This is a genomic window from Candidatus Accumulibacter propinquus (assembly GCF_056856495.1).
The window spans coordinates 115,344-346,029 of the sequence record NZ_JBSEHC010000002.1 but is presented as its reverse complement, the minus strand read 5'-3'; the positions used below and the strand labels follow the sequence as shown (position 1 = coordinate 346,029).

Below are 230,686 nucleotides of genomic sequence, written 5' to 3'. Positions count from 1 at the left end.
CATCTCGGCGTCGATCTCGTCGCGGCGGCGCTGCAATTCGGCGATGCGCGCCTGCGGATCGCTCTCGCTGCCCTCGCTCATCTGCTTGAGCAACTCGAACAGGGTCAGCAGGCGTGACTCGGTGCCGACGAAGCTGCGTTCGGCAAGCGTCTCCAGCCAGGCGATCGCCTTCTCGGTGGCCGGCATCAGGTCGAAATGCGGTTCGTCCGAGCCCTGCGCGTAATACTTGCGCAGCCAGCCCTTGTCGTTCGCCGCCCAGTCGTTGAGGTAGTCGAGCGCCGATTTCGGGAAAGCCGCGGTGCCGAGGCGCTCGCGCAAGCCATAGAGTTCATCTTCGAGCGCTTCGGCCAAGTCGGCCTGCGTCATCACCCGCACATTCGGCGCGATGAACACGCGCTGCAGAAAGCTCGCCACCAGCGGCGCGTGCTCGGAGCGCAGCAGGCGCCAGGCCGGGTGGCTCTGGCGCAGCAGTTCGAGGGTGGCGTAGTCGAGGCTCATCGCAGCAACCCGCCGATCAGGCGATCATCCGCGGCCGCTGTCCAACACAGCCGGCACCCTGGTATTCGACAACCAGCGTCTTCGACCTGAAACGCCCGCCGAGTGGCGACGAGGATCCATGCTCCACGCAGGACCGGATTACCTGCCGATTCGAGAGGATTCTTCATCTACAGGTGATGCTCGACGACCGCCCCCTTGCCGATCCAGTTGAGCGTCGGCAAGCGATCAGGACTCCGGCGGTGGCGTCAGACGCGTCACCTCGTCGAGCGCGTCGGCCAGGTTGCGCAGCGTGCGGTCGGGATTGTGAAGTTTTTCGAGGCCGAACAGGCCCACCCGGAAGGTACTGAAATCGGCCGGCTCGTCGCATTGCAGCGGCACGCCGGCGGCGGTCTGGACGCCGATCGAGACAAATTTCCGGCCCGACTGGATCTCCGGGTCGTCGGTGTAGCTGACGACCACACCCGGCGCCTGGAAGCCTTCGGCGGCCACGCTCTTGAAACCCTTGCCGGTGAGCAGCGCACGCACGCGCAGGCCGACCTCCATTTGTTCCTGGCGTACCCGCTCGAAGCCGTAATTCTCCGTTTCCCGCATCACGTCGCGCAACACCGCCAGCGCATCGGTCGGCATCGTCGCGTGGTAGGCATGGCCGCCATTTTCGAAGGCCTCCATGATCTGCATCCACTTCTTGAGGTCGCAGGCGAAGCTGCTGCTGGTCGTGGCGTCGATCCGCGCACGCGCGCGCTCGCCCAGCACCACCAGGGCGCAGCACGGCAGACCGGTCCAGCCTTTTTGCGGGGCGCTGATCAGCACGTCCACCGCGTTGGCGACCATATCGACCCAGACCGCGCCGGAGGCAACGCAATCGAGGACGAACAGCCCGTCCACCTCGCGTACCGCTTCGCCGACGGCGCGCAGGTAGTCATTCGGCAGAATGATTCCGGAAGCGGTTTCGACGTGTGGCGCGAAAACGATGTCCGGCCTTTCTTCGCGAATACGGGCAACGACCTCCTCGACTGGCGGCGGCGCGAACGGCGCCTGCCTGTCCTCACCGACACGGCGGGCCTGCAGGACGATGCTTGCCGAGGGAATGCGCCCCATGTCGAGAATCTGCGTCCAGCGGAAGCTGAACCAGCCGTTGCGGATGATCAGGCACTTCCTGTCGTTTGCAAACTGGCGGGCCACGGCTTCCATGCCGAAGGTGCCGCTACCCGGCACGATAATCGCGGTCTTGCCGTTGTAAACCGTCTTGAGGATCCGGGAGATGTCCTTCATCACCCCCTGAAAGCGCTGCGACATGTGGTTCAGGGATCGGTCGGTATACACCACCGAGAATTCGAGCAGACCATCGGGGTCGGTTTGGGGCAGCAGTGCAGGCACGATTGTCTCCAGTTGGTAAGGTGAGAGCATGGATTGCGGCTGGCGAAGGACGGGGAGCATACCGCCAAGTCCGCACGCCGCGCTAGTCGCCGCCGCGCTGCCGCAGAAAAAAGGCGCCGCACCGAGCCTGTCAACGCGACCAGGTGACGCGGCGGGGGACATTTTCGGGCACCGGGTATCGCCTTATCGCCTAGAATTCGGAATCTTCCGACCCTCGCGACCGTGACCGCGGCCGCCTTACTGACAACAGGACACCCCAATGGCCGGAGCCAGCCTGCTTGCCCTGATCGACGACATTGCTTCGGTCCTCGACGACGTTGCCCTGATGACCAAGGTTGCCGCCAAGAAGACTGCCGGCGTCCTTGGCGACGACCTCGCGCTCAACGCGCAGCAGGTGTCGGGTGTGCGCGCCGAGCGCGAGTTGCCGGTGGTCTGGGCGGTCGCGGTCGGTTCCTTGAAAAACAAGCTGATCCTGGTACCGTCTGCGCTGGCCATCAGCCGCTTCATCCCCTGGGCAGTGCTGCCCCTGCTGATGCTCGGCGGTCTGTACCTGTGTCTTGAGGGCGTCGAAAAGCTGGCCCACAAGTGGCTGCACAAACCCGGCGACGAGGACGCCCTGCACGCCGAACAACTGACCGCCGTTCTGGGCGACGATACGGTCGACCTGGCGGCATTCGAAGCCGACAAGATCAAGGGCGCCATCCGCACCGACTTCGTGCTCTCGGCGGAAATTGTCGTGATTGCGCTCGGCACCGTCGCCGGGCAGCCGTTTTCCACGCAGGTCGCGGTGTTGTCGGCTATTGGGCTGCTCATGACGGTGGGCGTGTATGGGGTGGTCGGCGGCATCGTCAAGATGGATGACCTGGGGCTCCACCTGCTGACCAGGAACAACGCCCTGCTGCGAACGATCGGCAGAGGCCTGCTGCTGGCGGCGCCACGCCTGATGAAGGCGCTGACAGTGATCGGTACGGCCGCGATGTTCCTGGTCGGCGGCGGCATCCTGACCCACGGCATCGCGCCGCTGCATCATCTGATCGAGCAGGTCGCCGGACTGGCTGGCGGGATTGCCGGCGTCGGCGGCGTGCTCAAGGCTTTGACGCCGGTCGTTTTCGACCTGCTGGTCGGCCTTGCCGCCGGCGCACTGGCTCTCCTCGGCGTGCACGCCTTTGCAGCCGCCCGTGCGGCGCACGGACGCCAATGACCGTTTGGGCTAATCTGCGCCCCACCGGGGACGATCGTCGGGCCATTATTTTCGAGAAATGCGGTAAAACCCAATGACAAGAAGCAGAATGCTGATGGTGGCTGCGATGGCCGCCGTCGTCGGCGCGGGGTACTGGTATTACAGCACCCGCAATGCCACCTCCGGCGGCACCGCCAAGGTGCCGCCGCCGGTACCGGTGACGGTCGCCCAGGCGAACCTTGGCGACGTGCCGGTCCTGCTCGATGTCGTCGGCCGCGCGGAAGCATACGAAAGCGTGACCCTGAAATCGAGGCTCGACGGGCAGGTCGCTGCCGTGCCTTACACCGAAGGACAGCATGTCAGGCAGGGCGAGGTTCTGGTGCAGCTTGATGCCGGCGATTTCGACGCCCGCCTGCTGCAGGCCGAGGCCAATCTGGCCAGGAACGAGGCCCTCATGGCCAAGGCCAGGGCCGATGTCACGCGTTATCTCGCCCTGCAGGGACGCGGCTTCGTGTCCGAAGAAAAGGTCAACGAGCTGCGTACCGCCGAAGCCGCCGCAGCGGCCACGCTGAAGGCCGACCAGGCGGCCGTCGAGCTGGCCAGACGCCAGATCTCCTACACCACCATCCGCGCTCCGTTCGCGGGCGTCGTCGGCGCGCGCCTGGTCTTCCCCGGTTCGGCAGTGAAGATCAATGACACGGCTCTGGCGGTGGTCAATCGCATTCGGCCGCTGTACGTGACGTTCTCGGTTCCCGAAAAACACCTGCCACGCCTGCGCAAGGCCATCAGCAGTGGTGAAATGCGCGCCGACATCACGATTCCCGGCGACCGGGAGCAGCGTTTTGAGGCGACCGTCAAGTTTATCGACAATACCGTCGATACCGCTACCGGCACCATCCTGATGAAGGCCTTGCTCGAAAACCGCGAGGAGAAGCTCACGCCCGGACAATTTCTCAATGTCAGCATGTCGCTCGACACCCTCGCCAAGGCCGTCGTCGTTCCCGCCGAAGCCGTACAACAGGGGCCGGAGGGCAACTTCCTGTTTGTCGTCAGGCCGGACAACACCGTCGAGCCCCGCAAGATCGAGGTGCAGGCCGGCTATCGTGGCCTGGCAGCGATTGGCAAGGGCGTCGCCGCGGGGGAAACGGTGGTCACCGACGGCCAGCTCAGATTGACCCCCGGCGCCCTGGTCCAGGCCAGACCTGCCCAGCAAAAAACCGAGTAGCGGCGCATGAACCTGCCCGAACTGTGCATTCGCCGCCCGGTGATGACCACGCTGCTGATGGCGGCGTTACTCATCTTCGGCTTCATCGGCTACCGCGCCCTGCCGGTGTCCGAGTTGCCGACGGTGGACTTCCCGACCATCGCGGTGACCGCCAATCTCCCCGGCGCCTCCCCTGAGACCATGGCGGCAGCGGTCGCGACGCCTCTCGAAGGACAATTTTCGACCATCGCCGGCCTCGATTCGATGACCTCGACCAGCGCGCAGGGCTCGACCTCGATCACCCTGCAGTTTTCGCTCGAACGCAACATCGATGCCGCCGCGCAGGACGTCCAGTCGGCCATTTCGGCGGCGCTGCGCCGGTTGCCGCCGAACATGCCGGCCCCACCCTCGTTCCGCAAGGTCAACCCGGCCGATTCGCCGATCTTCTACATCGCCATGTTATCGCCGACGCTGCCGCTGTCGCTGGTCAACGAATATGCCGAAACGCAGCTCGCCCAACGCCTGTCGACCATTCCGGGCGTTGCCCAGGTGCAGATCTTCGGCTCACAGAAATTTGCCGTCCGCGTCCAGGCCAACCCCGACCAACTGGCCAGCCGCGGCATCGGCATCGACGAGCTGCAGCAGGCGCTGGCGCAAAACAACGTCAATCAGCCTGTCGGGCAGCTCGACGGCAGCCGGCAGACGTTTGCCATCAAGGATGGTGGACAGCTGTCCACTGCCGCAGCCTACCGTCCGCTGATCGTCACCTGGCGAAACGGGGCACCGGTTCGGCTGGAGGAAGTCGCCACGCCCATCGACAGCGTCGAGAATAAAAGGATCGCCAGCTGGAACGTCGACCAGCGCGCCATCGTGCTGGCGATTCAGCGGCAGCCCGGCGCCAATACCATCGAAACCGTCGATGCCATCAAGCGCGTGCTGCCGTCCTTCCAGTCCAAACTGCCGGCGGCGATCGAGATGAGGATACTCTTCGACCGCAGCGTGTCGATCCGCGAAGCCATTGACGACGTCCAGTTCACGCTGATTCTGGCCGGTTTCCTGGTCATCCTGGTGATCCTGCTGTTCCTGAGAAACCTCTCGGCGACGGTCATCCCGGCGCTGGCCCTGCCGATTTCGGTCGTCGGCACTTTTGGCGCGATGTCGCTGCTGGGTTACAGCCTGGACAATCTTTCGCTGCTGGCGCTGACGCTGTGTGTCGGCTTCGTTGTCGACGATGCGATCGTGATGCTGGAGAATATCGTCCGCCACATCGAACAGGGCGAAACGCCCTTCGACGCGGCGCTCAAGGGCGCTCGGGAGATCGGCTTCACGATCATTTCGATGACCCTCTCGCTGATTGCCGTATTCATCCCGGTGCTGTTCATGAGCGGCATTGTCGGGCGCCTGCTGCACGAATTCGCGGTCACCATCTGCATCGCGATTCTGGTCTCCGGCTTCGTGTCGCTGACCCTCACACCGATGCTCTGCAGCCGTTACCTCAAGCACGCGGAACCCGATTCGCACGGCCGCCTGTTCCAGATCTTCGAGCGCTTCTTCGACGCCTTGCTGGCCGCTTACCAGGCCAGCCTCAAGGTGGCGACGGCACACCCCCGGAGCATGCTGGCGGGGTTTTTCGCCACGCTGCTGCTAACCGGCCTGCTGTTCACCGCGGTGCCCAAGGACTTCCTGCCGAGTGGCGACTCGGGGCAGATCCTTGCCTTTACGGAAGGCGCCCAGGACGTGTCTTTTGCCTCGATGGTCAGGCATCAACGTGCCCTCGCCGAGATTGTCGCCCAGGAACCCGACATCCGTTCGTTCATGTCCTCCGTCGGGGCCGGTGGCATTCGTCCGACAGCCAATACCGGCACCATTTTCATGATCCTCAAGCCGCGCGCGGAACGTCGCTCGTCTCCGGACCAAATCATTCAGCGTCTGCGCCCGAAGCTGGCGGCCGTGCCGGGCATCAAGGCTTACATGCAGAATCCCCCGGTGATCCGCATCGGCGGACAACTGACCGCCGCGCAATACCAGTACACCCTGCAGGACACCGACCTCGTCGAGCTTTACCACTGGGCCGGCACATTGACCGACCGGATCCGTCAGTTGCCGGGCTTCGTCGATGTCACCAACAATCTCAACAACCTCAGCCCGGTGCTGGCGCTGGATATCGACCGCGACAAACTGGCCAGCCTGGGCCTGACCTATGGACAAGTGGAAGATGCGCTGCAGAGCGCCTTCAGTGCGCGGCAGGTCTCCACCATCTACGGTTCGAGCAACCAGTACCAGGTAATCCTCGAAGTGGCTCCGGAATTCCAGTCCGACCCGGAATCCCTGCCCCGCCTCTACGTGCGCAGCAGCAGCAGCGGCAAGCTCATCCCGCTCGACACCGTGGCGCGCTTCAGCCGCAAGACGCAGGCGCTGACGGTTAACCACCAGGGCCAATTGCCCTCGGTGACCATTTCATTCAACCTGCTGCCGGGCGTATCCCTCGGTGAGGCAGTGAGCAGGATCAAGGCGCTGGAACAGGAAGAGCGCGTGCCGGTTTCGCTCAGCAGCAGCCTGCAGGGCACGGCAAAAGCGTTCGAGGCCTCGCTGCAGGGTCTGGGCGTCCTGCTGCTGGTGGCCATTCTGGTGGTCTACCTGGTGCTCGGCATCCTCTACGAGAGTTTCATCCACCCTCTGACCATTCTTTCCGGGCTACCCTCGGCCGGCCTCGGCGCGCTGTTGACGCTGTTGATCTTTGGGGTCGATCTCAGCCTCTACGCCTTTGTCGGAGTCATCATGCTGATCGGCATCGTCAAGAAGAATGCCATCATGATGATCGACTTCGCCCTGGATCGCCAACGGCGCGATGGAGTTGCCGCCGCCGAGGCGATTTTCCAGGCCTGCCTGATCCGCTTCCGGCCGATCATGATGACCACCATGGCGGCCCTGGTGGGAACCCTGCCGATCGCCCTGGGACTCGGGGCGGGTGCCGAAGTCCGGCGGCCCCTCGGGCTGGCGGTGGTCGGCGGACTCCTGCTTTCGCAGTTCCTCACGCTGTACCTGACGCCGGTGGTGTACCTCTACCTCGACCGCTTCTCCAGAGACCCGACGACAGCAGCGACTGCCCTGGACAGCCAAACGCCGCCTACAGATTCTCTACAGGAATCGGCCGGCCGGTAAGAAACCCCTGGATCAACTGAAAACCCATCTCCCGGCAGATCTGCGCCTCGACTTCCTGCTCTATGCCCTCGGCGAGCGGCACCGAACCCAGGTCGAGGACGAGCTTTACGAGATCGCCGACGACGCGGCGCTTGCGCGCGCCGGCCAGATGGATGTCGTGCACCAGGCCCATGTCGAACTTGACGAAATGTGCCGGCGCGTCGCCGAGTTCGCTCAGCCGAGCCTGGCCGGCACCGAAATCGTCGTAGGCGAAGCGGACGCCGATGTCCCGGAAGCGCCCGGCGAGTTTGACCAGACGCGCGCTTTCGGTCACGGCGGTTTCATGGATCTCGATCACCAGATCGAGTTCCGGCCGCTGCTCGCGCACGCTCACCAGCGAGTCGAAAAACTCTTCGCTGAAGGTTTCCTTCGGATGGGTATTGGCAAACAGCGGGAAACCCTGCAAACGTGGGGCAATCGCCGCAATACCGAACTTGCGGAAAGCGACGCTGAGGTCAATTTCGCGATCCAGCGCGCTCGCCAGTTCGAACAGACGGATCGGTGAGATCGGCAGCAAGGGGTGATTGGCTCGGCCGAGCAATTCGTAGGCGACAATGCGGTTGGTCGTCGCATCGACGATCGGCTGCGCGGCACCGGAAACGCCGTGTCCTTCGAGCAATGCTAGGAACTCGGCTTCGTTTCGCACAAACCGCGCCGACAGTTCCAGGCCCTGGGGCATCAGCATGGTCCGCATGTCGTCGATGCGCAGGTGGCCGCCCAGGTTCACCCGCATCCGGAATTCAGTGGTGCCGAAGTGCACGATGTCGTTCTCGTCGAGCAGGCAGGATCCTTCGATGCGCTGTCGATTGACGAAACTGCCGTTGGTGCTGTTCAGATCGGTCAGTCGAATACGACCACTGATATCCCGTGTCAGCGCCACATGATGTCGGCTCAGGTCACGCGAGGCCACCACCAGGTCGTTGTCGGCATCGCGGCCGATGCAGAACGGCAGATGGGTGATGTTGTAGGTCATATGCGAGCCATCCGCCGCGACGGACTCCAGGAACCACTGCCTTTCCAAGCTACGCTCCGCTGATCGGTATTGAAGGAGATCTCGTGCCACTGTCCACGCAGAATCGTTCCTGCCAAGCCAGACGCAACGACCTGCACAACTACTCGAGGATACTGACAGCTAGCCCCAACCTTGCCGTCAGCCGGGAGCATACCCCGGAGGTCTTCAGAATGTCCACTACATACGATGCAGCGGACAATCCGCAAGCCGCCCCTGCCGCTGTTCGCGCGGCTAGCGCGCCGGAACCAGTTGCCAGCCTTCGGGACAGTAGCGGACGTTGGGATAATATTGCCCCGCGGAACCGCAGTAGTTCCAGTATGCGGTCGGCGGCGGCACATAGACCGGCTGTGGCGCCACCACCTGCACGGGTGGTGCGTAGTACGTCGAGGCTGCGAGCCCGACGGCGAGTCCGGTAATGGCCAGTACGGCTGCCGGTGCGACCCAGCCATATCCACGCGAACCGCCGTGGTGGTAATCACGGTGCTGCGCCGGCTGATAATAATAGCCACGCTGCCCACCGCGATCCGCCAGAGCGGGAGTGGATGCACCCAGGGCCAGGCAGAGTGCGATGCAGAGAGAGGTCGTATTGGTTTTCATGAACCAAGTAACGCTTCTGGACTACCGGCGATGACGAGCAGACGGCGGCGATTTGTAAGCAATTGTGACGGGGCCATCGCGGGCACGCACATTCATCCCTGCCGCGGCGGCCGCCACCGGCGGTGGCAGCGTACTTTGGATCGTTCGCGCACCGCTGACGAAAGGCGTTCGAGGGAATTGCCGACCGCCTGGCAAGTTTTCCCGGAAGACGGGAATGATCAGCGACCGACGACCATCAGCCGGTGGACTGCGTGCCGGCGCGGTGTTCAAGTTCGGCCCGCAGCGCGGCAATGCCCAACTCGAAGTCGGCGCCGAGAGCGGCCAGGGCCACCTCGATCCCGGGACCGTCCTCGCTTCTGGCGAGTGCTTCGATGCGCGCAGCGCCGCCTGAAACAGCCGTCAGGCCAACCGCGGCACTCGAAGACTTCAGGCTGTGGGCTGCGCGTGCAAGCTCCGGCCAGGCGCCCTCCGGCAGGTGGTTGCGGATGCCGGCGAGCAGGTTCGGTGCATCGCCCAGGTAGAGACCGACTACCCGCTGCACCAGATCGCCGCTGCCGCCTCGGTTGAAGCTCGGGTTGTCGAGCAGGGCGTGGCGGTCGAGCACGGCGCTCGACGGCGCCGTGACCGGAGACACAACGGCAGCGACGGCCGGCCCGGGAGGCGACGACGTCCCCGGCGAGGCGTCGCTTGCGGGCAGCCAGCGAAGCAGGCAGGCATGCAGCGGATCAAGGCGGATCGGCTTGCTCAGATAATCGTTCATGCCGGCATCGAGGCAGCGCTGCCGATCCTCGGGGAGTGCGTTGGCGGTAAGGGCCAGGATCGGCACCCGTGACGCCGCAGTCGGCAGTGCGCGAATCGTCGCAGTCGCTCGATAGCCGTCCATGACCGGCATCTGGCAATCCATCAGCACCAGATCGAAGCTGCCCTTGCTCAATGCCTCGATCGCCAGCGCACCATTTTCGACGATCGTCGGGGTGGCGCCGATCTGCCCGAGCATGGCTTCGATCACCGCCTGATTCACCGGGTTGTCCTCGGCAACCAGAATCCGGGCCGCAAGCCTGTGCAGGCGGCGGCGCTCTGCCGGCTCTTCGGCTGGCGGAGACACCGCTTCGGCAAACGGCAGTTCGATGGCGAACACGCTGCCGCCGCCGACGACGCTGTCCGCACTGATTGTTCCCCCCATCAATTCGACCAGATGCTTGCTGATCACCAGGCCCAACCCGCTGCCGCCGAAACGACGGGTAGTGGACTGGTCTGCCTGGACGAAGGGCTGAAACAACCCGGCAATCGCCTCGGGCGCGATGCCGATGCCGGTGTCGCGGACGCTGAAGCGCAACCAGACGCGTGCATCGCCGGGACGCGGATCGATTCTCGAGGCGGTCAGCGTAATCGTGCCGCCCTCGGTGAATTTGATGGCGTTGGTCATCAGGTTCGACAACACCTGGCGCAGCCGTGTCGGGTCACCGTGCAGCGGCAGGCTGGCGGGGGTTCGGAAGTCGGTCAGCAGGGTATTCCCACGCGCCGACGCGAGCTCCCGAAAAACCTCGGAGAACTGGGCGAGCACGGTCTGGAGTTCGAAGTCGATGCGCTCGAGAACGATCTTGCCGGCTTCGATCTTGGCCAGGTCCAGAATGTCGCCCAACAGTTCGTGCAACGCTCGCCCGGCGCTGGTAATGGCGTGCAGGTAGCGGTTCTGCTGCTCGTTGAGGGGCGTACGCGCGAGGACCTCGGCCATGCCCAGGATACCGTTGAGCGGCGTACGGATTTCGTGGCTCATGTTCGACAGGAATTGCGACTTGGTGCGACTGGCGGCCTCGGCGGTCTGCCTGGCCTCGACCAGTTCGCTGTTGCGCGCCACAGACGGTCGGTCAAGGTCTCCAGAACGTTCACTACCGACTGCACCTCGTTGCCGGTGTTCGCCGCGATGCTGCTGCCGGTCATCTCGGCAGCCATTCCTTCGGCTTTCCTGCGCAGCGCCCGCAACGGCCTGAGAACCAAGCGCAATAGCAGAATGCCGAGCACGCTGCTGACCGCCAGGATGGCCACCGCATACCCGGCGGCACGTTGATTGGCATCCTCCAGGCGTTGGTAGGCGGCAGCACTATCCAGCACGGCGACCATCACGTAGGCGTTGTCGATGATGGTCAGCGGCAGATAGCCAGCGGTTTCGTGGGCGGTACGCGACTGGCGGTAAACCGGGATCTTTTGGGTCAGGGCTTCCTGAATCAGGAGCGGGTCGAGCGTGCGCACCCGGTTCGTCGACGCCGCCAGGCGCTCGCCGTTCCTCGACACCAGAAACAGATCGGCACCCAACTCCCGGCCCAGCCTCTCCAACAGCGCGTTATCCACGCGGACGCCGGCACTGACCGTGCCGACAATCCTGTCCTGGACACGGATCGGTTCGATGGCGCGCAGCGTCAAGGCGCCGCCGTCAAGGTCGCTGACCATCTGGCTGGCGCCTTCCAGCGCCTCGAACACGCCCCAACTCGACGACCGATCGCCATGTCGTTCCGGTTCCTGGCTCCGGTAGACGATCACTTCCCGACTGTCGGTCACCTCGATGAGATCGATCTCGCTGGCCTCGCGCGCGCTATCAACGACCGCACTCAGCGTCGTCGTTCTTTTGCCCTGGGCGTTATTGGCAAGCGTCGCCCCGAGGCTGTCCCGACCGGCCGTGAGACGGGCCGTTAGGCGGGCCCGCAACGAATGTTCGACAACGAGTTCCTCGAGCACGCGGCCGATGGTCTGCATTTCGTCGCGCTCCTCGGCTTCGACGGTCGCCTGCAGGGCTCTCCCGGATACCTGGAAAGCGGTCCATAGCGAGATCGCCACCAACAGCGCGAAAGCCAGAATCAGCGTGAAGGTGAGCGAGAAGCGGCGCATCGGGAGCGCTGCGATGCGCCGACGGTCAACCCGGGCTGCCGGGAGGCAGGATGCCGTAGCGACGAAGCATGCGCTCTCCCTCGGGCGAACGGATGAAATCGAGGAAAGCCCTGGCGGCGGGAGTCAATCCATTCGGCTTGTGGATCAGCCCGAGTTCGACCCAGGCCGGGTAGCTCCCACGTTCGAGGTTTTCCGGAGTCGGATCGACACCGTCGAGGGCCAGGTGAACCACCTTGGTGGTGCACGCGGCCAGCGCCGAACGATTCAGGAACCCGAGGCTGCTGGGGTAACGGTCGAGCAAGGCGAGCAACTGCGGGTCGAGGTTCACGATCTTGACACCGGGTCCGAAGGTGATGTCCTTGAACGCTTTGATCACTCTGGCGACGGCCTGGCGACTGGCGTCGGAGTTTTCGCGTCCGACCGCGCGAATCGGCGCCGCCTTGCCGCCGAGATCGCTCCAGTTGGTGATCTTGCCGCTGTAGATGTCGACCAACTGGCTGGTGCTGAGGTTGCGGACGGTGACGCCGGCTCCGCCAGCGATGACCACCGGATCGCGACCGAGCGAAACATAAAGAAAACCCTGCTTGCGCTCGTCATCCTTGAGCATCCGCCCGACGCGCCCCAGCGGCGAGAGGCCCTCCCCGACGTCGCGCAGGGCGCCCGCCGTTCCGGTAGACGGCGGCACCACCACCCGATGTTGCGACTGACGCGCATTGAACGCCTGCGCCAACTGGCCGAGAACATATTCCGGATTGCCGCTGCCGGGGATGACCAGATCTTCCGCACGACTTGTCCCGGCCAGCACTAATGTCAGCAGCGCGAGCCACAGCGCGCGCGCCAAACCTGAATTCAGCATCATTTATTGCCCCTCAAGGCAGGCCAGGTTGAGCAGTACCCCGCTCGGTGGTCGCACCGCGTCGGAAAGCGCCTGCGGCAGTTTACCAGACCATCCGTAGAGCGTAGCGAATTCATTTCCCCTGCCCTGCTGACCTGATTACTCGCCGGGCCGCCGGTCGATGACCCGCCGCGCCTTGCCGAGCGAGCGTTCGATGCCGCCGATGTCGACGATGCGCACCTCCGTCGAGATACCGACAAAGGATTTGATGTGGCGTTGCAGCGTATGCGCGACGTACTCCTTGTCGACCGCCGGCAGGTAGCGGTACTCGCGCTTGAGTTCGACGTCGACGGCAAAGGAGTCGAGGTGACCGTCGCGCCAGACCTCGATCAGGTAATGCGGCGAAAGCTTCGGCTGCTTGAGGATCAATTCCTCGATCTGCGAAGGAAAGACGTTGACTCCGCGAATGATCAACATGTCGTCCGAACGGCCGGTGATCTTGGCGATCCGCCGCATCGAGCGCGACGTCGGCGGCAGCAGGGAGGTCAGGTCGCGCGTGCGGTAGCGGATCATCGGCAGCGCCTCCTTGGAGAGCGAGGTGAACACCAGTTCGCCGTAGCTGCCGTCGGGAAGCACCGCGCCGCTGGCCGGATCGATCACTTCGGGGTAGAAATGGTCTTCCCAGATCACCGGCCCGTCCTTGCTTTCGACGCATTCGCTGGCGACGCCGGGGCCGATGACTTCCGACAGCCCATAGAGGTCGATGGCGTCAATGCCGAAAGTGGCCTCGATTTCAAGGCGCATCTGTTGCGTCCAGGGTTCGGCCCCGAACAGGCCGAGCCGCATGCCGGTCGACGCCGGGTTGACGCCCTGCCTCTTGAACTCGTCGGCGAGGTTGAGCAGATACGACGGCGTCACCATGATGATGTCCGGCTTGAAGTCGACGATCAACTGCACCTGTTTTTCGGTTTGCCCACCGGACATCGGGATCACCATGCAACCCAGACGTTCGGCCCCGTAGTGCGCACCGAGACCGCCGGTAAACAGACCGTAACCGTAGCCGATGTGCACCATGTCGCCGCGCCGCCCGCCGGCGGCGTGGATCGAACGCGCCATCAGTGTCGCCCACATGTCGATGTCGTTCTGCGTATAGCCCACCACGGTCGGCTTTCCGGTGGTGCCCGAAGACGCATGCACCCGCACCACCTGGTCGCGCGGTACGGCGAACATCGCGAAGGGGTAGTTGTCGCGCAGATCGGCCTTGGTCGTGAATGGGAACTTGCGCAAGTCGTCGAGCGTTTTCAGATCGTCGGGATGCACGCCGTGCGCATCGAACTTGCGGCGGTAATGGTCGACATGATCGTAGGCGTGCCGCAGCGACCAGCGCAGGCGCTCGATCTGCAGCGTGGCGATCTCGTCGCGGCTGGCGGTTTCGATGGCTTCGTAGGCGGTAGTGCTGGCGGCTGCGACCATTTTGCGCGTCTCCCTGCTGGGCAAAAGTCGAAACCCTATTACAAGCGCGGTTGTGTTTCAACCCGCAGCGTCGGAATCCGGGCAGAAACTTCGCGCAGCCGCAGCAAAATCCGCCTTTACCGGCGTCGTGCCCCCGCTCAGCCGCAAAATCCGGTAGCCTGCAGGGACTTCCGAGCTGCCTTCGTCCCGCATGCTGATCCATACCTTCGATCGCGCCACTCGCACGCCTGCTCGTTGGCGCGCGTGCGCTCGCCTTGCCGAGATCCGGGAAGCCGCCGGCAGCAAAAGCTTCGGCAGGCGTGTCGCAGCGCCGAGGCGACGGTCTAGCGCATGTTAGCGCAGCAGTTCCGACGGATTCTCGCGCACGCGCTGCCGATGCTGGTCGCGCACCTGGCTTCGATGGGCATGATGGTCATCGACACCGTCCTGCTCGGCCACTACGGGACTGCCGATCTGGCCGCGGTGGCGGTGGGCGGCGGCATCTACATCTCGGTGCTGTTTGCGTTGGCCGGCATCCTGCAGGCCGTCGCACCGACCGTCGCGCACCTGCACGGCGCCGGCCACGACGAGCAGATCGCCGCAGCCCTGCAGCAGGCGCTGTGGCTGGCGCTGCTGCTGAGCGTGCCCGGCGTGCTGATTCTGCTCCACCCGGATCCCCTGCTGGCACTGTCGCGGATCGACCCGGAGGTCGAAGGCAAGGCCCGCGCCTACCTGGGCCTGCTCGCCATCGGCCTGCCGGCAGTCCTGCTCTACCGGACCTTCCACGCTTTCTGCAACGCCCTCGGCAGGCCTCGACCGCTGTTGCTGATCAGCATCGGCAACACCCTGCTGCACGCCGTACTGGCCTACTTGCTGGTCACCGGCCGCTGGGGAGGCGAAGCGCTCGGCGTGCTCGGCTGTGGTCTGTCGAACGCCAGCGTGGGATGCTTCTCAATGCTCTGTGCGGCGGGCTACATGGCCTGCGGCAGGCCATTGCGGCCCTATCGGCTGTTCAGCGGCTGGCAACCACCGCGCCGCAAGGCGCTGCACGATCTGCTGCGGCTCGGATTGCCCATGGGCTGTTCGCATTTCGTCGAGATTTCCTCGTTCACGCTGATGGCCTTGTTCGTCGCACAGCTCGGAGCAACGGTACTGGCCGGCCACCGCATCGTCGCCAACCTCGCCGCGATCTGCTACATGCTGCCTCTGGCACTGGCCGTCGCCACCCTGGCGCAGGTCGGACAGGCAGCCGGCGCGCGTGACTGGCGACGCGCCGAATCGTCGATCGCCGCCGGCATGCTGCTGGCCGGTGGCCTGTCGGCGCTGCTCGGGCTGCTGTTGTGGTCGATCGCCGGGCCACTCGTCGCCGCCTACACCGACGACCCGGCCGTGCAGACGGTGGCCCTGGGACTGCTCGGCTATGTGGCCCTGTACCAGGTCTTCGACGCCGTGCAGACCGTTGCCGCGCACGCCCTGCGCGGCTACCGGATCGCCTTCGCGCCGATGCTGGTGCACCTCGCCTGCTTCTGGGGCGTCGGCCTTTTCGGCGGCTGGTGGCTGGCCTTCCGAATCAGCCAGCCAATGGGCGTCGCCGGCTTCTGGCTGGCCTCGGCGCTCAGTCTGCTGCTCGCGGCAATCCTGCTCGGCGCCCTGCTACGACATGCTGTCTTGGCGATCAAGCCATAGTCGGTGGCGCCGGAAGTGGACTATCCCTACAATCCTGCCCAACCCCGGATGGAGAAATAACAAGGGAACGGCGTCCTCCTGGCACGTTGCGATTCCTTCCCCTGGCCATCGTACTGGCCCTGGGCTGCGCCTCGGTCACCGCCGCCGACGCGCAGGACCCCCCGGACATCGGTCTCGAGGAACTGCTCGGCGTCGAGGTCACCAGCGTCTCACGCAAGGCCGAACGCCTGCACGATGTCGCCGCGGCGGTGTTCGTCATCAGCCGCGAGGACATCGAACGTTCGGGTGCAACCAGCATTCCCGAGGCCTTGCGCATGGCCCCCGGGGTCAACGACGCCAGCCTCGCCAACAACCGCTGGGCGGTCAGCATCCGCGGCTTCAACGACCGCTGGGGCAACAAGCTGCTGGTATTGATGGACGGGCGCAGTATCTACTCACCGCTGTTTTCCGGCGTCGTCTGGGAGGACCAGGACACGCTGCTCGAAGACATCGACCGCATCGAGGTGGTGCGTGGCCCGGGCGCGGCGATGTGGGGCGCCAACGCGGTCAATGGGGCGATCAACATCATCACCCGTCGGGCGCGCGACACGCAGGGCAACCTGCTGGTCGGCGCGGCCGGTACCGAGGAACGCGCACTGGTCGCTTTTCGCCATGGGGGAGAGGCGGGCAACGGTCATTTCCGCGTCTGGGGAAAAGCCTTCACGCGTGATCAGGCAGTCACCGCCGATGGCCGCAGCGGCAACGACTACTGGCACGCCGAACGCGTCGGGTTTCGTGGCGACTGGGTGACCGGCAACGGTCAGCGGCTGATGACATCCCTGACGACCACCAGTTGAAAGTCGAAACGGTGCTCGCCTACGAACTCGGTTACCGACAACAATTCGCCGCCAACCTGTCCGCCGATGTCGCCACTTTCTACAATCAGTACGCAGACCTGCGCTCGGCGATGCTGGGCACGCAACAGCTTGCGTTCGCGCCGGCAGCGCACCTTATCCAGGACATCATCCCGGACAACAGCATCAAGGCGCGGACCAGTGGCGTGGAAGTCGCGCTCGACTGGTACCCGTTGACGTGGTGGCGAATCCAGCCGAGTTACAGCTTCCTGCGCCTGACCGCCACGTCGAAAAGCGGCGACCCGATCTCGGTCAACAACGCGAAGAACATCAACGCCAGCGATCCGCAGCATCAACTTTCGCTGCGTTCTTCGCTGTCGCTGTCCGACCGGCAGCAGTTCGACCTCTGGCTGCGCTACGTCAGCAGGCTCGGTGACAAGGATTCCCCACTCGGCGTTCCGGCTTACACCACCCTCGACCTGCGCTATGCGTGGCGGCCGACGCGCGATCTCGAAGTGTCGCTGGTCGGGCAGAACCTCCTCGACCACAGCCATCCGGAATTCGTGCCCGGTCTGCTGCCGTCGCAGCAACTCGAACTGCAGCGCGGCATGTACGTCAAGGCCAAGTGGCAGTTCTGAGAACAGGTGGCGTGATTTCCGTCGCCTGGCGCTGGTCAGCTGCACTCCCGGCAGTCGCCCTCGCCATGGCGCTCAGTAATAACGCCCCGGCACAGGGCAGCCTTGCCGAACCGCAGGCCAAAGCCGCCTTCGTGCTAAACTTCGCGCGCTATGTCGAGTGGCCAGAACGCACTTTCGCCACCCCGGAAGCGCCCTTGTTGTTCTGCCTGCTTGGCCGCGATTCGATCGGCAGCGCATTGACGGCACTGGAAAACCGCCAGGCGCAAGGACGTCCGGTAGCGGTACGATTGCTCGGCCACGTGGACGAAACGCGGCCCTGTCATGTGCTGTTCATCGGCGCTGCGGAAACCCGCCGCCTGGCCTATGTACTACGCACGCTCGCCGGCCAGACGGTGTTGACCGTCAGTGATGCCGACGGCTTCATCGATGTCGGCGGCGCAATCGGCATCGTTCAGGGCGAAGGAAGGCTGCAGTTCGAAGTCAATCGCGAAGCGCTTGAGCAGGCGCAGCTCAAGGCCAGTTCCAATCTGCTCAAACTCGCACGCAACCTGGCGAACTTCAAGGGAAAAAACTGAGATGCGCTTTGCCGATCGGCCACTGAAGGCCAAACTGATGCTGATCATCGGTCTGACGTCAGGCGCCGCCCTGCTGATCAGCACGCTACTGTTTGCCGCCTCGGAGATCAACAACTACCGCGAAGCCGAACTGGCCAAGTTGACCGGCATGGCCGAGGTTCTCGCCGCCAGCAGCGCCTCGGCGATCGCCTTCGATGATCGGCGCACCGGCAGCGAAACCCTCTCCGGCCTGCGCGCGCGCCCGGAAATCCTTTCCGGAGCGATCACTCTGCCGAGCGGCGCGATCTTCGCGCACTACCCCACCACGCAGGCCGCCACGGCAGCGACACAACCCGGCGCCGGCACGGCAATGGTCTCCGGATCTTACTGGAGCGACTCGCTGAAGATCGACTACCCGATCCGGCAGGGCATGGAGGTCATCGGCACCCTCAGCATCGTGTCCGACCTGAAGCCGATGTGGACCGCCACCGCACACCGCATGCTGCTCGTCTTCGCCGACGCGCTGGTCGCTTTCGGTGCGGCGCTGCTGCTCGCCGCACGCTTGCAGCGCTCGGTTTCGGGTCCGATTCTCGACCTGACGCGGGTGATGCGGCTGGTAGCCAGCGGCAATGACTATTCGCAACGCCTGCCGGTCCAGCGCCGCGACGAGGTCGGCGAACTGATCAGCGGCTTCAACGCCATGCTGCATGAAGTCGAGAGCCGCGACGATGAACTGCGGGAGCACCGCGCCACGCTCGAAAAGCAGGTCGAATCGCGCACCGCGCAACTACGGCTGGCCAAGGAACAGGCCGAAAGTGCCAACGTCGCCAAGTCGCGTTTCCTGGCCAACATGAGTCACGAGATCCGCACGCCGATGAACGGCGTCATCGGCATGGCCGACCTGCTGCTCGATACGCCGCTCTCCGAAGCGCAGCACCGCCAGATCGATACCTTGCGGATGTCGGCCGTGTCGCTGATGCACCTGCTCAACAACATCCTTGATCTGTCGAAGATCGAGTCCGACCGGCTCGAACTCGAATGCGTCCCTTTCAGCCCGAGGCGACTCGCGGAAGAAGTCGTGCAGCCGTTCATCGAAATGGCCTCGGCGAAGGGCATCCTGCTGAGCGCGGTGATCGCCCCGGACCTGCCCGAGGCGGTGCTCGGCGACCCCTATCGGGTCAAGCAGATCCTCAGCAACCTGTTGAGCAACGCCGTCAAGTTTACCGAGCGCGGCACGATCTTCCTCTCGCTCACTTGCGAGCCCTCCCCCGCAAACCAGGACAGCACTGATCAGGCGCGCTGCCGGATCTGTTACGCGGTCAGCGACACCGGCGTCGGCATCGCGCGCGCCACCGGCGAGAAGCTCTTCACCCCCTTCACCCAGGCCGACAATTCGACGACCCGCAAGTTTGGCGGCACCGGCCTCGGCCTGGTCATCATCCGCGAACTGGCGCAGCGCATGGAAGGTGAAGTCGGCTTCGAGAGCGAGGAAGGATGCGGCTCGACCTTCTGGTTCCGGCAATCCGCCGTGCGCCATCACGGCGCACTGCCGCCGCAGGCATCGTTGCCCGCCGCAGGCACGCGCGTCGGCGGACGCGTGCTGCTCGTCGAGGACAACGAGGTCAATCGCGAAATCTCCGGCGCCATCCTCAGGAGCCTCGGCTGCGAGGTCGATCTGGCACACGACGGCGCGCAGGCCGTAACCGCGGTGCGCACCACGGCCTATGACGCAATCCTGATGGATTGCCAGATGCCGGTGATGGACGGCTTCGAAGCGACGCGTCGGATTCGTACCATCGAGCAGGCCGCCGGTCGCAGCCCATTGCCGATCATTGCCCTGACGGCCAACGCCCTGGCCGGCGACCGCGAAGCTTGCCTGACTGCCGGCATGAACGACTATCTGGCGAAACCGATCAACCGGGCGCAACTGACTGCCGCTCTCGAACGTCACCTGCGGACGCAACTGCCTGCCGACGGCGCCGGCCCTCCGCGCGCCGCCGAGGCGGCGCTTCGCGAGCGGCGCGAAGTGTTGCTTTTCGACCCCAGCGTCGTCCAGTCGCTGCCGATGGTTGCCGACGGCAGCAATCCTGGGTTCGCCGACCGGGTCCTCGACCTGTTCGTCCAGAATGCCGTCAAATTGCTGGCGGAGATTGACGACGCCGCCAACCGGGGCGACGCGCCGGCACTGCAGCGTGCGGCTCATACGCTCAAGTCGTCGAGTGCGACGATCGGCGCCCTGGCGCTGTCGGAGCAGGCGAAGCGACTGGAGTTGTTGCTGCGCGCCGGTCAGCCGACCACCGCCGACTGGCCGGATATGTTGCGACGCGCGTACGCCGATTTCGAACAGGCGTTGACGCGACATCGTGCACTCGCCGCTGCAGCCTCCGAGAACAAGGGCGGAGGCAGATGAAAACACAGCCTGAACACGGGCGCGTGCTGCTCGTCGATGACGACGCGATGATCCGCATGCTGGCCGCAGAATCGCTGCGACACGCCGGCTTCGAGGTCAGCGAAGCCGACTGCGGTGAACAGGCGCTGCGCGTGTTCGAGGAAAGCCCCTTCGACCTGATGCTGCTCGATGTGCTGATGCCGGGCATCGACGGCTATACGGTTTGCGAACGTCTGCGCCGGCACCCGCGCGGCCAATGGTTGCCGATCCTGATGCTCACCGGCCTCAACGACAGCGAATCGATCGAACGCGCCTACCGCGCCGGCGCCACCGACTTCATCACCAAGCCGATCAACTGGCTGTTGCTGACGCAACGTGTGCGTTATGGTCTGCGCGCCAGCCACGCCATCGCCCTCGTGACGCACAGCCAGCAGCGACTGGCACACGCCCAACGCCTGGCGCGGATGGGCAGTTGGGAATGGTCGATCGCCGAGCAGCGATTCTCATGGTCCGACGAACTGCAGCAGATCTTCAGTGGCGACTGGAAGCTGGCCGGCGCGGCGACGCCCGAGAGGTTCCTCGACATGGTCCGCGAAAGTGATCGCGCCACCGTCGGCGCTGCTCGCCAGGCGCTGCTCTTCGAAGGTACCGCCTACCAGCTGACCTACGGCATCGATCGACCAGACGCCACTCTTTGCGAGGTTTTCGAACAGGCGGTCGCGGTCCGCGACGGCAGCGGTCGCATCATCACGATCGAAGGCGTCACGCAGGACATCACCGAGCGCGTCGAGGCGCAGCGGCGCATCCAGCACATGGCCTTGCACGACGGGCTGACCGGCCTGGCCAACCGGCAGTTCTTCAGCCAACTGGTCGAGGTCGAACTCGAACGCTCCCGCCGCGACAAGAGCGCGTGCGCGATCCTGTATCTCGACATCGACCATTTCAAGACGGTCAACGATGCGCTCGGCGACGCTGCCGGTGATCAGTTGCTATGCACGCTTGCCGAACGGCTGCGCGCGGAGGTCCGCGGCGCCGACCTGCTGGCACTGAAACCGCCGATGCGTACCGCCGAAGTCGTGGCGCGCATCGACGGTGATGCCTTCACGGTGCTGGTGCTCGAAGTCCGCGCGGCCAGCCACGCCGCGCTGGTCGCCGAACGCTTGCTGAAGACGATTTCGCTGCCGCTGTTGCTCGGCGGCAGCGAAATCGTGCTCACCGCCAGTATCGGCATTGCCGTCTTTCCCCGCGACGGCAAGACGGTCGAGACACTATGGCGGCACGCCGAGCAGGCGATGTACGCCGCGAAGGCGACCGGCCCTTCGACCTGCCATTTTTTCGATAAAGAGATGAATGCCGCGGCCAGCGTCAAGCTCGGGCTGGAAAACGCGCTGCGACGAGCGATCGGCAACGACGAATTGCGCCTGCACTTTCAGCCCAAGGTCGACGCCGGCAGCGGCCGGTTGATCGGCGCCGAGGCACTGGTACGCTGGCAGCATCCGCAACGCGGCCTGCTCGGACCGGATCAGTTCATCGGCCTGGCCGAGGAATCGGGACTGATCGTCGCGCTCGGTGACTGGGTGGTGACCGCTGCCGCACGCCAGTTGCGGCAGTGGCAGGACGCCGGCCTGCCGCCGCTGCGCCTGTCGATCAATCTGGCCAGCCCAAGCTTCCTGCAGGAAGACATCGCCGACCGACTGGATGACGCGCTACGCCGGGCAGGCGTGTCGCCAGGGCAACTGCTGCTCGAACTGACCGAATCGCTGCTGATGGTCGATGCCGAGAGCACCATCGCCCGCCTGAACCGCTTGCGCGAGAAGGGCTTCGGCTTGTCGCTCGACGATTTCGGGACCGGTTATTCCTCGTTGAGCTATCTCAAGCGTTTTCCGCTCGACGAGTTGAAAATCGACCGATCGTTCATCACCGACGTGACCCTGGGCGACAAGGACGCCGCCATCGCCCTGTCGGTGATCGAACTCGGACGTCGATTCGGCATGCAGGTGGTCGCCGAGGGCGTCGAGACCCGCGCGCAGGCCGGCTTTCTGCTGGCCCACGGCTGCCCGATCCAGCAGGGTTACCTGTATTCGCCGCCGATCGCGGCCGATGACTTCGCAGCGCTGCTGCGCCGCGGCGACCGCTTCGATCGCGGACTGTTGGCGCAGACCGCCGAGTGACCCCCGCCTGCGCCGCCGGCACCGTAGTACTCTGCCATCCCCGCCCGTGAAAGGACCAGCGCATGACCAGCCGCTTCCGCAGTCTGTCGATTGCCCTGAAACTCAACTGATCGTATGTCAGGCACTTTTCAATCGGCTTGCACCGTGTCATCGCTGCCGGAACCGGCACGGCGATCATGGCCACGGCGCACAGGCTGGAGCTGGAGGTGATTGCCGATGGCGCCAAGACCCGCGCCCAGTTCGAATTCCTGCAACGAGCAAAATGCCCTAAACTACAAGCCGGTTTGTCCAGTCGCCTGCTGCCGCCCGCGACGCCGGCAGCGCCGCGGCTGCAGATTCACCCTGCCCCCGACAGCGAGAAACTGGCTTCGTGGAGAATGGCCGGTCAGCCAGACCCAACAGAGAGAAACCGACGATGAAGTATCGCCACAGCAGCGCCCAGAGCGCAGACTATCTGCGTCTGGCACTGAAGCAAATGACCAAGCAGAAAGCCGGCCTGCATCCGGCGAGTTATGCCATCTGGTACGAGTACGTGGCGAATCTCAACCCGGCGCTGCAGGCCGCGATCGATAACCACCTCGGCGACGAGGGGCCGCTCGACGACGAGGCGACCTACGCACTGTATGACCGCTACCTGGCCGAGCTCGACTCGAAGACCGCCTTGCGCATCGGCGACAGCGTCAGCCAAATCGTCGGCCAGGTTTCCGATTCCGCGGCGGAGGCGGTCGATCAGGCGTCCCGCTACGGCAGTTCGCTGGAACGCTGGACGGATACCCTGCTGCGCCCTGTAGACTCCCCCGGACCGCTGGCCGCCGGCGTCGAGGACATCCTGCGCGGCACCCGCGAGATGCAGGGCGCGATCAGCAGGCTGCAGGAGCAGCTCGCGGAGAGTACCCGCGAAGCGCAACAGCTCCGGCAGGAGGTCGCGCGCGCGCGCGAAGAGGCGCTGATCGACGCCCTGACCGGGCTGGCCAACCGCAAGAGCTTCGATCTTGCGCTGGCGGCCTGCCTGGCCGAGGCGCAGCCGGACCTGTCCGGTCCGTGCCTGTTGATGATCGATATCGACAATTTCAAACGCATCAACGACGCGCACGGACACGTCTTCGGCGACCGGGTCCTGGCCAAGGTCGGACAGATCCTCAGGGCCAATGTCAAGGGCAAGGACACGGCGGCGCGCTACGGCGGCGAGGAGTTCGCGGTGATCCTGCCGACAACACCGCGCGGCGGCGCCGTTGGCCTGGCCGAGGCCCTGCGGGCGCTGGTCTTCTCCAGCCGGGTGCGGCGCAGTGGCGACAAGGAAGCGCTGATCGGCAACATGTCCGTCTCGATCGGTGTCGCCGACTACCTCGGCGGCGAATCCGGCAGCGAATTCGTGGCCCGCGCGGATCGTGCGTTGTACACCGCCAAAATGCAGGGACGCAATCGGGTCATCCTTGCACCGCGTCCACAGCCTGAAGCAAGCCGTTGAGGCCGCAGCCGACGTCAGCCGCCGGTGCCGAAGCCAAACCGGCCGGGATGCCGTGGTGATGAATCACATCGAGCAGATCGACCAGCTTGTGCGGCATGCCGTAATCCCGATCTCGGGTTTGCTGTCGCTGTTGATGCCGGCCAATTCGCGCGTCGGGTTCGGCATCAAACGCCTGGACGGACGCTACCGACTCGCCAACCAGGCCATCGAGCAACTCCTGTGCCAGGGCACGGGTCGGTTGGCCGGAAGGTCGGAGAGCGACCTCCTGCCCGCAGATCGGGTCGAACGACTCGCTCACTGCGACCAGCTCATCATTGACGGAGCACCAGCGGCCTGCGTCGAGATCAACCTCCCCGCCAGTGGTGAACAGGGACGTCCCTATTTATGGCTGAAGCTCCCTGTCCTGGGCACCGACCAGCGTCTGCAGTCGATTGCCTCGGTCATCCACGAGATCTCCTCGCCACAAGCCAGTTCGGCCCTGCACCAGACACTCGACCGGCTGCAACAGGTCAACCAGCAATTGCAGCGAACCGTGATCGAACTCGAGCAGGTAGCCAGCACCGACAAACTCACCGGTGCCTGGAACCGGCGCCGTCTCGAAGAGTGCGCGCGCAAGGAAATGGATCGCCTCCACCGCTATGGTCAGCCGTTGAGCATGATCCTCATCGATATCGATTTCTTCAAGGCGATCAACGACCACAACGGCCATCACGCCGGCGACCAGGTGCTGCAGGCCTTGGCCGAGTTGCTGCAGGGACGACTGCGCGGGAGCGACTCACTGGCCCGTTGGGGAGGCGAGGAATTCGTCATCCTGTGCTCGGATACCCGACGGGCCAGTGCGGCGATCCTTGCCGAACGACTGCGTCAGCAGGTCGCAGCCGCAACCTTCATGGCCATAGGGCAACTCACGGTCAGCATGGGAGTTGCCGAATGCCGGCCCGAAGACTCCTGGGAGGAGTGGTTCGAGCGCGCCGATCAAGCGCTTTACCGGGCCAAGAGTGCCGGCAGGAACCAGGTCCAGGTCGCACCACAGGCGACGACCACGGACAGCATGAAGGATTACGTCATCGGAAGTTTCGTGCAACTGGTCTGGCACGCGGCGTACGAATGCGGCGACGAACTCGTCGACCGCGGTCACCGACTGCTTTTTGCGGACGCCAACGAACTGCTGTCGGCCATCCTCTCCGGACAAGCCGCGGCCAGCGTAGACGAGATCATCGACCGCCTGCTGGCCGACGTGCTGCAGCACTTCAACGATGAGGAGTCGGTCATCCTGGCGGCCGGTTTCCCCGGCACCGCCGAACACGTGCTGCTGCATCGACAACTCGTCCTCCAGGGACTGACGCTGGTCGACGCCTACCGCACGGGCAAACAGGGGGTCGGCGACGTTTTCCAGTTTCTGGCCTATGAGGTGGTCACCAAGCACATGCTCGGTGCCGACCGCGAGTTCTTTCCTTGTCTGCGAGCACAAGCTTCGTCAGCTTTCCGGCAAGGCGCAGGGGTCGCGGCGACAACGCCGCCCCAGCATGCTGACCACAGCGACCCGGCGACGCCAGGCGACCTGGTCTGCGAGGCCTGATGTACGGCCGCGCATCGCAGGAAGCGCTTGTCTTGCCTTCCTGGGCGGCCGAAACTTACTTCGACACGGCGGCCTTGGTGGCGTCGGCGGCCTTGACCACCATTTCCTTGCCGGCCTCCTTGGTCGCCTCGACGGCCTCTTTGGTGGCCTCCTTGGCAGCGGCTGTCGCGCCGACCGCACTCTCCTTGGCTGCGACGGCCGCGTCCTTGGCGGCTTCCTTGGTGGCCTCAGCCGCCGCGCCAACGGCTGCGCCGGCCTTCTTGGCCGATTCCTCGGCCTTCTGCCCGGATTCGGTGGTGGCCTTTGGTTTGTTGTCGCAGGCTGCAACGGCGATGGCCAGCATGGCGGAAAGGACGAGCAAGCGGGTTTTCATGAGAAGTGCCTCCGGGATATTGAAATGATCTGGATAGAGAGTGTACACGGGTCGTTTCGAGAACGCGTCGCGCGAGCCGCAGCCGCGACATGCCTGCCTGGTGCGTGGTCACCGACAGCCGGCACGCGTCGCCCTATCACAACACATTCCCCGGCACGAGTAAACCCGGCCCCGTGCGATGGCTCCAGGGTCGCGATGCTGACCGGCATTCGACTCAAGCCGCAAGGAGGGTCATGAGACCGGGCCAGGAGCAGCTCGATGCGCCGCTTGCTGCGGCACTGTGCGAGGCCATCAGCGGCGGCACGGGTTCACCGGCAAACATCGACTCGCTGACCGAAATCACCGGTGGTTCGATTTCGCGCGCGCTGATGTTGGCAAGCGCGGGCGAACGCTACTTCGTCAAACTGAACGACGCCAAACTGGCCGACATGTTCGCTGCCGAGGCTGATGGCCTGCGTGCGCTGGCCGCTTGTCCCGCACTGCGCGTGCCGCGGGTAGTCGGGCACGGCGTGAGCGGCCGGCAGGCTTATCTGCTCCTCGAATACCTGCCGCTGCAAGCCCTGCGTACAGGCCAGCACGGGGCGAAGGCCGGGCATGCACTGGCCGCACTGCACCGCCAGCGTGGTCTGCAGTACGGCTGGCATCGTGACAACTTCATCGGCAGCACAGTACAGCACAATGCCGAGCATCGCACCTGGCCCTTCTTCTTTGCCCACCGGCGCCTGTTGCCGCAGCTCGAACTGGCCAGGCGACACGCCCAGTACAACCGGCTGATCGCCGACGGCGAACGCCTGGCCGGCAAACTTGCGGCATTGTTCGTCAACCATCACCCACAACCCAGCCTGCTGCATGGCGACCTGTGGCACGGCAACGCCGCGACCGACCAGACGGGCACCCTGACCCTGTTCGATCCGGCCGTCCATTTCGGCGACCGCGAAGTCGATCTGGCGATGAGCGAGCTGTTCGGAGGTTTTCCGGACAGTTTCTACGCGGGCTACCGTGAGGCCTGGCCATTGAGCGACGGTTACGAGCAGCGCAAGACGCTGTACAACCTCTATCACGTGCTCAATCACTTGAACCTGTTCGGCAGCGGCTATCTTCGCCAGGCCGAGCGTATGGTCGGGACGCTGCTTGCCGAGCTTGGCTGCTGAATACCGGACAAGGCGAGCGCAGCAGCCTTCCGTGATGACCAGCCGCGGAGCAACCGTCGCACTGATCTTTTCTTGGATTCTTCATGGAGGTGAACATGCCAGCAGAGATCAGGGCCGCAGACCAGCGGGTCAGTCATTTCCGGCAGATCCTCATGTGGCCGCTGCAGTTGATGCCGTTGCCCGCCGATGCCCCCATCGACAGCCATAGCCAGTTGCTCGAAGCGGCCTCACCTGATAATCCGTGGCATGAACTCGTCGACGAGTTTTCCGGCGACCCCGGTCAATTCCACGAGCGCCACTACAGCGAGTTCGTCACCTTTCTGCCATACGTCCAGCGCTTCCTTTACGGTGAGGGCGGAGGCCAGAAGGCCATCGCGCGCTACGGCGAGTCACCGATCCGCATTTTCCGGCGTCATGACGTGGCGAAGGTACGGATGACCTTCAAGGAGGGCGACGAGGCGCTCAACTTCGAGATCGTGCACCTGGACCTGTATTTCTTCTACGACATCGACGTCGTCATCCTGGTCGTCGAAATTTGCGCCGACAACCTCGAACTGCGACAGGTACAGGACACGCTGTATCGCTTTGGCCGCGCCTATCCGCCGTACTGGGACGACGATGGCAGTGGCGGCCATTGCCTCAAACGTTGCGAGTGGCTGGCGGCGGACGGTCAGTTGTTGTCCGCTTCCGACTACGAGAAGCGCAGCAAGTACCTGTCTTTCGTCAGCCGTTTCCGTGCGCCGTGTATTTCCTCGCACTGGGAATTTTTGCTGCGCCCCCTGGTGCTGCACCACTCGGATGCGCAGGGTCTGGTCCGCTACCGGCAGATCGAGTATCACCGCATGCCGCTGCTGGCCTACCTGGCGATGGACGATCCGCGCACCTTGAGTCGCGGCGACTTCGCCCGCCTGGTCCTGGTCACCGGACCTGGAAAGCACGGCTCCCTGCCCTATTCCGACCAACATCTCGAAGGTTTTGAAAGCCGCTACTGCATCGACCGCTTCTGGCATCCACAGGCTGACGATCCGGGAACGCGCCTGCTGTCCTGCGGCCACGCCTTCGTGATGGTCGGCAGCGCCCATGACGATTACTTCACTGGACTGGAAACCGGTCTGCTCGGGCAGTTTCGCCACCAGTTCTTCCTGCTGGCACTGATTCCGCATTTCCACAAAGCGGCGCTGCTGATGCTCTCGGATCGTCTGGTCACGGCGCTCAATCGTCTGGAGATTGGCAACGCCGAATCGGTCAAGCAATTCAAACGCGCCATCCGGCAGATCCTCGAAGTCTTCCTGCGCTTCAGCCATCGCTACTGGTTCCATGAGATCTCGGATCAGGCACAGGCCAGAGCGCTGTTCAGCATGACCCGTGATCACCTGGGCACCGAAAATCTATACACCGAGCTGCGAGAGGAAATCCAGGACATGAGCCAGTACCTGGACAGCGACAGCCTGCGCCGGCAGGCCAACACGGTGGTGCGGTTGACGGTGGTGACCACAGCCGGACTGGTGGCGACGATCACCACCGGCTTCCTGGGAATCAATCTGATCGACGCCGCCCAGGACGGGTTGATCGACAGAATCCTCTTCTTTGCCCTGGTGGCCATTCCGTCGGTACTGCTCACTGGCTTCGCGGTCGTGAAGTCGAAACCGTTATCGGATTTTCTTGAGGCGCTGTCCGATGAACGTCTGTCGCATCGCGACAAGCTCGCCGCGCTGCTCCCCGTATGGCGAAAAAAGCGCCCGCCGGACGCCGGCTGAAGCGATCCTGGCCATTTCGGCTGATGCTTTGTTCCGGACAAGGGTGTAAATTGCTGTCTGGCTTCGCGCCATTAGCAGGAGTTTCGCCCCTTGCGGATCCACGCCCTCGATGTCGATGAAGCACTGGCCAGCCTGAAAACAGTGGCTGGCGGCCTCAGCACCGGTGAGGCGGCGCGTCGTCTGACGGAGTTCGGTCCGAACCATCTCGAAGAGGTGGAACGAGAACCTCTGCTGTTGCGTTGCGCACGCGAGTTCACCCACTTCTTTGCCATCATCCTGTGGATCGGCGCCGGTCTGGCCTTTATCGCCGAACATTTCGACCCGGGTCAGGGAATGGCGCGCCTCGGTGTGGCCATCGTCGGCGTCATCGTGGTCAACGGCATTTTCTCGTTTTGGCAGGAGTACAAGGCCGAACGCGCCGTCGCCGCGTTGCGCCAGTTGCTGCCACAGAAGGTCAAGACCCTGCGTGGCGGCGAGATCGTCGAGATGCTGGCCAGCGAACTGGTCCCGGGCGACATCGTGCTGCTCGAAGAAGGCGACTACGTTCCCGCCGACTGCCGGCTGATCGAGGTTTTCGGCCTGCGCGTCAACCTGTCTACGGTCACCGGCGAATCGCTGGCCAAGGCGCGCAACGTCGAGCCCAGCACCGAGGAATCCGCATTGCAGGCAAAAAACGTCGTGCTTGCCGGCACCTCGGTCGTTTCCGGACAGGGCCGCGGCGTCGTCTTCGCCACCGGGATGCACACCGAATTCGGACGCATTGCCCATCTTACGCAGACCGCAGGCGCAACAACTTCACCGCTGCAGCGCGAAATCGCGCGCCTCTCGCGCATCGTGGCCAGCCTGGCCACCGGCATGGGCGTGCTGCTGTTCTGTGTTGGCCAGGCAATGGGGCTGCCGACCTGGGAGAACCTGTTGTTCGCGATCGGGATCATCGTCGCCAATGTCCCGGAAGGATTGCTGCCCACCGTGACCCTGTCGCTGGCCATGGCCACGCAACGGATGGCCAGGCGCAATGCGCTGGTGCGCCATCTGCCGGCAGTCGAGGCCCTGGGTTCGACGACGGTGATCTGCAGCGACAAGACCGGTACGCTGACCCAGAACCATATGTCGGTACAGCAACTGTGGGTCGGTGGAGCGTTCCTGCCACGCGCAGAACTCGATAAGCAGGAGAACCTGATACCAGAACACCGCGAACTCTTCATCAATGCCGCCCTGTGCCACAACCTGAAGGACGTCGACGTGCACGGTCAACGCACCCAGCACGGTGATCCGATGGAAATTGCGCTCGCCGAGATCGGACGGGAAATGGTCGGAGATCTTCAGGGTTTCAGCCGCGTCGACGAAATCGCCTTCGATACCGACCGCAAGCGCATGTCGGTACTCTGCGAGACACCGCAGGGTCGCATGCTGTATTGCAAGGGTGCCCTCGAAACGGTGCTCGCCACCTGCCGGTTCATCCACTTCGATGCCGGTTTGGCAACGATCGATCCCGCCGCCCGCACACGTTTGCTGGCGGCACAGGACGAAATGGCTGGCGCCGGTCTGCGGGTGCTCGCTTTCGCGCATCGAGCGGTCGCTGATGGCGTTGTTCCCGTCGATGAGCAGGAAATGATCCTCGCCGGGCTGATCGGCCTGGAAGATCCACCGCGCAGCGCGGTGCCGGAAGCCATCGCGCGCTGCACGGCGGCGGGCATCCGGATCATCATGGTCACTGGCGACCATCCGCGTACGGCGCTGGCGATCAGCCGCCAGATCGGCCTCGTGCACAGCGAACAGGTGTCCGTGATCAGCGGCGAGCAGTTGCGTTTGATGTCCCCGACGCAACTGCAACTGGCACTGGATGCGCCGGAAATTATCTTCGCCCGCGTTGCCGCCGAGCAGAAAATGCGCATCGTCGAGGCGCTCAAGAAAAAAGGCGAGATCGTTGCGGTCACCGGCGACGGGGTCAACGACGCCCCGGCGTTGAAGACCGCCGACATCGGCATCGCCATGGGTATCAGCGGCACCGACGTCGCGAAATCTGCGGCCGACCTGATTCTGCTTGACGACAACTTCGCCAGCATCGTTTCCGCAATCGAAGAGGGGCGCGCGGTATTCGAGAACATCCGCAAGTTTCTCACCTACATCCTCAGTTCGAACATCCCGGAACTGGTACCCTATCTCGCCTTCGTGCTGTTCAGGATCCCGCTGCCGCTGACCATTCTTCAGATCCTGGCCGTCGACCTGGGCACCGACATGCTGCCCGCGCTGGCACTCGGCGCCGAGAAACCCGACCCGGCAGTGATGACCAGGCCGCCGCGCGCACGCGGCGAGCGCCTGCTGTCCTGGGGCCTGCTCGCGCGTGCCTATCTGTTCCTCGGCATGCTCGAAGCGACCGCGGCAATGCTGGCGTTCTTTTTCGTGCTCGACACCGGTGCCTGGCATTACGGCGAGGTTCTGGACCGCGCCGACCCGCTCTACCTGCAGGCGACGGCGGCCTGCCTGGCAACAATCGTCGTGATGCAGATGATCAATCTCTACCTCTGCCGGCACCCGCGCAGGTCTTCGTTCACTTACGGCCTGGGCGGCAACCCTTACCTGCAGTTTGGAATTCTCGCCGAACTGGCAGTGATCGTCTTCATCCTGTACGCCCCTGCCGGCAACTGGCTGTTCGGCACCGCGCCGATTAGCGGTGCCAGCTGGCTGCTGGCCATCGCCTGTGCAGCCCTGATGTACTTGCTCGAAGAGCTTCGCAAAGCCGTGTTGCGGCGCACCACGAAAGACTGAGACCATGCGCCAACCCCTGCCGCCACTGATTGAAGCGATGTTCGATACGGCACGATATCCCGACCCGGCGGCGCGCGTCGATCTCGTCGAGACGCACGCCTCGTGGCTTCTGCTGGCGGGGGATTTCGTCTACAAGATCAAGAAACCGGTACTTCTGCCCTTTCTCGACTACGGCTCGCTCGACAAGCGGCTGGCGTGCTGTGAAGCCGAGCTGCGCCTCAACCGACGCTTTGCCCCGGAGCTCTATCTTGCAGTCGTGGCCCTTACTGGCACGCCGGAAGACCCGCAGGTCGGCGGCTGCGGGCCGGCAATCGAGTACGCGGTCAAGATGCGCCGTTTCGCCGAAGCCGGCAGACTGGACCGCCTCTGCGCGCGCGGCCAATTGCGACCGCATCAGATCTCCGAACTCGCCGCAACCATCGCCGGATTTCATCAGGAGGCGCTGGCGGCGCCCCCCTCGACGCGCTTCGGCGAACCCGAACAGGTTCTGGCACCGGCGCTGGCCAACTTTGACGAACTCGCCAGGCTGCTGTCCGGCGACTCCGAGCGCATGCGACTACTGCAGCTGGCCGACTGGACCCGCAGCGAGTTTGCCCGCCTGCGCCCGCGTTTCGCGTTCCGCAAGGCGGAGGGACGGGTGCGCGAGTGTCATGGTGACCTGCATCTCGGCAATCTGGTGCAGATCGACAAGCGCGTGACCCTATTCGACTGTATCGAATTCAGCGAAGACTTGCGCTGGATCGACGTCGCCAGCGAAATCGCCTTCACCTACATCGACCTGCTCGACCATCAGCAACCGGGGCTCGCCAACTGGCTGGTCAACGAATGGCTCGCGTGCAGCGGTGACTACGACGCGCTGCAGGTGCTGCGCTTCTACGCCGTCTATCGTGCACTGGTACGTGCCAAAGTGGCCGCAATCCGGTCAGTGCAGAGCAGCGCTGCTCACCGCCAGGCGTACGACTACCTGGCGCTTGCCGAGCACCTCGTCGCCAAACCTGCAGCACGCCTGCTGATTACTCATGGGGTCTCGGGCTGCGGCAAGAGTCGCGCATCGAAACGTATCCTGCTCGGCGACAATTCGGCAACGACCGTCCGCCTGCGCTCCGACATCGAACGGAAACGACTGTTAGGCGTCGCAGCAACCGCCAGCAGCGGCTCGGCCCTGAATCGCGGCATCTATTCCAGGAACCGCAGCGAACTCACCTACCGACGCTTGCACCTGCTGACCCAGGAGTTGCTTGCTGCCGGCTGGTCGGTCATCGTCGACGCGACCTTCCTTGAGCGAGCCTGGCGCGATTCCTTCCGGACGCTCGCTACTCAGTCGGGAGTAGCCTTCGGGATCGTCGCGCCGCAGGCGAAACCGGCACAGTTGCGGTCGCGGGTGCGCGGCCGACTCGCAAGTGGCCACGACGCCTCCGAAGCCACTCTCGCTGTGCTCGCGCAGCAATTGGCGCGAGTCGAACCGCTGAGTGCCGACGAACTCGGTTGCCTGCTGTAGGAGGGCCATACCGGCATACCAAGCGCTCAGGGCATGTCACCGTACCGTTTGTCGGAAAATTTTACATATCAATCCGACAGGGTCGTGATCAGCAGCCGTAATCCTTTGGTTTACATGCAAACATGACGAAAACAGGCGACTAGCATGATTTTTGCTGGTGCATGCTTGCCAAACGCTTTAACCGCTGCAAGCAGCGTGCTCAGGCGGGGCGCGGGGCGATGATGGTCATCCCGGAGGCATATGTCGCGATTCCCCCTGGGGGCTTCGAGCTTGAGTGCAAACTCCCTGGGGGCACCAGCTGACAGGAGCCTGCCGAGCCATGCGGTTGGCCTGGGACCCGCGTCGGCAGGCACGCGTTTTCAGTTGTCCTTGTAACCTCTTGCATGTCCTTGAGTGAATATTATGACTGTTGTTTGCATCGGTCACAGCGACCACGAAGACCTCGGCGCAGGGTTCTCACTCGTCAAACGCCACCTTGGCAGCGCCTGGAGTAGAATGGGTCCTTGTTTCGGCGCTTCGCGTCTTGTTTTGGGAAAGGCCGCGCCATGAATATCTTGAACAACTGGAAGATGCTCGATTTCGTCACGCGTGACGGTGAGGCGCTGGTGTGTATCGAAGGGCGAGTGTATGGCAACAATCCGCGCTTCCCTTCGTCTTCGCACATCCGGACCTCACCGGTCGTGGGTTACAGCCTGGACTCCAACTCGATGGTGGTGATGACTCGGCGCGGCTCCGAATACCTGCTGGGCAAACCTGATCCATCAGAAACCTTTGCCCAACAGCGTCTGATCAGACGCCTGACGCGCCTTCATCCGACAGCAGAACCAGGCTTCAACGCACTGGAGTCGCAATTGACTGGTTTCAGCGAGCGCGAAACTGAAGAGACCGTCAAGGAACGCTGACCGCACGAACAGATCTGTCCATCGGGTCCCGTTCGCGGGTTGAACGGGACGTGGACGCGAATTACGACTAATGAGTCAGAGGGCGTTGCGCTTCTGCCAATCGTTTCGTGCAACCCCGCGTTACAGTGACATGACTTCCGCGGTGGTCGATTTTTCCCTGGCAAACGCTTCGAACTGACAACGCGACGGCGGGGGCCGAAGCCCCCGCCGATAGCCATTCTGTTTATTGGACGGCTACGTCCTCAGCAGGCCTTAAGCGGCCAGTGCGAAACGCTCATCGTTGGCGTTTATGGATTTGCTCGGATTACGTCCGTCGCCTTTCGGATCGCCTGCGCGCCATCTGTCACCCTGTCGAAACCAGTGCACCCCCTCATGGTGGAGGTGGCGGGAATCGAACCCGCGTCCAGAACGCTTCCGGTCTGCCGGAATTACGATCATGCTTGGCATTATGGGGGCCCGGACGCCCGAATACAAGACCAGAACGCCATTGCTCGCATCAGATCTGCATGTTCATCACATCGTGGTAAGCGGAAACCAGTTTGTTGCGCACCTGGATCATCTCCTGAAAAGAGATGTTCGCCTTCTGCAACGCAATCATGACCTCGTGCAGGTTCTCGGTGCTGTTGCCGGCGGCAAAATTTGCCGCCATCGTCTCCGCCTGTTGCTGCGTCTGACTAACCTGTGCAATCGAAGCCTGTAATACCTGCGCGAAGTCGGTGCCACCTGCAGGTGTATTCTGCCCCTCGGCGACGCGACCACCCGCCGCTGCCGACGAAGCCCGCAGCATGCTCAGCATCTGGTCAATTCCCTTGCTTTCCATTCGTCTCTCCAAACCGTCATGACGCACAAACGCGCGTGCCTGCAGCGCCGCTCAGTAACATAAAGCAAAAATTACGCCGCACCTTCGGTCGTGCCAAACATTGCAACCAGGAATTCAGTTCTTCAGGAAACCCTCAAGACGATACTGTCGCAATTTGTAACGCAAGGTTCTCTCGGACATGCCCAGGCGCTCCCCCGCCAGCTTTCGTGACCCTCCTGCGGACGCCAGTGTCTCCAGGATGTGGTCGCGTTCCACTTCCCGCAGCTTGTCGGTTTTCGGGAGCCTTGCCGGAGGTGCGCTGGCGTTCGGAAGCTGCGGTTGCGGTTGCGGTTGCGGTTGCTGGACGTCGAGCGGAGCGATGTGAGTCGCCGCCGTCAGATGGAGCGCTCCGACTTCGACGATATCGCCGGGTGCGAGAATGACGGCTCGCTGAATCACGTTTTCCAGTTCGCGGACATTGCCAGGCCAGGCATGCCGCAGGAGTGCGGATTCGGCTGCCGCCGACAGGCGCAAACCGGGACGACCGGCGCGGCCGCCGTGTGCCGCCAGAAAATGTCGGGCCAAGGGGACGATGTCGTTGGCGCGCTGCCGCAGCGCCGGAATCAGCAGCGGAAAGACGTTGAGCCGATAATACAGATCCTCACGAAACAGTCCCTTCGCCACGGCTTCGGCGATGTCCCGATTGGAGGTAGCCACGACACGGATATCGAGCGCTACCGGCTTCTTGCCACCTACCCGTTCGACTTCGCGCTCCTGCAGGACACGCAACAGTTTGGCCTGCAGGCCAAGCGGCATTTCGGTGATCTCGTCGAGCAACAACGTGCCATGCTGCGCCTGTTCGAATTTGCCGGCCTGCGCCTGCTGGGCACCACTGAACGCACCCTTTTCATGACCGAAAAGCGTTGCCTCAAGCAGTCCATCCGGGATGGCCGCGCAGTTGATGGCTACGAAAGGGCCTTTGCTGCGCCCCGAGTAATGGTGAATATGGCGAGCCACGACCTCTTTGCCGACGCCGCTCTCGCCGGTCAGCAAGACCGTGGTATCACTCTGCGCGACCCGGCCGGCAAGCGCAAAAAGGTTCCTGGTCAGCACATCATGGGCAATGACGCCATCGTCGTCCAGCGCTTCCGGCAGGCGATAGCGCAGCACATGTTCGAGTAGTGCCTTCGGCTCGAAAGGCTTGAGGAGAAAATCACACGCGCCTGCGCGCATCGCTTCGACGGCCCGGTCGACGTCGGCGAAAGCCGTCATCAGGACCACCGGAAGTTGCGGAAAGCGGCTGCGGATTTCCTTCAACAAGGCAATGCCGTCGATCGGAAGCATGCGCACATCGCTGACGACCAGCGACACGGCACGCTTGGCGAGCAATTGCAACGCCTCCTCGCCGCCGCCGGCCGAGACTACCGCCTGCCCGGCCAGTTCAAGCGTATCGCATACCGCCTCACGCAGTGCGGCGTCGTCCTCAACAATCAGAATCGGGAATCCGCCCGCCATCCGTTCCAGCCTTCCTCAGTGATTTCGCTCTTTGGTGGTGTCGGCGGGCAGCACGATAACGAACTCCGACCCCTCGCCCGGCACCGAACTGACCTCGATGGTCCCCCCGTGCGCACGCGCAACCCCCAGAGCAATCGCCAGGCCGAGCCCGGTACCCTGGCCGCGTGTGGTGAAGAAAGGCTCGAAGACGCGTCCTTGAACCTCGGGTGCAATGCCGGAGCCTGTATCGCGAACGCCGATGCGCAACTGTAGGCCGATGAGGGTCGCGCCAAGCACCACTTTCCCACTCGATGTGCAGGCCTGCAATGCGTTCTCAAGCAAATTCACCAGGGCGCCGACCAAGGCCTTACGGCTGCCGGTGACGACTGCCTCGCCAGCTTGGCAGGTGACCCGGAAATTCACTTCCCTTTCGATGAACAATGGTTGCACGGTTTGCGCGGCATCGGCAAGCAGTTCGTCGGCACGAATCGTGTCGCGGCCGATGCTCTCGCCACGGGCAAAGAGCAGCACTTCCTGGATCAGGCGCTCGAGGCGCTTCAACTGGGCAGTCGCCTTGTCCGCAAAACGCCTGCGAGCGTCGTCGGCGAGCTGCGGTTGACCAAGATTGGCGCTGTACAGCAATGCCGTTGCCAGCGGGGTCCGCAACTGGTGCGCCAGCGACGCCGCCATCTCGCCCATCGCCGCCAGACGCTGGTGACGTTCGAGATCGGCCTTCAGACCGTGCGCCGCAGTCACATCGTGAATCAGCAGAATCCGCCCACCTGCCGAGTCTAGCGGGCTCTCGACAATGGCCAGGCGCCGCACATCGAGTTGCCACTCGCCAGGGGTCTCGGTCGCCAGCAGTCTGGCCTGCATCAACGCCGGCCAGGATTCGGTGATGATCGGCTGGGCAAACATCTGGCGTGCGGCAGGATTGGCCTCGCTGACCCGGCCTGCGCTGTCGAGTACGACCACTCCCGCCGGCAAGGCATTGAGCAACAAGGAAAGGCGTTCCGAGAGCGCCTGCTTCTCCTCGTACTGCCGACGAAGTTCACCATTGGCGACCGCCAATTCCGCCGTCAGCGACTCGACCCGGCTCTGTAGCCCCTGATACGACTGTGTCAGCGCCTGCGAAACCTGATTGAACACATCGAAAGCGCGCTGCAGTTCCTGCGCTTTGAGTTCGGGGCTCGGCATTTGTCCGACTTCAGTCATCCGATCGAAGGTCCGGTGCAATTAACAGCTACAATAGCAGCCAGATTATCAGCCCTTTTTCACTTTTTGCCTGCTTAATCGCAGGTTTATCACCGTATCGCAGGCATGGCGGCAGCCGGAACCGAAACCACAGGTACAACAGGCGCGGGCAATCCGCTCGATCGCGCTCGCGAGGCGCTGGCGCGATTGAGCAACCGGCAGAAGGTGGTGCTGATGGTTTCGATCGCCGCGGTGATCGCACTACTCGTCGCGGCCGCCACGCTCCTCAGACAAAGCGAGTTCAGGATACTCTTCTCCAACATTACGGAGCGCGACGGCGGTGCCATCATCGCATCTCTGGAACAGATGAACATCCCGTTCAAGTTCAACGAATCCGGCAGCGCCATTCTCGTTCCTTCGAACCGGGTTCACGATGTGCGTCTGCGGCTCGCTTCGCAGGGACTGCCGAGGGGTGGAGCAGTCGGCTTCGAATTGATGGAAAGTCAGAAATTCGGCATCAGCCAGTTTGCCGAACAAGTGAATTATCAGCGCGGTCTCGAGGGCGAGTTGTCGCGCACCATCCAGTCGGTGGCTGCCGTTCAGGCCGCGCGGGTACACCTGGCGATACCCAAGCCGAGTGTCTTCATGCGCGAAGAGCTGAAGCCATCGGCTTCTGTAATGCTCAATCTCTATCCTGGACGGTCGCTGGACGCGGCCCAGATCGCCGGCATCCAGAATCTCGTAGCCGCCAGCGTGCCACAGTTGGCGGCTTCAAGCGTCACCCTCCTCGATCAGAGCGGGACCCTGCTGTCGCAAATGAAAAGCAAGTTGCTCGAAGCCGGCCTCGACCCGACACAGGTCAAATACATCCAGGAAGTCGAGGCGAGCATCATCAAGCGCGTGGAAGACATTCTGGAGCCGATCGTCGGCCCGGGCAATGCCCGTGTCCAGATCGCCGCAGACATCGATTTTTCGCAGTCCGAGCAGACGGCAGAATCGCATCGACCGAACACGACTCCCCCCGAGATCAGCATTCGTAGCCAGCAAACCAGTGAAACCGCCAGCACCAACCCGACCGCACAAGGCGTTCCGGGTGCCCTCAGCAATCAGCCCCCCGTGCCGGCAACCGCCCCGCTGACCCAACCGGCGGTGCCGGGCGCGGGTGCAGCCGCGACGCCGGCGCAACCACTGCCAGGACAGCTCAACGCCGCCGGCGTGCAAGCACCGATCGCCAGCGTTGGACAACCGATCAGCACCAGCAAGAATTCGACCATCAACTACGAACTCGACAAGACCATCCGCCACGTCAAACAATCGGTCGGCACGGTAAAGCGCTTGTCGGGTGCGGTGGTGGTCAATCAGCGCAAGGAAATCGGCAAGGACGGCAAAGCGGTCAACAAGCCGCTGCCCGACAACGAACTGAAACAGATCAGCGACCTCGTCAAGGAGGCCATGGGCTACAGCAAGGAGCGCGGCGATACCATTTCGGTGGCCAACGCGCCGTTCACCGTCGTCGAGAAGGATGAGGGACCGCCGCTGTGGCGAGATCCAGAAACGGTTTCCCTGGCCAAAGAGTTGATCAAGTATGGCGTAATTGCCGCCATCATCGCCTATCTGCTGCTCGGGGTGGTGCGGCCGCTGGTCAAGACGATGCTCCCCAGCCCGCCGGAGAGCGAGGCCAGCGTCGGCGGCAATTTCGATCTCGTCGCCGGCGAGGAGGAAGATGAAGCGAAGGAACATGTCCCGACAGCCGCCGAACTGTTCGAAAAGAAACTTGCGGTGGCACGCGCCCTGGCACAACAGGACCCGCATATCGTAGCCAACATCATCAAGGAATGGACCGGCGCCAATGCCAGCTGACGACGGCGTCGAAAAGAGCGCCATTCTACTGATCGCGCTCGGCGAGGACTACGCCGCTGAAGTCCTCAAACACCTGGGGCCGAAGGAAGTGCAGAAGCTCGGGCACGCCATGGCGGCGTTGAAATCGGTACCACGCGCGCGTGTCGAAGAGGTACTGAGCGAGTTCCACAAGACCGCGGAGGAATCCGCCGCAGTGAACGTCGACACCGACGCCTACGTTCGTTCGGTCCTCACCAAAGCCCTCGGAGATGACAAGGCGTCCAACCTGATCTCAAGGATCCTGCAACCGGGCGAGACCAACGGGATTGAGGGCCTCAAATGGATGGATGCGCCGACGGTCGCCGACCTGATCAAGAACGAGCACCCTCAGATCATTGCGACCATCCTGGTGCATCTGGCCCATGACCATTCCAGCGAGATCCTGAACCAGTTTTCCGAACGTCTGCGCAACGATGTCGTCCTGCGCGTGGCCACCCTCGAAGGCATTCAGCCGGAAGCCTTGAAGGAGTTGAACGATGTCATGCTACGCCTGCTCTCGGGTGCTTCGAGCATCAAGAAATCGGCCATGGGTGGCGTCCGGACGGTCGCCGAGATGCTCAATTTCATGGGTACCGCGAATGAGACGGCGGTCCTCGACTCGATCCGCGAATACGATCCTGACCTCGCGCAAAAGATCCTCGACGAGATGTTCGTCTTCGAGAATCTCCTCGATCTGGAAGACCGGGCAATCCAGTTGCTGTTGCGCGAAATTCAGTCCGAGTCGCTGATCCTGGCCATGAAGGGAGCCACCGAGCCCCTGCGCGAGAAGATCTTCCGGAACATGTCGCAAAGGGCTTCGGAAATGTTGCGCGAAGATCTCGATTCGCGTGGCCCGGTTCGGCTCTCGGAAGTCGAATCCGAGCAGAAGGAAATCCTCAAGATTGTCCGCCGTCTGGCTGACGAAGGCCAGATCACGCTTGGCGGCGCAGGTGGTGAGGAAATGGTTTGAGCATCAACGCCACATGAGCCACTGGATTCCCAAGGAAAAAATGACCGCCTACCAGCGCTGGGAAGTGGCGGCCTTCGATGAAGAGCAGCGGGCGACGGTCAACCCTACGCCGCCTGCCGAACCGCCAGTCGCGGAACAACCCATCGACGTGCCGGTCGAGTCCGCTAGCGTGCCGCAGGAGCAGGAGCCGCCGGTTGTCCTACCAACAGCCGAAGACATCGAGCGCATGCACCAGGAAGCGCACGCGGCCGGCCATGCCGCAGGCTATGCCGAAGGTATGGTGGCGGGCAAGGCCGCGGCGGTGAAGATCGCCGCCCTGATGGACAGCCTGCAGCAGGCGCTGGCGGCCATCGACCAGGGCGTCGCCGACCAGTTGCTGGCGCTGGCTATCGAAATTGCCAATCAGGTGTTGCGTCAAAGTTTGCGCGTGCAACCGGAACTGCTCCTGCCGGTGGTCAGGGAAGCGGTGACGGTGCTGCACCCCCACCATGGTCAGCCGCTGCTCTTCGTGCACCCGGATGATGCGGCCTTGGTACGCAGCCAGCTAGGCGATCAGCTCGCGCACAGCAACTGGCGAATCGTCGAAGACAAGGCACTGAGTGCAGGCGGCTGCCGCGTGGAACTGGGTGCGAGCGAAGTCGACGCGACGCTGGAAACACGTTGGCGACGTGTCACTGAAAGCATCGGCTCCAGCCAGGAATGGCTCAAGCCCTGAACGTCACAGCGAGTGGCCCATTGAGCAACGCTTCCGGAAACCCACATCTCGACGAATGGCGCGGCTTCCTCGAAGGTTGCCGACAAGTCACCAGCCAGGTCAGTTCGCTGCTTCCGAGCGGCCACCTGACGCGCATCAACGGCCTCGTCATGGAGGCCTCGGGGCTAAAGTTGCCTCTCGGCAGTTCTTGCCGGATCATGCCGGTTGGTGGCTCGGCGATCGAAGCTGAAGTGGTAGGCTTCAATGGGGAACGACTCTTCCTGATGCCCTCTGAGGACGTCTACGGTCTGTCGCCGGGTGCCAGGGTGGTTGCCCTTGAAGCGCCGAGCCAGCCGCCGCGACTGGGTCAGCCACCGCCGGCACGTCGACGCTCGATCGACCGCGCCAAACTGGTGCCGGTCGGCGAGTCCTTGCTCGGCCGGGTGATTGATGGCGCCGGCCGCCCGCTCGACAGGCTGGGCCCGTTAGGCGCGAGTTCCCTGCGCCCACTGCAGAGTCGACCGGTTAACCCGATGTCACGGGCACCGATCGAGCAGGCGCTCGACGTCGGGGTACGCGCCATCAATGCCCTGCTCTGTGTCGGCCGCGGGCAGCGGATGGGGCTTTTCGCCGGATCCGGCGTCGGCAAGAGCGTATTGCTCGGCATGATGGCCCGCTATACCGCAGCCGACGTCATCGTCGTCGGCTTGATCGGTGAACGTGGTCGCGAAGTCAAGGAGTTCATCGAGCAGATTCTTGGAGAACAAGGTCTGCGGCGGGCGGTCGTGGTTGCGGCACCTGCCGACGTCAGTCCTCTGATGCGTCTGCAAGGCGCGGCCTACGCCACCTGCATTGCCGAATACTTCCGGGATCGGGGTCGTCAGGTCCTGTTGATCATGGATTCGCTGACGCGCTACGCGATGGCGCAACGCGAAATCGCTCTGGCGATCGGCGAGCCGCCGGTCACCCGCGGCTACCCGCCATCGGTTTTCGCCCGTCTCCCGCAACTCGTCGAACGTGCCGGCAACGGCGCCGAGGGCGGAGGTTCGATCACCGGCTTCTACACGGTCCTTGCAGAAGGTGACGACCAGCAGGATCCCATCGCCGACGCAGCGCGCGCCATCCTCGACGGTCACATCGTGCTATCACGCACGCTGGCCGACGCTGGCCACTACCCGGCCATCGACATCGAACAATCGATTTCCCGCGCGATGGTGAATCTGGTGAGCCCAACTCATCTGGAGCACATCAGGAGATTCAAGAGCCTCTTCTCGCGCTACCAGCGCTCGCGCGATCTGATCAGCGTCGGCGCTTATGCCGCGGGTTCAGATCCGCAACTCGACCAGGCCATTGCCATCTATCCGCGCTTTGAGAGATTGCTGCAGCAGAACCTGAGCCAACGCGCCGACTTCGCGAGCAGCGTCGCTCAACTGCTCGGCTTGTTTGGCCCAGGTGGCTGACACCTGTTGCGCTAGACTTCCGGCACTTCCCTTGTACCAGTCGGCGAGTTGATCATGGCCAGACCCTTTTCCCTGCAGACTGTCCTCGAACTGATGCAAACCCGCAGCGACGAAGCAACGCAACGCCTCGCCAGGCTGATTGCAGCGGAACGCGACGCCAAGGAAAAGTTCGCCATGCTGCTGCAGTACCGCGACGAGTACACCGCGCGATTCCGGCAAGCCGTACAGAATGGACTGGGGCAACCCGAATGGCGCAATTACCAGGAGTTCCTGACTCGTCTCGACGAAGCAATCAAGCAGCAGATGAAACTCGTCAGCGTGCAGGAAACGCACACGGCTGCCGGGCAGGAGGACTGGAAGCGGCAGCGGACCAAGCTGAAAGCACTCGATGCACTCTCCGAGCGCCATCGCGCTAGTGAGGCACGGCTGGAAATCCGCCAGGAGCAAAAGGCGCAGGACGAGTTCGCTGCGCGCAGTAAGGACAACGAGCAAGAGTCATGAACCATGCATGGCGCAATGTTTGCTTGTAGCGGACTGGCTCCTGCCGAAGAGGATTGATCATGACCATTGCCATCGTCTCAACACTTGCAAAATCGCCTATCCGGGAAACCACGCTCGAAAGCCCGGCGGTTTCCGACCGCCAGAACACTGGGGGTGACTTTGCGAGCATCCTGCTCGCGCTACCAGTGACCGAGGGCGAAGTCGTGTCCGCCGGGGAAGAGGAGGCAGCCAGAGACCCGGCAATTGCCGAAGACAGCCTTGTTCCCGCCGACCCCCAGTTCCTGTCGACTTTCGGCCTGCCGCCACTGAAGCCGGCAGGTGACGCAGCCGCGGGAGAGGTCAAACTGCCCACGCAGCCTGCGGCCGGGATACTGCTCGCGCCCACTCCGGGGAAAATCGAGAAGGATCCACTGCAGATCAAAACCGAGGCTGGCGACAACCGGCAGGCTGCCACTTCTCAGACGTTGTCAACTGCCGTCAAAGCGGCAAATTTTGCCGTTCCCGACGTCGCGCTGCCCACTTCCGAACAGACCGCTCCGGGCAAAACGGAACCGCTGTCGGCGGCAAACGATCCCAATGTGGTCGCCACTCCCCTGCCCAGTGTCGCGAATGGCGCAACAGGCAGTCAGGACATCCCGCGCGATCTGAAGACGCCCTTGCGTGACCCGGCATGGGCCGGTGAGTTTGGCCAAAAGCTGCTGTGGTTCGCCGGCAACGAAAAGCAGTTCGCGCAGCTTACCGTACACCCCCCACAGTTGGGTTCGATCGAGATCACCCTGAACATCGACAAGAACGGCGCCAACGCATACTTCGTTTCGGCGAGCGCTGAGGTTCGCGGAGCCATCGAAACGGCGCTCCCACGACTGCGTGAAATGTTTACCGCGAATGGAATGGATCTGGGGCAGGTCAGCGTCGGCAGCGAATCGTTCCAGCAGCAGTCCGGCGGCCAGCAAGAACCTTCGCGCCGGCCCCGCCTCCTGAGCGATAACGGTATACTTCGTGTAGATTCGGCTGGCGGGTTGCCAAATCATGCAGCCGCAGCTCGTGGTGGCCACGGACTGATCGACACCTTCGCGTAGTGACCGCGTGGCCGGCCAGATTCCGGATCGGACGTGCCTGACCGAAAAACCCAGGGAGAGAAATACTGAATGGCAAAGGATGCAAAGACCGCAGTAGAAGGCGCAGAAGCTGCGCCGGCAAAGAGCAGCAAGAAACTGCTGATCATCATCATCGCTGTGGTGGTGCTGGTGCTCGGCCTGGGAGGCACAGCCGCCTACGTCCTGTTGAAACATGGGCCGGCGGAAGAGGATGACGGCGAGGTCGCCGTGGAAAAGGTCAAGCCGGCCAAGAAGAAGAAGGTGGACCGGGGAGCGCCGCCGGTCTATGTCGCAATTGATGCGTTCACGGTCAATCTCGTACCGGAACGCGGCGACCAGTTCCTGCAGTTGTCGCTTTCCGTCGAGGTCGATGATGTACAGATCGGCGACCAGATGAAACAGTACATGCCCAAGCTACGCAACGACCTGACCTTGCTCCTGTCCAGCAAGAAGGCTTCCGATCTGGTCACCACCGAAGGTAAGGAACTCCTGGCACAGGAGATCAGGGAACAGATCAACAATATTCTCGATCCGGCCAGCAAGGGGAAAAAACGTGACGGTCCCATCAAGGACGTGCTGTTCACCTCGTTCATTATCCAATGAACTGCGATGAGCGCCGATTTCCTCTCCCAGGATGAAGTCGACGCCCTGCTCAAGGGCGTCAGCGGTGAAGCCGACGAAACGGAAGCCGTTGAGGATACCGACGATGGCCCGCGGGCCTATAACCTCGGAACGCAGGAGCGCATCGTCCGCGGGCGCATGCCCACGCTCGAACTGGTCAATGAGCGCTTTGCCCGCTACCTGCGCATCGGTCTGTTCAATTACATGCACCGCACCACCGAGATCTCGGTGGGCTCGATACGAGTGCAGAAATACAGCGAGTTCACCCGCAACCTGGTGGTCCCGACGAACCTGAATCTGGTCGCCGCGCGGCCATTGCGCGGCACGGCATTGTTCGTCTTCGACCCCAGCCTGGTATTTCTGGTCGTGGACAATATGTTCGGTGGCGACGGTCGCTTCCACACCCGGGTTGAGGGCCGCGATTTTACGCCGACAGAACAACGCATCATCCAGGGACTGCTCAAGATCGTTTTCGCTGAATACTCGCGATCATGGAAGTCGGTCTACGACCTGACTTTCGAATATCTGCGCTCGGAAATGAATTCCCAATTCGCAAATATTGCGACGCCTTCCGAAATCGTCGTGTCGACGACCTTCTCGCTGGAATTCGGTGGCTCCAGCGCCGATATGCACATCTGCTTTCCGTATTCGATGCTTGAACCGATTCGTGACCTGCTCTACAGCGCCATGCAGAGCGACCAACTGACCACCGATCGACGCTGGATCATCATGTTGCGCAAGCAACTGAAAAACGCCGAGGTTGAAATCAGCGCGAAACTGGCGACCACGACAGTGAGTCTGCGCCAGATTCTAACGATGAAAGTCGGCGACATCATTCCCCTCGACGTCCCGGACAAAGTCGTCGCCCTGGTCGACGATGTTCCCGTAATGGAGTGTCACTACGGCCAGCAAGGTGGGCAATACGCGCTCAAGATCGACCGCTTCATCGCTTCAGAGAACGCAGACGTTCCTCTGGGAGAAATCAATGGCTAAGGAAACAGACGCGGCGCCGGCAAGCGACGACGCTGGACTCGACGATGACTGGGCTGCGGCGATGGCCGAACAGGCGATGGCTGAAGGCACGCCGTCCAGCAGCGCACAAGCCGCCAATATTTTCCCGAGTTTCGATACCACCGGCAACAAGAGTTCGCTGATGAATGAACTCGACATGATCCTGGACATTCCGGTCCAGATCTCGGTCGAACTCGGACGCACCCGGATCACCATCAAGAACCTCCTGCAACTGGCGCACGGCTCGGTCGTCGAGCTGGACGCGCTGGCCGGGGAACCGCTGAACGTTTTTGTCAATGGCACGCTGATCGCCCAAGGTGAGGTCGTGGTGGTCAACGACAAGTTCGGCATTCGCCTGACAGATATCGTGACCCCATCCGAAAGAGCACGCAAGATCGGGCACTGAGCACGGCAGCCTTCCACACCTGCACTCACGCTGTTCGCGCACAACGTTTTGACCTTCGCCATGCTTGCTTTAAGATAGTCGTCAGCATCCACGTCCGGCCAACCCTCTTGATTCGACACGCCCCCTCCATCCTCTCCAGCGGCACCGGTAAAGCATGCCGTTTGCTTCTCGCGATGTTGCCGGGTGGCGCTTTTGCGCAGGCAGCTGCCACTGAAACCCCGGGGGTTTCAGCAAGCACACTGCTGCAGACCGTTCTTGGGCTGGCATTGGTCATCGGCATTCTGTTGCTTGCGGCCTATTTTTTGCGCCGGCTCAATGGTGGTCGCGGCTTTGGCAGCAACGGCCCCTTGCGCGTCGTGGGTGGCCTGATGATTGGCCCGCGGGAGCGCATCGTGCTCGTCGAAATCGATGATACGTGGATCGTTGTCGGCCTTGTGCCAGGCCAGATCCGCACCCTGCACACGCTACCAAAAGGAGAACTGAAACCCGGGAGTGATGGTGAACGACATTTCGCACAATGGCTGAAGCAGATTACCGAACGCAAGAATGAAGGCAGCTAAGGCCGCCAGCTTCCTCGTTCTGTGCACATTGCTCTGCCCGTTGGCGGCTTGGGCGCAAACGGGTGGGTTACCGATGGTCACCAGTACTCCTGGCGCGGCCGGTAGTCAGACCTACACCCTGTCGATCCAGAGTCTGCTGACGCTGACCGCGCTGACGTTCATCCCGGCAGCGCTGTTGATGATGACCAGCTTCACGCGGATCATCATCGTTCTGTCACTGCTGCGGGCCGCGCTGGGCACGCAGAACTCGCCACCGAACCAGGTACTGCTGGGCCTCTCGCTGTTCCTCACGTTCTTCATCATGTCGCCGGTGCTCGACACCATCTACACCGAGGCTTATCTGCCCTTGTCGGAGGACCGGATCACCTACATCCAGGCTGTCGAGCGAGGTGCCGTGCCGCTGCGCAAGTTCATGCTCAAGCAGACACGCGAGGCCGACATCGCCTTGTTCGCCCGCATGGCTGCATCCCCGAAATTTCAGTCTACCGACGACATTCCCATGCGCCTGCTGATCCCGGCTTTCGTCACCAGCGAATTGAAGACGGCCTTTCAGATTGGCTTCATCATCTTCATCCCCTTCCTGATTGTGGACATGGTGGTGGCCAGCGCGCTGATGTCGATGGGAATGATGATGATGTCGCCGGTCATGGTGGCCCTGCCCTTCAAGCTGATGCTCTTCGTGCTTGTCGATGGCTGGAATTTGCTGCTTGGATCGCTGGTCGCGAGCTTCGCCGCGTGACTCCCGAAATCGTCATGGATATCGGGCGGCAAGCAGTTGAAATGACCCTGCTGTTGTCCGCCCCACTGCTGCTGGCAGCACTGGTGATCGGCCTGATCGTCAGCGTCTTTCAGGCTGCGACCCAGATCAACGAACAGACCCTCGCCTTCATTCCCAAGCTGGTGGGCATGTTCCTGGTACTCCTGCTGGCCGGCCCCTGGATGTTGCAACTCATGGTCGAGTACGTCCGTCGGCTGTTCGAGAGCATTCCGCTGCTCGTCGGCTGACTGCGCGATGATCAACGTCACCGCCGCCGAGATCAACGCCTGGGTAGTGGCCTTCCTGTTCCCTCTGGCGCGCGTCCTCGCCCTGCTGAGCGCGGCTCCACCATTCAACAATCCGGCACTGCCGACTCGCATCCGGCTGATACTCGGCCTGGCGATCACCTTCGCCATCGCCCCGGGACTGCCACCGATGCCGTCGCTTGACCCGGGGTCAGGGGCCGGGCTCCTGTTGCTCGCCCAACAGCTTGTTGTCGGATTGGCCATGGGTTTTGCCATGCGCCTGGTGTTCACCGCGGTCGACATGGCAGGCAATCTCATCAGCCTGCAGATGGGGCTGGGGTTTGCCACCGCTTACGACCCGCAGACCGCCGGTCAGACAGCGGTGATTTCGGAATTCCTGGGATTGCTGGCCCTGCTGGTGTTCATGGCCATCAATGGCCACTTGATGGTTATTGCCACCTTGGCACACAGCTTCACTGTTTTGCCCGTCGGTGCCTCCAGTCCGCAAGCTAACGCCTGGTGGAGTCTGGCAAGCGCTGGCGCGGTCGTCTTTTCCTCGGGGCTACTCCTCGCCCTGCCGGTGCTTGTTGCACTGATGATCAGCAACCTTGCGCTCGCCGTACTCAGCCGCGCCGCACCGCAACTCAACCTGATGGCGATCGGCTTTCCGCTGACCATCGCGCTCGGATTCTCCGGCCTGATCTTTGGTCTTGCATATCTCGGAACACCCCTGCAACAGTTGTTCGAGTATGGACTTCAGACCATGCTCGGACCATTTGCAGCGCGTTCCGGTTAGGGCTTCTTGGCCGGCTCGGCGCGAACGAGTTGAATGACGCCTTCGGCGTAGCGATGTGTGAAGGGCGTACTGGATTCGATACCCTCCGAATATTCTAGGAGCCGGTAGGCGGGGAAGCCCCGCTCGCGCTGCAGTTGCAGTGCCCGCCGCCGGAGAATCAGCCCCGACTCGCCATCACCGCCAACGCGAAAGCTCTTCGCACGCATCGACAGGCGATAGCTCTCACCGTCCAGGATCTTTTCCTCAATCGTCCAGTTGGGCGCCAAAGGATCGTAAACAACATATGCCGCCACCGCCGCAGCAGCGCCAAAGCCGAGATAGGCTGCGTTGCTTGCGTATTCACCAACCGCATAACCCGCAGCCCCGACCAGAGCAACCGCCTGGACCGGATTACGGCTCAAGGTCGGATTCGGCGACTGGGTGAATGCATGATCAACCCCGTCATTTTCGGCACTCGGCGGAACCCTCCAGTCAATAGTGCCGCAGGCGCTCACCAGCACCAGCACAGTGAGGCTGCTGAAGACGCGCATCGCCATGTCGTGGTTCAAATATACTTGAAGAGGCTGAGGCCGCTGATCGCCACAAAAGACTTCTGTGCGGCCTCAAGGCTCACCTGCTGGCGGGTAAAATCCGCGATCGCTGCCGCGTAATCGAGATCCTGCAGGTCCGACAGGGTCTGCTGGTACTGAATGTCGACCGCCGTGGCGTTGTTGCTTAATCCGTCCAGGACCTGCATGCGCGCACCCACTGTCGCCTGGACGCGGCCTACATTGACCAACGCTTGATCAAGGTTGCCCAGGTGGGCCTGCAACTCGCCGGAAAATGCTGTTCTTGCGGTACTGGAAGTCACTGGCGAACGCAGCAACTCGATCATTTCCTGTACGGTCTGAAACACGCTCTTGTTGGTACTCGGGGTAACCGCGAAGCTGTCGCCATCCGCAGGCGAACCGGTGATCACCACTTGCGCACCGAAATCTGCCGAGGTGGTCAGCAACGGGATGGCTTGTCCTGGCGTAAACGGCAGTACGGCGCCCACTGGCTTGCGCGGCAAGTCGGCACCCGAAGAGTCCGGAGTCGAGGCGTCGAACAACTGATAACTGCGAACACCGGCGACCGACGAGAAGACGATCTGCAACTGTCGATTGCCGGTGCCCTGCCAGGTAAAGCCGGAACTCAAAGCGCTTTGCCATTTCTGCGGATCGAGCACTGACCCCGCCTCGATCACCCCGGATCCCTGATTCGGAAGGCCAGGGCCGTTGCCACTGGCTGCCGTGGCGAAACTGCCGTTGCCCTGAGGAATGTTCATGAACAGATCGCTTCCGGTGATGTTGCTCGCCATCTGCTGCGACGACGCCACCTGCAGCAGGCGCTGGCCGTCATCGCCAAAGTAGCTGATGCTTGTCTCCGACCCGGCCCCCGCGCTGCGGGCAAACGGTGTAGTGGCACCCTGGTAACCCGAAAACAGAAAGTCTCCCTCGGCACTGCGACTATTGGCAATGCCGAGCATCTGGTCAAAGTGTTGCTCCAGTTCCGTGGCGATTGCCTGCCGATCGCTGTCGGTGAGTATCGTGTTGGCGGCCTGGACAGTCCGGCTGCGAACGCTCTGGAGCAAGTCAGTAAGGGCGTTGAGCTGACTGTCGACCAGGCCGAGGCGGTCGGTCGCATCGCCCTGATTGCGCGCGTACTGTACCGCCACCTCGCGTGCCTGGGTAACCGCCAGGACTTGGGCAGCAGCCACCGGATCGTCCGCCGGAGTCAGCATGCGACGCCCGCTCGACATCTGGTTTTGCAGCCTGACGACCTGATTCTGGTTCCGCTCCATGCCGAGCACACCGTTACCGTAGATCTGATTGGTACTGATACGCATCAAAGTCTCCTTAACCGGCAGCGATCTGCAGAATGGTGTCGAAAAGACTGGCGCCAATCTGCATGGCTTTGGCCGATGCCTGGTAGGCCTGCTGATAGCGGATCAGATTGGCCGCCTCCTCGTCCAGGTTGACCCCCGACAGTGAATCCCGACTACTCTGGGCCTGCTCAAGCAGGATCCGCTGCGTTTCTCCGGTCACCTGTACCTGACGTGTCTTGTTGCCGATCTCGCTGACCAATTGCGCGTAGGCTTCCTGCAACGATGCGGTTTTTCCGGACATCGTGTCCTGAGTCTGAAGCTGACCGAGTGCGAGCGCGTTGCGCCCGTCGGCAGTCGCCGCGCTGTTACGCCCGATGACAAAGGTATCGCCGTTGTTCGGCAGGCCGCTGATCGCGAAGGTGAATCCGGATGGCGGCGTAGTGGCGACCGGGCCTGCCAGGGTGATGTTCGCGCCACTGGTATATGGGATGGAATCCGTGCGCGCGGTAATCGTTGTCGGAGCAGCGCCATTGACCGACACGCGCGCGCCCGGCGGAAAGTTCCGCAGCGTCGGTGATGCGCCGCCCTGAAAGACCAGCGTCAGCGGCAACTTGTCTACCGCCGCCGGAAACCCCGGCTCGACTGCTGCTGCATAGCCTGGCCCAACGCTGCCTGCTGAAATCGTTGCCGTACCGGTATTGCTCGTTCCCGCCGCGGTACGCAAGGGCCCGGCCGCCGGGATCAAGCGCGGATCCGCGGCCAGCACCGGGTTGACCGAGATCTTGCGAGCGGCGTCGTGAGTCGGCTGGATCAGATAGCTCGAATCGGCCAACAGGGTCGGTGATGGATCGAGTGAGAATCCCTGCGGGTCGCTCGCCAGCTGCGTGTTGATCGCCGCCAGGTCAGCCCCGTTCCACTGCTTCTTGTCGGACAGACGCGTTAGCGTGACGCTGGTCCCGTCCGAACTGAGGCGGTAGTCGCTGCTGCCAAGGTCGGTATAGAAGTTGCCATTGAACGGCGGCGGAGTAATGAACTCGGCGATAACCGCCGGACTGCCAGGCGGGTTGGTGGTGCTGCTGGTCACCACCGGTGCGGAAACTGAAAAGAACTGCGGTGTAAAGCTTGTCGCGGCCGAGATCAGATAGCTCGATCCGGCCAACAGGGTCGGTGATGGATCGAGTGTGAATCCCTGTGGGTCGCCCGCCAGTTGCGTGTTGATCGCCGCCAAGTCAGCCCCGTTCCACTGCTTCGTGTCGGACATACGCGTCAGCGTGACACTGCTCCCGTCCGAACTGAGGCGGTAGTCACTGCTGCCAAGGCCGGAAGTTAAGAAGTCGCCATGGAACGTAGCGTTAACCGCTGGACTGCCAGGCGGGTTGGTGCTGCTGCTGGTCACCACCGGTGCGACAGAGAGCTGCGACTGACCGAACAGGTCCTGACCGAGCGCGCTCTGGGCGTTGAAGGTCAAAGCCAGCGACAAGGCGTTACGACCCAGTTCGTTGCTTGCCCGATCCAGCGACTCGCTCCGGAACGCCAGCAAGCCGCCAAGACTGCCCCCTTTGATCATCGACTCTGGCAGCTCCTGAACACCCGCCGCCGTCTTCAGACCGACCAGCAGGCGCGAAGGATCGCTGGACGAGGGTGTCGTCGCCATGCTCATAACATGAGTACCGACGACCAGTTGCTGGCCATTGCCGATGAAAACGTTGTAGCTGCCATCGTCATTGTGCGTCGTTGTGGTCTTGATGCGTTTGTTCAGCTCGAACACCAATTGATCCCGGCTATCCTGCAGATCGTTGGCGGGCTGACCGGTCGAGGCTTCGGCGACACCGATTTGCTGATTCAGCGTGGCGATCTGTTCAGCGTACGAATTGATCTCGGCGACGCTGCCGGTAATCTCGCCATTGATGCTGTCGTTCATCTGCGCCAGTTGATCGCCCAGTGCCTGATAGCGTGCGCTAAGCGCCTGCGCCGTCGAGACCATGCTCTGGCGGGTCGCCAATTGGGAAGGATTTGCCGCAACCTGGTCGACACTGCTGAAGAACTCCTGCAGCGCCGGCGCAAGACCGGCACTGGCGTCACCCAGCATATTGTCGATCTGTTTGATCTGCGCGTAGTAGCTGTCGAGTTGGCTGACGCTGCTCTGCGAGCGATCGACCTGCTCGGTCATGAAGCGACTGTAGACACGCTCGATCGTCGCAACCCGCGTGCCTTGTCCGAGAAAGCCGGCACCCGTCAGCAAGCCCGGATTGCTCGCCTGAATCGTTCGCTGGCGGGTGTAGCCGGGGGTATTGGCGTTGGCAATATTGTGTTCGGTCGTTTGCAGCCCAAACTGAGCGGCGTGCAAACCGCTGACACCAGTGCCGATGATTCCTGAGCCCATGAGCTAAGTTCCTCGTTGTTTACGCTATAAACGGCAGCCGCGGCAAGAACTGGAGTTCTGAAACCAAATATATCGAGTCATGGCGCCAGGAACGCCACCCCCTAGGCCGCCAGAGCCTGCCGCAAAGCCTTGCCGTTGATGATGCGCGCCAGTTTGTCAGCGTACATCGGGTCAGTCGCGTAGCCGGCCTGCTGCAAGGAACGAGCAAACTGCGTGCCATCCTGTTGACCGATGATCCCGGAAAAGCGGGGATTCCTGCTCAGCAGCGTGCCATAGTCACGAAACGCCTCGGAATACGAAGCATAGACACGGAATCTGGCGCGTACCGGTCGTGCCTCGCCATTGACGAACTCGGTGGTCTGCACTTCAACGCTTGGCCCCGACCAGCTGCGTCCGGCCTTGACGCCGAAGAGGTTGAAGCTGGGCGATCCATCGGCTGCCCGGATCTCGTGTTTTCCCCAGCCACTCTCCAGTGCGGAGTGCGCGACAAGAAAATGTGCGGGCACGCCGGTCACCGCCGCCGCCTCGGTGGCATGCGGCCAGACGCGGTCGACAAATCCACGCGCACCGGGTGAGGTACCGGCCGTGCTCGCTGCGGCCGGGACACCGGTAGCGCGCTGAGCGCCAGCGGTGCCAGGTGTTGCTGCGGGCAGGCGGCGCGAATACTGCGACAACAACGACTGCTGCAGCGCATCGATCGTCGAACTTGCCGTGTCGCCCGTCGCGGGAGACATCTGTCGAGACAATTGCTTCTCGATCAATCCGGCAAAGCCCAGTGGCGCTTGCGCGGCCAGCCCCTGCGCCAGTTGCTGATCGCCGATGGCGGTAAAGAACCGGCTCTGCTCGCTGTCCAGCAGACCGCCACCCGAACTCGCGTCGCGCATGCTTTTCAACATCAGATTGAGCAGCATGCCCTCGAACTGCTGCGCCGCCTGCTTGACTCCGGTCTGAGGATCCAGTCTCAGTTTGGCACGCAGATCGACGGCGGCTGCCGGATCGATGGCCAGGCGCTGAACGCCGAGTTCGGTGGATTTCATGATAGGTCGATGGCTCCTGGTAAGCCGCCTGGCAAGTGCTCAGATGATTTCAAGTTCGGCGCGCAACGCGCCCGCTGCTTTCATCGACTGCAGGATCGACAGCAGATCCTGGGGCCCGGCACCCAAGGCGTTGATCGCCTTGACCACTTCGGCGAGATTGACACCCGCTTTCAACTGGATCAACGATCCGCCGCCCTGTTTGATATCGATTTCGCTCTGCGTCGTGGTGACCGTCTGTCCGCCAGCCAGGGTGTTGGGCTGACTGACCTTCTGCTCGGTATTGATGATCACCGACAGATTGCCATGCGCAACGGCGCAGGAATCGATGGTCACCGTTTGATTCATCACCACCGAACCGGTGCGCGGGTTGATGATCACTTTGGCAACCGTCTTGGTCGGACGCACGTCCAGGCTCTCGAGTCGTCCCAGGAAAGCCACCCGGCTGTTCGCATCCTCGGGGGCAGCAACCCGAACCAGCCGTCCGTCAATGGCCTGTGCCGTACCCGGACCAATTTCGCGATTGATCGCTTCGACGACCCGCTGCGTGGTACCAAAGTCGGTGGTTGCCATCTCGTAATGGACGAATGGACCCTGCCCCAGCGCGGTGGGAACCTCGCGCTCAACGGTGGCCCCGCCGACCACCCGACCCGCCAGGAGATGGTTGACCACCACCTTGCTCCCTGCGGACGCTGCCCCCGCGCCGCCAACCAGCAAATTCCCCTGCGCCTGGGCATAGATTTGGCCGTCGGCACCTTTCAGCGGGGTCATGACCAGCGTTCCACCGCGCAGGCTCTTGGCATTGCCCATCGACGACACGGTAATGTCGATCTGCTGGCCAGTTCTCGCGAAAGGCGGGAGGATGGCCGTCACCATCACCGCGGCAACGTTCTTGAGCTGCAACGACTGGGTCGTCGGTAGCGTTGTCCCGAGTTGTGCCAGCATGTTGATGATGCTTTGCGTGGTAAATGGGGTCTGCGTCGTCTGGTCTCCAGAACCATCCAGACCGACTACCAGACCATAGCCGACGAGCTGGTTGTTGCGCACACCCTGGACCGAGGCGAGGTCCTTGAGCCTTTCGGCCACGGCCTGGCCGCTACCGAGCAGTGCAATGGCCAGACCGGCAACAATTGCCGTACGCCCCAGAAATTTGCCGGCCTGCGTATGAATGCTCCGGGCCATTGCCTGTCCTCCTCAGAATGGCAGGAAGGTAAGGAAGAATCGTGCCAGCCAGCCCATGACCTGCGCTTCGCTGATCGCGCCACTCTCCTTGTATTCGATACGCGCATCCGCAATCTGCGAGGATGCGATGGTATTGGCCGCGTTGACGAAGTAGGGATTGACGATTCCGGAGAGTCGGATGTACTCCTGACCATGGCCAATCGCCACCTGCTTCTCGCCAGAAACCAGCAGGTTGCCGTTGGGCAGCACCTCGATGACCGTCACCGTGATGGTCCCGGTAAAGACGTTGTTGGCTGCCGCATCACCTTTGCCGGCAGCGGTGTTGCTGCTGTTGGCCTTCAGTTCGGTGAGCAACTTGCCGGGCAGGTTGAGGTTTGGTCCGAGCGACGCGCTGATGCTGCCGGTCTTGGCGACGTTGCTGTTCGACTTGGTCGCCGCTGAGGTGTTTTCGGTAATCGTCACCGTAATCGTGTCGCCCACATAACGAGCGCGTCGATCTTCGAACAGGGTTCGCGATGTACCGGCCTGATAAATGCTGCCAGTCGCCGCGAGACTGGCTGCGAGCGCATCGGGCCGGTGTGCGGGGCGCGCACTCATCGGTTGATGAACATTGGTCGGCGGCACCGTGGTACACGCCGCCGCCAGCAGCGCCGCCAGCCCCGGCAACGCGCGCCTCAGGATCGATGCGATGTTCATGCTCACCTCTACAACTGTGTCAGACGCGCCAGCATCTGATCCGAAGTCGAGACGACTTTGGAGTTCAGCTCGTAAGCGCGCTGCGTCTGAATCATCATCACCAGTTCCTGCGCAACATTGACGTTGGACGCCTCCACGTAATTCTGCAGCACGACTCCCGAACCATTGCTGCCTGGAGTATTGGGCGTCGGTGTTCCACTCGACGCGGTCTCCAGGTAGAGGTTCTCGCCGACGCTCTGCAGACCCCCATTGTTGATGAACGTCGCCACCTGGATGGTCCCGATCTGCACCGTCGCTGCAGAACCCGGCTGCGTGATGCTGACGATCCCATCGGTACCGACAGTGATGGTCAGGGCGTTCTGCGGAATGGTGATCGCCGGCTGCAAGGGATAGCCGTTGGCCGTGACGATCTGCCCCTGATTGTCCTTCTGGAACGATCCATCACGCGTATACGCGGTCGTCCCATCGGGCAGCAAGACCTGAAAGAAGCCGGCACCGTCGATCGCCATGTCCAGACTGTTGCCGGTTTGCTGCAACGACCCCTGCGTAAAGATTCGCCCCGTGGACACCGGTATCGTCCCCAGGCCGATCTGCAAGCCATCGGGAATCTGGGTCGTTTGTGACGACTGGGCACCCGGCTGGCGCAGCGTCTGATACAGGAGGTCGGCGAAGATACCACGCGCCTGCTTGAAGCCGTTGGTGCTGACGTTCGCCAGGTTGTTGGCGATGATGTCGATCTGCACCTGTTGGGCATTGAGTCCGGTGCTGGCAGTCCATAACGAACGGATCATGGGAGTCCTATCAGGCGCTGATGGTGAGAATCTGGCTGGCTGCCCGCGCATTCGCATCAGCCGTCTGCAACATCTTGATCTGCATCTCGAATTGTCGTGCCAGGCTGATCATCCTGACCATCGCATCAACCGAATTGACGTTGCTCCCTTCCAGCGCCTCGGCGGCAAGCTTGACGTTCTCGTCGGCGACCGCGGCGACACCGTTGCGGGTACGGAACAGCCCGTCGTCACCACGCACCAGATCGATTTCCGGAGGATTGACGAGTTTGATGCGACCGACGACGCTGGCGTTGTTGATCGCGCCGGCGCCGATCCTCGGGATGCTCGATACCGTCCCATCCGGGGCGATGGCGATGTTGTTGTCCGGTGGCAGCGAAATCGGCCCACCCTCGCCAAGCACGTTGAAGCCGGAGCTGGTCTGCAGTACACCATTGGCATCGGTCTTGAGATTGCCGGCACGAGTATACGCTTCGCCACCGTCTGCCCCTTGCACGGCGATCCAGCCGGCACCCTGGACAGCAACGTCGAGCGGTCGGCCGGTGGTCATCAGCGGCCCCTGTTCGAAGACATTGGCCACCGAGGCATCGGCCGCGAAGGCGCGCGTCGGCGCCCCCGAACCCAGCACCGGAACGGCACGAAAGCGGTTCTCCATGGCCCGATAGCCGACCGTCGCGGCATTGGCCAGATTCTGCGCCACGCCAGCCTGTTGCAGAAAGATCTGCTTGGCGCCGCTCATTGCCGTGTAGATCAGGCGATCCATGGCTCCCCCTCCGCGCTCTGGTCAGCCACCTAGCGCAGGTTCAACAGGGTCTGCATGATCGCATCCTGGGTCTTGATCGTTTGCGCATTGGCCTGGTAGTTACGCTGGGCGGTAATCATGTCGACCAGTTCATTGGTCAGATCAACGTTAGAGTCTTCCACCGCGGAGGACTGGAGGACACCGCGACCGCCAGTTCCCGGCGCAGCAAGCAACTCCGGACCGGAAACCGAGCTCAGACTCCACTGATTGTTGCCGAGATTCAGCAGGCCGTTCGGGTCAGCGAACGTAGCAAGCACGACCTGCCCTAGCTTCTGCGTCTGACCATTGCTGTAGCGTCCGTTGAGTATGCCATCGCTGCCGACGCCAATACCCACCAGACTCCCGGTGGTGTATCCGTCCTGTTTCAGGCTGTTGACGGCCGATTCACTGCCGTACTGGGTCGTGCCCTCGAAATTGATTCTTGGCGCCAAGGATGCTGCACCGTTAGGATTAGGGGGGACTGCATCGTCAGTCGGGATCCACGAAGGACCAGAGAGGATAGGAAGTGTTGCAGGGGGTGAAAGATACAACTGACCAGAGGAATCGAACGTCAGCGTGCCAAAAGACTGGCTGCCTGCCGGAGTCGCATTGTCTAGCGTGGCGGTGACACTCCAATTAGACCGTATTTCGCCAACAAGTATAGTGTTGGCTTCGCGTTTGTAAGTAGTGGTCAGTGTGTGCGAATCGCCCAGGGTATCGAAGACGGGCAGCGCCGTCGAGTATTCGAAATCGACCGGCTTCCCCGCATCGAGATTGAGTTTCGCGCTGATGGTCGACGTGGCCTTCGGTGGGATCTGGCTGCTGGACAATTTTAGTTCTTCGACCTTCGTCGAATCCACACCGTCTGTGTCCGTCGGGTTTGTGGCCGCCGGGTATCCGGTCAGACGAAGGTTCTGGTCGTTGATCACGTAACCCTCTTTGTCGAGGTGGAACTGACCATTGCGGGTGTAGCTTATCGCCCCGGCATGGCTCACGCGAAAGAAACCGCCGCCATTGATCGCCAGATCAAGCGGGTTGTTGGTGGTCGTGACGTTCCCCTGGGTAAACTGTTGCTGGATCGCCGCGACGTCCACGCCAATGCCCACCTGCGAAGCGCCAACAATACCCAGGGACGCGGCGTAGAGATCCGCGAAATGTGCGCTCCCACTCTTGAAACCGACCGTGCTGGCGTTCGCCACATTGTTGCCGATCACATCCAGCGCTGCGGACGACGCATCCAGACCACTCAAACCCTGTTGGAAACTCATTTTGCTCCTCGCTTCTAAAGAATCTGTTCAACCTTGTCAAAATCCACTCTTCCCTGCCCGCCGAGTTCAAGCTGAAAGCCGGCCTTCCCTTTGACCAAAGCAGAAACCGTACCAATCTGCAAGGCTTCTGCCGCCACTTTTTCCCCGCCGCGCACGGCATCCACCTTGAATGTGTAGTTACCCGCCGGCGCGATGCTCCCGGTATCGGTCTTGCCGTCCCAGTCGAAGGCAAAGCTGCCTGCTTCGCGCGCGCCAAGCGCCTGACTTTGCACGACCTTGCCGGCGGCATCGAGAATGGTCAGCTTCACGCTGTCGGCTGCCCCGGCCAGATTGACGCCGCCAATGGCTTCACCGTCGGCCAGGGCCAGCTTTGACCCGGCCACCATGACGCTCTTGCCGATCAGACCCGCAGCCTGCATCGCCTGACCCTCGTTGTAGGTGTTCAGCAAGGTTTCCAGCGTGGCGTTGAGTTTCTCGATACCGGTCACCGTATTGATTTGCGAAATCTGGGTGGTTACCGCAGCGTTGTCGAGGGGGTTGAGGGGATCCTGGTTCTTCAGTTGCGTGACCAGCAACTTCAGAAAGCGATTCTGCACGGCCTCACTCGTCGAGGTCGCATCATCCACCGTGCTGCTACCTTTGGCCTGAGCGTTGAGCGCGGCAAAAATGTCGCTGGCTGCGGTGCTTGATTGTACGGCTGCCATTTGTTTCTCCTTGATGTTCTAGATCTACTGGCCGAGGGTCAACGTCTTCAGCAACAGTTGTTTGGCCGTGTTCATCACTTCGGCGTTGGTCTGGTACGAGCGCGAAGCCGAGATCATGTTGGTCATTTCGTCGACCACACTCACGTTGGGCATGGCGACGTAGCCTTTATCGTCCGCAACCGGATTGCGTGGGTCATATACCATGCGCGCCGGGCTGCTGTCCTCGACCACCTGGGTGACACGGACCCCTTGTGCCGCGGCACTGCCCATCGGCGTGGCCGCAAAAACCACCTGTTTGGCGCGATAAGGTTTGCCGTCGGAACTCACCACACTGTCCGCGTTTGCCAGGTTGCTGGCAACCGCGTTGAGGCGCATCGACTGCGCGGTCAGCGCACTGCCCGCAACGTGAAAGGTATTGAAAATGCTCATCGTGATTACGCCTGTAGCGCGGCGAGCAGGGTCTTGATCTTGCCGCTGAGGAAAGTCATCCCGGCCTCGTAGTGGATCGCGTTCTCGGCAAACTGGGCACGCTCGACATCCATTTCGACGCTGTTGCCGTCGGCACTCGCCTGCGTGACCTGGCGATACATCAATGGCACCGGAACCGACTCCGCACTCCCGGGCAAGTGCCCCGCCGCGGTGACAGCCAGCCGCAAGCTGCCTTCACCGCCACCGCTGACCGCCTTCTGCAGCGCGGTCGCAAAGTCGAAGTCCCTGGCCTGATAATGCGGCGTGTCGGCGTTGGCAATATTCCCCGCCAGCACCTGCTGTCGATTGGCGCGCAGGGTAAGCGCCTGCTGCTGCAGGAAGAATGCACTGTCAAGCTTGTTGACCATGGGGACCTCGCCAGGCGATTTGATGCAAAGTACAAAGCAATTCTCGTGCCGTGGCTCTTTCGCAGCAACAGGCAACGCAGCCGATGCCCACTAGCTCCAGCACCACGTCGGTAGTTGCCGGACTTCCGGCAAATATTGCCGGCGGCCCCAAAGCATCGCCTCAACTGGACTTCATCCTTCGCCCAGGGCACAGATTCAGGCAGAATGTCGGGATGTGCATTGCTCGAACCCGAAAACGCTTTGGCAGCCTGCTGAGACTACTGGCCTTGCTGTCGGCGGCGATGAGCAATACGGTAGACGCCCAGACTTCGTTGCCCACTGCACTGGACCACTACCTGCGGATCCAGACACAAGGACTGCCGGGCAAGGTCAGTTATAGCATCGGCAAACTTGATCAACATACCCAGCTTGCCGCATGCAGTGCGTATGAACCCTTCCTGCCACCAGGCAGCCGGCTCTGGGGCAACGCGACGGTCGGGATTCGTTGCCTAGGCCCCAGTGCATGGACCGTTTATGTACCCGTGCAGGTGCGGATCGCGGGAAACTATCTGCTCACTGCGCGTCGGCTGACGCCGGGCCAGATCGTGACCACCACCGACGTGGTGACTCAAAGCGGTGATCTCGGCGCTCTGCCGGCCAGTATCCTGACCGACCCGGCACAGGCCATTGGCAAGACGGTCAGGAACGGCGTCGCTGCCGGTCAACCACTGCGTGGTGACGTGCTGATTGCCGCCTGGGCTGTTCAACAGGGACAAAGTGTCAGACTGTTGACGACGGGCACCGGCTTCACTGTCAGCAACGAGGGAAAGGCACTGAACAACGCCACTGACGGGCAGATTGTTCAGGCGCGGACGGCCTCCGGCCAGGTGGTCAGCGGCATCGCCCGTAACGGTGGCATTGTTGAAGTGGCCTATTGAGCTTTCGCTGCAGCAGGAAGAATAATGTTAAAGTTTTGCCGTACCTCGCCGATACTTGGATTGAGTACAACCGTTCAAAGGGCACGACCGTGAAGATCGACAGCACAACCACAACTGCGAGCACTGTCAGCGAGACGCGCAATCGCACAACCATCGCCCAGCCTGCAGCAGGCGCTGCGGCGGAAGTTCATCTGAGTGCGCTTGCCGCTCAACTGCAGGCACCCGCGGAGGCACAGACTTTCGATGCCGGCCGGGTGGCTGAAATCAGGCAAGCCATCTCCGAGGGCCGTTTCACGATCAACACCGGGGCGATTGCCGACCGCCTGATCGCCTCCGCCAGCGAACTCGTTGGGTCGCAGCGGTGAGGTCTTCTCCGGGCCCCGCCGGGTCTGCGAGTGGTCGCCAGTTACCTCTGACCGCGTCCCCTCGATCAGTTCGAAACCCGTCTTGCCGGTTGCCAGCCTATCCGGTGGAAACCTGATGGCTAGCGCGGCGTTGTTCCAGCAGACAGTCGCGGCCGAAATCGCCGTCGTGCAAGTTTTCGTGGCGTTGCTCGAACAGGAGCAGCAAATGCTCATAAAGGGCGAAGTCAATGAGTTGCTGGAGCTGGTTGGTGAAAAGAATGCACTTGCCGCGCAGCTCGCCAGCCTCGCGGCGCAGCGCGGCACATGGCTCGCCGCGGAGGGACGGGCAGCTGACCGCTCCGGTGTAACCGCCTGGTTGGCAGACCACCCCGACGAGTGCGATGCTGGCACCGCGTGGGCCTTGCTGCTGTCGCTCGCCAGCCAGGCACGTGAACTGAACCGTGTCAATGGCGGCCTCATACAATTGCGCATGCACCACAACGCGCAGGCCCTTGAAGTACTCCTGGGCGGCAACGGTGCCCTCGCGCTCTATGGCCCGGATGGACAGAACGCGGCACCGAGCGCTCGGCGGATCAGCGACCGCGCCTAGCCCGCTAGCGACTCGATGGCGGCAGCGCCTCAGCGGGAACCGTCGTCGCTGGCTTGAGTTGCGCCGCTTGCCCCTGCAGATTCACCTCCGTGCCCTTTTCGGGAATTTCCGAATCAATCAGAATCGTTACCCGACGATTGCGAGCCCGTCCATCCGCCAGTACATTGGGCTCGACCGGTCGAGTGTCGGCGTAGCCAATCGCGGTCAAACGCGCTGCCGCTACGCCGGCATCGGCGAACAAGCGCAGAACGGTGGTCGCACGCACTGCTGAAAGTTCCCAGTTCGAGGGAAATTGAGTATTCTTGATCGGGAGGTCATCAGTGTGTCCCTCGATCGTGATCGGGAAATCCGAGGCGACCAATACCTCCGCCACCGACTGCATGGCTTTTGCCAATGTTGGCTGCAGCAGGGCCTGCCCTGGCGAAAACAGGATGCTGTCGTTGATTTCTATGCTTACACCGCGGCTGGTTTCGAGCACGCGAACCTTCCCCTGCTCAACCAGCGGCGCCATCACCTCAAGGATCTCCTTCGCAACATGCCGCATTTTTTCGCGCTGCTGCTGTCTCACAGCATCCTGCGTCTTGCTCGTCAGGTTGACCTTCGGCACGGCCGGCGCCGAGGTGGGCACGACCATTGGCGCGGTTCCACTGCTGTTGACGGGGACATTGCGAAAAGCACTGACCATCGAGTTGCTCAGAATGCGATACTTGCCTTCATTCACCGAGGAGAGCGCGTACATCACCACAAAAAAGGCAAACAGCAGGGTGATGAAATCCGCGTACGACACGAGCCAGCGCTCGTGATTGTCCTTCTCTTCTTCGCGCTGCCGACGTGCCATCGCTCAGTTGGACCGTTGCTTCGGCCAGATGGTCATCGCCCTCCCCCCGCGAGTCGGAAGCCAGGACTGCCGACAGGGATCATGGTAAACATGATTGGGGGTAGCTGGAATCTTCACTGGCGTCAGAAGATGTAGCCGCGCAGACGGCTTTCGATGATACGGGGATTATCGCCGTTGGCGATACCCACCAGCCCGTCGACAATCATTTCTCTCTGCACGATGAGGCGGTTGATATGCGCTTTCAGTTTGTTGGCCATCGGCAGGAAAACCAGATTGGCCAGGCCAACGCCATAGATCGTGGCAACGAACGCCACGGCAATCCCGGCCCCGAGTTTGGATGGATCGGACAAATTCTCCATCACCTGAATCAAACCCATCACCGCACCAAGAATCCCGATGGTTGGCGAGTAGCCGCCGGCCGCCTCCCAGATCCGCGCCGACAACTTCATTTCCTGTTCGTAGGTGCTGATCTCGACCTCCATCACTTCCCGCAGCCGGTCGGGCTCGGCGCCGTCGACCACCAGTTGCAGCCCCTTGCGCGTAAACTCGTCCTTCAACTCGTTGACAATGGGGTCCAGTGCCAGCAAGCCTTCCCGCCGCGACACCTGGCTCCAGCCCGAGACCTGCTGGATCAACTGCAGATGATTGACCACTGGCGGGTACCAGATCCACCGCACCATACGGATGCCACGCACAAAGGTTGCGTAGGGACTCTGCAACATGACGGCCCCAAGCGTACCACCGACCACAATCAGCATCGCCGTGGGTTGCGACAAGGAACCGATATGGCCACCCTCCAGGATCTGTCCGCCGATGATCGCCAACAGACCGATCAGCAGCCCGAAGACGCTGATCCTATCCATGCCGTGCCACTTTCGTCGTCTTGGTCACGTTCCCACCAAACAGGCGGGCGCGCAAGCGCAACACCGCCTGACTGTGCAACTGGCAGGCACGAGACTCCGTTACCCCCAGGACCGCGCCGATCTCGCGCAGATTGAGGTCCTGCTCGTAGTAGAGGGCCATCATCAGCCTCTCCCGCTCCGGCAGCAGTTCAATCGCCTGGACCAGCAGTTGGCGCAGGTTTCCCTCCTCAAAAAGCTTCGCCGGATCGGCCGCGTCGTCCGCCAGATGCCGTTCCAGAAAATCGTCACCGCGTTCGGAAACCAGGTCTTCAAGGTATACCAGTTGATGGCCGCGGGCATCCTGCAGCATTTTCTGGTAGTCGGCCAGGCCCATCCCCAGAGCATCGGCGAGTTCCTTTTCCGACGGCGCACGCCCATTCTCCTGTTCGAGTTGTGCAATGGCAACCTCGATCCGCCGACAGTTGTGCCGCAAGCTGCGCGGCAACCAGTCGTTCTCGCGTAGTCCGTCGAGCATCGCACCACGCACGCGCTGTGCCGCGTAGACTTCGAACTGCGCCCCCATGCCGGCCTCGAAACGGCCAATCGCATCAAGCAGGCCGAGCATGCCGTTCTGAACCAGGTCGTCCAACTGCACACTGGCCGGCAGGCGAGCCATCAGATGACAGGCTATGCGCCTCACCAGCGGAGCAAAGCGCTGGACGAGCTGATCCTTGTTGAGTTGACCAGCAGCGTTATACATGCGTCGTGGAAGCGCTATCAGGCGTAAATAGCAATCGGTTCTATGCGTTGGCTCAAGAGTAGCAATTGTTGCACGAAATGTTCGAGCCCGCCGATTTCGTCATCGGCTCCGGGCCAATTCAACAAGTCGTTGGCCACGGTTTGATACGCCTTGGCGGCCGGAGAGTCCGGAAACAGTGCGCCCACCGGCTGGCACAACCTGGATGCCTGCCGCAGGTGCTCGTCGACCGGCACATAGCCCGCATAGTCGAGGCGAGCGAGCCCGCGGCTACCGGTGACGCGCGCAATGTTGTCATATATCGCGCGCGCTTCACGGGCTGCCCGCGCCTTGTTGACCAGGATGCGGAAATCCTGCCGCGCGTAACCCAGACTGACTTTCTTGATCAGTGCGTACGCCTCGGTAATCGCCGCACTACTAGGCGAGACGACGATCACCGTCTCATGCGCGGCAAGACCGAGCGGTGAAAAACCGAGCGGGTGATCAAGTGAAGCGTCGACCAGCAGGACATCGGCCGGCGGCCCAATCTCGGTGAGACACCCGAGCAGGATCCGTTGCTCGGCATCGCTGAGCCTGGCGAGGTGCCTCACCACCCTCGCTACCGGCAACACGCGGATGCCTGGTGCCACGGAGAGGATCACCTCCGAGAGAGACTTCTCCCGATCGATGACCTGCTGTAGATCATAGCGCGCCAACACGCCGTAATACGCCGCGATGCCGTCTTCGGTGTTTTCGTCGACCACCAGGACTTCCCTGCCCTGACGGGCCAGCGAGGCCGCCAGATTGGCCACCGCCACGCTTTTGCCGACACCGATGCTACCGGCAGCAAAGGTCACGATACGCAGACTCTGCCGCCCCAGGAGGCGCCGTAGACCAGCCGCCTGATCCCCACGAAACTCAGGCACGCTGGCCTCCGGCAGTGAAACTGCTGGCGGTCGAGCTGGCCATCATCAAGCCAGGCTCGACGCCGGCCAGGCGATGCGGCGAAGTCTCGGGCAGATCCTTGAAGGCGCGGTGCAACAGGTAAGGACGATTCGGCAAATGCAGGTCTTCCGGTACCCGTTGCCCATTCGACACATAATACATGAGCAGACCGTGGCGAATGATCACGTCGAGCGACGAGGCCAGACTCGCTGCTTCGTCGACCTTGGTCAAGATACAACCCGCAAGGTCCAGCCCGCTGTACGCCCTGACTACATCATCCAGCGTGTCACCGCGACTGGTAGCCGACAGCAGCAACAGCGACTTCACGTTGCAGTCACCAAACATGGCTACCTGTTCGCTGACCATCCGGTCGCGCTGGCTCATGCCCATGGTGTCGATCAACACCATGTGGGTGTGCTGCAAGTCACGCAACGTCGCTCGCAGATCCTTGGCGTCTCGGGCAAGATGTACCGATACTCCGAGGATCCGGCCATAGATTCGCAACTGTTCGTGGGCACCGATCCGGTAACCATCAGTGGTGACCAACGCCAGTTTCCTGGCTCCGTGCCGCAGGACGCAGCGTGCAGCCAACTTGGCGGTGGTCGTCGTCTTGCCGACGCCGGTCGGCCCGACCAACGCATAGATACCCCCCCGGTGGACAATGTCGGTCTCGCTACTGATCGTCAACATGCTGCGCTCGGCGCCACCCCTGACCCACGCCAGCGCCTGGACACTATCCAGGTCATGGGGCAGATCAGCGAGCAGGCCACGTGCAAAGTGCGGCGAAAAACCGGCATCGAGCATCTGACGAAGGATCTCTGTCTTCACCGGTTCGGAACGCGCCGATTCCCCCCACGCAAAACCGGCGAGCTGTTGTTCGACGATTCTTCGCAAGGAGCGAATCTCGTCCATCACCGCTGCTGGAACCACTTCCGCGTCTCCCTTGGCCAAGCTCTCGGCTTGCGGCCGCGGCCGCTCCAGCGGCGGCAGTGATCGTGATGACAGGGGTCGCTCCGACGGTGGCGCCAGTGGCCTCGCCAGTGGCGGCGGCAAGGAGCGTGCGGCAGCACTTTGCTGACCGACGGTAGGCGCCGCCCCCCGAACCGACGGCAGCTCAGGCGCGGTTGCAGGACCTCGGTCGACCGACGAGACTGTCGGGTAGTCCATCGCGCGAGCAGGCGACGCTTCGCGCTCCGGCGTCGGCACGATCATATCCATGTCGCGTGCAGCGACGGCCATGATCTCCACGCCACCGGGAATACCCCGATTAGACAGGATGATGGCGTCCGGCCCGAGAGTCTCCTTGACCTTGCGCAAGGCATCTCGGGCGGTCGCCGCGATGAATTTTCTGACGTTCATACGCGCTGTCCAATGATGGAAGTGACTTTGATGATCCTGTTTTCAGGCACTTCCGCATGTGCCAGGACCTTCAGCTGGGAAATGCTGCGGCGGAGGAAACGCGACAGCAACGTACGGAGATTACCGGGAACCAACAGCACCGTCGGCAGACCGACTTCCTCCTGGCGCTGCGCCGCGGCGACCGCTTCACGCACCAGCGTATCGGCGAGTCCCGGCTCGATCCCGGCGCTATCGCCGCCACCAGCAACGGCCTGGAGCAGGAGGCGCTCCAGTTGTGGATCCAGCGACATCACCTGCATTTCGGCACCTCCGGGATAGAGTTCCTGAACGATCGAACGACCCAGGGCGGTCCGAACCTGCGCCGTCAGAACTTCAGGATCCTGCGAGCGGGGAGCGACATCGGCCAGGGTTTCGATGACCGTCCGCATGTCACGCAGATGAACCCCCTCTTCCAGGAGGTTGCGGAGCACCTTCTGTACCACACCGAGCGACAGGACCTTGGGTACCACATCCTCGACCAGCTTGGGCATCTCCTTCGCCAGGTGATCGAGTAACGCCTGCGTTTCTTGCCGCCCAAGGAGCTCGGCTGCGTGCGAGAGAATCAGGTGGTTGAGGTGCGTCGCCGCCACGGTGCTGGCATCGACGACTGTGTAACCGTAGGCCTGCGCCTGTTCACGAAGTGCTGGATCGATCCACACCGCAGGTAACCCGAAGGCCGGATCCTTGGTAACCGTTCCTGGGACCTGCCCCGCCACCCGACCTGGATTGATCGCCAGCAGGTTTCCTGGAAAGGCCTCGCCGTCGCCGATTTCGACGCCTTTGAGCAGAATCTTGTAGGCGTTGGGTTTCAACTCCAGATTGTCGCGAATGTGAACCGGGGACACCAGGAAGCCCACTTCCTGCGCAAATTTTTTCCGTATCCCTCTGATGCGGCGTAACAACTCGCCATCCTGCGACTTGTCGACAAGAGGAATCAGTCGATACCCAACCTCCAGCGCCAGCACGTCCAGCGGCGTGACGTCGGCCCAACTGGCCTCCTGAGTTTCCCGTGGCGCGACGGGTGCCGCGGCCACCGGCACTGGCACCGCGACCTGCGAACGCTTTTCCAGTCGCCATGCCATGGCCCCCAAAGCGCTTGCCAGGAGCAGGAAGACGAAATTCGGCATGCCTGGAATGAGCCCCAGCATACCGATGATCGCCGCGGTCAGAAACAGCAGTTTCGGATTGCTGAATAGTTGCGAAACGAACTGCTGCGAGACATCTTCATCGTCGCCAACGCGCGTCACGACCATGCCCGCGGCAATCGAGATGATCAGCGCCGGAATCTGGGCCACCAACCCGTCACCAATGGCCAGCAGCGTGTAGGTCTTGGCCGCCGTCCCGATGTCCAGGTTGTGCTGCAGGACACCGATGAAAAGGCCGCCCACGACGTTGATCAGCATGATCAGAATGCCGGCAACCGCGTCACCACGAACGAACTTCGACGCACCGTCCATGGAACCAAAGAAATCCGCTTCCTGAGCGATTGTCGCCCGCCGCTTGCGTGCCTCATCCTCACCGATCAGGCCGGCATTGAGGTCGGCATCAATGGCCATCTGTTTGCCCGGCATGGCGTCGAGGGTGAAGCGCGCGGCGACCTCGGCAACCCGTCCGGCACCCTTGGTGATCACCACGAAGTTGATCACCACCAGAATGGTGAACACCACCAGACCAACCGCATAGTTGCCGCCGACCAGGAAATGACCGAAGGCTTCAATGACCTGCCCTGCAGCCCCTGGACCCGTGTGTCCTTCGAGCAGGACGACCCGCGTCGAGGCCACGTTCAACGACAATCGCAGCAGCGTGGTCACCAGCAGCACGGTCGGGAAAACGGAAAAGTCCAGCGGTTTCACCACGCTCATGGCGACCAGCATGACGATCACCGAGATGGCGATGTTGAAGGTGAAAAAAAGATCCAGCACAAAAGGCGGCAGCGGCAGGACCATCATCGCCAGAATCAGCAGAATCAACACCGGACCAGCCAGTTGCCGCTGCCCAAAGCGCACCAAGAAGTTCTGCAGAGCGACGCTCGCGTCAGCCATTCAGGGCCTCTGCTAGAAGATGCTCCGGAACCGGGATGGCTTGCGGTGGCTGCGGAAAGCTGCCACCGGTCTGCCGCCAGTTGGCCAACTGATAAACATAAGCCAGCACCTCGGCGACGGCCGCATACAGCGCCGACGGTATCTCCTGGTCGAGATCGACATGCCGGTGAAGCGCTCGCGCCAAAGGTGCCGCCTCGATCATAGGAACCCCCGCGTCGGCAGCAACCTGACGGATCTTGAGGGCCACTTCGCCCATTCCCTTGGCCAGCACCTTCGGTGCGCCCATGCCGCTCTTGTAGGCCAGCGCGACCGCATAGTGGGTCGGGTTGGTGACAATCACGTCCGCCGCCGGCACGGCGGCCATCATCCGTTTGCGAGCCGCCTCACGCTGCAACTGGCGGATGCGTCCCTTCACCTCGGGGTTTCCTTCGAGTTCCTTGCCTTCCTGTTTGACTTCCTGGAGGCTCATCTTGAGTTTGTCGTGATACTGCCAGAGCTGGAAAGGCACATCCACCGCGACGATCAGCAGCATGACCGCAACCATCGCGAAAAAACTGAAACTGAGCATGTGGCCAGCGCTCGACAGGCCGACATGGATCGATTGTGCAAACATGGCCAACAGTTCACCGCGCTCGCTCCACAGGACCCACACCGCAACGCCACCCACCAGAGACGCTTTGGCCACGGCCTTGACCAGTTCCACGAGTCCACTCCAGGAGACGAGGCGGGCCAGACCCTTGAGTGGATCCAGACGACTCAGGTCAGGCTGCAACGCCTGCGCGGAGAAATTCCAACTGCCGAGAAAGAATGGTGACAAAAGCGCAGCGACCACCAACGCGGCAAACAAGGGTGCAAAGGAAAACAGGGCGTCAAGGGCGATATCGGCCAGCCGAACCAACATCAACGAAGGATCTCGCACCTGTTCGTGGTCGAAAACCAGACCACGCCGGACAATTCCGGAGACCCGCTGCACCATCCAGGGCCCCATCAACCAGAAAGCAGTGGCCGCTACGACAAGAATCAGGAATGCACCGACCTCTCGCGAACGAGGAACCTGTCCCTCCTCGCGTGCCTGTTCCAGACGTCTTGCCGACGCCGCTTCGGTTCTTTCGAGGTCGCTTTCCTCAGCCATTTCGAACTTCCATCTCTGCCAAAGGTATTATAAAAAAACAGAAGTCAAAATAAAGGCGTATGGGTTGTTATTTAGACGGTTTCTCGGATAGTTGCGAAAGAGCAACAGTTGTCGCAGAGCTACAAATACAAACGGGGGCCGCAGCCCCCGTGCAAGGTGTTCCTTCCCGGCTAGGCGGAAAATTCCAGGGCCCGCGCTGGAGCAGCACCGCGGACGTCACGTTCCACATTCGCAGTCAGATCCCCCAGTAGTTCCTTCATGTCCAGGATCAGGACGATCTGGCCATTCGACAGTGTCGTCACCCCGGCAACCCCACGTGGACGGAAATCATCGAGAGCCTTGATCACGGCATCATCACGGCCGGCAAACATGTCGACCGCGAGAATGAAGCTGCGTTCGGCGGCCTGCATCAGCACGCCGTATTCAGGGCGCTGCACCTGCGGCCAGCCCAGCAGACGCGCGAGGGCAATCACCGGCAGGATCTCACCACGCACAACCAACGTTTCCTTGCCCCCCACTTCCTGCATTCTATCGTGGTCGATCGGCAGGATCTCGCGAACCATCGACAGCGGCAGGGCAAAGGGTTGATCACCAAGCAGAACCAGCAGGACGGGTAGAATCGCCAGGGTCAGTGGCAAGGAAATGATGAATACCGAACCCTTCCCGGGCTCGGAGCGGATCTCGATGGCGCCGTTGAGCTTCTGGATGTTGGTCTTGACGACATCCATCCCGACGCCGCGGCCAGACACGGCCGAGGCCCGCGCCATCGTGGAAAAGCCCGGTAGAAAGATCAGGTTCAGGCTCTGACGATCATCGAGTGTGTTCGCCTCCTCTTCGCTGATGATGTTCTTCTCGACAGCCTTGGCCCGGATGCGCTCGGGACTCATCCCGTGACCATCGTCGGCAATGATCAGGACGATATGGTCGCCCTCCTGACGTGCCTCCAGGCGGATGACGCTCTTGGCCGGTTTGCCGGCAGCCCGACGTTCCTCGGGTGACTCGACACCATGGTCGACCGCGTTGCGGATCAGGTGAATGAGCGGATCGGCCAAATCCTCGATCATCGTCTTGTCGACTTCGGTCTCTTCGCCAATCAACGCCAGTTCGACATCCTTGCCCAATTGTCGAGCCAGATCGCGGGCAATGCGCGGGTATTTCTGGAACAATCGACCGATCGGCTGCATCCGCGTCTTCATCACCGAATTCTGCAGATCCGAAACCAGCAGGTCGAGCTGGCTGACCGCCTGGTCGAGTGCCTGCAGTGTTTCCGAATCGGTCTTGCCGGCGAGAATGTCGGCCCGCAGACTGGTCAGGCGGTTCTTGGTCAAGCCAATCTCGCCGGACAAGTTGAGCACCTGATCCAGGCGGGCGGTATCCACCCGAATCGTCACCTCACGAGCGGCAGCCTTTTCGTCGACGCGGCGACCGGAAGGTGCTGCGCTTACCGCAGCGCCCGGCTTGTCGGTCGCGCGGCGCCCTTCCGGTGGGAAATGCGGCTGTACCTGCGCAAGGTCAAGCGCATTATTCGCCGGGGCAACGGCCGGCATCGGCGCGCTGCTGCGCGCGACCACTGGCGAGACCTCGATCTTCTGACCGGTCACGGCCGCATGCAGGGCCTGCCAGTCCGGACCGTCGGCGACTACGGCCTCGGCTGACGGCGTTTCCCCACGCTTCGCGGTTGCCGCCACGCTCGGGGGATCTGCCTTCGCGACGACGCTGCCGGTGAGCGCGGCTCGCAGACCGTCCAGCACTGCAGCGGCCGCCGGCGCGGGCTGACGCTCCTGCGCGATCTCGCCAAACATGTTGCGCACACTCTGAGTCGCCGCCATGATGGTATCCAGCAAGCCCGGCGTCAGCGTCATCTCGGCATTTCTGAGCTTGTCGAACAGGTTCTCGGTCAAGTGGCAGAGCGCAACCAATTCGCCGGCATTGAGAAAACCGGCACCGCCCTTGATGGTGTGAAAGCCGCGGAAGATATCGTTGAGCAGACGATGGTCATCCGGGTTCCTCTCCAGATCAACGAGCTTGTTGTCGACGTCCGACAGCAGATCTCCCGCTTCCTGGAGGAAATCCTGCAACAGGTCTTCCATCCCGGCAAAATCACTCATCCTGAACCTCCTAGAAACCGAGACTGCCGAGCAGTTCGTCAACCTGCTGCTGGGTGGCAACGACGTCGCTACGTCCTTCGGCGCTGATTACCGGCCCGTTGAGCAGATTCATCACCGAGTCCGTGCGCCGCGCGCCGGGCATCGTTTCGATCAGTACCCCCATCAGTTGCGCTTCCAGTTCCTGGGCGACGGCGATGATCTTCTTGATCACCTGCCCGGTCAGATCCTGAAAGTCCTGCGCCATCATGATCTCCAGCAACTGCGCCTTGGTGGCTCGGGTTCTGCGCGGCAGGCCCTGTTTGAGGAAGGCATGCGTCTCCTCGGCAAGACGCTTGAAGTCGTCTACGCCGACCTGATTGGCAAACAGTGCATCCCATTTCACCGCCAGCGCGGCCGAACCGGCCTCCAGTTCCTCCTGCAGGGGATTGGCAACATCCGTCGCGTTCAAGACCCGACAAGCGGCCTGTTCGGTGAGGTTGGCGACATAGTTGAGCCGGTCCTTGGCATCCGGAATGGCGGCTACGGTACTGGCAAGCAGTTCGTGGTAACCCAGTTCACCCAGTGTGTCATGCAACTGTCTGGCCATTTGGCCGACGCGTTGAAATACCCGGTCCTGCCCCTGCCACGCTTCACCCGCAGCACCCTCCTGTACTGACACGCGACCAGAGTCTGCTGCGCTCGCCTGCTGCGCGGCAACAACCGAATCGAACAACGACTGCAATTCGTCGCTATCGTCGCCCTCGCTGCTCCCCTCAACCAGTTGCTGCAGCAGCGACACCCCAGGAGATACCGCAGGGGTGGGAGTCGACTGGGTGGCGATTGTCGAGGCAATACTGTCAAACAGCGCTTCCAGTTCCCGTGAGTCCCCAGACAGATCGTCAGCACTCATCTCAACCACCCATCTTGTCGAAGATCTTCTGCAGCTTCTCGGCCAGTGTCGCCGCAGTGAAGGGCTTGACAATGTAGCCGCTGGCTCCCGCTTGCGCGGCGGCAATGATGTTTTCCTTCTTAGCCTCGGCGGTGATCATCATCACCGGCAGGTGCTTGAGGGCCGGCGTGCCACGAATCGCCTGCAAAAGTTGCAGGCCATCCATGTTCGGCATGTTCCAGTCGGTAACGACAAACTCGAACGAGCCATTTTTCAGCTTCTGGAGTGCGATCGCCCCATCCTCAGCCTCATCTACATTGGAGAACCCCAGTTCCTTCAGGAGATTCCTGACGATGCGCCGCATCGTCGAGAAATCGTCCACCACCAGAATTCGCATCTTCGGATCTGCCATTCTCTACTCCTGTGGGTTCTCTCAGCGCTCAAGCAAGGGGCGCAGCGTGTCGGCAAGAATCTCGGCGTCGAACTTGGCGACATAGGCATCCACGCCCACCACCTTGCCCATGGCGTGGTTGGCCTGAGACGACAGCGATGAATGCATGACCACCGGAATTCCCGAGAAACGCTGGTCGCTCTTGATGTTCTTGGTCAGCACATAGCCGTCCATTTCAGGCATCTCGGCATCGACCAGGATCAGGCGCAGTTCGTCACGAACACCCCTGCCGGTCTGCGCTGCGTGCGCCGCGATTCCCTGCAGGCGGGTCCAGGCCTCTGCTCCGTTCGTAGCGTGCTTGTGTTTGACGCCGAGTTTGTCGAGTACCTCGGTAATCTTCCGCCGGGCAACAATCGAATCATCGGCAAAGAATATGCCTACATCCTCCTCGACGTTGGCCGGGGGGATATCGACGATGATTGCCTCGCCAAAGGCATTGGCGAGAATCTGCTCGACATCGAGAATCGACACCAGTTTGCCGTCATCGAGTTCGGTGATTGCCGTGATCAGCCCCTGATTGCTGGACAACACACTTTCGGGAGCCTTCACCTTCTCCCAGTCGACACGTATGATCCGATCCACCTCATGTACCAGAAATCCCAGTGTCCGCTTGGAGTACTCGGCGACCATCATGGTCTTGCCGTGCTCGTGGTGTTGATCCTTGTGCTCAAGAAAGGAGATCAGAGACAACACCGGAATGACATTGCCGCGCAGCGAAATCAGGCCTTCGACGCCGCGTGGCATGTTCGGCGTCTTGGTGATGTGCGGGGTCCGACCGACTTCGCGCACCTTGAAGACGTTGATTCCGAAAATCTCGCGCGTGCCAAGAGAGAACAGCAGAATCTCCATCTTGTTGGAACCGGCGAGCCGGGTTCGCGCGTCAACGCCCTCGAGCAGGTTTTTCCTTTCAGCCAACTCCATTGTATCGCTCCAGATAAATCGCGAAATCAGGTCAACTGCACTGTCGGAAGATCCCGCTGCAACCGTCGTGTCAGCGTTTCCGAGAGGCGCTGTGGTTCGAATTTGGGAACATACTCATCGACACCGACGGACTTGCCCAACTGCTGGTTCGACATCCCCGACAGTGAGGAATGCATGATCACCGGTACGCCGGCGAAGCGAGGGTCAGACTTGATCTTCTTGGTCAGGATATAACCATCCATCTCGGGCATTTCGATGTCGGTCAATACGAGACTGATCAGGTCGGTCACTTCCTGGCCGGAAGCCTGCGCATAGGCGGCCATCTTCTCCAGTTCATCCCAGGCTTCCAGGCCATTGATCGCAGCCACGTAGCGCACGCCCATCGCCTCAAGGGTCCGTTGGATCTGCTTGCGCGCCACCGTCGAGTCGTCTGCAAAAAATACGGTCAGGCCGGGATTGTCGAGCGGCTTGATATTCCGGTAGACGATCTCGTCGTCGTAATTCGTCGTTTCCGAGAGAATCTTCTCGACGTCCATCATCATCACCAGACGACCGTCCGGCAACTCGGTCACCGCCGTCACCAGCCCCCCCATCTCGGCCAGCAGCATGGCGGGAGGAACCCGCATCTGACTCCAGTCCAGACGGAGAATGGTATCCACCCCCTCGACAAGAAAACCCTGCGTATGACCGGCGTACTCGGTGACGATCATGATCGAGCGTGGGGTCTCCGTATCTACCCGGGCATAGCGGGCCAGATCAACGACCGGCACCAGCGCCCCCCGCAAACTGACCATTCCCTCGACCGACGCGGGCATTTCCGGCGCCGAGGTAATCGGCGGCGTCCGCATCACCTCACGCACCTTGAAGACATTGATGCCGAAAGTCTCGCGTCGCCCCGTGCGCGAATCGGTCCCCAGCGAGAACAGGAGGATTTCCAGCTTGTTGGTTCCGGCCAGCTTGGTGCGGGCATCAATGTTTTTCAGCAACTCTGACATTTTTCTCTTCCTCGCGCAAAGAACAGCCCACGCCTTATCCCCGACATCTTAATCCAATACGTGGCGCCGCGTCATGATCGTCCACCGCAACACAAGCATCAGCAGGCCGGCTCAGAACTCGGTCGCGTAGCCGATGCGAAAGCCACCCCAGCGCCGACCCTTGACGAAGATGGGCGCCGAGATGTCGTGCAGGACTTCACCGGTATCGCGGCGATAGGTCTGCAGCAGGAACGGCTGTTGGTGACTGCCACAACGCTTGCCCACCGGGTCGTCGAAGATTCGCTTCCCACGGCTGTTCACGAAATCGGTCTTTTCGTCTCCGGTCAGCGGTTGCGAGAATTTCCGGTTGTGGGTGGGCACATAACCGTTGCGGTCGATGCATATGGCGTAAATCAGACATTTGTTCTGATTCAGCAGATTTTCCTGCAGTTCGACCACGTTCTGGTCGGTAAAGGCGTCGAATCGGGTCTTGAACTTCTGCGGCCGGGTGTTCGGAATCGGCTGGTAGTGGTCATCGAACAGGTCCTCCACGCTGATCCTGCCCGCATCAACCGCCTTGTCGAAGAGTTCGCCGGCAGCACGCGCTGCCTGCTGGACGGTTGCCGGCATTCTGGCGTGTGTGGCGGCCGCCTGCTCACCTGCCGGGCCGAGTTTGAAGACATTGCCGACCTCCCCAAGGTTCTCGGCCAGACACTCCACATGCTCGACCGCCAGCAGTGTCTCCGCAGTGACCGCGCTGTTGGCTTCGGCCATTTCCCTGATCGTTCGTACGTGCTCGGCGATACTCTCCCCGGTACGGCTCTGCTGGACCACCGCGGCAGCGATCGCTTCCACCTTTTCCATCGTCTCACGCGCGCCGCTGTTGATCCGCTCCAGCGACTCGGCCGCCTGCCGGGCGAGGTCTGCACCCCGGCGCGCCTGCCCACTGCCGGCCTCGATGCTGGCAATCGCAGTCTGCGTCTCGCCCTGGATCGCCGTGATCATCCGGCTGATCTCGCCGGTGGCCAGCGAGGTCCGTTCGGCAAGCTTGCGCACCTCATCGGCGACCACCGCAAAACCCCGTCCCTGGTCACCGGCACGCGCCGCCTCGATCGCCGCATTGAGGGCCAGCAGGTTGGTCTGGTCGGCAATCTCGTGGATCGTCTGGACGATCCCGCTGATTGCCCTGGAACGTTCGCCGAGCGCACACACCACCCGTGCGGACTCGGTCACCGAAGCGGCAATCTGTTCCATCTCTGCCGAAGCATTGCGCACGATTGCCATCCCTTCGGTCGACAACCTGTTCGAGGCCTCTGAAATGCTCGCAGTTTCGCTGGCGTTCTGACTGACCTCGTGCATGTTGGTGGTCAACTCGCCCATGGCACTGGCTGTCGCCAACGCGGCGTCACGCTGCTGATTCGAGCCCGATGCCACCCGGCTGGCGTCACCGATCAGTTGCCGGGAGGCCTTGCCGACCTCGACCGAGTTGAAGAGTACCTTACCGACAATGGTCGCGAATCCGCCAATCAGGCGATTGAAATCAGCCGCCACAGCAGCAATTTCATCCTCCCCCGCAACGGTTGCGCGCCTGGTCAGATCGCCATCGGCGTAGGTCTTTGCGAGCACCTCGCGCAGCACCTCAAGACGGCCCAACAGACGCCGCTCGACCACCAGGCCGATCAGCAGGGCAAGCACCACCAGTCCCCCCAAGGCGCCAAGCCAGCCGTAGAGTCCCCCACCGAACAGCCCAAGGCCCAACCAGCCGGCCAATGCTGCGGCAAGGACCTGCAGCAGCATCGCGGCGCGTATCGTCCACGCAACTCCCCTCATCCTCGTCTCCTTATCGTTTTATCCATCCATTTTATTCACTACGTTACGACATTTTTTGCCGCGCCTTGAGCTTCCCCCTGGCGCAACTCGACCACTGGCCTCGCCAGTTCAATCAAAGCGGCTCATAGATCGCCACCGGCGTAGTGCGCCCGCGCACCGTTACGCGGTCGAGCTGCCGGCAGCGCCACTCGCCGAGGGCCTGGTACGTCGCCTCGCCGATGATAACGCCCGCACCGTACTGCGCCGACAAGCCTTCGAGGCGGGAAGCCAGGTTCACCGCATCGCCGAGCACGGTATAGGAGCGACGATGACGCGAACCCATATCGCCGACAACCATCGTGCCCGTGTTGATGCCGATGCCAATCCGTAGCGACGGCCAGGCGCGGCTCGCAAAGCGCTGATTGACGCCGATCAGCGCGGCCTGCATGGCCAGGCCGGCCTCGACCGCATGCCGGGCGTGTTGTGCGTCGGCCAGCGGCGCACCCCAGAAAGCCACCAGCGCGTCGCCGACATACTTGTCCAGAGTGCCGCGATGCGCGCGGATGATATCGGTCATCACCGAGAAGTAATCGTTCATCAGCCGCGCCAGTTCGTCGGGTGGCATCCCCTCGGCCAGGGTCGTGAAACCACGTACGTCGGCGAACAGCACCGTCATCTCGGAACTACGTCCTTCCATGCTGTAATGCGTGGGATCACGATTCATCTCCTCGACCAGTTCGGGCGGAACGTACTGGCCAAACAGCTCGGTCAGACGTCGCTTGGCACGATGTTCCACGAAATAGCCGAAGAACAGATGCAGGGCCAGCAGCATCGCCACCAACAGAAGAATGGCCGCCATCGGCAGCGCCAGGCGCGCGAAGACCCAGGCGGCCAGATTGCTGGCCACCACCACCATCAACAACGACATCGCCAGCAGCACCGCCCCCGCAGGTGAAAACCTCGGCAGGCCGAGCAGCAGCGCGGTGCCGACAAACAGCAAGCCCAGGACCTCGACCCCCGGCGTATACGCGGGCGACTGCGGCAGGTTTCCCGCCAGCAGGCCGGACAACAGGTTCGCGTGCGCTTCGACACCGGGATAGGCCTCGCCGACCGGTGTGACGCGCTGGTCGAGCAGGCCCGGCGCGGTCGTTCCGAGAAGCACCACCCGGCCACGCAGGCTGTCTACCGGCACGCGGCCGGCCAGCACATCGACCGCCGAATGGTAAGCAAAACTCCCCACCGGTCCCCGAAAGGGCAGCAGCACGCCCGCCTGCTCATCCACCGCGATGCGCAGCGCTCCGCGCACCGTCAACAGTTCAAGCGCCTCCAGTGTGCCGCTCCCGGTCGACCCCGCAGGCGGTTCGGCAAAGCGCAGTTGCAGAGGTGGATTGCCCAGCAGGATCTGCGTCATCACCAGCGACAGGGCTGCGTACATCTTGTCGTCATGCCGCGCCAACAACAGCGCTCGTCGCGTCACGCCGTCGGGGTCGATTGGCGCATTGAGAAAACCGGCGGCACCGGCAGCCTGCTGTAGCCGTGGCAGGTTGGCTCCATAACCCGTCCACCGCGTCAGTTGCCCTGCCGGCTCGCCAGCACCCAGCGACAGCGGGGGCGGTAGTTCCCCGCTGCTGGCCGCACCCGCGCCACTCGACAGATGAAACCCGAGCACGACCGGATAGCGGCGGAACACTGCGGCCAGACGACCGTCGTAATCCAGCTGTGGACGCAAGCCTGCCAGGGCGGCCTGGAAAGCGTCGTTGTGGCGTAGCGGGCCGCGCCCAAGGGTATCCAGCGATGCCAAACCAGAACTCTCGTCCGGTTCGGCCAGGATCACATCCAGACCGAGCAGCAGCGCACCGTGTTGTCGAAAAATGCTGTCGACCAGATCAGCCAGGCGAGCACGATTCCACGGCCAGCGTCCCAGTTCGGCCAGCGAACGCTCGTCGATGTCGACGATGGCGATGCGTGGGTCAGGTTCCGCACGCGCCAACAAACGCACGCGGGCGTCGTAGAGCAATGCGTCGATCCGGTTCAGGAAACCGAGTTCGATATGGCCAGAAGCGTGCGCGAGCAGCACGCCAAGCACGGCAACACCCAACCACTGCCACAGGTCGAGCGGCGCCAGTCGGCGCAAAAACGTGCGCGCCAGATCAACGGAGCTTGATGTCGACACGGCGGTTACGCGGCTCGGCCACCTCGTCAGCGGTGACCACCACCGGTTCGCGCTCCCCTCGCCCGGCCACGGAAATGGCATCGCGCGGCACCCCCGCCCCGACCAGGCGTTCCCGCACCAGCTCCGCGCGCTGCAACGACAACCGATCGTTGAACTCGCGAGCCCCCATCCGATCCGTATGGCCGATGACCACCGCTTCGCCGGCGGGCAGGGCCGCCAGTTCGGTGCCAACATTCGCCAGCAGGCTCCGCGACGCCGGCGTCAATACGTCTTTGCCGGCCTCGAAATGAACCACGAAGAAGCGCGGCCGCGGTGGCTGCATGTCGAGCAACGGGCCGAAGGCCTCGCGCACCATCGCGGCGCTGGTGCTCAGCCTGGTCACCTTGCCGCCTGCCACGTCGACGCCGGTATAGGGCTCGGAAAGTACCATTTCTCCAGAGGCCGCAGTCACCGACAGGGCACCCGTACGACCATCCGGTCCCGGCAGCAGGACCACATGGTCGGTCAACCGCGCACAGGCCGCGAGACCCAGGACGACCAAAGACAGCAGGCAGGTCGCTCGTCTCACTCGCCGTCTCCCCGCGCTTCGATGATGAACTCGGTGCCCCGGATGCCCAGCACGACGGTCGGCGTCTTGAAGCTGACATTCTGCGGCGCCTGCTTGCCGATCAGGCCGGTCACCACGCTCAGCGTCCCCTTGAGCAGCGTGGCCAGCAGGTTGCCGTCGTTGGTCGTGGTATTGAAGCGGAATTCGTTGATCAACAGGGTACTGCCCGGCCCGGCGGTGAGCAGGGTGTCATCGGACAGGGTGATTCCCACCGCACCATCAGCCGCTGTACGCACCCGGTCCCCGACGTAAACCGGGGTACCCACCTCGACCGCCCGGGTTTGTCCGGCTCGCTCGACAGTGACACTACCTTGACTGCGCTTGACCCTGCCGGCAGGTAGTTCCATCTCGGCAGCGCCGACCGCAGAAACCAGGCAGAGCACGAGCAGCGATCTTACGCAATTACCGCAAATCGCCCGCCATTCTGGATCCGGGTTGGCGGGAACAGTTCCGAAAACCCTCCGCCCAAGCGCCCTGCCTTCGCGAAAGCACCGGCCAATCACGAACACGACAGCCGAAAACCAGAACCCCTGTACCTTCAAGCTCAACGCGCGCGGTACAGCAGTGTCGGATGCACCTCCTGCAACACTTTCTGCATCGCCCGACGGTTGCTCAGGTTCAGGATGATCGGCGAACGGGTATTGGCCGCAATCTTCCCACCCTCGGCCGCGTCGCGGTACACGATGACCACCACCGCCGCATCCTCGGCTTTCTCCAGCCCGAGCAGCGCGCAGTCAGCGTCGGAAAGTTCGATCTGGTATTCGACATCCAGCATCTCGGGGGCCACAATCGGAAACATCACCTCGGCGTCGTCCAGCGACTGTAGCCAGAAGACCCTGGGATTGCTGCCTTCCTCGTGGAAAATCGTGAACTGCGTGCAGTGCGCAAAACCCGCAACCCCCTCGGCAAAAGTGAATACGGTATCCGGATCAACCGGCACGTCTCTCAGACCAAAGTGTTCGATATCGATTTTCATGATGCCTCCCTGAGCCACAGCGGGATGTCGCTGCCCAAGACTGGCAATTTAACCCTTTTCTCGGTACGGCGGCAATGCAATCGGCCTGGCGGCCGTCGGTGTTCTTGAGTTTTGCCTGCCGATTCTGCATAGTTCGGCCTTTTTCAAACCCTCCAACCTGTGCTCGCTCATGCCGCCCTCGATCGAAACCCGTGTTGCCCAGCAGATTGCCGAAAAGATTGCCGCAGAAGTGGCCTGTCGCCCTCAACAGGTGCTGGCCACCGCCGCCCTGCTCGACGAAGGCGCCACGGTGCCGTTCATCGCCCGCTATCGCAAGGAGGTTACCGGGGGACTCGACGACATCCAGTTGCGCCTGCTCGACGAACGCCTGACCTACCTGCGCGAACTCGAAGACCGGCGCAGATCTGTCCTCGCCTCGATTGACGAGCAGGGCAAGCTGAGCCCGGAGCTGGCAGCGGCAATCAACGCCGCGGACACCAAGCAACGCCTCGAAGATCTTTATCTGCCGTACAAGCCGAAGCGGCGCAGCAAGGCGCAAGCCGCCCGGGAAGCCGGTCTCGCACCACTCGCCGAAGCCCTGCTCGCCAACCCGCTGCTGGCCCCTGAAGTCGAGGCCGAACGCTTCATCAACGCCGACGCCGGCTTCAGCGACGTCAGAAGCGTGCTCGACGGCGCCCGCCAGATTCTGATGGAACAGTTTTCGGAAGACGCCGCCCTGCTCGGCGAGTTGCGCAGCTACCTCGAGGCGCATGGCTTCGTGAAATCGACGCTCGTCGCCGGCAAGGAAATCGAGGCCGCCAAGTTCCAGGACTATTTTGCCTACGCCGAACCCCTCCTGGCGGTTCCCTCGCATCGCGCCCTGGCGCTGTTCCGCGGCCGTAACGAGGGCCTGCTGCAACTGGCGCTGGTTCTCGACAATGAACTCGACGACCAGGCGAATGGCCCCAACCCGTGTGAATCGCGCATCGCGCGGCGCTTCGGCATCGTCGACCAGGGCCGACCAGCCGACCGGTGGCTTGCCGAAACGGTGCGCTGGACCTGGCGCATCAAGGCTTCGCTGCACCTCGAACTGGAATTGATGAATGCGCTGCGCGAGCGCGCCGAAGCCGAGGCGATCCGGGTGTTTGGCGCCAACCTGCACGATCTGCTGCTCGCCGCACCCGCCGGCAAGCACGCCACCATGGGCCTCGATCCCGGCCTGCGCACCGGCGTCAAGGTCGCCGTCGTCGACCCCACCGGCAAACTCCTCGACACCGCCACGATCTACCCACACGAGCCGCGCCGTGACTGGGACGGCGCGCTGCACACCCTGGCCCAGCTCGCGCGCAGGCACCAGGTCGCCCTGATCAGCATCGGCAACGGCACCGCCTCGCGCGAGACCGATCGCCTGGTTGGCGACCTGATCCGCCAGCACGCGGACCTGCACCTTGGCAAGATCGTCGTCTCGGAGGCTGGCGCTTCGGTCTATTCGGCTTCCGAATACGCCTCGCGCGAATTCCCGGACCTCGACGTCAGCCTGCGCGGCGCCGTATCGATTGCCCGTCGCCTGCAGGACCCGCTGGCCGAGCTGGTGAAGATCGACCCCAAGTCCATCGGGGTCGGCCAGTACCAGCATGACGTCAGCCAGAGCAAGCTGGCCAAAGCGCTCAACGGCGTGGTCGAGGACTGTGTGAACGCGGTCGGGGTAGACGTCAACACCGCGTCGGTAGCGCTCCTGACCCGCGTTTCCGGCCTCAGCCCGACGCTGGCGGCGAACATCGTGACCCATCGCGACCAGCATGGCGCCTTCCGCAACCGACAGGCACTCCGGGGTGTCCCGCGTCTCGGCGACAAGACTTTCGAGTTGGCCGCCGGTTTCCTGCGCGTGCATGAGAGCGACAACCCGCTTGATCGTTCGGCGGTACACCCCGAAGCCTACCCGCTCGTCGAGAGAATTCTCGCCGACATCCGGAAAGGCATCGGCGAAGTGATCGGTGACTCACGACTGCTCAGGACGCTGGTGCCGGAAAAATTCATCGACGACAAGTTCGGCCTGCCGACCGTTCGCGACATCCTCAAGGAACTCGAAAAACCGGGCCGCGACCCGCGCCCGGAGTTCAGGACCGCCGCTTTCCGGGAGGGCGTCGAATCCGCCAAGGACCTGCAGCCGGGGATGATTCTCGAAGGCGTGGTCACCAACGTCGCCAACTTCGGCGCCTTTGTCGACATCGGCGTGCACCAGGACGGACTGGTGCATATCTCGGCGATCGCCGACAGGTTCGTCAAGGACCCACGTACGGTCGTCAAGGCCGGCGATGTGGTCAAGGTCAAGGTGCTCGAAGTGGATCTGGCGCGCCAGCGTATTGCGCTGAGCATGCGTCTCGCCGAGGCGCTGCCGAACACACAGAAAGCCGCGCCCGCACCGGCCTCGGCCAGGGCCCGGGAGCGCCAGCACAGCCAGCCACAACCGAGCAGCGCCATGGCCAGCGCCTTTGCCCGCCTGAAACGCTGACCGCAGTGACCGCCGAGAGCCTCCCTCGCCAAGCTGATCAATAACAACCGATAACGCCATGAGCAAGATACCCGGAAACACCGCCACCAGGAACAACAAGGCTCCCGCCCGCAGCGCTGCCGAACCGCGCCTCTCGCGCCAGCGCAAACCCGCCGACCTGGCGGCCGATGAATGGCAAAGGGCGTTGCGCCGGCAATTCGGCCGCGAGCAGAAGTTCGGCCTGGAGAACCTCGGCGACGATCCGGTTTTCTCCGAATTCGCGGTGTTCAACCCTGAAAGTCGCAGCCGCTACCGGGTGTCGATTCGCGGAGCACTTGCCGGCGACAACTACTGCGCGTGTCCCGACTTTGCCACCAACCATCTCGGTACCTGCAAGCACATCGAATTCACGCTGGCGCAGATCGGCGCCCGACCGGGGGGCAAGACCGCGCTCGCACGCGGCTTCCCGGGATCGTTCAGCGAACTCTTTCTCGACTATAGCGGACAGCGGCGTGTCCGCCTCCGTCTGGGCAGCGATTTTCCACCCGATCTGCAGCCGGCGGCGCGGCGTCTGTTCGATCCTGCCGATGGCTGGCAGTTGCCGCCGCAGCACTTTACCGATCTGCCGGCGTTCGTGGACCACGTTCGCGCCGCCGGCCATGAGTTGCGCTGCGCTGATGACGCCCTGTCCTTCGTCGCCGAAGTCCGCGACGGCGAACTACGCCGGCACGCGCTCGCCGCGGCCTATCCGATGGGCGCCGACAGCCATGACCTGCAAACCCTGCTCAAGGTCGCGCTTTATCCCTACCAACGCGAAGGCGCACTCTTTGCTGCACGCGCCGGCCGCGCTCTGATCGGCGATGAAATGGGCCTGGGCAAAACCGTACAGGCAATCGCCGCAGTGGAAATCTTCGCCCGCCACTTCGCCGCAGAACGGGTGCTGATCGTCTGCCCGACCTCGCTCAAGCATCAGTGGGAGCGCGAGTTCGCCCGCTTCACCGAACGCCGCGCAACGGTCATCGGTGGCTTGCGCAGCGTGCGCCAGGCGCGTTATGCGCAGGACGACTTCTGCAAGATCACCAACTACGAAACGCTGAGCCGCGACCTCGACCTGATCCAGGCCTGGGCGCCGGACGTGGTGATCGTCGACGAAGCACAGCGGATCAAGAACTGGAACACCATTGCCGCACGAGCGCTGAAGCGTATCGACAGTCCCTACGCCATCGTGCTGACCGGCACACCCCTGGAAAACCGGCTTGAAGAACTGATCTCGATCGTCCAGTTCGTCGATCAGTACCGCCTGGGGCCCACCTGGCGCCTGCTCGACGAACATCAGCAGCGCGATGAGCGCGGACGCGTCACCGGCTACCGCGATCTGCACCGGATCGGCGAGACGCTGGCGCCAATCCTGTTGCGCCGGCGCAAGGCCGAGGTACTGGACCAACTGCCCGAGCGCGTCGACAACACCCTGTTCATGCCGATGAGTCAGCTGCAGGCAGACCATCACGAAGAGAACCGCCAAGTGGTCGCGCGCATCGTCCAACGCTGGCGCCACACCGGTTTCCTCTCCGACAAGGACCAGTTGCGTCTGCACTGTTCGCTGCAGAACATGCGCATGGCGTGCAACAGCAGCTTCCTGATCGACCACGAGACCGACGACGGCTACAAGGCCGACGAATTGCTGGCCCTGCTCGATGACATCCTGAGCGACCCACAGGCCAAGGTCGTCGTCTTCAGCCAGTGGCTGCGGACACACGAATTGATCGTCCGCCGCCTTCGCCAGCGCGGCTGGGAGCACGTGCTGTTCCACGGCGGCGTGCCGGGCGAAAAGCGTGGAGCACTCGTCGACCGTTTCAACAGTGATCCCGCCTGCAGACTGTTTCTCAGCACCGACGCCGGCGGCGTCGGTCTCAACCTGCAACACGCGGCGGCGGTGGTGATCAATATGGATCTCCCGTGGAATCCGGCAGTGCTCGAACAACGCATCGGTCGTGTGCACCGCCTGGGCCAGACGCGCGGCGTGCAGGTGATCAACTTCGTCGCCAGGGGAACGATCGAGGAAGGCATGCTCTCGGTGCTCGCGTTCAAGCAGTCCTTGTTTGCCGGCATCCTCGACGGCGGCGAGAGCGAGATCGTCCTGCAGGGCACACGTCTGTCGAAATTCATGGAAACCGTCGAACAGGTCTCCAGTGCCGCGCAAAGCGAAACCCCGGTGTACGAGGAATGTCAGGACAGCTCGCCGCTTGATGCCACGGCGGAAAGCGGGACGGCAACCGACAGTGGGGAAGAATACCGGCAATCCGAACCTACCAGCGAGGCCGAGGAGACCGCCGCTGGCGAACCCCGCCCCGAACCCTGCCCAACTCCCACTGCCGAGACGCTGTCACCCACCGCCGCGACACCACCGGGGGCCGCCGATCCCTGGGCACCGCTGCTGTCGGCCGGCATGCAATTGCTCGGCGAACTGGCAAAGGCATCCAGTGACGAAAGCGAGTCGCCGTGGGTACAAACCGATTCGGCGACCGGGCAACGCTACCTCAAGCTGCCCGTACCCGACCCTCAGACCGTGCAGCGCCTCGCCGAAGGCCTCCTCGGACTGCTCGGTGGGCGCAGGTAGCGCCGCAGCAAGCCCCTCAATCCGTGCTGAGCGGCCGAACCTGGCGTCGCCGCCATGCGGCGATTTGCTTGAGCAGCGGCAAGCGATACATCGTGAAGTGATGCAAGGTGCGCTTGTTGTCCGTCCACTTCGTATGCCAGTCCATCATTCGGCCGTAGTATTCCACCCGACTGACGATTTTTCTCTGGAACAGGTATGCAAGCTGCTCCTGACTCAGCAGAAAGGCCGGCGAGAAGGCCTTGATCGATTCGTCGTAAGTCGTTTTCAGGATAGTCAGAATTCCCCGGCGTTGCAGGCAAAGATTGGAAGCAACGACGCGGTCATCAAACAGGTATTCGAAGACCACCGCTTCGCCCCGCGTTGCCGCGTCTTCGAGCAATCTCCGGTAAAAGTGCCCCTGGGCATTGTCGCAGTGGATCGCTGTCCCCTGCCCCGCCTTCCAGCCGGCACTCTCCAGCGCGCCATATCGCTCGACGGCGGCAGCCATCCCTGAGCCATCCGTCAAGACGCGCATTTGCACGCTGACGCCCTGGGCCACCAATTTGCTCCTCTGCTTGCGCAGGTTCTGGCGCAGGTTCTTGCCGCGCGCGTTCCAGAAATCTTCAAACGACCCTGCGAGGTCGATCCATCCGGTTTCGATGTAGTCGCTGCTCTGGCTGTCGGTGGTGTCTTCACTGCGCGAGCAAAGGCCAGGATCAATCTGGGTAATCGAAAGCGACAGGCACAAGCCAAGCGGCCCCCGGACCAGACTACGTGCCAGATCCGCGAGCGCCAGAGAAGGGTCAGCCACCCAGGCTCCAAGCGGGCTCTGGGAGGGCTGAAAGGTGCACCAGAGAAAGTTTGGTAGCGGCACAAGGAGGAACATTGCGGCCACCTGTGGGCCGCGCTTGCCGACCAGCAGTTTCTCGCTTCCGTCACCAAAGATCTCGAGCGCAGCGATCATTGCATCCGCCGAGAGAAAAGGCAGGTCACCACGTCTGGCGTTCAGCCGGTCCCACGCCGTTGAAAGCTCCGGCGTTTGCTTCAGCGCCGAGGCCGCCAGCCTGGTCCAGACAATAACTGGCAAAGTGCCTTCAGGGCTCGCTTTTCTGCCAAACCCAGTGCGACTGACGAGCAGCTCGCCGCCCGGCGATCCGCCAGCTTGGCTGGTGTCGACAAAGTACGTACCCAGCCCCTGTCGTTCAAGAGGCAACGGTCGCTCGAAAGCGGTGGTGATGGTTTGTGCCAGAGATTCCCCGGTGCAGGGAACCCAACCGGGATGCGCCAGTCGAGTCATTGCAATCCTTTCAAAGGCATGGCGTCGGAAACACGACGCGAAATTTCAAGGCTGGAGTACGTCTTTCAGGAATGGCCGGTGCGCTGAGCAGCTTCCTGGTGTTGTTGGCACCCAATCGTTCTGCCCGTTGAATGAGCAGCGCGATGACCAGAATCCAGACACGGATAAACGATAAACGCGATCCCACTCGGATGCTGTGCGAATAGTCACGCGGACAGGAGTGAGATTGCGCGCAGCGTTCCTGATGTGGCCCAGCACGCGCCAGGTCCAGACACCCGTCCGGAAAGCGATCGGCGAGACCGTGACTTCGCAGCGCCTGCTCGATACCTCTCCGGCGCTTCGGGCCCGGTTTGCGCGTCCGATTCCAAGGCACTACAATCGACGCCATGGTTCAGTTGCACGATACAGGCTACAAGTACCTCTTTTCGCACGCCGACCTGGTGCGAGAACTCCTCGAGGTGTTTGCCCCACCGGGCGTGGCGGAGTGGCTGGACTACGCCACGCTCCGCCCGGAAACCGGCAACTTCATCACTCCGGCCATGAAGAAGCGTGAAGACGATGTGGTGTGGTCCATCGAACTGCAAGGGCAGCGCGTCTACCTTTATCTGCTGCTGGAATTTCAGTCGGCCATCGACAAGGGCATGCCGGTGCGGATGATGCAATACGTTGCCGCGCTGTACGACCATCTGGTGCGCAGCAAGGCCATCGACCTGGCAAACGGCCTGCCACCGGTCCTGCCGATGGTGATCTACAATGGCGATGCGCGCTGGAACGGCAGTACCCAGATCTTCGACCTGATTCAACCCCACCCGCCGGAACTGACGGCGTTTCAGCCCAAGCTGAAATTCTGGTTGCTCGACGAGGGGCGGTTCAGTGCGGAATATCTCGACGGGTTGCAACGGGTGATGGCGGCAATCTTCCGGATGGAACATACCCGCGATATGGAAGACACCAAACGGGCGATCCGCTATTTGGGTCGGGCCGTCGCCCAATCGCCCTTCAAACAGACCATTGACCGCGCGGTGATGCAGTGGATGCGCTACCGATTGAGCCGGAAGATGCCCGGCCTGCCACTGCCAACACTGGATGAACTTCTGAGAGGAACCGACATGCTGGAAACGAACATGGATCAATGGAAAGCCAAAGCGGTGGCGGAGGGCGTCCTGATCGGCGAGCAAAGAGGTTTACAGATGGGCAAGCTCGAAGGCGAGTCTCTGGCCCTGCAACACCTGCTTACCCGACGGTTTGGCCCGATCCCGCCGGACATGCTCGAGCAGATCGCGGCGGCCAACCTCGAACAGATCGAAACCTGGTTCGACGCCGCAATCAACGCGCCACACATTGCCGCCGTGTTCACCCCGACGTCCAACTGACACGAGAAAGGTGGAGCAGACGACGTTTCATGCACGGCTGAAATTCTGGTTGCTCGACGAGGGGCGGTTCAGTGCGGAATATCTCGACGGGCTGCAACGGCTGATGGCGGCAATCTTCCGGATGGAACATGCCCACGATACGGAAGACACCAAACGGGCGATCCGCTACTTGGGTCGGGCCGTCGCCCAATCGCCCTTCAAACAGACCATTGACCGCGGGGTGATGCAGCGGATGCGCTACCGATTGAGCCGGAAGATGCCCGGCCTGCCACTGCCAACACGGGATGAACTGCTGAGAGGAACCGAGATGCTGGAAACGAACATGGATCAATGGAAAGCCAAAGCGGTGGCGGAGGGTGTCCTGATCGGCGAGCAAAGAGGTTTACAGTTAGGCAAGCTCGAAGGCAGGCTCGAAGGTAAGCAAGAGGGGAAGCTCGAGGGGAAGCTCGAGGGGAAGCTCGAAGGCGAGTCTCTGGCCCTGCAACGCCTGCTTGTCCGACGGTTTGGCTCAATCCCGCCGGCCATGCTCGAGCAGATCGCGGCGGCCAACCTCGAACAGATCGAAACCTGGTTCGACGCCGCAATCAACGCGCCACATCTTGCCGCCGTGTTCACCCCGACGTCCAATTGACGAGAGGATTGCAGGAAATGTTGTCCCCGTCGGGCAGACCGCACCAGGAGGTCCCATCCGGACTGAAGATCCTTCTCCCAAATACGCGAATTCTTCACAACCCCTGAGCGGATCACCCCATGTTTCGTTCCATCATTTTCGATCTAGACGGCACGCTGATTGACTCCCGTGCGGCGATACTGGACGCTTTCGGCAAAGCCCTGGCGGCACGAGGCATCGAGCCCAGGATCCCGTGGTCGGCAGTCCGCATCGGCCCTCCGCTCACCGAGACACTGCGCGAGTTGGTCGGCGATAGTGACGAGACACTTCTGGACGCCCTGACCGAGCAGTTCAAGGCGCACTACGATACGAGTGGCTACCGCGCCAGCGAAGTTTTCGCTGGCGTACAGGAGTTGCTCGATGCCTTGACGGCGGCTGGCGCGCATTGCTTCCTGGCAACCAACAAACGCATCGCGCCAACCCGCCTGATCCTGAGTCACCTGCAGTGGGAGCAACACTTCCGCGACGTCTATGCGCTCGACCGCGAAACTCCTCGGCTGCAAGACAAGACCACAATGCTGGCCCGACTCCTCACGGCGCATGCACTCGTTGCCGAAGACACCATCTATGTCGGCGACACGCCGGAAGACGAGGTTGCCGCTGCAGCCAATGGCCTCCACTTCGCTGCGGTCATCTGGGGCTACGGAAAGTTTGTTACGACAACCAGCCCCCGCTTCGCCAGTGTGTCTGCGCTGCTGGATTATTTGAGCAAGTGAAGCAGTCCGGCGACGCCAGCGGCAGCTTCACCACAGCAGACGTTGCTGTCGCGCGACTCGATATCCGGGCGGTGGTACATCGCCTCCGGGAACGCAGCTTCACCACAGCAGACGATGCTGTCGCGCGACACTGAATGTGCCGCTGCAAACCCTCGGCGATGCGACAATCGCCATGACATTGAGTCTGCAAGAGGCAGCAGGCCCGATGCTCCAGGACCTACGGCCACCGAGTTCCCCGGAAAGCGCTATTCATGAAGCGCACCGGTCAACGCACTGGGAGTGGCGTGCGAATCAGTTGGATCCCCAGTGGAGAATGCTGCGCACAACTGCCGCCCTGCTAGTGGTCTGCAGTTTCTGCCTCTTCCTGCCCACTCTGTTCCACAACCTGTTCGCCGATGACGACATCTACCTGGCGTTCACCAATCGCATGGTGCGGTATCTGCCATGGGCTGACCTCTATCTGTTCCTGTTGAAGCCGGCCAATGCCTGGGAATTCCTGCCGCTGCGTGACTTTGGCTACTGGCTTGATTTTCGACTGTTTGGCGACGATCCCTTTGGCTTCCACTTTTCGAATCTCGCCTGGTACGGGCTCTCCGCAGCCGCCTTCTGGTGGCTGATCAAGGAACTGATCCTGCTCTTCCGACCAGCCTGGACTGGCCAGGCCAGCGTTTTGGCGCTTTGCGGTAGCGTGCTGTTCGTCGTCCACCCCGCCCATGTCGAGGCGGCGGCCTGGGTCGCTTCCCGCAAGGACCTCATGGCCGGTGCCATTGGTTTTCTGGCGGCAGCGACACTCGCCCGTGGCCTGCGAACCGGATGGCCCTACAGGTACGGGTTGTCTGCAGCAGTGCTGCTGCTGTTGGCCTGTTTCAGCAAGGCCGCAGGGATGGCCCAGGTGCTTTTCTTGACGACGCTGATTGTCGCAGCCTGGCGACAGGATCCAGAGGTTGCCACAGAGAGGAAAATCGCGACCCTGATGCTACTATGGGTGGTTGTTGTCTTCGCCGCGATCGTGCATATGAAGGTCGCCGAGACAACCGGCATCCGCATCGAGAACCACCCCGGCGGAATGGCCGTGTTCGACCGCGCGTCGAGAATATTCAGCATGCTGGGTGGCCTGCTGCTACTTCCCCATCCCATGGGGCTCTACCACGATGTGTATCGGATGGGCGAATGGCACTGGCTGACTTCCATGGCCGGAGTGCTGCTGACACTGCTGGCTCTTGCTGTCCTCTGCGTGCGGCGTGTACTGTGGCCTCTCGGCGTCGTGCTGGCCGTCGTGCCCTGGGCTGTCTACCTGCAGCTGATACCCTTCACCACCTGGTCGATGGCCAGCGAACGTTTCCTGTTCGTTTCGGTTGGTGGCCTCGCCATCGTACTGGTCGATGTCATGGGTTGTCTGGCGCAGCCGCGCAGAATCATCGCCCTGCTGTTGATGATAAGCGTGCCGATGGCGCTGATCACCTGGAAGCGTGTAGGCGAATGGGAGCTCGGGACGACGCTGCGCGCCCTGGAGTATGAGCGACAACCCGAATTCCACAACGCCATACGAGATCAGATTTTGCCTGTCCTGTTATCGAAACAACGCTATCTGGAAGCGGAAACACTTGCCAGGCGAGTTCACCGCGGCTACGGGGCTGCTGCTTTGCTTGCACTGGTACACGCTGAAAGCGCTTTCACTGAGTGGGACAAGAGTCGTGCGGCGGGACCGCCGACCCCTGCATCCGGACTTACATACTGCTTGGCAATGACCTCCGTCCGCCACGCGTTGTCTGTAGGCTACGCGCAAATCCTGGGCGAACCCGATGTCTCCTACAATAATCTGCTACGCTCCATTGAGCGACAGACAAAGATCCGTTTCGGGTATGCGCCCGGAATCTGTGGAGCGATTCCGGCCACCTGATCCGACAAAACCGCCAATCGAAGTTTTTCATCGGTTGCTTTTGATGCAGGTCAACAACAGTCATTGATTGTCGGTTAGTCTATCAAGAGAAGATAAGAGCAAACGGAGCGAGAGCCCCGGACGCAAAACCGCAGGCCCTAACTTGAAGTTTGGAAGGGTGGCTGGGTTGCCGTAGTCCATGCACGTTCGTGCTGGCGTCTGTCACTTTCCTTTGCACCATCTTCCGAATGCCCATTCCTTGGGATTGTTCGGCTTGGCACCATGGCAGGAATTGTGAAGTCATCGACACTCCGGATATCTGAAGCAGGCATGTGTAACTTGAGCATTGGATTTGATTCGCCTATCAATCACCCTTAGAGGAGCCAAATAATAATGACAACCTATAACTTCAGCACCTTGACCAATGGTCAAACCATCACCTTCAATCCGGACGTCGACTACCTGATCTTTGACTCGCCCCTCTACCTGACGAACGAACTGCGAATCAACGAGACCGTTACCGGCCTGACCCTGGGCTATTCGGCCTTGAGCGGACCGCCGTCGCTGCCCGCCAAGACGGTAACCCTGACCGGGATGACGCTTTGGAAGCTCACCGGAGGTCCTTTGGGGAATACGGCGGCGCATGTCCAGTTCCAGAATGGTGGCCTGCTGCTCGTCGGCGACAACAGCACCGCGCACGACGACGATCTCTCGAACTTCCTGGTGGGTAGTATCAACAATGACATGTTGTTCGGGTTGGGAGGCAATGACACGCTCAATGGCGGCGCCGGCAGTGACGTGATGGTCGGCGGCGACGGCAACGACACCTACGTCGTGGACAATCTCGGCGATGTCGTCAGCGAAGCCGCGACCGCCCTGGGTGGGATCGACGCGGTACAGGCGAGTATCAGCCACACGCTGGCTACCGGTGTCGAAAACCTGCAACTGCTGACCACTTCCAGCATCAATGGCACCGGCAACACCCTGGCCAACCGCCTGACCGGCAATGCCGGCAACAACCTCCTCGATGGCATGGCCGGCGCCGACACCATGACCGGCGGCGACGGCAACGACACCTATATCGTCGAGAGCTCTGGCGACACGGTCATCGAGACCAACAACAGCGCCACCCAGATCGACACCGTGCGGACCTTCATCAGCTACACGCTGGGAGCGAACGTCGAGAACCTTGAAATCGTTGGGACAGCCACAACCCCACCGATCATCAGCGCTATCGGCAACACGCTGGCCAACACGCTTACCGGCAACTTCCGCGACAACTTCCTCGACGGCAGGACCGGCGCCGACACCATGATCGGTGGCGACGGCGACGATACCTACGTCGTGGACGACGTAGGCGACACGGTCAGCGAAGCCAGCTCCAGCTTCACCCAGGTCGATACGGTGCAATCCTTCATCGGTAATTACACGCTGACGGCGAACGTCGAAAACCTCAGACTGATGGGTTCGGCCAACCTCAACGGCACGGGCAACGCAATCGACAACCAGATCTTCGCCAACAGCGGCGACAACATCCTCGACGGCGGTGGCAACCCGGTCAGCGGCGGCGGCAACCCCGTCGCCTACCTGTACGGCAGCATCAGCGCCGGCGTCACCCATTTCGGTCTGATCCAGGGTGGGGGAGACACCGCGTCCTACCTTTACGGTGCCACGAGCGGGGTCACCGTCAGTCTGGCCGTCGTCGGCCCTCAGGATACCGAAGGTTCCGGCATCGATACGCTGAGCAACTTCGAGAACCTGGTCGGCAGCGCCTACGATGATAACCTGACCGGTAATGCCGGCAACAATGTGCTGGTGGGCGGCTATGGCGGAGGAGACATGCTGACCGGGGGCGACGGAAACGACACCTATATCGTCGTCGGTAGCGAAACGGTCATCGAGACCAATGCCGCCACTTCGCAGATCGATACCGTACTCTCGGTCGTCAATTACCGGCTCGGCGCCAACGTCGAGAACCTGACGCTGATGGACTACACCGTCTTCGGCACCCTCATCTCTGGCTCTGGCGGCTCCCCGGCGATCAACGGCACCGGCAACGCACTCAACAACGTCCTCAAGGGTAATGCGGCGGCCAACGTCCTCGACGGGAGAACCGGCGTCGACAGCATGACCGGCGGTGGCGGCAACGACACCTACATCGTCGAGAATCTTGCCGACGTGGTCGACGAAACCCTTAGCGGAGGGATCGACACTGTCAAGGCGCTGGTCAACTATACGCTGGGGACGAACGTCGAGAACCTGCAACTGATGGGAACGGCGGGTCTCTCCGGTACCGGCAACACACTCGACAATATCATCTGGGCCAACCGTGGCGCGAACCTGCTCGATGGCGGTGCTGGTGGCGACACGCTCTCCTACGAGTTCGGCGCCAGCGCCGGCGTCACCGTCGATCTGGGCCTCGCCACTGCCCAGAACACCGTCGGTTCGGGTCTCGATACGCTGATCAACTTCGAGAATCTGACCGGCAGCAGCTTCGGCGATCTCCTCTCCGGCAACGCCAACAAAAACATCCTCGACGGCGGGCTCGGCAGCGACACCGTTTCCTACGCGTCCGCCACGGCGATGGTCAAGGTCAACCTCGGCGGTCTGACGACGACCGGCACCGGCACGATCGGTGCTGTCATCGACACCCTGCTCAACTTCGAAAACGTCACCGGGAGCAATTTCAACGACATTCTCATCGGCACCGTCGGCAACAACGTCTTCAATGGTGGCAGTGGTGGCCTGGACACCGTCTCGTACGAGTACATTCTCGCCACGAGTGGCCTCTCGCCGATCGGCGTCATCGTCAACCTGAGCCTGACGACGGCCCAGAATACAGGGGTCAGCGGATTCGACACGCTGCTCGGCATCGAGAACCTGACCGGCAGCTCCCTGAACGACACCCTCACCGGCAATGCCTTCGACAACGTCATCAACGGTCTGAGCGGCGCAGACCTCATGACCGGCGGCGACGGAAACGACACCTTTGTGGTGGATGACGTTGACGACAAGGCCATCGAAACCAATGCCGCGCTGACCCAGAGTGACACCGTCCTGGCCGGCGTCGACTACACTTTGTCGAACTACGTCGAGGTGCTGCAGCTCACCGGCACGGCGAACCTCAACGGCACCGGCAACACCCAGGCCAATAGTCTCATCGGCAACTCGGGCAACAACATCCTCGACGGCAAGGGCGGCGCCGACACCATGAGCGGCGGCGATGGTAACGACCTCTATGTCGTCGACCACGCCGGCGACGTGGTCAGTGAAAGCAACACCCTCGCCACCCAGATCGATACCGTCCAGTTCGACCCGCTCGACCTGGCGTTGACCGCCTACACCCTGACGACCAATGTCGAAAACCTGCAACTCATGGGTACACGCCATATCAATGGCACGGGCAACAATTCGAACAACATTCTCTATGCCAACGCCGGCAACAACGTGCTCAATGGGGGTCTGGGAACGGATACGGTGTCTTACCAGTTCATCAGCTCTGGTCCGGTCAAGGTCAATTTGAGCCTGAGCACCGCCCAGAACACGATCAACGCCGGTAGCGATACCTTGATCAACATTGAGAACCTGACGGGAACCTCCTTCGGTGACACCCTCACCGGCGATGCCAACACCAACCGCCTCGATGGAGCAGTCGGCAGCGACACGCTGACCGGCGGCGACGGTAATGACATCTATGTCGTGGACGACGCCGGCGATCAGGTCATCGAAACCTCGGCCAGCGGCGGCACCGACCTCGTCGAAACGAGTGTGAGCTATACGCTGACCAGCAATGTCGAGAATCTGCTGCTCACCGGTGTCGCTTACCTTGACGGCACCGGCAACACGCTGGCCAACAGCCTCACGGGCAATTCCGGCAACAACACGCTCAACGGTCTGGCGGGAGCCGACACCATGGCTGGCGGCGGCGGCAACGACCTCTACCTCGTGGACCATGCCGGCGATGTGATCACCGAATCAAGCGGGACCGGGACCGGGATCGACAGCGTCAAATCCAGCGTGACCTACATCCTGGGCGCCAACGTGGAAAACCTGGAGCTCGTCGGCAGCGCCGCCATCAATGCCACCGGCAACACACTGGCCAACGCTCTCACCGGCAATTCCGGCAATAACGTGCTCGATGGTCTGAGCGGTGCCGATACGATGACCGGTGGCGACGGCAATGACGTCTATACCGTCGACAATGCTGCCGATCAGGTGATCGAAACCAACAACAGCCTCACCCAGATCGATACCGTCGAAACGAGCATTACTTACACCCTGGGCGCCAACGTCGAAAATCTGAAACTCACCGGCACTGCGTCGATCAACGGGACCGGCAATACGCTCGACAATGTCATCTCGGCCAATGCGCTCAACAACGTGCTGAATGGGGGTATTGGTATCGACACGGTTTCGTATCAGTTCGCCACGAGCACCGGGGTGACGGTCAATCTCGCTTTGACTTCGGCGCAGACCACCGGCGGCTCCGGTTCCGACACCATCCTGAACTTCGAGAACCTCACCGGCAGCAACTTCAACGACACCCTGACGGGCAGCCTGTCTGCCAACAAGCTGGATGGTGGTCTCGGCAACGACCTGCTCAATGGTGGCTTGGACAACGACATTCTGACTGGTGGGCTGGGGAGCGACATCATTCGCTTCGACACACTGCTCAATGCCAGCACCAACCGAGACACGATCACCGACTTCAACGTCGTCGACGATACCATTCAACTGGAAAACGCGATTTTCACCTCACTGACAACACTCGGCACGCTGGCGGCCACCTCGTTCCGCTCGGGCGCCGGGATCATCAGCGCGGCGGACGCCAATGACTACCTGATCTACAACACCACCACCGGAAATCTCTACTACGATGCCGACGGCAGCGGCGCGGCGAGCACGGCGGTGCTGTTCGCCACGCTCGACACGCACCCGGTCTTGACCAGCCTTGACTTCATGGTCACCTGATCCGGCTTTCATGCCGCCAAGCCTTGCATGGCTTGGCGGTCGATCGGAGTCGTCAACGCTGATACCCCGCGTCGACTAGGGGATTCGAGTATCCTGACATGATGCAGGCGATGCTGCGTGTCTGCGTACCGGCATCGCCGACCACTGCTGACTCAACTCTTCCACAACCGTCATGCGGTCTTGCCGGAGGGGCATGGCCGACCCCTTGAATCAATTGCCTCAGAGAGGCATCCGCTTGAATATCCGTTCCGGGATGGCTCGTACGAGCCCCATGATCGCGTACCAGAAGCACGGCAAATAAACAACGTCCGACTTTTTTCTGATCGCCTTCACGATTCCCTGGGCAATATCGTCCGGCTGCGCCCAGAGAGCCCCTTTGGGGAAATCAGTGGTCATTGGCGTGTCGACAAAACCCGGCTTGATGGTGATGACCTGGCAGCCCGCCGCGGTCAGGCGGTTGCGCAAACCCTGCAGGAAGATGGCGAGCATTCCCTTGGCGGCCCCATAAACGTAGTTGCTTTGCCGGCCGCGATCGCCCGCGACCGAACCAATGACCACCAGCGTGCCATGGCCGACCGTTTCAAAATGATTGGCGATGAGGCTGCTCAAGCTGATGGCACTCAGGGCATTGGTGTGAATCGCGGCCATGCTCCTGGCGACGTCCTGCTCGCAGACCTGCTGGTCGGGTAACGTGCCATGGGCAATCAGTACCAGGTCAAGGCCACCGAGGGCGGCCAGCGCCTTGTCGATGAGTCGAGGATGCTGAGCGAGGGCGTCGAGGTCGGCACTCTGCTGGTGAACTGGATTGCCGGTTCGTACACGCAGGTCGTCGGAAATAGCGGCCAGTCGTTGCGGATTGCGTCCCACCAGGAAGAAAGTTGCTTGCGGGGAGGCCAATCGGCGGGCAGTGGCTTCGGCAATGGCCGAGGTCGCGCCAAAGATCAGGATGCGTAACATGGCTTTACCCTTGACAGGTGACCCGACGCCAGAAATTCGACGAAAAGCAGGGATCGATGAATGACTGGAACGCTTCCCAAGCGGGGTAAGCGCGCCGGAAATCGTCGCCCTGCATACGCGCATCCTTGGCGGGATAGAGCGCGCCACCAGCTTGACGCACCACGCTATCAAGAGTGGCAAACAGTTGCTTCGTTGCGTCGCCACGGTTCGGGAAGTCCAACGCGAGGGTCACTCCGGGGCGCGGGAAAGAGAGCATCCCCTGCGCCGGCAGGTTACCGAAAGTCTTGAGTACCGCAAGGAAGGAACCCTGGCCGCTCACAGCAATGCGCTCAAGAACTTCACCTACGGCATCCTGGGCATTTTCGTGCGGAACGACGAATTGGTACTGGTAGAAACCCCGCGGCCCGTAAATGCGGTTCCAGTTCTGCATGTGGTCCAGTGGATAGAAGAAGGGACCGTAGTGACTGCACGCTTGTGGGGGTCGGGGAGCATGGTAGTACAGGAAGTTGAAGGTGCGAAGTACAGGGGTATTGACTAATGAGCAGGGCGGAGTGAACGGCACGACCAAACGGGAAGGGCGAACCGAGGTGCACGTTGTCCCAACAGGCGCGTGCCTTCCTGCCATATACACGCCCCGGCCAAGGGTCTTTCCCTGAGCGGCGCAGTCGATCCAGGAAACGGTATAGGGCCAGCCAAGCTCGCTGGCCCGGTTGATGTCGAAATACTCTTCGAGATTACGGAATACCTTGTTCTCCAGAATGATCCAGGGGTTGGCAACCGCTTGGAGACGGATTTCCAACCAGGTGATCAAACCGGTCAGCCCGAGGCCACCCACAGTCGCAGTGAACCAGGGATCTTGCGGGAGGCAGAGTCGGCGCTCGCCATCCGAACGAAGCAGCTCGAAGCGGGTGACATGGGCACTGAAGCTTCCGGCAACGTGATGGTTCTTGCCGTGTACGTCATTGGCCAACGCGCCACCCAGAGTGACGAAGCGCGTGCCAGGCGTCACAGCGAGAAACCACCCCTGCGGAACGATGATCTCCAGAACTTCGGCCAGAGTAATTCCCGCTTCTGCGCGCAACAGCCCGTTGATCGGGTCGAAAGCAATGAAACGGTCGAGCCCTCGCGTGAGCAGGGCATAGCCTCCGTCGTTGAGAGGCACGTCGCCGTAGGATCGGCCATTGCCGTAGGGCAGCAGGGTCCCATCAACAGGGATGGGCAACGGGCTAGCGCGATCGTGGCAGCGTAACAGCTTTTGTCGGGTGACCGGCAGGCGTCCCCAGCCAGCAAGCGATGATAGGAGTACGTTGTTCACAGGGCAAGCCCAACCGCGACAACGGCGATGAGAGCAATCGCTCGACTGGAGCGATCCTTAAGCGCAAACACCAGCGGATCATCATGCATTTGCCCGCGGTGGGCCAGCAGCCAGACCCGGCTGATCCAGAACAACAGGAGCAGGCACAGGAACCAGATGAACTCGATATGGCTATAAAGAACCCTGCCGGTATCGCTGTTGATGTACAGAGCGAGCACGAGCACGGACATGTATCCGGAAACCACGCCCATGCTCTGCAACAGGGGAAAGTCATCGACATGGTAGCCACGCCCGCAAGCGGTCAGGGCGCCCGCATCGCGCTGAACAAGAAGCTCGGTGTAGCGTTTGACGAGTGCCAGGCTCATGAACAGGAAAACCGAGAAAGCGAGGAGCCAGAACGACAGGCCAAGGTTGACCGCCGCACCACCGGCGATGAGGCGCACGGTATACAGCCCGGCCAGGACCAGAATGTCGATCAGGACGAGTTTCTTGAGGTAGAAACTATAGGCCAGAGTGACGGCATAGTACGTGGCAAGGGCGGCACGAAAGCCGGGCGACAGAAGCCCGGCCAGCAGGACCGCGCTGGCAAGGAGGAGCAGCGTAGCCACCACGCCATGCGCCACCGGCAACATGCCCGAGGCAAAGGGACGCAGTCTCTTGCGTGGATGGCGCCGGTCTTCATCCAGGTCGAGCAGATCGTTGAGCAGGTAGACGCTCGACGCCGCCAAACCGAAGATCAGGAATGCCAGACAGACCTGTGTGACGGCGGCAGTGTTCGCCCAGGCGTGCGCCCCCAGTAGCGGAACGAATACCAGCAGGTTCTTGGCCCACTGGTAGAGGCGCATCGCCTTCAACCAGGTCCAGAGGCGCGGCGGACGGTCATCGAACACGGTGTCAACGTCCGCTTGCGATTTGGCGCAGGCAAGGACACCGTGATCCGGCGTGACGACGATCGCCTTGCGGGCACGACGCCAGACGTGGAGATCGCTGCGCGCATTGCCGGCGTAGTCGAATCCCTGTTCTCCATAGCGGCGGACAAGTCTCTCGGCCTTGGCCAATCCTGAAAGATTGGTGAACACATCGTCGGTGGCCAGGACATCATCGAATAGATCCAGGTGACGCGCGACGGCATCCACCCAGGATCGAGGAGAGGCACTGACGAGGACCGTTCGCCTGCCTTCGGCGCGCGCAAGCTGCAACATCGCCAGAACATCGCTGTTGTATGGCAGTCTGCTGGGATCGCAACTGATCTGATCGGCCAAGGCGAGTTTGAAAGCCGCTTTGCCCCTTCGGAGGCTCGGCATCAGGCCAAACAAGCTCAATGGGTTGTGCTTGCCGAGGGCGAGCAGGCTTTCCGCTGTCAGATCTGTGCGCAACAGCGTGCCGTCGAGGTCGACGCAAAGGGGTGACCCGCAAGATTCCTGCTCAGACATGCTTGAGGAAGACTTCGTACGCCGGTGCCATGCAGTCGTGCACTCTGCAAATATCCTTCAATTGCACCCCTGCTCCAGCGGCAACCTTGTTCCGCATTGAAAATCTCAGCCCGCCGCGAGCCTCGCTGTACGTATCCACAGCATGGTATGCGACGATCAGACCAGGGGCATCCGGGTACCCTGCAAGTGGTTGTCCCACATCCGGAAATAAACGTCCTCGAGCGAGCTTACAAAGCGCGGCATGTCGAAGAGCGGGCAGCCGTGCTTGTTCTCTGCCAGCTTTCTGCGCAACTCCTGCAGGCGCTGCGGATCACCGAACAAGTCCATGGCCAACCGATAATACTCGTCAACCGAGCCGGCAATGAGTTCGTCGAGTCCGGCTGCGCGCAGCACGCTGGCGCCTACCCGTCCAGGAAAGGTATCACCGAGCAGCGCCACCATCGGGACTCCCGCCCACAGCACATCGATGCCCGTTGAATGGGAGTTGTAGGGGAACGGGTCGAGCGCCAGGTCAGCCAGTTGCAGGCGAGACAAGTGAGCCACCCTTGACGCCACTCTCGGTGCAAAGACCAGCCGGCCCGGATCGACGCCCCGGGCTTGCGCTTCGTTCCGCAAACGGTCAGCCGAAGATTCTGCCGGCTGGCTCAACCACAGGCAACTGTCATCGGACTCACGCAGCAGGCGACACCACAGATCGAAGACCAGCGGGTTGAACTTGTAGCTGTTGTTGAACGAACAATAGACAAAACCTGTCGCCGGGAGCCCGGCCTCCCGTCGCGTCGGCGGGGCGGTCAAAGCGAGGGTACTGTCGGCCGGCAGATAACAGCCCGGCAGGTGTGCAATGGTCTCCGTGTAGTACGGGCCGTGGTGCAAGGGCGTCACCATGGGGTCACCGAGTAGGTAATCCGCCAGCCTGGGGTGGCCAATCGTTCCCGCATACCCTAGCCAATTGACCTGCACCGGCGCGCAGCGGAGCGCCAGTGCCTCAGGGCGCCCATCACTGGTCCACCCCTGGAGATCAATCAGGATCTCGATTCGGTCTGCACGAATGCGCTCCGCCGTCTCGCTGACGCTGCACTCCCGCAGGTCAACGAAATGATCGAAGGCCGCGCTCAAACGCTGGCGGATGTCGCTATGATCGTCTACCCCCATGGAATACCCGAACACTTCCACCTTCGAGCGATCATGCAACTCGGGCACTTGCGGCATGATCAAGCCGACCGGATGGTTCCGGTAGTCCGCCGACAGATAGCCAATGCGCAGGCGTCGGCGGCTGTCTTGTGCCTCGCTGTACAAGACCGGCTGGTCGTTCGCGGCGTCGAGCACACTCGCCGGGATACGCGAGCGGGCGAAATTTTCTGCCACCCTGCGTTGTTCTTCAGACCCTACGCCGGGAAACGAGAAAACCACGAAGGGGTTATCCGTCAGGGAGTGGTAGTCGTGGCTCAAGGAGCTTAGCGTAAGCAGCCTTGCCGGCAGCTCATCCCAATCGCATCGCTTGAGGCTGGCGCCGAGGAGTTGCGACAGAATGGCGGCGTTGCCGCTGTCGTTTTTCCACAATTCGTTCAGACAGGTCCAGGCTTCATCGTTGCGATTGCTGGCCAGCAAAGCGCCGGCCAGCTGTTCGATGGCCTCGACGTAATCGCCAGGATGACAGGCGATTGCCTTGAGAAAATAGGGGACGGCCTCGTTGTACTTCTGCATCCGAGCGAGCGCCACCCCGTAGTTCTTGAGAACCTCTGGATCGTCCGGCTTGATCTCGATGGAACGGTTGAAGCACTTGATCGATTCATCCCAGCGCATCAGCGCGGACAGCACAATCCCGTGGTTGTTGTGCGATTCCGGATCGCCGGGGTTACGCTCAACCGCAAATGCGACAATCGGCAAGGATTCGTCGTAACGCGCCTGCCCGATCAAGGCAAAACCCAGGGCCTTCAACGCCAGCGGATGGGTCTGGCGACTCGCCAGGATACGGCGTGCCGCGGCTTCGACGTCGGCATACCGGAGCGCGTCGACGAGGCGCATCAGCGCAATACATTCCGGGTCGAGGCGAGCGCGCGTCGCACGCCCTGGCTGCTGCTTCTTGTGGGAACTGTTCATTTTCTCGGCGCTGCCCTTCGCTGGCTCAACACGGAATATCTTCCTGGCAGTAAACCACCGCCGAGCGTGCGACGGCCCGCACGCATGCGCCTGGTCACGACTCTCCGACGGCGCGCATGAACGCCACCTCCAGCGACAGGCTGGGGCGGACTTCCAGCACCACGTGTCCGGCGTCACGCAGGGCCTGCAGGCGGTTCCACAGGTCGCCACGCGGCACTTCGCCAATCCAGCGCCCGGAGAAATCCTCGCGCATCCCGTCCACCGCCACCTGGCCAAAGGTGCGCACCATCACCGTTTCCTGATCCCCGGTGAGCTCAGCCGGCGCCCGCACTGCCCGCAGCAGTCCCTTATGGATCAGGCCGAAGCGATCCGCCAACCGCTCGACATCGTGCAGGACATGCGAGGTGAGAAACAGCGTCCCGCCGCCGCGCTTGTACTCGGAAAGGATATCGACCACATCGCGGCGTCCAATCGGGTCGAGACCGGATAGCGGTTCGTCGAGAATCAGCAGGCGGGGCTTGATGCACAGCGCCTGGGCAATCGCCACCCGCTGCGTCATGCCCTTGGAGAAAGAACGCACCGCCTTGCTCGCCACATGCTCCAGACCCAGGCGCTCCAGCCAGGTCATGCAGTGTGCCTTCGGATCATTGACCCTGAGCCGATGCAGGCGCATGCCCATGCCGAGGATTTCGAGCGGCGTCAAATAGTCGTAGAGGTAGGGGTTTTCGGGTACGTAACCCAGACCCAGGCGGGCATCCGGAACGTGGACGGCAGTCCCGAACAGGCTGGCGTTGCCCCGGGTGGCCTGAATCAGCCCCATCAGGATCTTGATCGTCGTCGTCTTGCCCGCGCCGTTCGCGCCAATGAAGCCGAAGGCCTCGCCGGGCTCGACGCTTAGCGATATGCCACCGAGAGCGCTAACGGGCGCCGCCCGCCACCTTCTGGGGTAGTGCTTTTCGAGACCCTCAATCGCAATCGCAGGAACCGTCATTTGGCGCTCGGAGAAGTTGAATTCAGGATTGGCCAGCCCGACGCGTCGAGACCGAATCCGAAGCCGAGCGGATCTTTGGGAAGCTCGGCGATCAGTCCACTGCTCACCAGCTCATCGAGTCTTTCGACACCCTTCCCGTAGCGCTGCCGAAACATCGCGACGGCACTCTGCAGGGTCGCCAGGTCGCGCAAGCGGCCGGCGCGGACTTTCAGGTAATTCCGGAAGGCTCCGGGCCGGGAATCCGACGCCATCGCCTCGACCAATCCCGCAGCATTGGCCGTCTGGTAGCCCTTCTCGATCCACAGCGCGGCGACATTCTGCAAGGCCCACTCGTCCTGTTGGTCCTTGACTCGCGGCACGCCTTTGAGAAGCCACTGCGCACCCGTCGCCGGATCCTTGTGAAAATGATAGAAGAGAAAACCATAGTGAAACAGCGGATACCAGTCAAACGTGCGTGCGTCCGATGCCTGGCGTAGCACATACTGCGCAGCATCGAGCTGACCGTTCCACGGCAGGATCGCCGCGGCAATGTAATAGTTATCCTCGTGCGCCGGATTGAACCAGGCGATATCGCGTTGCAGTCTGCCCTGCACCGCATAGTCCTCACGACCCATACGCCCGGTGTCGGCGATCAACACCCGGAACCCGGACAGGTTGGCCGCCAGGTAACGGTCACCGCCGGCCAACAGGACCTGCGCAAAACGCGGCAGCGAGATCAGCAACTCCGGCGCAGCCATTCCCCTTGGCAGCGCCGACAAACGCTGCAGGGAAATGGCATAGGCACCGAGCGCCAGAACCCCGGTCAGGCAGACCATCGCACTCAGTGAACGTCGCATCACGAAAACTCACGTCTTGCCAAAAGCAGACTCGCACCAACCAGGAGCAGAACGATATACGCAACCGCCAGCGTGGCCGACCAGAAGACGATCTCGGCACCGGGTGCCAACTGATACATCGACCACTCGCGCCAATCCAGACGCGACAGATCGGGCAACACCCACCTGATCAGTTCAACGATGGGATTGTAGCGGGCAAGCATTTCCTGGTCGCCGTCTGCGCCGCGCGACAGGTAGGAAAGGGTAACACCCAAGGCTTTGCCGGCAACCGCAAAAGCCGCTCCCAGGGCCAGCGGCAGCGCCGACACCGTCGATAGCGCAGCGATGCACAGCGAAAAAGCCGCGACGACGGCAGCGTCGAGAACAAAACCGGCCACGGTCGCCCAGAACGGGACGCCAAGTGCCGGCGCGAACTCCTGGGAATAGCCGCCGCCGCCCATCGTCACCGCCAGCAACAGCAGCAGGCCCAGGACCATTGCGGCCAGCATCGACAGGATCAGGACGGCAGCGAAGCGCCCGGCAAGAAAGGATGCGCGCGACACCGGATAGGCCAGGGAGAAGAGAATGATTTTCCGGTCGATTTCCCTGGCCACCAGTTCCTGAACCCAGAACAGGTTCAGCAGGATCAGGGAAAAACGCATCCCCGAGAAGCCGACATCCAGCGCCACCGTCTGCGGCTGCCGTGGGGAGAAGAACCCCGACAGATAGGCGACCCCGATCAACAGAACGCCAAGGACGAATACCGCCTGGAAACTTCTTCCGCGCAGGCCCGAACGCAGACCGGAGAGGGCGAACTCGAACATGATCGTCAGCCAGAAAACAAGTGAGCGCACTCTGCAGCGCGCCCACTATCGGAACACTAACAGTGGAGTGGGTGGATTGATTAACCCCCAGTACCAGTACCAGTACCAGCACCAGCGGCATCCGTCGCAGCGGTGCTGGCCGCAGTAGACACCTCACTGGGTGTACACCCGCTGGCCGCGCATTCAGTTGTAATTGGCGAAACCGACCCACCAGCGGTTGATCCCACGAATACTTTCTTGCCCTTAGCGGAACCCGCGCCTACGGCATAAACCGTGCTGGATTGGTCAACGCCGTCCAGAAACACGTTCGCTGAGCACTTTGGCGTAAACGCGACCTTCACAAAGCCGGTGGCATCTGAGGTAACTAACGCACCGTCTTTTGCGACTCCTCCAGTACAAATGGTCACTGCATTGGCGGACAAAGAGGTTACGGCCGCGATGGCCAACACCGAACCCAGAATAATGTTTTTCATGAAAAATCTCCGATCAGCACAGAATAGGGGTTACAGGGTCGAGTTCGCGATCGCAGCCGTCAGCAGGTTGCGTGCGTCGGCCTGCGCAGACTTGTCCTCACCCTTCTTGGTGTACTCGGAGAACTGAGGAATTGCGATGGCGGCCAAAATACCGATGATCGCCACAACGATCATCAACTCGATCAAGGTGAAACCCTTTTGCAGCTTCTTCATGGTATTGATCTCCTTCTGGTGAGTGCAACGGACAATCCGTTGCGTTACGGTCAGCAGGTTCCGTGCCAGGCCCGGATTCCCCGGAATGCGCCCTTGCCAGCACGCGCCACGCGTCGGGACAACCCATTAGCGTCACCTGACTGACAAAATTTGTCAGAACATGTCGCCTGGCATAGGTTTCTTATCACAGGATTCAACAGGGTAAGGGCGCAAGCCTGGGTCACTTCGTGTGGAGACTGCCTTCCCATCGCAGCGGCGGGCCGCATCAAATTGCCGCCAGGGAAACGAACACCGATTGGCGCAAGGCGAGCCATCACCAACACCAACACCATTCGCATAGAGACTGCCCAAACACCAATTCCGCCCGGTAGTCGGGCGGAGGGTGGTTTTGCCCCCCGCTCCCTTTCATTCAGGCCACGCAAAGGCCGGTAAGGGAATCTCGAAGCTCCTCTGGCACAAATCTCGGGGTAGGCGAGGACTAATCGGTGAAGTTTGAAACGGCGGCCCTTGTCAACAGGTGGCGCGCATCGGACTGCGCCGCCTTGTCTTCACCCTTGCGAGAGAACTCCGCGAACTGAGGTATTGCGATGGCCGCCAGAATGCCGATGATCGCTACAACAATCATCAACTCGATAAGCGTGAAACCTGCTTGTTGCTTGTTCATGCTGTTCAAGGTTTTCCGGTAAGTACGAGGAGCAACGCTAGCCGTCACCTAAGCAAGTTCCATGCTAGAGCAAGGGCCGCTATCCGGCAACCCCTGCACCGATCCGCACATGAGTAAACGGCCACCAGGATCGCCAGCTCGACGGCAATTGACTGGAACACCCGGAGCACGGCTGAGCCAGCCTGCTCGTAGCCGCTTCCTTACCTGGAATCCGCCACTGCGAAGGGGTAACATCTGAGCATGTCCTCCGATTCCAGCCATGACTCGGGCTACAAGCTCCTGTTTTCTCACGCGCAGGTCGTCGAGGACCTGCTGCGGGGTTTTGTCCCCGAAGACTGGGTCGCTGAGCTGGACTTCACGACACTGGAGAAGGTCAGCGGCAGCTACGTCAGCGATGATCTGCGCGACCGCGAAGACGACATCATCTGGCGCGTCCGTCGCCAGGGTCAATGGCTCTATGTCTACGTGCTGCTCGAATTCCAGAGCAGCGTGGACCCCTGGATGGCGCTGCGCGTCATGGTCTATACCGGCCTGCTCTATCAGGATCTGATCAAGACCGGGGAGGTCCGCAGGGGGCAAAAGCTGCCGCCCGTTTTCCCGCTGGTCCTCTACAACGGCCGCCAGCACTGGAACGCGGCCCGCGACGTCAGCGAACTCATAGACCTGTTGCCGGGCAGCCTCAAGCGCTATCATCCGGCGCATCGCTACTTTCTGCTCGACGAAAGCGCCGTCGGCGAAGAGCACCTGTCTGACCGGCAAAACACCGTTACCAGCATCATCCGCCTCGAAACCAGCGCCGTACCGGCGGACGTACGGCAAGCCGTATCGCAATTGCAGCAACGATTGCAGGGACCGCAGTACGCCAGCCTCCGGCGCGCCTTCGTGGTCTGGATCAACCGGATCGTGCTGCGGCGACTGATGCCCGGACAGGAAGTACCCGAAGTGAATGAACTACAGGAGATCGACACCATGCTCGCCGAAACCGTAGAGGAATGGACCAGACAATGGAAGGCCGATGGCCTTCAGCAAGGACGGCTGCAGGGATTGCAGGAGGGAAGGCAGGAGGGATTGCAGAAGGGAAGACTGGAAGGTGAGCGCGTTCTGCTGCAGAAGCAACTCGAACGCCGTTTTGGCGCCTTGCCGCCGTGGGTCAGCGAACGCCTGGCGCAAGCGACTCCTGAGCAACTGGAGGCCTGGGGTCTCGACTTGCTCGATGCAGCCGATCTCGGAGCCCTTTTCCAGACCGGCTGATGCCCGCTCCGACCATGTCCTCCGATTCCAGCCATGACTCGGGCTACAAGCTCCTGTTTTCTCACGCGCAGGTCGTCGAGGACCTGCTGCGGGGTTTTGTCCCCGAAGACTGGGTCGCTGAGCTGGACTTCACGACACTGGAGAAGGTCAGCGGCAGCTACGTCAGCGATGATCTGCGCGACCGCGAAGACGACATCATCTGGCGCGTCCGTCGCCAGGGTCAATGGCTCTATGTCTACGTGCTGCTCGAATTCCAGAGCAGCGTGGACCCCTGGATGGCGCTGCGCGTCATGGTCTATACCGGCCTGCTCTATCAGGATCTGATCAAGACCGGGGAGGTCCGCAGGGGGCAAAAGCTGCCGCCCGTTTTCCCGCTGGTCCTCTACAACGGCCGCCAGCGCTGGAATGCGGCCCGCGACGTCAGCGAACTCATCGACCTGTTGCCGGGCAGCCTCAAGCGCTATCATCCGGCGCATCGCTACTTTCTGCTCGACGAAAGCGCCGTCGGCGAAGAGCACCTGTCTGACCGGCAAAACACCGTTACCAGCATCATCCGCCTCGAAACCAGCGCCGTACCGGCGGACGTACGGCAAGCCGTATCGCAATTGCAGCAACGATTGCAGGGACCGCAGTACGCCAGCCTCCGGCGCGCCTTCGTGGTCTGGATCAACCGGATCGTGCTGCGGCGACTGATGCCCGGCCAGGAAGTACCCGAAGTGAATGAACTACAGGAGATCGATACCATGCTCGCCGAAACCGTAGAGGAATGGACCAGACAATGGAAGGCCGATGGCCTTCAGCAAGGACGGCTGCAGGGATTGCAGGAGGGAAGGCAGGAGGGATTGCGAGAGGGATTGCAGGTAGGGATACAACAAGGACTCCTGCGAGGTGAACGCGTTCTGCTGCAGAAGCAACTCGAACGCCGTTTTGGCGCCTTGCCGCCGTGGGTCAGCGAACGCCTGGCGCAAGCGACTCCTGAGCAACTGGAGGCCTGGGGTCTCGACTTGCTCGATGCAGCAGATCTCGGAGCCCTTTTCCAGACCGGCTGATGCCCGCTCCGACCATGTCCTCCGATTCCAGCCATGACTCGGGCTACAAACTCCTGTTTTCTCACGCGCAGGTCGTCGAGGACCTGCTGCGGGGTTTTGTCCCCGAGGACTGGGTCGCTGAGCTGGACTTCACGACACTGGAGAAGGTCAGCGGCAGCTACGTCAGCGATGATCTGCGCGACCGCGAAGACGACATCATCTGGCGCGTCCGTCGCCAGGGTCAATGGCTCTATGTCTACGTGCTGCTCGAATTCCAGAGCAGCGTGGACCCCTGGATGGCGCTGCGCGTCATGGTCTATACCGGCCTGCTCTATCAGGATCTGATCAAGACCGGGGAGGTCCGCAGGGGGCAAAAGCTGCCGCCCGTTTTCCCGCTGGTCCTCTACAACGGCCGCCAGCGCTGGAACGCGGCGCGTGACGTCAGCGAACTCATAGACCTGTTGCCGGGCAGCCTCAAGCGCTATCATCCGGCGCATCGCTACTTTCTGCTCGACGAAAGCGCCGTCGGCGAAGAGCACCTGTCTGACCGGCAAAACACCGTCACCAGCATCATCCGCCTCGAAACCAGCGCCGTACCGGCGGACGTACGGCAAGCCGTATCGCAATTGCAGCAACGATTGCAGGGACCGCAGTACGCCAGCCTCCGGCGCGCCTTCGTGGTCTGGATCAACCGGATCGTGCTGCGACGACTGATGCCCGGACAGGAAGTACCCGAAGTGAATGAACTACAGGAGATCGACACCATGCTCGCCGAAACCGTAGAGGAATGGACCAGACAATGGAAGGCCGATGGCCTTCAGCAAGGACGGCTGCAGGGATTGCAGGAGGGAAGACTGGAAGGTGAACGCGTTCTGCTGCAGAAGCAACTCGAACGCCGTTTTGGCGCCTTGCCGCCGTGGGTCAGCGAACGCCTGGCGCAAGCGACTCCTGAGCAACTGGAGGCCTGGGGTCTCGACTTGCTCGATGCAGCCGATCTCGGAGCCCTTTTCCAGACCGGCTGATGCCCGCTCCGACCATGTCCTCCGATTCCAGCCATGACTCGGGCTACAAGCTCCTGTTTTCTCACGCGCAGGTCGTCGAGGACCTGCTGCGGGGTTTTGTCCCCGAGGACTGGGTCGCTGAGCTGGACTTCACGACACTGGAGAAGGTCAGCGGCAGCTACGTCAGCGATGATCTGCGCGACCGCGAAGACGACATCATCTGGCGCGTCCGTCGCCAGGGTCAATGGCTCTATGTCTACGTGCTGCTCGAATTCCAGAGCAGCGTGGACCCCTGGATGGCGCTGCGCGTCATGGTCTATACCGGCCTGCTCTATCAGGATCTGATCAAGACCGGGGAGGTCCGCAGGGGGCAAAAGCTGCCGCCCGTTTTCCCACTGGTCCTCTACAACGGCCGCCAGCGCTGGAACGCGGCCCGCGACGTCAGCGAACTCATAGACCTGTTGCCGGGCAGCCTCAAGCGCTATCATCCGGCGCATCGCTACTTTCTGCTCGACGAAAGCGCCGTCGGCGAAGAGCACCTGTCTGACCGGCAAAACACCGTCACCAGCATCATCCGCCTCGAAACCAGCGCCGTACCGGCGGACGTACGGCAAGCCGTATCGCAATTGCAGCAACGATTGCAGGGACCGCAGTATGCCAGCCTCCGGCGCGCCTTCGTGGTCTGGATCAACCGGATCGTGCTGCGGCGACTGATGCCCGGCCAGGAAGTACCCGAAGTGAATGAACTACAGGAGATCGATACCATGCTCGCCGAAACCGTAGAGGAATGGACCAGACAATGGAAGGCCGATGGCCTTCAGCAAGGACGGCTGCAGGGATTGCAGGAGGGAAGGCAGGAGGGAAGGCAGGAGGGAAGGCAGGAGGGAAGGCAGGAGGGAAGGCAGGAGGGAAGGCAGGAGGGATTGCGAGAGGGATTGCAGGTAGGGATACAACAAGGACTCCTGCGAGGTGAACGCGTTCTGCTGCAGAAGCAACTCGAACGCCGTTTTGGCGCCTTGCCGCCGTGGGTCAGCGAACGCCTGGCGCAAGCGACTCCTGAGCAACTGGAGGCCTGGGGTCTCGACTTGCTCGATGCAGCAGATCTCGGAGCCCTTTTCCAGACCGGCTGATGCCCGCTCCGACCATGTCCTCCGATTCCAGCCATGACTCGGGCTACAAGCTCCTGTTTTCTCACGCGCAGGTCGTCGAGGACCTGCTGCGGGGTTTTGTCCCCGAGGACTGGGTCGCTGAGCTGGACTTCACGACACTGGAGAAGGTCAGCGGCAGCTACGTCAGCGATGATCTGCGCGACCGCGAAGACGACATCATCTGGCGCGTCCGTCGCCAGGGTCAATGGCTCTATGTCTACGTGCTGCTCGAATTCCAGAGCAGCGTGGACCCCTGGATGGCGCTGCGCGTCATGGTCTATACCGGCCTGCTCTATCAGGATCTGATCAAGACCGGGGAGGTCCGCAGGGGGCAAAAGCTGCCGCCCGTTTTCCCACTGGTCCTCTACAACGGCCGCCAGCGCTGGAACGCGGCCCGCGACGTCAGCGAACTCATAGACCTGTTGCCGGGCAGCCTCAAGCGCTATCATCCGGCGCATCGCTACTTTCTGCTCGACGAAAGCGCCGTCGGCGAAGAACACTTGTCTGACCGGCAAAACACCGTTACCAGCATCATCCGCCTCGAAACCAGCGCCGTACCGGCGGACGTACGGCAAGCCGTTTCGCAATTGCAGCAACGATTGCAGGGAGCGCAGTACGCCAGCCTCCGGCGCGCCTTCGTGGTCTGGATCAACCGGATCGTGCTGCGACGACTGATGCCCGGCCAGGAAGTACCCGAAGTGAATGAACTACAGGAGATCGACACCATGCTCGCCGAAACCGTAGAGGAATGGACCAGACAATGGAAGGCCGATGGCCTTCAGCAAGGACGGCAGGAGGGACGGCAGGAGGGATTGCGAGAGGGATTGCGAGAGGGATTGCGAGAGGGATTGCGAGAGGGATTGCAGGTAGGGATACAACAAGGACTCCTGCGAGGTGAGCGCGTTCTGCTGCAGAAGCAACTCGAACGCCGTTTTGGCGCCTTGCCGCCGTGGGTCAGCGAACGCCTGGCGCAAGCGACTCCTGAGCAACTGGAGGCCTGGGGTCTCGACTTGCTCGATGCAGCCGATCTCGGAGCCCTTTTCCAGACCGGCTGATGCCCGCTCCGACCATGTCCTCCGATTCCAGCCATGACTCGGGCTACAAACTCCTGTTTTCTCACGCGCAGGTCGTCGAGGACCTGCTGCGGGGTTTTGTCCCCGAGGACTGGGTCGCTGAGCTGGACTTCACGACACTGGAGAAGGTCAGCGGCAGCTACGTCAGCGATGATCTGCGCGACCGCGAAGACGACATCATCTGGCGCGTCCGTCGCCAGGGTCAATGGCTCTATGTCTACGTGCTGCTCGAATTCCAGAGCAGCGTGGACCCCTGGATGGCGCTGCGCGTCATGGTCTATACCGGCCTGCTCTATCAGGATCTGATCAAGACCGGGGAAGTCCGCAGGGGGCAAAAGCTGCCGCCCGTTTTCCCGCTGGTCCTCTACAACGGCCGCCAGCGCTGGAACGCGGCGCGCGACGTCAGCGAACTCATAGACCTGTTGCCGGGCAGCCTCAAGCGCTATCATCCGGCGCATCGCTACTTTCTGCTCGACGAAAGCGCCGTCGGCGAGGAGCACCTGTCTGACCGGCAAAACACCGTCACCAGCATCATCCGCCTCGAAACCAGCGCCGTACCGGCGGACGTACGGCAAGCCGTATCGCAATTGCAGCAACGATTGCAGGGACCGCAGTACGCCAGCCTCCGGCGCGCCTTCGTGGTCTGGATCAACCGGATCGTGCTGCGACGACTGATGCCCGGACAGGAAGTACCCGAAGTGAATGAACTACAGGAGATCGATACCATGCTCGCCGAAACCGTAGAGGAATGGACCAGGCAATGGAAGGCCGATGGCCTTCAGCAAGGACGGCTGCAGGGATTGCAGGAGGGAAGGCAGGAAGGGCGGCAGGAAGGGCGGCAGGAAGGGCGGCAGGAAGGGCGGCAGGAAGGTGAACGCCTTCTGTTGCAAAAGCAGCTCGAAAGGCGTTTTGGCGTCTTGCCGTTGTGGGTCAGCGAACGCCTGGCGCAAGCGACTCCCGAGCAACTGGAGGCCTGGGCTCTCGACCTCCTCGATGCTGCCGATCTCGGCGACCTCTTCCCGACCGGCTGATGTCCAGCACCAGGCCGTTCGCAGACCGCGACGGAAGGGGCCGCGTGGAGGGTCTACAGCAGCAACGATTCGATCCAGACTCAGTGAGCACGGGCGTCAACGGATGAGCAGCCGCTGAAAGGTTTGGCATTCGCCGCCACAAAGAGGCAAACTCCGACCATGTCCTCCGATTCCAGCCATGACTCGGGCTACAAGCTCCTGTTTTCTCACGCGCAGGTCGTCGAGGACCTGCTGCGGGTTGTCCGCGCCGACGTGAATCTGGTTCAAATTCGCCGGCTTGAAAGTGGAGCGCTGACGGGGACGTGAAGGGGGTGGCTGGCGCAAGGCGAAAGCCGCCGGCGACGGGGAGTCGGCGGCGGCGGAAGTTGAGGTGGAGAGGAGATCAGGCGTCGGTCTGATCGCGCATGCGGTAGCTGCGCCCGTCGATGACGACCGATTCGGCGTGGTGGAGCAAGCGGTCGAGCAAGGCCGAGGTCAAGGTGCTGTCGTTGTTGAAGATCTCGGGCCACTGCTTGAAGGCACGATTCGTCGTAATGACCGTCGAGCCTCGTTCGTAGCGCTGGCTGATCACTTGGAACAAGCCGTCGGCGCCGAACTTGTCGATCGGCAAATACCCCAACTCGTCGACTAATGTTGCGCACAACATTAGTCGACTTATGTTCAGCGGTCAGTAATGTGGAGTAGCGGGGCTTAGACCGCGATGCGCAATGCTTCGACGCGTCCGGACTCAACATTAAAAAAGTGGCGGAGGCGTATCGTGGTTTTCCTCTTCAATCGACGTGGAGACCACGATGCTTACAACTCTCTTTCCCAAGTACCACCAGCGCTACCGCGATTGCCCGGTCGCCAACTGGCTCGCGGGCTTTGCTGAATGGTTGGTGTCCACCGGCTATGCGCACGATCCGGCACATGATCATGTTCGCAGACTGAAACAGGTCCTTGAAACCCACGGATCGGTCACGCCCGATGCCGTGTTCTCGATGGACGAACTCGCCACGATGTTCAGGTCGGCTCGCCAGCAGGCCGTGTTTCGCGGAACACAGCACGCATTTGAGCGCTTCCTTGCGGCCCGCGGCCACCTGATCGTTGAGCCCGACTGCAACCGCTTCGCGCCGCTTCTCGGAGCGTATCGGCGTCATCTGTTCGAGGTACGCGGGCTGGCTACCTCGACCATCAGTCAGCACCTGGCGAGCGCTACGGCCTTTCTTACCCACGCCGTGCCAGGCGATGGGTTGCTTCAGAACCTCTCTGTACGAACAGTCGAGCAGTTCGTCGTCGCCGCCGGGCAGCGACTCAAGCGTCAGAGCCTCCAGCACACGGTCGCACAACTGCGCGCCTTTCTTCGGTTCTGCCATGATCGCGGCGAATTGTCCGAGCGCCTCGATATGATCGATACGCCGCGCACCTATCGGGACGAGTTGCCGCCGCGTGCTCTGCCCTGGGATCTCGTGCAGAAGTTGCTGGTCTCGATCGACCGCTCGGCCCCTCTCGGCTGCCGCGACCACGCGATGCTGTACCTGATGGCGTTTTACGGGCTGCGCCCGTCCGAGATCGTGACCTTGACGTTGGCCTCGATCGACTGGGCGAACAAGACCTTGCGCGTCGAGCAATGCAAGACGCACTCGTTGCTTGTGCTGCCGCTTTCCGATCAGGCAATTCGCGTCCTCAAGCGTTATCTCCAGGGGGGACGTCCGGGCAGTGTTCATCCGCAGCTCTTCCTGCGTGCACGCTCGCCGGCCGGCCCGATCAAGCACACAGCGTTGTGCGACATCTACGAGAAGCGCGCCAAGCTGAGCAAACTGCCTCTGCAGGGCAGTTCGTCGTATAGCCTGCGTCACGCGTTCGCGATGCGTTTGCTCGAACGCGGCGTCGGTATCAAGGCGATCGGTGACCTGCTCGGTCACCATACGCTGGAGAGCACCTGCGTCTACCTGAGATTGCAGACCGAGGCGCTGCGCGATGTCGGACTGCCAATTCCACCACTGACGGCCGACGGGGCAGGGAGGCTGTCATGAACGCGCCTCGTCCCGGCACCCCGCTCGACGCCATCGTCGATCACTATCTACAGTGGAAGCGCGGACTCGGGCGCGGCTATCTGGATGTTGAGCGAGTGCTCGTGTCGCTGCTCCAATTCCTGCATGATCGCGCATCCGCGGATCTCGATCAGAATCTGTTCGACGCTTGGAGCAAGTCTTTCGCTGAGCTGACCGCGAACGTCCGGCGGAACCGGCAGCGTGAGGTGCTCAACTTCTGCCTGTATCGACGGCGCACCGAGCCGAACTGTTTCGTGCCTGACACCAATCGCTTCCCTCGGCCCTGCCCACACTGCGCTCCGGTAATCTTTGGCCCGGATGCAGTGGCCCGTATGCTGGTCATTGCTGGGCAGCAACGTGCGCCGCCAGGCTCGCCGCTTCTGCCTGCCGTCTTGCGACTCGCCGTCGTACTCCTCTACACCGCCGGTTTGCGCCGGGGCGAGTTGTTGCGCCTGACCTTGGCTGATGCCGATCCGACCACGGGTGTGCTACGAATTCGCGAGTCGAAGTTCCATAAGTCCCGTTTCGTGCCGCTGTCGTTTGATGCCAGCCGCGAGCTTCACGCCTATCTGCAACAGCGCCTGATACCGCCGTTGAGTGCAGCGCCGGATTCGCCCCTGCTGTGCAACTGCACGCGTGGCCTGCGCGCCTATACCGGCACCGGCCTGAGCCGCGGCCTGCAATTGTTGATTCGGTCCGCCAATGTCCAAAGCACCGACGGACGTCGGCCGCGGGTTCACGATTTCCGCCATAGTTTTGCCGTCCAGGCCCTGTTGCGCTGGTATCGACAAGGCGCTGACGTGCAGTCCAGGCTGCCGAAGCTCGCCATGTACATGGGGCATGTATCGATCGTCTCGACCGCCTACTACCTGAAGTGGATGCCCGACATCGCGACAGCCGCCAGTGATCGCTTCGAGGCACGCTTCGGTCACCTGATCAGTGGTAGCTCATCATGAAACGCGCGCGCCCCAACGACCTTGGCTTGGCTGTGGAGAAGTTCTTCCGCGAGTATCTGCCGACGCTCCGCGGCATGAGTCTGCACACCATTCGCAGCTATCGCGACGCCTTGATCCTGTTCCTGCGTTTCGTCTCCAGCCACAGCGATCAGCGACTCGAAGATCTCTGTCTCGACGCTTTTACCGCGGAGCATGTGACGCAGTTCTTGATGTCCCTGGAGGTCGAGCGCCACAACAGCATTGCTACGCGTAATGCACGACTGGCCGCGCTGCACACCTTTGCTCGCTTCCTCGCTGCCGAGTCGCCAGAGCATCTTGCCAAGTGGCAGCGCGTGCTGGGACTCCCGTTCAAGCGAGGAGCCAGGAACGCACCGATCGACTACCTGGAGTCGACGGAGGCCGAAACGCTCCTTGGGCAGATCGACCGTTCCACCGAGACGGGGCGGCGCGATTATGCGTTGTTCGCGCTCATGCTCAATACCGGGGCTCGTCTCCAGGAGATGCTAGACCTCAAGCTGAGCGACGTTCGGACCGAGCCACCGTGCCAAGTCCGACTGCGTGGCAAAGGCGGCAAGGTGCGGCTCTGCCCAATCTGGGCCTCGACCGCCGCTCGACTGCGGGAGCTGGCGGAGCAGGTATCGAGAAGCGCGACGATCGACACGTTGCTGTTCACAAACCGGCGCGGCGGCAAGCTCACGCGTTTTGGCGTTCGCTATCTGCTCAACAAGTACATCGTGGCCAGTGCCGCCACGGCAAGCACCTTGCACGAGAAGCGCATCCACCCGCACTCGCTGCGACATACCACGGCGATCTACCTGCTCAAGGCGGGCGTCGATTTCGCGACGATCAGCCAATGGCTTGGGCATGCGACGCTGAACACGACGATGAAGTACGCGCGCGCCGATCTGGACCTGAAGCGCCAGGCGCTTGCCCAAGTGTTTCCGGAAGCGTTGGCTCCGCCCGTCGGAGGAGACGCTCGGGTCGACGCCAACGTCGTCGAATGGCTAAGGCGGTTGTAACCAAGTTATGTGGAGTCGCCAAGTCTGTAGCCCGCGTTACGTCTGGGGCAGGCCGCGGGACTCCACATTACTGACCGCTGAACATAAGTCGACCACCAGGAGCGAAGGTTTCATCAAGCGCGCCATTTCACGCTTGATCCCGCCGGTGGCCTGCGCCGCCGCCAGGGCATTGACGATATCGACGGCGCTGGTGAAGAGCGCCATCCGGCCTTGCAGGCAAGCCGCATACGCCAGGGCGACCGCAAGGTGGGTCTTGCCGACGCCGACGCCGCCCAGAAGAATCACGTTGCCGTGCTGAGGCAAGAACTCCAGGCGGAACAAATGCTGCACCTGTGCCCGGTTGATCTTCTTCGGCCAACTCCAATCGAAGCCATCGAGCGTCTTGATCCCCGGCAGGCGCGCCGCCTTTACCCGGCGAGCGACCAGCGCCTCATCGCGGCGCGCCACCTCGCCGACGACCAATTGCTCCAGGAAGCGGCCATGCGGCCACGACTCGCGGGCCGCCTCGGCCATCAGGGTTTGGTGATGTTGCGCGAAATACGGCAACTGCAGACGCCCCAGATGTTTCGCCAGCAAGGCATCAGTCATGGCCATCGGAACCTCCGTCGTCGTGACCGCGAGCGAAATCCGAATAGGCCGACAAGTCGGCCGGCGGCAACTCCAACTCGAGCACATCCTGACGGCGCATCAGCACAAGCGGACTGGCCTCCGGCAACTGTCGGGAGCGCGCCTCGATCAGATGCGCCACGTACTCGCTGCTGAATGCCTCGAACGCGAGGGCATCGGTCAGCGCCCGCACCACCGCGTCGTCGCCGTAGATCTCGGCCAGTGCCACGATCTTGCGCACATGCACGAGCGCATGGCCGCGTCGCTCCAGCAGGCCCGCGTGATAGCGCACCGCCAGCGGCGTCAGGGCAAAGAAACGCCGCAGCACCTGCGCATCGCGGGCATGGCGGCGCTGCGCCACCAGGACTTTCGGATGATCGGGATCCTCGATGTCGCGGTGTCGCTCGAAGGAGCGGGCATGGCGCGCGATCAAGTCCTCGCCGTGGTAAATGCACACGCGATCCGGATAGGCCTTGACGGTGACCTGGGCGCCGGCAAAGCGCGCCGGCACCGAATAGCGGTTGGCCTCGAAGTTCACCCGGAACTGGCGGGTGGCGCGCAGCGTCAGCACCCGGCCGACATCGAACGGACGGGGATTGACCGCGTGCAGATGCGCTCGCTCATCGGCCCACAGATCGGTCGGCCGGCGATGCGTTTCCCGATGCACCCGGACATTGGCGACCGATTCCAGCCAGACCTGCGCCGCCTGACCCAGTGCGGCAAAGTCCGGCAACTCCAGACCGGACAGGAAGTTGCGCTTGACATAGCCGACACCGCGTTCGACGCGCCCCTTCTCGTTGCCCTTCGCCACCGCGCAAGCCACCGGCTCGAAGCCGTAGTGGCGGGCGAAATCGAGATAGCGCGGATTGAACTGCGCCGCTTCGCCGCGCCTGTGCTGGAGCACCGCGCAGCGCAGATTGTCGACCATCACCTTCCTTGGCACGCCGAGCGCATGGAAGCCATTGACATGCGCCGCGAGGAATTGCTCCATCGTCTGCGACTTCAATCGCGATTCCGGCCAGATGCGTGGTAAGCGCGCCATCTTCGGCGGACGCGGGCAGGTGCGCCGCGGACTCTACATTGCAGCGGCGTTGGTGTAGTATATTGGCATCACCCCCGGAGGGTCCGGGGTGGGCTGTCGGAGGAGATCGATCATGGCGATGCGCGTGAAGCCGGACACTGGCGAGGTGGGGCTGAAGCAACGGTACCGGGTGACGAACTGGTCGGAATACGATCGGGCCTTGGTCAACCGGGGGAACCTGACGATATGGTTTGACGAGGCGAGTATTCGGGACCAGTGGACTCCTGCACCACCGGTGGGCCGTGGCAAGCCCGGGCTGTACTCGGACACCGCCATCCAGACGTGCCTGACGATCAAGGGGCTGTTCCAGTTGCCGTACCGCGCCACGGAGGGACTGATCAAGTCGCTCATGCGCCTGTGCCAACTGGACTTGCCGGTGCCGGATCACACCCATATGTCGCGACGGGCTGCGCAGCTTTCGGTGAAGATTCCTCGTCGGCCGCGCAAGGGTCCGACGCATGTGGTGGTCGATTCGACGGGACTGAAGATCTTCGGCGAAGGCGAATGGGCGGAGGCGGGGTTGCGTGAAGCATCGCTTCGCGCCGCCGGAGCCGGTCGGCTGTGCAAAGCCGACCGTGGAACGGTGCGTCAGCACGGGGTGGGTAAGCGTCGCACGTGGCGGAAGATCCATCTGGCGGTTGACGAGACCAGTAAGGACATCATCGGCATCGAAGTGACGACCACCGCCTGGGGCGACAGCGAAATCTTGCCCGACCTGCTCGATCAGGTCGAAGGCGAGATCGCCCAAGTCTCGGCCGATGGCGCCTACGACAGCCACGGCTGCCATGCGGCGATCGCCGAGCGGGACGCGCGTGCCACCATCCCGCCCCGCGATGGAGCGGTTGCGTGGGGAGACGACCACCCCCGCGACGCCATCCTCCAGGAAATCGAAGCCAAGGGACTCGCCAGCTGGAAGAACGACAGCGGTTACCACCGGCGCAGCATCGCCGAGAACATGATGTTCCGGCTGAAGCAACTGGGCGACAGCCTGTACTCCCGAACCTTCGAGCGGCAAGTGACAGAAGCTCACGTTCGCGCCGCCATCCTCAACACGTTCACCTACCTGGGCATGCCGCGTTCTGACCGGGTAGGGAAAATTGCGTCCGCTGCATGAAGCAGCGCGGGAAAAAGGGGGAGTCATGCCGAAATTTCGCAACCAAGCCAAATGGTATATTAGTAATTGCTAATAGTGCACCAACGCCCATTGCAGCGCTCGCGGCCATCCGATTCAATGCAGCCATCAAGGCAGTTCTACGACCGCCTCGTCGCCGCCGGCAAACCCAACAAGGTCGCCATCGTCGCCTGCATGCGCAAGCTCCTGACTATCCTCAACGCCATGGTCAGAACCGGTAAAGCCTGGGACAATTCTCTTCATACCGCTTGACTCGAAAGACAGTTGCTTATTCGTTAGGTGCCGGGGCATCAGCAACCACATGCGGCTTCACGGCCGAGGAGTTGAGCGGCTTTTCGAAAAACCTTTCCGTCTCCACTATTTGACGATAGATATATCCTCTCGTCAAAGCCGCAGTTGTCGTCAGGAATGCTAACTAATATGTCCAGTTTCCCGTCGCGGTCCAGATCTCCAACCCAATGAATGATAGGAGTGGTGTCTCCACCGTAGTGGCTCTCGGGCTCCGTACTGAACAGGAACTGCTTAATCTTTCCATCGCTTACGTGGTAACGCTTCGAACCTTCAGGTGTTTTGACCCAGGACATTGTGATGGGGCGGGTACTCCAGGGCATAGCCCATTTTCCAAATTTACTGAGCTTCTGAGTTTGGGGTGTATCGAACGCAGGCTCTTTAGCGCGGTACCATGACATGACTTTCCCGGTATTAACAGACATGTTCGGAAACAAGGCAAAAGGCTTTCCTTTTACGGTTAGCACGTCTAAGGGTTCATCTTCGTCGAGGACATTCTTCGCGCTGGACGATTTAATGCGGACTTGCGTCGATTTGATCTCGCAATCAAGTTCGTTGCAGTAGAGTCCAAGCCAAGTGGCATCGCGGGGAAACGTGCCTTTCCCATACTGACGAGTCTGATCGACGACAAGCACCGGCGTTGAACTGTTCGGTTCCTGTGCCATTGCCGCCAATGACGATGTCATCAATGCGAAGCCTGAAATATATAGAAAGTGGCAGCGCGTAAAATGGTTCAAGGTATAGGCACCTAGCGAATAGCGTTTATCTGCCGCCCAGAAGGCGTGCGGACCAATCGCAGGCGGCGCGCGGCAGATAAACCTTGTTGGACGAAGCCGCTACGCGGAGGAAACAGCGGCGCCGTAGTCGTGCTGAAGTCAAGATGTGACCTCGCCCCTCAACCGAGGGATATTCATGATGAACGCGAGGTTACCGCAAGATGGGAGACATGTCCGCTGTCGCCGCGACGATTTTTGACAGGAACTACGAAGTCGGCCCTGCAAATTGCCCACAACCCGCATAGACACTACGTTATTGCTCGAAATTCACCCCCTGAGATCCCCGACAATTTAGAATACAGGGCGGTGAAACCTGAGAGAAATCAAGCAAATCGCAGATGGCTACCGATGACTTTTTCCGCTCCCGACTCGATCAGATGATCGACCTTCGGCACCCGCTGGTGGTCCTGGCGAGCCGGATGCCCTGGTCCCAACTGGAAACATTTCTTTCCCCCGCTTTCGCTCGCCAGAGTCGCGACGGTCGGCTCATCGAACGCGATGACCTGTTCGGTCCGACGCTGCAGGTTGCCGGTGGCGGTCGTAGCGCCGCCGGCCGGCCCAGGCTGCCGATTCGGCTCATGGCCGCACTGCTGTACCTCAAGCACGCCTTCAACCTCAGTGACGAAGAACCCGTCGCCCGCTGGTCCGAGAATGTCGTCTGGCAATACTTCAGTGGACTGGACTACTACACCCCGAAGCTGCCGTGCGATGCCACCCAGATCGGCCGCTTTCGTACATCGATCGGCGAAGCCGGCGTCGAAGAACTGCTCAAGGCGACCATCGACACCGCCGTCCAGACCAAGGCCGTGCGCCCAGCCGAGTTCGAGCGGGTCATCGTCGATACCACCGTGCAGGAAAAGGCCATCGCCCATCCGGTCGACAGCCGCTTGCTGGAGATCGCCCGGGGCAAGGTCGTGCAAGCCGCCAAACAGGTCGGCCTCACCCTGAAACAGACCTTCGTCAAGGAAGGCCAGGAACTGCGCCGCAAGGCCAGCGGCTATGCGCACGCCAGACAGTTCCTTCGCCTGCGGCGTACCGTCTAACGGCAGCGCACCATCCTCGGCATCGTCCTGCGCGAAGTCCGGCGCAAGCTGACGACCGTCAGTAGCGACTGCGCCACGGCCATCGCCCGTCTGAACACACGGCTCGAACGCGCCGAACGCCTCTGCACGCAACAAACCCACGACAAGAACAAGCTCTACGCCCTGTATGCCCCCGAAGTCGAGTGCATCAGCAAAGGCAAAGCCCGCAAGCGCTACGAGTTCGGCGTCAAGGCCAGCATCGTCGTCACCCACGAGAGCGGTCTGGTGGTCGGCGCCCGCAGCTTCCCCGGCAATCCTTACCCGGTTTTTAACACCCCATACGCATATTTCGTGCTTTTCAGGCGAGGCTCGACGCTAAGTCTTTGATTTTTAGCGCCGTGAGTTTTTCTGGCGTTTTGTAGTGCCATAATCGTATGCCGTTTTGGCCGATCCCCTTGCTTTTGTTGTACGATCGTGGGCATGTTCATACGACAGACGAGAACCGGCAACAAGGCGACGGGTGAAAGCTACGTCACCTACCGACTGGTGCGCACCGAGCGCATCGGTGGCAAGGTCCGTCAGATCACGGTGTTGAACCTCGGCCGCCATTTTCCGATCAAGCAGGAAGACTGGCCGATTCTGTGCAGCCGCCTCGATCAGTTGCTCAATCCTCAGGCGGTGATCCTGCCTTTGGAATGCTCTGAATCGATCGAGCGCACGGCGCAGCGTTACCATGCGCAACTGGTTGCCCGCGCACCGACGATTTTGTCGGCGACGGAGGGTACGGCCGGATTGGCCGGCAAACCTCGCCCGTCTGCCGATTTCCAGGAAGTCGATGTGGACTCGCTGCAGATGACGCAACCCCGGTCGGTGGGCGTCGAACACGTCGGTCTGCATGCGGCAAGCGCGCTGGGATTGATCGAGACGCTGAACGACCTGGGCGTCAATGGGGTGGTGCAGGCATCGATCCTGGGCAACCTGATCGGGAGAATGGGCCAGCCGGGATCGGAGCTGGCGACCTGGAACTGGCTGCAGCAGCACAGTGCCCTGGGCGAGTTGATGGACGTTGACTTCTTGTCGATGTCGCACATGGGCCTGTATCGCGCCTCGGACGTCCTGATGAAACATCGGGAGGTGATCGAGACGCGTCTGTTCAGCACGGCCCGGACGCTCTTCGATCTGCAGGAGACGGTCACCCTGTATGACCTGAGCAACACCTATTTCGAAGGCGAAGCCCAGCTGAATCGCAAGGCCAGGCGAGGGCGTTCGAAGGAGAAGCGCAGCGACTGTCCGCTGGTGACGCTCGGTTTGGTGCTCGACGGCAGCGGCTTCGTCCGGCGCTCACAGACCTTCGCCGGCAACGTTTCCGAGCCCGGCACGCTGGCGTCGATGCTGACCGGCCTGGGGACGCCGGCGGGAGGGCTGGTGGTGATGGATGCCGGCATTGCCACCGACGCCAACGTCGCCTGGCTGGTCGAGCACGGCTATCGTTATCTGGTCGTGCGACGCGGGGGGATGCGCCAGTTCGATGAGGCACGCGCCGTGACCCTCGAGACCGCCGGCAAGGAATGGCTGCAGCTTCAGAAGGAGCTGAGCCCGGATGGCCAGGAGCTTTGCCTGTATTGCCACTCACCGAGTCGGCAACTCAAGGAAGAGGCGATGCTCGCGCTATCCGGTGGGCGTTTCGAAGCCGGATTGCAGCAAATGAGCGATGGCCTGCAAAAGCCGAAGAGTGAAAAGGGCCACGACAAGCTGCTGGAACGTCTCGGCCGACTCAAGCAGAAGAGCCGTGGCGCCAGCCAGCACTACCAGGTCAATCTCGTCACCGAGGAGAGCGGCAAGACGGTGACGGCGATCACCTGGCAGAAGGTACCGGTTGCCGGCACGATGGCGACGCATCCTGGCGTCTATTGCCTGCGCACCAACGAACTCGCCTGGGATGAAGAGAAACTCTGGCGGACCTATACGATGCTGACCGACCTGGAGAGTGTGTTTCGCAGTCTGAAAAGCGAGCTCGGCTTGCGACCCCTCTACCACCACAAGGAAGGGCGCTCGGACGGACATCTGTTCATCTCCGTGCTCGCCTACCAGTGCGTTCAGTTCCTGCGCGTGAAACTCAAGGCCGCGGGAATCGCCGACAGCTGGGCCAGCCTGCGCGACACCCTCTCGGTGCAGCGCCGGGTGACCGCCACTTTCAGTCAGCGCGACGGGCGCTCCCTGCATGTGCGCAAAGCCACCGTCGCCGAACCCGACCTGCTGGCGATCTATCGTGCGCTGGGCATCAGCGCCGCTCCCGGAGGAACCCGAAAACTGATCAGCTGAATCACAAATTACCGGCTTGTAGTGCCACTCGATATTTTTTCAGCACGCAAGCAATTGATTCAGCTATAGGTTGGTTTCTCTTGGCCTGTAGAGTCGAGATGTGGCGCGGTAGCCGTAGGTTCGGTTTGTCTGTTTCCGTCCCTTTCGTTTGACGGTGCCCAAGTAGCCTTGCCCTAGCCCCGTTTCCACATCCCGCTCATCGAACCGGACAGGCGCATTTCGCGCATCCGGCTCTCGGACAAGACATCATGCTGTCGCCCACGGAAGGTCATGGGTCTTCTCTGGCAAATTGATCAGCCCCAACTGTTCGTAGAGATACTGATTCGGGTAGCGCACCCACCCGGTGCCGGAGACCTTGTGCTTCTTGCATAACCACCGGCGGAGCCGTTGCGTGACGCTGGTATTGATCGCCCGATAGGCCGGACTGACGGGACCCAGGCAAAAGTAGTTCGCCCAGCCGATCAGTTTCCGGTTCAGCCGTCCCACGACAAACTCGGCATCCAGTAAGGTTCGGCGGCGGTCGGTTTCCTGAGTGATGCCTTCGACCATCCGTTTGATGCTCTTCCGCGGTAAGCGTTCAGCCGATCCACCTATAAAAGAGCCGATAGGTGGAGCAACCTCCCGGTTTTCGACAGGAGGAAGAGATGACCAAAGGAGGGGAACGGGAAGCACGCTGGCGAAGACATGTTGACGCCTGGCGGGCGAGCGGGGGCACACAAACTGCGTACTGCAAGGAGCACGGGCTGAGAAGTTATTCGCTCAGTTACTGGCACCTGCGCTTTTCGGGGGAGTCAGGCTCAAGCGGGACGAGGGGAGGAGGCACGCTGACCCTGGTTCCGGCGGCCCTGGTTGCCGGTCCCGTGGCGTCTACACCCAGTCTGTCGCTCCACAGCCCTGAAGGCTGGCGACTCGACTTTGCCGCCCTGCCGCCTGCCGGGTGGCTGAACACCTTGTGGGCAGAGCGCTCATGAGCCCGTCTTTGGGAGCGGCGCCCGAGCGTATCTGGTTGGCCGTCGAAGCGGTGGACATGCGTCTGGGCATCGATGGGCTGTCGGCCCGCATTCAGGCCAGCCTCGGGCGTACGCCCTGTGACGGCACCGCCTACGCCTTCACCAACCGGCGACGCAGCCGGCTCAAACTGCTGGTCTGGGACGGCACCGGGGTCTGGCTGTCGCAACGCCGATTGCACCGGGGCGCCTTCACCTGGCCGCGCGCGAGCGACCCGGTCTTCGCCCTCACCGCGGCGCAATGGCGTTGGCTGATCGCTGGCGTAGACTGGCAACGCCGCGACGTTCCGGCACCCGCCCATTGGCAGGTTTAGCCGGATCCCATCGCTAAAAAAGCATGTCGAATCCGCCACTTCGCTGTCTTTCAGACCCGCTTCACGGTATAATGCCGAATGGATTTGGCCAGCGAACTTGCCCCCTTCTCTCCCTCGCCGGAACTGCTGTTGTGGACCGAAAATCGGGTCGGCGGACTGCTCGAAGAACTCAAGACTCGCGAGACCGAAATTCACTGGCGCGATGCCAAGATCGAGAAGCTCACCCTCGAACTGCTCTATTTGCGGCGGATGAAATTCGGCGTGAAGAGCGAGTCTCTGGCGCTGCCCGAACGGGACCTCTTCGAAGAAAGCCTGACCGCCGACCTCGCCGCCTGCGAAGCCCATCTGGAGCAGGAGCGTCAGGCGGCCGACATGGGGCCACCTCTGCCGCCCACCGAGAAGCCCAAACGCGAACGCGCCGGCCGTCAGCCCCTGCCGGTGCAGTTGCCGCGTGTCGAGCACCGGCACGAGCCCGACAGCTGCACCTGTGGCCAATGTGGTCAGGCGCTGGTGCAAATCGGCGAGGACGTGACCGAAAAGCTCAGCATCGTCCCTGCCGAGTTCTTCGTCGAGCGTCACCTCTACCCGAAATACGCCTGCCGTCCCTGCGAGACGATCACCGCCGTGCCGGCTGTGGCTTCGGTCATCGACGGTGGTCTGGCAACGCCGGCGTTGCTGGCCTGGGTCATGGTCAGCAAGTACGCGGATCATCTGCCGCTCTATCGCCTGGAACGCCAGGCCGCCCGCTCGGGAGTGATCCTGTCCCGCTCCACCCTGGCCGACTGGGTGGGCCGTATCGGCGTCGCCCTGGAACCGCTCTGGCAGCGCCTCACCGAGCTGCTGCGCCAGTGCACGGTGCTGCATGCCGATGAAACCCCGGTGCAGCAACTCGATCCGGGCCGGGGAAAGACCAAACGGGCCTATCTGTGGGCGTATCGCAGCAATGCCCTGGGAGCCGATCCGCCGATCGTCGTCTTCGACTACCAGCCCGGCCGGGGCGGAAAGTACGTGGTCGAGTTCCTCGGCAACTGGCACGGTGCGCTGATGGTCGATGAGTTCGCGGGCTACCAGGGGCTGTTTCGCGGCGAGGTGATCGAACTCGCCTGCATGGCTCATGCCCGGCGCAAGTTCTTCGACCTCCATCAGGCGAATGGGAGCCCCGTCGCCGCCGAGGCGCTGCGCCGCTTCGGCGAGTGGTATGCCATCGAGGCGACGATCCGGGAGAAGAGCGTAGAGGAGCGGGCGCGCATACGAAAGGAAACCAGTCAGCCGTTGCTCAAAGCCTTTCATCTGTGGCTCCTGAGCACCCGCCAGTCGGTTGCCGACGGGGGCGCGCTGGCCAAGGCGATCGACTACAGTCTGCGGCGCTGGTCAGCCTTGGCCCGTTATGCCACCAATGGCTTCTACCCGATCGATAACAACCCGATCGAGAATGCCATTCGTCCCATCGCCATCGGAAGGAAGAACTGGCTGTTTGCCGGTTCCGAGGCCGCCGGCCAGCGCGCCGCAGCGATTCAGTCCCTGCTCGAAACCGCACGCATGAATGACATCGAGCCCATGGCCTGGCTGACCAACACCCTGGAAAAACTCCCCTCCTGGCCGAACAGCCGCATCGACGAGTTGTTGCCTCTCAAGCCGCTCAACAATCCAGCGTGATCCTGCTCCTCCAGAGGTGGGGGCGCTGAACGCTTACTTCCGCGAGGGCCGAGTGCCGATGTAGGCGCGCCCGGTCTCGTGGCTGTAGCACCGCCCGAAGGTGTAACCCAGGAAGTCAAACCGCTCTTGCGGTATTCGGCACAGGTGTGTCTTGTCGTCGTTCACCGTCAGCTTCAGTGTCTCCATCATGCCTCGCATCGCGTCCATGGCATCCTCTGCCCGGCCTTTGCAGCAGATGACGAAGTCGTCCGCGTAATTGACGATTTGCGCCGACCAGCGACGGGCATACCCCAACGTCTTCCATCCGAGGATGAAGCACAGCATGTACAGGTTTGACAGCAGCGGTGAAATCGGAGCCCCTTGCGGAGTGCCGCGCCCGGTGTCCCGGTTGGACGTCGTCCGTTTCCGGTGACCGTGTCCATCGTCTTCTTCCACTGGCGCTTCCAGCCATTGCTTGATGAGGTGCAGAACGTGCCGATCAACGATCCGACGAGCGACGCTCTTCATCAGCTCGGGGTGCGGAATGCTATCGAAATAGCTGGACAAATCCGCATCTATCACTTGCTGGTGCCCGGTGTTCAATAGCCGATGAACCGCTTGTACCGCGTCCTGCGCTCCCCGCTCTGCCCGGTAGGCGTATTGCTCCGGTTGCAGATCGGCTTCGAAGATAGGTTCCAGCACGAGCATCGCCGCCGTTTGAACGACCCGGTCGGTGATCGTCGGTATCCCCAAGGGGCGCAGCTTGCCGTTCGGCTTCGGTATCCAGACTCGCTTGACCGCTTCCGGTCGGTAGTCCTTCGTCTTCAGCCGTTCCGCCAGTTCCCCAAACCAGCGTTCTTCTCCAGACGCTTCGATGTCTTCAAAACGCACTCCATCCGCTCCAGCCGCTCCCTTGTTGGCTTTGCAGCTTCGATAGGCATAGTCGAGCACGTCCCGTCGATGAATCTTGTCGTACAGGAGGTAGAACCGGTACCCGGGTTCTTCCTTCGCTTTGGCATGTAACGCCGTCCGCAGTTTCTGAACGCTTATCGGAGTTTGCAGGTTGCCCAATCTCCTATCCCTTTCCGCTTCTTGCGTTGGTCTTGAACTGAGGCCCCTTCCCTCCATCGGCATTACCCCACTTCAACGGTACTACGGGCCTCTCCGCCACCCCACCTCGCCCGGCCTGTCCCTCGCGGGCGTCCGGTTGGTCTTGCGCTTGACCACGTGATGGGGCTTCCCGTGTTGCGTCTGTCTTCCTCTTCCACACATGCCGTCACCAATACCCCGGCGGAACCACAGGCTGCGTTTCGCTCGCATTCGCCTGTGTCAACGGCCTTCCCCGTATTAACGCCGGGTCGGCTTCCGCATCACCCTTTTCGAGGCCTGCTCAGTGTTCATTCGCATTACGGCCTGCATGGTCGCCAAGTCCCTTACAAGACCCTCTACACCAGAGGCTTCAGCCGCTTCGTTACCTCCACGGCTGCTCCAGTTGCTACCGGCCGGAGCGAAAGTTGCCGGACGGGATTCGCACCCGCTGAAAGACAGCGCCTTGGCACGGCGCACGTTAAACATGGGCTAACGGTCATTGCAGTTGCCGCCGCCCCGGATGATGAAAGAAGATGCGGGTTGGGAAGCGGCGGGTAGAGGTCGCGCAACATTTTGGCGGCTCGACCCCGCAAGCTAAGGTGATTTCTACGATAGTTCATACCGTGCTGACTGGTCGGATCAAGATGTCCCACTTGGGTAGGAGCGGGTGACGTTCCAGCCGGGACTCGACCGATTGCATAGCCTCCTTGGCCACCGTGACTCCTTTCTCGTAGACCGTGCGGCTCAGTTCGACGACGGGATGAACACCTTTCCAGGTCATGGTCTTGGCCCACTCCAGCATCGTTTGGGTATCGGTCAACTTGGCACCGTTCCAGTGCTTTTCCAGGATTCCCCAGCAACGCTCCACCGGATTGTATTTGCTGTGGTACGGCGGATAGTAGAGGAGGCGGATGGACCTGCCGATGTGATCGGCGAACTGGACCATGCGCTTGAGGAATTGCGTACGCCGGCCATTGCTCTCCGGTCCGTTATCGGCCTTGATCTGGAGGTGTGTGACGCGAGCACGCTCCTCGGGTGCTTGACGCTCCCACCAGGCGTAGAGACTGTCGATGATGAAATCGCTGGTCTTCGCCGAGCTTCCGAAGGACAGATGGAGAGACCCACTGTCTTCATTGACGACACCAAACGGCGTGTGTTTTTCCTCGCACCCCATGTCGTGGTCGGCAGCCCGGTGGTCACCCCGCGTCTTGCCGCCACGCGAGTAGTCGCCAATCTTCACCGTCGCCTTGCAGTCCATGCTCAGGCGCATGACGGCTTCGTCTTGGCTATCGCGGTCACGTTCCCGGATGTTGGCGAAAATGGCGTCGGTTTCAGGGACTTTTTTTGGGGTTTGGCCTTGAGCACCGGGCGCAACCGGTACCCGTTGCGATTCAACACTTTCGACATACCGCTTCGGGAAGGCAGGACATCGTCCGCAAATCCCTGTGCTCGCAACTGCTTGATGGCTTCCTCCGCCGTCAGGCGGGTGAACGACACGGTCGTACGAAAAGTCGGGTCTTGTTGCGCATGACTTTCCGCCAGTTCCCACAGGGCTTGCGCCACCTCGGGGTGTTTCTTCTCCCACAATTTCGCACCGCAGCAGAACGCGTGCAGCCCCAGACAGATGATACCCGTACGTTTCTCATGCAGACCGAGCTGCACGGCCTGCCGACTCCAGCCGAATACCTCCTCGGCACGCCGAGCACTGCCACTACAATATTTCAACGCCATCTCCGCCTGAAACGCCCTGCGCCTCGCCCCCGTCATCTTGCTCGCAGCAAGCCGGATATCTTCCAGGTGCTCGGCTTCAAGAGAAATCTTCCTTTCCGCTACCGTGGCGACTCCCATTCGCAAGACCTCCAATCGCAGAATCGGCTAAAAGTATCGCACACAACGGTATGAAGAATTGGGGATATCACCTAACGTGACCCGCTGAACCGACTCGTACCCCGGATTGCTGCCATCGAGCGCACACATTAAAAGGGCCGTTGGCGAACTGTCGCCTTCAGGCAATTTCGGTTCTGGCACCCACCGCCTCCCGCGTTCAAGTTTATGGCGAAAGGAGACGGTATGGAACTGGTTCCGATCCACAAGCGGGTCATTGGGCTGGATATTCATCAGGCTCAGGTCACGGCGTGCGCGATCATCGAGGAATCGGGCGGCGAGACACGACTCGAGCAGCGGCAATTTGGCGCGTTCAAACGGGACCGGCGGGAGCTGGCGGTCTGGGCGGCGGCGCTTGATCCGGACGAAGTCGTCATGGAAAGCACGGGCATCTACTGGAAGAGTCCGTATGCGGCGCTGGAGGCGGTCGGTATCCGGGCGACGGTGGTCAATGCCCGTCATGTCAAGCAGGTGCCGGGACGCAAGGATGTGCGATTCACCGCACGTATCTGACCGTTGAGGGCTACAAGGCCAGCGTGCCGACGGTCAAAAAGGTACTCGGAAACATGCCTGCGCCGAGCGCCATTCAACTGTTCGAAGCCGGGAGCACTCTTGGCGTCGCGGAGGGTGTAGAAACGGCTCTGAGCGCGTCCCTGCATTTCGGTGTGCCGGTCTGGTCAGCAATCTCCGCCGGGGGAATGGAGAAGTGGACGCCACCGGAGGGCATTGAGCGCGTGATCGTGTTCGGCGACAACGACGCCAACGGTGTCGGGCAGGCAGCAGCGTGGTCGCTGGCAAAGCGGCTGATCGCTCACGGGATCAATGTCGAGGTCAAGATCCCCGAGGCGTACGGCGACTGGAACGATCAACTGACAGGGGTTCTGTGATGGCAATCAAGACATCCACCAAGCACCCCTACGCGGCCCTAGAACACCGGGTGATCGACAGCGAAGCCTACCGAAACCTGACGTTCTCCGCTCGATCCTTGCTGACCTTGATGGCCAGGCAACTGACCAGGGATAACAACGGCCACCTGCAGGCGACCTACACCTTCCTTCGTCCCTACGGATTCGACTCTGAGCGGACAATCAGCCGCTGCCTGAAGGAGTTGATCGCCAAAGGCCTGCTCCACCGCACTCGCTACGGGGGCTATCAACAAGGAGCGTCGCAGTACGCGGTCACCTGGTTGTCGATCAGGAAGCGGGAGGGCCTTTTCCTGGATGGCTTCAAATCCTGTGCCTGGCGTGATTGGCGGCCGCCCGAAGAAAAAAACACCTCCGCAAAAATGCAGGAGGCTACCGGTAAAAATGGCATCTTGTCCCCCTCTCCAGATGCCAAAAATGCAGCTAGGACCCCCCGCAAAAATGCAGACAATGAATTAATGCCAATAGGAGCACAGATCTCCGCTCTCTCTGCACCCAGACAGGAGGCGCGAGCGACAGCACGAATCGTCTGGATGCCGCAGATCGCCGGTGGTCGCCTGCCACCGATTCAGCTGCGGGCGTGGTAAAGCCTATCGGAGCGTCAATCGACCAGGCGACCCACACATATGGCAACCACTTCCTCTACGGAGTCAGGGGCATACGCAAGGCAAGGCGGAACACGAACAGATACCGCGAGGATGCTCCCTGCAATAGACTACTGACCATGACAGAAACCCCTACGCTGTACGAGATCTGGTTCGACAAGCTGACCGGCCAAGGAGCATCCCCAGCGCAAGCTGTGATCACGGTGATCCATCGGTACCTCGACGGCAGGTCCGGCACGAAGACTTCACCGGTCGAGATCGACGCAGCCTTCTGGTCAAGCGCTTTTTGGCAGAGCTGCCCTGACGCAGTGTTTCGTACTGAGGGCTTTGCCCTGGCCTTCGCGAAGTATCTCGGCAGGGACCAGGAGCAGGTTTTTCCGGAGCTTATACGAGCCCTTATGGTGGCCCCCGAGGCCTGCAAGCGGGCAATACGCTACTCAAGGGTGTTCCTAGCCCCAGAATCCGGGAGGTGGAAAGCGCTGCAGGGTCTGATCGGCCAGCAGGTCCGAGGCTACAAGACTTTCGTCAATGAATGCCGGCAACTGTGGCGGAGGTATGAGCAGCGCCGGCGCGAAGCGGATGCTTCCTACGATCAACTCTCCGACCTGTCCATCCTCGACCTCCTGGTCTATGCCAGTATCTCCGCCTTCAAGACGGAACTGCCGCCGTTGTTTGATCTCAAGCCGCCGAACGCGCTGATCCCGCATCCAGTTTTCCGCTACACGATGTTTACGGAAGCAGTCAGTCGTCTGCTGGCTCGCCGACTCGAGCATTGTGGCAAGGACGAACTCGACGTTTCGGAGGAGCGGATTCGCAACTGTTTCCGTGAGCGGATGTACCCCCTCCTCCTTACACGGCACTACGATGGAGGCGCGAGCGCCGCCGCACTCAGGCGCTTCGAAGGATTCATCGATGCCCAGATTCGCCTTGATCATTGTCGTCACACGGAGATCGGCAACTTCTGCTTCGATGGCGACGTCTCCCAGCCAGAGCCTTGTGACCTCTCCCTGGAGCCCACCCCCTGCTTTGAACCATGGATGAAAAGCTGCCTGCGAGGACAGGAACTGCAACAGTACTGGCAGATGCGCAGCCTGGCCGGGTTGAACGAGAGCGCTGCCGACGACGGAGAAACCCTCGAGTTGATGGCTCGGGATGGACGCCTCAAGCCCGTAACCAGGATGTTGGCGGACATCCTGATACTGCACGATCTGTTCGGCATCGACGATGAAATAGCTATTGGCAACGGGATCAAGGTCAGCCTCCATCGGGCATGCCTCATGCTAGAGCTGGCCAAAGCGAACTACGAGGACACGTTGTTGCACCCGTTCGTGGAAGCAATGCGGCGGCACGGAGACTGGGCGGCCGCGCTTGTCGAAGTCATCGAGTCCGGAATGCGCGACGGATTGCAACAGCGCTACCCAGTACTCTTCGCCCGGACCGACGACAAACTGAAACTCCTCAGACAGTTCACGGTTACCGAGGCGAGCCCGTCCGGAAGCGATGAAGCCGCCGCTGCCCTGCTCGCGTTCTTCGGCAACGACCTCAAGTCAGTGAGAGATCACATTCACCAGTCGGGGAAGCAACTGGAGGCGAACTTCGCCGAGCAACCGCTCTTGAAACTTGGTGATTACGTTTTCACCCTGCCTTGGGTTCTCACGACGCAGAACAACGCGACGGCCCTGGTCAATAACTTGCGACGCATCGGTTCGAACCGCTCGGCTGTTGGAGAGGAATCCAAACGCATCGAAGAGAGGCTCGCCGAGCAGATGGAGCAGCTAGGTTTCCGTACCCTCGTCGGCTACATGCCACCGGATGGCGAAGGCGAACCTGCGGGTGAAGTCGATGTTCTTGCCTCGCGCGACGGTCACATCTTCCTCTTCGAGATCAAGTCCGGCTATATGCGCCAGACCCTGGAGGGGCCTGGCTTCATCGCACCACCACGCTGCGCAAGGCAGGAAGGCAAGTGGAGCGGAAACTCGCCGCGCTGGTTGATGTTTTCCCTGGTGAGGGCATTCTGCGGGACTCGCTGGGAATGGCGGCAGTCCCGCCGGCCGATCAGGTGCACACCTGGATTGTCGACACCTCGATCGACTTTGACCGGCAGAGATTTTCCGGATACCTCAAGGTCAGCATGACCGAAGTGCTGATCGTGCTGAGGGACGAAGCCGGGTTCCTCGCCGACGATGACTCTCTGGACACCTTGTATCCTGAAGGCTTTTCCGCCCCGCGATTCGCCCAGATTATCGAGCAAGGGCTTCTGTGGAGGGACACACCACAACCCGCCGAAGTGGCCTCGCCGCCGACCACGAATTGAAAACCGGGGTGGCGCGCGCGATGGCGCCAGATCCTGAGAGCACGGTCTGTGACCGTGCGCTGATGGCACCCCCACCACAGAGTCAGAGTGAGTTGCCTGCCAAGCGCGTGACCACGCCAGAATTCAACAGCCGATAGAGAATCGCCGATCGGTCAGTTTCCTGCGTTCGCCGGTCCAGAAGTCACCCTCGGAGGCTGAATGCGGTTGGCGGAGGCGCGAATCCACTGCGGCGATCCTCCGATCCAGGTCATCACACTCGGTCTGCCTTGAGTCCCGCGTGGACCTTTCGGCCTGGGTCTGTGGAGCAGTCTCCGATGCCGCGCGCTGCAGCCTGGCCGCTTCCATTTCGTCGGCCTTGGCCTTGAGTTGGTCCAGGTCGTAGCGTGGCGCAGAGATCGGGCCAGCGACCGTGACCTGAAGTTCGGTTTCCTTGCTTGAGCAGGGATGATCGCGGTAAGCCGTACCACTCGGTCCCCTGCACTTGTAGATCGAGGAACCAGAAGGTCGTCCAACCGCGTCAGGGGGACTTGGGTCTGGATCACGGCGAGTCCAAGATGGCGAAGGATCGATCGCACGTCGGCCCGAGGTATCGGGTCCTCCCTGTGCCTGCTCAGGCGCCTGACGCTGACGGCTGGCCTCGCTGTACTCGAACAGCAGCCAGGAACCGATGACCACCGACAGAGCCAACGCGATGGCAACGATCCGTCCCAGTGAGCCGGTCAAGCTGATCTCCACCAGTCGAGTTCTGAAGTGGTCATCGTATGCCTGGCGAACGCCAAGCACAACGCCCATATGGTCCTGCTCGGAAAGGGCCGCTCCACCCCGTGCTTTCGTCGAGTCTCAACGCATGGAGCAGGTGCTTGCGGCCGTGGGCTTGCCGGGATACGCCGATGATTGAGACCAAGAGTCACGAACAAACCAGCGCCTGAAAAGCAGCAACGCCCAAGGGGACACCACGAATGGAACATCGCCTTCCAACGGCAATGGCGAGCGCACGAGTAATGACGATCGACCGCCCTGCCCTTATGGGCGGGCCTGGTAAGCTTGGTCGAAGAGGTGTTCGAGGCCCGGATGCGTGCCACGCAGGCCATCGACCACCACCCTGGCCCAATCGAAATATGCCTGCTTACGTTCCACCGACCAATTCGCGGGCGGCGAGGCGGCTATGTCCCGCAGGTTACAGATCGTGTCCGCCAGCTTGACCAGCCTGGCGCGGCGGCTGAGCTGAGAGGCTTGCTCGATCTGCAGCCGTTTGCGCTCGGCCTTGGGCAAAGTCTTGTCATCAGTGACCTCGATAACGATGTTGGCAACGTCCTTGCCGAAGTGGCGAACGAGCGCCTGCTCGGTGGTGTCCGTATCCTCGATCGTGTCGTGCAGGATGGCGGCAAGCAGGACTCGCTGATCGTCGATGCGTGCCTCATTGGCCAGCAGGTTGGCCAGCGCAATCGGGTGGTTGATGTACGGCAACTTTTCTGTGTCCGTGCGTCGCTGGTCGCGGTGCTTGTCGGTGGCAAAGGCGATGGCGGAAATCAGTGCTTTCATTTTCGGAAGATCTCCCGGCGGTGCCAGGCCAGGTAGGGGCGATGTGGCTCGGCCAACTCCGCAACTCGCCAGCGCAGCTGCACCCCAAGCAGCGCCTGCTGGTCGCCCGACAGTTCAGGGCTCACCAGCACCCTGCCATCGCCATCAAAGCTGATCCAGCCGCCATCGAACAGCGCGTCCAGATGCGGCGCGAGCAGCAGGCCATTGAACACGTCGAGACGCTCGGCGTCGCTTTTGCACCTCGCCCACGGCTTGATGTGCGAGGCTCGCAGCAGCAGCTCGAGGCTTAGCCCGGTGACGGAGCAGCGCCCCTGCCAGTAGTCGATCAGCGACTGGCGGAAAATATCCTGACCGACGCGCCCGATGACCCAGCGCTCCGCTTCTGTCGTCGCCGGCAGCCGTTGTGCCTCGTCCGCAAACTGTCCGGCTGCCTCGCCCGCGAGCAAGTGCGCAACCCTCCCGGCTCGCTGAATCATGGCATACAAGGCCTCGTAGCCAGTGACCAGATCGACGACGGCAGGCCACGGACCGGCGCCGGTCCGCGCATCGGTGGCGCAATCTTGCGCCACCTTCTGGCCCCAGGCCGCAACAGAAAAGGCGACGCGGTACCTCTCACGCGACTGTGCCGCGACGCCCAGCGTCTGCGGGAATGCCGACGACCGGAAGATCATCCAGTTTCCCTCGCGCGCTGGTGCCAGGTCGAAACCGGCCAAGTGTGTTGCCTTCTCGACCTGTGTGTCGTAGAACACCTCGCCTCGGGCTGGGCGGGGAGCGAATTCACCCCACGCCAACAGAAACTCCTGCAGTTCCCGCCCTGACCCCAAGGCAAGGCCCGGGTATTTTCCACGCAGACCGGAGACAATACGCTCCCTTCCCGTCTTCGCTGCCTGCGCGCCCACCCACTCGGCGATCTCCGCTTCCGTGCGACCGAGGATGGGCGCGAGCGTCTGTGCCGACAAGCCTATTTCTACCGCATTGCCAGACGCATTCCCGGAAAAATAGACAGCACAGGTCTGCCCGCCGGGCGCCTGCAGCCGAAAGTTGCCGTTGGCCATTTTCGAGTAGCTGCCGAGCCCGGAAAAGGCCTCCCGCAGCATGGATTCATATTCACTGCTCACGCCCCCACCTCCTCAGCCAGGTTGATGCCAGCCCCCTCCAGCAAGTCTGCCAGCCGCGACCCCACACCGGAGAGGTCCTGCAATGAAAGCTCGCCGATCGACACGGTCGCTCGCTTTCCCCCATGGAAGACCAGCCGCCTGCGCAAGCTCAGGTGTTCGCCGCCGGCAGGATCCCATGGGTAGATCAACAAGATCGCCCCACAGTCATAGCTCTCGGCATAGGCCAGCATCTGGTACAGGTCACCCTGCGCGATGCCGAGCTTGCGCTCATCGGGCGACAGGCGTTTCCACTTGGTATCGACGACGCAGAGCGGCAGGCCGCCCTTGAGTACCACGATATCCGGCCGCAGCCGGAACAACCGCTGGCTAGACTCCCGGTCGCGCACCAGGTGATGGCGGCAATCCTGAATCGATACCTCGCAAGCCGACTTGCGCAACTCTCGCCGCAGGGTTCGCGCAACGAAGCGCTCGAAGAGGTCGTTCATGTCGAAGAGCAGTGCGAACGAGCTCTGCTCGCCGGCGTAGAGACCGGTCGTCGTTCCCTGCAGGAACAGCCTGGCCATGCCGAGGCACAGGTCGAAGCGCTCGCTGATGCGGTCAAGCGTCACCCGCGCGAGCCAGCCTGACGTTGGCACGATATCCGAAACCCCCTCGAAGGCCGGCAAGAGCTCGCGCAAAGCCTGCTGCGTCGTGTTGTTCGACGCCAGGCGCAGCATGCGCACGATGGCGACCCGCAACAACTGGTTCAGCGCATGGTCCTCGTCAAACTCGTCGAAAGCGCAGGCGGTGCGCTCCCGGTGTACCAGATTCCGCCGGAGCTGCTCTTCGATCTGCATCTGGCCACGCACCATCTGCAAATCGTCGCACTCCTCGCGGTAGCGGCGGATCAGCCCGCGCCGCAACTGGTCGGCCAGCGCGCGGCAGAAAAGCCGCATCAGCAGGTCGAGCCAGCCGTCGTTGGCCTTCTCGAGGGCCGCCTTGCCGGGCGTGGCACCATCCAGGTCGTAGGCGACGAGCAGCATTCGCAACAAGTTGTGGCGCACCGCCGGGAGGTCGCTCACACCCTCCCTGTGCTCGATCTTGGGCAGGAATTCCACCGTTCGGTTTGCCAGGTGCACCGCGCCGACGTACTGCGCCGGCCGCACCCGCGTGCGCGAGAGATGCTCGATGACCGGAATGTGCAGGCGTGCCGCCAGCCCGTCGAGCTGGTTGATCTCGGCCACCGAGAACGCTCGCTCGGTCGCTAACGACAGAGCCTCGACCACCGGGATCCTCTCGTACTCCCGGAAACTGACGAGGCTCATGCGTAGATGGCCCTGACCATGTCAGGAGAGAGCTTCTTCGCCACCTCGAAATGGACGCGTCCGTCACTGACTTCGGCATCGCTGCCGAACAGTTCGAGCACATTGATCTTGCTCTTCCTGACGATTGGATCCTGCGGCTTCTTCTGCTCATCTCCGAGGACCAGGCGAATCTTCGACCAGTCCTCGAAGAAATATTCCTGCAACAACGGGATCACCTTGTGCAACAGACAATGTTCGAGGTCCGCGAAGGTCTTGATATTGATGAAGTAGGCGTGCCCCAGGGTGTGATCGCGGTCGAAGAGATAGGCGATGCGCCGATTCAGCGTCTCCAGCAATTCGCGGAGATCCACGCCGTCGACCGGAACTTCCGGCAGCGTGCTGATGTCCGGCATCAGTTCATCGAACACAAAGCGGCGGCGCAGGGCCGTATCCAGCAGCGCAATCGAGCGGTCGGCCGTGTTCATCGTTCCGAGCAGGTACAGGTTGGGCGGCAGGCCGAAGGCTGGCTCCTCGTCGGGATCCACATAGGGCAGACTACAGGTCAACTCGTTCACCGCCCCCAGCCGCTTGTCGTCCTCGATCAGCGTGATCAGTTCGCCGAATATCTTGGCGATGTTGCCCCGGTTGATCTCGTCGATCACCAGCACAAAGCGCTTGAGACTCTCCGGCGACTTCCGTTCGGGTGCTCCGAGCTTGCCATCGATTATTTCGAGATGCTTGAGGACGGCAAAGAAGAACGACTTGTTGTAGGAGCACGCGTCCATGTCACCTGGCTGCGCATACGACTTGCGTGCTGCCCAGAGGACAGCAAGGCCTTTTCTTGGGACGTTGTACGGCAAGCTCGATTCATCCTTGCTCAGGATCACTCCCTTGACCTGTTTGCCGATTCGTACCTGCGTTTTCTTGCCGCCATGCAGCGTGATTTCCACAAACTGGTCGCTGGAATTCGAAACATCCTTCACCAGTTGGTCGTAAGCCCGCTCGAAGCGCTGCATGTCGGTCAGCGCGATCCCCGGCTGTAGCCGCGATGCGCGCCAGTTTGCCTCGGCCGCTTCGGCGATGCGCTTGAGCGGCCCCGGCTCGACGTTGTATGTGACCTGACCGGCTTGCGTAGCCGGCCGGATGCCGACCACGAAATCCTGGTAGGTGAAAGACGGATGGAAAGTCACGAATTCGATCTGACCACCCTTGCGGTACTGGTCGAACTTCTGCTTGGCCGCCGCATACGCCTCCGGTGTCGCCATCAGCGTCGACCCGGGCTGCCCGTCGATGGTCGCCACCGCCTCGGCCACCGCGCGGTAGGTCTTGCCTGTGCCCGGCGGGCCGTAGAGGATACGGTTGAGTGGGCCCGACCCGGATTCCTCTTTGAGATCGCCGTTTTTCTCGTGCTCGGTTTCGTCCAGTGCTATTCCCACGATTTCTTCAAGTCCCAAGCCGAAGTAGGGTTTCAACAGCGTTCTCTCGAAAGCCGAAAGCTGTTCCTTGGGTACCTGCCAGAAGGTCGAATTGCCGTCTGGCGTCCATTTTTGCTTGCTCTCGGAGTACCGCGCGGCACTCCGGCTATCTTTCAGTACCACGTAGGGTCGCTCAAGCCAGTCCGTACCCTTGTCCGACATCCTTGCCGGCCCCGCGAAACGCCCGAGCCGGCACACTTCGTTGCCATAACACAGGTAGAACAGCGCATCGTCGGCCGCCTCACGGAAATTCCTGGCCTGATTGGCGCCAGTATCCTTGTGAATGATCGCGCGGCGCTGCCGGGCGAGTGAGTCGCGTTCGCCCGCAGCAAAACTGCCGTCGTTGCCGTGCGAGAGCTTCCAGATATCGAGGTCCTTCACCACCCAGACGGCTCAGATCCGCGAACCGAACTCGAGGATTCCTTCGCCTGCCGCCCGCTTCTCCAGCGCCGCCATCTGCAGGTCCATCATGCTCAGCTTCCGGTCAGGCGCGCCGAGAAATGCCAGCATCGAGCGCTTCATGAAGACGGCGACGATGCAGGGCCGCTCGCGGTTCTGGTAATGGAAGGCGATCTTCCACTTGGTGGCCTGCCCGAGGTCGGCATCCTCGATGACCTGCAGATCACCCCTGGCCGCCGCCTCGGCCACGTCAGCCACGATGTCGCGGACCCTGCCAAAGGCTTCCGTCGCGTTCGCGCCGTACTTCGTGTACCAAGCATGAGTGTCGGAATAGCTGGCTCCGCCACCGTCGGGCTTGTCGGTCGTGTCTCTGCGCGAAAAGATGCCGAACTTGAAGGCCGAACCGCCCCAGATGCTGCCCATCGTGTCCAGCTTGCTCTCCAGCCAGTAGTCACTTATGACTCAGATCTTTACATTTCCTGAGCAGATTCAGTTACGGGGTAGCGTGGGCGAGAGCCGGGACGATGGTTTGTTCAGTGATTCGACAAGCGGCGGCGATGGTCGAGCGGCCCAGACGGGTCAGGTAGTAGCGATAGCCATGAACGACTTTCTTGATGAGACCGAACTGGCGCAGGCGCCAAAGCTGGCGCGTGATGCTGGCCGGCGAGATCTGGCGCAAGAAGGGGACGAGGTCGGCACGGCGGATGCCACGGATGTTGAACTCGGGACGCTGAAGCGCCCGCAGCAGGGCCTGCTGAGTGGCATCGAAGAAATTGAAGCCCTTGAGGGTATGGCCGTTGACCGTCTTGGGGTTGACCAGCCGATGCAGGTTACGATCGCCGGCGGAAAAGTCGTCGAGTGCGGAGAGGTATTCGAGGTAGCGGCGGTTACAGCCGAGCAGGATCTCGCGCAAGTCGATCAGGCTGTAGATGGTCTTTCGGAGGGGGGCGATCTCGCGCGACTCGTGACCATCCCGATGTTCCACCTTGCGGTGGTGCTTGAAGAAGGAAACGTTGTTGGTCGTGGTTTCCAGGCGCAGCACACGGTTGAACTTGTCGTACATCTTGACCGATACCTTGCCAAAATGGTGCTTGATGCAGGTGCCCTCGATGCGCGTCGTGAAGCGGCTACCGAGTTCCTGCGCCAGTTGCGGCGTGATCTTCTTGCCCAGGAAACTGGCGACCTGCTCGGCCTTGACCGAGAAGATGGCCTGCCGGGAGAGTTCCTCGTAGAGCGACTTCAGGATGGCGTCGGAGCGGAACACCAGATCGGTCGAGTATTCGACCTGCATCAGGCTCCAGTGATAGGACTGTCCGAAGACATCCAGGATCGGGCAGCATTGCTCGGCGTAGCGGTCCAGAAGCGCATGCAGGGTGTCGGGCGAGAAGGCGTCCGCGAGTTGTTGCGCCCGTTCCCAGTCGTCGATGCGGATAAACGCATTGTCCGCCATCGCGTAATCGATGCCGGCCACGTTCAGAGAACGCGCCAGCCGACTGTGGCCATTGCAATAGAACTGCAGCCGGAAGGGGCTCCACGTTGGCACGCGCAGGTAGATGAGTCCGAGAGCCTCGTCCATCCAGTAGAAATAGTAGTGCAGGCATTTGCCCGAGGTGTGGCGCAGAAAGGTCTGATGACTTGGCTTGTCATGCCACGGTTCGTAGGCGTCGCAGGCTTCCATGGCGGAAAGCACATGCACCAGTCCCGGATGATCACCACGCGCCTTGAGCACTGCCGCCACGAGGTCTTCCTTGCGGAGGTGGGCCTTGGCCACGTGCTCGATCCGCGCTCCTTGCGCAGTCGCCAGTGCCTGTGCGGCTTCACGAATGCGATCACGCAGCGGTTCGGCAAAGCGCGGGTAGTCAAAAATGCGAATGTGCCGGGCGTTGAGAAAACTCGTCATTCCCGCCGCGTAGCACGCGCCGGGCAACGTGCCTGTAATCACGATCCGGTCGTAGCAGGAGAGTGTTCCGGCAAGCCGCTCGTGATAGCGATCGGTCAGCATCTGTGTCATGGTCGCCTCCGCTTTTCCGTTTGGGCTATGACAGAAATCTCAACCTGTTTGGTTCCGGCTTCGCCGGCTTAGGCAAGAATGGCATCGCCACCGTCATCAATCCGGCGAAGGCGCGGGCTCGCTCGCGCAGTCCGTCGCCGGAGCGACCGAGGCCGGCCGCTTTGCCGTCGGCGGCGTTCCCACTTACAGTCAGCACGCCAAGCCCGCTCTTCTGCAAGAGCCATGCAGCGTCTGTGCGCAACAGATCCAGGATCGGATCATCCTGCGGCACGTCAAGTGCCACATCGGGCCTCTTGTCTCGATTCTTGTAGTGATCCCAAACATCCAGCAGATGGTACTTGACGCTGTTCTTCGCCAGTTTCACCCCGTTTGGCAAACGCTTCCCGAATGGCTGCGAAAAGGCTGCCAAGGCCGTAGATTCCCCCAAAGGCATCCGGAGCGCCCTCTCCCACACAGACACAGGGCCTATTACCCAGGCCAGGCCTGTAAAGTCGCTGCCAAAGCGACCATCCACAATATCCCAATTGCCGGTTTCGTCACCGGCCGCGATCCAGATTTCCAATGCCACTCCCCGTTTATTGATATGTTTTCAAACCAGATGGCAAATCTGGAGACTTGGCCATCGTGCGGCCAGGTACTCCGCCACCAGCCGGCGGTGGCAATGCTCCGGCGTCGCCTCGCTACACAACAGACACCCTCCGTCGAGAAGCTCCGCCGACACCGTTTCCTCGACCCGACGCGCGCTCAACAGTGCCAGAAAATCGTGCTCGTAGGCAGCCCAGTCGCCCTTGCCGTCGCGGTACTTCTTGAGCATATCAGCAGTCGGTGCTAGTTGCGGCAGATGCAGGTAATCCTTGCCGATAACGCGACGCAGAAAGAAGCGCAAATCGGCGCTCCTGGTGAAGCCGGCGAGCTGCGAGGTGTTGTTCAGGCGGATATCGAGCACGCGCTTGAGGTCCGGGCGGTCGAGCAGACCGAAAAACTGCTCGGCACTCTTCTTCGTAAACCCGATTGTGAAAATCTTCATTCGCCGTCGTCCTCGCTGTGCTGCCTGTCCTGGCTATACGCCACGCGCTGCGCTTCACTGCGGGCAGTAGCCGTCAACAGTTCGGCGTCATCGTCGAACAGACTGCCCGTTCCGGAATCGGCGCCAGCGATGCGGCGCAGCAATGCAGCGTGCGGCTCGATCGCTCCATCGGCCAGGATGTGCGTGATCGTGGCGCCAGCGTCATGCAGCGCCTGTGCCACCAGCCAGGTGCGATGGCAATCGGCCGGATCGCGCTCCGCGCACATGAGACAAATGCGGTACTCCTCGGCGCCGCACTGAAGACGTGCCAGCGCCTCGACGAAAGCGCTGGCGGCACGGATCCGGTCGAAATCAGCCCGGCCCCTGACGTAGCAAGCAGGATCGCGTGGCCGCGCGCCGAGTCCCTCACCCAGAAAGACATAGCGAATTCTCGCCGCCATCAGGCTGACCTGCAGCGGCTTCTTGTCGAACTGTGGAAAGCGGCGGCTGACGGGATGCGAGCGGACATCGGCGATCGCGGTCACGTCATGAAGCCGCAACAGGGCGATGAAGGCGTCGATGTCGTGATTCGAATGCCCGATGGTGTGCATGACCGTCATTTCGTGCTCCCCGCGCGCTCCCTGGTGATTACCGCCGTCGCCAGTTTATAGGCGAAGCCATCGCGAAACGGCACCGCCAGACTGACGCACACATAAGCGTTGGCCAGCGCCAGGCTCTGCACTGTCAACAGCCAGAAGGTCGCCACCGTATCTGTCAGGGCCAGATTGTAGCGCCGCTGGCCAATGCGAAAGTCGGCGCGATACTTCATCTGTCCCTCATAGCCCGACTTTCGGTACAGTACCAGTTCGCACACCGCGATCAACAGCAACGAACCCGGCAGATCCGACAGCCGATTTGCCGGCACGCGGTCGTTGAAACCACCGTGGCTGGAGTGGCCGTCGAGCCAGAGCCCCGACGACGCCTTGTCGGCCAGGAGCGGGAGGTCATCCCAACTCGCGCGCCCACAGCGTTCAAGCACTGCCGGACCCAACAGGCGATTCTCGCGCTGGTGAAGACTTGGCGCCGGACGACCCCACTCCAGTGTCACCACATCGAGAACCGCCGCTTGCCGGCCGTCGCTGCACACCGTGCGGCGCAGTGGCAGCCCATCCGTGTCGACCTCGGTCACGGGGCGCACCCAGGCACCGACGTATCCTGCGGAATCGAGCGTCTTGCCGGCCAGGCAATAACCGCCACACTTTCGCGAATTTGCCAGAACCACCATCCGTTTCTCCCCCATCCTGCCGCCCCCCGATCGTTCTCCGATACCGGGACAACGCGACAGGAGGAAGAAATTTCAAAGTCAGGCCCAGGCCACTTCGAATCCGTTGCCTGTGACCTTGATCGTGGGTGGTTTTGTCCGCGCAAGAATCTGCATCGCCGACAGCCCGCCGGTAAGCGCCAGGACCGCACCCGAAGCAATCAGAAGCCCGAGTTTGCTCGTTGGTTCGGGGTCCAGCACCGCGAGAATGACCATCGCGACGCCGGCGACCGACATGCCAACTGCAGCAGCGGCAGCCACCATTTCAGCGGTGGCCAAGTCTGCCTTGCGCCCCATTTCGAATAGCGAGTCGTTGGCGGGATCGATTCCCACATTCGCGTCGTCGATGATCAATACGGGCGTCTGCTCTTTGTAGGCCGTCGCCAGGACGGCAAGCCACCCCGTCTGGGAAGTGCGGACCACCAGTTTGCGTGTCATCGTTCGACTCTCTCCCTTGTACTGCCGTTGTTCCTGCCGAGTCTGCTTTTCAAGCATGCTGTCCCTGGTGTTCGCTCACGGAGCAGACAAGGCCCTTGAAATCAACGCCAGCGACTTGTCGTCGCCGCTCGTACCCTTCCAGAAATCCGCTTCGGCGAGCAGACCGAAGAGTTCGCGACGACCCACTTGCGCCTCGGCAACGCCGCGCAGCAGCTTGCCGACGGCGAGAGATACGCGACGGGCATTGCTGACGACGAGACGTTCGGCGCCGCCATCACTCATCGCAGCGAGGCCGGTGAGCGGGATGACTTCGATCTCGCCCCAAGCCCATTGGCTGTCCTGCAGGCGCGGGCCGATGAAGCAGGTCTGATTGGCGAACTCGCCCTTGCCGGCGGGGCCGACGCAATGGCAGGCGCCATCGCTCTCTGCCACCAGTTCGCCGTCGCCGATCTTCAGCCACAAGGCGCGCTGCCGGCCGGATACCCACAGCAGCAAGGTGCAGCCAAAATCCTCGGCGCTGCGCAGGTGTGCTTCGGCCAGATCGTCGAGGAGGCCCCTGGCATGCGTCACGATTCGACGCGCCAGCGCTTCCGCCTGACCTGGCGCCCCATTTCGGGAATCTAGCGTCAGCGCCAAATCACCTTCGAACGTCCGGCACAGGCGACGAACGCCTGCCACGACTGCCGCTGCACCGAGGTGCGAAACCGCTGCACTGCCCGCGCCGTCGGCCAGAATCACCAGCGCCCGCCCGCCGGCATCGGCCAGAGCCACATCCTGGCATGGCTTGGGCGGATTGGCGCGCAGGTGGGAGTGACCCACCACGGCAGCATCGGCGGCAAACCAGTGGGGAGCGGGCAACTCCGGCAAGGGCGGTGAAACCGTCTCTGCCGCTTGTTTCGACAGCGGCTGGACCGGGTCCGCCTTGGCCGCGACTGGTCTGGGAAATGCCTTGCGTGTCTCGGCAGCCTTGCGTCGGGTAGACCGGCTACCCTGGGGCGTGGCGCGGCGCATCAGATGGAATCCCAACTGTCGGTCGATCCCAGTGGCACCCCCGTGCCTGGCGTCGACTGGCTGACCCGCTCCATGCTCTGTGACAACCACTGGAAGAACTCGCGGAATTTCATGCCCGCCAGCCGCTTTGGCGCGCGCGTCGAGAACTCCGCCAGGACATCCAGCGCTGCACCTTCGCCGATACCGATGGCCAGCACGGTGACTTTACGATCCTGGGCCATCTGGCGCAGGCGCCGGGCGGCGGCCTGCCAGCTATCGGTCGGCGCACCGTCGCTCATCAGAACCAGCCAGGGCTGGTAGTAGCTCACCCCGGCTTTCTGGTACTCGGCTTTGCGGCCAGCCAGCCGCTCGATCGCCAGTTCCACCGCCTCGCCCATCGGCGTGCCGCCCCTGGCCTGCAGCTTCGCAAGATCCTGGATCTGGTACGCCGGGGTGAAGGACAGCGCTTCACGTACGCTGCCGCCGAAGGTAAACACCCCCACCTCGACCGCATAACTGGCGAAGTCATCATGGCGCAGTTCGTCAATGAACTGCGCCATGCCGCCGTTGAGTTCGTCGATCGGTGCGCCGCCCATACTTCCGCTGGTGTCGAGCACCAGCGCGCAGGCGCAGCGTGCCGTCGGGTTCTCGATGAGGTCGCTCTTCAGGAGGGTGAGATCAAATCCGTGCATGTGAAGTGTCCTTGCTGGGTCGGTCGATATCCATGCAACGTTTGGCACACGGCGAATTTCAAGACGCCTGCCGAGCGGATGCCTGATCTCCAGAGATGGCGGTCCGGCGTTCGGCGGGTTTCTGCGTCATCGGCCGCAACGCCCGGTCGTGGGAGCCCTGCTCAAGGCTATGCGCGTATTTGTCGAAAGCGATCCGCCACTCGCTCGGGCGTGCCCGCTCCGCCGGGTTGCCGGCGCCATTCAACAGCGTACGAATCAACAGGGTCTTGAGCGCAAAGGTCAGATGGCTCCAGATCAAGTACCAGGGGCCGGCCGGGATCGCCCCGTCGCGTCCCGGTGGGGCGCCCCCCGTGCCGTACGGGAAGTGCCCGCTGCGCAGATTCTCAACCACCGTCCCACCACCGACGAAATCGTAGGGGTGGCGGCCGAGCATCAGACAGCGGAAGATCAGAATGGCGAGTGAGAACAGGTCGCTCTCCGGCGTACGACGCACCTCGGCGAGGTTCAAGCCATGATGCTCGGGTGGGATCATGTCGGCGGCACCGACGAGGCAAGGGAAGATCCGCCCATCAATCGCCACCTGATAGCTGTCGCAGTCGATCAGCGTTACTGCCCCGGTCGCGTGGTCGTAGAGAAAGTTGTTGAGATTGATGTCGCCGAGGCACACGCCGGCGTGGTGCAGGCGCCCCAGTGTCGTGACGATCGCCAGGAGATAGCGAACGACATCGCGACGGTCGAGGCCCGGGACATGTTTGCGGCAAAGCATTGGGTGCGCCAGTTTGGTCAGCGGCACCCCGGCGGCGCGACGCATCGCGTAGCCACGCCAGGCGCCATGCTCGTCATGCACGGTGACCGCTGGCCAGGCCAGTGCCGAGGTGTCGAACTTCTGACGGAATCCGACCATGGCGTCGACCTTCTCGCGCAACTGATCGCCCCGCCGGGCCAGAAGTTCGGGGTGATAGAGTTTGACCACCGCCGACGGCTGTCCGACCAACGCGTATACCGCGCCTTCGCCGCCCCTGGAGATTTCCTCACCAATCGTCCGGGCCTTGCCAAGCTTGTCGAATACCCGCACTGCTTTCTCCCCGAACGCCATCATGCCGATACAACGCGCGCCGGAGCATGAATTTCAAGGCGAGTGCGGCGACGGGCAAAAAAATGCCCATGCGCGCACTGCCGCATGGGCGGAAAGGAAACGGGCGCTGCACGCGCCGAAATGGCGGTGAAGTCATCACTGCAAATGACCCGATCAGGTCGGCTGGATACGACATCATCGGCGGCAGGCGTTGCTGGATGTCGACTGGCTTCGCCTTGTTTGTCCGCTTTCGGTGTGGTTATGCTTTGCCCATCCGGGGAGAACGTTGGAAAACCAGTTGCCGCGTGAGGTTGATCGGCCCGCCGGTCGGCCAATGAATATCAGGGGAATCGGGGCTTTGTCCTCGCTGCTGTCGCTCCGCTCCGGATGTTCCGTTTGCGCCGGCCTTTTCTGCTTTAACCGCGCGCTTCACGGAATGTCTTCAACGGACAGGTGTGATGGACCTCGACGGCGGCGGCGAGTTGGCGAAGGCGCTTGTCACTTCACAAAGCCCTATCAACGGGCAGGCGTGACGGACTCTGAACTACGCCCTGACACAGCTTCCGATAGTGGAGTCACAAAGCCCTATCAACGGGCTGGAGTGACGGACCGGCAGGAGCAGGAGACGCCCTCCAGCAGTATTTGTTGTCACAAAGCCCTATCAACGGGCTGGAGTGACGGACAGCTTCCGGTCATGATTCCTGACTTTGCCGACATCTTGTCACAAAGCCCTAAGCCGGCGAAGCCGGAACCAAACAGGTTGAGATTTCTGTCATAGCCCAAACGGAAAAGCGGAGGCGACCATGACACAGATGCTGACCGATCGCTATCACGAGCGGCTTGCCGGAACACTCTCCTGCTACGACCGGATCGTGATTACGGGCACGTTGCCGGGCGCGTGCTACGCGGCGGGGATGACGAGTTTTCTCAATGCCCGGCACATTCGCATTTTTGACTACCCGCGCTTTGCCGAACCGCTGCGTGATCGCATTCGTGAAGCCGCACAGGCTCTGGCGACCGCGCAGGGAGCGCGAATCGAGCACGTGGCCAAGGCGCACATCCGCAAGGAAGACCTCGTTGCCGCGGTGCTCAAGGACCGTGGGGATCATCCAGGATTGGTGCATGTGCTCTCCGCCATGGAAGCCTGTGACGCCTACGAACCCTGGCACGACAAGCAAAGTCACCAAACCTTTCTGCGCCATACCTCGGGCAAGTGCCTGCACTACTACTTCTACTGGATGGACGAAACCCTCGGACTGATCTACCTGCGCGTGCCGACGTGGAGTCCATTCCGGCTGCAGTTCTACTGCAATGGCCACAGTCGGTTGGCACACTCGCTGACAACGGCAGGTATCGACTACGCGATGGCGGACAATGCGTTCATCCGTATCACCGATTGGGAACGGGCGCAGCAACTCGCGGACGCCTTCTCGCCAGACACCCTGCATGCGCTTCTGGACCACTACGCCGAGCAGTGCTGCCCAATTCTGGATGTCTTCGGACAGTCTTATCACTGGAGCCTGATGCAGGTCGAATACTCTACCGATCTGGTGTTCCGCTCCGACGCCATCCTGAAGTCGCTCTACGAGGAACTCTCCCGGCAGGCCATCTTCTCGGTCAAGGCCGAGCAGGTCGCCAGTTTCCTGGGCAAGAAGATCACGCCGCAACTGGCACAGGAACTCGGCAGCCGCTTCACGACGCGTATCGAGGGCACCTGCATCAAGCACCATTTTGGCAAGGTATCGGTCAAGATGTACGACAAGTTCAACCGTGTGCTGCGCCTGGAAACCACGACCAACAACGTTTCCTTCTTCAAGCACCACCGCAAGGTGGAACATCGGGATGGTCACGAGTCGCGCGAGATCGCCCCCCTCCGAAAGACCATCTACAGCCTGATCGACTTGCGCGAGATCCTGCTCGGCTGTAACCGCCGCTACCTCGAATACCTCTCCGCACTCGACGACTTTTCCGCCGGCGATCGTAACCTGCATCGGCTGGTCAACCCCAAGACGGTCAACGGCCATACCCTCAAGGGCTTCAATTTCTTCGATGCCACTCAGCAGGCCCTGCTGCGGGCGCTTCAGCGTCCCGAGTTCAACATCCGTGGCATCCGCCGTGCCGACCTCGTCCCCTTCTTGCGCCAGATCTCGCCGGCCAGCATCACGCGCCAGCTTTGGCGCCTGCGCCAGTTCGGTCTCATCAAGAAAGTCGTTCATGGCTATCGCTACTACCTGACCCGTCTGGGCCGCTCGACCATCGCCGCCGCTTGTCGAATCACTGAACAAACCATCGTCCCGGCTCTCGCCCACGCTACCCCGTAACTGAATCTGCTCAGGAAATGTAAAGATCTGAGTCATAAGTGACTAAATTCCTCTGTTAACCCGCGGCAAGTGCGAGACTTGGGGGAGCCACAGGCGTAGGAGGAGATGCTTTCGGTCTAGCGTTGATGATTTTGTCGACGATGTAGCGGACAAGCGCCGGCCAGCGGCCAGCTTTTGGCAACTGAGGCGCACTTGCCAGAACATGGTCAAGACCCTTGCGGACATTGACGATCATCGCCTTGATTTGGTCCCCCGCCGCATGGGAGAGCGTGAGCAGCAAGCGAGACTGGCCGGCGTGCTCGGTCAGGCGGCCCACCCCGGCGAGCAACATCGGGCGACTGGTGATCGCTTCCAGGCGTGTCTTCGGATGCGCCAGGCGAACATACCAACTCCACCAGTTGTAGATCAGCGCCACCGCTCGCGCCGAGAGGTTGCAGCGCTCCAGGTCCTGCGTGGTGTAGCCGCCCCAGCCCCATTGATTTTTCAGTTCGTCGAAGCCATTTTCACAATCGGCCCGATCCCGATACAACTGGCCCATGGCTTCTGTCGAGTAGTCCGCGTTCGTGACCAGGACGGCGTATTCCCAGAGTTTGGCCCTCTCCGAATGGTCGAGGAACTGCAACTCGGGCTGGGTGCTCTCGTTGCTCGCTTCGGCGACCAGGCTGGACTTGACGCGTCGCCGTAGCACCACAACACGCCGCGCGCGAGTCCAGCCCGCCAATTGGAGTTCGGCTTCCACCGCGTCAAAACCCTGGCCGACACCCTGCCAGTCGCTGCGCCGCCAGAGCCGCTCGATCAGGCGCTTGACCCCAGCCGTTTGCTTGAGCTTGAAGAGATAGCGCTGCCCTATCTCTTCCATCTCGGCCATCATGCCTTCATTGCCGAAGGCGATGTCGCCGCGCACCAGGACGGGACGTTCCTCAACAGCGAGTCGTTCGAGCAGCAGGCGTAGCCGGGGCCGGCTATATTTCCCGGCAATGGCTTTGCCGCCTTGCTCTTCCACATCAAGCACCAAACGCAGATTGCCGATCCAGTAGGTGTGCAGTGTATGACTGGGCCGTCCCGGTTTCGTGGGGTTGTATCCGACCTCGGCGCCCGCCTGGTGGCCGTAGAGCAATTTGATGGTCGTGTCGACGTCGAGAATCCAGGGCGTACGGAGCGCTTCGCGGCTGCTCTCCGAAAGCGCCGTGTCCATCCATGCCGTACTCTTTGCCAGTTGCGCCGCCCGGGCAGCACGCGCTTCGCCGCGGCACGGCTTGGCTTGGTTCGGCGCCAGATGCGCCAGGGCGCGGCGCAGACTTTCATCGCTGATGATCTTGTTCATGCCGAGAATCTGCGGCGCGACCTCGTCGCCGCGTAGCCCGGTCACATGCGCATACCGCCGCTGGCCATCCAGTATCGACAACATCCAGGTGCCGAGAACGTCGACCGACTCGGGTGCGTTGGAGCTGGTGTAGGCCATCGGACACCCCCCCAGCCAACGGGTGAATAGGCCCGAGACTTCGAGGAATTCGGCAAAGAACGGCAACTGCCCCAGGGCCGTGGCACTTCCCCCTTCGTCCCAGCGAACGTGGAATCGCCCACCAAGCGTCGCCACACGCATCTCCAGCGCCGTCTGCTCGATCTCTTGCAAGGCACCATCCACCGCCTTGACCAGCTCTTTTCGCTCGAAATCCAACTCACCCATTGGGTGACCCTCCCGATTCGCCGGAAACCCTCACCAGCACTCAGTTTGCAGCAATTCTTGCTCTTTCAACTGAGGAAAATAGGATAACTGGAGACACACTACCGCCCCGGCTTTTCTTGCCTGACGTTGATCTGAATTGCTGGATTTTGCTTACTATGCGCTTACTGGCACGACGGAATCGGCATAGGGGCGGCCAGATTACCTGACCGTTCCCCTGCCACACCACCCGGCATGCGGGTCCGCACCGGGCGGTTCAAGTAGTTGAGGTTATGAGAGACGCGGCACGCCGAGTCGGTCGAAGTAAGCGATCGGCATCACACGATTCAGCGCGAAGGAGCTGTTACGCCACCATCGACGGCTGTTTGCGGCGATCCGATGGGCATCCGGCTTAGAAGCACCCAACGCCAGCAATTCCCGATACATCGTCGTACCCCGACGCCAGTGCTTGAGTTGCAGAGCACGCAACCGGTGACGCAACCACTCGTCGAGTTCGCGGAACACTTGCGGCGTCTGCGCAAGTTGGAAGTATCCCTTCCAGCCCGGCATGTAAGTCCGGAGCCGTTCCACTACCTCCGGCAGGCTACGCCCGCCCGAGCGACGCGTCAGTTGTCGGATGCGTTGCTTGTAGGTTTCTTTTGCCTTGTCGGCAACCCGGCATTTCACCTGGCCACCTAGACCGTACCAGAAGCTAAAGCCCAGAAACTTGCGACTAGATGCCGGTGCAACCGCCGTCTTGGCTTCATTCACCTTCAGGTGAAGTCGCTCATAGAGTCGGCGCAGCCCATTGAGTACCCGCTCGCCCGCCTGGCGACTGCGTACATATACATTGCAGTCGTCGGCATAGCGAACGAAACGATGCCCACGCGTTTCCAGAGCCCGGTCCACCTCGTCGAGCAGCACAGGGCCGGTGGCTTGTGGTTCGAGATTCCGAAAGTAAAAAAGCGGTAAGCAGTCAGGCCAGACCTGGCCATACCCTGATATTCGCGAGTGTGAATGGGCGAAGGTGTCGTCGCCATTCCACTGCCACGCCTAGTTCCGTCCCCGACTGATTTTGCCTGCACAATCTCAAGTAGAATGTGCCGCCGAACCATCCAACCAAGCCACTGGAAGAGAACAACGCATGGAACTCGCTGGAAAACGCATCGTCCTCGGTGTCACGGGCGGCATTGCGGCCTACAAGGCGGCCGAACTGCTCCGCCTGCTGCTCAAGGAGGGCGCCTCGGTACAGGTGGCGATGACCGAAGCGGCGACGCATTTTGTCACCCCGGTGACCTTCCAGGCGCTCTCCGGCAGGCCGGTGTTCAGCGACCAGTGGGATTCGCGTGTGCCCAACAACATGGCGCACATCGATCTGTCGCGGGAAGCCGACGTGCTGCTGGTGGCCCCGGCGTCGGCCGATTTCCTGGCCAAGCTGGCCAATGGTCTGGCCGACGACCTGTTGAGCACGCTGGCACTGGCGCGCGCTTGCCCCTTGCTGGTCGCACCGGCGATGAACCGCCAGATGTGGGAACATCCGGCCACCTGCCGCAACATCGCGACACTGCGCGGCGACGGCGTGGACATCCTCGGGCCGGGTTGTGGTGATCAGGCCTGTGGCGAGACCGGGCTGGGGCGGATGATCGAGCCGGAAGAGATCCTGGCGGACATGGTCGCGCACTTCCAGCCCAAGCGACTGGCCGGCAAGCGCGTGTTGCTGACTGCCGGTCCGACCTTCGAAGCGATCGACCCGGTACGCGGCATCACCAACCTGTCGAGTGGCAAGATGGGGTACGCCATTGCCCGCGCCGCCCGCGAAGCGGGTGCGCAGGTGACGCTGGTTTCCGGTCCGGTCAGCCTGCCCTGCCCGCAGGGCGTCACCCGCACCGCCGTGACCAGCGCGCTGCAGATGCACGCGGCGGTCCACCACGAGGTCGCGGCGAGCGACGTGTTCATCGCCGTCGCCGCGGTGGCCGACTACCGACCCGCGAAGCCGATCGGCCACAAGATCAAGAAAGGCGCCCAGGCCGCGCCACCGCAGATCGAACTGCTGCAGAACCCGGACATCCTCGCCGAAGTGGCCGCGCTGCGCGATCCGCCGCTGTGTGTCGGTTTTGCTGCCGAGAGCGAGAATCTGGCGGAATACGCGGAAAACAAACGGCGGAGCAAGAAGATTCCCCTGCTGGTCGGCAACCTGATCCACGACGGTTTTGGTGGCGACGACAACACGCTGATCCTGTTCGACGACGAGGGCCAGCACCCCCTGCCTTCGGCGCCCAAACTTGAACTCGCCCGTCAACTCGTCGCGCGCATCGCCAGCCTGCTCGAGAAACGCCGATGAGCCGACCCGACCTGCGGGTAGACGTCAAGCTGCTCGACCCGCGCCTGCGCGACAGCCCGCCGCACTATGCCACTGCCGGATCGGCCGGTCTCGACCTGCGCGCGTGCATCGCGGCGCCGGTGGACATCCGGCCCGGGGAAACGCTGCTGATTCCGACCGGGGTGGCCATCCACCTCGCCGACCCGGGGCTGGCGGCGATGATCCTGCCGCGGTCGGGGCTGGGCCACAAACACGGCATCGTCCTGGGCAACCTGGTCGGCTTGATCGATTCCGACTATCAGGGTGAAATCATGGTCTCGACCTGGAACCGTGGTCAGCAGACCTTCACGCTGCAGCCGCTCGACCGCCTGGCGCAACTGGTCGTCGTGCCGGTGTTGCAGATGCGCTTCAACGTGGTCGAGGACTTTGCGGCCAGCGCGCGCGCCAGCGGTGGTTTCGGCAGCACCGGACAGGCCTGAGGCAGCGCCGAACGTTCAGTGCTCGATACGCCGCAGCAGCAGCCACACCGCCGCGGCCAGAAAGGCGAGAAAACAGACCACCGACCAGTTGGCCATCGACAGACCGAGGAACAGCCAGTCCTTGCTCGAACAGAAACCGGTGGCCATGAACATCGCCGGCCAGCGCACGCCGAACCAGTCGACGATTCGCTCGATCACGGTCGGCTCGCCGAAACCACACTCCATGCTGACCTCGGGCAGGTACTGCAGCCAGCTCTGGTAGGCGGCGGTGGCCACACCGCCAGCCGCGGTCAGCGCCAGCAGCGCACCCCACAGGCGGCGCGCGCCGGGAAATACGACCCCGGCCAGCGCCAGCAGGCCGATCAGCAGATAGAGCAGCCGCTGAAAAATGCACAGCGGACACGGCTGCAGTTTCATCAGTTCGCCGATCGCCCAGCCGGCCAGCGTCAGGCCCACGGCCGCCATCGCCAGCAGGGCGAAGGAGGTCCGCAAGGATAGCGTCATCGGCGCGCCGCTCAGGACAGCACGTAGCTGCGCAAGCGCAGCGACAGCTCCTGCAACTGCCGGACTCCGGAGTTCTCGGCGCGCTCGCACCAGTCCTGCAAGGCCTGGAGCAGGTGCTCGCGGGAAGCATTCGAGCGCTCCCAGACGGCCGCCAGTTCCTGGCGCATGGCGTAGGCGGTTTGCAGGGCCGTGCTTTCGCCGAGCAGCAACTCGAGGCGGCCGCGTTGTTCCTGCGGCACCGCCCCGGCATCGGTCGCCAGCCAGCGCTTGAGCCCCTTGAAGCGCTGGCTGTCCTGCAGCGTGGCGAGTTCCTCGCGATACACCTGCTTCAGCGATCTGGCGTATTGCGACAGCACGTCATAGCGGTTGATGATCACCGCCTGCAGGGTGTCGAAATCGACGACCGGGCGCAGCGTCCCCAAGCGCGGCCTGGGCGCCACCTTCTTCACCCGTGCCATGCCCAGCGCGGCAAGAATGCGGATATAGAGCCAGCCGATGTCCACTTCGTACCAGCGGATCGACAACCTGGCAGAAGTCGGATAGGTGTGATGATTGTTGTGCAGTTCCTCGCCGCCAATGAGGATGCCCCAGGGGGAAATGTTGGTGCTGGCGTCCGGGGAAGCGAAGTTCCGGTAGCCCCAGAAATGTCCGAGCCCGTTGATCACGCCCGCCGCCCAGAAGGGAATCCAGATGATCTGCACGGCCCAGATCAGGAAACCCGGCAGCACGCCGAACAAGGCCATGTCAATGGCCAGCATGATCAGCACCCCGAGCTTGTGCCACGGCGTGTAGAGGTGATTCTCGATCCAGTCATCCGGCGTACCGTGCCCGTATCGGCGCAGGGTTTCAGCGTTCCTGGCTTCCCTGACATAGAGGAAGACACCAGCCCACAAGACGCGGTGAATGCCGAAGATCTGTGGGCTGTGCGGGTCCTCGGGGGTCTCGCACTTGGCGTGATGTTTGCGATGGACCGCGGCCCATTCCTTGGTGACCATGCCGGTCGCCAACCACAGCCACAAGCGAAAAAAGTGCGCGGGCAGCGGGTGCAGGTCGAGCGCGCGATGCGCCTGATGCCGGTGCAGGAAGATGGTCACCGCGGCAATGCTCACATGGGTCAGGCCCAGTGTGATCAATACTTCAGCCCACCAGGGCAAATCGACGAGTCCAGCGTACATGGAGCGTTCCAGGAAAGAGCAAGCCCGCGATTCTAAGGCAATAACACGCGCGCGCCAAACGCCCTGATGAACCGGAACAGCGTGCCGGCGCAGGTCGCGCGCTTGTCCCGTGACAGTACATTTGGCATCTTGTTGACAGCGGACGTTCATCACCTGCCAACAACCCGTTATGATTGAATGATGAAGACACGTATCCTGCTGGTCGAGGACGATGAGCGCCTCGCCAAACTGACCGCCGAGTACCTGCACAAGAACGATTTCGAGGTCCTTGTCGAGGCGAATGGCAATACTGCCGAGACGCGCATCCTGGACGAGCGACCGGATCTGGTGATTCTCGACATCATGCTGCCCGGCAAGGACGGTTTCGAGATCTGCCGGGCCGTCCGCGCCCAATATCGCGGGGTGATCCTGATGCTCACCGCACGCGACGAGGACTTCGACCAGATCCTGGGCCTCGAACTGGGCGCCGACGACTACATCACCAAGCCGGTACAGCCCCGCCTGCTGCTGGCGCGCATCAAGGCCTTGCTGCGCCGCGCACCGGGCAACCCCGGCGTTGCCGATGAAAGCGCTGAACCGAGCGAGCCGGCTGATCTGTCCTTCGGCAGGTTCCGCATCAGCCAGGCGACGCGCAGCACGCAACTCGGCGACGACGGCATCGACCTCACGACGGCAGAGTTCGACCTGCTGTGGCTGCTCGCCCGCCACGCCGGCAGCATCCTGTCGCGCGACGATCTGCTCCAGGAACTGCGTGGCATCGGTTTCGACGGCCTCGACCGATCGATCGATGCGCGCATCTCGAGGCTGCGCCGCAAGCTCGGTGACGACCCGGAAAACCCCACGCGCATCAAGACCGTGCGCGGCAAGGGTTATCTGTTCAGCAAGCATGACTGGCAATAACAAGCTCCTGGCGATCCTCGGGAATTACAAACCCGCGCCCTGGCGCGGGCGCTACAGCCTGTCGCGGCTGTTCTTCAACTTCTACCTGCTGGTCATGGGTTCCTTCGTGGCCATCGCAATTTTTGCCGACTTCGTCATCTCGACCGCAGTCAAGGGGATTACCGACGATTACACCAGTCGTTTCATGCGCGGCACCGTCCTGCTGATCGAGGAGGAGCTTTTCCGCAAGCCGCGTTCGGAGTGGCCGAGAACGATCGAGGCACTTGATCGCAAATTCGCCTACAAGCTCGAAATCGTTGACCGCTGGACCTTGAGTCTTCCTGCGGCACAGGCCGAGAAGCTCGACGGAGGGGAACTGGCGATCGACGCGCAGGGAGACATCATCTACCACCGCCTCAAGCAGACTCCACAGATTCTCGTCGTCGGACCGATCTCTCCCGAACGCAACCCCGAATACCGGCGCGGCATGCCGCTCGACCTGCGCATCAGCCTGCTGACCTGGAGCCTGATCGGTGTATGCCTGGCGATCGTGGTCTGGCTGTGGGTGCATCCGGTCTGGCGAGACCTCGAAGCGATGCGTCAGACCGCGCGCGCCCTCGGCGAGGGCCTCTTTGAGGCGCGCGCACCGATCATGCGCAGCAGCGCTTTCGGACCGCTGGCCGAAACCCTGAACGGCATGGCCGAGCGCATACAGCGGCTGATTGCCACGCAGAAGGAGTTGTCGTGCGCCATCTCGCACGAGTTGCGTACGCCCATTGCGCGCCTGCGATTTGCGCTCGAAATGCTCGCCGAAACCCATGACGCCGCCGAAGGCGAGCGTTTGTCGCGCATGATGGAGTCCGACCTCGATGAACTCGACGGGCTGATCGACTCCAGCCTGACCTACGCCCGCTTCGAGCGCGAACAGCCGGAACTGCATCTCGCCGAGGTCGAGATCGCACCCTGGCTTGAAGAACAGGTCGAAGGCATCCGCTTGCTGGGGCGCCAGCTCGAACTGCAGGTCGATACCGACGCCTTGCCGCCGCAGTTGCGCGTCGACCTCGATCGACGCAGCATGCCCTACGCGATGACCAACCTCCTGCGCAACGCCATCAAGTACGCCAGGACGCGCATCAGGGTGAGCGCGGAAATCGTCGGAGACCAAATCCAGGTGCATGTCGACGACGACGGTATCGGCATTCCTCCCGGGGAACGCGAGCGGGTGTTCACTGCCTTCACCCGCCTCGACCGTTCGCGCGACCGATCGACCGGCGGCTATGGGCTTGGTCTGGCGATCGCGCGACTGGTCCTGGAGCAGCACGGCGGCAATGCCTTTGCCGGAGAAGCGCCACTGGGCGGCGCCCGCTTCACGCTGAGTTGGCCGCTGTCACAAAACGTCACTGAAAGCTGACGCAATCACAGAAGACTCTCTGGCCGGTCGGCCCCTATCATGGCACCTGTTCACAAAACAACGATAGAGGAAGACGACATGAGCGAATTCAATTTGCACTACGAGCGGTTTCTTGCCGCCACCCGCCAACATTTCTTCGCCGGCGACCTGGGTTCAGCCTCTGCAAAGGACACCGAGGACGATTCCTCGGACGCCTGTGGCGAAACAGCGCATCGCCCACACGCCAATACATGAGCGCCGTGGCGCAACCCCCTGTGCCCTTCCCGTTGGCTGAAGGAATCGGTATCTTTGTCGGGATTGTCGCCTGGGACGTTTTGAGCGTCGGAGAGATGGAGCTCCTCAAGGCGTCGCTGGTTGCCACCGTCGGCGCGCTGGTCTGGTACGGCGTACGCTGCTGGCTAACCTCCAACCGCCGCAAGGGGCCCTGAACAAGAATAGCTGGTTCCTGACCGGTTTCCCCTTCCCTCACGCCCGTTGCCATGACGGGCCTTGATTCCCGCGCCACTCCCCCGGCGCGGGTTTTTTTTTGCCCATGCCCGGCCACTCCCAGGAAGGTCCACGACGTTGCATGCATGCGAGTGACCTGGCTGATCGCCCCACGCACGACGAGTCTGAGCGACGCTCTGCTATACTCACCCGCTCTCTTCACCCAACACCAGCGCCAGCGCAGACCATGAAATATCAGATCATCCCAGTCACTCCTTTCGCACAAAACTGCAGCCTTCTGTGGTGCGAGCAAACGCAACGAGGCGCGGTTGTCGATCCGGGAGGCGACGTGTCGCGGATCATGCGTGCTGTCGAGGCCAACGGAGTCAGGCTGGAGAAGATCCTGGTCACACACGGGCATATCGATCACGCCGGTGCGGTAGCCGAAATGGCGTCGCGGTTCTCCCTGCCTATCGAGGGGCCGCAGCGTGAGGATCAGTTCTGGATTGATGGCATGCCGGCACAGAGCAAGATGTTCGGCTTCCCGAACGTGCTGGCCTTTACTCCGGACCGCTGGCTTGAGCAGGGCGACACGGTATGTTTCGGCAACGTCGAGATGGAGGTCCTGCATTGTCCCGGACACACGCCGGGACACGTCGTCTTCTTCAACCGCCGCGGCCGACTGGCGATCGTCGGTGACGTGCTGTTCCAGGGGTCGATCGGGCGCACCGATTTCCCCAAAGGCGATTTCGATACGCTGATCTCCTCGATCCGCGACCGGCTGTGGCCACTCGGCAACGATGTCGCGTTCATTCCCGGCCACGGACCGATGTCGACTTTCGGCGATGAACGGCGCAGCAACCCCTTCTGTGGCGACTAGCGCGTAGTGTAATCGTCTGTGGTGTGCAACGGCGAGGTGCTGAATAGAGAGCACACCTCGCTGTTCCCTGCTGGCTCCGCCTAGAAGTGCAACGGTCTCTTGTCGCAGGCGAGCGCGGCTTCGTGAACCACCTCCGACAGCGTCGGGTGTGCGTGGCAGATGCGCGCAAGGTCTTCCGCAGCGGCGCCGAACTCCATCGCCACCACGGCCTCCGAGATCAACTCGGACGCGTTCGCACCGATAATATGGACACCCAGGATGCGGTCAGTGTCGGCACAAGCAAGCATTTTGACAAAGCCGGTCGGTTCACCCATGCCAAGCGCACGACCATTCGCGGCGAAGGGAATCTTGCCAGCCTTGAAGGCCACACCATCGGCTTTGAGTTGCTGCTCGGTCCTGCCGACCCAGGCGATCTCCGGACTGGTGTAGATCACCCATGGGATGGTGTCGAAATTGCAGTGCCCCGCCTGACCAGCCATGATCTCGGCAACCATGACCCCCTCTTCCATCGCCTTGTGCGCCAGCATCGGGCCGGCAACGACGTCACCCAACGCCCAGACACCGGGCAGATTGGTCCGGCAATGGGCATCGACCACAATTTGTCCGCGCTCGTTGATATGGAGGCCCACCTTGTCGGCATCCAGGCCGTCGGTGTTCGGGATGCGGCCAATCGATACGATGAGGCGATCGGCGTCGAGCTTCTGCTCGTTGCCGCCCTTGTCCGTATAGTCGATCGAAACGCCCTTCTGCGAGATCTTGACGTCGCCGATTTCAATCCCGGTCACGATTTTCAGACCCTGCTTGGCAAACACTTTGGCAGCTTCCTTGGCGACATCGACGTCAACCACGGAGAGAAAATCCGGCAAGGCTTCGAGGAGGGTCACGTCGGCACCGAGGCGGCGCCAGACGCTACCCATTTCCAGACCAATAACGCCGGCGCCGATGACCGCGAGTTTTTTCGGCACGATGTCGATGTCGAGCGCCCCGACGTTGTCGCAGACGATCTCGTTATCGACCGGGACACCCGGCAAGTGACGGGCCTTGGACCCGGTGGCGACGATCACCTGCTTCGCCTCGACCAACTCTTCGCCGACACGCAATTGCCAGACCTCATTTCCGGCATCCCCATTACGTCCGACAAAAGCGCCGTGGCCGTTCAGCAGGGTGACCTTGTTCTTCTTGAACAGACCCTTGATGCCGCTCGTGAGTTGTTTGACGATGCCGTCCTTGCGCCCCACCATCTTTGCTACATCAATAGTCGGCGTACCGACCGAAATACCCTGCTCGGCGAAGCCGTGTCCGGCTTCCTCGAAGACGTGCGAGGTGTGCAACAAGGCTTTCGACGGGATGCAGCCTACGTTCAGACAGGTTCCGCCAAGACGCGGTTCGCCCTTAGGATCTGCATAGGCATTCGATTCACAGCAGGCGACATTGAAACCGAGCTGCGCGGCTCGAATGGCCGCAATATAGCCACCTGGACCAGCACCGACAACAAGAACGTCAAATTGCTTGGACATGATAAATTCCCTTTCTAACCGCAGAGACACAAAGGCACGGAGGCCGCACAGAGAAGTCCCTCTGTGTGTCTCCGTGCCCCGGTGATGAGTGGTTAAACGCCGAGCAGCAGGCGCGCTGGATCTTCCAACGCCTCCTTCATCGTGACCAGACCGAGTACCGCTTCGCGGCCATCGATGATGCGATGGTCATACGACATGGCCAGATAGTTGATCGGGCGAATCACGATCTGGCCATTCTCGACGACCGGACGGTCTTTGGTGGCATGAATACCGAGGATCGCAGACTGCGGGGGGTTGATGATCGGCGTAGACAGCATCGAGCCGAAAACACCGCCGTTCGATATCGAGAAAGTGCCACCTGTCAGATCTTCCATGGACAGCTTGCCATCCTTGGCTTTAACACCAAACTCGCCAATCTTCTTCTCGATGTCGGCGATCGTCATCTGGTCTGCGTCACGCAGAATCGGAACGACGAGGCCGCGCGGACTACCCACGGCGATACCGATGTCGATGTAGCCATGGTAGACGATATCGTTGCCATCCACCGAAGCGTTGATCACCGGGAATTTTTGAAGCGCAGCAACGGCAGCCTTGACGAAGAAACCCATGAAGCCCAGGCGAACACCATGTGCCTTTTCGAAGCGGTCGCCGTACTGCTTGCGCAGCGCCATGATTGGCCCCATGTTCACTTCGTTGAAGGTGGTCAGGATCGCGTTGCTGGCCTGTGACTGCAGCAGGCGCTCGGCAACCCGGGCGCGCAGGCGGGACATCGGCACGCGCTGCTCCGGGCGATCACCCAACGGAACCGTCACTGTCGGAGCCGGGGCGAGCACCGCAGCGGTGCTTGCGGCCGGTGCCGGAGCGACAGCCGCCGCCGGTTTGACTGCCGGAATCTGGGCGGCGAGCGCATCGGCCTTGGTCACACGACCGCCGCGCCCGGTACCCGCGACATCACTCGCGGCGACACCCTTCTCTTCCAGAATCTTGCGGGCGGCCGGCAGAGCCACGCCGGATGCAGTCGCCGCGGCGGCCGCCATGGGCGCGGCGGGCGCTTCGGGCGTGGTTGCAACGGGCTTGGCAGCCGCAGCGGCAACTGTGCCGGCCTGCGCTGCGGTGTCGATGCGTGCAATTACCTCGCCCGCGACAACGGTCTCGCCATCGCCTTTGACAATCTCAACCAACACGCCGCTATCCGGTGCCGGCAGTTCGAGGACGACCTTGTCGGTCTCGATGTCGATCAGGTTATCATCCCGCGCGACCGCTTCGCCGGCCTTCCTGTGCCAGGACACCAGGGTAGCTTCGGCGACGGACTCGGAAAGCTGTGGAACTTTAACGTCGATGATCATGTTCTCTCCGTTCTAGGGCAGTTTGTAGTACTCGATCTCACCAAAAGCGGATTCAATCAGAGCCTTTTGTTGGGCGTTGTGCTTGCTATGGTAGCCGACAGCCGGGGAAGCCGATGCGGGCCGGGAAACAAGCAGGAGATGCTGCTTGTCGCTGAGCGAGCGTGACAGGTGCTGACGCGAGGCGATCCAGTACCAGGCTCCCTGATTGCGCGGCTCTTCCTGACACCAGACGACCTCGGTGGCTTTCGGATACTTCGCAAGCTCCTCCTGGAACGACTCCTGCGGGAAGGGATAGAACTGTTCGAGACGGGCGATCGCGACGTGTGAAATCTTCCTCTCGTGCCTTGCAGCCATGAGTTCGTAGTAGATCTTGCCGGAACAGAAGACGACACGGGTCACTTTCTTGGCGTTGATCGGCTCGACCTCGCCGATCACCGGTCGGAATTGACCTTCGCTCAACTCTTCCAGAGTCGACGTCGCATCCTTGTGGCGCAGCAGTGATTTCGGAGAGAAGACAATCAGCGGCTTGCGCTGACTACGCAAGGCTTGCCGGCGTAGCATGTGGAAGACCTGCGCTGGCGTCGACGGCTGGCAGACTTCCATGTTCATCTCGGCACACAGTTGCATGTAGCGCTCGATGCGTGCCGATGAATGCTCGGGACCCTGCCCTTCGTAGCCGTGCGGCAGCAGCAGTACCAGGCCGCTGGCCCGACCCCATTTGGCTTCACCCGCGGCAATGAACTGATCGATTACTACCTGCGCCCCATTGGCAAAGTCACCGAACTGCGCCTCCCAGACCACCAGTTCATGAGGATTGGCTGAGGTGTAACCATACTCGAACGCGAGTACCGCTTCCTCCGAGAGCACCGAGTCGAAGCATTGGAAACCTCCCTGCCTGTCCTGCAGGTTGGCTAGAGGATAGTACGTCCCGTGATCCCAGTGTTCACGATTCTGATCGTGCAGGGCAGCGTGCCTGTGGAAAAAGGTGCTGCGCCCGACATCTTCGCCAGAAATACGGACGCCGTAGCCTGAAACCAGCACCGAAGCATAGGCAAGGTTTTCAGCCATACCCCAGTCGACCGGGAGCTTGCCCTCACCCATCAGCCGTCGGTCTTCAATGATCTTCTTGACCCGGCTATGCAAGGTAAAATTCTGCGGAATTGTCGTCAGCCGCTCGGCGAGCCGCTGCAACTCGTTGATCGGCACCGTCGTATCGCAGTTTTCGATGTATTTCGGCGAAAGGAACGGAGTCCAGTCGATGGTCATCGGGTGTTTGTAGCCAGCGAGCACCGGGTTGTACAACAGTTCGCCACGGTCAAGGTGGGCGCGATAATCGGCGATGATCTCGTCCGGCCCCTCCCGGTGCAGGACACCCTCGGCTACCAGCTTGTCCGCATAGAGCTTGCGCGTTCCGGGATGCATCTGGATCTTTTTGTACATCAGCGGCTGCGTGACCATCGGCTCGTCCTGCTCGTTATGGCCGAGCTTGCGGTAGCAGACGATGTCCACCACCACATCCTTCTTGAAAGTCTTGCGGTAGTCCACAGCGATGCTGGTGACCAGCGCCACCGCCTCGGGATCATCGCCGTTGACATGGAAGATCGGAGCTTCTGCCATCTTGAAGATGTCGGTACAGTATAGCGACGAACGATAGTCGCGCGGATCGGAGGTGGTAAAACCGATCTGGTTATTGACCACGATATGAACCGTGCCGCCGACACCGTAGCCTCGCGTTTGCGCGAAATTGAGCATTTCCTGGTTGACACCCTGGCCGGCGACCGCGGCATCGCCGTGGATGAGCACCGCCAGCACCTTGTCCTTGCCATTCTCGCCGCGACGCCGCTGACGCGAGAAGACCGAACCGACGACCACCGGGTTCACGATCTCGAGATGCGACGGGTTGAAAGCGAGGGTCAGATGGCAAGGACCACCAGGAGTGGACACGTCCGACGAGTAACCCATGTGATACTTGACGTCACCGGCGGCGAGATCCTGCGTCTTCCGGCCTTCGAACTCGTCGAACAGCATTGCCGGCGCCTTGCCGAGGGTATTGACGAGAACATTCAGGCGACCGCGGTGGGCCATGCCGACGACGATCTCGTCAACACCGCCGGCACCAGCGACACGAATCAACTCGTCCATGGCGACGATGGTGGACTCCCCACCTTCGAGCGAGAAACGCTTCTGGCCAACGTAGCGGGTGTGCAGGTAACGCTCAAGTGTCTCCGCGGCTGTCAGGCGCTCGAGCATGCGCTTCCGCTCATCGGCAGTGTAAGTAGGCTTGGAATGGATGCGCTCCAGACGATCCTGGATCCAGCGTTTCTCGGCCACCGTGCTGAGGTACATGTACTCGACCCCGATCGAGCCACAATACGTCGCTTTCAACGCGTCGTAGATCTGGCCGAAGGTCGCATGGTCCGGCGTCCCCTTGAACGAGCCGGCATTGAACACCGTGTTCAGATCAGCATCCGACAGCCCGTAATACACGGGGTCAAGCTGCGGCACATCCGGGCGCGGTGTGCGTTTCAGCGGATCCAGGTTGGCCCAGCGATCGCCGATGAAACGATACGAGGTGATCATCTGCAGAATGCCGACCTGCTTCCTGTCGTCTATGGGTGCCACGGCGGCGGCCCGGTAGCCACCCTTCCTCGCCTGTTCGGCAAACGCATTGATCACCGGCAGATGTGGAACATCGCGCGCCACATGCCCCGGCAATTGCGCCAGCTTGTCGAAGTATTCGCGCCACTGCTCGGACACGGACCCGGGGTTGTCGAGGTAGTTTTCGTACAACTCCTCGACAAAGGGTGCGTTGCCGCCAAAGAGGAGGGAGTTACCAAAAAGCTGATTCATCATGGCAGTTACCTGTCGTCACCGTTCTGGTTCGTATTAAGGAAAGCCGTGGCCGAAAAGTCACAGCATGAAAAAAGGGCGGCTACTGCCTGCCGCCCTCTTGCATCCGTCGGCCTAGCGGTGGCCGGCAGGAACCACGTCGCGCCGAGCGGTGCCGACATAGAGCTGGCGCGGACGACCGATCTTGTACTCGGGATCGTTGATCATTTCTTCCCACTGCGTCATCCAGCCGACCGTGCGTGCCAAGGCGAAGATGCATGTAAACATCGTGGTCGGAATGCCCAGCGCCTTCTGGACGATACCCGAATAAAAATCGACGTTCGGATAGAGCTTCTTCTCGATAAAGTAATCGTCTTCGAGGGCGATTTTTTCGAGTTCCATCGCCAGTTTGAACAAACGATCGTTCTCCAGGCCGAGTTCCTGCAGCACTTCGTTGCAAACCGTACGCATCAGCTTGGCGCGTGGATCGAAGTTCTTGTACACGCGGTGACCGAAACCCATCAGCTTGAAGTCATCACTCTTGTCCTTGGCGCGGGCAATGTACTTGCCGACGCGCGAGACATCATGGATTTCCTCGAGCATCTGCAGGCAGGCCTCGTTCGCGCCACCGTGTGCCGGCCCCCATAGACAGGCGATACCTGCTGAGATACAGGCGTAGGGATTGGCACCGGAAGAACCTGACAGGCGGACCGTAGAGGTCGATGCGTTTTGCTCGTGATCGGCATGCAGGGTGAAAATGGTGTCCAGTGCATGTACCAGCACCGGATTCGGCTTGTACTCCTCGCACGGCGTGCCGAACATCATGTGCATGAAGTTGGCGGTGTAGTCGAGGTCGTTGCGGGGGTAGATGAACGGCTCGCCACGATGGTACTTGTAGGCCATGGCGACGATCGTCGGCAATTTGGCAACAATCCGGTTGAAGCTGATGTTCTGATGCTCGAGGTCGGAAAAATCCTCCGCCTCATGGTAAAAGGCCGACAAGGCGCCGACAACGCCAACCAGCACGGCCATTGGGTGCGCGTCCCGACGGAAACCCTGGTAGAACTTGACCAGTTGCTCATGCACCATGGTGTGCTGCTTGATATTCTTTTCGAAGCCCACCTTCTGCGTCGGCGTCGGCAGTTCGCCATGCCACAGGAGGTAGGCGACCTCCAGGAAGTTGCACTGTTCGGCCAATTGCTCGATGGGATAGCCGCGATAGAGCAGTTCGCCCTTGTCGCCGTCAATGAACGTGACCTTCGACTTGCAACTGGCTGTCGACAGGTAGCCGGAGTCGTAAGTAAATAGACCGGTCTTGGCGCCCAAGGTACGAATGTCGATACAATCATTGCCATGGGTAGGCGTCATGATTGGAAACTCGACGGGCGCCCGCCCTTCGATGATCAGCGTTGCTTTACGTTCGGTCGTCATTGTTTTATCCCCGTTCAGGTGTTGAGGTCACAGCTACGAACAGGAGGTCGCCTAGATTATGGCAACTTCCTTACTTAACTCTTACGTCGCGCAACAAGGCCACGACTTCGGCTTGCACCGGATCTGAACACTCGCGGCTACCATTCACCAGCGGCCACAGTTCCAGGTCCTCCATGTCGGCCAGGATGACAAACGCATCTGCCTGCTCGGGATTCAGGGCCGGGAAAATGCGGTCGAGAAACTCCCCGAGCAAGAGATCCATTTCCAGCATGGCGCGGCGTGTGCAGCGCCAGCGCAGGCGATTGAGCTTTTCCCTGTCCCCCATCAGATCGCGCGACGCACCATCATTTCCTTGATCTTGCCGATCGCTCGCGTCGGGTTGAGACCCTTCGGGCAGACATCGACACAGTTCATGATACTGTGGCAACGGAACAGGCGATAAGGATCCTCAAGATCATCCAGGCGCTCATTGGTCGCCTGGTCACGGGTGTCGGCGATGAAGCGGTAAGCATTCAGCAATCCCGCTGGACCGACGAATTTGTCCGGATTCCACCAGAATGATGGGCATGAGGTTGAACAGCAGGCGCACAGGATGCACTCGTAGAGGCCGTTGAGCTCTTCGCGATCCTCGGGCGACTGCAGACGCTCACGATCTGGACGCGGCCCTTCATTGATCAGGTAAGGTTTGATCGAGTGGTACTGCTTGAAGAACTGGGTCATGTCGACGATCAGGTCGCGGATCACCGGCAAGCCCGGCAGCGGCCGCAGGACCACCGGCTGCTTGAGGTCCTTGATCTCGGTAAGGCAGGCCAGGCCGTTCTTGCCGTTGATGTTCATCGCATCGGAGCCGCAAATACCCTCGCGACACGAGCGACGATACGAAAGCGTGTCATCCTTGGCTTTCAGCTTGGTGAGCACATCGAGCAGCTTGCGATCAATGGCGAAATCGACCTCGACCGAGATGTCCTGCATATAGGGCGCAGCGTCCTTGTCGGGATCGTAGCGGTAAATCTTGAACTGCATGGTACTGGTGGCCATATTCATTGACTCCTTGGCGCTCGATCAATAGGAACGCGTCTTCAGCGCGATGGATTCGACGGACAGCGGCTTCATGATCACCGGCTTGTAATCGAGACGATTGCTCTCACGGTGCCACAGCGTGTGCTTGTGCCAGTTGACGTCGTCGCGGCCGTTCGGATTGGCGGCGGTATCCGGCGCGTCGTCGCGAACATGCGCGCCGCGTGACTCCTTGCGTGCTTCGGCCGAAATCATCGTCGCCTTGGCGACTTCGATCAGGTTGTCGAGTTCCAGCGCTTCGACACGCGCGGTGTTCCACACCTGCGATTTGTCCTTGATCTCGGTTCTGAGCACCGCCTTCTCGACATCGAGAATCTTCGCCACCCCTTCGACCAGCATGTCCTTGAAACGAAAAACGCCACAATGCTTCTGCATGGTCCGCTGCAATTCGAGACGCGTCTCATTGACACTCGCCCCACCGGTCTGCGTGTTGAGGCGATTCAAACGACTCAGCGTACGCTCGGCGTAATCCGCCGGCAACTCCTTGAGTCCGATGGCCCCCGACCGGAGGTCGTCGATCACCGAATCGCCGGAAGACTTGCCGAAAACCAGCAGGTCCAGCAGCGAATTGGTTCCCAGCCGGTTGGCCCCATGCACCGAAGCACAGGCCACTTCGCCGGCGGCATAGAAGCCGGGGATCGGCGTCGCATCCTGCGACACCACCTGTCCCTTGTAGTTGGTCGGCACACCGCCCATTTGATAGTGACAGGTCGGAACCACCGGAATCGGCGCCTTGATCGGGTCGATGCCGGCAAACTGGATCGAAATTTCGCGAATCCCCGGCAGCCGCTTCATGATCGTCGCCGGATCGAGGTGGGTAATGTCGAGCAGGACAAAATCCTTGTTCGGGCCACAACCACGCCCCTCGTTGATCTCCGTGACCATCGCCCGCGACACCACGTCGCGCGATGCCAGGTCCTTGGCATTGGGAGCGTAGCGCTCCATGAAACGTTCGTTGGCGGAGTTGCGCAGGATACCGCCCTCCCCGCGCACGCCTTCCGTAATCAGCACGCCGGCACCGGCTACACCAGTGGGGTGGAACTGCCAGAATTCCATGTCTTCGAGTGCGATGCCGGCGCGCGCCGCCATACCCAGGCCGTCACCGGTATTGATGAAGGCATTGGTCGACGAATAGAAGATCCGGCCGGCCCCACCGGTGGCGAAAACCGTCGCCTTGGCATGGAAGGCGACGACATCACCGGTCTCCATTTCGAGTGCGATTACCCCAAGCACCTGACCGGAATCGTCGCGGATCAGATCCAGGGCCATCCATTCGACGAAGAACTGGGTATTGGCACGTACGTTCCGTTGATACAGCGCATGCAGCATCGCGTGGCCAGTACGGTCGGCGGCGGCGCAAGCACGCCGTACCGGCTTTTCGCCAAAATTCGACATGTGCCCGCCGAAAGGGCGCTGGTAGATCTTGCCTTCGTCCGTACGGTCGAAAGGCATGCCAAAATGCTCAAGTTCGACGACCACCTCGGGCGCCATGCGGCACATGTATTCGATCGCGTCCTGGTCACCGAGCCAGTCAGAACCTTTCACCGTATCGTACATATGCCAGTGCCAGTGGTCCTCCTCGGAGTTGCCGAGCGAGGCCGAGACGCCGCCCTGCGCAGCCACGGTATGCGAACGGGTGGGAAAAACCTTGGACAGGACGGCCGTCTTCAATCCGGCTTCGGAAAGCTGGATCGCCGCCCGCAGACCCGAACCGCCAGCCCCAACAATGACTGCATCGAACTTACGTACTGGAATGGTTAGCTTGCTCACTTACATTCTCCACAGAATCTGTACTGCCCAGCCGGCATATCCGACCAGCACCGCAGCCGTCGCAATCATCATCAACAGACGCAAGCCATCCGGCTTGACGTAATCCATCCAGATATCCCGAATCCCAATCCAGGCATGGTAGAAGACGCTGACAAAGAACAGGAATGTTGCAAATTTCATGAAGCCGTTGGCAAAAATGCCACGCCAGGCCTCAAAGGTATCGGGCCCGACGGCACCGACGACGACCAGGAAGATGAGCGTATAGACTGCCATCACGATGGCGGTGGCGCGCTGGATAATCCAGTCCTTGAGGCCGTAATGCGCCCCGACGAGAATACGATTTACCATAGCACTCTAGCTCCGATGATCAGGGTCATGGCGATGCTGACGACGAAAACGATCTTGCTCGAAAGGCGTGCCGCCTCGAGTTCCACCCCCTTGTGCAGATCCAGCAGCAGGTAGCGGATGCCGGCACAGAAGTGGTGCATGTAGAACCAGACCAGGCCGAGCAGGATGATTTTCGCCAACGGATGACCGACTACCGCCTTGACGCCGGCAAAGGATTCTGGAGACGTGAGGCTACTCTGAAACAACCATAACAGGAACGGCAGCAGCAGAAACATCGCCGCTCCGCTGATGCGGTGAATGATTGACAGGATCCCCGGAAGGGGTAGCCTGATAGTGGGCAAATCCAAATTCTTTGGACGCTTTTTCTTGATTGCCAGCTCTGCCATGCACGTCATCCCTCATGTGTTATATGGCCGAATGCACGTCATCCGACCCCTGCGATACCACGCTCGATTATAAACCATCCAAGCGTGCCTGAATTGCCCGACGGGCCTGTTCCAGTGCTCACCCCAGTTCATTGTGATAATGATAATTGCGTGTCGAATAGAATCCACGGCGCCATTCGACGGGCTTGTGACCATAGGTGAAGGTGACCCTTTCGACCAGCAGCAAGGGACTTCCATCGGCCACCTGCAGCCACTCTGCGCTGACTCTGTCAGCCGATACGGCGCGCAGCCGCTCGTCGGCGCGAATCATGCGCACGCCATAGCGAGTCTCGAACAGGCTGTAGAGCGACTCTCCCGAACGCAGCACATCGAGCGACAGGTCGGGGAAGAGTTCGCTGGGTAGATAGATCTCGTCGAAAACGACTGGCTCGTCACCCAACTTCAGCAACCGGCGAACAATCGTAATCGGCGCCCCTGTGTCAAGAGCGAGAGTACGCGCGACGTCTGCGCCGGCTTTGGCGCGCCAGCATTCGAGCGGCACGCTTTGGGAAACCTGCAGATCCCCGTCATTCGGCACCAGTCGGAGAAAGCGGAAAAATGAACCCGGATCCTTGTGAGTGGCGACGAAGGTTCCCTTGCCCTGCTGCCGTACCAGGAGGTTCTCGGCAGCCATCTCGTCAATCGCTTTGCGAACCGTACCCTGGCTCACGCCGAAGCGGGCAGCAAGTTCCGACTCGCTCGGGATCGGGTCACCCGGGCCCCACTCGCCGGACTCCAGATCACGCAGGATCAATTCCTTGATCTGCCGATACAGGGGGCTGAATGTGGGCGAGTGCACTGACGAAGGCCGGCTCATGGACCGTCATTTCAGCATAAATTCACACTTCCGTCCATCCCACTGGAGTTATTTATATCTTATATAAGACATAAGATATATTTGACACTCCGCGACCTTAGATCTTATGATTTGAGTGATTTGCTGCTCCTGCACTCAACGGCGTGCGGGGTCAACGCCAATCGTATTTTGCCCATTTTTGCTCATCACCAATAACAGGAGCCGCATCATGTCCAAAGCCCCCATGCGCGTCGCGGTCACCGGCGCCGCCGGTCAAATCGGTTACAGTCTGCTTTTCCGGATTGCCTCCGGCGAAATGCTCGGCAAGGATCAACCGGTCATACTCCAACTCCTCGATCTGCCGCAAGCTCAAAAAGCCTGTCAGGGCGTGATCATGGAACTCGAGGACTGTGCCTTCCCGCTACTCGCCGGCATGTTCGCCACCGACGACCCGAACCTCGCCTTCAAGGACGCTGACGTCTGCCTGCTGGTCGGCGCCCGCCCACGCGGCCCGGGCATGGAGCGCGCAGACCTGCTGACCGCCAACGGCGCCATCTTCACCGTTCAGGGCAAAGCCATTGCGGAGAACGCCAAGGAGGATGTCCGCGTGCTCGTCGTCGGCAACCCCTGCAACACCAATGCCCTGATCGCCGGCGCCGCCGCGCGAAAAGTCGGCCGCACCAACCCGGCCAACTACCATGGCATGCTGCGCCTCGATCACAACCGTGCCTTGTCACAACTCGCTGCGAAGACCGGACGGCCGGTAGCCAGCTTCAAGCAACTCGTCGTGTGGGGCAATCATTCGCCGACGATGTACGCCGACTACCGCAATTGCACTGCTGATGGCGATAACGTCAAGGCGCTGGTCAATGATCCAGTGTGGAACAACGATGTGTTCCTGCCGACCGTCGGCAAGCGCGGCGCGGCGATCATCGACGCGCGCGGCCTGTCGTCCGCTGCTTCAGCAGCCAACGCGGCCATCGATCACATGCATGACTGGGTCCTCGGTTCCGACGAGTGGGTGACCATGGGCGTCCCCTCGGACGGCTCCTACGGCATCCCGACCGGGATTGTTTTCGGCTTCCCGTGCGAATGCAAGGGCGGTTCGTATTCCATTATCCAGGGCATCGAAATCGACGATTACTCGCGCGAGAAGATCAACAAGACGCTCAAGGAACTCACCGACGAAGCGGAAGCCGTGCAGGGCATGCTTTAAACAACGGCGCAAACAGTCGAAAAGCCGCGGCCAGACCGCGGCTTTTTTGCCTCCGCATTCCCTCCCGGGGCGCAGTAGAATACGGAATCCCAAGTTCGAATACACAGACACCCCGATGCGCCATCCCAGCCAGGTCCTGTTCGCCGGAGAGCAGCCATTTCCCATGATGCCCGCTGTAGACCACTACGCCGGCTCGGAAAAACTGATGTACAAGGCACTCCAGTTGCAGAACCAATTGGGGCCGATTTTCGACGTCACCTGCGACTGCGAGGATGGCGCCGCAGCCGGTGCTGCCCGGAAACACGCCGAAATGGTGGCCGCGGTCATCATGTCCGACGCCAACCGGCACGGGCGCGTTGGCGTCCGCATTCACGACCTCAGCCATCCACACTGGCAACAGGATATCGAAATTATCGTCTCCCGTGCCGGGCGACGCCTGGCGTTCGTCACCCTGCCGAAAGTGCGCGGGAGCGACGATGTCCGAAGGCTGCTGGGCGAGTTGGCGCGCGCAACCACCGCAGCAGGGCTCGAACGCCAGATTCCCGCACACGTCCTGATCGAGACGCATGGTGCCCTGCGTGAAGTCTGGGATATCGCAGCGTTGTCTGCAGTGGAATCGCTCGATTTCGGACTTATGGATTTTGTCAGCGCACACCACGGCGCCATCCTGGGCTCAGCGATGCAGAGCCCAGGTCAGTTCGAGCATCCGCTGGTCGTCCGCGCCAAGTGTGAAATCTCAGCCGCCGCGCTGGCCAATGGCGCAGTACCGTCACACAACGTGACCACCGAACTCAAGGATCTCGATGTCATCCGCGACAACGCGCAGCGCGCGCGCAAGGAGTTCGGCTACCTGCGAATGTGGAGTATTCACCCCAATCAGATCATGCCCATCTTTGAAGCCATGCGCCCCGACTTCTCGGAAGTCGAAGATGCAGCTGCAATCCTGGTCGCCGCCCAGGATTGCGAATGGGGGCCGATCCAGCACCATGGCAAACTGCATGACCGCGCCTCGTACCGCTACTACTGGGAACTGCTCGCACGCGCACGCGCAACCGGCATGAGTCTGCGCGAGGACATCAAACAACGTTTCTTCGGCAACCCATGAGTCTGCTGGCGCTGACGGCGGAAGTGATCGAATTTCGCGAGCAACGGAACTGGGCGCAGTTCCACAACCTGCGCAACCTGATCGTCTCGCTGAATCTCGAGGCCAGTGAGCTGCTCGAATTGACGCAGTGGAAAAGCGATGCCGATATGGCCGACATGGCCGAGGATGCCCGGGCCCGGGAAGCACTCCACGACGAGTGCGCCGATGTCCTTATTTATCTTCTGCTGATCGCCGAAAATGCCGGCATCGACCTTGAAGCCGCGGCACGTGCCAAACTCGCCAAGAATGCCGTCAGATACCCGGTGGAACTCTGTTTCGGTTCGAGCCGCAAGTGCGCAGCGGACACCGCCAATCCAGAGCGGCCCGACGGCTTGACTCGCTGCCAGGCGCCCGTCAGGACACCTGACCCGCAAGCGTAAAACCGGCGCCTGCATCCTGTCCGAGCACCCCGACCAGATAGGGCATCACCTCCTGCAAGGTGGACTGCAGGGTCCACGGCGGATTGAGGATGTACAGGCCGCTACCGTGCATTCCGAAACCGTCACTGGCCGGGGTGCGGACGCGTAGCGTCACTTGCAGCCAGTTGCTGGCCGACAAGCGTTGCAGGCGTTGCGGCAAGTCGTGCGCTTCGAGCTTGGTGAGTTGCGGATACCACAGCATGTAGGTGCCAGTCGGGAAGCGTGTCAGGCACTCCCGGAGTGAATTCACCACCCGGTCGTAGTCGCGGCGCTCTTCATACGGCGGGTCGATCAGCACCACGGCACGCCTCGGTGGTGGCGGCAAAAGGGCCTTGAGCGACGCAAATCCATCGCTGTCGTGAACGATCGCCTGCTTGCCGAAGGCCTGGAAATTCTCCCGCAGCCGAATCACCTCGCGGCTATGCAGTTCGAAAAGGCGCAGGCGGTCCTGTGCGCGCATGATCGCGAGCGCCAGCATGGGTGAACCGGGATAGACCTTCAAACTGCCGTCGGGATTGACCTTGCGCACCAGCGCCATGTAATCAGCCAGCGCCGCCGGCAGATCCTTGCGCCCCCACAGCCGACCGACACCATCCCGAAACTCCCCCAGTTTGGCTGCCGCAGCGGAATCCAGAGCATAGGATCCCGCGCCGGCGTGCGTATCGAGGTACCAGAAGGCTTGCTCCTTCTGACAGAGGTAGCGCGTCAGCTGCACCAGCACCAGATGCTTGAGCACATCGGCGTGGTTCCCTGAATGGAAGGCATGACGATAACTGAGCATCCGCTAACGCCCGTCCGCAGTGGCGGAGGAACGCCGCAGCCAGCGCACTACTCCGGCACCCGGAGCTTGCCGTCGGTGCTGAACTGATAGTCGAGGAAGATGTGCTCGGCGCTCAGCAACTGGTAGCTGCCGTCGGGCAAGCGCTTCGACGTATCCTTCAGGCGATACGCATAGTGACCACAGGTCCAGCAATCGAAGTTGCGCATTTGCGTACATAGACAGGTCTTGTCCCGAACCGATATCTTCTTGACGCCCGGATTGGCCGCCACCTCGCGGTTATACGCGGAAATGTAGGAACAGTTGCCGCTGCTGTCGAGAAGATACCCATAGGCCTCGCAATTGGGCCGAATCCCGTCGCCAATCGCCGGGCTGTTGCTCAACATGCGCATCGGGTAACCGGTAGGCGAGATCTGGTTGACCTCGATCTGGTCTTCACTGGCAGCGAAGTAGCGTTGTTTGACGTCTTCCGGCAAACCACACTCCTTGGCCACGGTGAAACGCGTCGCCACCTGAACGGCCGCAGCCCCCTGGTCGAGGAAGGAAACGGCGTCACTCCCGGTGAAGATGCCGCCCGCCGGAATCAGCGGAATATCCAGATGTTCGGCCTGCAGATAACGGTGAATTTCGCCGAAGATGGTCGCCAGGTCATACTGTGCCCAGTCCATGCCGAAACCCAGATGCCCGCCGGCCAGTGGCCCTTCAACCACCACATAGTCCGGTAGCCGGTTGCAGCGTGCGGTCTTCCGCAGGAACAATTGCAGGGCGCGCAGCGAGGAGACGATGATTCCCAGCTTGGCGTCGCGGAAACGCGGATGCTCCTCGATCAGGGCAAACGACCCCAGGTGCAGACCGGCAGCCAGAGTGATGCCGTCGATACCGGCATCGAGCGCCGCCGCCATGCGCACGCGCAAAGTCTCGCGAGGCGCGTTCATGGTCAGCTTCTCCATGCAGTTCACGAAGATCAGGCCGTCACCACGTTTCGCTTCCATGGTTCGGCCGACGTGCATCTCGGTGGCTTCGGCGAGTTGTCCGAGATCGAAGCGCACCATCGACTTGTCGGAGTTGGCGACGTTGAACTTGTACTGCCTGAGCTTGTCCTTGACGAACTTTGCATTGAACCGCCGATCGGCCACGGTATTCACCATGGCATCGGAAATATGTCCGACACCGCCAAGCCGAGCCGCTTCAAGCGCGAGTTCGGCGGTTGAAATATCCACCCCCATGCCGCCGATCATGATCGGCACCAGTTCCTTGTTGCCGAACCGCAGACGGAAATCATCAACGCTCTTCATCCCTACCCTTCCCAACCCGCGTCAGCGTTCCCAACTCGCCTATAGGTGATCACCACGACCCCCAACCCCGGCATTATCGCTCATCAAATGCCTGTATGGCTTGATGCATGCAAGGAAATCGCGCGCACGGGCGGCAAGGTGGCGAAACCGTTGCGCCATAGCGTGCCTCAAACGGCTGCGATCACTGAGCGCGTGTATTATCTTCGGTCCGTACGACCCCAATGAATGCCAGCCATGGATGACAGCAGCCACCACGAACTCTCGTTCCCTCGCGAATGTGAAATCGGCATTCCGCGCCGGCAAGCGTTCGACGCAGCCGCCTTCGAGCGCGCCGTAGGCGATCTGCTCAGTGCCTGTGGCATTGCGCCGGACGCCGCGCATATGGGGCGAACACCACAGCGCGTACGCGAGCTATGGCAACGGCGCCTGCTCGGCGGCTACGACCTCGATCCGGCGACAGCACTCGGTGACGGTTTTGCCGATCACCGCAGCGACCTGGTGGTGGTCCGCGGCATTGCCATCCACGGGGTCTGTCCGCATCACCTGGTGCCTTTTCGCGGCCTGGCGCACGTCGCCTACTTGCCGGGCGGTCGCCTGCACGGCTTTGGCCGCATCGCGCGCCTGGTTGACGCCATTGGCCATCGCTTCACCTATCAGGAATGGATGACTCGCGACATCGCCGACGCGCTGATGCGGCACGGGAAGGCGCGAGGCGCTGCTTGTGTGGTCGAAGCCGAACAATTGTGTCTGCTGCTTGGCGAAGACCGGCGTGGCGACGAGCGCGTGATCACCCAGTCCTTCAGCGGCGAGTTCGAGCGCTCCGCACAGTTGCGCAGCGAATTCCTGCGTGCCATCGCGCATCGCCGCCAAAGTGATTGAACGGCCGACATCCGCGCAACCGCCGGTCAGCGTCAATACTGGGTCTTTGTTGACGGCAACCCTTGCACCGGTCGAAGACCCATCATATCCATGGGCAACGCCTCTTATACCAGATCATCACTGTGCGGAGCCTTACCGCTTGTTTCCCGGACCTTGTCCCGATTCGCCCATGGCACCCACCGGCACAGCGCGGAATGTTCCGCCCCCGCCACCCTACTGCCCACCACCCAACGACGCGCTGGACCTCCTGTACGTCGACTCCTGGCTACTGATGGCAAACAAACCGGCCGGCCTGCTCTCGGTACCCGGTCGCGGCGAAGACAAACAGGACTGCCTGGTGCTGCGCGTCCAGGCCGAGTATCCCGACGCGCTGATCGTGCATCGCCTTGACCTGCCGACTTCGGGCCTGCTCCTGCTGGCGCGTGGCAAGGAAATGCAGCGGCGACTGAGTCACGAATTCGCGCAGCGACGGGTCGAAAAGCGCTATCTGGCGGTCGTCATGGGGTGTCCGTTGTCGGTCACCGGTGTCATTGATCTGCCACTCGCTGTCGACTGGCCGAATCATCCACGCCAGAAGGTTGACCGACTGACTGGCAAGCCCGCGCTCACGCGTTACCGGTTCCTGAGTCACACAGCGTCAGATGACACTTCGCGCCTCGCCCTGTCGCCCGAAACCGGTCGCACACACCAGTTGCGTGTGCACCTGCAGGCACTCGGGCACCCCATCGTCGGGGACAGGCTTTACGCCGACGCCACGACCGCCGTCAAATCCGATCGTCTTCTCCTGCACGCCGAGGAATTGTCTTTCACGCATCCTGCAACGGATCGTCGGATGCGTTTCTGCAGTCCGCCGCCGTTCTAGCCCGCAGGGCTCTGTACCACGGCGGCGTGCGGATCCGACCGGCGACAGGCTCCGGTCATCCCGCTATACTGGGTAGCCATCTGCCCCCTGCTGTCTTCCTGCTTTCCCACGCCGTATCTGACCGAGACCCCGCGAGCATGAGCTTTTCGACCCACCCGCTATGGCTGGTCGGTTTCAGACCCTTCTTTACTCTCGCCTGCTTGTCCGGGCTCAGCCTGCCCGTAATCTGGGCGCTGATCTTCGCGGGAATACTGGCACCGCCAGCAACTCCGTTCTCACCAGCGCAGTGGCACGCCCACGAAATGTTCTTCGGCTTCGGCTGGGCGGTTCTCGGCGGCTTCCTGCTCACCGCTACCAAGAACTGGGTGAAGATTCGCGGCTATCACGGCCAGGCGCTGATGCTGCTGGTCAGCGCCTGGCTGCTCGAACGCGCTGGAATGTGGTGCGCAGGAATCTTGCCACCGCTCGTGTTCCGCCTTTTCAGCAACCTCTTTCTGGCAATGATCGTCCTGATGCTGCTATGGACGTTGGTCCGACACCACCAGGACGATTCCTTCCCCGACAACACCTTTTTCCTGATCGTCCTGCCACTATTCCTGGTCGCCAAGAACCTGTTGCTCAGCGTAGACCACTTCCAGGTCGGCGCCGCCATGACCCTTGGATTGTTCCGCGTCGCGTTCCTGGTGATGCTCGAAAGAACCGTCACGCAGTTCATGAAGAACGCCATGCAGGCCGACATCCTGCGCAGCGCGCCACTCGATCGGGCGATCAAACTGCTGGCCTTATTGCTCGTGTTCGTCGGCCTGCTGCCGACACAGATTGCACCGTGGCTGGCACTGCTGCTGGCACTCCTGCTGAGTGGTCGCTTCGTCTTCTGGAAGCCGCAACTGGCGATGCGCCGACTCGATATCGGCATCATGTACCTCGGCTATCTCGCCATCGTCGCCCAGTTGCTGTTGCAGTCCATCGAGCAGCTCGTAACGCCGGGATGGCTAGGCTCGTTGTCAATGCACGTATTTACCTTCGGCGCCATGGGCCTGATCATCCCCGCGATGCTGATCCGCATCGCCAACGGCCACACCGGCCGAAAAGTCATCTTCGACCGGCTCGACAAGGCAGTACTCTGGATCATGATTGCCGGTTTCGTGATCCGCATCATCCTTCCGCAGTTCGATCCGGCGGGCTACCTGCGCTGGATTGGCCTCGCTGCGGCTTGCTGGTTTACCTGCTTTGCGGTACTGGCCTGGCGCTATGTGCCCTACCTCCTGCAACCACGGGTGGACGGCAAACCCAATGCGTGAGATTTTCTCATCCATACCGCTTCACTGTCCCCCGGTATGTTCGCACCCTGAAAAGGACTGCACAACGCATCGGAAAGCCGGTCAAAGTCCCAATGTTTCCGAGCTCATTCACGGTTAACTGCCTCCCATTGGCCTGGACGGCAAAGCCGTTGCATAATCCCGTCCCTGCGGGGCAGCCAAAGGGTGCTGTCCGATACCAACAAATACTGACAGCGGCGGCGCCACAGGATGGTGGCGAGCGTACCGCTTCCAGGAAACCGCCAGAATGATCGATCTCTACACCGCCGCGACACCCAACGGACACAAAATCTCGATTGCCTTGGAGGAACTCGCTCTGCCCTACAGGGTACACACGCTGAAGCTGTCAGAGGGTGAGCAGAAGCAACCCTGGTTTCTGGCGATCAACCCGAACGGGCGAATCCCGGCGATCGTCGATCGCGCCGAAGAGAATTTCGCGGTCTTTGAATCGGGCGCGATTCTCCTGTATCTGGCTGAAAAAACCGGGCGCCTGATGCCCGATGACGCCAGGGGCCGATCCCGCATCATCCAGTGGCTGATGTTCCAGGTCGGTGGTGTGGGACCGATGATGGGCCAGGCCAATGTTTTCTTCCGTTATTTCCCCGAGAAGATTCAGCCCGCGATAGACCGCTATCAGGGTGAGTGTCGACGACTGTTTCGCGTTCTCGATGGGCACCTCAAGGAGCATGAGTACCTGGCCGGAGACTATTCGATCGCCGACATCGCGAACTGGGCCTGGGTTCGCACGCATCGCTGGTCGGGCGTGGATCTCGCCGAGCTACCCTATCTGCAACGCTGGCTGGAGCAGATACGCCGTCGCCCGGCAGTGCAAAAAGGAATCGACACGCCGCCCTCGCCGGTCGATCGGGATGCCGACCCCGACCAGGCACGGCAGTTCGCAGTAGAGGCGCGCCGGATGGTCGAGATGGGGCAGTCGCGCCAGAGCGGCGTTTGAGGATCGCCTCCGCTCGCCACGGCACCATGTCCAACCATACAGCATATTACGAACAGTGAGGAAACGATGAAACTTTATGTCTCGCCAAGAGCACCGAACCCCCGCCGAGTGCTGATGTTCATTGCCGAAAAGGGTTTGACCGGCATCGAACAGGAGATCATCGACATCGGCAGTGGCCAGCACCTGAGTGCTGCCTTTCGCGCCAGGAGTCCACTGGCCAAGCTGCCGGTGCTCGAACTCGACGACGGGCGCTCGCTTGGTGAGACACGAGCCATCTGTACCTACCTGGAAGGGTTGGTCGCAGAACCCAACCTGATGGGCAATGATTTTGAAGAGCGCGCCTTCATCGAAATGGCTGACCGCCGGGTGGAACTGTACCTCTTCGGAGGCATCGCCAACTGGATTCGCCACACTCATCCCGGCCTGGCGCCACTCGAACAGCCGCAGTTCCCCGACTTCGGCCACTCGCAAGCCGAGAAGGTGCGAGAAGTGGCGCGCTGGCTGGATCGCAAACTCGCCAGCGAGCCCTATATGGCTGGACAGCGCTTCACGATCGCCGACATCACCGCTTTCTGCGCTCTGGAATTTGCGCGCGGGCTGATGAAGTTCCGTCCTGCCGATGAAGACATGCCCCGACTGCAGGCCTGGCGGGACCGCATCAGCCAGCGCCCCAGCGCCGGCGTCTCATGACCCGGTAGCTGATGCAGCTGCCGAGCCAACGCGCTCGGCCTTTGCCGCGCCATGAATGACCGAACTGGCCGACATGACCGGTACAACCCTGGGCGGGGGTATAATTGCCACTCCCGCAACCAGTAGAGAGACCACGAACATGGGCCTAGATCGCGTGCCCTCCGGCAAAGCACTTCCCAATGATTTCAACGTCATCATCGAGATTCCGATGCATGCCGATCCGGTGAAATACGAAGTGGACAAGGACAGCGGCGCGGTCTTCGTCGATCGTTTCATGTCCACCGCCATGCACTACCCCTGCAACTATGGCTACATTCCACACACCATTGCCGGAGATGGTGACCCGGTCGATGTCCTGGTGGTCACTCAGTTTGCCCTGCACCCCGGTGTCGTCGTACGCTGCCGACCGATCGGCATGCTGGCCATGGAAGACGAAGCTGGACAGGATGCCAAGCTGCTCGCGGTCCCGGTCGATAGCCTCACTTCGATGTATCGCGACATCGAGTCTCCGCGCGACTTTCCCCAGGTCATCCTCGATCAGATCGCACACTTCTTTGCCCACTACAAGGACCTCGAACGCGGCAAGTTCGTCAAGGTCGCCGGCTGGCTGGGTAGCGACGAAGCCAAGAAGGAGATCATGGAAGGCGTGCGGGCCTATGAGAATGCCAAAGAAAAGCCGGCTTTCTGAACCGCTTTTTCCGCCAAGCTGATCGGGGGGCGCAGGTGCGCCCCTTTTTCTGGTACCTGTGCTTATGTCCCTGAAGATTGCGATTGCCCAGATCAATGCCACGGTTGGCGACTTCGCCGGCAACCGCGCACGGATCCTCGATTTTGCCGAGCGTGCCCGGCAACAGGGTGCCGACCTGTTGCTGACGCCCGAACTGGCGCTATGCGGTTATCCTCCCGAGGATCTGCTGCTGCGCGCCGACTTCTGCGAAACCTGTGAACGAGAACTCGATGCCCTGGCCAATAGCCTGCAAGGCATCGCCGTCCTCGTCGGTCACCCGGAGAAGCGCGACTCGCACTGCTACAACGCCGCAACGCTGCTCAACGATGGGCAGCGGCTGGCAACCTATTACAAGCAGCGTCTGCCCAGCTACGAGGTCTTCGACGAAGAGCGGTATTTCGACTCTGGTGACGGGCCTTGTGTACTGACGCTCAAAGGCATTCGCTGCGGCGTCAACATCTGCGCCGACGTCTGGGAGCCTGGCGCCGCCGATCTGGCGCGCGCGGCTGGCGCGGCGATATTACTGGTGCTCAATGCCTCGCCTTACCACATGGGTAAACGCGAGCGACGTACAGAAGTCCTGCGCCAACGTATCGCCACTACCGGCCTGCCGGTGGTCTACGCAAACCTGGCCGGCGGACAGGACGAACTGGTCTTCGACGGGGGTTCGTTCGTGCTTGACTCACGGGGGCTCCTGTGCTGTCAGTTGCCGCAGTTCGAGGAAGCGCTGGCAGTGGTCGATTTCGTCGATGGCGAGCCACAACCGGGTGCCATCGTTGCCGCGCCCTGCCTGGAAGCCGAGGTCTACCAGGCGCTGGTGCTCGGGGTGCGCGACTACCTTGGCAAGAACGGTTTTCCCGGCGCCATCATCGGCCTTTCAGGAGGCATCGACTCGGCGCTGACGCTGTGCATCGCGGTCGACGCTCTCGGCGCCGACAAGGTGCGGGCGGTGATGATGCCTTCCCCGTACACCGCCGAACTGAGCCTCTCGGAGTCACGTGAGATGGTGCGCCTGCTCGGCGTCCGCTACGACGAAATCGCCATCGAGCCGGCCATGCTGACCCTCGGCAGCATGCTCGAGAAGCAGTTTGCTGGCCTGCCGGCCGATACCACTGAAGAAAATCTGCAGGCCCGGATTCGCGGCATGATCCTGATGGCCCTCTCGAACAAGACCGGTTCGTTGGTCCTGACCACCGGCAACAAGTCCGAAATGGCAGTCGGTTACTGCACGCTCTACGGAGACATGGCGGGCGGTTTCGCGGTGATCAAGGACATCGCCAAGACGCTGGTCTATCGCCTCTCGCGCTGGCGCAACACGCGTTCGTACGTCATTCCCGAGCGGATCATCAACCGCCCGCCCTCTGCGGAGTTGAAACCGGACCAGACCGACCAGGACAGTCTGCCGCCCTACGCAGTGCTCGATGCCATCGTCGAGGCGTACATGGAAAAGGACCTCAGTCCGTGCGAGATCATTGCCCGTGGTTACGCCGAAGCCGACGTGCGCCGTGTCGTCCATTTGCTCAAGATCAGTGAGTACAAGCGACGTCAGGCACCCGTAGGCATCCGGGTAACGCAGCGCGGTTTCGGCAAGGATTGGCGTTTCCCGATCACCAATCGCTACCGCGACCCCTACTGATCACTTACGGAAGCCGGATTTCTGATACGATTTCTTTACGATCTTCCCAGGAGCAGAGGCCATGAAAAAAATTGAAGCGATCATCAAACCATTCAAGCTCGACGAAGTGCGTGAGGCCTTGTCCGAGATTGGCGTGACCGGCCTGACGGTCACCGAGGTGAAGGGATTCGGCCGCCAGAAGGGCCACACCGAACTCTATCGTGGGGCGGAGTATGTGGTTGATTTCCTGCCCAAGGTGAAGATCGAGATCGTCGTTTCCGATACGGCAGTGGAGAACGCCATCGACGCCATCGTCAAGGCCGCACGTACCGGCAAGATCGGCGACGGCAAGATCTTCGTCAGCACCGTCGAGCAGGTGGTCCGCATCCGCACTGGCGAAGTCGACGAAGCAGCGATCTGATTAGCCGGAGCGCCTACGGGCGGATTTTGCCGCCGGCCTTCAGCAGCACCCACAAGGCACCATCACCGCCGTCGTTGGGCGGCGCGTGACAAAATGCCAGCACCTCCTGGCAGCGGCCGAGCCAGACCTTGACCCACTGACGCAGGATCGCCTCCCGACCTGGAGAACCATGCCCGCGGCCGTGTACGATACGCAGGCAGCGCTTGCCCGCAGCCAGTGCTTCGGCAATGAACAGCGCCACTTGCGCGTGCGCCTCATGCCGGTTCATGCCGTGCAGGTCCACGTGATCCTGGATACTCCAGCGCCCGCGACGCAGGTCACGCAGCAGGGTGCGTGGCAGGCCGTTGCGCAGAAAAGAGTCGGCACCGCCGAGGTCGAGCCAGTCGTCGATGCCCAGAGGCGCATGCAGCATTTCGCCGATGACCGCCGATTCGTCGAGTTCGCGCTGCCGTGGTCGCGGGCTAGGCCTGGGCGGTTCAAAGCTGACGCGATCAAACTTGCGCAGCGGCGTCGCCCCATCGACCGCGGCAAGAAACACGGCTACATCTTCGGAATCGGGTCGATCGCGGTGGTTCATCGCCAGCATCGCTCCTCGTGTCGGTCGCGCGCGCATGTCGAGGGCCTCGCTCGCTGGGAACCCGCCCCACCCTCAGCCGGCCAGACCGAGGCTGTCGAGGTAGCGCTCGGCATCGAGCGCCGCCATGCAGCCGCTGCCCGCCGAAGTACAGGCCTGACGGTAAATGTGATCCTGAACGTCGCCGGCGGCAAAGACGCCGGCGATTGAGGTCGCCGTGAAATTGCCTTGGCGTCCGCACTGCGTGACCAGATAGCCGCCGTCCATTTCAAGCTGGCCGACGAAAAGTTCGGTGTTCGGCCGGTGGCCGATGGCAATGAAGACGCCCATCAGCGGCAGTTCCTCGGTGGTGTCGGTGAGCTTGTTTCGTATGCGCATGCCGGTAACTCCGGAGGCATCGCCGAGCACCTCGTCGAGCATGCAGTTCCAGCGGATCGTGACCTTGCCGGCCTGTTCCTTGGCAAACAGTTTGTCCTGCAGGATCTTTTCACTGCGCAGCCTGTCGCGTCGATGTACGAGGGTGACGTGACTGGCGATGTTCGCCAGGTAGAGCGCTTCCTCGACCGCCGTGTTGCCACCGCCAATGACGGCTACCGGCTGGTTGCGGTAGAAGAAACCGTCGCAGGTGGCACAGGCGGAAACCCCACGACCGGCATAAGTTTCTTCGGAAGGCAGGCCCAGGTATTGGGCCGAAGCGCCGGTAGCGATGATCAGCGCATCGCAGGTGTAAGCGCCGGAATCGCCGATCAGAGTAAAGGGCTTTTCGGTCAGCCGCGCGGTGTGGATGTGGTCGAAGATGATCTCGGTTTCGAATCGACGCGCATGTTCTTCAAAGCGCTGCATCAGATCCGGCCCCTGCACGCCCTGCGCATCGGCCGGCCAGTTGTCGACGTCGGTGGTGGTCATCAATTGTCCCCCCTGGGCCATGCCGGTGATCAGCACCGGCTGCAGGTTGGCACGCGCAGCATAGACCGCGGCAGTATAGCCGGCAGGGCCCGAGCCGAGGATCAGCAGGCGGCAGTGGCGGGTTGCTTGATTCATCTTGTTCGCTCTGGTGGTGGGTGATGGAAAAATTATAACCGGCAAAACGCAAGCTCCCGGCGCCAAGTTCGTGGCGGGTTTCCTTCGAAATGCGGCAAAGTGCCTTATAATCCCGGCGCAAGCCTTTGATAGAAATCACTTCACTTGATGAAAGATTGGCCCATGAACATTCAGGTCGAGCAACCCAGGAGAGGTCCCAGCCTGACTTTGTTGCACAGCATCCCGATTTTTGCCGGCGTACCCGATTCGCAACTCGAACAGATCGCAAAAGTCGCGTTTCATCGACGGGTAACGCGCCAGACCACCATCGTTCGCGCCGGCGACAGCACTGATTCGCTGTACGTCCTGATCAGCGGCGGCGCCAAGGTGCTCAACAGCGATGAAGAGGGACGCGAGGTGATTCTGACCCTGCTCGGCCCCGGCGAGTTCTTCGGCGAGATGGGTCTGATCGATGGCAGCCCGCGTTCAGCAGACGTGGTCGCCACCGAAACCTGCGAACTGCTGGTGATCACCAAGACCGACTTCAAGCGCTGCCTGGCCGAGAACTTCGACCTCTGCCTGAACATCATGAAGAGCCTCGTGCAGCGCCTGCGTGAAGCGGATCGCAATATCGAAAGTCTGGCGCTGCTCGACGTCTATGGTCGCGTCGCCAAGTTGCTCCTGGACTTCTCGGAAGACGAGCACGGCGAACGCGTGATCCGTCGGCGGCTGACCAAACAGGATATCGCCAAGATGATCGGGGCCTCGCGCGAAATGGTCAGCCGGGTGATGAAGGATCTGGAAAATCGCGGCTACTTCCGGGCCGAAGAAGGTCGTATCGTCATTCTCGAAAAGCGCGTCCCCGCCCCGGTCACTGCCTCACCGCGGCCCTGAACCCCATTTTCCTATTCCCACTCTCCGTCCGAAACTGATGGCTTTGCTGAATAAACTTGCCGGCAGGACGGCGTCTCCGTCCAGAGCGCCGAGTCCGCTGCCGGAGAAGATCGCGGTTCTGCTGCGGGAATCGCGCTGGCTGGTCCTGGTCGCCGTCGCGAGCTTTCTCGCGCTCTCCCTGTGGGGTTACCATCGGGCCGACCCCGGCTGGTCGCACGCCGTACATGCCACGACGCTGCATAACCCGGCCGGTCGCAGCGGCGCCTGGCTGGCTGATTTGATGCTGTACGTCTTCGGCGTCTCGGCGTGGTGGTGGATCGCCCTGCTGCTCGCCTTCGTCTGGTGGGGCTACCGCCGACTCGACGGTCAACGGCCAACCGACCGCCGCCCGCTGTACATTGCTCTGGCTGGATTCGTGGTGCTGCTCGTCGCCAGCAGTGGCCTCGAAACCCTGCGTTTCTACACCCTCAAGGCGACGCTGCCGGTCGGTCCGGGAGGCGTGATGGGCCTGGAGTTGCGCGATTTCGCGGTACGCTACCTGGGCTATACCGGCGCGACGCTGACCCTGTTGGCGATGCTGATCCTTGGCTGGAGCATCTTCTCCGGCATGTCGTGGATCAGCGCCGCGGAACGCGCTGGAACACTCCTCGAGGGGGCGGTTGTCGGCGTTGGCAAGCTGTTCGAGCGCTGGCAGGACAGGCGGATCGGCCGCGAAGTCGCGCGCGAACGCAAAGCGGTGGTCGATGGCGAGAAGAAACGGGGCGAGGCGCATGAACCCTCCCTACCCGAGAAACCAGAGACGGCCACCCCTCCACCACCGAAGCAGGGGGTCAAGCGCAGCGACGCTCGGGAACCGACGCTCGCCGAAGGGCCGCAGCCGTCCCTTGCCGACAGGCCCGAGCCGGCAGCCACCCCGGCACCGCTGCCGCCGCAAGACGAGCAGCCAGTCGAAGCCCTGCAGCCGGAGCCTCTCCCGAGTGAGAAAGCAAGCGCAATCACGACACCACCACCGGCGCCGAAAGTTGACAAGCGCATCGCCCGCGAGCGGCAACCAGCGCTCTTTCCCGACGCCGTCGAGGGCGCCCTGCTGCCACCCCTGCATCTGCTCGAACCGGCGCCACCGCAGAGTGACCGCGTACGCCCGGAAACCCTTGAATACACCTCGCGGCTGATCGAGCGCAAACTCGCCGACTTTGGCGTGCAGGTCACGGTGACCGCGGCCTACCCGGGGCCGGTCATCACCCGATATGAATTCGAGCCGGCGGTGGGCGTCAAGGGGGCCCAGATCCTCAACCTGGCCAAGGATCTGGCGCGCTCGCTGTCGCTGACCTCGGTACGCGTGGTCGAAACGGTGCCGGGCAAGTCGTCGATGGCGATCGAACTCCCGAACCCGAAGCGTCAAGTGGTGCGCTTGCTGGAAATCATCTCCAGCAAGGAATACCATGAACTGAACTCGCCGCTGACGATCACCCTCGGCAAGGACATCAGCGGTCAGCCGCTGGTGGTCGATCTGGCCAAGATGCCGCACCTGCTGGTGGCCGGCACGACCGGCTCCGGCAAGTCGGTCGGTATCAACGCGATGATCCTGTCGCTGCTCTACAAGGCCGAGCCCGACCAGGTGCGGCTGATCCTGGTCGACCCCAAAATGCTCGAACTGTCGATCTACGAGGGCATCCCGCATCTGCTCGCACCGGTGGTGGTCGACATGAAGCACGCCGCCAACGCCCTCAACTGGTGTGTCGCGCGAGATGGAAAAGCGCTACAAGCTGATGTCCGCGATGGGCGTGCGCAATCTTGCCGGACTCAACCAGCGCATCCGAGACGCGCGAGAAGAACGACGAGAAGATAGCCAACCCGGTATCGCTGACCCCGGACGCTCCCGAACCGCTGTCGATACTGCCGTACATCGTCGTCGTGATCGACGAACTCGCCGACCTGATGATGGTTTCCGGCAAGACCGTCGAGCAACTGATCGCCCGCCTGGCCCAAAAGGCCCGCGCCTCGGGCATTCACCTGATTCTCGCCACGCAGCGGCCGTCGGTCGACGTCATCACCGGTCTGATCAAGGCCAACATCCCGACGCGCATCTCATTCCAGGTGTCGTCAAAAATCGATTCGCGCACCATCCTCGACCAAATGGGTGCCGAGACGCTGCTGGGCCAGGGTGACATGCTCTATCTGGCACCGGGAACGGGTTATCCGACCCGCGTCCATGGTGCTTTTGTCGCCGATGACGAAGTGCATCGGGTCGTCGACTACCTGAAGAAAACGGGTACCCCGGATTACGTCGATGGCGTGCTCAAGGGCAGCGTCGGAGATGAGGACGGCGAAGGTGGCGGCGAGAGTGCTGGCCTCGACACCGATGGGGAGGCCGACCCGGTCTATGACCAGGCAGTCGAGGTGGTGCTGAAGAATCGACGCGCGTCGATCTCACTGGTGCAGCGACACCTGCGCATCGGCTACAACCGCTCGGCCCGCCTGATCGAGGCGATGGAGAAGGCTGGACTGGTTTCCGCCATGGACGCGCGTGGTGGTCGCGAAGTCCTGGCCCGCAAGGAGGAAGAATGATCCGGCGCAGCCTCATCGCCGCCGCCTGCCTGCTGGCTGCGCAGGCGGCAGGCGCAGGAGCGATCGACAAGTTGCACCAGTTCCTGGAGTCCACCCGGACGGTGCGTGCCGACTTCACGCAGACAGTGATCGCCAGGAACGGGCGCCAGCCCCAGACCTCGAGCGGGGTCATGATGTTCTCGCGCCCCGGCAAGTTTCGCTGGCAGATCGAGAAGCCCTACAGCCAGTTGCTGCTGGGGGACGGAGAGAAAGTCTGGATCCACGACCCGGATTTGCGCCAGGTCACGGTCAGGAAAGCCGGTACGGCGCTCGGCGGAACGCCGGCCTCGCTGCTCGCCGGCGATGCCCAGATCGAGAAGAGCTTCAGCCTGCGCGAAGCCGGCGAACGCGATGGTCTGGAGTGGATCGAAGCGATTCCCAAGGTCCAGGACAGCGGTTTCGAGAAGGTCCGACTCGGTTTTGCCGGCAACGATCTACGGGCGATGGAGTTGTTCGACAGCCTGGGCCAGATCACCTCGCTGGCGTTCTCACACCTCGAGCGCAATCCCAGGCTGGCTCCTGCGTTGTTCCGCTTCACCACGCCCGCCAATACCGACGTGATCGGCGAGTAAGGGTTACCTCGCCAGGTGCTGGCGCAAGGCGACAGACGCAGACGCTTGACTTGAAGCTCCAGGCCCGTATAATGCGCACTTCCTTGAAGTCGCCCGCACCATAGGCTTCGACGGAGGCGCGTAGCTCAGATGGTTAGAGCACCACCTTGACATGGTGGGGGTCGTTGGTTCGATTCCAATCGCGCCTACCAACTGCATCGTCGGTGCCGGTTCGGCACTTTTCGAGAGCGTTGGCAAAATGTTCAGTCATTGCAGACGCATCTGTTGAAACCGCCCGCGGGCGGTTTTTTCGTTGACCCGGCCGTGTTGTGTGGCTCGTCAGGCTGGCCTGGCGGGCATGCAAAGTGCATCCCATTCGTGCTCAGGGCGGCTGTCTCTCCGGTGAAGGGTCGGGCCGCACGTTGCAGCTATGCCACCGCCGCGCAATGGGATAACATGGCACGGGCCGTTCGGAAGCGAGAGCCCGCTCCATGATGGTCGTCTGATGGCAAAGCGATAAGCGCAACAGCCATTCGGAAGGGGGGCGATCGGCACCGCGACTGCTCTGTCCGGATTTCCAGGCTCGGCCGGACACGCCGACTCAAACGGTCGCTGGGCAATCAGAAAGAGAAGGAGTGATGAACATGGACAAGCTTGCTGGACGAGTTGACGCTGAAACCGAGGCCGCACTGTTGTCCGCCTCGCCCGAGCACTACATGTCCGCCCCGCAACTGGCTTTTTTTCGTCGCCGCCTGCAGGCTGACGAACAGGCACTGCTGTCGGCAGTGAAAGCAACCGCGGGTCACCTGCAGGAGAGCGAAACGAGTTCCGACTGGAACGATCGTGCCAGTGCCGAGGAAGAGCACACCCTCGAGCTGCGCGTCAGAGACCGTGAAAGAAAACTCCTGCAGAAAATCCGCGAGGCCCTGCGGCGCATCGATGAAGGCAACTATGGCTGGTGCGAGGAAACCGGCGAACCGATCGGCATCCCCCGGCTCCTGGCACGGCCGACCGCAGCCCTCTGCCTCGAAGCCCAGGAACGCCGGGAGCAGGCAAAACGAAGATTCGGATGATGGCCTCCGACGCGTAACGCTGCCGAGGAGACTCTCGGTCGAACGCCGGCCGGTGGCGCCCGTCCGGTGTTCGTCCAAGTCCGGGCACGGATGCCGTACCGCGGCTACTCCGAATCCCCGTTTACCACGGCTCCGGGCGTAGTGGACTCGATCAGCAGATGCGTGCAAGCGGGCACTGGGGTTTCGGGCTTGGACACGGCAAGGTGAACGACAAGGTGGATAAGGTGGACCGAACGCCGGCAACCGGCTCATTCGCCCTGACTCGCGTGCGCGGCATCCCCTGGTTTGCCGGCGGATTTTCAATTCTGGCGATCATCACTGCCTTGATCGGTTGGGCGATTCTGCAGGGTCGGGCCGATGCCCGGCACACGGCTGCGGTGGCCACGGCAAACCTTTCGAGAATCCTGGCAGACAATTTCAACAGCAGCGTGCGGCAGATCGACCTGGGCCTGCTGAACATCGCGGACGCCGTCTCCCGGCAAGGAAACAGCAATCGGCTGAACGAAACAGCGATCGAAGTCGCCATCGACCGCCAGAATGCGCGTCACCCGGACCTGATCGGCTTTCAGTTCCTGGGGGCGGATGGAAGATTGCGTTACGGCTCGATCAACACTGCCGACACAGGCCACATTGCACGGCCCGACCACTTCCTGTCCCTGGCCGAGCCATCCGATGGCGGGCTGGTGGTCGGCCCGGCGGAGTTCGGCCGGAATCCGCGGCAATGGCGGATCGCAGTGTCGCGCAGGGTCAACCAGGCCGATGGTTCGTTCGCCGGTATCGCCATCTGCTCGCTGTCGGCGCAGGCCTTGACCGAGAGCTACGCCCGGCTGGATCTCGGACGCCATGGGACCGTCGCCCTTGCCGACACCGAGTTCACCCTTGCCGCCCAGTTCCCCGAGTACGACAGGCCCGACGATCCGGGCGTCAGCAGCAAGGTAGCCTCACCGTTCCTGGAGGTCATCGCTGCCGGAACCCCGTTCACCCAGTTCGACTATGCTTCTGCGGTGGACGGCCGGCGCCGCCTGGCGACAGTCCGAAAGATTGAAGGACAGCCCTACTACCTGCTGGTCGGACTGGCGGAGGACGATTATCTTGCAGATTGGCGACGCAATGCCGTCTGGTTTCTGCTGCTCGGCGCGCTGCTCTCGGGAATGCTGCTGGCGGCGATATTCACCCTGCGCCGGCACCTCGACAGTTCGGAGGCTGCAGCGCGCGCCGTCCGGGAGAGTGAAGCAAGGTTCAGGCGGATGCTGGACGAGATGCCGATCGGTGTCTGCCTGGTCGATGAGCAAGGCCGGATGTACTTTCGCAATCAGCGCTTTATCAGCCTGTTCGGCTACCTGGAGGCCGACGTGCCTGACCTTGCCGAGTGGTGGCAGATGGCCTGCCCGGAATCCGGCTATCGCCAATGGGCGCAGGATCGGTGGCAAGCATCGGTAAGCGAAGCCGCCGCAGGCGTCAAGGACATCGAGCCCGTCGAATACCGCGTGCGCTGCAAGAATGGTGGTACGCGCGACATCGAAATCGCTGGCGTCACCTTCGGTCGCCACTTTCTCGCCACCTTTTTCGACCAGAGCGAACGCCGGCAAGCCGAAGAGGCTTTGCGCGAAAGCAAGCTCTTCGTCCAGGGCGTGCTTGACTCCGTGTCCAATCACATCGCGGTGATCGATGAAACCGGCAAGATCATTGCAACCAACAACGCCTGGCGTCAATTCTCTCTGGAGAACAGCCCCGAGCCTGGCCGCCTCGCACCGAACACCGATGTCGGGACCAACTACCTGCAAGTCTGCGCGGACCCTGCATCCTCCACCTCGGCAGAGGGGGCGGCCGCCCGCGACGGCATCCGTGCCGTGCTCGATGGCCGCCTGCCGACCTTCAGCCTCGAATATCCCTGCCATTCACCGCAGCAACAACGCTGGTTCATGATGACGGTCACCCCCCTGGGAGCCGGTCAGAAGGCCGCGGTCGTGGTGCATAGCAACATCACCGAGCGCAAACGGATCGAGGAGGAGATCCGCAACCTGGCCTACTACGACAGCCTGACGCAGCTTCCCAACCGACGCATGCTGCATGACCGCCTGGCTCGCACCCTGGCCGCCAGCAGGCGCAGCGGCCGGCATGGCGCGCTGCTGCTGCTTGACCTCGACAACTTCAAGCCGCTCAATGATCAGCAGGGTCATGCCGTCGGCGACCTGCTGCTGATCGAAGTGGCTCGGCGACTCGGCGCCAACGTCCGCGAAATCGATACGGTGGCGCGCCTCGGCGGTGACGAGTTCGTGGTCGTGCTCGGCGGCCTTGATGCCAGCGAAGCAGCCTCCCGGGACGACGCCATGGCCGTTGCCGAGAAAATCCGCTCTGCACTGGCGCAGCCCTATTCCCTGACCGTGGACCAGGAAGGCAAGACTGCAGCGACGATTGCGCATCGCTGTTCGTCGAGTATCGGCGTCACGCTATTTGTCGGTCAGGAAACGAACCCACACGAAATCTTCAAACGCGCGGACGACGCCATGTACCAAGCCAAACAGATGGGCCGCAACGCGATCTGCTTTCGCTGAAACACCGCTTTCGCAGTAGGCTCGGGTGCAGTTCCGGGAGACGAAGGACCAGGCGTTCTGATTTCGGCACCCATGGCCAACGTCCGGGGAGTATATTTGTAATCCTGATTGGCAATGAACCTCAGCCGCCGGAATCGATCGCCGGAGCTGCGGCGCTCAGACTGCTACGGCGACCACGGGTTGCTCTTGGCCCAATGGGCTATGGCCTTCAGAGTAAAGCCGGGAACGAGCGTGAATCTGGCACGCAAGGGGGAAACTCCTCGCTGAACGAGGCCGCTGCCTCGGAGGAAAGCCGGTTCTCTGAGCCACGCCCCGCCTTGCCGACCGTGCGTTCGGCGCCCAGGCAAGCGTCGTCGACCGGCACCTGGCCGCCGAATACATCGCGTTCTTTTTGCTGCTCCTTCGCCCGCATCAGGTTGGTCATTGATGAAGCTTGGCACTCTCCTCATTCCACCCTCGCTCGATCGGGCGCAGGCCTTGCGCGTGCGTCGTTTCGCGCTGGCCGGGTTCGTTTACCTCTTCTCGGCTGCGCAGGTGGCAATCATTTGGGCTTTCGGCGTGTATCCCTCGTCGGCGACGCTGCCACCTGCGGTCGCCGCTGTTGGGGTCAATCTTGGGCTGTACCTGGTCTTTCGCTCAGGCTTCAATCTCCGATTCAAGGATCCCAGCCTTACTCGCCTGCAGATGCTGATCGCAATAACGTTTCTGATGTACATCCTGTACCACATGGACGACGGTCGCAACGTCGCCTTGTTCGGATGTTTCTTCGTACTGCTGTTCGGCATCTATCGCCTCGATGCGCGCGACTTCCCTCTGATTACGCTATACACCCTGGCGGCCTACGCTTTGGTCATTCTGATGCTGATTCATCTGCGACCGGAAGCCGTCCGTGACGCCCGCCTTGAATTGATGAGTTGGGTGATCCTGGCCTGCTGGTTGCAACTGTTCAATTTCATTGCTGCGCAAATCAGCACCTTGAGGAAGCGGGTTCGCGAGAGTGAATTTCGATTTCGCAGCCTGGCCGAAATGTCCTCCGACTATTACTGGGAAAGCGATCCGGAGCACCGCCTGACCCTGCTCGGGTCCGGCAGCATGGCCAGCGGGGTAGCGATGTCTCCGCTCGACGGACAAATTGGCCAGCGCCACTGGGAAATGCCGTATCTCTCGCCGAGCGCAGCGGACTGGCTGAAGCACCGGGCGGTGCTCGATGCGCACCAACCCTTCCGCGCTTTCGAGTTTTCGCGCGCGGGTGTCGACGGCAACGTGCAGCATATCTCGATCAGCGGCGATCCGATTTTCGACAGATCAGGAGTGTTCGGGGGCTACCGCGGGGTCGGCACCGACATCAGTGCACGCAAGCATGCCGAGAACGAGATCCGGAGCCTCAATACCGATCTCGAGCAGCGGATTTGCACGCGCACAGCGGATCTGCAGACAGCCAACCTGTTGCTTACCCAGGCAAATATCGACGCCGAAGCAGCCACCCGGGCGAAGAGCGAGTTTCTGGCCAACATGAGCCACGAAATCAGAACACCCATGAATGCCATCATGGGAATGGCCGACCTCTGCCTGGGTACGGCGCTCGACAGCAAGCAGCGCAACTATGTCGGAAAGATCAAGTCCGCTGCGGACTCGCTGTTGCTGATCATCAACGATATTCTCGACATCTCCAAGATCGAGGCGGGCAAGCTGCAAATGGAAAGGGTTCCTTTCGTCATCGAGTCCGTCTTCGATCAACTCTCGAGTGTCGTCGCCCTGCGCGCCGCGAGCCTGGGAATCGAGCTTGCTTACGACATCGACGACGACTCCCGGCTATTGCTTGGCGACCCGCTGCGGCTCGGTCAGGTATTGACCAACCTGGTCACCAACGCGCTGAAATTCTCGGACGGTGGACAGGTGGTGGTTCGAGTCGAAACCGTGAGCAAGACCGCGACAAGGATCGAGTTGCACTGTGCGGTCAGCGACGAAGGAATCGGCATGACCGCAGAACAGATGTCCAGGCTGTTCAAACCCTTTACCCAGGCTGATGCCTCGACCACGCGCCGCTACGGCGGCACCGGCCTGGGGCTGGCGATCAGCCACCGCCTCGTGGAGATGATGGGCGGACGCATCTGGGTGGAGAGTGAACCGGGGAAAGGCAGCACCTTTCATTTCACGGCAAGTTTTGACATTGCCGGCAGCGACCGACGCTCGGGAATCGCCCGGTTTGCCGCCCAACTGGCCAAACATGCCGATCGCCCGGTGCTGGTGGTGGATGACAGCCCGATCTTTCGGCACCTGCTGGAACACATGATTGGCCAGCTGGGCCTGCTGGTGGAAACGGCGAGCAGCGGGTCGGAAGCGCTTGCCCGGGCGACTGCCGACGCCGCACCCAACTTCCTGATCTGCCTCGTCGACTGGCGCATGCCGGACCTGGATGGCGTCGAGACCATCTGCCGCCTGCGAACAGCTTTTGCCGCGCGCTGCCGAGCGGCCCCACCGATGCTGCTGGTCACCGCCTACAGCCACCGCGGGGAGTTGCGGGAGATCGACTGCCAGATTGACGGTATGCTCGCCAAGCCGGTCAGCGCCCGTCAGCTCTATGCCCAACTGGCACGCAGCCTGGGAATAGTCAGCGACCTTTCGCTGGTCGGCGAAAGGCGCAAGGGGAACACGCCACAGTGGTCGCGCTTCCGCCACCTCGACATTCTTCTGGTCGAGGATGTCGAGGTGAATCGGGAAGTCATCGGCGAACTCCTCGTGGGCGTCGGGTTGCCCCCACGGATGGCCAGCAACGGTGCAGAGGCGCTCGAGGAAGTAGCGAGAAGGACCCCTGACGTGATTCTGATGGACTGCCAGATGCCGGTGATGGACGGTTTCGCTGCGACACGCGCCTTGCGCGAGAATCCGGTCCATCGCCATCTGCCGATCATCGCTCTGACCGCCAACGCCATGGTGGAAGACCGGGAACGCTGTCTGGCCGCCGGCATGAACGCACATGTTGCCAAGCCAGTCCGCATGGAGTTGCTGTATCAGCGTTTGTGCGAATGTCTGCCGGAGTACGGGGAAACAAGCGGGAACCAACTTGCCGATCCGGATCCGGAAGCGGGCGCCGCCTTGCCCACTTTTCCCGGAATCGACACCGCTCTCGGGCTCGCTCAAGTCGGTGGCCAAACGGCAACGTTGCTGCGGGTACTCAAGCGCTTCCGTGACAACCAGGGAAAGCACTTTGCACCACAGTTCTACACCGCGCTCGCAGCCGGCGACCGGGAGGGCGCTCAGCGGCTGGCGCATTCGCTGAAAGGGATAGCCAATACGTTGGGCGCAGTACAACTGGGCGAAGCCGCAGCGGCGCTGGAAGTCGCCGTCGGCACCCAGGACACGGCCGCAGTTGAGGACTACCTGGCGACGGTGATCCAATGCCTCGGCGTGGTTTCCGGCGGCTTGGCGAGCATCGATCAACCTGCAGAAACGAGCGTCCGGGAAACGTCTGCCGGCTTGCCTGCAAATGCCTTGAGCAGACTTGCGCAATTGTCCGAGATGTTGGCTCTGAGCGATACGGAAGCCGAGGAATTGTGCCTGGAACTGACCCCGCATTTCGCCGCATCCGCCTATCGAAAAGCGTGGGAAGAAGTCGCGAAAGCAATCGAGTGTTATGATTTCGCCACTGCCGTAGCCGCGCTGGCGCGTTTACGGCAGTTGCTGCAGGGTGTTGACGCAGGTTTGCGGGAGAAAAGTGATGACGATACCAAGCGCGCGCGGAACCGTGCTGGTCGTGGATGACGTCGCCGAGAATATCACCGTCCTCGCCGGGATACTGCGCGGATTCCACCGGGTGATCTTTGCCTCCAGCGGCGCGGCCGCACTGGACTTGGTTCGCCAGCAGTCGGTGGACCTGATTCTGCTCGACGTGATGATGCCCGAGATGAGCGGTCATGAGGTCTGCCGCCGTTTGAAGGCCGACATTCTCACCCGTGAAATTCCGGTGATCTTCGTCACAACCCTGGGAGAAGCCGCCGATGAAGCAAGCGGACTAGAACTCGGTGCCGTCGATTACATCCACAAACCCTGCCACGCTGCAATCGTCCGCCTGCGCGTGCAGGTACATATCGAACGCCACAACCAGAAGCTGGCGCTGGAGAGCCGGGTGCGCGAGCGCACCCGTGAACTCGAAGACACGCGCAGGGAAATTGTCCGCCGCCTGGGTCGGGCTGCGGAGTATCGCGACAACGAGACCGGCATGCATGTGGTGCGGATGAGCAAAACTTCGCAGTTGCTGGCTCGGGCGGCCGGCGTCTCCGAAGTGCAGGCGGATCTCCTGCTCAATGCGGCCACGATGCACGATATCGGCAAGATCGGAATTCCGGACAAGGTATTGCTCAAACCTGGCTGCCTGGATGGCGAAGAATGGGAGCTGATGAAAACCCATGCACGGGTCGGTGCCGAGATCATCGGCAACCACGATTCCGAATTGCTGCAGATGGCGCGTACCGTCGCCCTGACCCATCACGAGAAATGGGATGGGAGCGGTTACCCGCAGGGCCTGGCTGGCGAAGCGATTCCGCTGGAAGGGCGGATAGTCGCGATTGCCGATGTCTTCGACGCATTGACCAGCGAGCGCCCCTACAAGGGTGCCTGGAGCACGGCTGCAGCCGTCGATTACATGCGACAGCAAAAGCGCGTCAGCTTCGATCCGCACCTGCTCGACCTGTTTCTGGCGCGAATCCCGGAGTGCGAAAAGATTCGCACTCAATACGCGGACGGCGGAGTTGAATTCCGCTCACCTTGATGTGGGCAGGGCCAATTTCGAACGGATGCCGCTCAAATGAATTTGCCGAAGAGGTCTCGGGAATCGCGCTGACTTTTCTTGACCTGGGAGGCCCTGGCTTGTGCGACCCGCAAGTACGCTACACGGACGGAGTGTAGCGATAGTGCGTCGGCGACATGCCGCTCCAGCGTCTGAACGCGCGGGTGAATGCGCTCTGCTCGGAAAACCCGAGCAGGAAGGTGATTTCGGTCACCGACTTGCTCGGGTCGTCGAGATAGCGGCGCGCGAGTTCGTGGCGCGTTTCATCGAACAGGCTCTGATAGCTCAGGCCCAGTTCGCCCAGCCTGCGCTGCAGCGTGCGCTGGCTCATCCCCAGCGCGCTGGCGGTTTCCTGCGCCGAAGGCGGCCCTGAAGTCAATTGCCGCAATACGCAGGCGCGGGTTCGACTGACGAGGTCGTCGTCGAAAAACTGGGCCAGTTGCTCGGTCAGGATCCTGTCGAAGGTGTTGGCCAAGGGAATGTTCGCGGACGGCAGCGGCGAATCGACGGCTTCGCGATCGAACAGCACGCTGTCCTCGGTGGCGCCGAACTGGACCTGGCAACCGAACAGATCCTGCCAGGGTTGCGGGTTGGCAGGCTCGGGGCGGCGCAGGCGAAGGGCCGCAGCATTGAGCTTGCTGCCAAAATTGGTTCGGCACATGTCGAGCAGGATCGACAAGGTGAAATCGGTCATCAGGTGACCCACCGGCGCTTCGTTGCGACCGTGATCATAGACGAAGCGCACGCCGGCCGGTTCGTCGACGCAAAGATAGCTGAAGCGGCTGCCGAGGATACGCGCGAAACGTTCCATCCGCTTCATGCCGGTGTGCAAGGTCCTGCTCGACAGCCAGGCATAGCCCATCGTCCCGAGATTGGACGGGTGCCAGCACTCGCCGGCACGCAGGGCAAACGCCGGGTCGGGAATCTGCGCCGCTGCCCTGGTAAAAGCTACATCAGCGAGCCGCCCGGGCAGGCGCGCGCAAACGTCGCGCAGGGTTTCCGGGCGGACGCCGATTTCCTGCAGCAGTTGCTGCGGGTCTATGCCGTGCAGTTCGACGAGGCGCAACACCATCAACCAGACGGTGGCCAGGGTGCTCTCCGTTTTCAGCATGACTGGCGGCTCCCCGCGATCTCGTAGTTCATCCTGGCACGAATGGTCATGCGAAAGGCTTGTCGGGTCAAGCGTCTTTGCGCGCTGTTGCGTAAGCTCGATCGATCAGACAGGCACGCCAATCAGGGCAACCGGAATTGGCTCGCATCGGGAAGCAGAACAATGATCGACCATCCATATCGTCCGCCACCGGAACGTCCGCAGCGCTATTTCGACACCATGCCTGTCGCGGATCCCCTGCTGGATCCGATCACCGGATTTCTCAACCGAAAGGCCGGTCTGCGTGCGGCGGCGATCCTGGTGGCCGAGTCCAACACCAGTCACATTCCATTGGGCACCATCTGGGTGGATATCGACCGCTTCCGGCAGGTCAATGAGTCATTCGGACACCGCGGCGGCGATCGAGTCATCGCACTGATCGCTGAACGTATCCGTGCGGTCGTTCGCCTCCAGTGCGAGTACTCGCGTACCGGAAGTGACGAATTCGTCCTGCTGGTTCCCGCTATTGACCACGCCGAAGCCGAACAGCTGGCGCGGAGACTACTTGTCGAAATCGAACGGCCATTACGCATCGATACCATCCTGATCCGGCCATCCGCCAGCATCGGCGTTGCCATCAATCAGATCGGGGAAAATCCGATCGCTTTGCTCGAGCGCGCCGACCGCGCGATGGTAGAAGCCAAGCGCCAGGGCGGTAATCGTCTGGTCATGTCCGGCGACGAGCCATTGACCGGGCGCCTTGGGGTGCAACTGGCGCGCGAGGAACTGGCCATCGAGAGCGCCCTGCATGCTGCCCTGGAAAGTGGTGGCCTGCGCCTCGACTTCCAGCCCATCCTCGGCCTGGATGGCCGGGTCGAGGCGGTCGAAGCGTTGATGCGCTGCTATGCCAATGGACAGCAGGTCGATCCGGCGCGGTTCATTCCGGTTGCCGAGAAAACCGGCCTGATCGTCCGCCTCGGCGAATGGAGCCTGCTCCAGGGCACCCGCTGCGCGGCCCGCCTGTGCCGGCAGGGCACGCCGACGAAACTGGCGATCAATGTCTCGCGTGCTCAGCTCCTCTCGCCCAGGTTCATCCAGGCGCTGCATGGTGCCCTGATTTGTGCCGACGTGCCGCCGGCACTGATCGAACTCGAACTGACCGAATCCCTGATCATGGATCTGTCGGAAACCGTCCAGGCCAATCTGCGCACCGCGCGCGAAGTCGGCGTCGGCCTGGCAATCGACGACTTCGGTACCGGCTATTCCTGCCTGTCGAATCTGAAAGACCTGCCAGCCACCAAACTCAAGCTCGACCGAGCCTTCGTCGGCGTTCTGCCAGACGACCGGCGATCCTTCGCCATCGTCAAGGGGATGACGCGGCTTGGCCAGGAACTCGGGATGATAGTGGTCGCCGAAGGCGTGGAAACCGACACCCAATTGGCGGCACTGGCCGAGGCGGGTGTCGATGCGAGCCAGGGCTTCCTGCATGCCCGGCCGATGACCGAAGACGCCTTGCTGGCATGGATGAAACAGCGAGAACAGAAATGACCGAAATTGCCGACAATGTCCTGGGCGAGCGTCCCGCCGTCGACCGGGTTCTCGAACAATCGCTCAGGGATCTGGACATCCCGCCGCGCCCGCTGATCATCGACCGAATCACGGCCGAGATGGGCAGCGCCAGTCCCAACCTGAGATACGTCGGGCAGTTGATCAGTGTCGACGTCAGCCTGGCCGCCGGTTTGATCAAGACCGCAAACTCCCCGTACTTCGGCTTTCGCAACCGGGCTCGCTCGGTGCACGAAGCCCTCCTGATGCTCGGCCTGGATGTCACCAGCCGCGCCGTGGCCGCCATCAGCCTGCGTCAGGCGCTTCCGAACAACGGCCAGCTCGAGCGCTTCTGGGGCGCTTCGGCGCAGATTGCCGTGCTCTCGAGCTGGCTCGCGCAGCAGACGGCCAACCCTCGCCTGGATGCCGGTGATGCCTATACCTACGGGCTGTTTCGTGACTGCGGCATTGCCGTTCTGCTCATCCGCCTTCCGGCCTACCGGCAAACGCTGGAAAGTGCCAATGCCAATACCGATCTGGCCTTTACGGCCGTCGAACAACAGGATTTCAGGACCGATCACGCCATGGTCGGCTGTCTGCTGGCACAGAACTGGTGGTTGCCGGAAGAGATCTGCCTGGCGATCCGCCATCACCATGACCGATCGGCGATCGATTTCTTCGATTCCGGCCTGCCCGCCAGCAGCCGCTATCTGGTAGCCGCCAGTCAAACGGCCGAACACATCGTCCAGCAACTGACCGGCGGTAGCCGCACGCAGGAATGGTCAAAGCTCGGCAGTTCGTGCCTGCGCCTGCTCAGGCTCGCAGCGTCCGACCTGCCCGAACTCTACCGAGGCGCCGAAGCTGTACTCGCAACGGTGGATTGAGGGGTAAGTGCAAGCACAGGATCTGCCATTGCCGGGTGACGCCCTGGCGGCTTCTGAAGCCAATGGCGATACCGCCGCTTACGACCCAATCCGCTTGAGCACGCCGTTGTCGATGCGCACCCGGTCGCCGGAGTAAAAGCCCGGCTTCTCGTTGAACTTGATTTGTCGGGTCTTGCCGTTGTCCATGCGCACCACGACCTGATACTCGGTTTGTTCCTTGACCTTCTTTTCCACCTGATGGCCGGCGTAGGCGCCACCCGCAACGCCAGCCACGGTGGCCACGGTCTTGCCCCGGCCGCCGCCGACCTGATTGCCGAGCAGTCCACCGACAACGCCGCCGGCAACCGCACCGAGGCCGGAGCCTTCGCCCTTGACGTGAACCTCGCGGACTTCCGCGACACTGCCGCAGTTATTGCAGCTTGCCGCGAATGCCGAAAGCGAAAGCAGCATCGACGCGGTGAACAACGCCAAGCGTCCAGGGATCATGACATTTCTCCAGTAATCTTGTGGCACTGGTTTTGATGACCTCGGAGTGAAACCGCGAGGCCGCTTGAATCGCAACCCGACAAGTATAGCGGCCCCGAAGAGCCCTGTCAGCGCGACCACGTTCGGCTTCCCCCGAACCGCGCGCTGATCATGCGATGTGGTGTCCCCCGTCATCACGCGCAACAAGCCGCCACCAGCAAATGCACATCGCGACCCATCAACGAACCACCGGCCTCGCCCGCGAGCGATAGCGCTTGCCCCGGACAAGCGCTTTGTCTGAGAATCCACGCCATGCAGAATCATCTGCGCTGCAAACCGAGCAGCACCTTGCCATCGTGGAACCGATCCGACCATTTTCCGGGGATTTCTCATGAAGCTTCGCCTGACGCTTGCGGACGCCTCTGATCTGCCTGCATCCGTTACGACCCGTATCGATTTTGGTGACCGCCAGAGCATCAGGCTGGGGCGTTTGGAGGGACTGGAGTGGACACTGCCCGACCCCAGGCGGGTACTCTCGGGCTGCCATTGCGAAATCAGGCGCTTGCAGGAGACTTACCTGCTTTACGATCTGTCGACCAATGGTACTTTCCTCGAAGGCAGCACGTCCCGGCTGACCAGCCCGCATACGCTGCAGGACGGCGAGCGACTGGTGATCGGCGACTACCTGATCCGGGTCGAACTGACGGCTGAAAGCGAGCAAACCGACGACGACAGGACCCGCATCGTTGCCGGCATGCTCCCCGAACCCCTGCTGGAATTGACTGTCCGGAACAAGCCGACACTCGCCGATCAGCCTGCGTTGACCGCCCGACTGGGTCGCCAGGGCGAACTCCGAATCGGCCGCGACGACAGCGCCGACTGGACGTTGCCCGACCGCGCCGGCGGCATTTCCCGGCAGCATTGCACGATCCGCTTCGCCGATGGCGCCTTCGTCCTCCAGGACACCTCATCCAACGGCACTTTCGTCAATGGCAACGTCGAGCGCATCAGCGACCACCACCGTCTGCGCGACGGGGACCTCCTGTCAATCGGCAGTTACCTGATTGCGGCGCAGGTCAGCGGTCTTGCGGAGGTCGCCACGCCGGCCCCCACCAGTCAGGAATCCGACAAGGCCGAATACCCTTCCGCGCAGCCTGTCGCACCCGCGCCAGTACTGCAGGCGCCAGCCCGTCCCACCGGCGGCACGCGGCGCGGCGGCGATCCGGCCGCCATGCTTGCCGACCTGCCTCCGGCGATCCCGGCGCCAGCCGGCCGTGACGAGGAGGCGACGCCGGCAAAAGTGCCGCTGGTCGAAGACGGGGTCACCCGCCTGGCGCGCGTGCTCAAGACCCCGCCCATGCCGCCAGAAAACAAAAAGCTCGCTGAAGCCGCAGGAACCGCTCCAGCCGCTCCAGCCGCCGCTCCAGTCAAGAAGGGCGACGCCGGTGTGACGCCGGAGCCGCCCTTGCAGACGCCGGTCGACGACCGGGTACTGGCCGGCGTCGCCAGAGGATTGGGGCTGTCGCCGGAAGACCTCGACGAAGCCGACGCCGCCGTGCTCGGCGAACGAATGGGGGAGCTGATCCTGTTGCTCACCGAAGAAGTCCGGCAGTTGCTGGCGCTGCGCGATGCCGCCCTGGCGCAGCCGGCTGGCGCTCGCCCTGGCGCGAGCGCCAGCAACCCCCTGGCAATCATGCCGACCAGCGAGGAAGCCCTGCGCGTGCTTTTTGGCCCGCCACGACGCGCCTATCTGGACAGTCGCCAGGCATTCCAGACCGCCTTGAGCGATTTGCGCCAGCACTTCCGGCAAACCGACGCGGCCGTGCGCGCCGCCACACTGACACTGGCCAACGAACTGGCTCCCGAGGCCATCGACAAGGCGGCGTCGGCGGAGAGTTTCATCGGCCAACTACTCAGCTCACGCAAGGCCAGGCTGTGGGATATCTACGTCGAACGCTGGGCCGGACGCACACCCTTGCAGCCGGGCCACCCCGTCAGCTCGTTCATCGACACCTTCGCTGACGCCACCACCGAGCGCGACCGAAACAGGGATGCATAGGATGCCGAGCGACGCCAACTCAGACTCCGTGCAGCGCCCTGCCGCCCGATCAGCGAGCGAAAGTCAGGGCGGGCAACGCGGACCTGGTGGTACACAACCGCCAGCCCCGGGATCAGGGTCACTCGGCACCTGCTTCCACAACCCAGGACGATCAGCGCCGGCCGCCAGGCGCGAGGAGGCTGCATGAAGTTCTTCAGTTACGCCGATCCAGACGAACAGATCACTGCGCAAGGTCGACAGCCCGGCCTGCGCCCGCTACTGCGGGAATTCTCGGACGATGAACTCGATAGCCTCGACAACTTCGTTGCCGAACTGCGTTTCGCGGCCGGCAGCAGGATCATTGCCGCCGGCGAGCGCAACGATGCCTTGTTCATCGTCGTCTCCGGCAACGTCCGGCTGACCACTGTCGAAGCAGACGAGGCCGAGCACGAAGTGGATCGACTGGTGGAGGGCGAAGCCTTCGGCATCCAGTCCTTTCTCGATGGCGAGGTCAGCGTGCTCGGCGCCATGGCCCTGGAAGCGACCGAGATCCTGGTCTTGCGCCGGGCTTCCTTCGAACAACTGGCGGCCTGGAAACCCGCACTGGCAATCGCCCTGCTCCAGGATCTCGCCGCCTATGCCAGCCGTCGCCTGCGCCAGATCCAGATCGCCTGTTGAGACCGCCCCCCGAGAGCCACGCCATGAGCCCCGAGCTATTCTTCGCCAACTACACCAGGCGCGCGTCGGCCCTGCCCAAGCCGGCATGGCAGATGCTGCGCATCCTGACCCTGCTCGTCACCCTGGGCTTCGCCGCCCTGCTGGCGCTGAACCCCGGCGTCGGGCTCAGGCTGTGGTGGGGACTGGCCATTCCCGTACTGCCGGCGATCCTGGTGATCGCACCGGGACTCTGGCGCCAGGTCTGCCCGATGGCCTTCCTCAACCAGATTCCGCGCATGACCGGCAGCAGCCGCAGTCGGCCGCTACCCGCCAAATGGAAGGATTCTGCCTTCCTCATTGCCGTAGCCATCTTCCTCGCCTGCGTCGCCGCCCGTTCGGCCCTGCTCAACCAAGCCGGCGGGCTGGTCGCCGCCGGCATCGTCGGAGTCCTGATTCTGGCCTTTGTCGGCGGTCTGGTGTTTGCCGGACGCAGCGGCTGGTGCGGCACCTTCTGCCCCCTGGGACCGATCCAGCGCACCTATGGCCATGCACCGCTGGTGGTCGTGCCGAACGGCTATTGCCCGACCTGCGTCGGCTGCCAGAAGAACTGCTACGACTTCAACCCGCGCGGTGCGATCTTCGCCGACCTGGTCGACCCGGATCAGCGCTACGCCAGCCAGCGGCGGCTGTTCATCGGCCTGCTGCCGGGGCTGATCTGCGCCTATTTCCTGCAGGGGCCAAGCCAGACCTATGGCCATGAACTCTATCTGGCGATCCTGCTCGGTTCGTGTTGCGCCTCGGCGGGCCTGTACGCCATCGCCACCAGCTGCTTTCCGCTTTCGCCACATCGCGTCGCAGCGGTTTTTGCCGCTGTCGCACTGGCCATCTTCTACTGGTTTGCCGGCCCCATCGTGCTCGACACCCTGGCCTATTTCCTCTCCTTCGCGGCGCCCGAGTGGCTGATCGCCGCGACCCGCAGCGTCGGCGCCATTGGCGGGATGGTGTTGCTGGTTTCCAGTCTCCACGCGGAAAGGATGTTCAGGCAGGCTTCGAGCAAAGCCGCCGACGCGACGCCGGAGCCAACCCGCAAGACGCAGTTGCGCACCCGCTTCGGCGGCACGCAGGCAGCGCAGGTGACCGACCGGGAGACGAAGGTCGCCTTCCCGGTCGCCAAGGGTGCGACCCTGCTCGATGCCATCGAAAGCGCCGGTCTGAAGATCAACTACGGCTGCCGGGCCGGTCTGTGTGGTGCCGATGCGGTCGTGGTCTGTGAAGGCAGCAAACACCTGTCCGCCGCCGGCGACGACGAAACTGCGACCCTGCGGCGACTGGGGCTTGAAGGCAAGGCGCGGCTGGCGTGCATGTGCCGCGTCAGCGGCCCGGTGGTCATCGACCGCGATCCAACTTCCGCCGCTCCCGAACCCACCCTGGCCGCCCCCGCCGCACCGGCAGTAGACCACGCCCTCGCCAGCGGTGTTGCGCGGGTGGTGATCATCGGCAACGGTGTCGCCGGCACCAGCGCCGCGGAACACCTGCGTCGGCTGAGCGACTCGCTGCAGATCGACATGATCACCAGCGAACCGCTGCACTTCTACAATCGCATGGCCATCGGCCGCCTGATCTACGGTCGCGCCGGCATGGACGGCCTGCAACTGATCCCGGACAACTGGTACGCCAAGAATCGGGTCGAAGTCTGGCGCAACTCGATCGCCCGCTCGGTGGACCGGCAGAACAAGACCGTACTGCTGGCCACCGGTGAATCGCTGCCCTACGACAAGCTGATCCTCGCCACCGGCGCCCACTGCACCACGCCGGACCCGGATTTTCTCTCATTCGACAACGCCTTCGTGCTGCGCTCGGCCGAAGACGCCCAGGCGTTGCGCCAGCACGTGCAATTGCGGCGGGCACGCCGGGCGCTGGTGATCGGCGGCGGTGTACTCGGCGTCGAAGCGGCCGACGCCCTGCACCACCTCGGCCTGCACGTCACGCTGCTGCAGCGATCGGACCGTCTGATGAACACCCAGCTCGACCACCAGGGCGCCGCCCGCCTCGCCGCCTATCTGGAAGGCATCGGCATCCAGGTGCTGACAGAGGTCAATGTCAGCCGCTGGGAAGGCCAGGGCGAAGGGTTGCGGGCCGCCTGGCTGGCGCACGGACCGTGTGCCAGGGCGGACGTGTTCGTCGCTTGCCTGGGCATCAGCGCGAATGCACAACTGGCACGCGCTGCCGGCCTGGAAGTCGGCCACGGCATCAGGGTGGATGCCTGCATGCGCAGCAGCGACCCGGACATCTACGCCGTCGGCGATGTGGCCGAGTTGCCTGGCGCGCTGCGCGGTCTGTGGGCGGTGGGCGCCGCGCAGGCCGCCACCGCCGCCGGCGCGCTGCTCGGTCAGCCGCAACCCTACCAGGCACCTCGCGTCGTTCTCCAGCTCAAATGCGACGGGATCGACCTGCGCAGCTTTGGCGAAATCGCTGCCCGGCCCGGCGACGAGGAGTACACCGCGTTACCGAACGCGGCCTCCTGGTGGCGGCTGATCCTGCGCCAGGGGGTGCTGGTCGGCGCGATTTATGTCGGTCCGCCGCGCTCGGCAAAGGATTTCACGCGCGTCGTGCAGGCCGGTGCGGACCTGACCTCGCTGCGGGCGGATTTACGACGCGGGGACCTGACGGGTCTGGCGAAACTGGGCACGGATTGAGTCGCCGCACGCGAGCGCGCCGGGAGCGTGCCGCGCAGCCGCAGCCATCGCGCCGGGGGCTGGGTGTTACCCTGCTACCGACAAGCCGCCAAGGCCACTGATCGCTACAGGCGGTTCTCTTTCACCAGTTTGCCGGTGATCGGGTGGTAGTACGCTTCGATAATCTGTCCGGACTGCGTCACCGCGTAGAACTCATAACAGTTCGTGCGTGTCACCTTGAACTTGACTATCGCGTATTGATCGGCTCCGAAGATCTTCCTGATCTGCTCTTCGGGCAGCCACTTGCTGCGTGGTTCGTCGGTGCAGCGCACCTGCTCGGCACCGGGACTGGCAAGCGCCGTTGGCGAACAGATCAGCACGCACGCCAAAACCCTGCTCGCCAACCATTTCACCTGGGCATGGCCAAGGCGCATGCGGGCAGGCCGCCGGTGATCCCGATCCGCAAGTATCCCTCTCATGGCCTTCTCATTCCTTTCGCTCCGGATCTGTCACACACTGAATCCCTGCTGCCGCACTCGCCCGCTGCGCACGGCCCGTCGAAGACGGCTTTTGCCGCGGACAACACAGACTCCAGGTCAATCACTTCAATACGCTGCAAGTCCGCCTATTTTATCTCCCTCTTATGAAGATTGACACGGTTCATCGCGGCGTACAGCCTGCGCATGGCCATTCAACAGAGGCCGGAAAGGGTATGATCGACTTTTCGTTGATCCACCCCTGCACCGATGACTTCACTGCCCAAGCCGACCCTTCTGGTACTTGTCCTGCTGTTTCTGCTCGGCGGTTGCGCCAGCCGTCCGATCAATCCGCCGCTGACGCAGGCCGACCCGCGCAGCGGTTACCGCTTCGAAACGCGTCAGGCGTATGTCAGGAACAAGGAAAACCTGGTGATCCTCGCGTTCTCGGGCGGCGGCACGCGCGCTGCCGCCTTTTCGTACGGCGTCCTCGAATTTCTTCGGAGAACCGAAGTCGTCGGACCGGCGGGCCACACCGCGCGCCTGCTCGACGAAGTCAACGTCATTACCGGCGTCTCGGGCGGCAGTTTCACCGCGTTGGCCTACGGCCTTTACGGTGACAAACTGTTCACCGACTACGAACGACGCTTCCTGAAGCGCAATGTGCAGGGCGAGATCATCGCCCGTACGTTCAGCCCGCGCAACTGGGGCAACCTGTGGTCGCTGGGCTGGGGCCGCTCCGAACTGGCGGCGCAGTTGTACGACGAAGTCCTGTTCGACGGGGCCACCTTCGGCGACCTGGACCGCGGCCGTGGCCCGCTGATCCTGGCGTCGGCCACCGACATATCGACCGGTGCCCGTTTTGTTTTCAACCAGAGCACCTTCGATATCATCTGCTCGGATCTCAATGCGGTGCCACTGTCGCGCGCCGCCGCGGCGTCGTCGGCGGTGCCGGTGGTGCTCTCGCCAGTGACGATCAACAACTACGGCGGCACCTGCCATACGCGCATGCCCGACTGGTTGCAGCGGTTCGCCGAATCGGCGGAACCGCCACGGCCGGCGGCGCGAGCGATCCGCTCGCTGAAGGACATGCAGGCCTACGGCGACGGCGTTCACCGGCCTTACCTGCATCTCGTGGACGGTGGTGTCTCCGACAATGTCGGCATGCGCGCGGTGCTCGACGCCCTGGAAGTCTCGCAGGCCTTGCACGAGGCGGGCGCACCGACGCCACTCGACAGCGCTCGCCGGATCATCGTCTTCATCGTCAATTCGCTCTCTTCGCCGCCGACCAACTGGGACAAATCCGAAATTCCACCCGGTACCTTGAACATCCTCCTGAAGTCGGCCGGCGTGCCGATCGACCGCTACTCGTACGAGGCGATCGAACTGTTGCGGGACGTCGCGGCGCGTTGGCAGACCCTGCGTCTGATCGGCAACTCGGCGGCCATGGCCGCCAACAGGGATCCTGCTGTCGCTGCTGCGCTACGTGTGCCGAACGCCGAGATCTATGCCATAGACGTGTCGTTCGCAGCGCTCAAGGACAAGGACGAACTGGCCTATCTGAACGAACAGCCGACGTCATTCGTGCTACCGGACGAGGCCGTCGACCGACTGCGCGCCGCGGCCGGAACGATCATCATGGACTCGCCGGAATTCCAGCGCCTGCTGAAGGACGTCGGGGCGAAAATCGTGACTGACGACCGGTTGCGCGCAGGGACTACAACGACCGGCGCCACCGCGAAGTGACCCCCTGCCCACGCCGGCGACAGGAGCGCCCAGATCCGCGTCGGTGGTCGTCGCCGTCCTGAAACAGGTCTGCTAACCCGATGCCCTGCGACAGCGCCGTTCACTGTTTTGTAGGGCTTCGGCAGCTGTTTCCTGGAGGAAGGTGCGCCGGGTCTTGTTGTCCGCCATTTCGGGACCCGCGCCCTACCCTATCTTGGCAGTAACAGACGAAAAACCGCGCCGTGCTCGTTCTCAAGCCGGATCTGGCCGCGCAGGCCGGCGTTCTCGTGCATTTCTGCGATGCGACGTGCCAGCCTCAGCCCAAGTCCAGTGCCTTCCCCGGTCACATGTACCGCCGCCCCGCCAGCATCATTCAGGAGCTGTTCATTGAAGCCGCTTCCGTCGTCGCGGACAACGAACTCCAGAAACTCATCGCTTTCCGCAACCTCGATGGCGATCCGTGTACGCGCATGCCGCGCGGCGTTTTGTACGGCGTTGGCCAGTACCATGCGCACCAGGGCTTGATCGTAAAACCACAGGGTTGGCGCCTGTGAGCAATCGACGTCAACCTGGCAGTTGCCACGCAGGAAAGCAGCGTCGACAAACTCGGCGGCAAGATCGACCGGCGCGTGGGCATCGATATCCAGAGCCAGGCTGCCCACATCCGAGCGGTAATAGATCAGCAGCTTGGTCAGCGTCTCTGCGGCGGCCATGGCTTCACGCAGCGTTTCGACATCGCCCCTGGCCTCGGCACGCCCGGCCAGTTGAGCCAGGCGATTCTTGACGTCGTGCAGGGTCAGCGTGGCAATCTCGGCGAATCTCATGAGTTCGCCGGCAAGCGAAACTTGCGCTGAACCTTTGCCGCGATTTCGGCAATGGCGCTCAGCCTGGGATGAGCGGCGTCCTTGCCGAGCAGCAACTGTTGGTAACGCCGCGCAGCTTGCACCTTCTCCTCGTCAAGACCATTGGCGTAGACATCGAGAAACAGGGCGTAGGCCGCGTTGGCGACGATCTGCAGGTTGCCGGGCAAGCGTTCCGCCGCTTCCCTCAGCATTGCCGCTGCCGTCCGGAAATCGCCAGACTGCCCCTTCCTGACGGCGTCGTCGTTGATCCGGATAATCTCGGCATTGCTGCTGCTGATCAGTTCCTGCGCGCGCTCAGGAGTACCATGCGCTTGCATCATCTGCGTAATGCTCACTTGCAATACGGCCTGGCCCGGGTTGTTCTGCAACACATCCTTGAGCATCTGCTCCGCCTCTTCCTGCTTGCCATGCACCAGACAGGCCTTTGCGACGGCAAGCTTCACCGCTTCCGACAAGGTCTGGGTGTCCCCTTGCATGGCGCGTTCTAGGGCCTGCTGCGCCAGTTCGGGATGGCCCGCCCGGTGCTGCGCAACCGCTTCCACGGCGGCCAGAAGCGGCGTGTCGCCGGCCTCCTTGAAGGTGGTTCTGGCCTCATTGATCAGGGCGATGGCCTTGCCGGCGTCGCCAAGCTCGGTCAGTGCATTGCCGAGCCTGGCGTAATCACTGAGGTCGCGCAACGGCGACTTGCGGGTCTTCTGAACAACGATGCTCATGGCTTTTTCGACGCGACCGAAATCCCCTGCTTCCTCGGCGAACCCGGCAATTGCACGATGGCGAGCCAAAGAGTTGGGGGACATCTCCGATGCCCGGTCGAGCACCAACAGAGCCTCCTCGACCTGGCCGGTGTCCCGGTGCAGGCGGCCGAGGACATCGTAGGCCGCCAGGAAACGCGGGGTCTCGACCAGAAGGTCGGTCAGAGCTTCCTTTGCCTGTGCATGCTCGCCATTGCCCTGATAGGCTTTCGCCAGCCCCAGTTTGGCCCAGGGCATCGAACGCATTTGCAGTGCCTGCTGATAGAAGGCGATGGCCTGGTCGAAGCGTTTGGTCATGATCAGCGCATTGCCCTTGATGCGCATCGCGTCCACCAGGTATTTGTCCCTGGCGGCAATGATCTCGTCGCAGACCGGAATGATCTCCTGCCAGCGCCCCTGATCCTGCAGTTTGTCTACCTCCAGCAAGCGGGTCTTCTTTTCCAGCAGACGGTCGATGCGAGACTTCAGGGTGTCCGCGGTAAAGGGCTTCAGCAGGTAGTCGTCCGGCAAACATTCGGCCGCGGTGATCACCGAACTGTAGCTCTTTTCGGCCGTGATCATGACGAACAGCGTCGCCCGACTGATGATCGCGCGAGTCCGTAGAAACTCGAGGAACTGCTGCCCGTCCGAGCCGCCACCGAGGTAATAGTCGCAAAGGATGATATCGATCCGGTTGCTCTTGATGACCTCGAGCGCATCCCGGACAGTGCCCGCAACGCTGGTTAGCTCCACGCCCAGACCGGTCAATTGACTACGGATGGAGCTGCGCATGGCCGGGACATCGTCGATGATCAGGACACGTTTGTTACGGTAAGGCGAGATGATGGCCATTGCAGAGTTGCGCCCTTCGGAGTGCTGAATGGTACTGGAGTTCGACTTCGCCTGCTCATGGTATGTTCGAACTAGGCACCGATTTCTGCTCCTGGCCAACAAACGCGGCGAGGCTTCAACTCAGCATCGTGGCTACAAAGTCCAGATGAAAGCTGCCGCCAACAAATCCTGCAACGCCTGAGGCCAGGCCCACACCGGCAAACACCAGCGCGAACCATACCAACCATTTCCGACGAGTCAATGCGGCCACGCCGAGTACGGCGAGTCCGACAGTCATGCCGGCTTCGGCAATATCAAACTGGTCGTCGTGGAAATTCAGTTGTTCGTACTCCTGTTCGTAAGCCTCCGCCTGCTGCTTGATCTCTTCCTTCTCTCTCGCATAGCGTTCGACCCTCTCCCGGTAAAACTCGATCTTCTTCTCAAGTAGAGCTGCCGCCTCCGGCGCCAGGCCGACGCCCCGCTCACGCTCAAAGGAGAGTTGATCGAGCATGCTCTCGGCAAGCCCTTGTTTGGTACTCTTCGCCTGAAAATAGGCCCAGGCGTTCACACTCCTCGCCTGCGCCTGCGCCATTGCCTGCCCGATGTTTCCCCCCTTGATGCTGAACAGTGCCATCACCGTCGCCAGTACGGCCACCAGTACGGCAATCACGCTGATCAGGCGATCGGAAGCCTGTTCGGCCTTGTCCACCACATCTTCAATCGCATCCTTGATGTCACCCATATCAATTCCCTCCTGTTGAATTCAAGACCACAGACCTCGAAGCGTACACAGTTCAACGCATCGCGCCGATAAATCGGATGTCATGACATCGCATGCAGCCCGCTCGAATATTAGCCCAGTATCCTTGCCACTGACCAGTCCGCACCTGGCCCTGATCCTCTCGTTCAAGCACGATTTATCCTTGAATAATCGTAACCGAGGCCTTGAAATTACGATCCTTCGGCCCTATTATTAGCACTCGTTAGCGGTGAGTGCTAATTTTTCTGCGCATGAGCATCGTGCTCATGAAAGCAGGATCCGGTAGTCAGTGTTCGTTTATATGCTTAACCCAAGGAGAAACTGCATGAAAATTCGCCCGTTGCATGATCGCGTGATCGTCAAACGCCTTGAAGAGGAGCGGAGGACCGCCTCCGGCATCGTTATTCCGGATACCGCCGCTGAAAAGCCTGACCAGGGTGAGATTCGCGCCGTTGGCAATGGCAAGGTGCTCGAGGACGGCAGCGTGCGTGCCCTCGCCGTCAAGGTTGGCGACCGTGTCCTGTTTGGCAAGTACGCCGGGCAGACCGTCAAGGTCGAAGGCGAGGAACTGCTGGTCATGCGTGAGGAAGACATCATGGGCGTCGTCGAATCCTAGACCTTTTGGTCGGACAGCATTGCGTCCACCCCCTGCAACACCAGCCCGGTTCCGTTTCAAATTACTAAAGAATTCTAGGAGTTATCTCTATGGCAGCTAAAGACGTCAAGTTTGGCGATAGCGCACGCGCTCGCATGGTAGAAGGCGTAAATATTCTTGCAGACGCGGTCAAGATCACCCTCGGCCCGAAAGGCCGCAACGTTGTTCTGGAGCGCTCGTACGGTGCGCCGACCGTCACCAAGGATGGTGTCTCGGTCGCCAAGGAAATCGAACTGAAGGACAAGTTCGCCAACATGGGTGCCCAGATGCTCAAGGAAGTCGCCTCGAAGACTTCCGACATTGCGGGTGACGGCACCACTACAGCAACCGTACTGGCCCAATCGATCGTCCGCGAAGGCATGAAGTATGTCGCTGCCGGCATGAATCCGATGGATCTGAAGCGTGGCATCGACAAGGCGGTGGTGGCCACCGTCGAAGAACTGAAGAAACTGTCGAAGCCATGTTCGACCAGCAAGGAGATTGCTCAGGTCGGTTCGATCTCGGCCAACGCTGACGCGGACATTGGCGACATCATCGCCAAGGCAATGGACAAGGTCGGCAAGGAAGGCGTGATCACCGTCGAAGACGGCAAATCGCTGAATAATGAGCTCGACGTGGTCGAGGGCATGCAGTTTGACCGTGGCTATCTGAGCCCCTACTTCATCAACAACAACGAGAAGCAGAACACGATTCTCGAAAACCCGTACGTGCTGATCTTCGACAAGAAGATCTCCAACATCCGTGATCTGCTGCCCGTCCTCGAACAGGTCGCCAAGTCTGGCCGCCCGCTGTTGATCGTCGCAGAAGACGTGGATGGCGAGGCTCTGGCCACGCTGGTGGTCAACAACATCCGCGGCATCCTCAAGACCTGTGCCGTCAAGGCTCCAGGCTTTGGCGACCGTCGCAAAGCCATGCTTGAAGATATCGCCATCCTGACCGGTGGTCAGGTCATCGCTGAGGAAGTCGGCCTGACGCTGGAAAAGGCAACACTTACCGAACTCGGCCAGGCCAGGCGCATCGAAATCGGCAAGGAAAACACGACGATCATCGATGGCGCTGGCGTAACCGGCAACATCGAAGCACGCGTCAAGCAGATCCGCGCGCAAATCGAAACCGCCACCAGCGACTACGACAAGGAAAAGCTGCAGGAACGCGTGGCCAAGCTCGCGGGAGGCGTGGCACTGATCAAGGTCGGTGCCGCCACCGAAGTCGAAATGAAAGAGAAGAAGGCACGTGTCGAAGATGCACTGCACGCAACCCGCGCGGCGGTTGAAGAAGGCATTGTTCCGGGCGGCGGTGTTGCTCTGCTGCGCGCACGTCTGGCGCTATCCTCGCTGAAGGGCGAAAACGCCGATCAGGAAGCGGGCATCAAGATCGTCCTGCGGGCAATGGAGCAGCCGTTGCGCGAAATCGTCGCCAACGCCGGCGAAGAGCCTTCAGTGGTCGTCAATGCCGTGCTGCAAGGCGCCGGTAACTTTGGCTACAACGCCGCCACCGGTGAGTACGGCGACCTGGTAGCGATGGGTGTCCTCGATCCAACCAAGGTGACTCGCACCGCCCTGCAGAACGCGGCTTCGATCGCCGGTCTGATGCTGACGACCGACTGCATGGTCGCTGAACTGGCTGAAGACAAGCCGCCCATGGGTGGCGGTGGTATGGGTGGCGGTATGGGTGGCATGGGTGGCATGGGCGGAATGGACATGTAATCCTTGTCCGGGTTCTGCCTTTCATGAAAAACCCCGCTGCGGCGGGGTTTTTTTGTGCCTGTTGCGACGACCTTTGCCAGGCGCTTACATTCTTTCTCTCCTGGTCATTTACCCGGCAGCGTGTGTGCAAGCCAGGCCAGGGTTCCAAGCCAAAGCCTAGCGGTCCTTGCTTTCCAGTGCCGGCTTGTTGATGTCGATCTTGTAACGCGTCCGCAGTCCGGAGAGATAGGCCGAAAAATCTTCCTGACCAACAATCGTTGCATACTCGCGCTGCAAGGCCTTGCGGCTGTTCTCGTCGACCTTCTCCGGATGACTGACCTTCATGATCTTGTAGAGCAGGTAGTTGCCGTCGCTGCCCTGAGCGCCGACATAGGCCGGCAGTTTCTCGACATCGGCTTTGAAGATCGCCTTCAGCGCTGCCCCAGGCACCTGGCGACCGTCCTGTCGTGAGACATTCCTGACCAGCGACCAGGTGACCTTGTCCTCACCACCCTGCTGCAATTCACGCAGGCGTGCCTCCCCGGCCGCACGCGCCAACTTCGCTTCTTCCTGAGCCTTCAGCGTTGCTTCAATACCGGCCCTGACGGCCTCCAGGGGCTTGGTACTTGCTGGTCGGTGTTCCAACACCCGCGCAGCCAGCAAGGTGTTCGGCGCAATCTCGACAACTTCGGTATTGCGTTTGTTTTTCACCGAGTCATCGGCAAACAGCGCACTGAGGATCTTCTGGTTGCCGAGTTGCCCAAGAGTGGCCAGCAGTTCGGGGGTTGTGTTGCGCGCCACCCAGCCGGATTGCTGGATTTTCAACTTGAATCGGTCGGCAGCCGGCTGTAGGCTGTCCGGCTGCTCATAGACCATATTGCTGAAGGATTCGGCGGCATCCGCAAACTGCCGCGCCGCGGTCTGACGCTTCAGTTCGTCTTCGATCTCCGGGCGCACCTCGACCAGCGAGCGCTGCTTGCCTGCCTTGATAGCCGTCAGCTTGATGATGTGATAGCCGAATTCCGATTGCACCAGGTCCGAGATTTCATTCTCGCGTAGCTTGAAAACGCTCTCATCGAACGCCTTCACCATCGTGCCTCGAGCAAAAAAGCCCAGATCCCCGCCCTTTTCGGCCGAGCCGGGGTCCTGCGAGTATTGCTTGGCCAGTTCTGCAAACCTGGCAGGCGATTTCTGGACTTCCTTCAAGGCTTCCGCTGCCTTGGCCCTGGCCTTTTCCGGGTCGACGTCGCCACCGGTCAGGATCAAGATGTGGCTGGCACGCCGCTCCTCGGGCTGTTGATATCGATCCTTGTGACCCTCGTACCATGCGCTGACTTCGGCATCGCTAGGCGCCAGCTGGGCCAGAAGTACGTCAAGAGACAGGACGAGATACTCAACTTTGGCCTGCTCCGGCACTTCAAACTGTACTTTGTTCTGTTCGTAGTACGCCTGAACCGCGGAGGCATCGATCTTCACTTGCCCTGCATACTGTTCCGGTGCGAGACGCCACTCGGCAATCTGTCGCTCCTCGGCTTGTATGCGCAGTAGCCTGTTGGTCACGGTATTGCCAGCGATCGCAGTTTCGCCAATCGCATCGACCATCTGCTTCAGCGTCAGATCCTGGCGAAGCTGTGCCTCGAACTGGGCTTGCGACATACCCTGTGACGCCAGTGCGGCTTGGTAGCGCGTCAGCGAAAACCGCCCGTCTTCCTGCAGGGCCGGAATCTGGCTGATCACCTCGCGCAACAGATCGTCGCCGGCACCTAGACGCCCCTTCGCTGCTTCGAGTAGCAGGAGGCGCTGGTCGATCAGCGAATTGAGCACCGCCAGCTTCGCTGCTGGGGTATTCATCAACTCGGGACGAAAATTGGCGCCCAGAACCTGCCGCAGCCGCTCCTGTTGCGTGCGCAAAGCTTGGTCGAACTGTTGTATGGAGATTTTCGAGTCACCAACGCGGGCGAGATCCGTGCCTGCCCCGGTATTGCGGACGTACGAGTCCACCCCCCAGAAGGCAAAGGGCAAGGTAATCAAGCCGAGGAAGATCTGGACTACTCTCTTGTTGTTGCGAACGGCGTCAAAGAACATAGGTGGGAGCCCGCTAACGTATGGGGACATTCAAGCAAAGAAAAAGGCGAACTTGCGTTCGCCTTTCGGTACTGGCGGAGTGGACGGGACTCGAACCCGCGACCCCCGGCGTGACAGGCCGGTATTCTAACCAACTGAACTACCACTCCGAAACGCGCTGCAGAATCTTTCCTGCTTTTCTGGTGGGTGCTGACGGGCTCGAACCGCCGACATCCAGCTTGTAAGGCTAGCGCTCTACCAACTGAGCTAAGCACCCATTGCGTACGACCAAGGCATGGATGCAGAAGTCTACCGCATCCGCCACCACTTGGCCAGAGCGAAAACCGCCTCCGCTGCAAGATCCCCAAATGGCACCAGCATGCCCCCTGCTCCCACGAGTATCAATGCGTGATCACGGTTGGCGTGGACACGCTCTCCGGGGTGGCGGCGACGACCGCAGGAGGCGCCTCTACCTCGGCCGACACGGGCTCGGGCTTGCGCTCCAAAGCATGCTCAAGCACTTGATCGATCCACCGTACCGGAATGATCTCCAGCTTGTTCTTGATGTTGTCCGGAATCTCGGCCAGATCCCGAACATTCTCTTCAGGAATCAACACCCGCGCCAGGCCGCCACGAACCGCAGCCAGAAGCTTTTCCTTCAGGCCGCCAATCGGCAACACCTCGCCACGCAGGGTGATCTCTCCGGTCATCGCGACATCGCAACATACCGGGATGCCGGTCAACACCGAAACCAGCGCGGTACAGATTCCGACCCCCGCCGATGGCCCATCCTTGGGAATCGCCCCCTCCGGGAGATGGATGTGAATATCGCTCTTCTGATAAAAATCGTGATCGATACCCAGCGACTGGGCGCGCTTGCGAACCACCGATAACGCGGCCTGAACCGACTCTTGCATCACCTCGCCGAGTTTGCCGGTGGTGGTGGTCTTGCCCTTGCCCGCCAGGACCACCGCCTCGATGGTCAGCAACTCACCGCCGACTTCGGTCCATGCCAGACCGGTAACCTGACCCACCTGGTTCTCGCGCTCGGCAACACCGAAGTTGTAGCGTCGCACGCCCAGAAATTTGTCGAGGTTGCGCGCGCTCACGGCGACCTTCGCCTGGCTCTTTCTGAGCAGCAGTGTCTTCACCACCTTGCGACAGATCTTGGAAATGTCACGCTCCAGCGATCGCACGCCGGCCTCGCGTGTGTAGTAGCGGACGATATCGCGCAAAGCGCTTTCGGCCACTGTCAGCTCGGTGAGCTTCAGACCATTGTTCTTCATCTGCTTGGGCAGCAGATAGCGTTGGGCGATATTGACCTTCTCATCTTCCGTATAGCCCGAAAGCCGGATCACTTCCATGCGATCAAGCAAGGGGGCGGGAATGTTCAGTGTGTTGGCCGTGGCCACGAACATCACTTCCGAGAGATCGTACTCGACTTCCACGTAGTGATCGACGAAAGTCGAGTTCTGCTCCGGGTCGAGGACTTCGAGGAGCGCCGAACTCGGATCGCCACGAAAATCCTGACCCATCTTGTCGACTTCGTCGAGCAGGAAGAGCGGATTCTTGACCCCGATCTTGCTCATGTTCTGCAGGATCTTGCCTGGCATCGAGCCGATGTAGGTTCGCCGATGGCCGCGGATTTCGGCCTCGTCTCGCACCCCGCCCAAGCTCATGCGCACAAATTTGCGGCCCGTTGCACGCGCGATCGACTGTCCCAGTGAAGTCTTGCCGACCCCCGGAGGACCGACCAGGCACAGAATCGGCGCCTTCAGTCGATCGACACGCTGCTGCACCGCCAGGTACTCGATGATCCGCTCCTTGACCTTCTCAAGACCCCAGTGGTCGGTATCGAGGATCTTGCCGGCGGCGGCCAGATCCTTGCTGATGCGCGTCCGCTTGCGCCACGGCAGACCGATCAGCGTTTCGATGAAGTTACGCACCACCGTCGCCTCAGCCGACATCGGCGACATCAACCGCAGCTTCCGAAACTCCGACTGCGCCTTGGCAAGGCCCTCCTTGCTCATTCCCGCGGCCTTGACCTTCTTGTCGAGTTCATCCAGATCGGCACCTTCCTCGCCTTCTCCAAGTTCCTTCTGGATCGCCTTGACCTGCTCGTTGAGGTAATACTCGCGCTGACTCTTCTCCATTTGGCGCTTGACGCGTCCGCGAATGCGCTTTTCGACCTGCAGGATGTCGATCTCGGCCTCGAGTTGTGCGAGCAGGCGTTCGATACGCGCGCGCACATCAAACATTTCAAGAATTTCCTGCTTCTGTTCCAGTTTCAAGGGCAGGTGTGCGGCAATGGTATCGGCCAGACGTCCGGCGTCCTCGATGCCGGTGATCGAGGTCAGAATTTCCGGTGGAATCTTCTTGTTGAGCTTGACGTACTGGTCGAACTGCGCGATCACCGCGCGGCGCAGCGCCTCGACTTCGTGGTTGGGGCCATCATCGGCAATCACTGGGCGTGCGCCTGCAAAGAACATCTCGTGACGCGCGTCGATGGCCTCCAGGCGCGCTCGCTGCGAGCCTTCGACCAAGACCTTCACGGTCCCGTCCGGTAGCTTCAACATCTGCAGGATATTGGCCACACAGCCCACACTGTAGAGGTCTTCTGCTTCCGGCTCGTCCTTGACGGCGGACTTCTGAGCCACCAGCAGGATGCTCTTGCCGACTTCCATCGCCACTTCGAGGGCCTTGATCGACTTGGGGCGCCCGACAAACAGAGGAATCACCATGTGCGGAAAAACCACCACGTCGCGCAGGGGCAACAGCGGCAGTTCGACTGGCTCGCTAAACAGCTTGGGGGTTGCAGACATCGATTGTGCCCTTCAGGTTAAAGTCCATGCCGTGATATGGTGGCAAGAACTCGTAATTCAAGCCGCACAGAGTGCGGCCAGCACATCAGTTGCCGCCGGAAACCTTGGGTTGATCAGCGTAGATCAGGATTGGACGTGCATCACCGACGATCACGCTCTCGTCGATGACGACCTCTGAGACATTCTCCATACCGGGAAGTTCGTACATGGTATCGAGCAGCACCGACTCGATAATCGAACGCAGGCCGCGCGCACCGGTCTTCCGTTCGAGCGCCTTTCTGGCAATGGCCATCATCGCTGCCGGACGAATTTCCAGCGCCACCCCCTCCATCGCGAACAGTTTCTGGTACTGCTTGACCAACGCGTTCTTCGGTTCGACCAGGATTTGCACCAGCGCCGCCGTCGATAACTCCTCTAGTGTGGCGAGCACCGGCAGGCGCCCGATGAGTTCGGGAATCAGGCCGAACTTGATCAGGTCTTCGGGCTCGACGCTGCGCAGCACATCGCCAATCGCCTTCTTGTTCTCCTTGCTCTTCACCTCGGCACCAAAGCCGATGCCCCCCCGCTCGGAGCGGTGGCGGATGACCTTCTCCAGACCGTCGAAAGCGCCACCGCAAATGAACAGGATATTCGTGGTATCGACCTGCACGAAGTCCTGATTGGGATGCTTGCGCCCCCCCTGCGGCGGTACCGATGCCACCGTACCTTCGATCAGCTTGAGCAGCGCCTGTTGCACACCCTCGCCAGAAACGTCGCGGGTAATCGAAGGATTGTCGGACTTGCGCGAAATCTTGTCGATCTCGTCGATATAGACGATCCCGCGCTGGGCCTTCTCGGTGTCGTAATCCGCCTTCTGCAGCAGCTTCTGGATGATGTTTTCGACATCCTCACCGACGTAGCCGGCTTCGGTCAGCGTTGTCGCATCGGCCATCACGAACGGCACGTCGAGCATGCGCGCCAGCGTCTGAGCCAGCAAGGTCTTGCCCGACCCGGTCGGGCCGATCAGCAGGATGTTGCTCTTGGCGAGTTCAATCTCGTCGCTGCTCTTGCCGAAGTGACGCAACCTTTTGTAGTGGTTATACACCGCCACCGACAGAATGCGTTTCGCCTGATCCTGGCCGATCACATACTGGTCGAGGAGCGCCGAGATCTCCCGCGGCGTCGGCAGTTCTCCCTTGGCACCTTTGGCACCCTGATCACCGGCAATCTCGTCTCGGACGATATCGTTGCAGAGTTCGATGCATTCATCGCAGATGAATACCGACGGCCCGGCAATCAGCTTCTTCACCTCATGCTGGCTCTTGCCGCAGAACGAGCAGTAGAGCAATTTTTCAGTGCCACTCTTCTTTTCCGACATGTCGACCTACCTCGCTGTCAAGCCTTATGGAGACTGCCTGGATGCGGCGTCAAATCGCATCCCGTTTGGTCAGCACCTTGTCGATCAAACCATATTCTGCCGCTTCCTGCGCGGAAAGGAAATTGTCGCGATCGGTATCGCGCTCAATGCGCTCGATCGCCTGCCCGGTGTGTTGCGCCATCAACTCGTTGAGCTTGGCACGCAGCGAGAGAATCTCCTTGGCGTGAATCGCGATGTCCGAAGCCTGTCCCTGAAAGCCACCCATCGGTTGATGGATCATCACGCGTGAGTTCGGCAGGGCAAAACGCTTGCCTTGGGCACCCGCGGCCAGCAGAAATGCCCCCATCGAGCACGCCTGCCCCATGCACAGGGTTGACACATCGGGCTTGATGAACTGCATGGTGTCGTAGACCGAAAGTCCGGCCGATACCGATCCACCGGGCGAGTTGATGTAGAAATGGATATCCTTGTCCGGATTTTCCGCCTCCAGAAAGAGGAGCTGTGCGACCACCAGATTCGCGGTCACGTCGTTTACCGGGCCCACCAGGAAAATCACCCGTTCCTTGAGCAGGCGCGAATAGATGTCGTATGCGCGCTCGCCGCGCCCGCTCTGCTCGATCACCATCGGCACCAGGCCGAGCGCCTGCGGATTCCAGTTGCTTCCGTGCTCCATGTCCATTGCGCTTCCTTTGCTCCGCGATTCTTGCCTGTTCAGTTCAGGACTGCTGCCCCATCAATTCAGCAAAGGGGACCGGTTTTTCGAGCACCGTCACCTGGCTCAGTACCCAATCGGCCACGTTGGACTCGATCGCCGCGCCTTCGAAATCCGCGAGGCGCTCCGGCTGGGCATAGTACCAGCGGACAACCTCCTGCGGATGGTCGTAACTCTGCGCCGCCTCCTCGACCATCGCCTTCACCTGCTCGGGCCGCGCCTGCAGACCGTGCGACTTGACGATTTCGGCAAAGATCAGGCCGAGCGTTACCCGCCGCCGGGCCTGGTCGACAAACCACTCGGGCTGCATCGGCAAATCCTTGACCTTCATGCCGCGCTGTTCCATGTCCTGCCGCGCCAACTGCATCAGACGCTCGATCTCGCGGTGGATCAATGCTCCCGGCACCTCGATGGCGTTGGCCCGCAGCAGCGCATCCATCACATGTTCCATGATCTTGGCCTGCAGACGCTTCTTCACCTCACGCCGGAGGTTGTCCTCGATTTCGGCCCGCATCTTGTCGAGATCACCATCCGCGACACCCAGGGCCTTGGCGAAGTCGGCGTCAACTTCCGGAAGAATCGCCTCGCCCACCTCTTTGACCGTCAGTTCGAAGGTCACCGTCTGGCCGGCCAGTTCCTTCGAGAAATACTCGGCGGGAAAGGTCAGTTCGAAGGATTTGCTTTCACCCGGGCGCGTACCGATCACCGCGTTCTCGAAATCGGAAAGCATCTTGCCTTCGCCGAGCACGAAACGGTAATCCTTGCCCTCGCCTCCGGCAAACGGCTCACCGCCCTTCTTGCCGAGAAAATCGACGCTCACGCGGTCAGCGTTCGCCGCCGGACGATCGACGAGTTCGTAACGCACTCGCTGCTTGCGCAGAATGTCGATCGTCCCGTCGATCTCGGCGTCACCCACTTCAAGTACCGGTCGAGAGATCTCCACCCCGGTCAGGTCGCCCAGGGTGATCTCCGGATAGACCTCGAAGACCGCCGAAAACTCGATATGCGTCGTACTGCCGCTGTCCCTGGGCTCGATCTTCGGACTGCCGGCAACGCGCAACTGCCGCGCCGTGACCTCGTCGCTCAACTTCTGCCCCAGAGCCTCGGTCAACGCCTCATGGCGAGCCTGCTCGCCATACTGCTGCCTGACGATGTGAGTCGGCACCTTGCCCGGACGGAAGCCCGGCATCTTCATGTTCCGACCCAGACGCTGCAGGCGCAGGTCGACTTCCCTGTCGAGTTCGGCAATCGCGACCGAAAGGTCGACCCGACGCTCAAGAGCACTTACGGCTGCGACAATGGTTGATGGGTCAGTGTTGGCGACGTTCGTTTCCATTAAAAATCCTTGTGATACGGGCTGAAAGTTGACTGAAACCTGGCTCGGACGAAGGCGCCCGCGCCGCCAGACGATGCTGCGCCGGCAGCCGGACCGAAAATGCGGAGAACATCGTGCTGCTCCAGCATTCGTTCGCTTCCAGGGAACTTCACGAGGCAAGCGGTCTTCCAGCGCACCAGTAAAAGACCCACATGCCCGCCCGGAAGGCATCGACAACTGTGTCTGCTTCGGTTCCATGTCCGGGTCTGCGCTGCAATGCCGCCTCTCCGCGCACGGAAAGCTCACGATTCTACAGCAATAATTGATGGCTCGAAACCCGTAGCCTTGTCCAACGTGGTATGAGCCTGAACGAGGAGCGTCTTTCCAACCAGGGATGAGCCTGAAGAATAGAAATTGGGGGGGAAATGAGGTGTGGGTTGATCATCGCAAGGATGGTGATCCACATGAACGAAGCACGGCTGACGACGATCGAGCAGATCGAGGCGTTTCTCAGCGCCAGCACCTCGATAGAGTTTTCGGCGGCAGGCGGCGATAGCGAGCGGTATGAGCACATCAGTCGCGTGCTCACCCGCTTTGACTACCCCGGTCGCAAGAAGCGCGAGCGTGGTGTACTGCTGAGGTACCTGCAGCACACCAGTGGCTACAGTCGGGCGCAGGTCACGCGTCTGGTCACCCGGTGGCAGCGTAACCGCCTGGCTGCGGTCCCCTTGGCCAAACGCTACCGTGCCCCTGCAGCGCCCTTTGCGCGCAAATACACCGCCCTCGATGTGGCGTTGCTCGTCGAGATGGACCAGGCTCATGAAGACGTCTGCGGGCCGGCCATTGCGCACCTTCTGCAACGGGCTTACCGGGACTATGGCGATCCCCGCTATGAGCGCCTGGCCACGCTGTCCGTCTCGCATCTATACAACCTACGCAAGAGCGCCGGCTATCAGGCCCAGCGCAGGAACTTCACCAAGACCCGCCCGGTGTGCAACGCGATTGGCGTGCGCAAAGCCCCCGGTCCCGAGGGACGCGCCGGCTTTGTGCGCATCGATACCGTTCACCAGGGCGATCAGGACGGCGTCAAGGGCGTCTATCACATCACCTGCGTCGATGCCGTCAGTCAGTGGCAGGTCGAGGCGTGCGTGCAGGGCATCAGCGAGGCCTTCTTGTTGCCCGTGCTGGCCTTGATCATCGACCAGTTCCCGTTCGTCATCGTCGGATTTCACTCCGACAACGGCTCCGAGTACATCAACCATCACGTCGCGAAGCTGCTGGAGAAACTGCGCATCGAGCAAACCAAGTCACGCTCTCGGCACAGCAACGACAACGCCCTGGCCGAGAGCAAGAATGCCAGCGTGGTACGCAGGCACATGGGCTACGATCATATCCCGCAGGCGTATGCCAAGCCGATCAACGCGTTCTACCAGAAAACGTTCAATCCCTGGCTCAATCTGCATCGCCCGTGCCTGTTCGCGACCTCGATTACCAATGACAAGGGCAAGACCGTCAAGCGCTACAAGCCTCAGGATGTGAAGACACCGCTCGAACGTTTGACCCAGCTGGCGGCGCAAGACCTGCTCACCTTCCAGCCAGGTGTCACCTTGGCAGCCTTGCAGGCTCAGGCCAAGTCACAAACCGACCTGGCTGCCGCCCAGGCCATGCAACGCGCCAAACGCGAACTCTTTGCCGGCTTCGTCAAGCCCAAGCGCCGAGCCTGACACGGACCCCCGACGATGCCACCCAACGACTGCCGCGCTCCGCTTGCCAGACGGACGAATGGCTGCGCCATCTGCCCGCCGGAAGCCCTGCGGGCAGCAAAGCGTACCACCAGATTAAATATTCCTTTACCCCCAAGATCAAAACCAACCCGTCAGGATCATCTCAACGCCCCTCGGCGGAATCCGTTAGACTTCCCTTTTCAACCCCTCAACCCACACCACCGCGTCACCCATTCCGTTACTCGTTCAGGCTCATACCTGAATTGGAAAATACTCCCGTGGCGTGCTGTCGAGGCGGCCGCCACGACGCGGCGGACCCCTGGCGGGTACAAGCCGGGGACATGCCGGTGCGGCGGAACTGGTCCCGCTCAGCCAAACCGCGTCAGCGGTTGCCGAGCTCGCACCCTGGCAGCAAAATGTATTCAAGAAATCACCCGCTTCAGCCGTTAAGCATTTACCAACCCCACGAGGAAGCCGCCATGAAGATCGCCAGTTCCGAGATGCAGATGGTTTCGTCGCATGCCTCGATGCAACGCGACGAAGTCCGCGAATCGCTGCGCATGTGGACGGGAACACAGCGGCCGGACTTCGAAGGCCGCGGGAACGCAATTCCCGCTGCGGAGCGGGTAACGCTCTCGGATGCCGGCAGAGCGGCACAGGCGGCCGAGGCCGGTGCCGCGAACGCCAGCCTGGACGACAGCGAGAACGATCCACGACTGCTGCTGTTGCGCGCCATCATCCGCATGTTGACTGGCGAAGAGGCGCGCGTTTTCGATGCGGCCTCACTCGACGGTCCGTCCCCGGCGACGGCAGTTTCGACCGAGGGGGCGACCGCCGCCCAGAGTGGCAACGCAGCTCCGACGCCGGCCGAGCGGCCGGCCGGTTATGGCGTCGAATACGACTACCACTCCTCCCACAGCGAAACCGAACAGACCTCGTTCGCAGCCAGCGGGGTGGTGAAAACGGCTGATGGCAAGGAAATCCACTTCGACCTGCAGCTCTCGATGGCACGCAGCTACCACCAGGAAAGCGACGTCAGCCTGCGCCTGGGCGACGCGACGCGCCAGCGCAAGGATCCCCTGGTGCTCAACTTCGCGGGCACGGCCGCCCAGCTCAGCGACCAGCGCTTCAAGTTTGACCTGGATTCCGACGGCACCGCCGACAGCGTCAATCTGCTCACCCCTGGCAGCGGATTCCTCACCCTCGATCGCAACAAGGACGGCCGGATCAACAACGGCAGCGAGCTTTTCGGCACGCGGAGCGGCGACGGCTTTGCCGATCTCGCCGCGCTCGACGGCGACCACAACGGCTGGATCGATGAAAACGACGCGGCCTATGCCCAGTTGGGAGTCTGGACGCCCGATGCCAACGGTGGCGGCAAGGTACGCAGCCTGCAGGAAGCCAATGTCGGCGCCCTCAGCCTGGCCCGCGTCGCCACCCCCTTCGACATCCGTGACGGCGGCAACCAGACCCTCGGCCAGATCCGCAGCAGCGGTGTCTTCCTGCAGGAAAGCGGCGGGGTCGGGAGCATGCAGCAGATCGACCTCAGCGTCTGAACGGAAGGTCAGGGAACAGCACTCGCCGTTGCTCGTCGGGAGAAGTGGCTGCAGGCCTTGCGGACAGTCTCGACGGAATTTGACCAGCAGGGTACCGTTCGGCGTAGCTGGCGGGTACCCGGTCATCCTTGCGGTCGCGTGCCTGTGCGGTCAGTCTGGCCCAAGATACACCGCCGGTCAGGTCGGCGATCAGCGCCGGATCGCCGGCGCCGCTACAGTGTGTTGCCGCACGCCTGCACGCGCTGCTTCAAAAGCCCGAGGCGCCTCGACCGTGACAACGCGGCGAAACAGGCTCACAATCCGACTCCAGTTTTGCCGGCGTGGTGCCGTGCCGAAGGTGCGCCGGCGAAAGCCAGCGTAACCCGTCATCGCGGTACGAATCGGCTCCGCGACGGCCGGCACGCATCAACGACAATCGCCGGGTAGCCACGCGTCTGCCCATCACCAGGAGAGGAAACATCAATGCGAGCGCAGGTGGAATTCGTCTCTGCCGATTTCCCGCCGTACCCCGGCGAGGACCAAGGACCCACCCCCGGTCGCTTCGGCCAGCGCCTGGCGGAGTTCCTGGCGCAGGAGTTGCCGGCGCACGGCTTCCCGGTGCTTTCCGTGACCGTCCACATGTGGGGCTTCAAGGTCGCACTGGAGAACACTGACTACCCGCTCTGGCTGGGTTGCGGCAACTACGAGGGACACGAGAACGGCTTCCTGTGCTTCCTCGAACCGGCGACGCCGTTCGTGCGCAAGTGGTTCAGGAAACTGCCCAACGCGCCAACGATTGAAAGATTGGCCATCGCCGTCGAAACCATCCTGCAATCGAGCGGCAAGGTGTCGAACCTGCGCTGGTGGTCCGAAAACGAACTCCTGCGCCCTCCCGACTGAGCTGACGCGTCCACGACGGCAGCGTCACTTACCGCCGACAGGCAGCGCTGTCTTGTCCACCACGCGACGCAGCACGAAGCTGGAATGGACGCCGCTGACTCCCTTGATGCCGGTAATGCGATTGAGCAGCAGGTCCTGATAGGCGTCCATGTCGCGCACCACCACCTTGAGCTGGTAGTCGGCAGCCTGTCCGGTGATCAGCAGACATTCCATCACTTCCGGAATCTCGCTGACCGCCGCCTCGAAGTCGCTGAAACGCTCGGGCGTGTGCCGGTCCATCGAAATGTGGATCAGCGCCATCAACGACAAGCCGAGCACCTTCGGCGCCAGCAACGCTCGATAGCCGATGATCAGACCCGCTTCTTCGAGTGTGCGCACACGGCGCAAACAGGGCGACGGCGACAAACCGATGCGATCGGCCAGTTCCTGATTGCTGATGCGTCCCTCCTGCTGCAGCACCTGCAGAATCTGGCGGTCGAAACGATCAAGTTGCATGCTGTTGCGCCCCGTTCCTGTCTATCGCAGCCTAACAAATAGCGTTTATCTGCCGCGCTGCAAGCACCCGGGCCAAACGCAGGCGCATCCGCGGCAGATAAACCTTGTTGGACTGAACCGCCGCGAGGGCAGTGCTTATGGGGATTGTAAGGCGGGTCCGCCCAAAGTCAATCGCTTGGCATGCCATCGCGCGCCAGGATGACGCTTGCTGATGGGTAGCCAGGCTGGCAGAAAGCCGGTTTGCCGCGGCGTCACAAGTGAACACGGGGTTTGCGGGGGCGATTGCCCGCTGTGAAGCCGAACGACACCGCGAACGGCAGCGCCGTGCGATCGCTGCGGAAGACCGGAATCGCGATCGATCATCAAGGAGGCCCCCGCAGCTTCGGAGGATCACGTTGTGGCAGAAGGGTCGCGACCACCCGGAACTGACCGATCCCGCAATGCGGACAGCGTGCCTGCTCGATGCACGTGACCCGCTGCATGAACTCGGCGACCGACTCGACCACCGCGGGCGCAGGTGGCGGCACGTTGAGTGCCGCACGAGCAGCCGCCAAAGCCTCCTTTTTGCGCGTCGGCGAGAGCAAACCGTAGTGACGGATCCGCTTGAAACCGGCCGGCAGGACGTGTTGCAAAAAGCGGTCGATGAACTCGGTTCCCGGCACGTGCAGTGTGCGCTTCTTGCCGCTGGCGGGATCGGCGCGGACACGCAGCAGCACGTCGTTGCCGTCGATGCCGAGAATCCGCTCGTTGGAGATCGCCACTCGGTGCGTGTAGCGGCCGAGGGTCTCGAGCACCGCTTCGGGACCACCGAGTGGCTGCTTGGCATAGACCACCCAGTCATGGGTGTGGAGTCGTTGCTTCAGACGTTGCCAGTCGGCTGGGGTGGCCACGAGTCCCGGCAAGCGGTCGGCGCTGCGCAAGGCCTCGATTCCGGCAATGAACTTGCCGCGAAAGACCTGTGACAGCGCGCGCACCGGGAAGAGGAAGCCCTTTTTCGGCGAGATCCACTGGCCGTTTGCCGCCAGCGCCCCACCGGCCACCAGCGCATGGAGATGGACGTGCCGGCCGAGATCCTGTTTCCACGTGTGCAACACCAGCGAGAAGGCCGGCACGCCCCCGAGATGTCGCGGACTGGCGGCGAACCCGGCGAGCGTTGCCGAAACCGCGGAGAAGAGATTCTCGTAGAGCGGTTTCGGGGTGGCGGCAAGCAGGGCATTGAGCTCGTGCGGTAGGGTGAACACCAGATGAAAGTACGGCACGGGCAGCACTTCGCGCTGCCGTGCGGCGAGCCACGCCTCCTTCGCCCGGGTCTGGCATTGCGGGCAATGCCGGTTGCGACACGAGTGATAGACGTGCCGAACCGTCCCGCAGTGATCGCAGGTTTCGATGTGTCCACCGAGGATCGCCGTGCGGCAGGCCAGGATCGCACGCCAGACGCGGGCGGCCCCGCGCGCCAAAGACTTGCTGGCGAGGTAGGCCGGACCGAAGGTCGCCAGCACCCCGGCCAGGCCGGCCACTTTCACCGGCGCCGGTCAGGTGGGCGTGAGCAGTTCGAGCGGTGAAGTGGTGCCGGTCAGGCGGGACTGCGCCAGATGAAAGTAGCGCATCGTCGTGCTCACGTGGCCGTGTCCCAGCAGCCGCTGGATGGTGTGGATATCGACGCCGGCTTCGAGCAGGTGGGTGGCGAAAGCGTGGCGAAGGGTATGGATGCCGCCGCCCTTGGGCAGACGGGCGGCATCGCGGACCGCACCATAGAGGCGCTGGACGGTCTGGTCGTAGATCGGACCATCGCCCACCCGGTTCGGGAAGACCCAGCGCCGGGGTCGGAAGGCGCGCCAGTACAGCCGTAACGAGTCGAGCAAGCGCGGTGAGAGCAGCGTGTAGCGATCCTTGCCGCCTTTGCCCTGGCGGACCTTGATGCACATCCGGTCCGGCGCGGATTCGATGTCGGACAGTTCCAGGGCGCAGACCTCTGAGAGTCGCAATCCGGCGGCGTACACCGTTTCCAGCAGGGTGCGCTCGCGCAAGGTCTTGCAGTGCGCAAAGAGGCGCGCCACTTCGTCGCGTGACAAGACCAGGGGTAGCCGCTTGGGTACCTTGGCCATCGGAATGTCAAACCTCGCCGTTTCTCTTCCGAGAACGGTGCCAAACAGAAACCGAAAAGCACAGGCCGCCTGATTGACGCTGGCGTAGGCCAGTTTCTTCTCGGTGATCAAGTGCAGCAAGTACGACTGAATCGCTTCGCCATCAAGGGTGTCGGGCGAGCGCCAGTAGTACTTGGCCAGCGCTTCCACACACGCCAGATACGATTCCTGCGTCCGCTCCGCGAGGCCACGCAGCACCATCGCGTCACTCATCCGCTTGCGCAGTTCGGTCATCTCGTTCTCCTCATCCAGATCGGGAACATTCCCAATGATGAAGATCGATTTGATGACGTTCAGTTTGAAAAACTGTGCCTTCTCAGGACGACGATCATTCAGAAACAGCAACGCGGCGGTAGGTCTCCCCACCACCGCGCCAGCGGTTTAGTTCAACTGACGTTACTCGTATTTCCTTCATCATTCGGGGTGGCACGATCACCTCATGCAATGAACGTTAGGGCCAATCTAGTCATAGCCGCCGAACATGAAGAGCTCCATGGACGTGTCGCCGTCGTTAATGAGCGCATGCAGCTGCCCACCACGAATTAGCACAATGTCTCCGCGCTCCATGACGCGAATCTCGAAAGCACGCTCGCGGTCCCGGTGCTTCATCCAATCGCCAGTGACCATGTAGGCATGCTCGCCCTTTTCACCGCTCATCAGCAGAAAAGCTTCGAGGCTGTCGCGGTGCCGATGCAGACCGATGGCGCTGTTGGCGTGCACCTGGTGCAGATCCATGTAATGTAGCGGCATGAACAGCTCGCGATTGACCGGTGGGGGTTTGTTGCCGTAGGCGTCGTAATTCCACTGATACAGTTCTCGGCCGAGTTCGGATAGCCAATGATCACCAAACTCCTTTCGTCGCTTGGCTTCGTGACTGAAGTAGTTGGAGAACAGGTTGCGGTATTCCAAGGATCCTATGCCCCCATGCGGGTTCGGGCTCACGCCAGCGGCAAGGTAGTTGCGCCAGCCGCGCAGCACCATAGCGAACTCGTAGTGGTAGTTCTCGCCCCCTTTCGAGTCCCACAGAGTTCCCGCCTTGTTGCTCCAGGCCAGTTCGACGTGCAGTTTGCGGATGGGATGCATTGCATGCTCGACCTTGTAGCCGAACATCTCAAAGCCCTGGCCCGCTGCCTTGGCCTTGTCGCGCTCGGCGTCGAACGCCGGGCCCTCGAAGTCGACCAGATTGCCCTTGATCAGGTCCGGTCGCGCGATCAGCT

198 protein-coding genes, 3 tRNA genes, 1 other RNA gene, 9 pseudogenes and 1 riboswitch (2 of these 212 only partly in view) are annotated in these 230,686 nt (G+C 61.8%); of the genes and pseudogenes, 100 read left to right on the top strand and 111 right to left on the bottom strand.

Annotated features, from left to right (window positions below; translation table 11 throughout):
• Both AC15MQ_RS04090 and AC15MQ_RS04085 read right to left on the bottom strand, forming a co-directional pair.
• Positions 1–498, bottom strand: partial view of a DUF3375 domain-containing protein gene (locus tag AC15MQ_RS04090; RefSeq protein ID WP_483079404.1) — the 5' portion only. Its footprint begins 957 nt before the window's first position; only the first 498 of its 1,455 coding nucleotides appear in the window; it begins with the start codon at positions 496–498; the stop codon falls past the left edge of the window.
• A gap of 225 nt (positions 499–723) precedes the next feature.
• Positions 724–1,875 (bottom strand): pyridoxal-phosphate-dependent aminotransferase family protein, encoded by a 1,152-nt coding sequence (locus tag AC15MQ_RS04085; protein ID WP_287665841.1) that lies wholly within the window; start codon positions 1,873–1,875, stop codon positions 724–726.
• Positions 1,876–2,134: 259 nt separating this feature from the next.
• On the opposite strand from AC15MQ_RS04085, the gene AC15MQ_RS04080 reads away from it, so the two are divergent.
• The 3 genes from AC15MQ_RS04080 (at position 2,135) to AC15MQ_RS04070 (ending at position 7,421) form a co-directional block, all read left to right on the top strand.
• Positions 2,135–3,076: a DUF808 domain-containing protein gene (locus tag AC15MQ_RS04080; RefSeq protein WP_483079403.1), complete on the top strand. Its 942-nt coding sequence runs from the start codon at positions 2,135–2,137 to the stop codon at positions 3,074–3,076.
• Between the two features lie 88 nt (positions 3,077–3,164).
• On the top strand, positions 3,165–4,280 hold the full coding sequence (locus tag AC15MQ_RS04075; RefSeq protein WP_483079402.1) for an efflux RND transporter periplasmic adaptor subunit: 1,116 nt from the start codon (positions 3,165–3,167) through the stop codon (positions 4,278–4,280).
• Positions 4,281–4,286: 6 nt separating this feature from the next.
• Complete coding sequence (locus AC15MQ_RS04070) at positions 4,287–7,421, top strand: efflux RND transporter permease subunit (RefSeq protein WP_483079401.1); 3,135 nt, start codon at positions 4,287–4,289, stop codon at positions 7,419–7,421.
• Here the strand turns inward: AC15MQ_RS04070 and AC15MQ_RS04065 are convergent.
• The 6 genes from AC15MQ_RS04065 to paaK form a co-directional block, all read right to left on the bottom strand.
• Complete coding sequence (locus tag AC15MQ_RS04065; RefSeq protein WP_483079400.1) at positions 7,387–8,481, bottom strand: EAL domain-containing protein; 1,095 nt, start codon at positions 8,479–8,481, stop codon at positions 7,387–7,389. The two genes, AC15MQ_RS04070 and AC15MQ_RS04065, sit on opposite strands and share 35 nt — an antisense overlap.
• A 222-nt stretch (positions 8,482–8,703) precedes the next feature.
• Positions 8,704–9,069, bottom strand: a complete 366-nt coding sequence (locus tag AC15MQ_RS04060; protein WP_287654652.1) for a hypothetical protein — start codon at positions 9,067–9,069, stop codon at positions 8,704–8,706.
• Between the two features lie 235 nt (positions 9,070–9,304).
• Complete coding sequence (locus tag AC15MQ_RS04055; protein ID WP_483079399.1) at positions 9,305–10,927, bottom strand: ATP-binding protein; 1,623 nt, start codon at positions 10,925–10,927, stop codon at positions 9,305–9,307.
• Entirely contained in the window at positions 10,843–11,952 is a 1,110-nt protein-coding gene (locus AC15MQ_RS04050; protein ID WP_483079398.1) for a hypothetical protein, read from the bottom strand. The genes AC15MQ_RS04055 and AC15MQ_RS04050 overlap by 85 nt, the downstream gene beginning before the upstream one ends.
• A 25-nt stretch (positions 11,953–11,977) precedes the next feature.
• Positions 11,978–12,811 carry a substrate-binding domain-containing protein gene (locus AC15MQ_RS04045; RefSeq protein ID WP_483079397.1) on the bottom strand — a complete coding sequence of 278 codons (834 nt, stop codon included), beginning with the start codon at positions 12,809–12,811 and terminating at the stop codon, positions 11,978–11,980.
• A gap of 135 nt (positions 12,812–12,946) precedes the next feature.
• Positions 12,947–14,260 (bottom strand): phenylacetate--CoA ligase PaaK, encoded by a 1,314-nt coding sequence (gene paaK / locus AC15MQ_RS04040; protein ID WP_287665828.1) that lies wholly within the window; start codon positions 14,258–14,260, stop codon positions 12,947–12,949.
• A 330-nt stretch (positions 14,261–14,590) separates the two neighbouring features.
• On the opposite strand from paaK, the gene AC15MQ_RS04035 reads away from it, so the two are divergent.
• The 8 genes from AC15MQ_RS04035 to AC15MQ_RS04000 all read left to right on the top strand — a co-directional run bounded on the left by AC15MQ_RS04035 (position 14,591) and on the right by AC15MQ_RS04000 (position 25,557).
• A complete protein-coding gene (locus tag AC15MQ_RS04035) occupies positions 14,591–15,925 on the top strand; it encodes an MATE family efflux transporter (protein ID WP_483079396.1) in 1,335 nt (444 codons plus the stop codon).
• 86 nt (positions 15,926–16,011) lie between these two features.
• Entirely contained in the window at positions 16,012–16,761 is a 750-nt protein-coding gene (locus tag AC15MQ_RS04030) for a TonB-dependent receptor plug domain-containing protein (protein ID WP_483079395.1), read from the top strand.
• Positions 16,758–17,396: a TonB-dependent receptor domain-containing protein gene (locus AC15MQ_RS04025; protein WP_287665821.1), complete on the top strand. Its 639-nt coding sequence runs from the start codon at positions 16,758–16,760 to the stop codon at positions 17,394–17,396. Before AC15MQ_RS04030 ends, AC15MQ_RS04025 begins: the two co-directional genes overlap by 4 nt.
• Positions 17,397–17,407: 11 nt before the next feature.
• On the top strand, positions 17,408–17,971 hold the full coding sequence (locus tag AC15MQ_RS04020) for a TOL_0243 family YfiR-like periplasmic protein (RefSeq protein WP_483079394.1): 564 nt from the start codon (positions 17,408–17,410) through the stop codon (positions 17,969–17,971).
• A gap of 1 nt (position 17,972) precedes the next feature.
• A complete protein-coding gene (locus AC15MQ_RS04015) occupies positions 17,973–20,360 on the top strand; it encodes a response regulator (RefSeq protein ID WP_483079393.1) in 2,388 nt (795 codons plus the stop codon).
• On the top strand, positions 20,357–22,510 hold the full coding sequence (locus tag AC15MQ_RS04010; RefSeq protein ID WP_287654644.1) for a putative bifunctional diguanylate cyclase/phosphodiesterase: 2,154 nt from the start codon (positions 20,357–20,359) through the stop codon (positions 22,508–22,510). The genes AC15MQ_RS04015 and AC15MQ_RS04010 overlap by 4 nt, the downstream gene beginning before the upstream one ends.
• A gap of 415 nt (positions 22,511–22,925) precedes the next feature.
• A complete protein-coding gene (locus AC15MQ_RS04005; protein ID WP_332335917.1) occupies positions 22,926–23,978 on the top strand; it encodes a GGDEF domain-containing protein in 1,053 nt (350 codons plus the stop codon).
• Between the two features lie 58 nt (positions 23,979–24,036).
• A complete protein-coding gene (locus AC15MQ_RS04000) occupies positions 24,037–25,557 on the top strand; it encodes a diguanylate cyclase (RefSeq protein ID WP_483079392.1) in 1,521 nt (506 codons plus the stop codon).
• A gap of 55 nt (positions 25,558–25,612) precedes the next feature.
• Here AC15MQ_RS04000 and AC15MQ_RS03995 read toward each other — a convergent pair whose 3' ends face one another.
• Positions 25,613–25,930: a hypothetical protein gene (locus tag AC15MQ_RS03995; RefSeq protein ID WP_287654641.1), complete on the bottom strand. Its 318-nt coding sequence runs from the start codon at positions 25,928–25,930 to the stop codon at positions 25,613–25,615.
• A 233-nt stretch (positions 25,931–26,163) separates the two neighbouring features.
• Between AC15MQ_RS03995 and AC15MQ_RS03990 the strand changes: the two genes are divergently transcribed.
• From AC15MQ_RS03990 to AC15MQ_RS03970, 5 genes are all read left to right on the top strand, one after another.
• Positions 26,164–27,081, top strand: coding sequence for a fructosamine kinase family protein (locus AC15MQ_RS03990; protein ID WP_483079391.1), 918 nt, complete (start codon positions 26,164–26,166; stop codon positions 27,079–27,081).
• 95 nt (positions 27,082–27,176) lie between these two features.
• Entirely contained in the window at positions 27,177–28,838 is a 1,662-nt protein-coding gene (locus AC15MQ_RS03985) for a hypothetical protein (RefSeq protein WP_483079390.1), read from the top strand.
• A 90-nt stretch (positions 28,839–28,928) separates the two neighbouring features.
• On the top strand, positions 28,929–31,607 hold the full coding sequence (locus tag AC15MQ_RS03980; protein ID WP_483079389.1) for a cation-translocating P-type ATPase: 2,679 nt from the start codon (positions 28,929–28,931) through the stop codon (positions 31,605–31,607).
• A gap of 4 nt (positions 31,608–31,611) precedes the next feature.
• Positions 31,612–33,105, top strand: a complete 1,494-nt coding sequence (locus tag AC15MQ_RS03975) for a bifunctional aminoglycoside phosphotransferase/ATP-binding protein (protein WP_483079388.1) — start codon at positions 31,612–31,614, stop codon at positions 33,103–33,105.
• Positions 33,106–33,608: 503 nt separating this feature from the next.
• Positions 33,609–34,007: a hypothetical protein gene (locus AC15MQ_RS03970; RefSeq protein WP_350497034.1), complete on the top strand. Its 399-nt coding sequence runs from the start codon at positions 33,609–33,611 to the stop codon at positions 34,005–34,007.
• Positions 34,008–34,190: 183 nt separating this feature from the next.
• On the opposite strand, the gene ssrA is transcribed toward AC15MQ_RS03970, so the two are convergent.
• From ssrA to AC15MQ_RS03950, 4 genes are all read right to left on the bottom strand, one after another.
• Positions 34,191–34,494: a transfer-messenger RNA gene (gene ssrA, locus AC15MQ_RS03965) on the bottom strand.
• 9 nt (positions 34,495–34,503) lie between these two features.
• Positions 34,504–34,827, bottom strand: coding sequence for a flagellar hook-basal body complex protein FliE (gene fliE / locus AC15MQ_RS03960; protein WP_287654635.1), 324 nt, complete (start codon positions 34,825–34,827; stop codon positions 34,504–34,506).
• 114 nt (positions 34,828–34,941) lie between these two features.
• Positions 34,942–36,321, bottom strand: coding sequence for a sigma-54-dependent transcriptional regulator (locus AC15MQ_RS03955; RefSeq protein ID WP_483079387.1), 1,380 nt, complete (start codon positions 36,319–36,321; stop codon positions 34,942–34,944).
• A gap of 15 nt (positions 36,322–36,336) precedes the next feature.
• Positions 36,337–37,497, bottom strand: coding sequence for a sensor histidine kinase (locus AC15MQ_RS03950; RefSeq protein ID WP_287665800.1), 1,161 nt, complete (start codon positions 37,495–37,497; stop codon positions 36,337–36,339).
• Positions 37,498–37,620: 123 nt separating this feature from the next.
• Between AC15MQ_RS03950 and fliF the strand changes: the two genes are divergently transcribed.
• The 13 genes from fliF (at position 37,621) to fliR (ending at position 48,490) form a co-directional block, all read left to right on the top strand.
• Positions 37,621–39,354, top strand: a complete 1,734-nt coding sequence (gene fliF / locus AC15MQ_RS03945) for a flagellar basal-body MS-ring/collar protein FliF (protein ID WP_483079386.1) — start codon at positions 37,621–37,623, stop codon at positions 39,352–39,354.
• Positions 39,344–40,342: a flagellar motor switch protein FliG gene (gene fliG, locus AC15MQ_RS03940; protein WP_332335912.1), complete on the top strand. Its 999-nt coding sequence runs from the start codon at positions 39,344–39,346 to the stop codon at positions 40,340–40,342. Before fliF ends, fliG begins: the two co-directional genes overlap by 11 nt.
• A 13-nt stretch (positions 40,343–40,355) precedes the next feature.
• Entirely contained in the window at positions 40,356–41,057 is a 702-nt protein-coding gene (locus AC15MQ_RS03935; RefSeq protein ID WP_483079385.1) for a flagellar assembly protein FliH, read from the top strand.
• Positions 41,042–42,496, top strand: a complete 1,455-nt coding sequence (fliI, locus tag AC15MQ_RS03930; RefSeq protein ID WP_483079384.1) for a flagellar protein export ATPase FliI — start codon at positions 41,042–41,044, stop codon at positions 42,494–42,496. The genes AC15MQ_RS03935 and fliI overlap by 16 nt, the downstream gene beginning before the upstream one ends.
• Before the next feature lie 54 nt (positions 42,497–42,550).
• Complete coding sequence (fliJ, locus tag AC15MQ_RS03925) at positions 42,551–42,997, top strand: flagellar export protein FliJ (protein WP_287655548.1); 447 nt, start codon at positions 42,551–42,553, stop codon at positions 42,995–42,997.
• A 59-nt stretch (positions 42,998–43,056) separates the two neighbouring features.
• A complete protein-coding gene (locus AC15MQ_RS03920) occupies positions 43,057–44,076 on the top strand; it encodes a flagellar hook-length control protein FliK (protein ID WP_483079383.1) in 1,020 nt (339 codons plus the stop codon).
• Between the two features lie 69 nt (positions 44,077–44,145).
• The gene (locus AC15MQ_RS03915; protein ID WP_287655550.1) at positions 44,146–44,697 is read left to right on the top strand and encodes a flagellar basal body-associated FliL family protein; all 552 of its coding nucleotides are present in this window, start codon (positions 44,146–44,148) and stop codon (positions 44,695–44,697) included.
• Positions 44,698–44,703: 6 nt separating this feature from the next.
• Positions 44,704–45,708: a flagellar motor switch protein FliM gene (gene fliM / locus AC15MQ_RS03910; RefSeq protein ID WP_287655551.1), complete on the top strand. Its 1,005-nt coding sequence runs from the start codon at positions 44,704–44,706 to the stop codon at positions 45,706–45,708.
• A complete protein-coding gene (gene fliN, locus AC15MQ_RS03905) occupies positions 45,701–46,132 on the top strand; it encodes a flagellar motor switch protein FliN (RefSeq protein ID WP_287655553.1) in 432 nt (143 codons plus the stop codon). The genes fliM and fliN overlap by 8 nt, the downstream gene beginning before the upstream one ends.
• A gap of 107 nt (positions 46,133–46,239) precedes the next feature.
• Positions 46,240–46,692 carry a flagellar biosynthetic protein FliO gene (gene fliO, locus AC15MQ_RS03900; RefSeq protein WP_287665787.1) on the top strand — a complete coding sequence of 151 codons (453 nt, stop codon included), beginning with the start codon at positions 46,240–46,242 and terminating at the stop codon, positions 46,690–46,692.
• The gene (gene fliP, locus AC15MQ_RS03895; protein ID WP_287655555.1) at positions 46,679–47,431 is read left to right on the top strand and encodes a flagellar type III secretion system pore protein FliP; all 753 of its coding nucleotides are present in this window, start codon (positions 46,679–46,681) and stop codon (positions 47,429–47,431) included. The genes fliO and fliP overlap by 14 nt, the downstream gene beginning before the upstream one ends.
• The gene (gene fliQ / locus AC15MQ_RS03890) at positions 47,428–47,697 is read left to right on the top strand and encodes a flagellar biosynthesis protein FliQ (RefSeq protein WP_287655556.1); all 270 of its coding nucleotides are present in this window, start codon (positions 47,428–47,430) and stop codon (positions 47,695–47,697) included. Before fliP ends, fliQ begins: the two co-directional genes overlap by 4 nt.
• Before the next feature lie 7 nt (positions 47,698–47,704).
• On the top strand, positions 47,705–48,490 hold the full coding sequence (fliR, locus tag AC15MQ_RS03885; RefSeq protein ID WP_287655557.1) for a flagellar biosynthetic protein FliR: 786 nt from the start codon (positions 47,705–47,707) through the stop codon (positions 48,488–48,490).
• Here the strand turns inward: fliR and AC15MQ_RS03880 are convergent.
• The 12 genes from AC15MQ_RS03880 to flgB form a co-directional block, all read right to left on the bottom strand.
• Positions 48,487–49,026 (bottom strand): hypothetical protein, encoded by a 540-nt coding sequence (locus tag AC15MQ_RS03880; RefSeq protein ID WP_483079382.1) that lies wholly within the window; start codon positions 49,024–49,026, stop codon positions 48,487–48,489. The two genes, fliR and AC15MQ_RS03880, sit on opposite strands and share 4 nt — an antisense overlap.
• An 8-nt stretch (positions 49,027–49,034) precedes the next feature.
• On the bottom strand, positions 49,035–50,357 hold the full coding sequence (gene flgL / locus AC15MQ_RS03875; protein ID WP_287653861.1) for a flagellar hook-associated protein FlgL: 1,323 nt from the start codon (positions 50,355–50,357) through the stop codon (positions 49,035–49,037).
• 10 nt (positions 50,358–50,367) lie between these two features.
• The gene (flgK, locus tag AC15MQ_RS03870; RefSeq protein WP_483079381.1) at positions 50,368–52,719 is read right to left on the bottom strand and encodes a flagellar hook-associated protein FlgK; all 2,352 of its coding nucleotides are present in this window, start codon (positions 52,717–52,719) and stop codon (positions 50,368–50,370) included.
• A gap of 101 nt (positions 52,720–52,820) precedes the next feature.
• Positions 52,821–53,756, bottom strand: a complete 936-nt coding sequence (flgJ, locus tag AC15MQ_RS03865; protein ID WP_483079380.1) for a flagellar assembly peptidoglycan hydrolase FlgJ — start codon at positions 53,754–53,756, stop codon at positions 52,821–52,823.
• A 39-nt stretch (positions 53,757–53,795) separates the two neighbouring features.
• Positions 53,796–54,935, bottom strand: coding sequence for a flagellar basal body P-ring protein FlgI (locus AC15MQ_RS03860; protein ID WP_287653857.1), 1,140 nt, complete (start codon positions 54,933–54,935; stop codon positions 53,796–53,798).
• Positions 54,936–54,947: 12 nt separating this feature from the next.
• Positions 54,948–55,631 (bottom strand): flagellar basal body L-ring protein FlgH, encoded by a 684-nt coding sequence (locus AC15MQ_RS03855; RefSeq protein ID WP_483079379.1) that lies wholly within the window; start codon positions 55,629–55,631, stop codon positions 54,948–54,950.
• An 8-nt stretch (positions 55,632–55,639) separates the two neighbouring features.
• Positions 55,640–56,422 carry a flagellar basal-body rod protein FlgG gene (gene flgG / locus AC15MQ_RS03850; protein ID WP_483079378.1) on the bottom strand — a complete coding sequence of 261 codons (783 nt, stop codon included), beginning with the start codon at positions 56,420–56,422 and terminating at the stop codon, positions 55,640–55,642.
• A 10-nt stretch (positions 56,423–56,432) separates the two neighbouring features.
• Positions 56,433–57,182, bottom strand: a complete 750-nt coding sequence (gene flgF / locus AC15MQ_RS03845; protein WP_483079377.1) for a flagellar basal-body rod protein FlgF — start codon at positions 57,180–57,182, stop codon at positions 56,433–56,435.
• Positions 57,183–57,211: 29 nt separating this feature from the next.
• The gene (gene flgE / locus AC15MQ_RS03840) at positions 57,212–58,468 is read right to left on the bottom strand and encodes a flagellar hook protein FlgE (protein ID WP_483079376.1); all 1,257 of its coding nucleotides are present in this window, start codon (positions 58,466–58,468) and stop codon (positions 57,212–57,214) included.
• A gap of 14 nt (positions 58,469–58,482) precedes the next feature.
• Positions 58,483–59,172, bottom strand: a complete 690-nt coding sequence (locus AC15MQ_RS03835) for a flagellar hook assembly protein FlgD (RefSeq protein WP_287665775.1) — start codon at positions 59,170–59,172, stop codon at positions 58,483–58,485.
• Positions 59,173–59,196: 24 nt separating this feature from the next.
• Positions 59,197–59,601 (bottom strand): flagellar basal body rod protein FlgC, encoded by a 405-nt coding sequence (gene flgC, locus AC15MQ_RS03830; protein WP_287653850.1) that lies wholly within the window; start codon positions 59,599–59,601, stop codon positions 59,197–59,199.
• A gap of 5 nt (positions 59,602–59,606) precedes the next feature.
• Positions 59,607–60,008, bottom strand: coding sequence for a flagellar basal body rod protein FlgB (gene flgB / locus AC15MQ_RS03825; RefSeq protein WP_287653849.1), 402 nt, complete (start codon positions 60,006–60,008; stop codon positions 59,607–59,609).
• 212 nt (positions 60,009–60,220) lie between these two features.
• Here flgB and flgA point away from each other — a divergent pair, with 212 nt between their 5' ends.
• The 3 genes from flgA to AC15MQ_RS03810 all read left to right on the top strand — a co-directional run bounded on the left by flgA (position 60,221) and on the right by AC15MQ_RS03810 (position 61,879).
• On the top strand, positions 60,221–60,925 hold the full coding sequence (flgA, locus tag AC15MQ_RS03820) for a flagellar basal body P-ring formation chaperone FlgA (protein ID WP_483079375.1): 705 nt from the start codon (positions 60,221–60,223) through the stop codon (positions 60,923–60,925).
• Positions 60,922–61,290 (top strand): flagellar biosynthesis anti-sigma factor FlgM, encoded by a 369-nt coding sequence (gene flgM, locus AC15MQ_RS03815; RefSeq protein ID WP_287653846.1) that lies wholly within the window; start codon positions 60,922–60,924, stop codon positions 61,288–61,290. Before flgA ends, flgM begins: the two co-directional genes overlap by 4 nt.
• 82 nt (positions 61,291–61,372) lie before the next feature.
• On the top strand, positions 61,373–61,879 hold the full coding sequence (locus tag AC15MQ_RS03810) for a flagella synthesis protein FlgN (protein ID WP_483079374.1): 507 nt from the start codon (positions 61,373–61,375) through the stop codon (positions 61,877–61,879).
• 4 nt (positions 61,880–61,883) lie between these two features.
• Here the strand turns inward: AC15MQ_RS03810 and motD are convergent, their stop codons facing one another.
• The 17 genes from motD to fliW all read right to left on the bottom strand — a co-directional run bounded on the left by motD (position 61,884) and on the right by fliW (position 80,699).
• Positions 61,884–62,717, bottom strand: a complete 834-nt coding sequence (motD, locus tag AC15MQ_RS03805) for a flagellar motor protein MotD (protein WP_483079373.1) — start codon at positions 62,715–62,717, stop codon at positions 61,884–61,886.
• A gap of 122 nt (positions 62,718–62,839) precedes the next feature.
• Positions 62,840–63,580, bottom strand: a complete 741-nt coding sequence (locus AC15MQ_RS03800; protein WP_287653842.1) for a flagellar motor protein — start codon at positions 63,578–63,580, stop codon at positions 62,840–62,842.
• Positions 63,573–64,319 (bottom strand): RNA polymerase sigma factor FliA, encoded by a 747-nt coding sequence (locus tag AC15MQ_RS03795; RefSeq protein ID WP_287653841.1) that lies wholly within the window; start codon positions 64,317–64,319, stop codon positions 63,573–63,575. The genes AC15MQ_RS03800 and AC15MQ_RS03795 overlap by 8 nt, the downstream gene beginning before the upstream one ends.
• A 17-nt stretch (positions 64,320–64,336) precedes the next feature.
• Positions 64,337–65,221, bottom strand: coding sequence for a MinD/ParA family ATP-binding protein (locus AC15MQ_RS03790; protein WP_287653839.1), 885 nt, complete (start codon positions 65,219–65,221; stop codon positions 64,337–64,339).
• Positions 65,214–66,599, bottom strand: a complete 1,386-nt coding sequence (gene flhF / locus AC15MQ_RS03785) for a flagellar biosynthesis GTPase FlhF (RefSeq protein WP_483079372.1) — start codon at positions 66,597–66,599, stop codon at positions 65,214–65,216. The genes AC15MQ_RS03790 and flhF overlap by 8 nt, the downstream gene beginning before the upstream one ends.
• Positions 66,596–68,680 carry a flagellar biosynthesis protein FlhA gene (gene flhA, locus AC15MQ_RS03780; RefSeq protein WP_350497045.1) on the bottom strand — a complete coding sequence of 695 codons (2,085 nt, stop codon included), beginning with the start codon at positions 68,678–68,680 and terminating at the stop codon, positions 66,596–66,598. Before flhA ends, flhF begins: the two co-directional genes overlap by 4 nt.
• Complete coding sequence (gene flhB, locus AC15MQ_RS03775; protein ID WP_483079371.1) at positions 68,673–69,812, bottom strand: flagellar biosynthesis protein FlhB; 1,140 nt, start codon at positions 69,810–69,812, stop codon at positions 68,673–68,675. The genes flhA and flhB overlap by 8 nt, the downstream gene beginning before the upstream one ends.
• 170 nt (positions 69,813–69,982) lie before the next feature.
• Complete coding sequence (locus AC15MQ_RS03770) at positions 69,983–71,920, bottom strand: chemotaxis protein CheA (protein ID WP_483079370.1); 1,938 nt, start codon at positions 71,918–71,920, stop codon at positions 69,983–69,985.
• A 10-nt stretch (positions 71,921–71,930) separates the two neighbouring features.
• Complete coding sequence (gene cheZ, locus AC15MQ_RS03765; protein ID WP_287665763.1) at positions 71,931–72,809, bottom strand: protein phosphatase CheZ; 879 nt, start codon at positions 72,807–72,809, stop codon at positions 71,931–71,933.
• A gap of 1 nt (position 72,810) precedes the next feature.
• Positions 72,811–73,200: a chemotaxis response regulator CheY gene (gene cheY, locus AC15MQ_RS03760; protein ID WP_287665762.1), complete on the bottom strand. Its 390-nt coding sequence runs from the start codon at positions 73,198–73,200 to the stop codon at positions 72,811–72,813.
• Between the two features lie 21 nt (positions 73,201–73,221).
• Positions 73,222–74,160: a chemotaxis protein gene (locus AC15MQ_RS03755; RefSeq protein ID WP_287665760.1), complete on the bottom strand. Its 939-nt coding sequence runs from the start codon at positions 74,158–74,160 to the stop codon at positions 73,222–73,224.
• A 26-nt stretch (positions 74,161–74,186) separates the two neighbouring features.
• A complete protein-coding gene (locus AC15MQ_RS03750) occupies positions 74,187–75,155 on the bottom strand; it encodes a chemotaxis protein (protein WP_483079369.1) in 969 nt (322 codons plus the stop codon).
• Positions 75,156–75,266: 111 nt separating this feature from the next.
• The gene (locus AC15MQ_RS03745; protein ID WP_483079368.1) at positions 75,267–76,964 is read right to left on the bottom strand and encodes a methyl-accepting chemotaxis protein; all 1,698 of its coding nucleotides are present in this window, start codon (positions 76,962–76,964) and stop codon (positions 75,267–75,269) included.
• A 112-nt stretch (positions 76,965–77,076) separates the two neighbouring features.
• A complete protein-coding gene (locus AC15MQ_RS03740) occupies positions 77,077–79,116 on the bottom strand; it encodes a CHASE2 domain-containing protein (protein ID WP_287653825.1) in 2,040 nt (679 codons plus the stop codon).
• On the bottom strand, positions 79,094–79,684 hold the full coding sequence (locus tag AC15MQ_RS03735; RefSeq protein WP_483079367.1) for an OmpA family protein: 591 nt from the start codon (positions 79,682–79,684) through the stop codon (positions 79,094–79,096). The genes AC15MQ_RS03740 and AC15MQ_RS03735 overlap by 23 nt, the downstream gene beginning before the upstream one ends.
• Positions 79,681–80,070 (bottom strand): FecR family protein, encoded by a 390-nt coding sequence (locus AC15MQ_RS03730; protein WP_287653823.1) that lies wholly within the window; start codon positions 80,068–80,070, stop codon positions 79,681–79,683. Before AC15MQ_RS03730 ends, AC15MQ_RS03735 begins: the two co-directional genes overlap by 4 nt.
• 197 nt (positions 80,071–80,267) lie before the next feature.
• The gene (fliW, locus tag AC15MQ_RS03725; protein ID WP_287653822.1) at positions 80,268–80,699 is read right to left on the bottom strand and encodes a flagellar assembly protein FliW; all 432 of its coding nucleotides are present in this window, start codon (positions 80,697–80,699) and stop codon (positions 80,268–80,270) included.
• A gap of 169 nt (positions 80,700–80,868) precedes the next feature.
• Here fliW and AC15MQ_RS03720 point away from each other — a divergent pair, with 169 nt between their 5' ends.
• Positions 80,869–83,190, top strand: a complete 2,322-nt coding sequence (locus tag AC15MQ_RS03720; RefSeq protein ID WP_483079366.1) for a Tex family protein — start codon at positions 80,869–80,871, stop codon at positions 83,188–83,190.
• Between the two features lie 58 nt (positions 83,191–83,248).
• Positions 83,249–85,786, top strand: a complete 2,538-nt coding sequence (locus AC15MQ_RS03715) for a DEAD/DEAH box helicase (RefSeq protein ID WP_483079365.1) — start codon at positions 83,249–83,251, stop codon at positions 85,784–85,786.
• A 16-nt stretch (positions 85,787–85,802) separates the two neighbouring features.
• On the opposite strand, the gene AC15MQ_RS03710 is transcribed toward AC15MQ_RS03715, so the two are convergent.
• Positions 85,803–86,729, bottom strand: a complete 927-nt coding sequence (locus AC15MQ_RS03710) for a GNAT family N-acetyltransferase (protein ID WP_483079364.1) — start codon at positions 86,727–86,729, stop codon at positions 85,803–85,805.
• Positions 86,730–87,448: 719 nt separating this feature from the next.
• Between AC15MQ_RS03710 and AC15MQ_RS03705 the strand changes: the two genes are divergently transcribed.
• The 5 genes from AC15MQ_RS03705 (at position 87,449) to AC15MQ_RS03685 (ending at position 96,671) form a co-directional block, all read left to right on the top strand.
• A complete protein-coding gene (locus AC15MQ_RS03705; RefSeq protein ID WP_483079363.1) occupies positions 87,449–88,435 on the top strand; it encodes an Rpn family recombination-promoting nuclease/putative transposase in 987 nt (328 codons plus the stop codon).
• 10 nt (positions 88,436–88,445) lie between these two features.
• On the top strand, positions 88,446–89,066 hold the full coding sequence (locus AC15MQ_RS03700) for a DUF4351 domain-containing protein (RefSeq protein ID WP_483079362.1): 621 nt from the start codon (positions 88,446–88,448) through the stop codon (positions 89,064–89,066).
• Positions 89,067–89,185: 119 nt separating this feature from the next.
• A complete protein-coding gene (locus tag AC15MQ_RS03695) occupies positions 89,186–89,821 on the top strand; it encodes an HAD family hydrolase (RefSeq protein ID WP_483079361.1) in 636 nt (211 codons plus the stop codon).
• Between the two features lie 313 nt (positions 89,822–90,134).
• Positions 90,135–91,721, top strand: a complete 1,587-nt coding sequence (locus AC15MQ_RS03690) for a hypothetical protein (RefSeq protein WP_483079360.1) — start codon at positions 90,135–90,137, stop codon at positions 91,719–91,721.
• Between the two features lie 87 nt (positions 91,722–91,808).
• Positions 91,809–91,895, top strand: a riboswitch (cyclic di-GMP riboswitch).
• Positions 91,896–92,093: 198 nt separating this feature from the next.
• The gene (locus AC15MQ_RS03685; protein WP_483079359.1) at positions 92,094–96,671 is read left to right on the top strand and encodes a beta strand repeat-containing protein; all 4,578 of its coding nucleotides are present in this window, start codon (positions 92,094–92,096) and stop codon (positions 96,669–96,671) included.
• A 219-nt stretch (positions 96,672–96,890) separates the two neighbouring features.
• Here AC15MQ_RS03685 and AC15MQ_RS03680 read toward each other — a convergent pair whose 3' ends face one another.
• From AC15MQ_RS03680 to AC15MQ_RS03635, 10 genes are all read right to left on the bottom strand, one after another.
• Entirely contained in the window at positions 96,891–97,628 is a 738-nt protein-coding gene (locus tag AC15MQ_RS03680) for an SDR family oxidoreductase (protein WP_350495196.1), read from the bottom strand.
• Between the two features lie 4 nt (positions 97,629–97,632).
• Positions 97,633–98,943: an FAD-binding oxidoreductase gene (locus AC15MQ_RS03675; protein WP_483079358.1), complete on the bottom strand. Its 1,311-nt coding sequence runs from the start codon at positions 98,941–98,943 to the stop codon at positions 97,633–97,635.
• A complete protein-coding gene (locus tag AC15MQ_RS03670) occupies positions 98,940–100,376 on the bottom strand; it encodes a UbiA family prenyltransferase (protein ID WP_483079357.1) in 1,437 nt (478 codons plus the stop codon). Before AC15MQ_RS03670 ends, AC15MQ_RS03675 begins: the two co-directional genes overlap by 4 nt.
• Before the next feature lie 156 nt (positions 100,377–100,532).
• Positions 100,533–102,476 (bottom strand): O-linked N-acetylglucosamine transferase, SPINDLY family protein, encoded by a 1,944-nt coding sequence (locus tag AC15MQ_RS03665; protein WP_483079356.1) that lies wholly within the window; start codon positions 102,474–102,476, stop codon positions 100,533–100,535.
• Between the two features lie 94 nt (positions 102,477–102,570).
• Positions 102,571–103,467: an ABC transporter ATP-binding protein gene (locus AC15MQ_RS03660; protein ID WP_483079355.1), complete on the bottom strand. Its 897-nt coding sequence runs from the start codon at positions 103,465–103,467 to the stop codon at positions 102,571–102,573.
• Complete coding sequence (locus tag AC15MQ_RS03655) at positions 103,464–104,303, bottom strand: hypothetical protein (RefSeq protein ID WP_483079354.1); 840 nt, start codon at positions 104,301–104,303, stop codon at positions 103,464–103,466. The genes AC15MQ_RS03660 and AC15MQ_RS03655 overlap by 4 nt, the downstream gene beginning before the upstream one ends.
• Positions 104,303–105,136 (bottom strand): ABC transporter permease, encoded by an 834-nt coding sequence (locus AC15MQ_RS03650; RefSeq protein WP_483079353.1) that lies wholly within the window; start codon positions 105,134–105,136, stop codon positions 104,303–104,305. Before AC15MQ_RS03650 ends, AC15MQ_RS03655 begins: the two co-directional genes overlap by 1 nt.
• 50 nt (positions 105,137–105,186) lie before the next feature.
• Positions 105,187–105,579: a hypothetical protein gene (locus tag AC15MQ_RS03645; RefSeq protein WP_483079352.1), complete on the bottom strand. Its 393-nt coding sequence runs from the start codon at positions 105,577–105,579 to the stop codon at positions 105,187–105,189.
• A gap of 30 nt (positions 105,580–105,609) precedes the next feature.
• Positions 105,610–105,792, bottom strand: coding sequence for a prepilin-type N-terminal cleavage/methylation domain-containing protein (locus AC15MQ_RS03640; RefSeq protein ID WP_287665708.1), 183 nt, complete (start codon positions 105,790–105,792; stop codon positions 105,610–105,612).
• 478 nt (positions 105,793–106,270) lie between these two features.
• Positions 106,271–106,456 (bottom strand): prepilin-type N-terminal cleavage/methylation domain-containing protein, encoded by a 186-nt coding sequence (locus tag AC15MQ_RS03635; RefSeq protein WP_483079351.1) that lies wholly within the window; start codon positions 106,454–106,456, stop codon positions 106,271–106,273.
• 240 nt (positions 106,457–106,696) lie between these two features.
• Between AC15MQ_RS03635 and AC15MQ_RS03630 the strand changes: the two genes are divergently transcribed.
• The 7 genes from AC15MQ_RS03630 (at position 106,697) to AC15MQ_RS03600 (ending at position 113,294) form a co-directional block, all read left to right on the top strand.
• Positions 106,697–107,707, top strand: a complete 1,011-nt coding sequence (locus AC15MQ_RS03630) for an Rpn family recombination-promoting nuclease/putative transposase (RefSeq protein WP_483079350.1) — start codon at positions 106,697–106,699, stop codon at positions 107,705–107,707.
• Entirely contained in the window at positions 107,707–108,756 is a 1,050-nt protein-coding gene (locus AC15MQ_RS03625; protein WP_483079349.1) for an Rpn family recombination-promoting nuclease/putative transposase, read from the top strand. Before AC15MQ_RS03630 ends, AC15MQ_RS03625 begins: the two co-directional genes overlap by 1 nt.
• Positions 108,756–109,757: an Rpn family recombination-promoting nuclease/putative transposase gene (locus AC15MQ_RS03620; RefSeq protein ID WP_483079348.1), complete on the top strand. Its 1,002-nt coding sequence runs from the start codon at positions 108,756–108,758 to the stop codon at positions 109,755–109,757. Before AC15MQ_RS03625 ends, AC15MQ_RS03620 begins: the two co-directional genes overlap by 1 nt.
• Complete coding sequence (locus AC15MQ_RS03615; RefSeq protein WP_483079347.1) at positions 109,757–110,866, top strand: Rpn family recombination-promoting nuclease/putative transposase; 1,110 nt, start codon at positions 109,757–109,759, stop codon at positions 110,864–110,866. The genes AC15MQ_RS03620 and AC15MQ_RS03615 overlap by 1 nt, the downstream gene beginning before the upstream one ends.
• Entirely contained in the window at positions 110,866–111,939 is a 1,074-nt protein-coding gene (locus tag AC15MQ_RS03610) for an Rpn family recombination-promoting nuclease/putative transposase (protein WP_483079346.1), read from the top strand. Before AC15MQ_RS03615 ends, AC15MQ_RS03610 begins: the two co-directional genes overlap by 1 nt.
• Complete coding sequence (locus tag AC15MQ_RS03605; RefSeq protein WP_483079345.1) at positions 111,939–112,988, top strand: Rpn family recombination-promoting nuclease/putative transposase; 1,050 nt, start codon at positions 111,939–111,941, stop codon at positions 112,986–112,988. Before AC15MQ_RS03610 ends, AC15MQ_RS03605 begins: the two co-directional genes overlap by 1 nt.
• A 159-nt stretch (positions 112,989–113,147) precedes the next feature.
• A complete protein-coding gene (locus tag AC15MQ_RS03600; RefSeq protein ID WP_483079344.1) occupies positions 113,148–113,294 on the top strand; it encodes a hypothetical protein in 147 nt (48 codons plus the stop codon).
• Positions 113,295–113,370: 76 nt separating this feature from the next.
• Here AC15MQ_RS03600 and AC15MQ_RS03595 read toward each other — a convergent pair.
• Positions 113,371–113,619 (bottom strand): annotated as a pseudogene (locus AC15MQ_RS03595) (ATP-binding protein); the annotation flags it as partial.
• A gap of 160 nt (positions 113,620–113,779) precedes the next feature.
• Between AC15MQ_RS03595 and AC15MQ_RS03590 the strand changes: the two are divergent.
• The 3 genes from AC15MQ_RS03590 to AC15MQ_RS03580 are packed head-to-tail and all read left to right on the top strand — an operon-like array spanning position 113,780 to position 116,996.
• The gene (locus AC15MQ_RS03590; RefSeq protein ID WP_350497232.1) at positions 113,780–115,003 is read left to right on the top strand and encodes a tyrosine-type recombinase/integrase; all 1,224 of its coding nucleotides are present in this window, start codon (positions 113,780–113,782) and stop codon (positions 115,001–115,003) included.
• Positions 115,000–115,977: a tyrosine-type recombinase/integrase gene (locus tag AC15MQ_RS03585; protein ID WP_483079343.1), complete on the top strand. Its 978-nt coding sequence runs from the start codon at positions 115,000–115,002 to the stop codon at positions 115,975–115,977. Before AC15MQ_RS03590 ends, AC15MQ_RS03585 begins: the two co-directional genes overlap by 4 nt.
• Entirely contained in the window at positions 115,974–116,996 is a 1,023-nt protein-coding gene (locus tag AC15MQ_RS03580) for a tyrosine-type recombinase/integrase (RefSeq protein WP_483079342.1), read from the top strand. The genes AC15MQ_RS03585 and AC15MQ_RS03580 overlap by 4 nt, the downstream gene beginning before the upstream one ends.
• A gap of 36 nt (positions 116,997–117,032) precedes the next feature.
• On the opposite strand, the gene AC15MQ_RS03575 is transcribed toward AC15MQ_RS03580, so the two are convergent.
• The gene (locus AC15MQ_RS03575; RefSeq protein WP_483079341.1) at positions 117,033–117,590 is read right to left on the bottom strand and encodes an ATP-binding protein; all 558 of its coding nucleotides are present in this window, start codon (positions 117,588–117,590) and stop codon (positions 117,033–117,035) included.
• Positions 117,577–118,530 carry a Mu transposase domain-containing protein gene (locus AC15MQ_RS03570; RefSeq protein WP_483079340.1) on the bottom strand — a complete coding sequence of 318 codons (954 nt, stop codon included), beginning with the start codon at positions 118,528–118,530 and terminating at the stop codon, positions 117,577–117,579. Before AC15MQ_RS03570 ends, AC15MQ_RS03575 begins: the two co-directional genes overlap by 14 nt.
• A 64-nt stretch (positions 118,531–118,594) precedes the next feature.
• On the opposite strand from AC15MQ_RS03570, the pseudogene AC15MQ_RS03565 reads away from it, so the two are divergent.
• The 3 genes and pseudogenes from AC15MQ_RS03565 to AC15MQ_RS03555 all read left to right on the top strand — a co-directional run.
• Positions 118,595–118,690: pseudogene (locus AC15MQ_RS03565) on the top strand (IS110 family transposase); the annotation flags it as partial.
• A 66-nt stretch (positions 118,691–118,756) separates the two neighbouring features.
• Complete coding sequence (locus AC15MQ_RS03560; RefSeq protein ID WP_483079339.1) at positions 118,757–119,797, top strand: IS5 family transposase; 1,041 nt, start codon at positions 118,757–118,759, stop codon at positions 119,795–119,797.
• Positions 119,798–119,886: 89 nt separating this feature from the next.
• A pseudogene (locus AC15MQ_RS03555) lies at positions 119,887–120,067 on the top strand (IS110 family transposase); the annotation flags it as partial.
• Positions 120,068–120,105: 38 nt separating this feature from the next.
• Here AC15MQ_RS03555 and AC15MQ_RS03550 read toward each other — a convergent pair.
• Positions 120,106–120,840, bottom strand: coding sequence for an FG-GAP and VCBS repeat-containing protein (locus tag AC15MQ_RS03550; protein WP_483079338.1), 735 nt, complete (start codon positions 120,838–120,840; stop codon positions 120,106–120,108).
• Between the two features lie 377 nt (positions 120,841–121,217).
• Between AC15MQ_RS03550 and AC15MQ_RS03545 the strand changes: the two are divergent.
• Positions 121,218–122,222 (top strand): annotated as a pseudogene (locus tag AC15MQ_RS03545) (IS5 family transposase); the annotation flags it as partial.
• Between the two features lie 159 nt (positions 122,223–122,381).
• Entirely contained in the window at positions 122,382–124,223 is a 1,842-nt protein-coding gene (locus AC15MQ_RS03540) for an IS1634 family transposase (RefSeq protein WP_483079337.1), read from the top strand.
• Positions 124,224–124,469: 246 nt separating this feature from the next.
• Here AC15MQ_RS03540 and AC15MQ_RS03535 read toward each other — a convergent pair whose 3' ends face one another.
• Entirely contained in the window at positions 124,470–124,772 is a 303-nt protein-coding gene (locus AC15MQ_RS03535; RefSeq protein ID WP_483079336.1) for a group II intron maturase-specific domain-containing protein, read from the bottom strand.
• A 95-nt stretch (positions 124,773–124,867) separates the two neighbouring features.
• Between AC15MQ_RS03535 and tnpA the strand changes: the two genes are divergently transcribed.
• From tnpA to tnpC, 3 genes are all read left to right on the top strand, one after another.
• Positions 124,868–125,194, top strand: coding sequence for an IS66 family insertion sequence element accessory protein TnpA (tnpA, locus tag AC15MQ_RS03530; RefSeq protein WP_483079335.1), 327 nt, complete (start codon positions 124,868–124,870; stop codon positions 125,192–125,194).
• On the top strand, positions 125,191–125,544 hold the full coding sequence (tnpB, locus tag AC15MQ_RS03525; RefSeq protein ID WP_287652092.1) for an IS66 family insertion sequence element accessory protein TnpB: 354 nt from the start codon (positions 125,191–125,193) through the stop codon (positions 125,542–125,544). The genes tnpA and tnpB overlap by 4 nt, the downstream gene beginning before the upstream one ends.
• A 78-nt stretch (positions 125,545–125,622) precedes the next feature.
• Positions 125,623–127,200 (top strand): IS66 family transposase, encoded by a 1,578-nt coding sequence (gene tnpC / locus AC15MQ_RS03520; protein ID WP_483079334.1) that lies wholly within the window; start codon positions 125,623–125,625, stop codon positions 127,198–127,200.
• Positions 127,201–127,233: 33 nt separating this feature from the next.
• On the opposite strand, the gene AC15MQ_RS03515 is transcribed toward tnpC, so the two are convergent.
• Positions 127,234–128,313: a reverse transcriptase domain-containing protein gene (locus tag AC15MQ_RS03515; RefSeq protein WP_483079333.1), complete on the bottom strand. Its 1,080-nt coding sequence runs from the start codon at positions 128,311–128,313 to the stop codon at positions 127,234–127,236.
• 571 nt (positions 128,314–128,884) lie between these two features.
• A pseudogene (locus AC15MQ_RS03510) lies at positions 128,885–129,999 on the bottom strand (ISAzo13 family transposase).
• A 339-nt stretch (positions 130,000–130,338) separates the two neighbouring features.
• On the opposite strand from AC15MQ_RS03510, the pseudogene AC15MQ_RS03505 reads away from it, so the two are divergent.
• From AC15MQ_RS03505 to AC15MQ_RS03485, 5 genes and pseudogenes are all read left to right on the top strand, one after another.
• A pseudogene (locus tag AC15MQ_RS03505) lies at positions 130,339–130,638 on the top strand (IS110 family transposase); the annotation flags it as partial.
• A gap of 80 nt (positions 130,639–130,718) precedes the next feature.
• Positions 130,719–131,039, top strand: a complete 321-nt coding sequence (locus tag AC15MQ_RS03500; RefSeq protein WP_483079332.1) for a toprim domain-containing protein — start codon at positions 130,719–130,721, stop codon at positions 131,037–131,039.
• The gene (locus AC15MQ_RS03495; RefSeq protein ID WP_483079331.1) at positions 131,039–131,662 is read left to right on the top strand and encodes a hypothetical protein; all 624 of its coding nucleotides are present in this window, start codon (positions 131,039–131,041) and stop codon (positions 131,660–131,662) included. The genes AC15MQ_RS03500 and AC15MQ_RS03495 overlap by 1 nt, the downstream gene beginning before the upstream one ends.
• A 137-nt stretch (positions 131,663–131,799) precedes the next feature.
• Positions 131,800–133,815, top strand: coding sequence for a hypothetical protein (locus AC15MQ_RS03490; RefSeq protein ID WP_483079330.1), 2,016 nt, complete (start codon positions 131,800–131,802; stop codon positions 133,813–133,815).
• On the top strand, positions 133,812–133,994 hold the full coding sequence (locus AC15MQ_RS03485) for a hypothetical protein (RefSeq protein WP_483079329.1): 183 nt from the start codon (positions 133,812–133,814) through the stop codon (positions 133,992–133,994). The genes AC15MQ_RS03490 and AC15MQ_RS03485 overlap by 4 nt, the downstream gene beginning before the upstream one ends.
• A gap of 123 nt (positions 133,995–134,117) precedes the next feature.
• On the opposite strand, the gene AC15MQ_RS03480 is transcribed toward AC15MQ_RS03485, so the two are convergent.
• From AC15MQ_RS03480 to AC15MQ_RS03410, 15 genes are all read right to left on the bottom strand, one after another.
• The gene (locus tag AC15MQ_RS03480) at positions 134,118–134,717 is read right to left on the bottom strand and encodes a hypothetical protein (protein WP_483079328.1); all 600 of its coding nucleotides are present in this window, start codon (positions 134,715–134,717) and stop codon (positions 134,118–134,120) included.
• A gap of 300 nt (positions 134,718–135,017) precedes the next feature.
• Positions 135,018–135,536, bottom strand: a complete 519-nt coding sequence (locus AC15MQ_RS03475) for an HD domain-containing protein (protein WP_483079327.1) — start codon at positions 135,534–135,536, stop codon at positions 135,018–135,020.
• The gene (locus AC15MQ_RS03470; protein ID WP_483079326.1) at positions 135,533–136,654 is read right to left on the bottom strand and encodes an HNH endonuclease; all 1,122 of its coding nucleotides are present in this window, start codon (positions 136,652–136,654) and stop codon (positions 135,533–135,535) included. The genes AC15MQ_RS03475 and AC15MQ_RS03470 overlap by 4 nt, the downstream gene beginning before the upstream one ends.
• Positions 136,651–137,958 (bottom strand): McrC family protein, encoded by a 1,308-nt coding sequence (locus AC15MQ_RS03465; protein ID WP_287653294.1) that lies wholly within the window; start codon positions 137,956–137,958, stop codon positions 136,651–136,653. Before AC15MQ_RS03465 ends, AC15MQ_RS03470 begins: the two co-directional genes overlap by 4 nt.
• Entirely contained in the window at positions 137,955–139,793 is a 1,839-nt protein-coding gene (locus tag AC15MQ_RS03460; RefSeq protein WP_483079325.1) for an McrB family protein, read from the bottom strand. Before AC15MQ_RS03460 ends, AC15MQ_RS03465 begins: the two co-directional genes overlap by 4 nt.
• A gap of 12 nt (positions 139,794–139,805) precedes the next feature.
• Positions 139,806–140,234, bottom strand: coding sequence for a hypothetical protein (locus tag AC15MQ_RS03455; RefSeq protein ID WP_483079324.1), 429 nt, complete (start codon positions 140,232–140,234; stop codon positions 139,806–139,808).
• Between the two features lie 70 nt (positions 140,235–140,304).
• On the bottom strand, positions 140,305–141,822 hold the full coding sequence (locus AC15MQ_RS03450) for a MarR family transcriptional regulator (protein ID WP_483079323.1): 1,518 nt from the start codon (positions 141,820–141,822) through the stop codon (positions 140,305–140,307).
• A gap of 25 nt (positions 141,823–141,847) precedes the next feature.
• The gene (locus tag AC15MQ_RS03445; protein WP_483079322.1) at positions 141,848–142,384 is read right to left on the bottom strand and encodes a hypothetical protein; all 537 of its coding nucleotides are present in this window, start codon (positions 142,382–142,384) and stop codon (positions 141,848–141,850) included.
• Between the two features lie 27 nt (positions 142,385–142,411).
• The gene (locus tag AC15MQ_RS03440) at positions 142,412–142,849 is read right to left on the bottom strand and encodes a DUF488 domain-containing protein (RefSeq protein ID WP_483079321.1); all 438 of its coding nucleotides are present in this window, start codon (positions 142,847–142,849) and stop codon (positions 142,412–142,414) included.
• The gene (locus AC15MQ_RS03435) at positions 142,846–143,448 is read right to left on the bottom strand and encodes a DUF488 domain-containing protein (protein ID WP_483079320.1); all 603 of its coding nucleotides are present in this window, start codon (positions 143,446–143,448) and stop codon (positions 142,846–142,848) included. Before AC15MQ_RS03435 ends, AC15MQ_RS03440 begins: the two co-directional genes overlap by 4 nt.
• A complete protein-coding gene (locus AC15MQ_RS03430) occupies positions 143,445–144,113 on the bottom strand; it encodes a dual OB domain-containing protein (protein WP_483079319.1) in 669 nt (222 codons plus the stop codon). Before AC15MQ_RS03430 ends, AC15MQ_RS03435 begins: the two co-directional genes overlap by 4 nt.
• Before the next feature lie 78 nt (positions 144,114–144,191).
• Positions 144,192–144,503 (bottom strand): hypothetical protein, encoded by a 312-nt coding sequence (locus AC15MQ_RS03425; protein WP_483079318.1) that lies wholly within the window; start codon positions 144,501–144,503, stop codon positions 144,192–144,194.
• 159 nt (positions 144,504–144,662) lie between these two features.
• The gene (locus tag AC15MQ_RS03420) at positions 144,663–145,598 is read right to left on the bottom strand and encodes a protein phosphatase 2C domain-containing protein (RefSeq protein WP_483079317.1); all 936 of its coding nucleotides are present in this window, start codon (positions 145,596–145,598) and stop codon (positions 144,663–144,665) included.
• Positions 145,598–146,269 (bottom strand): vWA domain-containing protein, encoded by a 672-nt coding sequence (locus AC15MQ_RS03415; RefSeq protein ID WP_483079316.1) that lies wholly within the window; start codon positions 146,267–146,269, stop codon positions 145,598–145,600. Before AC15MQ_RS03415 ends, AC15MQ_RS03420 begins: the two co-directional genes overlap by 1 nt.
• 58 nt (positions 146,270–146,327) lie before the next feature.
• On the bottom strand, positions 146,328–147,344 hold the full coding sequence (locus tag AC15MQ_RS03410; protein ID WP_483079315.1) for a hypothetical protein: 1,017 nt from the start codon (positions 147,342–147,344) through the stop codon (positions 146,328–146,330).
• 803 nt (positions 147,345–148,147) lie between these two features.
• Between AC15MQ_RS03410 and AC15MQ_RS03405 the strand changes: the two genes are divergently transcribed.
• Complete coding sequence (locus AC15MQ_RS03405) at positions 148,148–149,665, top strand: MarR family transcriptional regulator (protein WP_332335740.1); 1,518 nt, start codon at positions 148,148–148,150, stop codon at positions 149,663–149,665.
• 55 nt (positions 149,666–149,720) lie between these two features.
• Here the strand turns inward: AC15MQ_RS03405 and AC15MQ_RS03400 are convergent, their stop codons facing one another.
• Entirely contained in the window at positions 149,721–151,352 is a 1,632-nt protein-coding gene (locus AC15MQ_RS03400; protein ID WP_483079314.1) for a transposase, read from the bottom strand.
• A 267-nt stretch (positions 151,353–151,619) separates the two neighbouring features.
• Positions 151,620–152,252, bottom strand: a pseudogene (locus AC15MQ_RS03395) (group II intron maturase-specific domain-containing protein); the annotation flags it as partial.
• A 220-nt stretch (positions 152,253–152,472) separates the two neighbouring features.
• Between AC15MQ_RS03395 and coaBC the strand changes: the two are divergent.
• Positions 152,473–153,669 (top strand): bifunctional phosphopantothenoylcysteine decarboxylase/phosphopantothenate--cysteine ligase CoaBC, encoded by a 1,197-nt coding sequence (gene coaBC, locus AC15MQ_RS03390; RefSeq protein WP_332336352.1) that lies wholly within the window; start codon positions 152,473–152,475, stop codon positions 153,667–153,669.
• Positions 153,666–154,127, top strand: coding sequence for a dUTP diphosphatase (gene dut, locus AC15MQ_RS03385; RefSeq protein WP_287669255.1), 462 nt, complete (start codon positions 153,666–153,668; stop codon positions 154,125–154,127). The genes coaBC and dut overlap by 4 nt, the downstream gene beginning before the upstream one ends.
• A 15-nt stretch (positions 154,128–154,142) precedes the next feature.
• Here the strand turns inward: dut and AC15MQ_RS03380 are convergent, their stop codons facing one another.
• Together AC15MQ_RS03380 and AC15MQ_RS03375 are read right to left on the bottom strand one after the other, a co-directional pair.
• A complete protein-coding gene (locus AC15MQ_RS03380) occupies positions 154,143–154,631 on the bottom strand; it encodes a disulfide bond formation protein B (RefSeq protein WP_483079313.1) in 489 nt (162 codons plus the stop codon).
• 11 nt (positions 154,632–154,642) lie between these two features.
• Entirely contained in the window at positions 154,643–155,806 is a 1,164-nt protein-coding gene (locus tag AC15MQ_RS03375; RefSeq protein ID WP_483079312.1) for a DesA family fatty acid desaturase, read from the bottom strand.
• 180 nt (positions 155,807–155,986) lie between these two features.
• Here AC15MQ_RS03375 and AC15MQ_RS03370 point away from each other — a divergent pair, with 180 nt between their 5' ends.
• The 5 genes from AC15MQ_RS03370 to AC15MQ_RS03350 all read left to right on the top strand — a co-directional run bounded on the left by AC15MQ_RS03370 (position 155,987) and on the right by AC15MQ_RS03350 (position 159,402).
• Positions 155,987–156,706: a winged helix-turn-helix domain-containing protein gene (locus tag AC15MQ_RS03370; protein WP_483079668.1), complete on the top strand. Its 720-nt coding sequence runs from the start codon at positions 155,987–155,989 to the stop codon at positions 156,704–156,706.
• Positions 156,693–158,096, top strand: a complete 1,404-nt coding sequence (locus tag AC15MQ_RS03365) for an ATP-binding protein (RefSeq protein ID WP_287669261.1) — start codon at positions 156,693–156,695, stop codon at positions 158,094–158,096. The genes AC15MQ_RS03370 and AC15MQ_RS03365 overlap by 14 nt, the downstream gene beginning before the upstream one ends.
• Positions 158,097–158,174: 78 nt before the next feature.
• On the top strand, positions 158,175–158,330 hold the full coding sequence (locus tag AC15MQ_RS03360; protein ID WP_483079311.1) for a hypothetical protein: 156 nt from the start codon (positions 158,175–158,177) through the stop codon (positions 158,328–158,330).
• A 5-nt stretch (positions 158,331–158,335) separates the two neighbouring features.
• Positions 158,336–158,524 carry a hypothetical protein gene (locus AC15MQ_RS03355; RefSeq protein ID WP_483079310.1) on the top strand — a complete coding sequence of 63 codons (189 nt, stop codon included), beginning with the start codon at positions 158,336–158,338 and terminating at the stop codon, positions 158,522–158,524.
• A 245-nt stretch (positions 158,525–158,769) separates the two neighbouring features.
• Positions 158,770–159,402, top strand: a complete 633-nt coding sequence (locus tag AC15MQ_RS03350; protein WP_332336357.1) for an MBL fold metallo-hydrolase — start codon at positions 158,770–158,772, stop codon at positions 159,400–159,402.
• An 80-nt stretch (positions 159,403–159,482) separates the two neighbouring features.
• On the opposite strand, the gene lpdA is transcribed toward AC15MQ_RS03350, so the two are convergent.
• From lpdA to AC15MQ_RS03300, 10 genes are all read right to left on the bottom strand, one after another.
• Entirely contained in the window at positions 159,483–160,919 is a 1,437-nt protein-coding gene (lpdA, locus tag AC15MQ_RS03345) for a dihydrolipoyl dehydrogenase (protein ID WP_287669269.1), read from the bottom strand.
• A gap of 92 nt (positions 160,920–161,011) precedes the next feature.
• The gene (gene odhB / locus AC15MQ_RS03340) at positions 161,012–162,265 is read right to left on the bottom strand and encodes a 2-oxoglutarate dehydrogenase complex dihydrolipoyllysine-residue succinyltransferase (protein ID WP_287669271.1); all 1,254 of its coding nucleotides are present in this window, start codon (positions 162,263–162,265) and stop codon (positions 161,012–161,014) included.
• A gap of 12 nt (positions 162,266–162,277) precedes the next feature.
• Positions 162,278–165,118: a 2-oxoglutarate dehydrogenase E1 component gene (locus AC15MQ_RS03335; protein WP_483079309.1), complete on the bottom strand. Its 2,841-nt coding sequence runs from the start codon at positions 165,116–165,118 to the stop codon at positions 162,278–162,280.
• 111 nt (positions 165,119–165,229) lie between these two features.
• A complete protein-coding gene (gene gltA, locus AC15MQ_RS03330) occupies positions 165,230–166,525 on the bottom strand; it encodes a citrate synthase (RefSeq protein ID WP_332336360.1) in 1,296 nt (431 codons plus the stop codon).
• 70 nt (positions 166,526–166,595) lie between these two features.
• Complete coding sequence (locus AC15MQ_RS03325) at positions 166,596–166,850, bottom strand: FAD assembly factor SdhE (RefSeq protein WP_483079308.1); 255 nt, start codon at positions 166,848–166,850, stop codon at positions 166,596–166,598.
• On the bottom strand, positions 166,850–167,563 hold the full coding sequence (locus AC15MQ_RS03320) for a succinate dehydrogenase iron-sulfur subunit (RefSeq protein WP_287669278.1): 714 nt from the start codon (positions 167,561–167,563) through the stop codon (positions 166,850–166,852). The genes AC15MQ_RS03325 and AC15MQ_RS03320 overlap by 1 nt, the downstream gene beginning before the upstream one ends.
• Positions 167,564–167,587: 24 nt before the next feature.
• Positions 167,588–169,372, bottom strand: a complete 1,785-nt coding sequence (gene sdhA, locus AC15MQ_RS03315; protein WP_287669280.1) for a succinate dehydrogenase flavoprotein subunit — start codon at positions 169,370–169,372, stop codon at positions 167,588–167,590.
• The gene (gene sdhD, locus AC15MQ_RS03310) at positions 169,373–169,720 is read right to left on the bottom strand and encodes a succinate dehydrogenase, hydrophobic membrane anchor protein (protein WP_287669283.1); all 348 of its coding nucleotides are present in this window, start codon (positions 169,718–169,720) and stop codon (positions 169,373–169,375) included.
• Positions 169,714–170,106 carry a succinate dehydrogenase, cytochrome b556 subunit gene (sdhC, locus tag AC15MQ_RS03305; protein WP_287669285.1) on the bottom strand — a complete coding sequence of 131 codons (393 nt, stop codon included), beginning with the start codon at positions 170,104–170,106 and terminating at the stop codon, positions 169,714–169,716. Before sdhC ends, sdhD begins: the two co-directional genes overlap by 7 nt.
• A 118-nt stretch (positions 170,107–170,224) precedes the next feature.
• Complete coding sequence (locus AC15MQ_RS03300; protein ID WP_287669288.1) at positions 170,225–170,962, bottom strand: GntR family transcriptional regulator; 738 nt, start codon at positions 170,960–170,962, stop codon at positions 170,225–170,227.
• Positions 170,963–171,170: 208 nt separating this feature from the next.
• Between AC15MQ_RS03300 and AC15MQ_RS03295 the strand changes: the two genes are divergently transcribed.
• The 3 genes from AC15MQ_RS03295 to AC15MQ_RS03285 all read left to right on the top strand — a co-directional run bounded on the left by AC15MQ_RS03295 (position 171,171) and on the right by AC15MQ_RS03285 (position 173,681).
• Positions 171,171–172,157 carry a malate dehydrogenase gene (locus AC15MQ_RS03295; protein WP_483079307.1) on the top strand — a complete coding sequence of 329 codons (987 nt, stop codon included), beginning with the start codon at positions 171,171–171,173 and terminating at the stop codon, positions 172,155–172,157.
• A gap of 115 nt (positions 172,158–172,272) precedes the next feature.
• On the top strand, positions 172,273–173,262 hold the full coding sequence (locus tag AC15MQ_RS03290) for an HpcH/HpaI aldolase/citrate lyase family protein (protein WP_483079306.1): 990 nt from the start codon (positions 172,273–172,275) through the stop codon (positions 173,260–173,262).
• On the top strand, positions 173,259–173,681 hold the full coding sequence (locus AC15MQ_RS03285) for a nucleotide pyrophosphohydrolase (protein WP_287669295.1): 423 nt from the start codon (positions 173,259–173,261) through the stop codon (positions 173,679–173,681). The genes AC15MQ_RS03290 and AC15MQ_RS03285 overlap by 4 nt, the downstream gene beginning before the upstream one ends.
• Here AC15MQ_RS03285 and AC15MQ_RS03280 read toward each other — a convergent pair.
• Both AC15MQ_RS03280 and AC15MQ_RS03275 read right to left on the bottom strand, forming a co-directional pair.
• The gene (locus tag AC15MQ_RS03280; protein ID WP_483079305.1) at positions 173,656–174,501 is read right to left on the bottom strand and encodes a 23S rRNA (adenine(2030)-N(6))-methyltransferase RlmJ; all 846 of its coding nucleotides are present in this window, start codon (positions 174,499–174,501) and stop codon (positions 173,656–173,658) included. The genes AC15MQ_RS03285 and AC15MQ_RS03280 overlap by 26 nt on opposite strands.
• Positions 174,502–174,548: 47 nt before the next feature.
• Complete coding sequence (locus AC15MQ_RS03275; protein WP_287669300.1) at positions 174,549–175,793, bottom strand: nitronate monooxygenase; 1,245 nt, start codon at positions 175,791–175,793, stop codon at positions 174,549–174,551.
• 234 nt (positions 175,794–176,027) lie between these two features.
• Between AC15MQ_RS03275 and folE the strand changes: the two genes are divergently transcribed.
• The 8 genes from folE (at position 176,028) to AC15MQ_RS03235 (ending at position 183,261) form a co-directional block, all read left to right on the top strand.
• A complete protein-coding gene (folE, locus tag AC15MQ_RS03270) occupies positions 176,028–176,672 on the top strand; it encodes a GTP cyclohydrolase I FolE (protein WP_483079304.1) in 645 nt (214 codons plus the stop codon).
• 169 nt (positions 176,673–176,841) lie between these two features.
• Positions 176,842–177,534, top strand: coding sequence for an RluA family pseudouridine synthase (locus AC15MQ_RS03265; protein ID WP_483079303.1), 693 nt, complete (start codon positions 176,842–176,844; stop codon positions 177,532–177,534).
• Between the two features lie 137 nt (positions 177,535–177,671).
• A complete protein-coding gene (locus AC15MQ_RS03260; protein ID WP_287669306.1) occupies positions 177,672–178,835 on the top strand; it encodes an NnrS family protein in 1,164 nt (387 codons plus the stop codon).
• A 265-nt stretch (positions 178,836–179,100) separates the two neighbouring features.
• Positions 179,101–179,808: a glutathione S-transferase family protein gene (locus AC15MQ_RS03255; RefSeq protein ID WP_483079302.1), complete on the top strand. Its 708-nt coding sequence runs from the start codon at positions 179,101–179,103 to the stop codon at positions 179,806–179,808.
• A 66-nt stretch (positions 179,809–179,874) separates the two neighbouring features.
• Positions 179,875–180,498, top strand: a complete 624-nt coding sequence (locus tag AC15MQ_RS03250) for a glutathione S-transferase family protein (RefSeq protein ID WP_287669311.1) — start codon at positions 179,875–179,877, stop codon at positions 180,496–180,498.
• A gap of 139 nt (positions 180,499–180,637) precedes the next feature.
• Positions 180,638–181,186 (top strand): inorganic diphosphatase, encoded by a 549-nt coding sequence (gene ppa, locus AC15MQ_RS03245; RefSeq protein ID WP_287669314.1) that lies wholly within the window; start codon positions 180,638–180,640, stop codon positions 181,184–181,186.
• A 64-nt stretch (positions 181,187–181,250) separates the two neighbouring features.
• Entirely contained in the window at positions 181,251–182,861 is a 1,611-nt protein-coding gene (locus AC15MQ_RS03240; RefSeq protein WP_483079301.1) for an NAD+ synthase, read from the top strand.
• Between the two features lie 61 nt (positions 182,862–182,922).
• Positions 182,923–183,261 carry a P-II family nitrogen regulator gene (locus AC15MQ_RS03235; protein ID WP_287669317.1) on the top strand — a complete coding sequence of 113 codons (339 nt, stop codon included), beginning with the start codon at positions 182,923–182,925 and terminating at the stop codon, positions 183,259–183,261.
• 13 nt (positions 183,262–183,274) lie between these two features.
• On the opposite strand, the gene AC15MQ_RS03230 is transcribed toward AC15MQ_RS03235, so the two are convergent.
• Positions 183,275–183,838 carry a Smr/MutS family protein gene (locus AC15MQ_RS03230; protein WP_483079300.1) on the bottom strand — a complete coding sequence of 188 codons (564 nt, stop codon included), beginning with the start codon at positions 183,836–183,838 and terminating at the stop codon, positions 183,275–183,277.
• Between the two features lie 72 nt (positions 183,839–183,910).
• Positions 183,911–184,876, bottom strand: coding sequence for a thioredoxin-disulfide reductase (gene trxB / locus AC15MQ_RS03225; RefSeq protein WP_287669321.1), 966 nt, complete (start codon positions 184,874–184,876; stop codon positions 183,911–183,913).
• 162 nt (positions 184,877–185,038) lie between these two features.
• On the opposite strand from trxB, the gene AC15MQ_RS03220 reads away from it, so the two are divergent.
• The 6 genes and pseudogenes from AC15MQ_RS03220 to AC15MQ_RS03195 all read left to right on the top strand — a co-directional run bounded on the left by AC15MQ_RS03220 (position 185,039) and on the right by AC15MQ_RS03195 (position 192,535).
• The gene (locus tag AC15MQ_RS03220; RefSeq protein ID WP_287669323.1) at positions 185,039–185,749 is read left to right on the top strand and encodes a Crp/Fnr family transcriptional regulator; all 711 of its coding nucleotides are present in this window, start codon (positions 185,039–185,041) and stop codon (positions 185,747–185,749) included.
• 37 nt (positions 185,750–185,786) lie between these two features.
• Positions 185,787–188,317, top strand: a pseudogene (locus AC15MQ_RS03215) (DNA translocase FtsK).
• Positions 188,314–188,928, top strand: coding sequence for an outer membrane lipoprotein periplasmic chaperone LolA (gene lolA, locus AC15MQ_RS03210; protein ID WP_287669329.1), 615 nt, complete (start codon positions 188,314–188,316; stop codon positions 188,926–188,928). The pseudogene AC15MQ_RS03215 and the gene lolA overlap by 4 nt, the downstream one beginning before the upstream one ends.
• A gap of 114 nt (positions 188,929–189,042) precedes the next feature.
• Positions 189,043–189,119, top strand: a tRNA-Val gene (locus AC15MQ_RS03205).
• A gap of 426 nt (positions 189,120–189,545) precedes the next feature.
• On the top strand, positions 189,546–189,980 hold the full coding sequence (gene dksA / locus AC15MQ_RS03200) for an RNA polymerase-binding protein DksA (RefSeq protein WP_434735572.1): 435 nt from the start codon (positions 189,546–189,548) through the stop codon (positions 189,978–189,980).
• A gap of 158 nt (positions 189,981–190,138) precedes the next feature.
• On the top strand, positions 190,139–192,535 hold the full coding sequence (locus AC15MQ_RS03195; protein WP_483079299.1) for a bifunctional diguanylate cyclase/phosphodiesterase: 2,397 nt from the start codon (positions 190,139–190,141) through the stop codon (positions 192,533–192,535).
• Positions 192,536–192,714: 179 nt separating this feature from the next.
• Here the strand turns inward: AC15MQ_RS03195 and AC15MQ_RS03190 are convergent.
• Positions 192,715–192,950 (bottom strand): annotated as a pseudogene (locus AC15MQ_RS03190) (IS1595 family transposase); the annotation flags it as partial.
• A gap of 11 nt (positions 192,951–192,961) precedes the next feature.
• Between AC15MQ_RS03190 and AC15MQ_RS03185 the strand changes: the two are divergent.
• Positions 192,962–196,297 (top strand): hybrid sensor histidine kinase/response regulator, encoded by a 3,336-nt coding sequence (locus AC15MQ_RS03185; protein ID WP_483079298.1) that lies wholly within the window; start codon positions 192,962–192,964, stop codon positions 196,295–196,297.
• Complete coding sequence (locus tag AC15MQ_RS03180) at positions 196,254–197,303, top strand: HD-GYP domain-containing protein (protein ID WP_483079297.1); 1,050 nt, start codon at positions 196,254–196,256, stop codon at positions 197,301–197,303. Before AC15MQ_RS03185 ends, AC15MQ_RS03180 begins: the two co-directional genes overlap by 44 nt.
• 118 nt (positions 197,304–197,421) lie before the next feature.
• Here AC15MQ_RS03180 and AC15MQ_RS03175 read toward each other — a convergent pair whose 3' ends face one another.
• On the bottom strand, positions 197,422–198,432 hold the full coding sequence (locus AC15MQ_RS03175; protein WP_483079296.1) for an AraC family transcriptional regulator: 1,011 nt from the start codon (positions 198,430–198,432) through the stop codon (positions 197,422–197,424).
• Between the two features lie 162 nt (positions 198,433–198,594).
• On the opposite strand from AC15MQ_RS03175, the gene AC15MQ_RS03170 reads away from it, so the two are divergent.
• Complete coding sequence (locus AC15MQ_RS03170) at positions 198,595–199,959, top strand: putative bifunctional diguanylate cyclase/phosphodiesterase (RefSeq protein WP_350497480.1); 1,365 nt, start codon at positions 198,595–198,597, stop codon at positions 199,957–199,959.
• A complete protein-coding gene (locus AC15MQ_RS03165) occupies positions 199,956–200,840 on the top strand; it encodes an HDOD domain-containing protein (RefSeq protein WP_483079295.1) in 885 nt (294 codons plus the stop codon). Before AC15MQ_RS03170 ends, AC15MQ_RS03165 begins: the two co-directional genes overlap by 4 nt.
• A gap of 78 nt (positions 200,841–200,918) precedes the next feature.
• On the opposite strand, the gene AC15MQ_RS03160 is transcribed toward AC15MQ_RS03165, so the two are convergent.
• Positions 200,919–201,326 carry a glycine zipper 2TM domain-containing protein gene (locus AC15MQ_RS03160; RefSeq protein ID WP_287669346.1) on the bottom strand — a complete coding sequence of 136 codons (408 nt, stop codon included), beginning with the start codon at positions 201,324–201,326 and terminating at the stop codon, positions 200,919–200,921.
• A gap of 370 nt (positions 201,327–201,696) precedes the next feature.
• Between AC15MQ_RS03160 and tagH the strand changes: the two genes are divergently transcribed.
• From tagH to AC15MQ_RS03145, 3 genes are all read left to right on the top strand, one after another.
• Positions 201,697–203,364, top strand: a complete 1,668-nt coding sequence (tagH, locus tag AC15MQ_RS03155) for a type VI secretion system-associated FHA domain protein TagH (RefSeq protein WP_483079294.1) — start codon at positions 201,697–201,699, stop codon at positions 203,362–203,364.
• Between the two features lie 183 nt (positions 203,365–203,547).
• Positions 203,548–204,021: a Crp/Fnr family transcriptional regulator gene (locus tag AC15MQ_RS03150; RefSeq protein ID WP_483079293.1), complete on the top strand. Its 474-nt coding sequence runs from the start codon at positions 203,548–203,550 to the stop codon at positions 204,019–204,021.
• Between the two features lie 23 nt (positions 204,022–204,044).
• Entirely contained in the window at positions 204,045–206,696 is a 2,652-nt protein-coding gene (locus tag AC15MQ_RS03145; protein WP_483079292.1) for an FAD-dependent oxidoreductase, read from the top strand.
• Between the two features lie 104 nt (positions 206,697–206,800).
• Here AC15MQ_RS03145 and AC15MQ_RS03140 read toward each other — a convergent pair whose 3' ends face one another.
• Positions 206,801–207,154, bottom strand: coding sequence for a PepSY domain-containing protein (locus AC15MQ_RS03140; protein ID WP_287669357.1), 354 nt, complete (start codon positions 207,152–207,154; stop codon positions 206,801–206,803).
• Between the two features lie 267 nt (positions 207,155–207,421).
• Between AC15MQ_RS03140 and AC15MQ_RS03135 the strand changes: the two genes are divergently transcribed.
• Positions 207,422–208,897, top strand: a complete 1,476-nt coding sequence (locus AC15MQ_RS03135; RefSeq protein WP_287669358.1) for a patatin-like phospholipase family protein — start codon at positions 207,422–207,424, stop codon at positions 208,895–208,897.
• Positions 208,898–209,085: 188 nt separating this feature from the next.
• Here AC15MQ_RS03135 and AC15MQ_RS03130 read toward each other — a convergent pair whose 3' ends face one another.
• The 3 genes from AC15MQ_RS03130 to AC15MQ_RS03120 all read right to left on the bottom strand — a co-directional run bounded on the left by AC15MQ_RS03130 (position 209,086) and on the right by AC15MQ_RS03120 (position 212,043).
• On the bottom strand, positions 209,086–209,700 hold the full coding sequence (locus tag AC15MQ_RS03130; RefSeq protein WP_483079291.1) for a sensor histidine kinase: 615 nt from the start codon (positions 209,698–209,700) through the stop codon (positions 209,086–209,088).
• Positions 209,697–211,322, bottom strand: coding sequence for a tetratricopeptide repeat protein (locus tag AC15MQ_RS03125; protein ID WP_332336378.1), 1,626 nt, complete (start codon positions 211,320–211,322; stop codon positions 209,697–209,699). The genes AC15MQ_RS03130 and AC15MQ_RS03125 overlap by 4 nt, the downstream gene beginning before the upstream one ends.
• Positions 211,323–211,437: 115 nt before the next feature.
• Positions 211,438–212,043 carry a DUF4337 domain-containing protein gene (locus AC15MQ_RS03120; protein ID WP_287669362.1) on the bottom strand — a complete coding sequence of 202 codons (606 nt, stop codon included), beginning with the start codon at positions 212,041–212,043 and terminating at the stop codon, positions 211,438–211,440.
• A 343-nt stretch (positions 212,044–212,386) separates the two neighbouring features.
• Between AC15MQ_RS03120 and groES the strand changes: the two genes are divergently transcribed.
• Both groES and groL read left to right on the top strand, forming a co-directional pair.
• Positions 212,387–212,677 (top strand): co-chaperone GroES, encoded by a 291-nt coding sequence (groES, locus tag AC15MQ_RS03115; protein ID WP_287669364.1) that lies wholly within the window; start codon positions 212,387–212,389, stop codon positions 212,675–212,677.
• Between the two features lie 89 nt (positions 212,678–212,766).
• Entirely contained in the window at positions 212,767–214,422 is a 1,656-nt protein-coding gene (gene groL, locus AC15MQ_RS03110; protein ID WP_287669365.1) for a chaperonin GroEL, read from the top strand.
• Between the two features lie 156 nt (positions 214,423–214,578).
• On the opposite strand, the gene AC15MQ_RS03105 is transcribed toward groL, so the two are convergent.
• From AC15MQ_RS03105 to tig, 7 genes are all read right to left on the bottom strand, one after another.
• The gene (locus AC15MQ_RS03105; protein ID WP_483079290.1) at positions 214,579–216,486 is read right to left on the bottom strand and encodes a SurA N-terminal domain-containing protein; all 1,908 of its coding nucleotides are present in this window, start codon (positions 216,484–216,486) and stop codon (positions 214,579–214,581) included.
• A 72-nt stretch (positions 216,487–216,558) separates the two neighbouring features.
• Positions 216,559–216,635: transfer RNA gene (locus AC15MQ_RS03100), tRNA-Asp, on the bottom strand.
• A gap of 31 nt (positions 216,636–216,666) precedes the next feature.
• Positions 216,667–216,742: transfer RNA gene (locus AC15MQ_RS03095), tRNA-Val, on the bottom strand.
• Between the two features lie 124 nt (positions 216,743–216,866).
• A complete protein-coding gene (lon, locus tag AC15MQ_RS03090) occupies positions 216,867–219,287 on the bottom strand; it encodes an endopeptidase La (RefSeq protein ID WP_287669369.1) in 2,421 nt (806 codons plus the stop codon).
• Positions 219,288–219,372: 85 nt separating this feature from the next.
• Positions 219,373–220,644: an ATP-dependent Clp protease ATP-binding subunit ClpX gene (gene clpX, locus AC15MQ_RS03085; RefSeq protein ID WP_287669372.1), complete on the bottom strand. Its 1,272-nt coding sequence runs from the start codon at positions 220,642–220,644 to the stop codon at positions 219,373–219,375.
• 49 nt (positions 220,645–220,693) lie between these two features.
• On the bottom strand, positions 220,694–221,323 hold the full coding sequence (gene clpP, locus AC15MQ_RS03080) for an ATP-dependent Clp endopeptidase proteolytic subunit ClpP (protein WP_287669374.1): 630 nt from the start codon (positions 221,321–221,323) through the stop codon (positions 220,694–220,696).
• A 37-nt stretch (positions 221,324–221,360) separates the two neighbouring features.
• On the bottom strand, positions 221,361–222,692 hold the full coding sequence (gene tig / locus AC15MQ_RS03075) for a trigger factor (protein ID WP_483079289.1): 1,332 nt from the start codon (positions 222,690–222,692) through the stop codon (positions 221,361–221,363).
• 443 nt (positions 222,693–223,135) lie between these two features.
• On the opposite strand from tig, the gene AC15MQ_RS03070 reads away from it, so the two are divergent.
• From AC15MQ_RS03070 to AC15MQ_RS03060, 3 genes are all read left to right on the top strand, one after another.
• Positions 223,136–224,395: an integrase gene (locus tag AC15MQ_RS03070; protein WP_483079288.1), complete on the top strand. Its 1,260-nt coding sequence runs from the start codon at positions 223,136–223,138 to the stop codon at positions 224,393–224,395.
• A 479-nt stretch (positions 224,396–224,874) separates the two neighbouring features.
• The gene (locus AC15MQ_RS03065) at positions 224,875–225,951 is read left to right on the top strand and encodes a VCBS repeat-containing protein (protein WP_287669377.1); all 1,077 of its coding nucleotides are present in this window, start codon (positions 224,875–224,877) and stop codon (positions 225,949–225,951) included.
• Between the two features lie 462 nt (positions 225,952–226,413).
• Complete coding sequence (locus AC15MQ_RS03060) at positions 226,414–226,830, top strand: hypothetical protein (protein ID WP_483079287.1); 417 nt, start codon at positions 226,414–226,416, stop codon at positions 226,828–226,830.
• A 24-nt stretch (positions 226,831–226,854) separates the two neighbouring features.
• Here the strand turns inward: AC15MQ_RS03060 and AC15MQ_RS03055 are convergent, their stop codons facing one another.
• The 4 genes from AC15MQ_RS03055 to AC15MQ_RS03040 form a co-directional block, all read right to left on the bottom strand.
• A complete protein-coding gene (locus tag AC15MQ_RS03055; protein ID WP_287669381.1) occupies positions 226,855–227,325 on the bottom strand; it encodes an Lrp/AsnC family transcriptional regulator in 471 nt (156 codons plus the stop codon).
• A gap of 362 nt (positions 227,326–227,687) precedes the next feature.
• Positions 227,688–228,848: an IS91 family transposase gene (locus AC15MQ_RS03050; RefSeq protein WP_483079286.1), complete on the bottom strand. Its 1,161-nt coding sequence runs from the start codon at positions 228,846–228,848 to the stop codon at positions 227,688–227,690.
• A 9-nt stretch (positions 228,849–228,857) separates the two neighbouring features.
• Positions 228,858–229,703 carry a tyrosine-type recombinase/integrase gene (locus AC15MQ_RS03045; RefSeq protein WP_483079285.1) on the bottom strand — a complete coding sequence of 282 codons (846 nt, stop codon included), beginning with the start codon at positions 229,701–229,703 and terminating at the stop codon, positions 228,858–228,860.
• A gap of 228 nt (positions 229,704–229,931) precedes the next feature.
• A protein-coding gene (locus AC15MQ_RS03040) for a cupin domain-containing protein (protein ID WP_483079284.1) crosses the window boundary here: on the bottom strand, positions 229,932–230,686 show its 3' portion. The gene runs 586 nt beyond the window's last position; the window shows 755 of its 1,341 coding nt (coding positions 587–1,341); the start codon falls outside the window, past its right edge; its stop codon occupies positions 229,932–229,934.

Bases quoted from the DNA above. Each gene is read 5' to 3' on its own strand.
- AC15MQ_RS04080 (WP_483079403.1), top strand. From the start codon at position 2,135: ATGGCCGGAGCCAGCCTGCTTGCCCTGATCGACGACATTGCTTCGGTC.
- AC15MQ_RS04075 (WP_483079402.1), top strand. From the start codon at position 3,165: ATGCTGATGGTGGCTGCGATGGCCGCCGTCGTCGGCGCGGGGTACTGG.
- AC15MQ_RS04070 (WP_483079401.1), top strand. From the start codon at position 4,287: ATGAACCTGCCCGAACTGTGCATTCGCCGCCCGGTGATGACCACGCTG.
- AC15MQ_RS04060 (WP_287654652.1), bottom strand. From the start codon at position 9,069: ATGAAAACCAATACGACCTCTCTCTGCATCGCACTCTGCCTGGCCCTG.
- AC15MQ_RS04050 (WP_483079398.1), bottom strand. From the start codon at position 11,952: ATGCGCCGCTTCTCGCTCACCTTCACGCTGATTCTGGCTTTCGCGCTG.
- AC15MQ_RS04045 (WP_483079397.1), bottom strand. From the start codon at position 12,811: ATGATGCTGAATTCAGGTTTGGCGCGCGCGCTGTGGCTCGCGCTGCTG.
- paaK (WP_287665828.1), bottom strand. From the start codon at position 14,260: ATGGTCGCAGCCGCCAGCACTACCGCCTACGAAGCCATCGAAACCGCC.
- AC15MQ_RS04035 (WP_483079396.1), top strand. From the start codon at position 14,591: ATGTTAGCGCAGCAGTTCCGACGGATTCTCGCGCACGCGCTGCCGATG.
- AC15MQ_RS04015 (WP_483079393.1), top strand. From the start codon at position 17,973: ATGCGCTTTGCCGATCGGCCACTGAAGGCCAAACTGATGCTGATCATC.
- AC15MQ_RS04010 (WP_287654644.1), top strand. From the start codon at position 20,357: ATGAAAACACAGCCTGAACACGGGCGCGTGCTGCTCGTCGATGACGAC.
- AC15MQ_RS04005 (WP_332335917.1), top strand. From the start codon at position 22,926: ATGAAGTATCGCCACAGCAGCGCCCAGAGCGCAGACTATCTGCGTCTG.
- AC15MQ_RS04000 (WP_483079392.1), top strand. From the start codon at position 24,037: ATGAATCACATCGAGCAGATCGACCAGCTTGTGCGGCATGCCGTAATC.
- AC15MQ_RS03995 (WP_287654641.1), bottom strand. From the start codon at position 25,930: ATGAAAACCCGCTTGCTCGTCCTTTCCGCCATGCTGGCCATCGCCGTT.
- AC15MQ_RS03990 (WP_483079391.1), top strand. From the start codon at position 26,164: ATGAGACCGGGCCAGGAGCAGCTCGATGCGCCGCTTGCTGCGGCACTG.
- AC15MQ_RS03985 (WP_483079390.1), top strand. From the start codon at position 27,177: ATGCCAGCAGAGATCAGGGCCGCAGACCAGCGGGTCAGTCATTTCCGG.
- AC15MQ_RS03975 (WP_483079388.1), top strand. From the start codon at position 31,612: ATGCGCCAACCCCTGCCGCCACTGATTGAAGCGATGTTCGATACGGCA.
- fliE (WP_287654635.1), bottom strand. From the start codon at position 34,827: ATGGAAAGCAAGGGAATTGACCAGATGCTGAGCATGCTGCGGGCTTCG.
- AC15MQ_RS03955 (WP_483079387.1), bottom strand. From the start codon at position 36,321: ATGGCGGGCGGATTCCCGATTCTGATTGTTGAGGACGACGCCGCACTG.
- AC15MQ_RS03950 (WP_287665800.1), bottom strand. From the start codon at position 37,497: ATGCCGAGCCCCGAACTCAAAGCGCAGGAACTGCAGCGCGCTTTCGAT.
- fliF (WP_483079386.1), top strand. From the start codon at position 37,621: ATGGCGGCAGCCGGAACCGAAACCACAGGTACAACAGGCGCGGGCAAT.
- fliG (WP_332335912.1), top strand. From the start codon at position 39,344: ATGCCAGCTGACGACGGCGTCGAAAAGAGCGCCATTCTACTGATCGCG.
- AC15MQ_RS03935 (WP_483079385.1), top strand. From the start codon at position 40,356: ATGAGCCACTGGATTCCCAAGGAAAAAATGACCGCCTACCAGCGCTGG.
- fliI (WP_483079384.1), top strand. From the start codon at position 41,042: ATGGCTCAAGCCCTGAACGTCACAGCGAGTGGCCCATTGAGCAACGCT.
- fliJ (WP_287655548.1), top strand. From the start codon at position 42,551: ATGGCCAGACCCTTTTCCCTGCAGACTGTCCTCGAACTGATGCAAACC.
- AC15MQ_RS03920 (WP_483079383.1), top strand. From the start codon at position 43,057: ATGACCATTGCCATCGTCTCAACACTTGCAAAATCGCCTATCCGGGAA.
- AC15MQ_RS03915 (WP_287655550.1), top strand. From the start codon at position 44,146: ATGGCAAAGGATGCAAAGACCGCAGTAGAAGGCGCAGAAGCTGCGCCG.
- fliM (WP_287655551.1), top strand. From the start codon at position 44,704: ATGAGCGCCGATTTCCTCTCCCAGGATGAAGTCGACGCCCTGCTCAAG.
- fliN (WP_287655553.1), top strand. From the start codon at position 45,701: ATGGCTAAGGAAACAGACGCGGCGCCGGCAAGCGACGACGCTGGACTC.
- fliP (WP_287655555.1), top strand. From the start codon at position 46,679: ATGAAGGCAGCTAAGGCCGCCAGCTTCCTCGTTCTGTGCACATTGCTC.
- fliR (WP_287655557.1), top strand. From the start codon at position 47,705: ATGATCAACGTCACCGCCGCCGAGATCAACGCCTGGGTAGTGGCCTTC.
- AC15MQ_RS03880 (WP_483079382.1), bottom strand. From the start codon at position 49,026: ATGGCGATGCGCGTCTTCAGCAGCCTCACTGTGCTGGTGCTGGTGAGC.
- flgL (WP_287653861.1), bottom strand. From the start codon at position 50,357: ATGCGTATCAGTACCAATCAGATCTACGGTAACGGTGTGCTCGGCATG.
- flgK (WP_483079381.1), bottom strand. From the start codon at position 52,719: ATGGGCTCAGGAATCATCGGCACTGGTGTCAGCGGTTTGCACGCCGCT.
- flgJ (WP_483079380.1), bottom strand. From the start codon at position 53,756: ATGAAATCCACCGAACTCGGCGTTCAGCGCCTGGCCATCGATCCGGCA.
- AC15MQ_RS03860 (WP_287653857.1), bottom strand. From the start codon at position 54,935: ATGGCCCGGAGCATTCATACGCAGGCCGGCAAATTTCTGGGGCGTACG.
- AC15MQ_RS03855 (WP_483079379.1), bottom strand. From the start codon at position 55,631: ATGAACATCGCATCGATCCTGAGGCGCGCGTTGCCGGGGCTGGCGGCG.
- flgG (WP_483079378.1), bottom strand. From the start codon at position 56,422: ATGATCCGTTCGTTATGGACTGCCAGCACCGGACTCAATGCCCAACAG.
- flgF (WP_483079377.1), bottom strand. From the start codon at position 57,182: ATGGATCGCCTGATCTACACGGCAATGAGCGGCGCCAAGCAGATCTTT.
- flgE (WP_483079376.1), bottom strand. From the start codon at position 58,468: ATGAGTTTCCAACAGGGTTTGAGTGGTCTGGATGCGTCGTCCGCAGCG.
- AC15MQ_RS03835 (WP_287665775.1), bottom strand. From the start codon at position 59,172: ATGGCAGCCGTACAATCAAGCACCGCAGCCAGCGACATTTTTGCCGCG.
- flgC (WP_287653850.1), bottom strand. From the start codon at position 59,601: ATGAGCATTTTCAATACCTTTCACGTTGCGGGCAGTGCGCTGACCGCG.
- flgB (WP_287653849.1), bottom strand. From the start codon at position 60,008: ATGGTCAACAAGCTTGACAGTGCATTCTTCCTGCAGCAGCAGGCGCTT.
- flgA (WP_483079375.1), top strand. From the start codon at position 60,221: ATGTGCATTGCTCGAACCCGAAAACGCTTTGGCAGCCTGCTGAGACTA.
- motD (WP_483079373.1), bottom strand. From the start codon at position 62,717: ATGGCACGTCGGCAGCGCGAAGAAGAGAAGGACAATCACGAGCGCTGG.
- AC15MQ_RS03800 (WP_287653842.1), bottom strand. From the start codon at position 63,580: ATGGATAGGATCAGCGTCTTCGGGCTGCTGATCGGTCTGTTGGCGATC.
- AC15MQ_RS03795 (WP_287653841.1), bottom strand. From the start codon at position 64,319: ATGTATAACGCTGCTGGTCAACTCAACAAGGATCAGCTCGTCCAGCGC.
- flhF (WP_483079372.1), bottom strand. From the start codon at position 66,599: ATGAACGTCAGAAAATTCATCGCGGCGACCGCCCGAGATGCCTTGCGC.
- flhA (WP_350497045.1), bottom strand. From the start codon at position 68,680: ATGGCTGACGCGAGCGTCGCTCTGCAGAACTTCTTGGTGCGCTTTGGG.
- flhB (WP_483079371.1), bottom strand. From the start codon at position 69,812: ATGGCTGAGGAAAGCGACCTCGAAAGAACCGAAGCGGCGTCGGCAAGA.
- AC15MQ_RS03770 (WP_483079370.1), bottom strand. From the start codon at position 71,920: ATGAGTGATTTTGCCGGGATGGAAGACCTGTTGCAGGATTTCCTCCAG.
- cheZ (WP_287665763.1), bottom strand. From the start codon at position 72,809: ATGAGTGCTGACGATCTGTCTGGGGACTCACGGGAACTGGAAGCGCTG.
- cheY (WP_287665762.1), bottom strand. From the start codon at position 73,200: ATGGCAGATCCGAAGATGCGAATTCTGGTGGTGGACGATTTCTCGACG.
- AC15MQ_RS03755 (WP_287665760.1), bottom strand. From the start codon at position 74,160: ATGGAGTTGGCTGAAAGGAAAAACCTGCTCGAGGGCGTTGACGCGCGA.
- AC15MQ_RS03750 (WP_483079369.1), bottom strand. From the start codon at position 75,155: ATGTCAGAGTTGCTGAAAAACATTGATGCCCGCACCAAGCTGGCCGGA.
- AC15MQ_RS03745 (WP_483079368.1), bottom strand. From the start codon at position 76,964: ATGAGGGGAGTTGCGTGGACGATACGCGCCGCGATGCTGCTGCAGGTC.
- AC15MQ_RS03730 (WP_287653823.1), bottom strand. From the start codon at position 80,070: ATGGAACTACCTGCCGGCAGGGTCAAGCGCAGTCAAGGTAGTGTCACT.
- fliW (WP_287653822.1), bottom strand. From the start codon at position 80,699: ATGAAAATCGATATCGAACACTTTGGTCTGAGAGACGTGCCGGTTGAT.
- AC15MQ_RS03720 (WP_483079366.1), top strand. From the start codon at position 80,869: ATGCCGCCCTCGATCGAAACCCGTGTTGCCCAGCAGATTGCCGAAAAG.
- AC15MQ_RS03715 (WP_483079365.1), top strand. From the start codon at position 83,249: ATGAGCAAGATACCCGGAAACACCGCCACCAGGAACAACAAGGCTCCC.
- AC15MQ_RS03710 (WP_483079364.1), bottom strand. From the start codon at position 86,729: ATGATCGCTGCGCTCGAGATCTTTGGTGACGGAAGCGAGAAACTGCTG.
- AC15MQ_RS03705 (WP_483079363.1), top strand. From the start codon at position 87,449: ATGGTTCAGTTGCACGATACAGGCTACAAGTACCTCTTTTCGCACGCC.
- AC15MQ_RS03695 (WP_483079361.1), top strand. From the start codon at position 89,186: ATGTTTCGTTCCATCATTTTCGATCTAGACGGCACGCTGATTGACTCC.
- AC15MQ_RS03690 (WP_483079360.1), top strand. From the start codon at position 90,135: ATGCTGCGCACAACTGCCGCCCTGCTAGTGGTCTGCAGTTTCTGCCTC.
- AC15MQ_RS03685 (WP_483079359.1), top strand. From the start codon at position 92,094: ATGACAACCTATAACTTCAGCACCTTGACCAATGGTCAAACCATCACC.
- AC15MQ_RS03680 (WP_350495196.1), bottom strand. From the start codon at position 97,628: ATGTTACGCATCCTGATCTTTGGCGCGACCTCGGCCATTGCCGAAGCC.
- AC15MQ_RS03670 (WP_483079357.1), bottom strand. From the start codon at position 100,376: ATGTCTGAGCAGGAATCTTGCGGGTCACCCCTTTGCGTCGACCTCGAC.
- AC15MQ_RS03665 (WP_483079356.1), bottom strand. From the start codon at position 102,476: ATGAACAGTTCCCACAAGAAGCAGCAGCCAGGGCGTGCGACGCGCGCT.
- AC15MQ_RS03660 (WP_483079355.1), bottom strand. From the start codon at position 103,467: ATGACGGTTCCTGCGATTGCGATTGAGGGTCTCGAAAAGCACTACCCC.
- AC15MQ_RS03655 (WP_483079354.1), bottom strand. From the start codon at position 104,303: ATGCGACGTTCACTGAGTGCGATGGTCTGCCTGACCGGGGTTCTGGCG.
- AC15MQ_RS03645 (WP_483079352.1), bottom strand. From the start codon at position 105,579: ATGAAAAACATTATTCTGGGTTCGGTGTTGGCCATCGCGGCCGTAACC.
- AC15MQ_RS03640 (WP_287665708.1), bottom strand. From the start codon at position 105,792: ATGAAGAAGCTGCAAAAGGGTTTCACCTTGATCGAGTTGATGATCGTT.
- AC15MQ_RS03635 (WP_483079351.1), bottom strand. From the start codon at position 106,456: ATGAACAAGCAACAAGCAGGTTTCACGCTTATCGAGTTGATGATTGTT.
- AC15MQ_RS03630 (WP_483079350.1), top strand. From the start codon at position 106,697: ATGTCCTCCGATTCCAGCCATGACTCGGGCTACAAGCTCCTGTTTTCT.
- AC15MQ_RS03625 (WP_483079349.1), top strand. From the start codon at position 107,707: ATGCCCGCTCCGACCATGTCCTCCGATTCCAGCCATGACTCGGGCTAC.
- AC15MQ_RS03620 (WP_483079348.1), top strand. From the start codon at position 108,756: ATGCCCGCTCCGACCATGTCCTCCGATTCCAGCCATGACTCGGGCTAC.
- AC15MQ_RS03615 (WP_483079347.1), top strand. From the start codon at position 109,757: ATGCCCGCTCCGACCATGTCCTCCGATTCCAGCCATGACTCGGGCTAC.
- AC15MQ_RS03610 (WP_483079346.1), top strand. From the start codon at position 110,866: ATGCCCGCTCCGACCATGTCCTCCGATTCCAGCCATGACTCGGGCTAC.
- AC15MQ_RS03605 (WP_483079345.1), top strand. From the start codon at position 111,939: ATGCCCGCTCCGACCATGTCCTCCGATTCCAGCCATGACTCGGGCTAC.
- AC15MQ_RS03600 (WP_483079344.1), top strand. From the start codon at position 113,148: ATGTCCTCCGATTCCAGCCATGACTCGGGCTACAAGCTCCTGTTTTCT.
- AC15MQ_RS03590 (WP_350497232.1), top strand. From the start codon at position 113,780: ATGCTTACAACTCTCTTTCCCAAGTACCACCAGCGCTACCGCGATTGC.
- AC15MQ_RS03585 (WP_483079343.1), top strand. From the start codon at position 115,000: ATGAACGCGCCTCGTCCCGGCACCCCGCTCGACGCCATCGTCGATCAC.
- AC15MQ_RS03580 (WP_483079342.1), top strand. From the start codon at position 115,974: ATGAAACGCGCGCGCCCCAACGACCTTGGCTTGGCTGTGGAGAAGTTC.
- AC15MQ_RS03575 (WP_483079341.1), bottom strand. From the start codon at position 117,590: ATGGCCATGACTGATGCCTTGCTGGCGAAACATCTGGGGCGTCTGCAG.
- AC15MQ_RS03570 (WP_483079340.1), bottom strand. From the start codon at position 118,530: ATGGTCGACAATCTGCGCTGCGCGGTGCTCCAGCACAGGCGCGGCGAA.
- AC15MQ_RS03560 (WP_483079339.1), top strand. From the start codon at position 118,757: ATGGCGATGCGCGTGAAGCCGGACACTGGCGAGGTGGGGCTGAAGCAA.
- AC15MQ_RS03540 (WP_483079337.1), top strand. From the start codon at position 122,382: ATGTTCATACGACAGACGAGAACCGGCAACAAGGCGACGGGTGAAAGC.
- AC15MQ_RS03535 (WP_483079336.1), bottom strand. From the start codon at position 124,772: ATGGTCGAAGGCATCACTCAGGAAACCGACCGCCGCCGAACCTTACTG.
- tnpA (WP_483079335.1), top strand. From the start codon at position 124,868: ATGACCAAAGGAGGGGAACGGGAAGCACGCTGGCGAAGACATGTTGAC.
- tnpB (WP_287652092.1), top strand. From the start codon at position 125,191: ATGAGCCCGTCTTTGGGAGCGGCGCCCGAGCGTATCTGGTTGGCCGTC.
- tnpC (WP_483079334.1), top strand. From the start codon at position 125,623: ATGGATTTGGCCAGCGAACTTGCCCCCTTCTCTCCCTCGCCGGAACTG.
- AC15MQ_RS03515 (WP_483079333.1), bottom strand. From the start codon at position 128,313: ATGCCGATGGAGGGAAGGGGCCTCAGTTCAAGACCAACGCAAGAAGCG.
- AC15MQ_RS03500 (WP_483079332.1), top strand. From the start codon at position 130,719: ATGCCTGCGCCGAGCGCCATTCAACTGTTCGAAGCCGGGAGCACTCTT.
- AC15MQ_RS03495 (WP_483079331.1), top strand. From the start codon at position 131,039: ATGGCAATCAAGACATCCACCAAGCACCCCTACGCGGCCCTAGAACAC.
- AC15MQ_RS03490 (WP_483079330.1), top strand. From the start codon at position 131,800: ATGACAGAAACCCCTACGCTGTACGAGATCTGGTTCGACAAGCTGACC.
- AC15MQ_RS03485 (WP_483079329.1), top strand. From the start codon at position 133,812: ATGACCGAAGTGCTGATCGTGCTGAGGGACGAAGCCGGGTTCCTCGCC.
- AC15MQ_RS03475 (WP_483079327.1), bottom strand. From the start codon at position 135,536: ATGAAAGCACTGATTTCCGCCATCGCCTTTGCCACCGACAAGCACCGC.
- AC15MQ_RS03465 (WP_287653294.1), bottom strand. From the start codon at position 137,958: ATGAGCCTCGTCAGTTTCCGGGAGTACGAGAGGATCCCGGTGGTCGAG.
- AC15MQ_RS03455 (WP_483079324.1), bottom strand. From the start codon at position 140,234: ATGGGCAGCATCTGGGGCGGTTCGGCCTTCAAGTTCGGCATCTTTTCG.
- AC15MQ_RS03450 (WP_483079323.1), bottom strand. From the start codon at position 141,822: ATGACACAGATGCTGACCGATCGCTATCACGAGCGGCTTGCCGGAACA.
- AC15MQ_RS03440 (WP_483079321.1), bottom strand. From the start codon at position 142,849: ATGAAGATTTTCACAATCGGGTTTACGAAGAAGAGTGCCGAGCAGTTT.
- AC15MQ_RS03435 (WP_483079320.1), bottom strand. From the start codon at position 143,448: ATGACGGTCATGCACACCATCGGGCATTCGAATCACGACATCGACGCC.
- AC15MQ_RS03430 (WP_483079319.1), bottom strand. From the start codon at position 144,113: ATGGTGGTTCTGGCAAATTCGCGAAAGTGTGGCGGTTATTGCCTGGCC.
- AC15MQ_RS03420 (WP_483079317.1), bottom strand. From the start codon at position 145,598: ATGCGCCGCGCCACGCCCCAGGGTAGCCGGTCTACCCGACGCAAGGCT.
- AC15MQ_RS03415 (WP_483079316.1), bottom strand. From the start codon at position 146,269: ATGCACGGATTTGATCTCACCCTCCTGAAGAGCGACCTCATCGAGAAC.
- AC15MQ_RS03405 (WP_332335740.1), top strand. From the start codon at position 148,148: ATGACACAGATGCTGACCGATCGCTATCACGAGCGGCTTGCCGGAACA.
- AC15MQ_RS03400 (WP_483079314.1), bottom strand. From the start codon at position 151,352: ATGGGTGAGTTGGATTTCGAGCGAAAAGAGCTGGTCAAGGCGGTGGAT.
- coaBC (WP_332336352.1), top strand. From the start codon at position 152,473: ATGGAACTCGCTGGAAAACGCATCGTCCTCGGTGTCACGGGCGGCATT.
- dut (WP_287669255.1), top strand. From the start codon at position 153,666: ATGAGCCGACCCGACCTGCGGGTAGACGTCAAGCTGCTCGACCCGCGC.
- AC15MQ_RS03380 (WP_483079313.1), bottom strand. From the start codon at position 154,631: ATGACGCTATCCTTGCGGACCTCCTTCGCCCTGCTGGCGATGGCGGCC.
- AC15MQ_RS03375 (WP_483079312.1), bottom strand. From the start codon at position 155,806: ATGTACGCTGGACTCGTCGATTTGCCCTGGTGGGCTGAAGTATTGATC.
- AC15MQ_RS03370 (WP_483079668.1), top strand. From the start codon at position 155,987: ATGAAGACACGTATCCTGCTGGTCGAGGACGATGAGCGCCTCGCCAAA.
- AC15MQ_RS03365 (WP_287669261.1), top strand. From the start codon at position 156,693: ATGACTGGCAATAACAAGCTCCTGGCGATCCTCGGGAATTACAAACCC.
- AC15MQ_RS03360 (WP_483079311.1), top strand. From the start codon at position 158,175: ATGAGCGAATTCAATTTGCACTACGAGCGGTTTCTTGCCGCCACCCGC.
- AC15MQ_RS03350 (WP_332336357.1), top strand. From the start codon at position 158,770: ATGAAATATCAGATCATCCCAGTCACTCCTTTCGCACAAAACTGCAGC.
- lpdA (WP_287669269.1), bottom strand. From the start codon at position 160,919: ATGTCCAAGCAATTTGACGTTCTTGTTGTCGGTGCTGGTCCAGGTGGC.
- odhB (WP_287669271.1), bottom strand. From the start codon at position 162,265: ATGATCATCGACGTTAAAGTTCCACAGCTTTCCGAGTCCGTCGCCGAA.
- AC15MQ_RS03335 (WP_483079309.1), bottom strand. From the start codon at position 165,118: ATGATGAATCAGCTTTTTGGTAACTCCCTCCTCTTTGGCGGCAACGCA.
- gltA (WP_332336360.1), bottom strand. From the start codon at position 166,525: ATGACGACCGAACGTAAAGCAACGCTGATCATCGAAGGGCGGGCGCCC.
- AC15MQ_RS03325 (WP_483079308.1), bottom strand. From the start codon at position 166,850: ATGGGGGACAGGGAAAAGCTCAATCGCCTGCGCTGGCGCTGCACACGC.
- AC15MQ_RS03320 (WP_287669278.1), bottom strand. From the start codon at position 167,563: ATGGCCACCAGTACCATGCAGTTCAAGATTTACCGCTACGATCCCGAC.
- sdhD (WP_287669283.1), bottom strand. From the start codon at position 169,720: ATGGTAAATCGTATTCTCGTCGGGGCGCATTACGGCCTCAAGGACTGG.
- sdhC (WP_287669285.1), bottom strand. From the start codon at position 170,106: ATGGCAGAGCTGGCAATCAAGAAAAAGCGTCCAAAGAATTTGGATTTG.
- AC15MQ_RS03300 (WP_287669288.1), bottom strand. From the start codon at position 170,962: ATGAGCCGGCCTTCGTCAGTGCACTCGCCCACATTCAGCCCCCTGTAT.
- AC15MQ_RS03295 (WP_483079307.1), top strand. From the start codon at position 171,171: ATGTCCAAAGCCCCCATGCGCGTCGCGGTCACCGGCGCCGCCGGTCAA.
- AC15MQ_RS03290 (WP_483079306.1), top strand. From the start codon at position 172,273: ATGCGCCATCCCAGCCAGGTCCTGTTCGCCGGAGAGCAGCCATTTCCC.
- AC15MQ_RS03285 (WP_287669295.1), top strand. From the start codon at position 173,259: ATGAGTCTGCTGGCGCTGACGGCGGAAGTGATCGAATTTCGCGAGCAA.
- AC15MQ_RS03280 (WP_483079305.1), bottom strand. From the start codon at position 174,501: ATGCTCAGTTATCGTCATGCCTTCCATTCAGGGAACCACGCCGATGTG.
- AC15MQ_RS03275 (WP_287669300.1), bottom strand. From the start codon at position 175,793: ATGAAGAGCGTTGATGATTTCCGTCTGCGGTTCGGCAACAAGGAACTG.
- folE (WP_483079304.1), top strand. From the start codon at position 176,028: ATGGATGACAGCAGCCACCACGAACTCTCGTTCCCTCGCGAATGTGAA.
- AC15MQ_RS03265 (WP_483079303.1), top strand. From the start codon at position 176,842: ATGGCACCCACCGGCACAGCGCGGAATGTTCCGCCCCCGCCACCCTAC.
- AC15MQ_RS03260 (WP_287669306.1), top strand. From the start codon at position 177,672: ATGAGCTTTTCGACCCACCCGCTATGGCTGGTCGGTTTCAGACCCTTC.
- AC15MQ_RS03255 (WP_483079302.1), top strand. From the start codon at position 179,101: ATGATCGATCTCTACACCGCCGCGACACCCAACGGACACAAAATCTCG.
- AC15MQ_RS03250 (WP_287669311.1), top strand. From the start codon at position 179,875: ATGAAACTTTATGTCTCGCCAAGAGCACCGAACCCCCGCCGAGTGCTG.
- ppa (WP_287669314.1), top strand. From the start codon at position 180,638: ATGGGCCTAGATCGCGTGCCCTCCGGCAAAGCACTTCCCAATGATTTC.
- AC15MQ_RS03240 (WP_483079301.1), top strand. From the start codon at position 181,251: ATGTCCCTGAAGATTGCGATTGCCCAGATCAATGCCACGGTTGGCGAC.
- AC15MQ_RS03235 (WP_287669317.1), top strand. From the start codon at position 182,923: ATGAAAAAAATTGAAGCGATCATCAAACCATTCAAGCTCGACGAAGTG.
- AC15MQ_RS03230 (WP_483079300.1), bottom strand. From the start codon at position 183,838: ATGAACCACCGCGATCGACCCGATTCCGAAGATGTAGCCGTGTTTCTT.
- trxB (WP_287669321.1), bottom strand. From the start codon at position 184,876: ATGAATCAAGCAACCCGCCACTGCCGCCTGCTGATCCTCGGCTCGGGC.
- AC15MQ_RS03220 (WP_287669323.1), top strand. From the start codon at position 185,039: ATGAACATTCAGGTCGAGCAACCCAGGAGAGGTCCCAGCCTGACTTTG.
- lolA (WP_287669329.1), top strand. From the start codon at position 188,314: ATGATCCGGCGCAGCCTCATCGCCGCCGCCTGCCTGCTGGCTGCGCAG.
- dksA (WP_434735572.1), top strand. From the start codon at position 189,546: ATGAACATGGACAAGCTTGCTGGACGAGTTGACGCTGAAACCGAGGCC.
- AC15MQ_RS03195 (WP_483079299.1), top strand. From the start codon at position 190,139: ATGCGTGCAAGCGGGCACTGGGGTTTCGGGCTTGGACACGGCAAGGTG.
- AC15MQ_RS03185 (WP_483079298.1), top strand. From the start codon at position 192,962: ATGAAGCTTGGCACTCTCCTCATTCCACCCTCGCTCGATCGGGCGCAG.
- AC15MQ_RS03180 (WP_483079297.1), top strand. From the start codon at position 196,254: ATGACGATACCAAGCGCGCGCGGAACCGTGCTGGTCGTGGATGACGTC.
- AC15MQ_RS03175 (WP_483079296.1), bottom strand. From the start codon at position 198,432: ATGCTGAAAACGGAGAGCACCCTGGCCACCGTCTGGTTGATGGTGTTG.
- AC15MQ_RS03170 (WP_350497480.1), top strand. From the start codon at position 198,595: ATGATCGACCATCCATATCGTCCGCCACCGGAACGTCCGCAGCGCTAT.
- AC15MQ_RS03165 (WP_483079295.1), top strand. From the start codon at position 199,956: ATGACCGAAATTGCCGACAATGTCCTGGGCGAGCGTCCCGCCGTCGAC.
- AC15MQ_RS03160 (WP_287669346.1), bottom strand. From the start codon at position 201,326: ATGATCCCTGGACGCTTGGCGTTGTTCACCGCGTCGATGCTGCTTTCG.
- tagH (WP_483079294.1), top strand. From the start codon at position 201,697: ATGAAGCTTCGCCTGACGCTTGCGGACGCCTCTGATCTGCCTGCATCC.
- AC15MQ_RS03150 (WP_483079293.1), top strand. From the start codon at position 203,548: ATGAAGTTCTTCAGTTACGCCGATCCAGACGAACAGATCACTGCGCAA.
- AC15MQ_RS03145 (WP_483079292.1), top strand. From the start codon at position 204,045: ATGAGCCCCGAGCTATTCTTCGCCAACTACACCAGGCGCGCGTCGGCC.
- AC15MQ_RS03140 (WP_287669357.1), bottom strand. From the start codon at position 207,154: ATGAGAGGGATACTTGCGGATCGGGATCACCGGCGGCCTGCCCGCATG.
- AC15MQ_RS03135 (WP_287669358.1), top strand. From the start codon at position 207,422: ATGACTTCACTGCCCAAGCCGACCCTTCTGGTACTTGTCCTGCTGTTT.
- AC15MQ_RS03130 (WP_483079291.1), bottom strand. From the start codon at position 209,700: ATGAGATTCGCCGAGATTGCCACGCTGACCCTGCACGACGTCAAGAAT.
- AC15MQ_RS03125 (WP_332336378.1), bottom strand. From the start codon at position 211,322: ATGGCCATCATCTCGCCTTACCGTAACAAACGTGTCCTGATCATCGAC.
- AC15MQ_RS03120 (WP_287669362.1), bottom strand. From the start codon at position 212,043: ATGGGTGACATCAAGGATGCGATTGAAGATGTGGTGGACAAGGCCGAA.
- groES (WP_287669364.1), top strand. From the start codon at position 212,387: ATGAAAATTCGCCCGTTGCATGATCGCGTGATCGTCAAACGCCTTGAA.
- groL (WP_287669365.1), top strand. From the start codon at position 212,767: ATGGCAGCTAAAGACGTCAAGTTTGGCGATAGCGCACGCGCTCGCATG.
- AC15MQ_RS03105 (WP_483079290.1), bottom strand. From the start codon at position 216,486: ATGTTCTTTGACGCCGTTCGCAACAACAAGAGAGTAGTCCAGATCTTC.
- lon (WP_287669369.1), bottom strand. From the start codon at position 219,287: ATGTCTGCAACCCCCAAGCTGTTTAGCGAGCCAGTCGAACTGCCGCTG.
- clpX (WP_287669372.1), bottom strand. From the start codon at position 220,644: ATGTCGGAAAAGAAGAGTGGCACTGAAAAATTGCTCTACTGCTCGTTC.
- clpP (WP_287669374.1), bottom strand. From the start codon at position 221,323: ATGGACATGGAGCACGGAAGCAACTGGAATCCGCAGGCGCTCGGCCTG.
- tig (WP_483079289.1), bottom strand. From the start codon at position 222,692: ATGGAAACGAACGTCGCCAACACTGACCCATCAACCATTGTCGCAGCC.
- AC15MQ_RS03070 (WP_483079288.1), top strand. From the start codon at position 223,136: ATGAACGAAGCACGGCTGACGACGATCGAGCAGATCGAGGCGTTTCTC.
- AC15MQ_RS03065 (WP_287669377.1), top strand. From the start codon at position 224,875: ATGAAGATCGCCAGTTCCGAGATGCAGATGGTTTCGTCGCATGCCTCG.
- AC15MQ_RS03060 (WP_483079287.1), top strand. From the start codon at position 226,414: ATGCGAGCGCAGGTGGAATTCGTCTCTGCCGATTTCCCGCCGTACCCC.
- AC15MQ_RS03055 (WP_287669381.1), bottom strand. From the start codon at position 227,325: ATGCAACTTGATCGTTTCGACCGCCAGATTCTGCAGGTGCTGCAGCAG.
- AC15MQ_RS03045 (WP_483079285.1), bottom strand. From the start codon at position 229,703: ATGACCGAACTGCGCAAGCGGATGAGTGACGCGATGGTGCTGCGTGGC.